The sequence below is a fragment of the Sphingomonas crusticola genome (genome assembly GCF_003391115.1).
GTDB classification, from domain to species: Bacteria; Pseudomonadota; Alphaproteobacteria; order Sphingomonadales; family Sphingomonadaceae; genus Sphingomonas_I; species Sphingomonas_I crusticola.
This window is the reverse complement of sequence record NZ_QTJP01000001.1, coordinates 958,086-1,188,771: the sequence shown is the minus strand read 5'-3', so window position 1 is coordinate 1,188,771 and position 230,686 is coordinate 958,086. Positions and strand designations below refer to the sequence as shown.

Annotated in this window: 195 protein-coding genes, 3 tRNA genes and 2 pseudogenes (2 of these 200 only partly in view); 104 read left to right on the top strand and 96 right to left on the bottom strand. The window is 63.8% G+C overall.

Annotation, left to right across the window (positions count from 1 at the left end):
- The 3 genes from DX905_RS05635 to DX905_RS05625 form a co-directional block, all read left to right on the top strand.
- Positions 1 to 638: the end of an L-lactate permease gene (locus DX905_RS05635; RefSeq protein ID WP_116092357.1), read on the top strand. The gene continues 967 nt to the left of window position 1, outside the view; only the last 638 of its 1,605 coding nucleotides appear in the window; its start codon lies beyond the left edge, outside the window; it ends in the stop codon at positions 636 to 638.
- Positions 639 to 745: 107 nt separating this feature from the next.
- Complete coding sequence (locus tag DX905_RS05630; RefSeq protein WP_162875481.1) at positions 746 to 1,759, top strand: NHL repeat-containing protein; 1,014 nt, start codon at positions 746 to 748, stop codon at positions 1,757 to 1,759.
- Between the two features lie 99 nt (positions 1,760 to 1,858).
- A complete protein-coding gene (locus DX905_RS05625) occupies positions 1,859 to 4,027 on the top strand; it encodes an alpha-amylase family protein (RefSeq protein ID WP_116090476.1) in 2,169 nt (722 codons plus the stop codon).
- 423 nt (positions 4,028 to 4,450) lie between these two features.
- On the opposite strand, the gene DX905_RS05615 is transcribed toward DX905_RS05625, so the two are convergent.
- From DX905_RS05615 to DX905_RS05595, 5 genes are read right to left on the bottom strand one after another with little or no spacing between them, the layout of a single operon-like run.
- Positions 4,451 to 6,547 carry a malate synthase G gene (locus tag DX905_RS05615; protein ID WP_116092356.1) on the bottom strand — a complete coding sequence of 699 codons (2,097 nt, stop codon included), beginning with the start codon at positions 6,545 to 6,547 and terminating at the stop codon, positions 4,451 to 4,453.
- 17 nt (positions 6,548 to 6,564) lie between these two features.
- The gene (gene glcF / locus DX905_RS05610; protein ID WP_116090474.1) at positions 6,565 to 7,881 is read right to left on the bottom strand and encodes a glycolate oxidase subunit GlcF; all 1,317 of its coding nucleotides are present in this window, start codon (positions 7,879 to 7,881) and stop codon (positions 6,565 to 6,567) included.
- A complete protein-coding gene (locus DX905_RS05605) occupies positions 7,881 to 9,029 on the bottom strand; it encodes an FAD-binding protein (RefSeq protein WP_116090473.1) in 1,149 nt (382 codons plus the stop codon). The genes glcF and DX905_RS05605 overlap by 1 nt, the downstream gene beginning before the upstream one ends.
- Positions 9,029 to 10,522, bottom strand: a complete 1,494-nt coding sequence (locus DX905_RS05600) for an FAD-linked oxidase C-terminal domain-containing protein (RefSeq protein ID WP_116092355.1) — start codon at positions 10,520 to 10,522, stop codon at positions 9,029 to 9,031. Before DX905_RS05600 ends, DX905_RS05605 begins: the two co-directional genes overlap by 1 nt.
- A 34-nt stretch (positions 10,523 to 10,556) precedes the next feature.
- Positions 10,557 to 11,897 (bottom strand): glycerate kinase type-2 family protein, encoded by a 1,341-nt coding sequence (locus tag DX905_RS05595; RefSeq protein ID WP_162875480.1) that lies wholly within the window; start codon positions 11,895 to 11,897, stop codon positions 10,557 to 10,559.
- Positions 11,898 to 12,231: 334 nt separating this feature from the next.
- Here DX905_RS05595 and DX905_RS05590 point away from each other — a divergent pair, with 334 nt between their 5' ends.
- Positions 12,232 to 13,026, top strand: coding sequence for an IclR family transcriptional regulator (locus tag DX905_RS05590; RefSeq protein ID WP_205412200.1), 795 nt, complete (start codon positions 12,232 to 12,234; stop codon positions 13,024 to 13,026).
- A gap of 103 nt (positions 13,027 to 13,129) precedes the next feature.
- Positions 13,130 to 13,336, top strand: a complete 207-nt coding sequence (locus DX905_RS05585) for a hypothetical protein (RefSeq protein WP_162875479.1) — start codon at positions 13,130 to 13,132, stop codon at positions 13,334 to 13,336.
- 7 nt (positions 13,337 to 13,343) lie between these two features.
- On the opposite strand, the gene DX905_RS05580 is transcribed toward DX905_RS05585, so the two are convergent.
- The 11 genes from DX905_RS05580 to DX905_RS05530 all read right to left on the bottom strand — a co-directional run bounded on the left by DX905_RS05580 (position 13,344) and on the right by DX905_RS05530 (position 33,179).
- Positions 13,344 to 14,378, bottom strand: a complete 1,035-nt coding sequence (locus DX905_RS05580; RefSeq protein ID WP_116092354.1) for a TolB family protein — start codon at positions 14,376 to 14,378, stop codon at positions 13,344 to 13,346.
- A gap of 69 nt (positions 14,379 to 14,447) precedes the next feature.
- Positions 14,448 to 17,126 (bottom strand): beta-N-acetylhexosaminidase family protein, encoded by a 2,679-nt coding sequence (locus tag DX905_RS05575; RefSeq protein WP_162875478.1) that lies wholly within the window; start codon positions 17,124 to 17,126, stop codon positions 14,448 to 14,450.
- A gap of 62 nt (positions 17,127 to 17,188) precedes the next feature.
- Complete coding sequence (locus DX905_RS05570) at positions 17,189 to 20,098, bottom strand: TonB-dependent receptor plug domain-containing protein (RefSeq protein WP_162875477.1); 2,910 nt, start codon at positions 20,096 to 20,098, stop codon at positions 17,189 to 17,191.
- A 427-nt stretch (positions 20,099 to 20,525) separates the two neighbouring features.
- A complete protein-coding gene (locus DX905_RS05565; RefSeq protein ID WP_116090467.1) occupies positions 20,526 to 22,763 on the bottom strand; it encodes an alpha-amylase family protein in 2,238 nt (745 codons plus the stop codon).
- Between the two features lie 77 nt (positions 22,764 to 22,840).
- Entirely contained in the window at positions 22,841 to 25,102 is a 2,262-nt protein-coding gene (locus DX905_RS05560; protein WP_116090466.1) for a carbohydrate-binding family 6 protein, read from the bottom strand.
- Positions 25,103 to 25,244: 142 nt separating this feature from the next.
- Entirely contained in the window at positions 25,245 to 26,126 is an 882-nt protein-coding gene (locus tag DX905_RS05555; RefSeq protein ID WP_116090465.1) for a 2-hydroxy-3-oxopropionate reductase, read from the bottom strand.
- Positions 26,123 to 26,908 carry a 2-oxo-tetronate isomerase gene (otnI, locus tag DX905_RS05550; protein ID WP_116090464.1) on the bottom strand — a complete coding sequence of 262 codons (786 nt, stop codon included), beginning with the start codon at positions 26,906 to 26,908 and terminating at the stop codon, positions 26,123 to 26,125. Before otnI ends, DX905_RS05555 begins: the two co-directional genes overlap by 4 nt.
- Positions 26,909 to 27,143: 235 nt before the next feature.
- Positions 27,144 to 27,220: transfer RNA gene (locus DX905_RS05545), tRNA-Pro, on the bottom strand.
- Positions 27,221 to 27,314: 94 nt separating this feature from the next.
- Positions 27,315 to 30,866 carry an error-prone DNA polymerase gene (locus DX905_RS05540; RefSeq protein WP_116090463.1) on the bottom strand — a complete coding sequence of 1,184 codons (3,552 nt, stop codon included), beginning with the start codon at positions 30,864 to 30,866 and terminating at the stop codon, positions 27,315 to 27,317.
- Positions 30,863 to 32,497: a Y-family DNA polymerase gene (locus DX905_RS05535; protein WP_240320734.1), complete on the bottom strand. Its 1,635-nt coding sequence runs from the start codon at positions 32,495 to 32,497 to the stop codon at positions 30,863 to 30,865. The genes DX905_RS05540 and DX905_RS05535 overlap by 4 nt, the downstream gene beginning before the upstream one ends.
- Positions 32,421 to 33,179 (bottom strand): ImuA family protein, encoded by a 759-nt coding sequence (locus DX905_RS05530; protein ID WP_162875476.1) that lies wholly within the window; start codon positions 33,177 to 33,179, stop codon positions 32,421 to 32,423. Before DX905_RS05530 ends, DX905_RS05535 begins: the two co-directional genes overlap by 77 nt.
- A gap of 110 nt (positions 33,180 to 33,289) precedes the next feature.
- On the opposite strand from DX905_RS05530, the gene DX905_RS05525 reads away from it, so the two are divergent.
- Positions 33,290 to 33,718: a protein tyrosine phosphatase family protein gene (locus tag DX905_RS05525; protein WP_116090460.1), complete on the top strand. Its 429-nt coding sequence runs from the start codon at positions 33,290 to 33,292 to the stop codon at positions 33,716 to 33,718.
- 133 nt (positions 33,719 to 33,851) lie between these two features.
- Here DX905_RS05525 and DX905_RS05520 read toward each other — a convergent pair whose 3' ends face one another.
- The 6 genes from DX905_RS05520 to DX905_RS05495 all read right to left on the bottom strand — a co-directional run bounded on the left by DX905_RS05520 (position 33,852) and on the right by DX905_RS05495 (position 39,298).
- Complete coding sequence (locus DX905_RS05520) at positions 33,852 to 35,312, bottom strand: ammonium transporter (RefSeq protein WP_116090459.1); 1,461 nt, start codon at positions 35,310 to 35,312, stop codon at positions 33,852 to 33,854.
- Between the two features lie 16 nt (positions 35,313 to 35,328).
- Complete coding sequence (locus DX905_RS05515; protein ID WP_116090458.1) at positions 35,329 to 35,667, bottom strand: P-II family nitrogen regulator; 339 nt, start codon at positions 35,665 to 35,667, stop codon at positions 35,329 to 35,331.
- A 226-nt stretch (positions 35,668 to 35,893) separates the two neighbouring features.
- Positions 35,894 to 36,472, bottom strand: a complete 579-nt coding sequence (locus DX905_RS05510; protein WP_116092353.1) for a CC0125/CC1285 family lipoprotein — start codon at positions 36,470 to 36,472, stop codon at positions 35,894 to 35,896.
- A gap of 130 nt (positions 36,473 to 36,602) precedes the next feature.
- Positions 36,603 to 37,475, bottom strand: a complete 873-nt coding sequence (locus tag DX905_RS05505) for a patatin-like phospholipase family protein (RefSeq protein WP_162875475.1) — start codon at positions 37,473 to 37,475, stop codon at positions 36,603 to 36,605.
- A 43-nt stretch (positions 37,476 to 37,518) separates the two neighbouring features.
- Positions 37,519 to 38,943 carry a metalloprotease TldD gene (gene tldD, locus DX905_RS05500; protein ID WP_116090456.1) on the bottom strand — a complete coding sequence of 475 codons (1,425 nt, stop codon included), beginning with the start codon at positions 38,941 to 38,943 and terminating at the stop codon, positions 37,519 to 37,521.
- Positions 38,944 to 39,097: 154 nt separating this feature from the next.
- On the bottom strand, positions 39,098 to 39,298 hold the full coding sequence (locus DX905_RS05495; protein WP_116090455.1) for a zinc-finger domain-containing protein: 201 nt from the start codon (positions 39,296 to 39,298) through the stop codon (positions 39,098 to 39,100).
- Between the two features lie 104 nt (positions 39,299 to 39,402).
- Here DX905_RS05495 and DX905_RS05490 point away from each other — a divergent pair, with 104 nt between their 5' ends.
- Positions 39,403 to 40,398: an adenosine kinase gene (locus DX905_RS05490; RefSeq protein ID WP_116090454.1), complete on the top strand. Its 996-nt coding sequence runs from the start codon at positions 39,403 to 39,405 to the stop codon at positions 40,396 to 40,398.
- A 90-nt stretch (positions 40,399 to 40,488) separates the two neighbouring features.
- Positions 40,489 to 41,502, top strand: coding sequence for an SDR family oxidoreductase (locus DX905_RS05485; RefSeq protein WP_116090453.1), 1,014 nt, complete (start codon positions 40,489 to 40,491; stop codon positions 41,500 to 41,502).
- A 1-nt stretch (position 41,503) separates the two neighbouring features.
- Here the strand turns inward: DX905_RS05485 and DX905_RS05480 are convergent, their stop codons facing one another.
- The 11 genes from DX905_RS05480 to hisB all read right to left on the bottom strand — a co-directional run bounded on the left by DX905_RS05480 (position 41,504) and on the right by hisB (position 50,213).
- A complete protein-coding gene (locus DX905_RS05480; protein ID WP_205412199.1) occupies positions 41,504 to 41,950 on the bottom strand; it encodes a GNAT family N-acetyltransferase in 447 nt (148 codons plus the stop codon).
- A 4-nt stretch (positions 41,951 to 41,954) separates the two neighbouring features.
- Entirely contained in the window at positions 41,955 to 43,553 is a 1,599-nt protein-coding gene (locus tag DX905_RS05475; RefSeq protein ID WP_116092351.1) for an amino acid permease, read from the bottom strand.
- A gap of 128 nt (positions 43,554 to 43,681) precedes the next feature.
- Positions 43,682 to 44,059, bottom strand: a complete 378-nt coding sequence (locus DX905_RS05470) for a histidine triad nucleotide-binding protein (protein ID WP_116090452.1) — start codon at positions 44,057 to 44,059, stop codon at positions 43,682 to 43,684.
- 70 nt (positions 44,060 to 44,129) lie between these two features.
- Positions 44,130 to 45,485: an Nramp family divalent metal transporter gene (locus DX905_RS05465; protein WP_240320733.1), complete on the bottom strand. Its 1,356-nt coding sequence runs from the start codon at positions 45,483 to 45,485 to the stop codon at positions 44,130 to 44,132.
- A 28-nt stretch (positions 45,486 to 45,513) separates the two neighbouring features.
- Positions 45,514 to 46,029, bottom strand: a complete 516-nt coding sequence (locus tag DX905_RS05460; RefSeq protein ID WP_116090451.1) for a ferritin-like domain-containing protein — start codon at positions 46,027 to 46,029, stop codon at positions 45,514 to 45,516.
- 30 nt (positions 46,030 to 46,059) lie between these two features.
- Positions 46,060 to 47,016, bottom strand: coding sequence for a manganese catalase family protein (locus tag DX905_RS05455; protein ID WP_116090450.1), 957 nt, complete (start codon positions 47,014 to 47,016; stop codon positions 46,060 to 46,062).
- 137 nt (positions 47,017 to 47,153) lie between these two features.
- Positions 47,154 to 47,471, bottom strand: a complete 318-nt coding sequence (locus DX905_RS05450; RefSeq protein WP_116090449.1) for a phosphoribosyl-ATP diphosphatase — start codon at positions 47,469 to 47,471, stop codon at positions 47,154 to 47,156.
- Between the two features lie 9 nt (positions 47,472 to 47,480).
- A complete protein-coding gene (hisF, locus tag DX905_RS05445) occupies positions 47,481 to 48,251 on the bottom strand; it encodes an imidazole glycerol phosphate synthase subunit HisF (protein WP_116090448.1) in 771 nt (256 codons plus the stop codon).
- Positions 48,248 to 48,988, bottom strand: coding sequence for a 1-(5-phosphoribosyl)-5-[(5-phosphoribosylamino)methylideneamino]imidazole-4-carboxamide isomerase (gene hisA / locus DX905_RS05440; protein WP_116090447.1), 741 nt, complete (start codon positions 48,986 to 48,988; stop codon positions 48,248 to 48,250). The genes hisF and hisA overlap by 4 nt, the downstream gene beginning before the upstream one ends.
- On the bottom strand, positions 48,989 to 49,609 hold the full coding sequence (hisH, locus tag DX905_RS05435) for an imidazole glycerol phosphate synthase subunit HisH (RefSeq protein ID WP_116090446.1): 621 nt from the start codon (positions 49,607 to 49,609) through the stop codon (positions 48,989 to 48,991).
- Positions 49,602 to 50,213 carry an imidazoleglycerol-phosphate dehydratase HisB gene (hisB, locus tag DX905_RS05430; protein WP_116090445.1) on the bottom strand — a complete coding sequence of 204 codons (612 nt, stop codon included), beginning with the start codon at positions 50,211 to 50,213 and terminating at the stop codon, positions 49,602 to 49,604. The genes hisH and hisB overlap by 8 nt, the downstream gene beginning before the upstream one ends.
- A gap of 76 nt (positions 50,214 to 50,289) precedes the next feature.
- On the opposite strand from hisB, the gene DX905_RS05425 reads away from it, so the two are divergent.
- Complete coding sequence (locus tag DX905_RS05425) at positions 50,290 to 50,766, top strand: SspB family protein (RefSeq protein WP_116090444.1); 477 nt, start codon at positions 50,290 to 50,292, stop codon at positions 50,764 to 50,766.
- 14 nt (positions 50,767 to 50,780) lie between these two features.
- On the opposite strand, the gene DX905_RS05420 is transcribed toward DX905_RS05425, so the two are convergent.
- Positions 50,781 to 51,455, bottom strand: coding sequence for an ArsR/SmtB family transcription factor (locus DX905_RS05420; RefSeq protein WP_116090443.1), 675 nt, complete (start codon positions 51,453 to 51,455; stop codon positions 50,781 to 50,783).
- 112 nt (positions 51,456 to 51,567) lie between these two features.
- Here DX905_RS05420 and DX905_RS05415 point away from each other — a divergent pair, with 112 nt between their 5' ends.
- Together DX905_RS05415 and DX905_RS05410 are read left to right on the top strand one after the other, a co-directional pair.
- The gene (locus DX905_RS05415; protein WP_116092349.1) at positions 51,568 to 51,897 is read left to right on the top strand and encodes an NIPSNAP family protein; all 330 of its coding nucleotides are present in this window, start codon (positions 51,568 to 51,570) and stop codon (positions 51,895 to 51,897) included.
- Positions 51,894 to 52,238 carry an antibiotic biosynthesis monooxygenase family protein gene (locus tag DX905_RS05410; RefSeq protein ID WP_116090442.1) on the top strand — a complete coding sequence of 115 codons (345 nt, stop codon included), beginning with the start codon at positions 51,894 to 51,896 and terminating at the stop codon, positions 52,236 to 52,238. The genes DX905_RS05415 and DX905_RS05410 overlap by 4 nt, the downstream gene beginning before the upstream one ends.
- A 14-nt stretch (positions 52,239 to 52,252) precedes the next feature.
- Here the strand turns inward: DX905_RS05410 and DX905_RS05405 are convergent, their stop codons facing one another.
- Positions 52,253 to 53,164: a bifunctional helix-turn-helix transcriptional regulator/GNAT family N-acetyltransferase gene (locus DX905_RS05405; RefSeq protein ID WP_116090441.1), complete on the bottom strand. Its 912-nt coding sequence runs from the start codon at positions 53,162 to 53,164 to the stop codon at positions 52,253 to 52,255.
- A 69-nt stretch (positions 53,165 to 53,233) separates the two neighbouring features.
- Complete coding sequence (locus DX905_RS05400; protein ID WP_205412198.1) at positions 53,234 to 54,229, bottom strand: cupin-like domain-containing protein; 996 nt, start codon at positions 54,227 to 54,229, stop codon at positions 53,234 to 53,236.
- A 113-nt stretch (positions 54,230 to 54,342) separates the two neighbouring features.
- Between DX905_RS05400 and fumC the strand changes: the two genes are divergently transcribed.
- On the top strand, positions 54,343 to 55,734 hold the full coding sequence (gene fumC / locus DX905_RS05395; RefSeq protein WP_116092347.1) for a class II fumarate hydratase: 1,392 nt from the start codon (positions 54,343 to 54,345) through the stop codon (positions 55,732 to 55,734).
- Positions 55,735 to 55,753: 19 nt separating this feature from the next.
- Here the strand turns inward: fumC and DX905_RS05390 are convergent, their stop codons facing one another.
- The 3 genes from DX905_RS05390 to DX905_RS05380 form a co-directional block, all read right to left on the bottom strand.
- Positions 55,754 to 55,969, bottom strand: a complete 216-nt coding sequence (locus DX905_RS05390; protein ID WP_116090440.1) for a hypothetical protein — start codon at positions 55,967 to 55,969, stop codon at positions 55,754 to 55,756.
- A 129-nt stretch (positions 55,970 to 56,098) separates the two neighbouring features.
- Positions 56,099 to 57,412 carry a metal-dependent hydrolase family protein gene (locus tag DX905_RS05385; RefSeq protein ID WP_116090439.1) on the bottom strand — a complete coding sequence of 438 codons (1,314 nt, stop codon included), beginning with the start codon at positions 57,410 to 57,412 and terminating at the stop codon, positions 56,099 to 56,101.
- A gap of 10 nt (positions 57,413 to 57,422) precedes the next feature.
- Positions 57,423 to 58,001 (bottom strand): DUF2585 domain-containing protein, encoded by a 579-nt coding sequence (locus DX905_RS05380; protein WP_116090438.1) that lies wholly within the window; start codon positions 57,999 to 58,001, stop codon positions 57,423 to 57,425.
- Between the two features lie 42 nt (positions 58,002 to 58,043).
- Here DX905_RS05380 and gmk point away from each other — a divergent pair, with 42 nt between their 5' ends.
- Both gmk and DX905_RS05370 read left to right on the top strand, forming a co-directional pair.
- Complete coding sequence (gmk, locus tag DX905_RS05375; protein ID WP_116090437.1) at positions 58,044 to 58,688, top strand: guanylate kinase; 645 nt, start codon at positions 58,044 to 58,046, stop codon at positions 58,686 to 58,688.
- Between the two features lie 35 nt (positions 58,689 to 58,723).
- The gene (locus DX905_RS05370) at positions 58,724 to 59,290 is read left to right on the top strand and encodes a hypothetical protein (RefSeq protein WP_116090436.1); all 567 of its coding nucleotides are present in this window, start codon (positions 58,724 to 58,726) and stop codon (positions 59,288 to 59,290) included.
- A 108-nt stretch (positions 59,291 to 59,398) separates the two neighbouring features.
- On the opposite strand, the gene DX905_RS05365 is transcribed toward DX905_RS05370, so the two are convergent.
- The gene (locus tag DX905_RS05365) at positions 59,399 to 59,929 is read right to left on the bottom strand and encodes a CHAP domain-containing protein (protein ID WP_116090435.1); all 531 of its coding nucleotides are present in this window, start codon (positions 59,927 to 59,929) and stop codon (positions 59,399 to 59,401) included.
- 242 nt (positions 59,930 to 60,171) lie between these two features.
- Between DX905_RS05365 and DX905_RS05360 the strand changes: the two genes are divergently transcribed.
- The 5 genes from DX905_RS05360 to rplA all read left to right on the top strand — a co-directional run bounded on the left by DX905_RS05360 (position 60,172) and on the right by rplA (position 62,370).
- A tRNA-Trp gene (locus DX905_RS05360) sits at positions 60,172 to 60,247 on the top strand.
- A gap of 128 nt (positions 60,248 to 60,375) precedes the next feature.
- Positions 60,376 to 60,603, top strand: a complete 228-nt coding sequence (secE, locus tag DX905_RS05355; protein ID WP_162875474.1) for a preprotein translocase subunit SecE — start codon at positions 60,376 to 60,378, stop codon at positions 60,601 to 60,603.
- An 18-nt stretch (positions 60,604 to 60,621) separates the two neighbouring features.
- Entirely contained in the window at positions 60,622 to 61,161 is a 540-nt protein-coding gene (gene nusG, locus DX905_RS05350; protein ID WP_116090434.1) for a transcription termination/antitermination protein NusG, read from the top strand.
- Positions 61,162 to 61,241: 80 nt separating this feature from the next.
- Positions 61,242 to 61,673: a 50S ribosomal protein L11 gene (gene rplK, locus DX905_RS05345; protein WP_116090433.1), complete on the top strand. Its 432-nt coding sequence runs from the start codon at positions 61,242 to 61,244 to the stop codon at positions 61,671 to 61,673.
- Between the two features lie 4 nt (positions 61,674 to 61,677).
- The gene (rplA, locus tag DX905_RS05340) at positions 61,678 to 62,370 is read left to right on the top strand and encodes a 50S ribosomal protein L1 (RefSeq protein WP_116090432.1); all 693 of its coding nucleotides are present in this window, start codon (positions 61,678 to 61,680) and stop codon (positions 62,368 to 62,370) included.
- 64 nt (positions 62,371 to 62,434) lie between these two features.
- On the opposite strand, the gene DX905_RS05335 is transcribed toward rplA, so the two are convergent.
- A complete protein-coding gene (locus tag DX905_RS05335) occupies positions 62,435 to 63,292 on the bottom strand; it encodes an energy transducer TonB (protein ID WP_162875473.1) in 858 nt (285 codons plus the stop codon).
- A 206-nt stretch (positions 63,293 to 63,498) separates the two neighbouring features.
- On the opposite strand from DX905_RS05335, the gene DX905_RS16375 reads away from it, so the two are divergent.
- From DX905_RS16375 to rplL, 3 genes are all read left to right on the top strand, one after another.
- Entirely contained in the window at positions 63,499 to 65,739 is a 2,241-nt protein-coding gene (locus DX905_RS16375) for a M10 family metallopeptidase C-terminal domain-containing protein (RefSeq protein WP_275896060.1), read from the top strand.
- A gap of 332 nt (positions 65,740 to 66,071) precedes the next feature.
- Entirely contained in the window at positions 66,072 to 66,587 is a 516-nt protein-coding gene (rplJ, locus tag DX905_RS05325) for a 50S ribosomal protein L10 (RefSeq protein WP_116090429.1), read from the top strand.
- A gap of 47 nt (positions 66,588 to 66,634) precedes the next feature.
- Positions 66,635 to 67,015, top strand: coding sequence for a 50S ribosomal protein L7/L12 (rplL, locus tag DX905_RS05320; protein WP_116090428.1), 381 nt, complete (start codon positions 66,635 to 66,637; stop codon positions 67,013 to 67,015).
- 340 nt (positions 67,016 to 67,355) lie between these two features.
- On the opposite strand, the gene DX905_RS05315 is transcribed toward rplL, so the two are convergent.
- The gene (locus DX905_RS05315; protein WP_240320732.1) at positions 67,356 to 67,847 is read right to left on the bottom strand and encodes a GNAT family N-acetyltransferase; all 492 of its coding nucleotides are present in this window, start codon (positions 67,845 to 67,847) and stop codon (positions 67,356 to 67,358) included.
- A gap of 331 nt (positions 67,848 to 68,178) precedes the next feature.
- Here DX905_RS05315 and rpoB point away from each other — a divergent pair, with 331 nt between their 5' ends.
- The 3 genes from rpoB to DX905_RS05300 all read left to right on the top strand — a co-directional run bounded on the left by rpoB (position 68,179) and on the right by DX905_RS05300 (position 77,076).
- On the top strand, positions 68,179 to 72,333 hold the full coding sequence (gene rpoB, locus DX905_RS05310) for a DNA-directed RNA polymerase subunit beta (protein ID WP_116090426.1): 4,155 nt from the start codon (positions 68,179 to 68,181) through the stop codon (positions 72,331 to 72,333).
- Positions 72,334 to 72,408: 75 nt separating this feature from the next.
- Positions 72,409 to 76,674: a DNA-directed RNA polymerase subunit beta' gene (gene rpoC / locus DX905_RS05305; protein WP_116090425.1), complete on the top strand. Its 4,266-nt coding sequence runs from the start codon at positions 72,409 to 72,411 to the stop codon at positions 76,672 to 76,674.
- 150 nt (positions 76,675 to 76,824) lie between these two features.
- The gene (locus tag DX905_RS05300; protein ID WP_116090424.1) at positions 76,825 to 77,076 is read left to right on the top strand and encodes a hypothetical protein; all 252 of its coding nucleotides are present in this window, start codon (positions 76,825 to 76,827) and stop codon (positions 77,074 to 77,076) included.
- A 200-nt stretch (positions 77,077 to 77,276) separates the two neighbouring features.
- Here the strand turns inward: DX905_RS05300 and DX905_RS05295 are convergent, their stop codons facing one another.
- Positions 77,277 to 79,055 (bottom strand): fatty acyl-AMP ligase, encoded by a 1,779-nt coding sequence (locus DX905_RS05295; protein WP_116092345.1) that lies wholly within the window; start codon positions 79,053 to 79,055, stop codon positions 77,277 to 77,279.
- Between the two features lie 77 nt (positions 79,056 to 79,132).
- On the opposite strand from DX905_RS05295, the gene DX905_RS05290 reads away from it, so the two are divergent.
- The 5 genes and pseudogenes from DX905_RS05290 to DX905_RS16415 form a co-directional block, all read left to right on the top strand.
- A complete protein-coding gene (locus DX905_RS05290) occupies positions 79,133 to 79,675 on the top strand; it encodes a regulatory protein RecX (protein WP_116090423.1) in 543 nt (180 codons plus the stop codon).
- Between the two features lie 81 nt (positions 79,676 to 79,756).
- Positions 79,757 to 80,359 (top strand): cold-shock protein, encoded by a 603-nt coding sequence (locus DX905_RS05285; RefSeq protein WP_420822135.1) that lies wholly within the window; start codon positions 79,757 to 79,759, stop codon positions 80,357 to 80,359.
- A 125-nt stretch (positions 80,360 to 80,484) separates the two neighbouring features.
- A complete protein-coding gene (locus tag DX905_RS05280; RefSeq protein ID WP_116090422.1) occupies positions 80,485 to 80,868 on the top strand; it encodes an NADH:ubiquinone oxidoreductase subunit NDUFA12 in 384 nt (127 codons plus the stop codon).
- Entirely contained in the window at positions 80,865 to 81,362 is a 498-nt protein-coding gene (mlaD, locus tag DX905_RS05275) for an outer membrane lipid asymmetry maintenance protein MlaD (protein WP_116092343.1), read from the top strand. Before DX905_RS05280 ends, mlaD begins: the two co-directional genes overlap by 4 nt.
- Positions 81,359 to 81,814: pseudogene (locus DX905_RS16415) on the top strand (DUF2155 domain-containing protein); the annotation flags it as partial. The gene mlaD and the pseudogene DX905_RS16415, both read left to right, overlap by 4 nt.
- Before the next feature lie 35 nt (positions 81,815 to 81,849).
- Here DX905_RS16415 and aat read toward each other — a convergent pair.
- Positions 81,850 to 82,581, bottom strand: coding sequence for a leucyl/phenylalanyl-tRNA--protein transferase (aat, locus tag DX905_RS05265; RefSeq protein WP_240320730.1), 732 nt, complete (start codon positions 82,579 to 82,581; stop codon positions 81,850 to 81,852).
- 63 nt (positions 82,582 to 82,644) lie between these two features.
- On the opposite strand from aat, the gene DX905_RS05260 reads away from it, so the two are divergent.
- From DX905_RS05260 to DX905_RS05235, 6 genes are all read left to right on the top strand, one after another.
- Entirely contained in the window at positions 82,645 to 83,133 is a 489-nt protein-coding gene (locus DX905_RS05260; protein ID WP_116092342.1) for a dihydrofolate reductase, read from the top strand.
- A gap of 145 nt (positions 83,134 to 83,278) precedes the next feature.
- On the top strand, positions 83,279 to 84,214 hold the full coding sequence (locus tag DX905_RS05255; protein WP_116090419.1) for a bifunctional riboflavin kinase/FAD synthetase: 936 nt from the start codon (positions 83,279 to 83,281) through the stop codon (positions 84,212 to 84,214).
- A 154-nt stretch (positions 84,215 to 84,368) separates the two neighbouring features.
- Positions 84,369 to 87,359 carry an isoleucine--tRNA ligase gene (gene ileS, locus DX905_RS05250; protein ID WP_116090418.1) on the top strand — a complete coding sequence of 997 codons (2,991 nt, stop codon included), beginning with the start codon at positions 84,369 to 84,371 and terminating at the stop codon, positions 87,357 to 87,359.
- A 90-nt stretch (positions 87,360 to 87,449) separates the two neighbouring features.
- Positions 87,450 to 87,953 carry a signal peptidase II gene (gene lspA / locus DX905_RS05245; protein WP_116090417.1) on the top strand — a complete coding sequence of 168 codons (504 nt, stop codon included), beginning with the start codon at positions 87,450 to 87,452 and terminating at the stop codon, positions 87,951 to 87,953.
- Entirely contained in the window at positions 87,946 to 88,374 is a 429-nt protein-coding gene (locus tag DX905_RS05240; protein WP_116090416.1) for a DUF3035 domain-containing protein, read from the top strand. Before lspA ends, DX905_RS05240 begins: the two co-directional genes overlap by 8 nt.
- A 109-nt stretch (positions 88,375 to 88,483) precedes the next feature.
- Positions 88,484 to 89,404, top strand: coding sequence for a pirin family protein (locus tag DX905_RS05235; RefSeq protein WP_116090415.1), 921 nt, complete (start codon positions 88,484 to 88,486; stop codon positions 89,402 to 89,404).
- A 38-nt stretch (positions 89,405 to 89,442) separates the two neighbouring features.
- On the opposite strand, the gene DX905_RS05230 is transcribed toward DX905_RS05235, so the two are convergent.
- From DX905_RS05230 to DX905_RS05215, 4 genes are read right to left on the bottom strand one after another with little or no spacing between them, the layout of a single operon-like run.
- The gene (locus tag DX905_RS05230) at positions 89,443 to 90,105 is read right to left on the bottom strand and encodes an HAD-IA family hydrolase (protein WP_116090414.1); all 663 of its coding nucleotides are present in this window, start codon (positions 90,103 to 90,105) and stop codon (positions 89,443 to 89,445) included.
- Between the two features lies 1 nt (position 90,106).
- The gene (locus DX905_RS05225) at positions 90,107 to 91,363 is read right to left on the bottom strand and encodes a hydrolase (RefSeq protein WP_275896086.1); all 1,257 of its coding nucleotides are present in this window, start codon (positions 91,361 to 91,363) and stop codon (positions 90,107 to 90,109) included.
- Positions 91,360 to 92,334: a glucokinase gene (gene glk, locus DX905_RS05220; RefSeq protein WP_240320729.1), complete on the bottom strand. Its 975-nt coding sequence runs from the start codon at positions 92,332 to 92,334 to the stop codon at positions 91,360 to 91,362. The genes DX905_RS05225 and glk overlap by 4 nt, the downstream gene beginning before the upstream one ends.
- Before the next feature lie 45 nt (positions 92,335 to 92,379).
- Entirely contained in the window at positions 92,380 to 93,051 is a 672-nt protein-coding gene (locus tag DX905_RS05215) for a 3'-5' exonuclease (protein ID WP_240320728.1), read from the bottom strand.
- Between DX905_RS05215 and DX905_RS05210 the strand changes: the two genes are divergently transcribed.
- Positions 93,013 to 93,873: an oxygenase MpaB family protein gene (locus DX905_RS05210; protein WP_116090410.1), complete on the top strand. Its 861-nt coding sequence runs from the start codon at positions 93,013 to 93,015 to the stop codon at positions 93,871 to 93,873. The two genes, DX905_RS05215 and DX905_RS05210, sit on opposite strands and share 39 nt — an antisense overlap.
- Positions 93,874 to 93,931: 58 nt before the next feature.
- Complete coding sequence (locus DX905_RS05205) at positions 93,932 to 95,860, top strand: alpha/beta hydrolase family protein (RefSeq protein ID WP_116090409.1); 1,929 nt, start codon at positions 93,932 to 93,934, stop codon at positions 95,858 to 95,860.
- 19 nt (positions 95,861 to 95,879) lie between these two features.
- Here the strand turns inward: DX905_RS05205 and radA are convergent, their stop codons facing one another.
- The gene (radA, locus tag DX905_RS05200; protein WP_116090408.1) at positions 95,880 to 97,253 is read right to left on the bottom strand and encodes a DNA repair protein RadA; all 1,374 of its coding nucleotides are present in this window, start codon (positions 97,251 to 97,253) and stop codon (positions 95,880 to 95,882) included.
- Positions 97,254 to 97,354: 101 nt separating this feature from the next.
- On the opposite strand from radA, the gene DX905_RS05195 reads away from it, so the two are divergent.
- The 6 genes from DX905_RS05195 to DX905_RS05170 all read left to right on the top strand — a co-directional run bounded on the left by DX905_RS05195 (position 97,355) and on the right by DX905_RS05170 (position 103,382).
- Positions 97,355 to 97,684, top strand: coding sequence for a LapA family protein (locus DX905_RS05195; protein ID WP_116090407.1), 330 nt, complete (start codon positions 97,355 to 97,357; stop codon positions 97,682 to 97,684).
- On the top strand, positions 97,684 to 98,358 hold the full coding sequence (gene pyrF / locus DX905_RS05190; protein ID WP_116090406.1) for an orotidine-5'-phosphate decarboxylase: 675 nt from the start codon (positions 97,684 to 97,686) through the stop codon (positions 98,356 to 98,358). The genes DX905_RS05195 and pyrF overlap by 1 nt, the downstream gene beginning before the upstream one ends.
- A gap of 80 nt (positions 98,359 to 98,438) precedes the next feature.
- Complete coding sequence (locus DX905_RS05185) at positions 98,439 to 100,652, top strand: beta-glucosidase (RefSeq protein WP_116090405.1); 2,214 nt, start codon at positions 98,439 to 98,441, stop codon at positions 100,650 to 100,652.
- 20 nt (positions 100,653 to 100,672) lie between these two features.
- Positions 100,673 to 102,217, top strand: a complete 1,545-nt coding sequence (locus DX905_RS05180; protein WP_162875472.1) for a carboxylesterase/lipase family protein — start codon at positions 100,673 to 100,675, stop codon at positions 102,215 to 102,217.
- A gap of 42 nt (positions 102,218 to 102,259) precedes the next feature.
- Positions 102,260 to 102,988 carry a ParA family protein gene (locus DX905_RS05175; protein ID WP_116090403.1) on the top strand — a complete coding sequence of 243 codons (729 nt, stop codon included), beginning with the start codon at positions 102,260 to 102,262 and terminating at the stop codon, positions 102,986 to 102,988.
- A 10-nt stretch (positions 102,989 to 102,998) separates the two neighbouring features.
- Positions 102,999 to 103,382: a ribonuclease HI family protein gene (locus DX905_RS05170; protein WP_240320727.1), complete on the top strand. Its 384-nt coding sequence runs from the start codon at positions 102,999 to 103,001 to the stop codon at positions 103,380 to 103,382.
- Between the two features lie 47 nt (positions 103,383 to 103,429).
- On the opposite strand, the gene DX905_RS05165 is transcribed toward DX905_RS05170, so the two are convergent.
- The 7 genes from DX905_RS05165 to rhmD form a co-directional block, all read right to left on the bottom strand.
- Positions 103,430 to 105,016, bottom strand: a complete 1,587-nt coding sequence (locus DX905_RS05165; RefSeq protein ID WP_116090402.1) for a rhamnogalacturonidase — start codon at positions 105,014 to 105,016, stop codon at positions 103,430 to 103,432.
- On the bottom strand, positions 105,016 to 106,539 hold the full coding sequence (locus tag DX905_RS05160; protein ID WP_116090401.1) for a glycoside hydrolase family 43 protein: 1,524 nt from the start codon (positions 106,537 to 106,539) through the stop codon (positions 105,016 to 105,018). Before DX905_RS05160 ends, DX905_RS05165 begins: the two co-directional genes overlap by 1 nt.
- A 149-nt stretch (positions 106,540 to 106,688) precedes the next feature.
- Positions 106,689 to 107,741 carry an L-rhamnose/proton symporter RhaT gene (gene rhaT, locus DX905_RS05155; RefSeq protein WP_116090400.1) on the bottom strand — a complete coding sequence of 351 codons (1,053 nt, stop codon included), beginning with the start codon at positions 107,739 to 107,741 and terminating at the stop codon, positions 106,689 to 106,691.
- Between the two features lie 10 nt (positions 107,742 to 107,751).
- Positions 107,752 to 108,648, bottom strand: coding sequence for an amidohydrolase family protein (locus DX905_RS05150; protein ID WP_116092340.1), 897 nt, complete (start codon positions 108,646 to 108,648; stop codon positions 107,752 to 107,754).
- Positions 108,649 to 108,872: 224 nt separating this feature from the next.
- On the bottom strand, positions 108,873 to 109,622 hold the full coding sequence (locus DX905_RS05145; RefSeq protein WP_116092339.1) for an SDR family NAD(P)-dependent oxidoreductase: 750 nt from the start codon (positions 109,620 to 109,622) through the stop codon (positions 108,873 to 108,875).
- A complete protein-coding gene (locus tag DX905_RS05140) occupies positions 109,619 to 110,476 on the bottom strand; it encodes a fumarylacetoacetate hydrolase family protein (RefSeq protein ID WP_116090399.1) in 858 nt (285 codons plus the stop codon). Before DX905_RS05140 ends, DX905_RS05145 begins: the two co-directional genes overlap by 4 nt.
- Before the next feature lie 9 nt (positions 110,477 to 110,485).
- Positions 110,486 to 111,670: an L-rhamnonate dehydratase gene (gene rhmD, locus DX905_RS05135; protein ID WP_116090398.1), complete on the bottom strand. Its 1,185-nt coding sequence runs from the start codon at positions 111,668 to 111,670 to the stop codon at positions 110,486 to 110,488.
- A gap of 153 nt (positions 111,671 to 111,823) precedes the next feature.
- Here rhmD and DX905_RS05130 point away from each other — a divergent pair, with 153 nt between their 5' ends.
- Genes DX905_RS05130 through DX905_RS05115 form a run of 4 tightly spaced genes read left to right on the top strand, consistent with a single transcriptional unit; the run spans position 111,824 to position 116,046 of the window.
- Positions 111,824 to 112,669, top strand: coding sequence for an IclR family transcriptional regulator (locus tag DX905_RS05130; protein ID WP_116090397.1), 846 nt, complete (start codon positions 111,824 to 111,826; stop codon positions 112,667 to 112,669).
- A gap of 4 nt (positions 112,670 to 112,673) precedes the next feature.
- Positions 112,674 to 113,438: an L-rhamnose 1-dehydrogenase Lra1 gene (locus tag DX905_RS05125; protein WP_116090396.1), complete on the top strand. Its 765-nt coding sequence runs from the start codon at positions 112,674 to 112,676 to the stop codon at positions 113,436 to 113,438.
- Positions 113,435 to 114,580 carry an FMN-dependent L-lactate dehydrogenase LldD gene (gene lldD / locus DX905_RS05120; RefSeq protein ID WP_116090395.1) on the top strand — a complete coding sequence of 382 codons (1,146 nt, stop codon included), beginning with the start codon at positions 113,435 to 113,437 and terminating at the stop codon, positions 114,578 to 114,580. The genes DX905_RS05125 and lldD overlap by 4 nt, the downstream gene beginning before the upstream one ends.
- Positions 114,577 to 116,046 carry a UxaA family hydrolase gene (locus DX905_RS05115; RefSeq protein ID WP_116090394.1) on the top strand — a complete coding sequence of 490 codons (1,470 nt, stop codon included), beginning with the start codon at positions 114,577 to 114,579 and terminating at the stop codon, positions 116,044 to 116,046. The genes lldD and DX905_RS05115 overlap by 4 nt, the downstream gene beginning before the upstream one ends.
- 93 nt (positions 116,047 to 116,139) lie before the next feature.
- Here DX905_RS05115 and DX905_RS05110 read toward each other — a convergent pair whose 3' ends face one another.
- The 3 genes from DX905_RS05110 to DX905_RS05100 all read right to left on the bottom strand — a co-directional run bounded on the left by DX905_RS05110 (position 116,140) and on the right by DX905_RS05100 (position 122,618).
- A complete protein-coding gene (locus DX905_RS05110; RefSeq protein ID WP_240320726.1) occupies positions 116,140 to 119,241 on the bottom strand; it encodes a TonB-dependent receptor domain-containing protein in 3,102 nt (1,033 codons plus the stop codon).
- Positions 119,242 to 119,372: 131 nt separating this feature from the next.
- Complete coding sequence (locus DX905_RS05105; RefSeq protein WP_116090393.1) at positions 119,373 to 120,944, bottom strand: MGH1-like glycoside hydrolase domain-containing protein; 1,572 nt, start codon at positions 120,942 to 120,944, stop codon at positions 119,373 to 119,375.
- A 48-nt stretch (positions 120,945 to 120,992) separates the two neighbouring features.
- Positions 120,993 to 122,618: a GH35 family beta-galactosidase gene (locus DX905_RS05100; protein ID WP_240320725.1), complete on the bottom strand. Its 1,626-nt coding sequence runs from the start codon at positions 122,616 to 122,618 to the stop codon at positions 120,993 to 120,995.
- Positions 122,619 to 122,852: 234 nt separating this feature from the next.
- Here DX905_RS05100 and DX905_RS05095 point away from each other — a divergent pair, with 234 nt between their 5' ends.
- The 3 genes from DX905_RS05095 (at position 122,853) to DX905_RS05085 (ending at position 126,862) form a co-directional block, all read left to right on the top strand.
- Positions 122,853 to 123,857, top strand: coding sequence for a GDP-mannose 4,6-dehydratase (locus DX905_RS05095; protein ID WP_116090391.1), 1,005 nt, complete (start codon positions 122,853 to 122,855; stop codon positions 123,855 to 123,857).
- A gap of 145 nt (positions 123,858 to 124,002) precedes the next feature.
- Positions 124,003 to 125,301, top strand: a complete 1,299-nt coding sequence (locus DX905_RS05090; RefSeq protein ID WP_116092337.1) for a UDP-glucose dehydrogenase family protein — start codon at positions 124,003 to 124,005, stop codon at positions 125,299 to 125,301.
- 175 nt (positions 125,302 to 125,476) lie between these two features.
- Complete coding sequence (locus tag DX905_RS05085; protein ID WP_162875471.1) at positions 125,477 to 126,862, top strand: exopolysaccharide biosynthesis polyprenyl glycosylphosphotransferase; 1,386 nt, start codon at positions 125,477 to 125,479, stop codon at positions 126,860 to 126,862.
- A 140-nt stretch (positions 126,863 to 127,002) separates the two neighbouring features.
- On the opposite strand, the gene DX905_RS05080 is transcribed toward DX905_RS05085, so the two are convergent.
- A complete protein-coding gene (locus DX905_RS05080; RefSeq protein WP_205412197.1) occupies positions 127,003 to 127,470 on the bottom strand; it encodes a polysaccharide biosynthesis/export family protein in 468 nt (155 codons plus the stop codon).
- A 210-nt stretch (positions 127,471 to 127,680) separates the two neighbouring features.
- Between DX905_RS05080 and DX905_RS05075 the strand changes: the two genes are divergently transcribed.
- The 7 genes from DX905_RS05075 to DX905_RS05045 all read left to right on the top strand — a co-directional run bounded on the left by DX905_RS05075 (position 127,681) and on the right by DX905_RS05045 (position 136,285).
- Positions 127,681 to 128,436 (top strand): metallophosphoesterase, encoded by a 756-nt coding sequence (locus tag DX905_RS05075; RefSeq protein WP_116090388.1) that lies wholly within the window; start codon positions 127,681 to 127,683, stop codon positions 128,434 to 128,436.
- 187 nt (positions 128,437 to 128,623) lie between these two features.
- Entirely contained in the window at positions 128,624 to 129,265 is a 642-nt protein-coding gene (locus DX905_RS05070; RefSeq protein WP_162875470.1) for a hypothetical protein, read from the top strand.
- 72 nt (positions 129,266 to 129,337) lie between these two features.
- Positions 129,338 to 130,660 (top strand): outer membrane beta-barrel protein, encoded by a 1,323-nt coding sequence (locus tag DX905_RS05065; RefSeq protein ID WP_116090386.1) that lies wholly within the window; start codon positions 129,338 to 129,340, stop codon positions 130,658 to 130,660.
- Between the two features lie 14 nt (positions 130,661 to 130,674).
- On the top strand, positions 130,675 to 132,921 hold the full coding sequence (locus DX905_RS05060; RefSeq protein ID WP_116090385.1) for a GumC family protein: 2,247 nt from the start codon (positions 130,675 to 130,677) through the stop codon (positions 132,919 to 132,921).
- Complete coding sequence (locus DX905_RS05055) at positions 132,905 to 133,609, top strand: hypothetical protein (RefSeq protein ID WP_116090384.1); 705 nt, start codon at positions 132,905 to 132,907, stop codon at positions 133,607 to 133,609. Before DX905_RS05060 ends, DX905_RS05055 begins: the two co-directional genes overlap by 17 nt.
- The gene (locus tag DX905_RS05050; protein WP_116090383.1) at positions 133,606 to 134,994 is read left to right on the top strand and encodes an O-antigen ligase family protein; all 1,389 of its coding nucleotides are present in this window, start codon (positions 133,606 to 133,608) and stop codon (positions 134,992 to 134,994) included. The genes DX905_RS05055 and DX905_RS05050 overlap by 4 nt, the downstream gene beginning before the upstream one ends.
- Before the next feature lie 49 nt (positions 134,995 to 135,043).
- The gene (locus tag DX905_RS05045) at positions 135,044 to 136,285 is read left to right on the top strand and encodes a glycosyltransferase (RefSeq protein ID WP_116090382.1); all 1,242 of its coding nucleotides are present in this window, start codon (positions 135,044 to 135,046) and stop codon (positions 136,283 to 136,285) included.
- Positions 136,286 to 136,645: 360 nt separating this feature from the next.
- On the opposite strand, the gene DX905_RS05035 is transcribed toward DX905_RS05045, so the two are convergent.
- Positions 136,646 to 137,503, bottom strand: coding sequence for a hypothetical protein (locus DX905_RS05035; protein WP_162875469.1), 858 nt, complete (start codon positions 137,501 to 137,503; stop codon positions 136,646 to 136,648).
- Positions 137,504 to 137,791: 288 nt separating this feature from the next.
- On the opposite strand from DX905_RS05035, the gene DX905_RS05030 reads away from it, so the two are divergent.
- Entirely contained in the window at positions 137,792 to 138,667 is an 876-nt protein-coding gene (locus DX905_RS05030; RefSeq protein ID WP_162875468.1) for an FkbM family methyltransferase, read from the top strand.
- A 171-nt stretch (positions 138,668 to 138,838) separates the two neighbouring features.
- On the top strand, positions 138,839 to 139,555 hold the full coding sequence (locus tag DX905_RS05025) for an FkbM family methyltransferase (RefSeq protein ID WP_116090378.1): 717 nt from the start codon (positions 138,839 to 138,841) through the stop codon (positions 139,553 to 139,555).
- A 1-nt stretch (position 139,556) separates the two neighbouring features.
- On the opposite strand, the gene DX905_RS05020 is transcribed toward DX905_RS05025, so the two are convergent.
- Together DX905_RS05020 and DX905_RS05010 are read right to left on the bottom strand one after the other, a co-directional pair.
- Positions 139,557 to 140,327, bottom strand: a complete 771-nt coding sequence (locus tag DX905_RS05020) for a glycosyltransferase family 2 protein (RefSeq protein WP_162875467.1) — start codon at positions 140,325 to 140,327, stop codon at positions 139,557 to 139,559.
- 804 nt (positions 140,328 to 141,131) lie between these two features.
- Positions 141,132 to 142,316, bottom strand: a complete 1,185-nt coding sequence (locus DX905_RS05010) for an O-antigen ligase family protein (protein ID WP_162875466.1) — start codon at positions 142,314 to 142,316, stop codon at positions 141,132 to 141,134.
- A 426-nt stretch (positions 142,317 to 142,742) separates the two neighbouring features.
- On the opposite strand from DX905_RS05010, the gene DX905_RS05005 reads away from it, so the two are divergent.
- Both DX905_RS05005 and DX905_RS05000 read left to right on the top strand, forming a co-directional pair.
- A complete protein-coding gene (locus DX905_RS05005) occupies positions 142,743 to 143,624 on the top strand; it encodes an FkbM family methyltransferase (RefSeq protein WP_116090375.1) in 882 nt (293 codons plus the stop codon).
- A 145-nt stretch (positions 143,625 to 143,769) separates the two neighbouring features.
- A complete protein-coding gene (locus DX905_RS05000) occupies positions 143,770 to 145,044 on the top strand; it encodes a lipopolysaccharide biosynthesis protein (RefSeq protein WP_116090374.1) in 1,275 nt (424 codons plus the stop codon).
- 34 nt (positions 145,045 to 145,078) lie between these two features.
- Here the strand turns inward: DX905_RS05000 and DX905_RS04995 are convergent, their stop codons facing one another.
- Positions 145,079 to 145,999 carry a glycosyltransferase family 2 protein gene (locus DX905_RS04995; RefSeq protein WP_116090373.1) on the bottom strand — a complete coding sequence of 307 codons (921 nt, stop codon included), beginning with the start codon at positions 145,997 to 145,999 and terminating at the stop codon, positions 145,079 to 145,081.
- Positions 146,000 to 146,569: 570 nt separating this feature from the next.
- Here DX905_RS04995 and gmd point away from each other — a divergent pair.
- The 3 genes from gmd (at position 146,570) to DX905_RS04980 (ending at position 149,966) form a co-directional block, all read left to right on the top strand.
- Positions 146,570 to 147,637 (top strand): GDP-mannose 4,6-dehydratase, encoded by a 1,068-nt coding sequence (gene gmd / locus DX905_RS04990; RefSeq protein ID WP_116090372.1) that lies wholly within the window; start codon positions 146,570 to 146,572, stop codon positions 147,635 to 147,637.
- A gap of 1 nt (position 147,638) precedes the next feature.
- Entirely contained in the window at positions 147,639 to 148,592 is a 954-nt protein-coding gene (fcl, locus tag DX905_RS04985; RefSeq protein WP_116090371.1) for a GDP-L-fucose synthase, read from the top strand.
- Between the two features lie 117 nt (positions 148,593 to 148,709).
- Positions 148,710 to 149,966 carry a WcaI family glycosyltransferase gene (locus DX905_RS04980; protein ID WP_162875465.1) on the top strand — a complete coding sequence of 419 codons (1,257 nt, stop codon included), beginning with the start codon at positions 148,710 to 148,712 and terminating at the stop codon, positions 149,964 to 149,966.
- Positions 149,967 to 150,020: 54 nt separating this feature from the next.
- Here the strand turns inward: DX905_RS04980 and asd are convergent, their stop codons facing one another.
- The gene (gene asd, locus DX905_RS04975; RefSeq protein WP_205412196.1) at positions 150,021 to 150,878 is read right to left on the bottom strand and encodes an archaetidylserine decarboxylase; all 858 of its coding nucleotides are present in this window, start codon (positions 150,876 to 150,878) and stop codon (positions 150,021 to 150,023) included.
- A 38-nt stretch (positions 150,879 to 150,916) separates the two neighbouring features.
- Between asd and DX905_RS04970 the strand changes: the two genes are divergently transcribed.
- A complete protein-coding gene (locus tag DX905_RS04970) occupies positions 150,917 to 152,566 on the top strand; it encodes an aminotransferase class III-fold pyridoxal phosphate-dependent enzyme (protein WP_116090368.1) in 1,650 nt (549 codons plus the stop codon).
- 120 nt (positions 152,567 to 152,686) lie between these two features.
- Here DX905_RS04970 and DX905_RS04965 read toward each other — a convergent pair whose 3' ends face one another.
- Together DX905_RS04965 and DX905_RS04960 are read right to left on the bottom strand one after the other, a co-directional pair.
- Positions 152,687 to 153,322, bottom strand: a complete 636-nt coding sequence (locus tag DX905_RS04965; protein WP_116090367.1) for a hypothetical protein — start codon at positions 153,320 to 153,322, stop codon at positions 152,687 to 152,689.
- An 11-nt stretch (positions 153,323 to 153,333) separates the two neighbouring features.
- Complete coding sequence (locus DX905_RS04960) at positions 153,334 to 153,981, bottom strand: class I SAM-dependent methyltransferase (protein ID WP_116090366.1); 648 nt, start codon at positions 153,979 to 153,981, stop codon at positions 153,334 to 153,336.
- 199 nt (positions 153,982 to 154,180) lie between these two features.
- Here DX905_RS04960 and DX905_RS04955 point away from each other — a divergent pair, with 199 nt between their 5' ends.
- Both DX905_RS04955 and DX905_RS04950 read left to right on the top strand, forming a co-directional pair.
- Entirely contained in the window at positions 154,181 to 155,089 is a 909-nt protein-coding gene (locus DX905_RS04955; protein ID WP_116090365.1) for a UDP-2,3-diacylglucosamine diphosphatase, read from the top strand.
- Positions 155,086 to 156,123, top strand: coding sequence for a glycosyltransferase family 4 protein (locus tag DX905_RS04950; protein ID WP_116090364.1), 1,038 nt, complete (start codon positions 155,086 to 155,088; stop codon positions 156,121 to 156,123). The genes DX905_RS04955 and DX905_RS04950 overlap by 4 nt, the downstream gene beginning before the upstream one ends.
- 58 nt (positions 156,124 to 156,181) lie before the next feature.
- Here the strand turns inward: DX905_RS04950 and DX905_RS04945 are convergent, their stop codons facing one another.
- A complete protein-coding gene (locus DX905_RS04945; RefSeq protein WP_116090363.1) occupies positions 156,182 to 157,492 on the bottom strand; it encodes a sugar MFS transporter in 1,311 nt (436 codons plus the stop codon).
- Positions 157,493 to 157,966: 474 nt separating this feature from the next.
- Between DX905_RS04945 and DX905_RS04940 the strand changes: the two genes are divergently transcribed.
- Complete coding sequence (locus tag DX905_RS04940) at positions 157,967 to 159,772, top strand: IlvD/Edd family dehydratase (protein ID WP_116090362.1); 1,806 nt, start codon at positions 157,967 to 157,969, stop codon at positions 159,770 to 159,772.
- 69 nt (positions 159,773 to 159,841) lie between these two features.
- Here the strand turns inward: DX905_RS04940 and DX905_RS04935 are convergent, their stop codons facing one another.
- Complete coding sequence (locus tag DX905_RS04935) at positions 159,842 to 160,591, bottom strand: FadR/GntR family transcriptional regulator (protein ID WP_116090361.1); 750 nt, start codon at positions 160,589 to 160,591, stop codon at positions 159,842 to 159,844.
- 189 nt (positions 160,592 to 160,780) lie between these two features.
- Between DX905_RS04935 and DX905_RS04930 the strand changes: the two genes are divergently transcribed.
- On the top strand, positions 160,781 to 162,301 hold the full coding sequence (locus tag DX905_RS04930; protein WP_205412194.1) for an alpha-N-arabinofuranosidase: 1,521 nt from the start codon (positions 160,781 to 160,783) through the stop codon (positions 162,299 to 162,301).
- Between the two features lie 40 nt (positions 162,302 to 162,341).
- Here the strand turns inward: DX905_RS04930 and DX905_RS04925 are convergent, their stop codons facing one another.
- Genes DX905_RS04925 through araD1 form a run of 3 tightly spaced genes read right to left on the bottom strand, consistent with a single transcriptional unit; the run spans position 162,342 to position 166,279 of the window.
- Positions 162,342 to 164,372, bottom strand: coding sequence for an MGH1-like glycoside hydrolase domain-containing protein (locus tag DX905_RS04925; RefSeq protein WP_116090359.1), 2,031 nt, complete (start codon positions 164,370 to 164,372; stop codon positions 162,342 to 162,344).
- A 1-nt stretch (position 164,373) separates the two neighbouring features.
- Positions 164,374 to 165,294, bottom strand: coding sequence for a Gfo/Idh/MocA family protein (locus DX905_RS04920; RefSeq protein ID WP_116090358.1), 921 nt, complete (start codon positions 165,292 to 165,294; stop codon positions 164,374 to 164,376).
- 1 nt (position 165,295) lies between these two features.
- The gene (gene araD1, locus DX905_RS04915) at positions 165,296 to 166,279 is read right to left on the bottom strand and encodes an AraD1 family protein (protein ID WP_116090357.1); all 984 of its coding nucleotides are present in this window, start codon (positions 166,277 to 166,279) and stop codon (positions 165,296 to 165,298) included.
- Positions 166,280 to 166,522: 243 nt separating this feature from the next.
- Between araD1 and DX905_RS04910 the strand changes: the two genes are divergently transcribed.
- From DX905_RS04910 to DX905_RS04900, 3 genes and pseudogenes are all read left to right on the top strand, one after another.
- The gene (locus DX905_RS04910; RefSeq protein WP_116092335.1) at positions 166,523 to 169,438 is read left to right on the top strand and encodes a TonB-dependent receptor; all 2,916 of its coding nucleotides are present in this window, start codon (positions 166,523 to 166,525) and stop codon (positions 169,436 to 169,438) included.
- 93 nt (positions 169,439 to 169,531) lie between these two features.
- Positions 169,532 to 170,569: an arabinan endo-1,5-alpha-L-arabinosidase gene (locus DX905_RS04905; RefSeq protein ID WP_240320723.1), complete on the top strand. Its 1,038-nt coding sequence runs from the start codon at positions 169,532 to 169,534 to the stop codon at positions 170,567 to 170,569.
- Between the two features lie 64 nt (positions 170,570 to 170,633).
- Positions 170,634 to 171,668: pseudogene (locus tag DX905_RS04900) on the top strand (glycoside hydrolase family 43 protein); the annotation flags it as partial.
- Here the strand turns inward: DX905_RS04900 and DX905_RS04895 are convergent.
- A complete protein-coding gene (locus DX905_RS04895; RefSeq protein ID WP_338053751.1) occupies positions 171,662 to 171,922 on the bottom strand; it encodes a hypothetical protein in 261 nt (86 codons plus the stop codon). The pseudogene DX905_RS04900 and the gene DX905_RS04895 sit on opposite strands and share 7 nt — an antisense overlap.
- An 18-nt stretch (positions 171,923 to 171,940) precedes the next feature.
- The gene (locus DX905_RS04890; RefSeq protein ID WP_116090354.1) at positions 171,941 to 173,533 is read right to left on the bottom strand and encodes an isocitrate lyase; all 1,593 of its coding nucleotides are present in this window, start codon (positions 173,531 to 173,533) and stop codon (positions 171,941 to 171,943) included.
- A gap of 120 nt (positions 173,534 to 173,653) precedes the next feature.
- On the opposite strand from DX905_RS04890, the gene DX905_RS04885 reads away from it, so the two are divergent.
- Positions 173,654 to 175,057, top strand: a complete 1,404-nt coding sequence (locus DX905_RS04885; RefSeq protein ID WP_116090353.1) for a helix-turn-helix domain-containing protein — start codon at positions 173,654 to 173,656, stop codon at positions 175,055 to 175,057.
- Positions 175,058 to 175,083: 26 nt separating this feature from the next.
- Here the strand turns inward: DX905_RS04885 and DX905_RS04880 are convergent, their stop codons facing one another.
- From DX905_RS04880 to DX905_RS04870, 3 genes are all read right to left on the bottom strand, one after another.
- Positions 175,084 to 176,256, bottom strand: coding sequence for an acetyl-CoA C-acyltransferase (locus DX905_RS04880; protein ID WP_116090352.1), 1,173 nt, complete (start codon positions 176,254 to 176,256; stop codon positions 175,084 to 175,086).
- The gene (locus DX905_RS04875) at positions 176,256 to 177,155 is read right to left on the bottom strand and encodes an SDR family NAD(P)-dependent oxidoreductase (RefSeq protein WP_205412193.1); all 900 of its coding nucleotides are present in this window, start codon (positions 177,153 to 177,155) and stop codon (positions 176,256 to 176,258) included. Before DX905_RS04875 ends, DX905_RS04880 begins: the two co-directional genes overlap by 1 nt.
- A 105-nt stretch (positions 177,156 to 177,260) precedes the next feature.
- Positions 177,261 to 177,944 (bottom strand): TetR/AcrR family transcriptional regulator, encoded by a 684-nt coding sequence (locus DX905_RS04870; protein ID WP_116090350.1) that lies wholly within the window; start codon positions 177,942 to 177,944, stop codon positions 177,261 to 177,263.
- Between the two features lie 370 nt (positions 177,945 to 178,314).
- On the opposite strand from DX905_RS04870, the gene DX905_RS04865 reads away from it, so the two are divergent.
- Entirely contained in the window at positions 178,315 to 179,583 is a 1,269-nt protein-coding gene (locus DX905_RS04865) for a spinster family MFS transporter (RefSeq protein ID WP_240320722.1), read from the top strand.
- An 80-nt stretch (positions 179,584 to 179,663) separates the two neighbouring features.
- Positions 179,664 to 181,253, top strand: coding sequence for a carboxylesterase/lipase family protein (locus DX905_RS04860; RefSeq protein WP_240320721.1), 1,590 nt, complete (start codon positions 179,664 to 179,666; stop codon positions 181,251 to 181,253).
- A gap of 36 nt (positions 181,254 to 181,289) precedes the next feature.
- On the opposite strand, the gene DX905_RS04855 is transcribed toward DX905_RS04860, so the two are convergent.
- The 3 genes from DX905_RS04855 to DX905_RS04845 all read right to left on the bottom strand — a co-directional run bounded on the left by DX905_RS04855 (position 181,290) and on the right by DX905_RS04845 (position 185,523).
- Positions 181,290 to 182,897: an AMP-binding protein gene (locus tag DX905_RS04855; RefSeq protein ID WP_116090347.1), complete on the bottom strand. Its 1,608-nt coding sequence runs from the start codon at positions 182,895 to 182,897 to the stop codon at positions 181,290 to 181,292.
- A 70-nt stretch (positions 182,898 to 182,967) separates the two neighbouring features.
- Positions 182,968 to 185,208 (bottom strand): TonB-dependent receptor, encoded by a 2,241-nt coding sequence (locus tag DX905_RS04850; RefSeq protein ID WP_116090346.1) that lies wholly within the window; start codon positions 185,206 to 185,208, stop codon positions 182,968 to 182,970.
- A gap of 228 nt (positions 185,209 to 185,436) precedes the next feature.
- A tRNA-Leu gene (locus DX905_RS04845) sits at positions 185,437 to 185,523 on the bottom strand.
- 157 nt (positions 185,524 to 185,680) lie between these two features.
- Between DX905_RS04845 and DX905_RS04840 the strand changes: the two genes are divergently transcribed.
- From DX905_RS04840 to DX905_RS04815, 6 genes are all read left to right on the top strand, one after another.
- Positions 185,681 to 186,607 (top strand): complex I NDUFA9 subunit family protein, encoded by a 927-nt coding sequence (locus DX905_RS04840; RefSeq protein WP_116090345.1) that lies wholly within the window; start codon positions 185,681 to 185,683, stop codon positions 186,605 to 186,607.
- A gap of 5 nt (positions 186,608 to 186,612) precedes the next feature.
- Positions 186,613 to 187,419 (top strand): undecaprenyl-diphosphate phosphatase, encoded by an 807-nt coding sequence (locus DX905_RS04835; RefSeq protein WP_116090344.1) that lies wholly within the window; start codon positions 186,613 to 186,615, stop codon positions 187,417 to 187,419.
- 161 nt (positions 187,420 to 187,580) lie between these two features.
- Positions 187,581 to 189,008 carry an NAD(P)-dependent oxidoreductase gene (locus DX905_RS04830; protein ID WP_420822149.1) on the top strand — a complete coding sequence of 476 codons (1,428 nt, stop codon included), beginning with the start codon at positions 187,581 to 187,583 and terminating at the stop codon, positions 189,006 to 189,008.
- Positions 189,005 to 189,583: a DUF2059 domain-containing protein gene (locus tag DX905_RS04825; protein WP_162875464.1), complete on the top strand. Its 579-nt coding sequence runs from the start codon at positions 189,005 to 189,007 to the stop codon at positions 189,581 to 189,583. Before DX905_RS04830 ends, DX905_RS04825 begins: the two co-directional genes overlap by 4 nt.
- 2 nt (positions 189,584 to 189,585) lie before the next feature.
- The gene (gene gltB, locus DX905_RS04820; RefSeq protein WP_116090341.1) at positions 189,586 to 194,112 is read left to right on the top strand and encodes a glutamate synthase large subunit; all 4,527 of its coding nucleotides are present in this window, start codon (positions 189,586 to 189,588) and stop codon (positions 194,110 to 194,112) included.
- A gap of 351 nt (positions 194,113 to 194,463) precedes the next feature.
- Entirely contained in the window at positions 194,464 to 194,664 is a 201-nt protein-coding gene (locus DX905_RS04815; protein ID WP_116090340.1) for a hypothetical protein, read from the top strand.
- Between the two features lie 74 nt (positions 194,665 to 194,738).
- Here DX905_RS04815 and DX905_RS04810 read toward each other — a convergent pair whose 3' ends face one another.
- Positions 194,739 to 194,978 (bottom strand): hypothetical protein, encoded by a 240-nt coding sequence (locus DX905_RS04810; RefSeq protein WP_116090339.1) that lies wholly within the window; start codon positions 194,976 to 194,978, stop codon positions 194,739 to 194,741.
- Between the two features lie 277 nt (positions 194,979 to 195,255).
- Between DX905_RS04810 and DX905_RS04805 the strand changes: the two genes are divergently transcribed.
- Positions 195,256 to 195,459 carry a hypothetical protein gene (locus DX905_RS04805; protein WP_116090338.1) on the top strand — a complete coding sequence of 68 codons (204 nt, stop codon included), beginning with the start codon at positions 195,256 to 195,258 and terminating at the stop codon, positions 195,457 to 195,459.
- On the opposite strand, the gene DX905_RS04800 is transcribed toward DX905_RS04805, so the two are convergent.
- Both DX905_RS04800 and DX905_RS15975 read right to left on the bottom strand, forming a co-directional pair.
- Positions 195,460 to 195,648, bottom strand: a complete 189-nt coding sequence (locus DX905_RS04800; protein ID WP_116090337.1) for a hypothetical protein — start codon at positions 195,646 to 195,648, stop codon at positions 195,460 to 195,462.
- Positions 195,649 to 195,731: 83 nt separating this feature from the next.
- The gene (locus DX905_RS15975) at positions 195,732 to 196,070 is read right to left on the bottom strand and encodes an NAD-glutamate dehydrogenase (protein ID WP_162875463.1); all 339 of its coding nucleotides are present in this window, start codon (positions 196,068 to 196,070) and stop codon (positions 195,732 to 195,734) included.
- A gap of 174 nt (positions 196,071 to 196,244) precedes the next feature.
- On the opposite strand from DX905_RS15975, the gene DX905_RS04790 reads away from it, so the two are divergent.
- Positions 196,245 to 196,967: a Crp/Fnr family transcriptional regulator gene (locus tag DX905_RS04790; protein ID WP_116090336.1), complete on the top strand. Its 723-nt coding sequence runs from the start codon at positions 196,245 to 196,247 to the stop codon at positions 196,965 to 196,967.
- Positions 196,968 to 197,005: 38 nt separating this feature from the next.
- Here DX905_RS04790 and DX905_RS04785 read toward each other — a convergent pair whose 3' ends face one another.
- Positions 197,006 to 197,566, bottom strand: a complete 561-nt coding sequence (locus DX905_RS04785; protein WP_116090335.1) for a DUF308 domain-containing protein — start codon at positions 197,564 to 197,566, stop codon at positions 197,006 to 197,008.
- A 108-nt stretch (positions 197,567 to 197,674) separates the two neighbouring features.
- On the opposite strand from DX905_RS04785, the gene DX905_RS04780 reads away from it, so the two are divergent.
- Complete coding sequence (locus DX905_RS04780; RefSeq protein WP_116090334.1) at positions 197,675 to 198,253, top strand: TetR/AcrR family transcriptional regulator; 579 nt, start codon at positions 197,675 to 197,677, stop codon at positions 198,251 to 198,253.
- A 53-nt stretch (positions 198,254 to 198,306) separates the two neighbouring features.
- Here DX905_RS04780 and uxuA read toward each other — a convergent pair whose 3' ends face one another.
- The 4 genes from uxuA to DX905_RS04760 all read right to left on the bottom strand — a co-directional run bounded on the left by uxuA (position 198,307) and on the right by DX905_RS04760 (position 203,598).
- On the bottom strand, positions 198,307 to 199,524 hold the full coding sequence (gene uxuA / locus DX905_RS04775) for a mannonate dehydratase (RefSeq protein WP_240320720.1): 1,218 nt from the start codon (positions 199,522 to 199,524) through the stop codon (positions 198,307 to 198,309).
- A 32-nt stretch (positions 199,525 to 199,556) separates the two neighbouring features.
- Positions 199,557 to 200,714, bottom strand: a complete 1,158-nt coding sequence (locus tag DX905_RS04770; protein ID WP_240320719.1) for a Gfo/Idh/MocA family protein — start codon at positions 200,712 to 200,714, stop codon at positions 199,557 to 199,559.
- Between the two features lie 150 nt (positions 200,715 to 200,864).
- Positions 200,865 to 202,178: a Gfo/Idh/MocA family protein gene (locus DX905_RS04765; RefSeq protein WP_116090333.1), complete on the bottom strand. Its 1,314-nt coding sequence runs from the start codon at positions 202,176 to 202,178 to the stop codon at positions 200,865 to 200,867.
- A 13-nt stretch (positions 202,179 to 202,191) separates the two neighbouring features.
- Complete coding sequence (locus DX905_RS04760) at positions 202,192 to 203,598, bottom strand: 3-keto-disaccharide hydrolase (protein ID WP_116090332.1); 1,407 nt, start codon at positions 203,596 to 203,598, stop codon at positions 202,192 to 202,194.
- 199 nt (positions 203,599 to 203,797) lie between these two features.
- On the opposite strand from DX905_RS04760, the gene DX905_RS04755 reads away from it, so the two are divergent.
- Together DX905_RS04755 and DX905_RS04750 are read left to right on the top strand one after the other, a co-directional pair.
- A complete protein-coding gene (locus DX905_RS04755) occupies positions 203,798 to 204,541 on the top strand; it encodes a FadR/GntR family transcriptional regulator (RefSeq protein WP_116090331.1) in 744 nt (247 codons plus the stop codon).
- 174 nt (positions 204,542 to 204,715) lie between these two features.
- Positions 204,716 to 207,736 (top strand): TonB-dependent receptor, encoded by a 3,021-nt coding sequence (locus DX905_RS04750; protein WP_205412192.1) that lies wholly within the window; start codon positions 204,716 to 204,718, stop codon positions 207,734 to 207,736.
- Between the two features lie 62 nt (positions 207,737 to 207,798).
- Here DX905_RS04750 and DX905_RS04745 read toward each other — a convergent pair whose 3' ends face one another.
- Positions 207,799 to 208,056 (bottom strand): hypothetical protein, encoded by a 258-nt coding sequence (locus DX905_RS04745; protein WP_116090330.1) that lies wholly within the window; start codon positions 208,054 to 208,056, stop codon positions 207,799 to 207,801.
- A gap of 203 nt (positions 208,057 to 208,259) precedes the next feature.
- On the opposite strand from DX905_RS04745, the gene DX905_RS04740 reads away from it, so the two are divergent.
- Positions 208,260 to 208,829, top strand: coding sequence for a hypothetical protein (locus DX905_RS04740; protein WP_162875462.1), 570 nt, complete (start codon positions 208,260 to 208,262; stop codon positions 208,827 to 208,829).
- A gap of 72 nt (positions 208,830 to 208,901) precedes the next feature.
- On the opposite strand, the gene DX905_RS04735 is transcribed toward DX905_RS04740, so the two are convergent.
- Positions 208,902 to 209,636 carry an SDR family NAD(P)-dependent oxidoreductase gene (locus tag DX905_RS04735; RefSeq protein WP_116090328.1) on the bottom strand — a complete coding sequence of 245 codons (735 nt, stop codon included), beginning with the start codon at positions 209,634 to 209,636 and terminating at the stop codon, positions 208,902 to 208,904.
- A gap of 84 nt (positions 209,637 to 209,720) precedes the next feature.
- Between DX905_RS04735 and DX905_RS04730 the strand changes: the two genes are divergently transcribed.
- The 6 genes from DX905_RS04730 (at position 209,721) to DX905_RS16240 (ending at position 214,383) form a co-directional block, all read left to right on the top strand.
- Entirely contained in the window at positions 209,721 to 210,116 is a 396-nt protein-coding gene (locus tag DX905_RS04730) for a winged helix-turn-helix transcriptional regulator (protein WP_116090327.1), read from the top strand.
- Between the two features lie 56 nt (positions 210,117 to 210,172).
- Positions 210,173 to 210,505: a PadR family transcriptional regulator gene (locus tag DX905_RS04725; protein WP_116090326.1), complete on the top strand. Its 333-nt coding sequence runs from the start codon at positions 210,173 to 210,175 to the stop codon at positions 210,503 to 210,505.
- Positions 210,506 to 210,519: 14 nt separating this feature from the next.
- A complete protein-coding gene (locus tag DX905_RS04720) occupies positions 210,520 to 211,110 on the top strand; it encodes an HAAS signaling domain-containing protein (protein ID WP_116090325.1) in 591 nt (196 codons plus the stop codon).
- Between the two features lie 7 nt (positions 211,111 to 211,117).
- A complete protein-coding gene (locus DX905_RS04715; protein WP_162875461.1) occupies positions 211,118 to 212,713 on the top strand; it encodes an alpha/beta hydrolase in 1,596 nt (531 codons plus the stop codon).
- Positions 212,714 to 212,724: 11 nt separating this feature from the next.
- Entirely contained in the window at positions 212,725 to 213,399 is a 675-nt protein-coding gene (locus tag DX905_RS04710) for a glutathione S-transferase family protein (protein ID WP_116090323.1), read from the top strand.
- Positions 213,400 to 213,666: 267 nt separating this feature from the next.
- Positions 213,667 to 214,383, top strand: a complete 717-nt coding sequence (locus tag DX905_RS16240) for a phasin family protein (RefSeq protein WP_240320718.1) — start codon at positions 213,667 to 213,669, stop codon at positions 214,381 to 214,383.
- An 89-nt stretch (positions 214,384 to 214,472) separates the two neighbouring features.
- Here the strand turns inward: DX905_RS16240 and DX905_RS04700 are convergent, their stop codons facing one another.
- Positions 214,473 to 216,368: a CocE/NonD family hydrolase gene (locus DX905_RS04700; RefSeq protein ID WP_116090322.1), complete on the bottom strand. Its 1,896-nt coding sequence runs from the start codon at positions 216,366 to 216,368 to the stop codon at positions 214,473 to 214,475.
- A gap of 115 nt (positions 216,369 to 216,483) precedes the next feature.
- Between DX905_RS04700 and DX905_RS04695 the strand changes: the two genes are divergently transcribed.
- Both DX905_RS04695 and DX905_RS04690 read left to right on the top strand, forming a co-directional pair.
- Complete coding sequence (locus DX905_RS04695) at positions 216,484 to 216,873, top strand: hypothetical protein (protein WP_116090321.1); 390 nt, start codon at positions 216,484 to 216,486, stop codon at positions 216,871 to 216,873.
- Between the two features lie 7 nt (positions 216,874 to 216,880).
- Positions 216,881 to 217,327, top strand: coding sequence for a VOC family protein (locus tag DX905_RS04690; RefSeq protein ID WP_116090320.1), 447 nt, complete (start codon positions 216,881 to 216,883; stop codon positions 217,325 to 217,327).
- A gap of 33 nt (positions 217,328 to 217,360) precedes the next feature.
- On the opposite strand, the gene DX905_RS04685 is transcribed toward DX905_RS04690, so the two are convergent.
- The 4 genes from DX905_RS04685 to DX905_RS04670 all read right to left on the bottom strand — a co-directional run bounded on the left by DX905_RS04685 (position 217,361) and on the right by DX905_RS04670 (position 223,637).
- Entirely contained in the window at positions 217,361 to 217,801 is a 441-nt protein-coding gene (locus DX905_RS04685) for a hypothetical protein (protein WP_116090319.1), read from the bottom strand.
- Positions 217,802 to 217,875: 74 nt separating this feature from the next.
- Complete coding sequence (locus DX905_RS04680; RefSeq protein ID WP_116090318.1) at positions 217,876 to 219,273, bottom strand: efflux transporter outer membrane subunit; 1,398 nt, start codon at positions 219,271 to 219,273, stop codon at positions 217,876 to 217,878.
- Positions 219,260 to 220,441: an efflux RND transporter periplasmic adaptor subunit gene (locus tag DX905_RS04675; RefSeq protein WP_162875460.1), complete on the bottom strand. Its 1,182-nt coding sequence runs from the start codon at positions 220,439 to 220,441 to the stop codon at positions 219,260 to 219,262. Before DX905_RS04675 ends, DX905_RS04680 begins: the two co-directional genes overlap by 14 nt.
- Positions 220,434 to 223,637 (bottom strand): efflux RND transporter permease subunit, encoded by a 3,204-nt coding sequence (locus DX905_RS04670; RefSeq protein WP_116090317.1) that lies wholly within the window; start codon positions 223,635 to 223,637, stop codon positions 220,434 to 220,436. The genes DX905_RS04675 and DX905_RS04670 overlap by 8 nt, the downstream gene beginning before the upstream one ends.
- Positions 223,638 to 223,798: 161 nt before the next feature.
- Here DX905_RS04670 and DX905_RS04665 point away from each other — a divergent pair, with 161 nt between their 5' ends.
- The 3 genes from DX905_RS04665 to clpS all read left to right on the top strand — a co-directional run bounded on the left by DX905_RS04665 (position 223,799) and on the right by clpS (position 226,832).
- Positions 223,799 to 224,704 carry a LysR substrate-binding domain-containing protein gene (locus DX905_RS04665; protein WP_116090316.1) on the top strand — a complete coding sequence of 302 codons (906 nt, stop codon included), beginning with the start codon at positions 223,799 to 223,801 and terminating at the stop codon, positions 224,702 to 224,704.
- A 165-nt stretch (positions 224,705 to 224,869) separates the two neighbouring features.
- On the top strand, positions 224,870 to 226,393 hold the full coding sequence (locus DX905_RS04660) for a tetratricopeptide repeat protein (protein ID WP_116090315.1): 1,524 nt from the start codon (positions 224,870 to 224,872) through the stop codon (positions 226,391 to 226,393).
- Between the two features lie 88 nt (positions 226,394 to 226,481).
- A complete protein-coding gene (clpS, locus tag DX905_RS04655; protein WP_116090314.1) occupies positions 226,482 to 226,832 on the top strand; it encodes an ATP-dependent Clp protease adapter ClpS in 351 nt (116 codons plus the stop codon).
- Between the two features lie 39 nt (positions 226,833 to 226,871).
- Here clpS and DX905_RS04650 read toward each other — a convergent pair whose 3' ends face one another.
- Positions 226,872 to 227,606, bottom strand: a complete 735-nt coding sequence (locus tag DX905_RS04650; RefSeq protein ID WP_116090313.1) for a Crp/Fnr family transcriptional regulator — start codon at positions 227,604 to 227,606, stop codon at positions 226,872 to 226,874.
- Positions 227,607 to 227,763: 157 nt separating this feature from the next.
- Between DX905_RS04650 and murA the strand changes: the two genes are divergently transcribed.
- The 5 genes from murA to DX905_RS04625 form a co-directional block, all read left to right on the top strand.
- Positions 227,764 to 229,047: a UDP-N-acetylglucosamine 1-carboxyvinyltransferase gene (gene murA / locus DX905_RS04645; protein ID WP_116090312.1), complete on the top strand. Its 1,284-nt coding sequence runs from the start codon at positions 227,764 to 227,766 to the stop codon at positions 229,045 to 229,047.
- Between the two features lie 95 nt (positions 229,048 to 229,142).
- Positions 229,143 to 229,712 (top strand): hypothetical protein, encoded by a 570-nt coding sequence (locus DX905_RS04640; RefSeq protein WP_116090311.1) that lies wholly within the window; start codon positions 229,143 to 229,145, stop codon positions 229,710 to 229,712.
- A 95-nt stretch (positions 229,713 to 229,807) separates the two neighbouring features.
- The gene (locus tag DX905_RS04635) at positions 229,808 to 230,212 is read left to right on the top strand and encodes a host attachment family protein (RefSeq protein ID WP_116090310.1); all 405 of its coding nucleotides are present in this window, start codon (positions 229,808 to 229,810) and stop codon (positions 230,210 to 230,212) included.
- A gap of 97 nt (positions 230,213 to 230,309) precedes the next feature.
- Complete coding sequence (locus tag DX905_RS04630) at positions 230,310 to 230,507, top strand: KTSC domain-containing protein (RefSeq protein ID WP_116090309.1); 198 nt, start codon at positions 230,310 to 230,312, stop codon at positions 230,505 to 230,507.
- 54 nt (positions 230,508 to 230,561) lie between these two features.
- Positions 230,562 to 230,686: the start of an FAD/NAD(P)-binding protein gene (locus tag DX905_RS04625; protein ID WP_116092329.1), read on the top strand. Its footprint extends 1,225 nt past the window's final position; only the first 125 of its 1,350 coding nucleotides appear in the window; it begins with the start codon at positions 230,562 to 230,564; the stop codon falls past the right edge of the window.

Here is a 230,686-nt window from a genome sequence, read left to right as displayed (position 1 = left end):
TCGCCGTCCAGTGGCCGGGATTGCATAATGCGGTCTTCATCACTGCTTATAACAAACCCTATGCGGCGGTCTGGAATTTCCAGCCACTGGCGACGGGCACCGCCATTCTCTTCGCGTCGCTCATTACGGCTATCGTCGTCGGGCTGAGGCCGGCGCAATTCATCACCGCGGTTTCCCAGGCGGTGCGCCAAGTCCGGCTGCCGGCGTTCACGACTATGCTGATCGTCGGGCTCGCTTATCTGATGAATTATTCGGGCATGGCCTATACGCTTGGTATCGGCGTTGCGTCGGCGGGCCTGTTGTTTCCGTTATTGTCGGCATTCCTCGGCTGGCTCGCCGTGTTCCTTTCGGGAAGCGACACTTCGGGCAATGCCTTGTTCGGCAACCTTCAAGTCGTCGCGGCGCAACAATTGGGACTGAGCCCAGTCCTGATGGCGGCGACCAACTCGTCGGGCGGCGTCATGGGCAAGATGATCTCGCCACAGAATATCTGTACCGGTACCGTGGTCACCGATCTTGCGGGGCGCGAGGGAGAGGTGCTCGCCCGCACGTTCAAGCACAGTGTGATCCTGACGCTGGTCCTGGGACTGCTGGTTGTCCTCCAGCAATATGTATTCCCGGGGATGATCCCGAGTTGAGGGGCCGGTCGCTTGCGCGTCCACAGACGCTTGCCGCGATCTTAATCCTCGCAGCGGCGACGGTAGCGGGCACAGGCCAGGCCGAGCGGTCCACTACGCCGCTGCCGATGCCGACCTTTCGTGCGCAGACGGACTGGCTGAAGCTGCCAGATCGTTGGATCATGGGCGACGTGACCGCGGTGGCCGTAGATCGCAGGAACTATGTTTGGGTACTGCAGCGCCCGCGCACATTGTCCGCCGATCAGAAGGACAAGGCCGCGCCGCCGGTGCTGCTGTTCGATACGGCTGGTCAATTCGTTTCAGGCTTTGGTGGCCCGGGGATAGGATATGATTGGCCCCAGGTGGAGCACAGCCTCGCGGTCGATGCGCAGGGCCATGTCTGGATCACCGGCAACGCCCGGCCCAATGGCGGGGCGGCGGACGACATGCTGCTCGAATTCACCGCGGCCGGGAAATTCCTGCGCCAGATTGGCCGGCCGGGCGAAAGTCGGGGCAACGCCGATACCGCGAATTTTCACGCCCCGGCGGACCTGTTCGTGGATGACGCCAATCACGAGGTTTACGTTGCCGACGGCTACGGCAATCGCCGCGTGATTGTCGTCGATAGCCGTAACGGCGCTTTCCGGCGGATGTGGGGCGCATTCGGCTCGGTGCCGACGTTGCAGCCGGCTCCGGCGCCGCGCCCGGCCGGCGCCCCGGCGACGCCCGAAACCGGCGATGGCCCGCCCGATTTCAATGGGGTTCACGGCGTCGAACTGTCGCGCGACGGTCTGGTCTACGTCTCCGATCGCAACAATCAGCGGCTCCAGGTTTTTACGCGTGCCGGCCATTATCTTCGCCAGGTCTTCATCGATCGCAACATGGCGTCCCCGGTCACCGCCTCCGGCATCGCCATGTCGGCCGATGCCGCCCAGCGCTATCTGTTCGTCGTGGACTTCGGCAATGCCGCGCTGGTCGTGCTCGATCGGCAAAGGCTGCAAGTGATCGGCCGCCTTGATGGGACCCATAACATGCCGGCATTCCGGGCCCCCCACCTGATCGCGGCGGACGGCAAGGGCGCGCTCTATGTCGCCGAAGTGGCCGGCCGCCGCGTCCAGCGATTGACCTACACGCCGCGCTGACCAGCCCGCTTTTTGCATCGTGGGACGGAGACGGGCGAAACAGCGCGAACGCATCCGGCTAAACGTGCAGACTGACGCCGACACGAACAGGAGGATCCGATGGACGCCAACAGGCGCGAATTCACGACTTGGGGCGTCACGGGGGCCGCATCGTTGCTGGGCGGCTTGCTGCCGACTGCCGCGATGGCGGCGCCGATCGGCGGATCGGGTGGTGGGGTACCCTGGTACAAGACGATCAAGCGGATCGGGCAGACCAACTTCAACGAGCGGGATCCCGAATTCGGCGATGTCGAGGCCTGGGCCAATTATTGGGCCTCGGCGAAGGTGCAGGCCGTCGCCCTGTCAGTATCGGGGCCGGTCGCCTTCTACCCTACCAAGGTGCCATTCTTCCACGTCAGCGACTACCTTAGGGGCCGTGATCTGTTCGGCGAATGCCTGACTGCCGCGAAAAAGCGCGGGATCCGTGTATTCGGCCGGATGAGCCCGGACATCCAATATACCGATCCGAAGCTGTTGGCCGCGCATCCGCTGTGGTTCCGCCGCGACAAGGCGGGCAATCTGCAGACGCCGGCGCCGAACATCGCTTTCACCTGCCAGTTTTCGGGCCAATTTACCGAGCAGCAGCCGGCGATCCTGCGTGAGCTGACCGCACTCTACGACATTGACGGCGTCTATATGAACGGCTGGCCGACGATGCAGGAATGCTATTGCGAGAATTGCCGCAAGATCGGCGACCCGCGTTCAGAAGCATACAAGACTGCACTGATGGACAGTGCGGCGCAGCTCACGGACCTTTATCGCAGCATCGTGACGGCGAGGAATCCGAACAATTTCTACAGCTGCAACGTCGCCGGCGGCATGGAGGATTCCGGCCTCGATCAGTGGAAGCTGACACGCAAAGCCAATTGGTACACTTCGGACAACCAGGCGCGCTCCGCAGTCGAAGAGCCGGTATGGCAGGACGCGCAGCAGGTAAAATATGCGCACGCAATGATGGGCGACCGTCCCGTCGCGGCGGTTACCGGCAGTTATACGCGATCGGGCCCGACGATGTGGCGCCAAGTGGCGGATACGACCTTCGAACCCACCTTCCGGATGGCACAAACCACCGCCGCAGGCGGCATCGTCTGGTACCATCATCTCGGGCTGGAACAGGGTTTCACGGTGGATCGCCGATGGCAGGCGCCCGGCCGCGACTTCCTGAGCTGGCATGCGGCCAACGAGCCGCATTTCCATAACAAGCGGTCGCTTGCCAACGTCGCAATTGTGCTTCCGACCAATACGATGAGTCATCGCAAGGAAGCGAAAGGCAAGGCTACCGACTATTTGCAGGGCGTCTATGCGGCGCTGGTCGATGCGCGGATCCCCGTAGATTTCGTGCATGAGAATGACCTGACCGCCACGCGGCTGGCGCCTTACGCCCTGCTGATCCTCCCCAATTTCGCGATGATGAGCGATGCGCAGGCCGACGCGTTGAATGCCTTTGTCAAAAGCGGCGGCTCGCTGCTCGCGACCTATCAGACCGGTTTGTATGACGCGGCCGGCGCGCCGCGTGCCGACTTTGCCTTGGGGGGACTATTCGGCATCTCGAAGGCAGGCGAGCCGGTAGGAACGGGCGCGTCGGTGCTTGGCTCATTCGCGCCGATCCACCTCCAGTCAATCCGCCGGCGCGGGCCGCTCACCGAGGGCTTTGACGAGACGAAATGGATTGCCGGGCCAAGCTGGACTCAGCCGGTCAAGCCGGTCGCGGACGCGCCATTGACCTTCCTCGACCCCTATCCGGTCTATCCGCCGGAAGCCGTCTATCCTCGCGCCAGGCCGACCGACCGTCCGGCCGTTGTGACGAGGCAGGTCGGAGCAGCGCGCCTCGCCTATCTCGCCGGCGATATGGACGCGACCTATTGGCGGCTCGATAATCCCGATCTCGGGCGTCAGCTGATCAACACGATCCACTGGCTGCTCGACGGCAAGGCGCCGGTCAGCGTCACCGGCGACGGTCTGATGGAGGTGATCGCCTGGCAGACAGGACCGGGCTACGCACTCCACATGCTTAATTATAACGGGCCCAACGCATTTCGCGGCCATATGCGCAAGCCAGTGCCGCTCGGTGCACAGGCCGTGCGCATGACATTGCCGGATGGTGCGAGCGTCCGGTCGGCGAAGTTGTTGCGGGCGGGCCGCACCGTCGCCTTCCAGCAGACCGGCCGAACGATCGATCTGACCGTCCCGGCGGTCGACGCCTACGAAGTCCTCGCGTTGGAGGTGTAACCCCCCACTGGTCGGGTCGGACCATTCGGTCCGACCCGATCCGTTTTGCGCCGGCTTTTCACGATGCGGAACAGCAGCTTTTCGTGGCCGTCCTTCGTTTGTAAATATCGAGACATGACCGATCTTCATCTGAGCGAGCGAAAGCCGCGCCCGGGATGCAGGCCAATCGACCCGGCGGTCGTGCGCTTCATGACATCGATCGTGAAGGGTCAGACCGACGAATGCCTAAACGCGCAATTCGGGATCAGCTACAATACCTGGCGCAAGCTGCGGCAAGGGGAGCCGATCAGGGCATCTCTCGCGGATCGACTTGAGCACAGGGTTGCGCGAATTGCCGAATAAGCGGCCGGCGACGTAGCCTCCCGCCTCCCGCCTCCGGCCCCGTTCTACGCGTCGCGCGCTCCCCGACTGGATTTCCCGAAATCAGCCTTGCTCCTGCGCCTTCACATGGGCGCGGAAGCGATGGAGCAGTGGCTCGGTATAGCCGTTCGGTTGCGCGACACCCTCGAACACCAGCGCGCGTGCGGCCTGGAACGCCAGGCTGTCCTGCTCGTGGCCGGCCATCGGCTGGTACAACGGATCGCCCGCATTCTGCGCATCGACTTTGGCGGCCATTTTCGACAAAGCGGCTTCAGCCTCGTCCTTGCCGGCAACACCGTGGAGCAGCCAATTGGCCATGTGCTGGGATGAGATGCGCAGCGTGGCGCGATCCTCCATCAGCCCGACATCGTGGATATCCGGTACCTTCGAACAGCCGACACCCTGGTCGACCCAGCGCACGACATAGCCAAGTATCCCCTGCGCATTATTCTCCAGCTCATCGCGTATCTCGTCGGGCGACCAGTTGCGGCCATGCGCGAGCGGCGGCGTCAGCAATTTGTCGAGCGACGCCACCGGTTCCGCCCTGCGCTCCTGCTGCCGCGCGAAAACATCGACCCGGTGATAGTGCGTCGCATGCAGGGTGGCGGCCGTAGGTGATGGCACCCAGGCGGTGTTCGCGCCGGTGCGGGGATGCGCGATCTTCTGCTCGAGCATATCGGCCATGCGATCGGGGGCGGCCCACATGCCCTTGCCGATCTGCGCTCGCCCGGACAGGCCGCACGCAAGCCCTATCTGGACGTTGCGATCCTCATAGGCGGTGATCCAGTCGGCCGTCTTCATATCGCCCTTGCGGATCATCGCACCGGCCTGCAGCGACGTGTGCATCTCGTCACCGGTCCGATCGAGGAAGCCGGTGTTGATGAACATAATCCGGTTCTTCACCGCCTCGATACAGGCCGCGAGGTTCGCCGACGTACGGCGCTCCTCGTCCATCACGCCGACCTTGATCGTATGTCGTCCGAGCCCGAGCAGATCCTCGACCGCGTCGAATAGCCGGTCAGTGAAGGCCGCTTCGTCCGGTCCGTGCATCTTCGGCTTGACGATATAGATCGATCCAGCGCGGCTATTGCGGAAGCGGCCGCTGCCCGTGAGATCGTGCATCGCGATCAGGCTGGTGAGGATTGCGTCAAGCATGCCTTCGGGCGCCTCCGACCCGTCGGCGAGCAACACGGCGGGCGTGGTCATGAGATGACCGACATTTCGCACGAACAGCAGCGACCTGCCGGGCAGCGTCAGCGTGCTCCCGTCCGCCGCCAAATAGTCGCGATCGGCTTCCAGCGTGCGCGTGACGTCGCGATCGCCTTTCTTGAAGGTCGCGGCGAGCTCTCCCTTCATCAGCCCCAGCCAATTGGCGTAGGCCGCGACCTTGTCTTCGGCATCGACCGCCGCAACCGAATCCTCGAGATCGACGATCGTGGTCAGCGCCGCTTCGAGGACGATATCCGCGATCCCCGCCCGATCGGCAGCCCCGATCGGATGTGCGCGGTCGATTACCAGTTCGATATGCAGGCCGTTGTGGCGGAAGAGGAGATTGTCGCGCGAACGCCCGACCAATTGCGCCGGATCGGCCAGGGTCAGGTCTCCATCGAAATCGGTCCAGCTGCCTGCGGCCAGGGGTACCGCCTCATCCAGGAACTCGCGTCCCCATGCGATAACCTTTCTGCCGCGCTCGGGGTCATAGCCTGCGGCGGGTGCCGCGCCGGCGATGGCATCTGTCCCGTAGAGGGCGTCATAGAGGCTGCCCCAGCGCGCATTGGCGGCGTTCAGCAGGAAGCGGGCATTGAGTACGGGCACGACGAGCTGAGGGCCGGCTAGCTTCGCGACCTCGTCGTCGACATTGGCGGAGGTGACGGCGAATGGCGTCGGCTCGGGAACGAGATAGCCGATCTTCGTCAGGAAGGCGCGATATTCTCCGATGTCGATCGGTTGACCGGGGCGGGCGCGATGCCAGGCATCGATCTTGGCCTGCATCTCGTCGCGAATCTTGAGCAGCGCGGCATTTTCGGGCGCGAGGCGCGCGAAGATGGCCGCAGTGCCGGACCAGAAGGCTTCGGGCGAAAGCCCCGTGCCCGGCAGGGCCTGGTCCTCGACAAACCGCACGAGGGGTTCGGCGATCTTGAGGCCGGCTTTGTCGATCATGTTGTTCACGATGCTAGTCACGCAGAAGATCCTTGGGCGAAGTGAGAAAGCGATGCGGGGGCGGGCCCGCCCGTCGCCCAGTCGAGCAGTTCGACCAGATGGACGACGGGTATATCCGAATGCTGAGCGATCTGTAGCGCACAGCCGATATTTCCGGTGACGACCACGTCGGCATCGAGCCGGGCGAGATTGGCGGCCTTGCGCGCACCGAGCTGGCCCGCAATCTCGGGCTGCAGGATGTTGTAGGTCCCGGCCGATCCACAGCATAGATGCGCTTCGATCGGCGTCCTGACCGCATAGCCGGCATGGGCGAGCAGCCGCCGGGGTGCGTCCGTCACCTTCTGCCCATGTTGCAGCGAGCAGGCAGCGTGATAGGCGACGGTCAGCCCGCGCCCGTCGCCCGGCGGCAAAGAGAGCTCCAGCAGGAACTCCGATACGTCCCTCGCTAGCGCGGATATGCGCGCCGCTTTTTCGGCATAAGCGGGATCGTCGCGCAGCATGAATCCGTAATTTTTGATCACCGTGCCGCAACCCGAGGCGGTAACCAAAATGGCGGTGAGCCCGTCACGTTCGGCTTCGCGGATCCAGGCATCGACATTGCGCCGCGCGTCGGCAAGCGCCTGTGCTTCGCGGCCCATATGGTGGACCAGCGCGCCGCAGCAGCCCTCGCCCGGCGCGAAGACAACTTCGAAGCCCGCCTTTTCCAGGAGGCGAACCGCCGCGGCGCCGAATTCCGGCCGCAGGAGCGGTTCGGCGCACCCTTGCAGCAGCGCCACCCTGCTGCGCGCCAATGACGGGGGCGACTGTAAGCTTGGCCGTGCGGGCGGCGGTGCTGCGCGGCGCGGCGCCAGCGCCAGCATCGCGGCGATCGGCCGCAGCGCAGGTATGCGCGTGAGCAAGGGCGCCGCCGGCCGGGCCAGCCGTGCCAGGCGCAGCGCTATCCGGAAGCGGCGCGGATGCGGCAGAACCCAGGCCAGCAATGCTCGCAGCAACCGATCGCGGAGCGGCCGGCGATAGCGCTCTTCGATATAGGCGCGGGCATGATCGACCAGATGCATGTAGTTCACGCCGGAGGGGCAGGTAGTCATGCAGGCGAGACATGACAGGCAGCGGTCAACATGTTTGACGATCTCGGGCGTCGGCTGCCGCGCACCCTCCAGCATGTCCTTGATCAGATAGATGCGGCCGCGCGGGCTATCGAGCTCGTCTCCCAGCAGCACGTAAGTCGGGCAGGTCGCGGTGCAGAAGCCGCAATGCACACATTTGCGGATGACGGCTTCGGATGAAGCCATCGCGGGGTCGCTGAGCTGCTCTTCGGAGAATGTCGTGCGCATCAAAAGCGACCCGTTTCGAAAAGACCGGCCGGGTCGAAGGCCCGGCGAACGCGTTCCTCCAGCGCGGCGACTGAGGCGGGCTGGGGATGAAATGCCGGCGTAGCGGTGCGCAGCTCCGGATCGCCGCGGATGAGCATCGCATGGCCGCCGAGCGCGGCCGCGGCGTCACGCAGCACCGAAGCAGGTCCGTTGTAGGTCATCCAGATGCGAGCCCCGGCCCAATCCACAAGATAATGCACGTCGAGCGGCAGCATTGCCGCGACTAGGCCGCTGCAGGCGCTGGGCGGCACGCTGATCCGCCATAGCGGCCGGCCATCCGCAAGCGGGGAAAGCGTGGCAAGTTCGTTCCAGAACTGGTCGCCATCGATGTCCGTCCCGACCATGGCATCGAGGCCTTGACCCAATCCGTCCAGCATCAGGAGCCTGGCGCGGACCGAGGGACCGAAACCCTCGATCCGCAAGGCCGTTAGCGAGCTGTCCCGCCCATCACCGGGCCGGTAAGCAGCAGCGGAGATACTCGCCTGCGACGCCATCGCGGCGGCGAACAGGGCGCGTGCTCCTTCAAGCGTCAGGCCAGCGTACGTCCGCGTGATGCTTTCGCGCGGGCGAGGCAAAACTCGCAACGTTATCTGAGTGAGCGCCGCCAACCGTCCCCAGCTGCCTGCCATCAGTTTTGGCAGATCGAACCCGGTCACATTCTTTACGACGCGGCCGCCCGCGACGAAGGTTTCGCCGCGGCCTGATATTGCGGTGAAGCCGAGCAGGTGGTCGCGCGCGCCGCCTCCGCTCAACCGTCGAGAGCCTGCTGTGCCCGCGGCGACGATACCCCCAATCGTCGCTGCGCCCGACGGTCCGCCGAACAGGGGGCCGCCGTCGAACGGATCGAAGGCGAGAGCCTGATCCTTGGCCGCAAGCAACTGTTGCACCCCAGCCAGAGGGGTTCCGGCGCCGACGGTCAGCACTAGCTCCGCCGGATCGTAATCCACGACGCCCGCAAAGCCGCGCATATCGACAATCTCGGCCGATCTGGGTGACCCGACGTCGGCCATGCTGCCCCCGCCGCGAAGCTCGAGGCGCGCCCCGCGCTCTGCCGCAGCAGCGAAGATGCCGCAAAGCTCCTCGGCCGTATGAGGACGGTGCGCAATCATCAGAAGCGCGGCAGTTCCGGAAAGGGCAAGTTGCCGTGATGGACATGCGTCCGGCCCTGCTCGGCACAGCGATGGAGGATCGGAAAAACCTTGCCTGGGTTAAGCAGTGTACCAGGATCGAATGCGTGCTTCAGCTGCCGCTGATATTGCAGGTCGATGCCGGAAAACATCACCGGCATGAGATCGCGCTTTTCGACCCCGACGCCATGTTCGCCGGTCAGGACGCCGCCAACCTCGACGCACAGCCGCAGGATATCGCTCCCGAATGCTTCCGCCCGTTCGAGTTCGCCGTCCACATTGGCGTCGTAGAGGATCAGCGGATGAAGGTTGCCGTCGCCCGCATGAAAAACGTTGGCGACGGCCAAGCCATGGGTCTTCGACATGTCAGCCATGCGCGCCAGGACCATCGGCAGAGCCCGACGCGGTATCGTCCCGTCCATGCAGTAATAATCCGGGCTGAGCCGCCCGACCGCGGGGAATGCCGCTTTCCGGCCCGCCCAGAAGGCGATACGCTCCTGTTCATCGGTAGAGACGCGGATGGAGACCGCGCCGTTCGCGCGCGCGATGCGCTCCACCTCCTCGAGCAGATGGCTGCATTCCGCGCCCGGCCCATCCAGTTCGACAATGAGCAGCGCGTCGACATCTAGTGGATAGCCCACGCCTACGAACGCCTCGGCGGCGTGGATGGCGGGCCGGTCCATCATCTCCATGCCCGCCGGGATGATGCCGCCCGCAATCACGTCGGCCACGCACTGCGCGGCGCCCTCCACTGTGGCGAAGCCGATCAGAAGGGCTCGCGCGGTTTCCGGCGCGGGCAGGATCCGCACTGTGACTTCGGTGACGACGCCAAGTAAGCCCTCGGATCCGACGATGACGCCGAGCAGATCGAGTCCGGCCGCATCTAGCGTACGCCCCCCGATGCGCAGGATTTCTCCCGCCATCGTGACGAGCTCGACGCCGAGCACGTTGTTGCTGGTCACGCCATATTTGAGACAGTGAACGCCACCCGCATTCTCGGCGACGTTGCCACCGATCGAGCAGGCGATCTGGCTGGACGGATCGGGGGCATAATAGAAGCCCTGATCCTCGACCGCGCGGGTCACGGCGAGGTTGGTCACGCCCGGCTGAACTACTGCGATCCGTTCATCATAGTCGATCGCAAGGATGCGATTGAACTTGCCCAGGCCGAGCAGGATGCAATCGGCCAGCGGCAGCGCGCCGCCCGACAGCGACGTGCCCGAACCGCGCGGCACAACCTTCACCCCGTTGGCGTTGCACCAGGCGAGAATGCGCGCGACCTGGTCCGTCGTCTCGGGCAATACCACCAGCATGGGCGGCTGGTGGTAGGCCGTAAGCCCATCGCATTCATAGGCGCGCAGGCCATCGGGATCGTCGATCACCCCTTCGCCGGGGACGATCAGACGCATCGCCGCCGCAATTTCCGCTCGCCGACCGATAATGGCCAGATCGGCATCCGGCATCCGCAGCGACATCGTCATTCCCATCGTTCAGCGTTTGAAGAGCCGGTCAATTCACCACGCCAATGACCAGATCCATGACATTGGTGCCAGTCGGACCCGTTACATGAAGATCGCCGAGCGCCGCGAAGAAACTGTTCGAATCATTGTCCGCAAGCGATTGGGGCGCACTTATTCCCGCTCCACGTGCACGCGCGATGGTGCTTCCATCGGCGAAGGCGCCCGCGGCGTCGGTCGGGCCATCGGTGCCATCGGTACCGCTGGACAGGATTGCGGCATTGACGACCCCTTCGAGCGCGATCGCCGCGACGAGGGCGAATTCCTGGTTGCGCCCGCCGCGCCCGCTACCAGTAACCTTCAAGGTCGTCTCACCCGCGGCAAGAAGCACCGTCGGCGGGCCGCCGCGTTCCGCGACCTGACGAACTTCCGCGGCAAATCTGCGCGCCGCCTCATGCGTGTCCATGTGCATATGCGCATCCACGATCCGGGTGACATAGCCCATGGCCGAGGCGGCCGATTGCGCCGCTGCGAGCGAGGTGTGGCTATCGGCCAGCACGACATGCTCAGCGCGGTCATCCGCGATGCGCGCTGCGGGATCGACGGGTTGCCGCAAGGCGGCCAATATCGGGGCCGACATCTTGTCCATCACGCCGTAGCGTTCGAGTATCGCAAGCGCCTCCTGCGGCGTGGAAGGGTCGCGATAGGTCGGGCCAGATCCGATCATCGCCACGTCGTTGCCGGGCACGTCGGAGATCATCAGCGTGATCGAACGGGCCGGGCTGATGGCATCCAGCAGGTGCCCGCCCTTCACTTTCGACAAACGCTTCCTGATCGTGTTGATTTCCGAAATGTTGGCCCCGGAGGCGAGCAATATATCTGTTACATGCGCCTTCTCGGCGAGGGTGATCCCGTCGGCGGGCGCGACCAGCAGCGCCGAGGCCCCGCCGGTGAGCGCTACGAAGACATTGTCGTGCGGTCCAAGATCCCGCAGAAATTCGAGCATTTCAGCAGTCGCGGCCGCGCCTCTCGCGTCCGGTATGGGGTGCCCGGCCTCGCGGAGCTCGATCCGCTTCAGCGCTTCGCCATGACCCTGCTTGATGATTGCGCGCCCACCGTCCAGGCGGTCGCCGAGCACGGCCTCCAGCCCCGCCAAGATGGACGCGGTCGCCTTGCCGGCGCCGATCGCCACAATCGCTCCTGCGGGATCGATGGGCCAGCTTATGCGCTCGCCATCATGCTCATAAATCCAGTTATTCTCTTCGAGACGGGAGCGCGAGCGGATGAGGCTTTCTCCACGCACCGCGTCGATTGCAGCATCGTAGATATGCTTGAGGGTCGCCCGGTTCCGGTCGGTCGGCTCGATGATGGCTTGTTCGCCCGTAACCTGCACATCATCTCCCATACCCGACCGTCGCTCCCCGAGCCGCTGGCCTTGTGGTCGGCCGTCGCAGCTTGCCCGCCGATATGCACTCGCGAGCCCGGTGCGGTGCTAGGAAGGCTGAATCGCCAAAACAATCGCACATGTCCCGCCTGATGAAACACTATGGTCGAGTACAGGTGATGCGGCGCGACGTTCTCACGATGCGGGAAGCATAGCCCGCGCGACGGGCAAAACCATTTCGCGCGGCCTCTTGGACTGAAGCCATTACGGATGTAAGCTGCACCGGCCAGATACTTCCCGGAAATGGAAGAGGGGCGGGAGAGGGTCACCAGCAATGCTTGGGATGGCGGATTTCGAAGTAGAGGGCGACCGGCTTGGCCGGGTGCAATCTCTGGTGCGGGCGTTCGGCTTGCTGGATACGCTGGCGAAACATGACGATGGGCTGACGCTCACGCAGGTTGCCGCGCTTGCAAAATTGCCGCGATCTACCGCGCACCGCCTGCTCACGACGATGGCAGCACTTCGCTACGTCGAGTTCGATCCTGCCAATAATTGTTGGATGATCGGCGTGCAGGCCTTTGCGCTTGGCTCGGCCTTTGTTCAGGTCCGCGACCTCGGCCGGCTGGGCCGCCCGATCATGCGGTCGATGATGGTCGAGGCGAACGAGATTGTGAATATCGCCGTGTCCGATACGGAGGGTGTTCGCTATGTCGGTCAGGTCCGGCCGATCGATCAACGCGCCAGCACCTGCCAGCCGGGGACGCATCTGCCGATGCATACAACTGCCTCGGGCAAGGTGTTGCTGGCGCATTGGAAGCCGACGGAACTCGATTCCTTCCTGCAGGGCCGACCGCTCGCCCGCCGGACCTATGCGAGCATCGTTGAGAAGAGCGCGCTCGTTCTGCAGCTCGATCAGATTCGCTCGCGCGGCTTCGCAATCGACGATCAGGAAAATTCCACCGGCATGCGCTGCGTCGCTGCGCCGGTATTTGACCGCAACAACCGGGTGCGAGCGTCGCTCTCCATTTCGGGCAGCATCACGCGCCTGCCCGATCAACGGCTCAATACGCTCGGTCACTCGCTAGCGGCCGCGGCCCGGCGGATGTCGGAGGATATAGGCGCGGTTCTGGCCGCTTAGCTTGTCTCCTTTAATGGCGCGCCGCGGGAGCGGCGATTCCCGCCTTGCTGCGTAGGGCCGCCATGTGCGGTCGACTTCGATCCTCATCCCGCAGAGCTCGCATATGTCACCGCAGGAAACGGAATGGATCGGCTGGAACGGCGGCAGTGCGCCGGTTGCCGGGGATGTGATGGTGGAGGTCAGCTTCCGCTACGGAAAGCGCGTCGTCCGAGCGCAGGGTGATTCGCTCCGCTGGTCGCATGATCTCTACGACGCCTATGGCGCCGACGATATCGTCGCCTATCGCATCATCGCCACCGGCTCCGGCTGAGCTTTACCTAGAAGCGGTAGAGCAGGAGACCGTAGCCCACACCGGCCTCGTCCTTGGTGGAGGCGAGCTGGAACGCCATGTACCGGCCGTCGGTGGATATGACGGGATTGGAGGCCTTCCATCCTTCATAGTCATTGAAGTTCGTCAGGCGCGTGAGATCCTTGCCGGTTCCGTCCAGCCTGAGTTTCCATATGTCGATATTGTGCGATCCGCGGCGGCCGCCGAGTTGCTCGACCTGACGATCGGCTTCGACGGCCGTATATTTGCCGTCCGGGAAAATGCCCTCGACCTCGTTATACGAATGGTCGTGCTGCGTCATGTTGGTCGCGATGCCGCTTTTGAGGTCCAGGCTCATCACGTCGGCATATTGGTCGTCTTGCGGCGGGATATCCTTCCGATTGTAGCAGACGAACGTCAGCTTGGTGTCATGGTCGTAGAAGTCCTGCGCCTCCGTGATGCAGTCTTCACGGTTGCTGACATAGACGGTCTTGCGCTCCGTCAGCCGCGGCACCGCTCCGGACAGGTCGACCTTCATGGTGATGATGCGCGACGCGTTCTTGGCCAAATCGGGATATTGATCAGGAAGTTCGGACACGGCAATCTGCATTCCCGTCTTCGATACGGCGGCGCCTTCGCTCATCTTCTCGCCGAGCCGGATGGGCTTCGAGCCGACAGCCTTGCTCAGATACCAGAGTTCATTGTCGCGCGTCCGGCTGGTGCGGATGTCGGTGAAATGCTCAGGCCCGATCAGAATGTAATCACCGTTGGACAGGTGCATGACGCGCAGGAACGCGCCGCCGGGAACATTGCAGGTGAGGCATCGGATCTTGCGGGTCGCCAGATCGATGACGAAGGCATCGCCGAAGCTCTTGGCCATGAAAGCGATTTGCTTGTTGTCGGGCGAGAAATCGGCCCGTTCGCCGAATTGGGTCAATTGCTGGACATTGGCGGGCAGGTGATCGAGCGGAGACCCGCTTTGGCGCTGCGCCAAGGTCGGCGTGGCCGCGACGGTAGCGAGCAAGAGCAAACCGAGCTTCGTCATTTCCATTCCTCTCATGCCTTAATCTCTCCTCGGAAGGGGCGGAATAGTTTCCGACCCTCCCGCTATCTCTCACGCAGGCAGACGACCTCCTGTCCGCTTCCAAACCGCAAAATACGGCTGGTTCGATAGCTCCGCGTCGAATGCCGGATGAAAGACAGGGGCGGCTTCGCCACCGTGCAAGACGAAATAATATTGAAGCGGATAGGGTGACGCTGTGTATTCACGCGGGATGGCAGCGCGGAAGCGGCTGCCATCGCGGCTCATCGCCAAACTACGCCAGCGCTCGCCATGGTTGACGTGGCGATACCAGAGTTCGGCGCCGCGCACCGGGGCTTGCGTGTCCAGCTCGAGCGCCAACTCGGCGCCGGGAACGAACGCCGTTGCCGGGCTATGGCCGCAGCGCGCTTGCCAACGCGGTCGGCTCGATGTCACCGCCGCCACCGCGGCGCGGACGACCGGGTCTGGCAGCGGCTTGTCGCCCGGGCGGTTCCCGACCGCGACCGCCATCGCCGCCAGGTCCTGGTCGATCATCGGTAGCCGGTCGATCCAATGCCCGCGCGAGACGGCGGGTTCGCCATAGCCAATATCGGCGACATAGACAGTGCGCGCGCGCTCAGCCATCGCCGCCCAGGCGGCGCGGGCCGCGCGGTAGCGCTCCACCGCCTGGTAACCTGCGTCCGGATCTCCGGTGCGCAGGAATATCTCATAGAGCATTGCGGCGCGGAACCGGCCCGCGAAGAAGCGGCCCAGCCCCACTTGAATGCGGATGTCCTCCTCCCACCGGCGGAATTCCATCGTCGCCGGGCCGCGCCGTCGGGCGATCGCGTCGGCCAGTGCCTTCTCGGCCTCGCCAGACCAACTTTCCATCCATGCCGCGACCTCGGCCGGCGTATAACGCGGGTCGCGCACGCCGCCGATCAGTTCACCGACATAGTCCGCGATCGACGAGAAAAGCTGGGGATCGAGTGCGCTCACCGTCGCTGCGCACCAGGGGCGGGGCGTGTCACGGTAAACCGCCGGCTCGCTGCCCGGCACGATCGGCAGATTGGTGAAATTCTCGAACCAGCTCTGTCGATTGGACGCGGTGGAGAGGTGGGCGCTGGTCAACAGCAGCAGGATTCGGCTGACATGTGCCATCGCGACTTCCAACGCGGGCGCTGCAGGTCCGAACTGCGCTGCAAGATATCGCCGTGCACTTTCGGGTTCGGCATCGGGCGCGTAGAGCGCGCGGCCCCACAGCCGATAGGCGTAGGCAAACTTCGCCCAGTCGTTGGGCCCCGGATCGAGGGCGGCGTTCAAATAGGCGCATCGCCCGCCCGGATGGCCCGAGCCATTGCGGCCTTTGAACGTCAGCGGCTCGCAGATTTCGAGTCCGGCGGCACCGCAGAAGGCGGCGGTGCGGCCGTAAGCGGCAGCGTGGGCGGGATCGCCGTTCATCAGATGGCGTTGCGTGCCGGGCCAGCGCCTGAAGAGGATGTCGTACTTGCGGTCCTCACGAATGAGGTCGGCATAGCCGTAGCGGGTGAAGCGCCGATCACCGTTGCTCACGGCGAACGTGCCCGTCTCCATACGATCCGCGCGCGGAATCTCCATCTCGCGGATGTCGGCCTGATGATAGCCGAGCGATTGATGCTCTGCCGAATATTTGGGGCTGACCTTGACGGGCTTTCCGGTCTTGGCCGCCATATCGATCATGATGTCGTTGATGCCCTTGGCATGCATATCGATCTCAATCGGCCGCGGGCAGGCGGTAATGGCCTCGAACACCGTCCGCCAGAAATCGTAGCTTCCCTCCGGAACGCCGCTTTCGCCATGCACCCGCATGGAGAGGCCGGTGATGTCCGGGCATGCCTGCAGGAGCAGCGCCAGCGCGTCGCGACAGTAGCGGGCGTGGTTGCTGGGCGTGAGACCAGTAATGTGGTGACGCGCGCGCGGACTTTCAGTCCATTGGTAGGCATGCGTCCAGATGCCCAGCTGGAAGTCCAGCCCACGTCTGGCCGCCTCCGACGAGGCGAACTGAAGCATCTCCAGGTTGCGCTCGCGCTCCCCCGGTTCGATCGGCACGACCTGCACGTCGTAGCCGGGAACCGTCACCAGATAGGGGTAAGGGAAATGGAAGTAATCCTCCGTCACCCCCGACGGGAAATCATATTGGAAGCCGAATGCGAGCTGCAGCCGATTGAAGCGGCTCGCAGCGAGAAGGTCCAGGTAACCCGACCAATAGGCTTTGTCGTAATACCAGGGCTTGTCCTCGATATCGCTGCAGAAGGCGCGCAATATGCTGCGGACCCCGGCCGCCGGTTCCTCGGTGATCGGCGCTCGGGGAGTCAGCGCAGCCAGCGGGTCGGACCCTTCGGCCACGCGCTCGGCCAGTTCGATCAGCCCATAGCTCAGGCCGCGCGCGCCGCCCGATCTCACGACCGTCTGACGCCCTCGCGCGGCGATCGAGACGCTTTCCGGACCGAGGGCGGCTACATGCTGGACCGCGATCACGCGGGCGGCGCCGGCCGGACTTCCCCCGGTGGAGACAGAGAAGCCCTTGGATCCGAGGGCGGCGCTCAACCGCTCGAGCGCCCAGGCAACTGGCGGACTGGCAACGGCGGGATCGAGCGTGATGGCGACTTTGCCCAAGCGCCGGGCGGACGCTGCCCGCCCCGGCAGTGCCACGCCCGTCGCGCCGATCGCGGTCAAGAACTGGCGCCGGCCGAGCCCCGGCGTATTTTTATCGACCATTGCAGTGCCCTTCATGGTCTGTTCGTCGCTGGCGGGGCCGCGGTCGTGCGCAGCCCCGCCCGAGAGCGGATATCCGCTTACCAGCGATAGCGGGCGCCCAGGCCGTAGACCCGGCCGATATTGTCGTAGTAGCTCGACGAGTTGGGCAGCGCCTTGATGATGGCATTGTCGGCGATGAAGGGCGGATCCTTGTCCAGCAGGTTGTTGATCTTGCCGTAGATCTCGAAATGATCGTTGATCCGATATTGCGCCGAAATGTCGACGTAGGCCTGCGCCTTCCAATGGTAAGGCGAGATGTCGGCCGCCGTCGGGTAGGTCGCCGAATAGCGGCCCGCGCCGACCACCGTGACCAGCGAGCGCAACGTGAGCCGGCCGAGATCGTAGGTGATGGTGTTGGATGCGCGCCAGCGCGGCGTGGCATTGGTGCCGGTCAGGAAACCAGCATTTTCCTGCACCGCGGCGTTGACCACCGTCTTGACGTGTTGAACGTACGAGACGAGCGAGCCCAGTACCAGCGAACCCGGAACGCCCATATCGGCGAGAGGCACGGCATAGCGCGCTTCGAAGTCGATGCCGTTGACCTTCAGCACCTGCGCGTTGAAGGACAGCGCCTGAACAACCGTGATCTTGCCGGTGACCGGATCGCGGGTGATCGCGCCGCAGAAAACGTCCTGACTACGCAGGTAGCAATTGTTGACCACGTCCTGGATCGAGAAGGCCGTGATCGCATTGTCCATGTTGATCCGATAAACATCCGCCGAGAAGCGGAAGCCCGGGAAGAAGGCTGGCGACAGCACCACGCCGTAGGTCAGTGTCTTGGCCTTTTCCGGCTGTAGGTCGCGATTGCCGCCGGTGATCGTCAGCACCGTAACCGACTGATTTTGGTTCGGTCCGGGCTGGCGGTCGATGACGGACGCGCCGTTGTTGGTGACCGGCGTGCTGAATAGCTCGTTGACGCTCGGCGCACGGAAGTCGTGGCTGTAGGTAGCGCGGAAGCGGATCGAGTCGTTCACCTCGTAGTTGGCGCCGACCTTCCATACCGTGGCCGTGCCGCTGTTCTGATAATCGGCGACGCGGATTGCGGTATCGATCTCGAACTTCTTCATGAGCGCGAAGTTGGGAATTGTCAGCGGAATAACGGCCTCGGCATAGCCCTCGCGCACCCAGTTGCTGCCGTGGAACGGCGTGCCGCTCGCCTGGCGCCAGCCCGTGATCGCCGAGATAGGATCGGAGGTCTGGCGGATGCCGTCGCGGCGATATTCCGCGCCGGTGGCGAATGAGACGGGGCCTGCCCAAGTGTTGAACAGATCGCCGCGCAGGTTGCCGCCCGCATTATACTGATCGAGTATCGTGTGCGTCCACGACGTACCGAGATAATATGCCTTGCCGGCATCACTGATCGTGTTGGGGCCGAACAGGTTGATCGGGACGCAGCCGTTGGATGGATTGGCGATCGTGGACCGGCAAATCGGCGCACCCACCGCCACGCCGGGGACGCCACCGACCGCGGGGTTGGCGATCGCGTCGACGGCCGCAAGGAAGCGGCTTTGCACGCGATTGTTCTGTGCGGAAGAGTCGTAGGTCGCACGAGTATAGGCAAAGTGTGTATCCCACTTCCAGCCTTCGAGGAAGGACAGCTGGCCTTCCGCACCGGTCAGTAAGCGAAGATATTGCGACTTGGCGGTGTTGCGGGTGAACCCGTCCTCGATGTTGATACGGCCGAGTGTGAAGGTGGGCGTGGTGCCCAGCGCCGTCCGGATCTGGGCCGGCAGGAAGTAATTCTCGCGGCGGATGACGAGATCGCCGTTATTATAATTCGGGACGTTGGTCTGGATTTCCTTGTCATAGGAATAGAGAACCGACGCGTAGATCGAGCTGGTCTCGCCGATGTCATAGGACAGGCGGCTATAGCCGGTATAGCGATCGGCCTTCGGACGGATGACGCCGCCTCCGATTTCCCAACTGCGGACGCCGTCGCCGCCCTGACAATAGACGTTGCCGCCGCAATAGGCGCCGTAGTTGAACGGCGCGGTCACACCGTTGCCCAGGAACTGAGTACCGGCCACGCCATTCGCCCGGTTGCCGGCAAGAGGGCCGCTCGTGATCACGCCGCCGAATGTCATCTGCGCCATCGCGCCACCCGGGCCGATGATCTGGCCCGCCTGACCGGCGGCGATATTCGCGGCGGTGTTCTGATAGCGCGTGTAGCCCTCTCTGCCCCAGTCGCGATCGCGAATGCGGATGATATTCGGCTGGCGGAAATAACTACCGGCCACGACGAAATGCAGCCGGTCGTTGAGGAAATTGTGGCCCCAGGAGGCGCTGATGCTCTTCTGCCGGTCGTCGCCAGTTTGCCCGATCGTGCCCTGAACGTCGATCTTGCCACCGGTCATCGATGAGATCAGGCCGATGTTGACGACGCCGGTGATCGCGTCCGAACCGTAGGCCGAGGACGCGCCGCCGGTCACAACCTCGACGCGGTTGATGAGTGCGGCCGGCAGGATGTTGGCGTTCACGCCACCCGGGATCGGGCTGGTATCCACCAGTCGCAGTCCATCGAGCAGCACCAACGTGCGATTGGAACCGATACCGCGCAGGTCGAACAAGGATTGACCCGCGTTGGACGAATTGTTGCTGTTCTGGTTGGGCCGCATCGAGGGGATTTCGGCGATGATGTCGGTGACGGTCAGCGCCGCCTTGGCCTCCAGCTGCTTGACGGAGATAGCGGTGGTCGGCGTCGGTGTTTCGAAACCCCGGCGGCTGATGCGGCTGCCGGTAACGATGACGTCATTGGCATTGGTTTCCGCGACGGCGGCGTCCTGCCCGGTAGGCGAGGTGTCTGGCGCCTGCGTCTGCGGCGCCGGGTCGGCGGGGCTCTGTACCGGCGCAGGCGCCTGTGCCGCCGCGCCGCTCGGCGCCCAGCCTGCCGCCACCAACGGCAACAGGCTCACTCCGAGTAGGTGCAGCTTCCCCTTGCCTCTAACCATGACCCTCTCCCCATATTTTCTGGCTCGATTGCGAGCCGTTCTCGTTTGTCGAAGCTCTGCGATAGTCGAGGGCCATGGTGCGCTCGCTACTTTCGAGGACACCAAGACCACTGAAGGTATTCATTGAATTCGTATCTTTTCAGTAAGGGAGAGGCTCGGGCCTCGCCACCCAATGGCTGGCTCATTTTCACGATGCGGGACGGGTGGAGCACGAAGGGGAATTCGCAACCCGCGTGATACAAGTGGCGGGACGGCTGAGCCGCGCCGCAACATATCAACGACACTGTGGTTTCGCGGCAGCCTCGACTCGGCTATTCATAAAACTGCTTGGGCGCGCCGCACCAGGCAGAGGCATACGGCGCAATGCCGACCCGAAGCATAAGCGGGATCGAGCCGGCTTCCAAACCCGCTCGATAAGGCGCCTGGCTTAGGCGAAATCGATCGCGACGACCTCATGGACCTGGATAGAGGGCACCTCCACAACCAGTCTCGATCCCTCCCGCCGCGATTGTACGTCGATATTCGCTTCCAGTAGGCGGACGCGCTTCACCGCAGCGCTGGCCGGCAAGGCAAGGCTGACTGTGAACGGCCCCACGGGCAGAAGATCGCGCATGAAGCCTTTCATCGCCATCGGATTGGTAAGGTTCACCAAATGTGCCGTGGCCGAATTGCCCTGCCGCCAGAAACTGACGTCGACCATCGCCGCGTCGGTCCCGGTGACGACCATCGGCTGCTCCTCTCCCGCTGCCCAGGCGACCGCGTTGCGCAGCACGAACAGGTGATCCCGGCTCGAAAGCTCCCAGAAGGTGCGATCGAGGTCGGTTGGGAAATAGACGACGCGACCCTTGCCGAACGTACGTGCGTAAACCATCGGTTGCCCGCTATCTCGCACGCCGGTGAACACCTTCTCCATGGGAAGGTCGGGGTAGCTCGGCACGATCGTCAGCGCTGCCTTCGCCAGGTTTTTGTGCGGTGTGACATGCACCAGCTTTGTACCGGAAACGATGCGGGGGGTGTCGTCCAGTCCAAGGGTAAGGGGATGCGGCCCGTGAATCGCGATGTAGGAATTCTGCACCCGCTCATCGACTTTGCCGGCGAAATCGCAGCCGAACAGGTCGGCTAGGCCGAAATTGGCCCGCCGCTCGCCCCACTCGTTATAAAGCGAGGTCTCGTGCGTGGCGACGATCGCGCCGCCGCGCGACACGTAGCTGCGAAGTTGTGCGCATTGCGCGTCGGAAAGCGCCGCCGCGTTGGGAAGGACGATCACGCGATAGCGGTCGATATATTCCGGATCGAGCTGACGTTCGTCCACGATGTTGAACGGGACACGGGATTCAACCAGCGCCTGGTAGAAGCCGTTGCCTGCGTCGTCAGCGTTTCCATGGAGGGACTGAGCATCCATGGGCCCGGCCGCGCCGGTGTCGGCGCGCGAAGCCGGCACATAATAGGTCGCGGTCTGGGTCGATTGCAGCATGGCGACGCGCGCGAGATTGTCCGTATTGCGGAAATAATCCTCGTTCCTTGCCAGCCAGACATAGGTTTTCTCGACCGGCGCGACCCAGCGCTTGTCGAACACCTCCGCCTTGAACTTGGTCATCCACGGGCGGAAGCCATGCGCCAGCCCGTCATGGAGATAGGCGGTGATTTCCGCGGGCGATTGTACGGAATCCATGAATCGATACGGAGTCGAGGTCTCGCCGGCCGCAAAGATGCCGGTCACCGGCCGGTCCTGCATCAGGCAATACGCTTCCTTGGCGCTACGCCCGTTCAGCCACGCCGCATTCTGGCCGCTGCGCCCCTGCCGGTCCGCATAGATCGAGCGGATGGTCTGCCGCAGGCGCTTGGGATCGAGCCGGCCCCACGTGCCGGGGGTGAAAAAGGCGTCGGGATTGATCGCGCTGACGGTGTCGCCCCACAGCTTCAGCTGGGCGTAGCGCTTGTTATTGTCCCACTCGAAATAGGCACGCACCACCGGATTGCGCGGGTCGGCGAGCGAGGCGGGCAATTCCTGCCCGCTCGCACGCTTGAAATCACTATGGCACACGTTGCAGTGGCAGAGACCCGCACTGCCCGCCCAGCGATTGCCGAAGATGCCGTCCACCGGATAGCTGCTGACGATCTCTTTCAGGATCTGGGGCATCCACTCGAACGTCACCGGCCCGTTGGGACAGGTGAGATAGAGCGAAGGGTCGGTGGGGTGCCGCTTGGGGGTCCCGTCAGCATTGCGCGCGATCCAATCGGGCCGGGCGGCGAGGGCGTCGGCGTGAAGCGCGTGCGGATCGACACGACCCAGCACGCGGATGCCCATCGCCTTGCAGTCGTGGGCAAGCTCGCCGAACATGTCACCGTTGCCGAGGTACGGCGTACGATAGTGGAAGGGCACCTTTGTCGGGTAGAAGGCCGTCACCCCACCCGCGCTCAGGCAAACGCCCTGCGTCTTTGTGCGGCGCAGGAAATCGAGCCAGAATGCCTTGTCGTACCGGCCGGGATCGTCGTCGGTGGCGCAGATCTGGATCCAGCGCATCGGCTCCCACTCCCATCCCCGCCTCGACGGGGCCGCTTGGGCGAAAGCACCTGGCGCAGCGGCGGCAACAGAGGCGATCCCGAACGCTGCGGTCACCTTCATCAGCGTACGTCGATCGAGACCGGTATCCTGCGCGTTCATGCTGCTTGCCCCTCCTAACCTTCGAATGTTCTCGCACCGGCTTGGCCGACCAAGGCTCCAGGCGCCCGAGACTGGGTTCAGATGTTCAGTGTTTCCTTTGGCAGGTTAGTCCACCGCGTTTCCGGCGCGGCGGGATCGAACTGCAGGGTGCCGGGCTGCCAGCGCCTGGCGATGACGATGTCCTGCTCTGCCTCGGCCGTCAGCGCGGTCACGTCGACGAACCCGATTCGGTTGAGGAAGTTGGGAAGGTAGTTGCGGTCGCGCACCGAGGCATAGCGGCGCCAGGCGTCGCGGGCGTCTTCGAGATGGCGGACGGCGTCCGCCTGAAGGTTTTTGCGGCGGTTTTCGTCATAGAGCGCCAGCGCGCAAGCACCGCGGATCTTGTCGGCATAATAGCGGCCGAGATGCGCCATCGCCTCATAATCGTCGATCGTCTGGGCCAGCTCGCGGTTGGCGCCGGCACCCGACTGGCGCAGCTCGCCGACTAGCCTAAGCCCGGTATCCGACCATCCTTCCAGCGCACTGGCGCAATCGAGCGGCGAGATCCGCCCGAGCGGTATCTTCTTGCCCAGCTTGTAGCGCCATCGCCGGATCGACAGGATATTGCTGCCGGGCATCGATGCGCCGTTCATGAAATCGGCGACCGTGTAGAAGGCGGTGCTCTGCTTCTTTCGATCGAGATGGACGCAGGCCTCCGGCAGCCATTCGAGATCGATGTCCTTCCAGAAAAAGCGCGTCGTCTGCGGCACAATCTTGGAGGTGACGCTGGACGCGGCATAGAGCTTGGCCGCGTCGACCTGTGGAAAACGCGCGCGCAGCAACGCCTCGAAATAGGCGTTGGGCAGCGTCGGATCGTAAGCCAGCTGACCCCACATCTTGAACGAATACCATTGCTTCTGCATCACCAGCGGACGCTGCGCGCCCAGCTCCTGGTTGGCGGTCGCGCGATCCAAAAAGTCGCGTCCCCAGCAGAAGCCATCCGGCCCGATATAGAAGCCGACCAGCCGGTCGCTGGGCGGCATGTTCAAGACATAGTCCCGCGCGAAGTCGGGATCGCCCCAGCGGAAGGAATAAATGTCGTCGTTGCGAACGGTCAGCCACGTCTTCAGCTCGGGCGTGACGTAGGAGGCCGCCTCGGCGAGGAAGGGCGGGTTCACCGACGAGTACATGTGGGCGACGGAATATTTGTAGCTGAACGTGAAGCTGTGCGGCCAGCCCGGATACCGGCTCCAGTTTCGTTCGATCTCGCCGCCATCGGTCTCGTGGAAGCGATGGATCAGTTTGAATTCGCGGCCGGGCTGAGCGTGCAATGCGTCGCGAACGCCTTCGCCATAGGTCTGCCAGAGCCACTGCTCCTGGGTGATCTTGGGATTGTCGCCGGGCAAATTCTCCCCCGCCGTGATGCCGATGCCGGCAAGCAGCGGATAGGTCCGCACCATCTCGCGCACGCTGGCGCGAGTATAGGCGATGGTTTTCTGGTTCGTGATCTCGTCGGTGAGGCCGTATTTGCCTTCCGCACCATAAATGAAGATGTTCCAGGTGATGATGTAGATTTCGATGCCGCGGTCGGCGGCCATTTGCATCACGGTGCGCCAAAAGGCGATTTTCTGGTCGATCGAGAGCTTGCGCAGCACCTCGTGATTGGCGCGATAGCGCGGCGGGATCGCGTCCCTGCCACGTTCATTGAAGACGCTGGGACCGAGCGGCTCCCTGCTGCGCCAGACGTCGGCCAAGGCGACATCCGGATATTCCGGAACTTTCACCATCGAGGGGAAGGGGTGCAGGTTCCACAGCGACAGCACGTTGTACCGATCGCGCGCCATCTCGTCCAAATAGGTGGTCCAGAATTCGAGGGTCCAGACCTCCGGAATATTGGCCCGCGCGCTTGTGCTGCCGTCGGAATAGCTGGGCGTGCGCAGGTCGAGCGGGATGTTGAACTTGATACCGCGCTTGGCGACGTGCGGCTTGTGAAGGCGATCGTCGGCGAGCGTGGCCATACCTTCCGGCCCCATGCGCAGCGCATCGGCGACATCCAGCCCGCCATACATGGCACCGGTCGCGTCGCCTGCGACGATCGTCAGCTGCGCAGGCGATCCCCTGAAGCGATAGCTCTGCGCGCCGAGAGAGGCATCAATCGTGTAGCGTATCGTGGGCGCGGGGCTCGACGCTCCGGCCGCTGCTGCGGCAATCTCCCGATTGGCGAAGTCGATCGGCGGGGAAGGTTGCTGCCCGCGGGTGCGCGGCACTGCCTGGGTGACAGCGGCAAGCTGCGACACGGCCCCCGCGACGCCCGCCGAAACCAGCAACTGACGTCGGTTTAGTCCGCCCTCCGTTTCCATGCGTCGCTCTCCTGTTTCGCGCCTTATCGGCTTGCTTGCATGGACCACGGTCTACGAGCGGGTTGCAACTGGATCGGTTCGCTTTCCCACCTGATGGACATGCGGAACGGCCACGCACGCGGCCGGGAGGCTCGGGCGGAAATCAGCCGACTTCGTGATCCGCCAGCGCCTCCAGCGCGCGCACCATGGCGGAATGGTCCTGATCGCCTCCACCACGCGCGACGACCGCGCTGAACAATTGCTGTGCCGCTGCGGTGTTAGGCAGGGCGATCCCGAGCTCGCGTGCCCCGTTCAGCGCCAGATTAAGATCCTTCTGATGCAGCCGGATACGGAAACCGGGATCGAACGTGCGCTTGATCATGCGTTCGCCATGCACTTCGAGCACGCGCGAGGCGGCGAAACCTCCCATAAGGGCCGCACGTACTCTGGCTGGATCGGCCCCGGCTTTGGCGGCATAAACCAAGGCTTCGGCCACCGCCTCGATGTTCAGCGCAACGATGATCTGGTTGGCAACCTTCGTCGTCTGACCGGCACCGACTTCACCAACATGGGTGATGTTCTTGCCCAGCAGCTCAAACAGCGGCTTCACGCGCTGGAATACGGCCTCATCGGCGCCAACCATGATCGTCAGCGCGGCGTTCCTTGCGCCGACCTCGCCGCCCGATACCGGGGCATCGACATAGTCGCAGCCGCCCACATTGACCCGCTCGGCAAAGCGTTTGGTCGCGATCGGATCGATCGAGCTCATATCGATCACGGTCTTGCCGGCGGAAAGCCCGGCGCAGACGCCATTCCCGCCGAACAGGGCATTCTCCACGTCCGGCGTATCCGGCACCATCAGGATGACGAGGTCGGCCTGTTCCGCCACCTCGCGGAGCGATGTGCATTCGACCGCGCCGCCATCCAGCAATTCTGCCGGCAGTGGTGAGCGATGGCGAACGAGGAACAAGTCATGCCCAGCCCCCTGCAGATGGCCCGCCATCGGCCGCCCCATTATTCCTACGCCGACGAAACCGATCTTCATTGGCTCTGACCCTTCAGGTAAGGTTTGGTCCAGCCGAGACCGTCCTGGGTCTGCGCGGCAGGCTTGTATTCGCAGCCGACATAGCCGTCGTAGCCGAGCCGATCGATGTGCTCGAGCAGCCAGGAATAGTTGATTTCGCCGGTGCCGGGTTCACCCCGGCCGGGATTGTCCGCCAGCTGGATATGGCCGATCGAGGGCAGGAGCCGCTCGATCGTGCGCGCCAGATCGCCCTCCATGATCTGCATGTGGTAGATATCGTATTGCAGCTTCACGTTGGGGGCGCCCGCCTCGCGAATGATGTCGAGCACCGGCGCGGTCGTATCGTAGAAATAGCCCGGCACGTCGACGCGGGTGTTGATCGGTTCCAGCAGAATATCGATCTTGTCGCCCACGACGAGATTGGCGGCGTAGCGGATATTGTCGATCAGTGTCCGCCGCGACTCCTCCCCAGCCGGCGCCTTGCCGGCCATGAGGTGAAGGCGCGGGCAGGCGAGTATGCGCGCATAGTCCAGCGCCTTTTGAGCGCCGGCGCGGAATTCATCCACGCGATCGGGCAGCGCACCGATGCCGCGCTCGCCGCCCGCCCAATCCCCCGCGGGGATGTTGAACAGCACCATAGCCAGGCCGTGCCGACGGAGGTGGTCGGCCACCTCAGCTGCGGGCACCTCGTAGGGGAACATCATCTCCACGGCGGTAAAGCCCGCGTCCGCGGCAAGCGCGAATCGTTCTAGAAACGGCGCTTCGGTAAACATCATCGATAGGTTTGCGGCGAGCTTTACCATGGAGCCTCGATCAGGTGAGCGGTGAGCGGCACGGGCAGCCGGGGTGTAGGTCTGAGGCCAGATCATCCGCCCCGCCCGGCACCCTATTATCCGGTGGTGCTACAAAGAGTGTGGGAACAGGCAAGCCTGAAGCGAGCGCGTTCCCATATCCCGGAAACGGCGCGGGCCCGTGGGCCGGTGGAGCAAGATACCATGACGGGATGTCAGCAGCGAAGGCGCTAGCCTTTGGCAGAAATGGTCGGGGAGACAGGATTCGAACCTGCGGCCCCCTGGTCCCAAACCAGGTGCGCTACCAGACTGCGCCACTCCCCGACGCTCAGGAGCCCGATCGGATCAGGCGGAGCGTTGCTCGCCTGAAGCGTGAATCGGGTTCTCGTGATGCGGTCCGCTTAGCCCAGCAAATCCATTAGTGAAAGTCGCGACTGGGCGGCAGCACCCGCACGTTGCGCGGATGGCTGCCCCGCGGGACGGCGTGGCGCGGGAGCTGGGGGTGCTCGAACACGTCGGCGCGGCTCAATGTAGTGCGGGTCGGATGGTCTTCCGACAGGCGTTCGAGTTCGTGCGTACGGTCGACGACATGCGCCCCCATCAGGTGGACGACACCTTCCGGGCTCTTCTGGATTACGCCACGCACCTCCATCAGCCGCGAGGCCATCACCGCGCGGCGATATTTCTCGAAGTCGCGTGCCCACAGCAGGATATTGGCGACGCCACTCTCATCCTCCAGCGTGACGAAGATCGCCTTGCCCTCGCCCGGGCGCTGGCGGACCAGCACCACGCCCGCGACCTTGCCGCGCGTGCCGTCCTTGGCGTCGCGCATCTGCTGCGCGCTGAGCACGCCCTCGGCGGCAAACAGAGGGCGCAGGAAGGACATGGGGTGCGCCTTCAGCGACAGGCGCGTCATCTGGTAATCGGCGGCGACATGCTCGCTCAACGGCATGACGGGCAGTTGTGCATCCTCCTCATTCCCCAATTCGCGCGCGTCGGCGGCGGCGAACAAGGGTAGGGCCTCGCTCGGCGTCCGCCGCACCTCCCACAAGGCTTCGCGACGATCATAGCCGTAGGAACGGAAAGCGTCGGCATCGGCGAGCAGGCGCAGCGCGCGCGACGGCAAACGGGCGGCGCGGGCGAGCGCTTCAATCCGTTGCGCGCTGGTACGGTTCTTTTCGGGGAGCGTTGGCCGGCAATCCATGATCGCCCTGGCCCAATCCTCCTTGAAACCGTCGATCTGGCGAAACCCCAACCGCACCGCGTACTGACCATGGTCTGGCTCGAGGAGGTTGTCCCAGTCGCTGGAGGAAACATCGATCTCGCGCACGTCGACTTCATTCTCCCGCGCGTCGCCGACAATCTGCGCGGGTGCGTAGAAGCCCATTGGCTGCGAATTGAGCAGGGCAGCGCAGAAAGCGGCTGGATAATGTTTCTTGATGAAAGCCGAGGCATAGACCAGCAAGGCGAAGCTCAGCGCATGGCTTTCCGGGAAACCGTAGCTGCCAAAGCCTTCGATCTGGCGGTAGCAACGTTCGGCAAAATCACGCTGGTATCCACGCCGGGTCATGCCATCGACCATTTTTTCGCGGAAATTATGCATGCCGCCAACATGACGGAATGTGGCCATGGCGCGCCGTAACTGATTGGCTTCCTCCGGCGTGAACTCGGCGGCAGTGATGGCGAGCTTCATTGCCTGTTCCTGGAAAAGCGGCACACCATATGTCCTTCCGAGCAGCTCGCGCAGCTCATCGGCAGGGCCATGCGCTGGATCGGGCGAGGGGAATTCAGCTTTTTCCAGCCCGGCTCGCCGGCGCAGATAAGGGTGGACCATGTCGCCCTGGATCGGGCCGGGCCGCACGATCGCGACCTGCACCACCAGATCGTAAAATTCCTTCGGCATCAGCCGCGGCAGCATATTCATCTGAGCCCGACTTTCGACCTGGAAGACGCCGATACTGTCGCCTTTCTGGAGCATCTTATAAGTGGCCGGATCCTCAGGCGGCAGGGAGGCGAGCGTATAATCGGGGCCGTCACTGGCGTGGATCAGGTTGAACGCCTTGCTCAAGCAGGTCAGCATGCCAAGCGCGAGGACATCGACCTTCATCAGGCCAAGCGCGTCGATATCGTCCTTGTCCCATTCGATGAAGGTGCGATCCGCCATCGCGGCGTGATGGATCGGTACCGTCTCATCCAGCCGATATTCGGTCAGGACATAGCCGCCGACATGCTGCGAGAGATGGCGTGGGAAGGGGGCGTCAAGCAGGCGGCCGACGAAATGGTGGAGCCGCTCAATCTCCGGATTGTCGAGGCTGAAGCCGGTCTCGTGGAAGCGCGCCTGCTCCATCTTGTTGGAAAAGCTGCCCCACACTGTGCTGACCAGCCGGGTGGTGACGTCCTCGGTTAAACCCAGCGCTTTGCCGACCTCGCGCACGGCCGAGCGCGAACGATAATGGATGACGGTAGCGACGATGCCGGCGCGATGGCGGCCATAGCGCCGGTAGATATATTGCATCACCTCTTCGCGCCGCTCATGCTCGAAATCGACGTCGATATCGGGCGGCTCGGCGCGCTCGGCGGACAGGAAGCGAGAGAAGAGCAGATTATGCTCGGCCGGATCGATTGAGGTTATGCCGAGCAGATAACAGACCATCGAATTGGCGGCCGAGCCGCGCCCCTGGCACAGGATCGGAGGTTTCTGACGCCGGGCGAAGCGCACCAGATCGTGGACCGTCAGGAAATAATAAGGGATGTCCTGCTTCTCGATTAGCGAGAACTCTTCCTGGAGCATCGTGCGAACCTTGGAGGGCAGGCCCTCCGGCCATTTCTTGCCCGCGGCCTTGCCGACCAGCCGCTTGAGCCACCGTATCGGCTTCCAGCCGGGCGGTACCGGCTCGTGCGGATATTCGTAACGCAGATCCTTCAGGTCGAAGCGGATGCGCGCGTGGAAGCGTGAGGTTTCCGTGATCGCTTCGGGATGATTGCGGAACAACCGCGCCATCTCGGCAGGGTCTTTGAGGTGGCGCTCGGCATTGGCTTCAAACTTCTTGCCACCTTCATTCACGCTAATCCCAAGCCGGATCGCGGTGAGCACGTCCTGCAGGGGACGATCTTCGGGCGTGGCGTAGAGCGCATCGTTGATCGCGAGCAAAGGTACCTGCGCGGTGCGAGCGAGCTTTGCCAATTTGGCAAGACCGCGGTGATCGGAGCCGGAACGGCGCATCGCTGCGCCCAACCACACCCGATCGAAGGCCACGGTGCGCAGGGTGGCGAGCGTCCGGGTCAGGGCGTCCCGACTTTCCGTCGGACCACGGGCGGGGAAAGCGATAACATTGTCATTATTAGCCGTTCCCCGGCGAAGGCCGGGGTCCGGCTCTGCCAAGGGAGCGACCAAAGCCGCGCCCGCGCTGCCGCGCGGATTTGCTGACGGGGCTGGACCCCGGCCTTCGACAGGGAACGGGAAAATGGAGCTTTCGTCGCGAACATCAGGAGGCAGTTGAGTCTGCTTGTCCAGCCTGCGGGCCATCCCTTCGCCTTCGCGGCGTGTGCTTTCCGGGAGGACGATCAGCAGCAGATCACCCAAATGTTCGAGCAGGTCGCCCAAGGACAATACGCAATCGCCCTTGTCGGCGCGCATATTACCGGTGGAGAGCAAGCGGCACAGCCGGCCCCAACCATAGCGGGTCTCGGGATAGGCGATGATGTCGGGGGTGCCGTCGGCGAAGATCAGCCGCGTACCGGTGACGAGCTTGAAATCGCGCAGTGTTGCGTCGTGCGGGAGTTTTTTCCGGTTATCCTTGAGCGCCTGCCACACGCGCACCACGCCCGCGACCGTATTGCGATCGGCGATACCTAGTCCGCTATGCCCCAGTTCCAGCGCGCGGGCGAGCATGTCGCTGCCGTGGCTTGCGCCATATAGGAACGAGAAATTGCTGGCCGCCGCCAGCTCGACATAGGCCGCCGTGCTCATGCGAACAGGCCGTGGATATACCAGCCCGGTTGTTCGCCCGCGCCGCCGGACGCATGCAGGCCGTGGCGGAACAACCAGAATCGGTGACCGTCGGCATCTTCGACCCGGTAATAATCGCGCGGCCGGCCGGCACGGTCGCGGCGGCGCCACCATTCGGCGGCGATCCGTTCCGGGCCTTCCCAGCGCGCGATCGCATAGGTCTGGCCGCGCCAGGTAAAGCGCTTAGGGGGGCCGTCCGGCACTTCCGATACCACCGCGCCGACCGACTGCGGCGGATCGAGCAAGCGCAGTGGGCGCAGCGGTGGCTCGTCGGCGGGCGGGGCTTCCCAGGCATGTGACGAAGCCGGCGCACACGGGGCCGAGGCGCATTCGGGGATGTGGCTATTCTCCAGCCGCGCGCGATAGATGCGTCGCGCCCCGAGGCGGACGGACAGGCGATCGACCAGTTCGGCCATCTTCTCGTCGTGGCGGGCGGGGGCGGTATAATTGTCCTGGCGCGCCGCCAGCGGCTCGGTGGCGGGCACGTCGAGCCGGATCAGATCGAAGCCGAAACCAGGGTCGATCGGATCGGCTAGTGCATCGATCCGCTCGCGGAACAGGCGGCCGAGCAAAGCGGGATCGCGCGTCGGCTGGCCGGTGGCGATCTCGACCATGGCGATGGCCCCGTCGCTGCGGAACAAGCGCGCGATGAAGCGTCGTCCGCCCTGATGGCGTTCGAGCAGGACGGTAGCGATCTCGTTGCCGAGTTCCTCCAGACAGGCGAGCGCATCCTCGACCCGTGCGATCGGCTCGGCGAAGCGGCGCAGCGCGAACACCGGCGGCAAGGGCCGTTCGGGCGTGATGTGGCGATCCTGCTCGCCAAGCAGGCGGGCGAGGCGGATGGCCAGATCGCCGAACCGCGCCGCCAGCATCCGGCGCGGCCGGGAGGCGAGCGCGCCGATCGTCTTCAGCCCGGCGCGGCGTAGCGCGAGCGTCACCGCCGGATCGACCTCAAGCGCCTCGACCCGCAAGGCGAGCGGATCGCCGCCGTCGCGGCCGAAACGGGCGAGCGCGCGCGCCTGTTCCGGCGTGTCGCCGAAGGCGAGCCGGGCGGTGATGCCACCCTCCGCCAGTCGTGCAGCGAGATCGGTCTTGAGACCTTGCTCGCCGTCATAACCATGGAGGCAACCGGTAATGTCGAGGATCGCGCCATCGGGCGGCGCGGCCGCGGCCATCGGCGTATATCGCGCGCAGCCGGCGACGATGCGCGCGAGCAGGCGCGCCTCGGCCTGATGATCGCGATCCAGCGCCATCAGGTCGGGCACCCGCGCGCGGGCGTCGGCGAGGGTGAGGGAGGGGGTGAGGCCAAGCTTGAGTGCCGCGCGCGACAAGGCGGTCAGCCGCATCGCATTGTTGAGCTTCTCGACGAAAACGATGGGCGGGTCTTCCCCGGCATCTGCTCGGGAGGGGGGGCATTGCGCAGCGATGGTGGAGGGCAATTGGGGGACGCTCCAGATTGCCCCTCCACCACCGCCTTCGGCGGCGGTCCCCCTCCCCGTGCCGGGGAGGAGATCATTATCCAGCCGCCAGATATCCTCCGCCATCATCGACAGCCACAAGGCGAGATAGCGGCGCGAAGCAGGCACGGTCACGATCCCACTCCAGCCGCCAGCCGGCGGACGGGGCGCCGCCGCGCTGGCGGATCAGGTCGAGCGCAAAGGCAGGCGCGCCGGGGGCATTGGCTTCCAGCGCCTGGGACAGGCATGACGCCACCCGCCAGCGCGTGGTCGCGGCGGACGGCGCCTGCGGATCGGTGGTGCGTAGCAGGATCGCGGTCGTGCCCGATCGCTCGGCAAATAAAGTGAGCCGGCGGCTGGCGGTAAGATCGAGCAGCCGCGCCGAATCCGCGGGCGCGATCACGGCCACCGCCGCCGCCGGCGAGCGCACGACATCGCCGGCGGCGCGCAGCAGGCTCTTCTCGTCGGGCGTGGTGACGAACAGGATGCGCGCGGGATCGATCCCAAGCTCCATCAGGCCGGGCGGGTAAAGCGCGCCCTGGCGCCCGCGCTCCTGCTCGATCCAGACGATGGTGCCGGAATTCCCACTGGCCCTGAGCGCCAGCATCAGCGCGAAGCCGGCCGTGCTCGGCGCATCCTCGACGGTAGCAGGCCAGAGTTCGTGCAGGCGCGCATTGGCCAATCCGCCGCCCAGCGCGGCATCCAGCGGCGCTGCGCCCAGCGCGAAGCGGACCGGCGCCGCCTGTGCAAAGCCGATGTCCGGCATAAGGCCGGTAGGGCGCTGTGGCGCAGGAAGGGGTTGCGACTCGCACGTCATCAGTTCTCTATATGTTCTCATTTTCGCTGACACTCAACGGGAGTCAAGCGCGGCTGTTCCGCAGGAGCCAAGCTGGCTATGAGGACGCCGCTAGCCACAGGGAGAGGCCCATGTTCCGCACGCTCGACTCGTCGATCTCGGTGTTCGGCCAGATCGAACCGGACGATATCGCCACCGCCAAGGCGCAGGGTTTCACCACCATCATCAACAACCGCCCTGATGACGAGCAGCCGGGCCAGCCGGATAGCGCCGAGATCGAAGCGGCGGCTCACGAGGCGGGCCTGACCTATGTCGCGATCCCGGTGGATCATTCGGGCTTCGCCGAATGGCAGATCGCGGCGATGGCGGACACGCTGGAGAAGGCGGATGGGCCGGTGTTGGCCTTCTGCCGTTCGGGGACGCGTTCCACCTTCCTGTGGGCGCTGGCGCGCAATCGGCTGGGCGACGAAGGCGAAGCGCTGATCGCGAAGGCAGCGGGGGCGGGTTATGACCTGAACTCGATCCGCCCGATCCTGACCAAGCCTTATCCGATCGAATAGGGCTTTGCGCCCACCTGATCGTTTCAGGCCTGGTCAACCCCGCCACAAAAAAGAGGCCGGCGGATTTCTCCGCCGGCCAGTCGTTCGCAGGAGGAACCCCTGGAGGGGCGGGCCGAAGCCCACCCCGATCTCGTCAATAGTGGTAGGCCCGCTCGCCATGTTCGGCGATGTCGAGGCCTTCATGCTCGACTTCCGGCGTGACACGCATGCCCCACGTCTTGTCGATGGCGAAGAAGAGGATGAAGGAGCCTATACCCGACCACAGCAGGGTGACGATCACCGCCTTGGCCTGGATGAACAGCTGCGCTCCGTAGCTGGTGTAACCGAACACGGCCGTACCAGGCTGCGAGGCATAATCGGCGATGCCCTGGCCACCCAGCGCCGGGTCGACGAGGATGCCGGTGGCGAGCGCCCCGATGATGCCGCCGATGCAGTGGATGCCGAACACGTCGAGCGTGTCGTCATAGCCAAGCTTAGTCTTCACCGTGCTGACGAAGAAGAAGCAGATCGGCGATACGATCAGACCGAGGATGACTGAACCCATCGTCCCGGCAAAACCCGACGCCGGTGTGACGGCCACCAGGCCGGCGACCACACCCGAAGCCGCACCGAGCAGCGACGGCTTGCCCTTCACGACCTGCTCGACCAGCACCCACGAGAGGCCGGCTGCGGCAGTAGCAATGAAGGTGTTCATGAAGGCAACGCCGGTGACGCCATTGGATTCGAGGTTGGAACCGGCGTTGAAGCCGAACCAGCCCACCCACAGCAGGGAGGCGCCGATCATCGTCATGGTCAGCGAGTGCGGCGGCATCGGCTCACGCGGATAACCGATACGCTTGCCGAAATACAGGCAACCGACGAGGCCCGCGATACCGGCATTGATGTGCACCACGGTGCCGCCGGCAAAGTCGAGCGCGCCCATACCGAACAGGAAGCCCACGTCGCCATTGACGGCGTCGAGCGCAGCCTTGCCCTGCAGCGCCGCGTTCGCGATGGCGTCTGGGCCGCCCCAGAACCACACCATGTGTGCGATCGGGAAATAGACCAGCGTGACCCACAGGGCGACGAACAGCATCAGCGGCGAGAATTTCACGCGCTCGGCGAAGCTGCCGACGATCAGCGCCGGCGTGATACAGGCGAAGGTCATCTGGAAGCAGACGTAAACGAGCTCGGGAATATAGACGCCGTTGGAGAAGGTTGCCGCCTGCGCATTGGCATCGACGCCCTTCAGGAACAGCTTGGACAGGCCGCCGACGAAGGGGCTGCCGCTGCTGGTAAAGGTTTCCGAATAGCCCCAGGTGACCCAAATCACCGCGACCATGCACACGATCACCAACACCTGGGTGAGGATCGAAAGCATGTTCTTGGTGCGGACGAGGCCGCCGTAGAACAGCGCGAGGCCCGGTACCGACATCATCAGCACGAGCAAGGAGGCGACCAGCATCCAGGCGGTGTCGCCCTTGTTGACGGTCGCGGCCGGAACGGGCGAGGCGGCGGCAGGCGCTGCTGCGGCCTGCGCGAGCGCGGGGTGGGACATGAGCGCTGCGACGCCCACCATTCCCAGCCCGGCCAATATCTTGGTCGAAAGCTTCATGTGTCCCCCTTGAATCCTAGAGAGCCGTCTCGTCGGTCTCACCGGTGCGGATCCGCACCACCTGACCGACGTCGAGCACGAAGATCTTGCCGTCGCCGATCGCGCCGGTGTTGGCGGATTGCTGCACCGCCTCCACCACCCGCGGCGCGAGATCGGCGCTGCATGCGACCTCGACCTTGATCTTGGGCACCATGTTCGTGCTGTATTCGGCACCACGGTAGATCTCGGTCTGGCCCTTCTGGCGGCCGAAGCCTTTCACTTCGGTGACCGTCATGCCCTGGACGCCGAGCGCGGACAGAGCCTCGCGCACGTCGTCGAGCTTAAACGGTTTGATGATGGCTATTACGAGTTTCATTCCACCTCCCTGCTCATTCCCCGATGCTGCAACGCAAAAAGCGTGCCAGCATGCGCAGCGAGGGCGGCGGGAGGATACGGAATGTATTACCGCTCAGCCGTTAGGCAGAATCGTCAACGTGCTGCTTTTTTAGGCAAGCGGCTCCGGGTGCGGCGATCGCCACGCGTCCTATCAAAACGGGCGATCGCATGAGCCCGCGGGTGGCGGCCCGCCAGCGGCCGCAGCCTCATCGCGGGGTCTGGACGCGCGATGCGAGATTGGCCAGCACGGCTCGCGCGTCAAATGCGCGCGGATTGTCGGCAGGCTTGGGCCCGCGGCCGGTGACGATCTCGGCCGTCGCCTCGTAACGGGTCACAGTAGAGATATCGATATTGCCGCCCCAGAAGGGATCGCCCCAATAGGGATCCCAGCCACGCCAGCCGAAGCCGCGGCCACGATAGCGCCAGGAGGGTCCCCAATAGCCCCATGGGCCCGAGGCGAACGGCTGCGAGACATAGGTATTGCTGTTCCGGTCGGTATTGCGGTCCGCCATGACGAACCAGTCGAAACCGCGATCGACCGTTAATTGCGCCGCGCGATAGAGAAGGAAGGTCTCGACGGTGTCGCGCGATGTCATTGAATTGCCAGAGAAGCTGACGCGGAAGCGGTTCGGCTCGATCTGTATGTCGCTATAGCCGCCCGCCAGTGACCCCGGCCGCGACAAAGGCTGGTAAGGTGTCGGCGTGGCGCAACCGGTCAAAGCCAGCGAAAGGGCGACCAGCGCAGTGCTGCATTTCGCGACGATTGGTAATTTGCTCTGCACCATCTTCACTCCTGTGCGATGATGACGCCAACGATGGCGCTTCCCAGCGGTTCCGCTTTGATGATCGAAAATCGCTAAATATCAAGCAGTTCTCTTAAGTCAGCGCACCCGGTGTCGGCAGCCACGCGCTTCGCTATTCAGCCTCTTGCGGCAAGGGATCGGCGAACGACGCGGCGTCGAGGCAGGCGCGGATCGCGGGCAAAGCTGCGGTCGCGGCTTCGCGGCCGAGCCGGATCAGCTCAGCGGCGCGGGTGAAGGCTCCGGTGCTGATGTGACCGGCGGGGATCGCGATCATGACTTCGGGCGGATCGAGCGCGACCGCGAGGCGGGTCTGCTGCGTGACCATCATCAAAAAGGCCGAACGCAGCGTGCCCAGCGCCGAGCGTTGTCCGTCATGCGTGCTGGCGCGGATATAGCCTGCATAATCGCCCATCAGATCGATCGCGACCACCGGACTGTGGGCGGCAAGCGCGCGGGCGGCGGCGATCGGCACGTTGGCGACCATACCGCCATCGATCAGCAGGCGGCCGTCGCGCGCGATCGGGCGGAAGATTCCGGGCAGGCCGATCGAAGCCTGGACGGCACTGATCGCCGCGCCCGAGGTGAGGCGGACCTCCTCGGCGGTCTCGAGATCCGCGGCTATTAGCGCGATCGGGATCGGAAGGTCCTCAAGCTGCAGCCCGGCGAAATGGGTCGTCAGCTCGCGCGCGATGCGCCGCCCACCAAGCCAGGCACCGCGCCCGAGATGGGGGTCGAGGTAAGCAAGCACGCGACGGTGGGTGGCGCCAAGTGCGATCGTTTCGAGAATATCGAGCCTGCCTGTGACAAAGCATAAGGCGGCAAGCGCCCCGATCGAGGTACCGGCGACGGCATCAACCTTGATCCCTTCCTCCTGCAGCACATCCAGCGCGCCGATATGCGCCCAGCCGCGCGCCGCTCCGCCGCCTAAGGCGAGCGATACTCCTTTGCCGCGGGCTGCCGGAGCAGGGGGCGAGAGCTTCGTCACGGACGGCGAGAAGCCGAGCCTCTCGCGCAAACGGGAGAGGACGTCAGGCAGCGGTGCCGCCGACGGTGAGCCCGTCGATCAGCAAAGTCGGCTGGCCGACGCCGGCGGGCACCGATTGCCCGCCCTTGCCGCAAATCCCGACGCCTTCGTCGAGCGCCATGTCGTTGCCGATCGCGGCGACCTTGGTCAGCACGGTCGGGCCGTCCCCGATCAGGGTCGCGCCCTTGATCGGCGCGCCCAACTTGCCGTTCTCGATCTTGTAGGCTTCGGTGCAGCTGAACACGAATTTGCCGCTGGTAATGTCGACCTGCCCGCCGCCGAACGACTTGGCGTAGATCCCGTTCTTGACGCGGCTGAGGATCTCGGCCGGATCGTCCTTGCCGCCATGCATGAAGGTGTTGGTCATGCGCGGCATCGGCGCGTGGGCGAAGCTTTCGCGGCGGCCATTGCCGGTCGGGGCGACCCCCATCAGGCGGGCATTGAGGCGATCCTGGATATAGCCCTTGAGGATGCCGTCCTCGATCAGGACGTTGGTCTGGGTCGGCGTGCCTTCGTCGTCAATGGTGAGCGAGCCGCGCCGACCTTCGATCGAGCCATCGTCGACCACGGTCACGCCCGGCGCCGCCACGCGCTCGCCGATGCGGCCGGCGAAGGCGCTGGTGCCCTTACGGTTGAAATCGCCTTCCAGGCCATGACCAACCGCCTCGTGCAGCAGCACGCCTGGCCAGCCGGGGCCGCACACGACCGTCATCTCGCCGGCGGGGGCGGAGACGCTCTCGAGGTTGACCAGCGCTTGGCTCAGCGCCTCGTCGATGGCGCGGTTCCAGGTCGCCGGCTCGAACAAACGATCGTAAAGATAACGGCCGCCGAGGCCGAAGAAGCCAGTCTCGCGCCGACCATTCTGCTCGACCACGATCGAGACGTTGAGGCGGACGAGCGGGCGCACGTCGTGCGCGACAAAGCCGTCGGGACGAACGATCTCGACCACGCTCCACGATCCGGACAGGCCAACGGACACCTGCTGGACGCGGGGATCGCGTGCGCGGGCGGCGGAGTCGACCTCCTGGCAGAGCGCGACCTTGCGTGCGAACGGAATGGCGGAGAGGGGATCGTCGCCGGTGTAGAGCTTGGCGTTGGTCCGGCGCGGCGGGGCGGCGCGGCCGGGCTGGGCCGGGTCGAGCAGGGTCATCGTCTCGGCGGCGCGGATGATCGCCGCCTCGCTCACCTCGTTGGCATGGGCGAAGGCGGTCGTCTCGCCGGAGAGGCCGCGCAGGCCGAAGCCTGCCTGGGTATTGAAGTCGGCGGTCTTGAGGCGCCCGTCGTCGAAGCCGAAGGATTCGCTGGCGATATATTGGAGGTAGAGCTCGCCATCGTCGCAATTGCGCAGCGCGTCGCCCGTCAGGCGGATCGCGGTTTCGGGATCGAGATCGCGATAGAGGAAGCGGCGGGGATCGGCGAGAATGGTCATGGGAAGGATATAGGACGTGACCTAAGCGGCGTCACCCTCGTTCCCCCGCCGAAGGCCGGGTGCAGCATCATATAATGCGGCGCGGTGGCGCCAAGGCGCTGTCGCATAGTCCTTATAGGTTGAATGCCGGCCTTCGCGGGGAAACGGCAATCGCTCAGTGCGCGGCTTCGGTATCCGCGGGGCCGCCGATCAGGATGAAACGGCGGTCGCAATAGCCGCAATCGACATAGCCCTTTTCGTCAATCTCGAGATAGACGCGCGGGTGGCCGAGCGCGGCGCCGCCGGGAATTTCGGTCGCGCCATCGCAGGCAACGCGGGCGGTGGCGACTCGGGAGGTTTCGGGGGCTGGCTGCATCGTGCGCGGCGATAGCAAGGCTGGTGCAGGAAGATCAACGGCGGTTGCGCGGCCGCGCTGCCTTCCCTAGGCGGTCGGGCAACATATCCGGAGATTTCCCCCACATGACCGAACCCACGCTCGACATCGTCGCGATTGGCAATGCTATCGTCGACGTCATTGCCCAGGCGGATGACAGCTTCGTCACCTCGGAAGGCGTCGCCAAGGGCTCGATGCGGCTAATGGACGAGGCCACCAGCGACAGCCTCTATTCGCGTATGGGCCCAGGTCGCGAGATCAGCGGCGGATCGGCCGCCAACACGGTCGCGGGCATGGCGATGCTCGGCTGCAAATGCGGCTTCATCGGCCAGGTCGCGGACGACCAGCTCGGCGAAGTGTTCAAGCATGACATTCGCGCTAACGGCGTGACGTTCGAAACGCCGATGCGCGCGGCGCAGCCGAGCACGGCGCGCTGCCTGATCCTGGTGACGCCGGACGCGCAGCGGACGATGAACACCTTTCTCGGCGCCTCGCAATATCTTCCCGCGTCCGCGCTCGACCGCGATCTGATCGCCTCGGCCAAGATTCTCTATCTCGAAGGCTATCTGTGGGATCCGGAGGAGCCGCGCGCGGCGATGCGGGAAGGCATCCAGATCGCGCGCGATGCCGGCCGCAAGGTCGCCTTCACGCTGAGCGACACCTTCTGCATCGCGCGCCACGGCGCGGATTTCCTCAAGCTGATCTACGAGGGTCTGATCGATATCCTGTTCGCGAACGAGAATGAGCTGCTGGCGCTGACCGGAAGCGAGGATTTCGACGGCGCGCTCGAGACGATCTCCCGCAAGGTCGAGACGCTGGTCGTGACACGCGGCGCCAACGGCGCGGTCGCGGTGCAGAAGGGCGAGAAGGCCGTGGTGTCTGCGGAGCCGATCGAGAAGATTGTCGACACGACCGGGGCGGGCGACCTGTTTGCCGCCGGCTTCCTCGCGGGGCAGATCCAGGAGCGCTCGCTGGAAGACAGCCTGCATATGGGAGCGATCGCCGCGGCCGAGGTCATCTCGCATTATGGCGCGCGCCCCGAAGCCAAGCTCGACCAGCTGGTTGCCGACCGCCTCGGCTAACCTACGTTAAACAGGACCTTTTTCTCGTCCGCCGCTGAACTCCCATCTGCCTGGGAGGTTTTACTGCCAAGTCCCGAACAGGAGATTGGCATGGCGGACGAGAAAGGTGTGCCCTCGCGGCGCGAAGTATTCGGTGTGGCCGCAGTCGGGATAGCGGCCGCGGCCGCCGTGCCGGCGATGGCGCAGCAGCAGCAGGACCAGCCGGAAAAGCATGCGCCGGGCGCGCCCACCGCGCCGCTTGCCGCCAATTATCCCAAGCCGCCCTTGCCCGAACAGCGTCAGCCCTGGCCGGCGCTCGCCTCCAAGATGACGCCGCGGCCCGACCATGGCGAAACCAGCTACAAAGGCTCCGGCCGGCTGGCGGGACGCAAGGCGCTGGTCACCGGCGGCGATTCCGGGATAGGCCGCGCCGCGGCGATTGCGTTCGCGCGCGAGGGCGCGGATGTCGCTATCAACTATTATCCGACCGAGGAGCCTGACGCGCGCGAAGTCGTGGACCTCATCCGCCAGGCCGGGCGCAAGGCGGTGGCACTGCCGGCCGATATCCGCAGCCAGGACGCGTGCGAGAAATTGGTGGCGGATGCGGTGCGCGGTTTGAGCGGGCTCGATATCCTCGTCAACAATGCCGCCTATCAGCAAAGCAAGGAGTCGATCCTCGATATCAGCGAGGAGCAGTTCGACCGCACCTTCAAGACCAACATCTACGCGACCTTCCGCATCACCAAGGCGGCTGTGCCGCATCTTCAGGCCGGTGCGGCGATCATCAACACCACATCGATCAACGCCTACGAGCCTGAGGAAGAAATCCTGGATTACGCGTGCACCAAGGGTGCGATTATGATCTTCACCAAGGCGTTGGCCAAGCAGCTTGCCAAGAAGGGCATCCGCGTGAACGGCGTCGCCCCGGGACCGATCTGGACGCCGCTGCAGGTCGCTGGCGGCCAGCTGCCGGGTAAGATGGGCGAGTTCGGTGCCAACACCCCGCTTGGCCGCCCCGGCCAGCCCGCCGAACTGGCGGCGCTCTACGTGCTGCTCGCCTCGCAGGAAGACAGTTACTCGACCGGCCAGATTTTCGGCGCGACCGGCGGCCGCGGCGGCCCATAAGCTAGCCGCGCAGACCCTTGGTGAAGTGGAAGGCGTGGATGTGCAGGCCTTCCCGAAAATAGAAAGCGTGCGCGCGAGTGCGATGCGTGCCCGAGTTGAGCGTCAGCGTGTCGCAGCCCATGGCGCGCGCTTTCGCCTCGATGAAAGCGAGCAAGGTCGCGCCATAGCCCTTGGAGCGCTGCGTCTCGTCTGTAACGAGATCGTCGATTTCCAGCCGGTACCCGCAATAGGTAGTGTGGAAGGCACGCCACACCGCCAGCGCGCACACCTTATCCTCATCCGCCAGCTGGATCAGGCCCGCGCCTTCGGCGAACATCGCCGTCATGTGTGCGTGATAGTTGGCGCCCATGTTGGGGCGGAAGGCCCGATGGAGCGCCTCGCCGTCCGCAAGCAGATCGTCGCCGCCGGCCAGCGCATGGCCGGCAGCATCGATCCGCTCGACGCTCACCGGATCAGCGCGTGCCCGGCTGCGGGGGTTCGGTGCCGTGATAGGCCTCTTCCTCCGGCACTTCGACATGGCCGCGCCCGACATGGCTGCGCGAGCGGCTGTAGAAGAAGTAGAGCAGCAGGCCGAACGCGCCCCAGATCGGCAGGACCAGGATCGCGGTCAGCGGCAGCGAGATGTAGAGATACAGGCAGCCGAAGATGGCGAGTGGCGCGATCACCCACACGATCGGCATGCGGAAGGGGCGGCGGCGCGACGGATCGACCTTGCGCAATACCATTACCGAAATCGCTACCATCATGAACGCGAACAAGGTGCCCGAGTTGGAATAATCGGCGAGCTTGCCGACGGGCAGGAAAGCCGCCGCGATCGTCGCGCCGATGCCGGTGACGATCGTCACGACATGCGGGGTGCGATAGCGCGGATGGACCGATGCCAGTTTCTCCGGCAGCAGGCCGTCGCGTGCCATGGTGAAGAAGACACGCGTCTGGCCGAACATCATCATCAGCACGACCGAGGGCAATGCCAGCACGGCGGCCAGGCCGACCAGCCGGCCGACCGAGTGCCAGCCGATCGTGTCGAGGACATGAACCAGGGCTTCCTTGGAGCAGACCAACGGCTCCAGCGCGCCGCCGGCCACGATTGAGGCGCAACGGCCGGCCATCTCAGCCGAGCCGGGCGAGAGGGGGACGCCACCGGCCATTTCCGGCTGCGCACCGATCGCGCCGATCGCGCCCGAGGCAACGAGCAGATAGAAAGCGGTACAGATGAACAGGCTGGCGATCAGCCCGATCGGCACGTTGCGCTGTGGGTTCTTGGTTTCCTCAGCGGCGGTCGAGACCGCGTCGAAGCCGACATAAGCGAAGAAGATCGATGCGGCCGCACCCATCACGCCAGTGGCGCCGGTGGGCATGAACGGGTCGAAATTCGCGGCATTCATGACCGGAATGGTGAGGATCACAAAGGCGGTCAAAGCGAGGATCTTGATCGCCACCAGCACAGCATTGACGCGCGCGCTCTCGGTCGTGCCGATGATCAGCAGCCAGGTGACGAGACCGCAGATGATGATTGCGGGCACGTTGATCCAGCCGCCAACCTGCAATGCCATGGTGAGATCGGTTGACGGCGTCGCACCAAAGGCGAGCTGGACCTTGGCCATCAAGGCGTCGGCGTTACTCAGCGCCGCGGGGAAGTTTATCCCTAAACCTCGCAACAAGCCGACGGCATGGTTCGACCAGCCAACCGCAACCGCGCTGGCGCCGACGGCATATTCGAGGATCAGCGCCCAGCCGACCATCCAGGCGAGCAGCTCGCCGACGACGGCATAAGTATAGGTATAAGCGGAACCCGAAACGGGGACCATCGAGGCGAGTTCGGAATAGCAGAGCGCGGCGACCGCGCAGACGAAGCCCGCGACGATGAAGGACAGCAGCATGCCGGGGCCGGCCTTCTGCGCCGCTTCCGACGTCAGCACGAAGATGCCGGTGCCGATGACGGCGCCGATGCCGAGCATCGTAAGCTGGAAGGCACCAAGCGTACGGTGCAGGCCTTTCTTCTCGGCAGTGAGAAGGATGGCGTCGAGCGGTTTGACGCGGTCGAAGAACATGAAGGTCCCCTTGCGAAGGCGTTGCACGCCTGCTGCTTATCGGGCGAGCCTAACGCCTTGTGCCGACAGCGCAATAGGGGCGGGCTTATTCCGGATTGCCCGCGAAGCGGCGATCATGCGCGACCCGGTCACTCCACCAGCATCGGGCCCAAGCGGCGGCCGCCAAACAGGTGGACGTGAAGGTGCGCTACCTCTTGCCCGCCGTCGCCGCCGGTATTTGCGAGCAGGCGGTAGCCCGGTGCCACCAACCCATTGTCGCGCGCGACCTTGCCGACGGCACGGACGAACCCGGCTATCTCCGCCTCGGAGGCGTTCGCCGAGAAGTCGTCCCAAGAGGCATAGGGGCCGCGCGGGATCACGAGGATATGGACCGGCGCGCGCGGCGTGATGTCATGAAAGGCGAGGGCGTAATCGTCCTCGTAGACGGTCTTGGCTGGTATCTCCCTGCGGAGGATGCGGGCGAAGATGTTCGTGTCGTCATAGGGCAGGGTGGCGTCGATCGGCATGGTGGCTCCTCGCAATATCGATCGCCCTACCTACGACCCGGCCGGTAGCGACAACAAGCGCCGCGCACGGTCATCCGACGAGGGTGGAGCGGGCAAGATCGAACAACAGCTTGAGGCCGACGCCGGCGATCAAGGTTGCGATGATCCACGCGCTCCACTGGACCCAGCGCCGGTTGGCAAATTCGCCCATCACCGCGCGGCTGCCGGTAAGGCGGATCAGCGGCACTATCGCGAACGGCAGCTGCACCGTCAGTACGACCTGGCTGGCGAGGAGTAATTTGGCTGTGCCGGAATTCCCGAACATGGCGGCGACAATTGCCGCGGGCACGATCGCCAGCGCGCGCGACAAAGAGCGGCGGGCCCAGACGGGCATCCGCAAATTGGTGAACCCTTCCATCACCACCTGGCCGGCCATCGTGCCGGTCAGCGTAGAATTCTGGCCCGAGGCGAGTAGCGCGATGGCGAACAGCAGGCTGGCCGCGCTCACGCCCAGCATCGGCGAGAGCAGATGATAGGCCTGGGCGATGTCCTCGACCGGCTGGCCGCGGGGATGGAAAACGGATGCGGCCAACAGCAGGATCGCGGCATTGACCAGCATCGCCAGGCTGAGTGCGAGCACGCTGTCCAGCGTGGCGAAAAACACCGCCTCGCGCTTGCTGGAAAGGCTGCCGCTGAGTTGCCGTGTCTGCACGACCGCCGAATGAAGATAGAGATTATGCGGCATGACCGTCGCGCCGATGATGCCCGCGGCGATGAAGAGCATGGCCGGGTCGTGAATCATGCCGGCGGAGGGCACCAGTCCGCCGGCGATCGCCGCCATGTCCGGCCGCGACAGGATCAGTTCGATGCCGAGGCTGACGGCGACGACCACCATCAGGCCAGCGATGAGCGCCTCCAATTTCCTGAAGCCGCGTCGCTCCAGCAGCATGGCGATGGCGACATTGACGCCGGTCAGGCAGACGCCGAGCGGCATCGGGATGCCGAAGAGCAGCTGCAACGCGACCGCCGTGCCAATCACCTCCGCCAGATCGCAGGCGATGATCGCCACCTCGGCCAGCAGCCAGAGCAGGATGCGGACGGGTGGCGAATAATGTTCGCGGCAGGCCTGGGCGAGGTCGCGGCCGGCGACGATGCCAAGTTTGGCCGACAGCGCCTGCAGCAACATCGCCATCAGGTTGGAGGCGACGATGACCCACAGCAGGGAATAGCCATAACGCGAGCCGCCGGCGAGATCGGTCGCCCAATTGCCGGGGTCCATATAGCCGACGGCGATAAGGTAGCCCGGGCCCATGAAGGCGCCGAGCTTGCGCCAGAAGGAGCCGCGGCGCGGGACCGGAACGCTTGCGTAAGCAGTGCCCAGGCTCCCGACGTGCGGGGCGGGCTGCTCCAGCGCAAGGCTGGCGGGCGGAGGAGGCGGCGGTGTCAAAACCCCGACACCATACAGCGCAAGAGCCTCAATGGCTCGCCTGCTCTCCGCTCGCTCGGAAACCGAGATATTTGCGGACCACGATCGGCAATATCTCGTCGCAAAAGGCCACCATCACTAGTTCCTCCTGTAGCGACTGCTGGAGGATTGGCACTGCATCGGCGAACCCGCCTTCTTCGGCCATGACGATCAACGCCTTGTAGGTCGCGGCCTCGAAATTCTCGAACGCGAAATTGGCAAGACTGTTCTTGATGATCTCGTCGGGCGCGAATGTGTGCGCGATCGCTGCCAAGTTGCCGGACAGGCTGAGCGCCGTGTCCTTCAATCCTGACGAGCTCTCGCCATAGCCTTCGAGCAGACGGTCAAGGCGGGTGATCTGCGTCTGCGTCTCGCCGCGATGGCTACGCAGCCGCTGCTCGACCTCGGCATAATGCGCGAGATGTTCGATCTGGCGATCTATGAGCGCAAGCGCCTGATTTTCAAGCGCATGCGCATTCTTGAGACCCGTGATGAAGACTTCACGAACTGTTTCGGCAGTTTCCATCACGGGTTCTCAAACGTCGACCTGAGGAGTTCAGGCGGGGGCGTTGGCCTCGGCCATGGCCGGGGCGGATTCGATGTCCGGAGCGCCGCCCTGATCACCGTTAGTGGTACGCCCGGCGCCAGGTCCCGCGCCGAGGTCAACTCCGGTCAGCGGATTGCCGCTCGGATCCGACATGGTGCGCTTGGCCAGCTTGGTAGCAACCGCCTGATCCGCCTTGTCGAGCGAAACCGTAGCGAGGCCGTCGCCACCGTCGATCGGCATGGTCTGCGACAGATCGTCGATGCGATCCCATTGGTCGCCCGAATTCCACGGACCGGTGGTATCGCCTTCGCCCTGCGACGTATTGACGTAGATGTTGGCATATTTCTCGATGCCCGGCAGTTTGCCCGAGGGGAAATTATCCTCGATCGCGTAGAGCGCCTTCTCGAACGATTTCTGATGCGCGATTTCGCGCGTCATGAGAAAGCCGAGTGCCTCCTTGATGCCGGGATCATCGGTGATGTTGATGAGGCGCTCGTAGACGATCTTGGCGCGGCTTTCGGCAGCGATATTGGAGCGCAAATCAGCGGTCGGCTCGCCGCGGCTATCGACATAGGCCGCCGTCCAGGGAACGCCGGCCGAGTCGATCAGGGCGGGCCCGCCGCCGAACAACAACGCTTCCTTGGCGCTCGTGCCGGTGGCGCCGATCGTGCGGTACAGCTCGACCTCTTCCATCTGTCCTTCGGCCAGCTGGGCCTTCACGCCTTTATTGAGCATGGCGACGATCGAACCGATCACTTCCAAATGGCTCAGCTCTTCAGTCGCGATATCGAGCAGCATGTCCTTACGGCCGGGATCTTCATCGCCAAGCGCCTGGGTGAAATAGCGCATCGCAGCGGCTAGCTCGCCGTCCGCGCCGCCGAACTGCTCAAGCATCATAGTCGCAAGGCGCGGATTCGGCTCCGATACCCTAACGGTATATTGAAGCCGCTTATTGTGCATGAACATCGCTAATCTCCTGGATGACAGCCATTCAACCGGAGAGGCGGAGCGATGTTCCGCAGTTATTTGCAAAGTTAATTCAAGTTATCAAATGCTTAGCCGTAACGATCGCGAGCCGCGGTATCGGCATTGTGGCGCCTGGCTTAGGAGGGCCGGTTGGCTTTCTCGTCATGACCTGACGTGCCCTCGCGCTGCTCCAATATCGTCAGCACGTCGGCCAAGCGAATGCCGGCGTCGGCGAGGAGGATCATCAGGTGGAAGAGCGTATCGGCAGCTTCACCTGCCAAAGCCGACTTATCCTCGCCTAGCGCGGCGACGATCGTCTCGACCGCCTCCTCGCCGAATTTGCGCGCTATCGTGCCGCGTCCTTTCGCAAAGAGGCTTGCGACGTAGGAGGACGCCGGATCGGCGCCGGTGCGGCTGGCGATGGTCGCTTCGAGGCGAGTGAGCGTGTCGGCCATAGGGTGCGTCTAGCGCGGCGGGGACCGCACCGGCAATCCCGCCTCGGCGAGCGCGGCATGAGCCTCGGCGACGCTATGCTCGCCGAAATGGAAGATGGAGGCGGCCAGCACCGCGCTGGCATGCCCCTGCGTCACGCCCGCGACCAGATCCTCGAGCGTGCCGACCCCGCCGCTCGCGATAACCGGCACGGCGACGGCATCCGCGATCGCGCGGGTTAGAGCGAGGTCGTAGCCGCCCTTGGTGCCGTCATTGTCCATCGAGGTAACGAGCAATTCCCCCGCCCCTAGTTCGGCCAGCCGCACGGCATGTTCGATCGCGTCGATGCCGGTCGCGCGGCGGCCACCATGGGTGAAGATTTCCCAGCGGCCGCGGCCCACGGCCTTGGCGTCCACTGCGCCGACGACACATTGCGCTCCGAACCGATCGGCAAGCTCGGCAGCGAGCTCTGGCCGGGCGACAGCGGCCGAGTTGATTGCGACCTTGTCGGCACCCGCCAGCAACAGCGCGCGGGCATCTTCGGGCGTGCGCACGCCGCCGCCGACGGTGAGCGGCATGAAGCAGACCGCCGCGGTGCGCGCGACGACGTCCAGGATCGTGCCGCGTGCTTCATGCGAGGCGGTGATGTCGAGGAAACACAGCTCGTCGGCGCCGGCGGCGTCATAGACCTTGGCCTGCTCGACCGGATCGCCCGCGTCGGCGAGATCGAGAAATTGCACGCCCTTGACCACGCGCCCGCCCGCCACATCAAGGCAGGGAATGACGCGAACGCGGACCGTCACAGGCTTTCGTCGCGTGCCAGCCGCAGCGCCTTGCGCAGATCCAGCCGGCCTTCGTAGAGCGAGCGGCCACAGATTACGCCTTCGATCCCTTCGCTCGCGTGGCGGGCAAGATCGGCGATATCGACCAGCCCCTTGACCCCACCGCTGGCGATTACCGGCAGCCTTGTGTTGCGCGCCAGTTCGGAGGTCGCGCGCACGTTGCAGCCCTTGAGCATACCGTCGCGGCCGACATCGGTGAACAGTGCGGCGGCCACGCCGGCATCGGCGAAACGGTTGGACAAGTCGGCCGCGGACATGTCGGAAGCTTCCGCCCAGCCATGAGTGGTGACCATGCCGTCGCGCGCATCGACTGCGACCACGATGCGCCCCGGGAGGGCCCGGGCGGCCTCATGAACGAGGTCGGGATCGTGCAGCGCCGCCGTGCCGATCACGACGCGCCATACGCCGCGCTCCAGCCAGCGGTCGATCGCCGCGCGGTCGCGAATGCCGCCGCCAACCTGGACTTGGCCGGGAAAGCTCTGGACGATCTCGGCCACGACCTGGCCGTTGACCGATCCGCCCGCGATCGCGCCATCGAGGTCGACCACGTGGAGGAAATTCGCGCCCTGGTCGTGGAAAACGTTGGCCTGTGCGATCGGATCGTCGTTGTAGATCGTCGCCCGCTCCATATCGCCCTCGGCGAGGCGCACGACCTTGCCGCCCTTGAGATCGATCGCGGGATAGATTGTGATGCTCATTCAGGGACGCCAATCGAGAAAGCGGGCGAGGAAGGCGAGGCCGTAGGCCTGGCTCTTTTCGGGATGGAACTGCGCACCAACCAGATTGTCGCGCGCAACCGCGGCGGTGACGGTGCCGCCATGATCAGTGGTGGCCGCAAGCGTCGCCGGATCGGCGGTGCGAAAGCCGAAACTATGCAGAAAATAGGCCTCGCCGGGCACGATCAGGGGGTGTGATACGACGGGGACGACGTCGTTCCAGCCCATGTGGGGCACGCGCGCCTCGGGATCGATCGGCTCGAGCTTGGCGACGGTGCCGGGAATCCAGCCAAGGCCGGGATGCGCGCCGAATTCCTCCCCGGCATCGGCCATTAGCTGCATGCCGACACAGACGCCCAGAAAGGGCGCACCCTGCTGGATCACTCGCTCATTGAGGGCATCAACCATGCCGGGAATGGCGGACAGGGCGCCCATACAGGCCGCGAATGCGCCGACGCCCGGCAGCACGATCCGCTCGGCGTTGAGCACATCCTGCGGATCGGCAGTCACGAGCACGTCGGGTGCGCCCGCCGCCCGCAGCGCATTCTCGACCGATCGAAGGTTGCCGGCGCCGTAATCGACCAGCGCGAGGCCCTCAGGCACCGCCCAAAGATCCCCTGGCCAGCATCCCCTTGGTCGAGGGAATCATGTCGCCCTTGCGCGGATCGATCTCGACCGCCTGGCGCAGCGCCCGCGCGCAGCCCTTGAAGATGCTCTCGCAAATATGGTGGTTGTTGCGGCCGTAGAGCGTCTCGACGTGGAGCGTCATGCCCACTTCGCCGGCGAAGCTCTGAAACCAATGTTCGATCAGTTCGGTATCGAGCTCGCCGAGCTTGGTCTGCGAGAATTCCGATTTCCAAACCAGGAAGGGGCGTCCCGAAATATCGATCGCGACGCGGCTCAGGGTCTCGTCCATCGGCGAGTAGGCCGTGCCAAAGCGGGTGATGCCGCGCCGGTCGCCGAGCGCCTTGGCGATCGCCTGACCGAGCGCGAGCGCCGAATCCTCCGTGGTGTGATGCTGATCGATGTGGAGGTCGCCATCGACCTTCATCTGAATATCGATCAAAGCGTGGCGCGACAGCTGCTCGATCATGTGATCGAGAAAACCGATCCCGGTCGCGACGTCATAGACGCCCGAACCGTCGAGGTTGACGGTGACATCGATCGCCGTTTCGGCGGTCTTGCGGCTGATGGTTGCGCTGCGCATGGCGCGCCCGCCTATAGCGCCGAACCGGAGACAGGCAACGCTTGACCCGCCTCGCGCCTCCGTTCACTTGGGCCTCATGACCGAGGGCGCGCCCGATAGCCTGATTCCCTATGACGAGATCGTCCAGGACGCTCTGCGCGCCGTGGTCGGCCGCGTGCTGGGGCAGGTGGAGACCGCCGGATTGCCCGGCAACCATCATTTCTACATCACCTTCAAGACAGGCGCTCCGGGCGTCGACATCCCGAAGCATCTGACCGATCGCTATCCCGACGAGATGACGATCGTCATTCAGAACCGCTATTGGGACCTGCACGTCAGCGAAACCGGCTTCGAAGTCGGCCTGTCGTTCAACCAGGTCGGCTCCAAGCTTTCCATCCCGTTCGCCGCCATCACGGCGTTTCACGATCCCGCGGTCGATTTCGCGCTGCATTTCTCGGCCCAGGTCGATGATCAGCAGCCTGAGGAGATCGCCGAAGCGGAGAACGACCCGATCATCCGCCCGGCGGAAGATGGTTCCAACGTCGTTTCGGTGGATTTCACCCGCAAGAAATAGCGTCGGTACCGGAACTACACTTCGACTGCGAAGAGACGCTCTAGCGCTGCACGGCCGGGCGGCGTGAAGCTGATGGCCCGGCTGCCGTCTGCCTGCCTGATCCAATGACGTGCGAGAAATTCCCGGTAAAGTAGAGCGCCGGCCACGCCGCCGATATGATGGCGGCGTTCGCTCCAGTCGAGGCAAAGGCGGCAGAGGATCGTGCCTTGTCCGCTTTGTTCCGGCAGTTCGATTCCGATGGTTCCGAACAGCGCGCGTCCGGCCGACGTCAGCGCCGCGCCATCGCCCGACAGTTCGATCTGCCGGCGCGCGATCATCGCATCTGTCATCGCCACGGCAATGTTGCCGGCAAGATGATCGTAACAGGTCCGCGCGCGCCGCATTGCCTGATCGCGTGGGCCGGTTCTGATGGGGGGCGGCGCCACGACCATCATCGCCTCTAGCATCGCGGCGATCGCAGGCGATGCGAGCCGGTAATAATGATGCCGCCCCTGCCGTTCGAGCGCAAGCAGACCGGCCTCGAGCATGCGGGACAGATGGCCGCTGGCGGTAGACGCCGTCACGCCGGCAGCCCGTGCCAGCTCGCCGGCGGTGAGCGCACGGCCGTCCATCAACGTCGCCAGCATGGTCGTCCGCGCCGGCTCGCCGACCAGGGTTGCGGTTTCTGCCAATCCGGAAATGCTCAACATTGCGTCACCTCGACTGCCATCCTGTCCCAATTAACAGCCCAATGTTTCGGCCCCGGCCGAAACGTCCGTTGTGCCGCGGCGCTATCGGCGGTTGGAACAACAGGAGGCGATCATGATCACATGCTTCATCCGCTACGAGCTCGATCCCTACAAGATCGCCGCGTTCGAGCATTATGCCCGCAACTGGGGACAGGCGATTCCCAGGTGCGGGGCGAACCTGATCGGTTATTTCGCGCCGCACGAAGGTTCGGCCACGACCGCATACGGTGTCTACACGATTGCCGATCTCGCCGCCTACGAAGCCTATCGCGCGCGCCTTAAGGCCGATCCGCTCAGTCAGGAGAATTTCGCCTTTAGCCAGCGCGAACGTTTTATCCGGCGCGAGGACCGATTGTTCCTGCGCAATGTCTCACTGCCGCATGCGACGCTGGCGCAGCTGTGATCGCGGTCATCTTCGAGCTCTGGCCGGCGGAGGGGGAAAGCCAGCATTATCTTACTCTGGCCGCCGCGCTGAAGCCCGAGCTGGAGCGGATGGACGGCTTCCTTTCGGTCGAGCGGTTCGAAAGCCTCGCAGAGCCCGGCAAGCTGTTATCGCTGTCTTTCTGGCGTGACGAACAGGCGGTGGCGGCGTGGCGCAACGACGCGCATCATCGCGCGGCGCAGGCCGAGGGCCGGACGGGGACTTTTAGCGATTATCGGCTGCGAATCGGTGCGATCGTGCGCGATTACGGGATGGGGGATCGCGATCAGGCGCCCTCCGACAGCCGGGACGCGCACGGCTGAGGACGGCGGCGCAATCACGAGAGTTCGAGCCGCCAGGTTTCGCTCTGCACCGGCGCTCCGAATTCTTCGTGCGTATGCACATCGACGATCTCGAAGCCGTGCGCGGCATAGATGCGGCGCGCGCTCGCGAGGATGGTGTGGGTCCACAAGGTCATCGCGGAATAGCCGCGCGTGCGGGCGAAGCCGAGGCAGGTGTCGACCAACATATTGCCGATGCCGAGCCCGCGCGCGAACGGTTCGACGTACAGAAGCCTCAGCCGCGACAGGCCTTCGCCCTCGTCGGTGAGGAAGACCGATCCGGCCATCTTGCCGCCCACTTCCGCTACCCAGCATTGCTCCCGCCCTGGCTTGTAATCGCGTAGAAAATCGGTGGTGACTTGGCCGGCAATCACCTCAATCTGCGGGCCCCAGCCGTAAATCTCGCGGTAGAGGATTGCCTGGCGGGCGGCGATCATTCCCATGTCGCCGGCACGGAAGGTGCGCAGGGTGAAATCGCGTGTCTGATAATCTGCGAGCAAGGCCTGCGCCGACTGCAGCGAGGCGCAGAGGTCCGCGCGATGCACCGGCCCGAGCCGATCCAGTAAAGCGGTCACCTCCGCGCGCTGACGGGTATCGATCAGCGCGAACGCTTCTTCGCCGGCAGGGGTGAGCGTGATGGCGCGCTGCCGTGCATCGCCGCCGTCACGCGTGCGGACGATCCAGCCGCGTGTCTGGAATCGAGCGAGTACGCGGCTGACGAAGCCCGCGTCCATGTCCAGCCGCGCCTGCAGATCGCTCGCGAGTAGGGGCTCGCCGTGCGCGATCTCGAACAGCAAACGCGCTTCGGCCAGCGACAGGTCGGAGCCAAGAAAGCGTGCGTTCAACGCGCCGACGAAGCGCGTGTAGAAGCGGTTGAAGTTTCGGACCGTTGCAATTTGCTCATCCATGCGAACAAGCTGCGCCCGTTAGTTGATTCGGTCAACTATATTTCCGCGCAATCTCGTCCTGGGTGGGGGCTATCGGGTCATCAATGCGCCCATCTGCTGACGGATGCGGCGCTTACTGTCCTCGGTGAGCTTGCCGCGGATCCCGCTCTTGTCGGCTGGCATATGCGCAGCCGCAGTTTCGTCGAACACGAGATATTGGAACATCGGCGCCCACGCGGCGCGCTGTTCGGCCGGCAGGCCTGAAAAGGCCAGGAAGGCGTGGACCAGAGCGTCCACGGGTTGAAGGCCGGGCTGGGCGGGGGGCGCCTCGTTCCACCAATAATTGGCGAGCATGTTGAAGCTCTCGGTCGAGCGGACATGGTGCCACCACATATAGGGAATGTAGATGGCGTCGCCGGGTTCGAGGTCGGCGGTCTGGGCAACGGCAAGTGCGTGCGCAAAGCCGGGGAAACGATCCTGATCGGGCGCGTCGAAATCGATCAGGCTGACGGGCGTGCCGGCGGGGGTGAATTCGAACGGGCCGATATGCAGGTTGGCGACCTGGTCGGGCGGGAACAAGGTGAAGCGTCGCTTGCCTGCCACCACCACCGCGATGTTCGAGAACATGTCATGATGCGCGCTTACGACCACACGGTTGCCGATCCACAAGCGCGGCGAAACCGGCTTTCCGATCAGGTCGAGCCGGTTCTCCTCCGCGAAGGCCGGGACCGATGCCTTCGCCTCGATCGCCTGGGCGGCGAGCGCGGCCGGCGCGGCGTCGTGCGCCGCCGCCACCAGCTCGTTGGCGATCCTGGTAACGGTGGCGGGCAAACGCTCGAAATTGAGACCCGTCATGTCCGCATTGTAAAAGAAGCGGCCTTTGATGGCGGGTGGCCCAACCAGCATGTCGAATTTCGCGCCCGTATCCTGCGCCTGAAGGTAGGCGGCGATGCCTTCGGGTGTGGCGGCGGCGCGGACCGCCGGCCAATCCGCCGCGGCGCCGCGCAGCACCGCCGGCTGCGAAAGCGGCATGATCTCTTCGCGGAAACGGCGCTGATCGACGCCGCGATAGTCCCTGACCTGCACCTTCGCTCTCCTTGCGTCCGTCTTACCGCGCGGCGGCGCGCACGAAAGCCGCTTTTTGACCTCGCATATTCGGCGCACTTTTCTAAATGAGGCGCACCCTCCAGCAGGACGACATGATGACCACGCGTACCGAAACCGACAGCTTCGGGCCCATCGAAGTACCCGCCGACGCCTATTGGGGCGCGCAGACGCAGCGCTCGATCGAGAATTTCCCTTTTGGTGAGCGCGAACGGATGCCGATCGGCATCATCCATGCGCTGGCGATCGTGAAGCAGGCGGCGGCACGGGTAAACCGCAAGCATGGCCTGGATGCGAAGATCGCCGACGCGATCGAGCAGGCGGCTGCGACGGTGGTCGCGGGTGAGCATGACGATCAATTCCCGCTCGTCATCTGGCAAACTGGATCGGGCACGCAATCCAACATGAACGCCAACGAGGTGATCGCTGGGATCGCCAACGAGGCGCTGGCCGGCACGCGCGGCGGCAAGACGCCGGTCCATCCCAACGATCACGTCAATATGAGCCAGTCGTCCAATGACAGCTTCCCGACCGCGCTCCACATCGCGGCGGCACGTGCGGTCAATGACCGGCTGTTCCCGGCGCTCGACGCGATGCTCGCCACTTTGGAGGAGAAGGCAAGAGCGTGGGATGACATCATCAAGATCGGCCGCACCCACCTGCAGGATGCGACGCCGTTGACGCTGGGCGACGAATTTTCAGGCTATGCCGCGCAGATTGCGCGCAGCCGCAAGCGCATCGAGCCGGTTGTGGTCAACGGCATGTATCAGCTGGCGCAGGGCGGTACGGCAGTCGGCACCGGGCTCAACGCGCCGCAAGGCTTTGGCGAGGCGATCGCGGCGGAGATTGCGGCGATAACCGGCCTGCCGTTCGTGACCGCACCCAACAAGTTCGAGGCGCTCGCCTCCAACGACGCGCTCGTCCACCTGTCCGGGGCGCTCAACGTGCTGGCGGTCGCGCTCACCAAGATCGCCAACGACATCCGTTTGCTCGGCTCGGGGCCGCGCTGCGGGCTTGGTGAGCTGAAGCTGCCGGAGAATGAGCCTGGCAGCTCGATCATGCCGGGCAAGGTCAATCCGACCCAGGCAGAGATGATGACGATGGTCGCCGCTCAGGTAATGGGCAACAATGTCGCGATCACCGTGGGCGGCTTACAGGGGCATCTCGAACTCAACGTGTTCAAGCCGCTGATCGGGGCCAACGTGCTGCGCTCGATCGAACTGCTCACCGTCGCCATGGAAAGCTTCCGCGAGCGCGCGCTCGAGGGACTCGAGCCGGATCGCGAGCGCATCGCGTCGCTGCTGGATCGCTCGCTGATGCTGGTGACCGCGCTGGCTCCCGAGATCGGCTACGACAATGCCGCCAAGATCGCCAAGCATGCCCATCATCATGGGCTGACGCTCAAGGAAGCGGGCCTCGCGCTGGAGTTGGTCGACGAAGCCACCTTCGACCGCGTCGTCCTGCCGGAGAATATGATCGGCCGCTGACAACGCGGCCACGCTGCGATCAGGATTCGCGCGGTTCGAACCTCGGATCGGGCGGGGTGACTTCATCATCTTCCTGCGGGCGATTGGCATAGAGCAAGGCAGCCACCAAAGCTGCCGATCCGATGCCGATCGCCACGCCGGTGGCTGCCACCGCGACATTCTTGTTGCGCGATGTCCGTTTGCGGGCGGAGCCTTCGCTATTCCTCTTGCCGCCGCCGTTGCGCGTGTCAGCCATGCCGTCTCCTCTTACTTTACCGAGCCTTAGCGTCGCCGGCGGCGCGGGTGAAGCGCGATGCGGCGGGTTGCGGGACAAGCGCATGCCGGCACGCCTGGTTCCGGCAAACATGGTCGCAAAGGGAGGAAGTTACAGCGGTTTGCCGCCTGCCTTCACCACGGCGCCGCCCTTCATCACGAAGTCGACGCGCTCGAGTGCGCGCACGTCCGTGAGCGGATCGGCGGTCACGGCGATGACATCGGCATAGCGGCCCGGCTGGATCGAGCCGATGTCGCCGCTCGCGCCGATCAGATCAGCGGCGTTGCGCGTCGCGGTCAGGATCGCTTCCATCGGCGTCATGCCCGCCGCCACCTCGATCGCGAATTCCTGCGCATTTTCGCCATGTGCGGAAAGGCCGAACGTGTCGGTGCCGAACGCGATCTTGACACCGGCGGCATGGGCATCGTGCAGATTTTTCTGCAGCAGCGGCCCGATTACCAGCGCCTTGGCGGCGGTGGAGGGATTGAGCTGCTCCGGATGCGTCCTGGCGCGCTCATAGACGCGCTGGCCGACCAGCATCGTCGGCACCAAGTAAGTGCCGTGCGCCTTGAACAATTTGTAACTATCGGCGTCGGCATAGCTTCCATGCTCGATCGAATCGACGCCGAGCGCGATTGTGTGATCGATCGCCTGCTTGCCGTGCGCGTGCGCGGCCACCTTCAGCCCCAGCGAATGGGCGGTTTCGATCACTGCTTTGATCTCGTCATCCTCCATCAATTGCAGCTTGGGGTCGTCGCCGATCGACATGACCCCGCCCGACGGCATGATCTTGATCAGGTCGACGCCGGCCCGCCACATGCGACGCACGGTCGTGCGCGCCTGCTCGGGGCTATCGACCAGGCTCTCCTGCCAGCTCGGAATTTCCCCGAATTCGGGCAGGAGCCCATTGGCCGGATCGCCATGGCCGCCGCTTGGCCCGAGCGCGGTTCCGGACACCCACATGCGCGGACCGGGGATTGTGCCCGCGGCTACCGCCTTCTTGAGTGCCACCACCGCCGTGGTCGCGTCGCCGACGTCGCGGATCGTGGTGAAGCCGGCGAGCAAAGTGGCGCGGGCGTCATTCACCCCATCGATCAGGGCGTCATAGGCGGTGGTGGTCACGGCCAGGCGGATCGGATCGCCGCTATGCCACGCTGCCATGATGTGGACGTGGCAATCGATCAGACCGGGCAGCACGGTCTGCTGCGACAGGTCGATCACCTCCGCGCCGGCCGGGGCCACGAAGCCGGGCTGGACCGCGCTGATACGATCGTCGTGCACCAGGATCGAGACTTGCCGCCGGGGCGTGCCGCCGGTCCCATCGATCAGCGTGCCGGCGTGGATGACGATATCCCTGGCCTGTGCCGACGATGCCGCGGCAAAGACCAGCGCCAGTGCGGTGGCGAACGCGATCGTGCCCTTCATATTTCCCCCTTCAGCCCGCCTGCCACTGACGGATCGCATCGACCGGCCACAGCAACATCACGATATTGAGCGTGAGATTGTCGCGGATTACAGCCAATGTCACCAGCTCGAACGCGATGGCGAGCGCAATCGTAACCCATGGCGGCAGGCGCCGCGCGATCGCGAAGCCGATCATCATGCAGGCGATGTCCGAAAGCGAATTGAGCACGCTGTCGCCGGTATAGCCGAGCGCCATCGTGGCGGTGCGATAGCGATCGATCACCATCGGCGAATTTTCGACCAGCTCCCAGCCGGCCTCGATCGCCACCGCGATCAGCAGCCGAAAGCGTAACGGCACACGGCGCAGCAGCAGCCAGCCGGCGGCGTAGAACAGAAAACCGTGAATGACGTGACTGGGCGAATACCAGTCGAGCAGATGCTGGCTGTTCCCGGCGTCGATCGCACCGTGCCACAGGGCGACATGCCCGCAGGTGCAGATCGGCGGCCGCCCCATCGCCAGCAACGTCGCGGCCGCGGCGGCAAGGATCAGGGCAATCGCGATCGCGGCCGCGGCCACATTAAAGCGAATAGCAGGGTGGGCTTCATCCATGCCGCACGTTGACCTTCCGGCGCGGCAAAGCCAAGAGCGGCCATGCCTCTTCCTGGTCTCCATCGCCGCGGTGTCCTGTTCGTTCTGTCGTCGCCGTCCGGCGCGGGCAAATCCACGATCGCGCGCATGTTGCTCGCCGAAGACAAGGACATAGAACTTTCAGTCTCGGTAACTACCAGGCCGATCCGCCCCGGCGAAGTCGATGGGCGCGATTATCATTTCGTGGATGTGCCGACCTTCAAGGACATGGTCGGCGACGGCGAGCTGATGGAATGGGCGCACGTCTTCGATCATCGCTACGGCACGCCGCGCGCTCCGGTCGAGGCGATGCTGGCCGAAGGCCGCGATGTGCTGTTCGACATTGATTGGCAGGGCGCGCAGCAACTTTACCAGCAGGCCGGCGGCGACGTCGTGCGCGTCTTCATCCTGCCGCCGTCGGTCGACGAGCTCGAGCGGCGCCTGCTTACACGCGGTACCGACGACAAGAATGTGGTGGAGGCGCGCATGGCGCGGGCCAATTCCGAAATCAGCCACTGGGACGGTTATGATTACGTCCTGATCAACGATGACGTGCAGGCCTGCTTCGCGCAGGTGCGCCATATCCTCATCGCCGAGCGCCTGCGCCGCTCGCGCCAGACGGGGCTGATCGGCTTCGTCCGCAAGTTGATGACGCCCAAGAACGGATGAGGTAGGATCCCCCTACACAATAGGGGAGCGGCGGCATGGTTCGGGTCGTGATCGGAAGCCTGGCGGGCGGCGTGGCGATGTTCATCATCGGCTTCCTTTTCTGGGCGACGCCGCTGCAATATCTCGGTTACTCCACTGCAACCGACGATCAGAATGCCGCTGTCCAGCTAAGCCACGCGCAAAATCTGCCGCACACCGGTCGTTACGTCGTGCCCAATCCTGGGAGCCAGGTGGGCGCCAACGGCTACAGCAAAGGCCCGATTTCGATCGTCGATTATAATTTGAACGGCTTTGCGCCGGGCGATCCGGCATCGATGATCGGCGGCTTGGTGCAGGAGGTGATCGTCTCGCTCATGATCGCGCTCAGCCTGTTTGCAGTGGCCGGGCGGGTCACCGACTTTGCTTCGCGCGCCAGACTGGCCATCGGCCTCAGCGCGGCGGCGACCGTGATGATCGTGACGAGCGATCCGATCTGGAACCATGCCGATTGGCGCTATGCCATCTACGCCTTGATCGCCGATCTGGCGATGTTGTCGGGCGCTAGCCTGGTGATCGCGCGCTGGTTCCTTCCGCGCGCAACGGCGGCGGATACAATCCACTGAGGAAGATTGACGCTGCTGTGCGGTGAGGGGGCGTCATCGCCCGATTGATCGGGCGGCTGGGGATTCCGGATGTCGCTTGTTCGACGGGCTTGTCGCCTAGCTTCGTGCTCAGCCCTTGATCGTGGCGGCGTCGTAGTGGAGTGCCTTGGTGGCAGCCGCCTCGGCGCCCTTCGCTACGGCCTTCGCGCCGGAATAGATGAAGCCGTAGGTGGGGTAGGCCTTGATGCCGATGTCATGGATCGGGCCGTACCAGACCTTGACCGCGCTCCAGTCACCTTTGGCCGACGCGTCGATCACGGTCACGTCGCGCTCGACCTGGCCGCGCACGCCCCAATTGGCGTGCGTTACCTTGATCAGGCGATCGGAGATGACCTGCGTCACGGTTGCGACATGACCCGAACGCATCGAGCCGATCGCTTTGAACACGAGAACCGAGCCGAGCTTGGGAGCGGATCCTTGCGCATATTTGCCGATCGCCTGGTTCCACCAGCTGCCGGCGGCGCCGAATAATTGGATGCCCGAGAAGACGCGGGCGAAGGGGGCGCATTGCCAGAAGGTCTGGGCATTGGCCGCCGACGGTACAGACAGAGCGGCAATGAGAAGAACGGAACAGAAAGCCGCTTTGGCACGTCGCAACATATTCGGATGATCCCCCGATCTCGCTATCCATTGTTGGATAGAGGGCAGGATCAGCTGGGTTAAAGGCGGCTGCGATGAAACGGGCCGACTCCACGTCCGCCCGCTTTGTTCCCTTGTGGATAAGTCGGTTCGTCGCGACTATGGCACGGTTGAGCCGCTAAGCTTTAAACCGCCTATCGAATCGTCGCCGCTCTTGCGCATCGCGGACCCCACCGCTATGTCGCCTCCCGCTCCCGGGCCGGAGGAGTGTAGCTCAGTTGGTAGAGCATCGGTCTCCAAAACCGAGGGCCGTGGGTTCGAGTCCCTCCACTCCTGCCATCGCAAGATGACGGGCGCAGGCCGCAGGGTCTGGGGCGAAGGTTCGGGAAAGAGTTTGGCCCAAGGTGGCCTCCCTTAAGGGGAGTGCCGCCGCATGGGCTTGGTTTTGTTTGTGGCAAAGGAAGACCGTGGCAGAGGCAAGCAAGGGTGGCGTAGGGGCATGGCTCCGCAACATCCCCACCTTCGTCAACCAGGTTAAGGCGGAGACCGGCAAGGTCGTCTGGCCGACCAGGCGCGAAACGATCATGACCGCCGTGATGGTGGTTATCATGACGCTGACGCTCGGCATCTTCTTCTTCGCGGTCGATTGGGCGTTCAGCCGGATCGTTCGCGAGCTTCTGTCGCTCGCCTCCTAAGTCAGGATCAGGATTAGAATGTCGCGCTGGTACATCATCCACGCTTATTCGGGCTTCGAGAACAAGGTGAAGGATCAAATCCTCGCCGATGCCGGCCGCCTGGGCCTCGATCAGCTGGTCGAATCGGTCGAAGTGCCGACCGAGAAGGTCACCGAGGTTCGCCGCGGCAAGAAGGTCACGAGCGATCGCAAATTCTTCCCCGGCTATGTGCTGCTCAAGGCGGCGATGAACGACGACGTTTATCACCTGGTCAAGAACACGCCGAAGGTGACCGGCTTCCTCGGTTCGAGCGGCCGTCCGCAGCCGATTACCGATGCCGAAGCCGCGCGCATCCTGAATACCAAGGAAGAGGCCGCGGTCGCGCAGCCCAAGGCGAAGCTGAAGGTCGATTACGACATCGGCGATTCGGTGAAGGTGCTCGAAGGCCCGTTCGCAAGCTTCAACGGCCTGGTCGAGGAGCTCGATTTCGATCGTGGCCGCGTCAAGGTCTCGGTCTCGATCTTTGGGCGCGCGACGCCGGTCGAGCTCGAGTTCGAGCAGGTCGAACGGGTTAAATAAGTTTCCGGCATCAGCCGGGAAAATCCGCGGGAGGCAGGCTTTGGTCCGCCGTCAGCACCGCTAAGCCATAGGAGGTAATCATGGCGAAGAAGATTACGGGTTATATCAAGTTGCAGGTGCCGGCCGGCAAAGCCAATCCGTCGCCGCCGATCGGTCCCGCGCTCGGTCAGCGCGGCGTCAACATCATGGAATTCTGCAAGGCATTCAACGCGCAGACCGGATCGGAAGAGGCGGGCACGCCGCTGCCGACCGTCATCACCGTCTATGCCGATCGCAGCTTCTCGTTCGAGACCAAGACGCCGCCGGCTTCTTATTTGATCAAGAAGGCTGCCGGTCTGAAGTCGGGTTCGAAGGAGCCGGGCAAGATCTCGGCGGGCACGATCAAGCGTTCGCAGCTGTCCGAGATCGCGACGACGAAGATGAAGGATCTCAACGCCAATAATCTCGAGTCGGCGACCAAGATCATCGAAGGCTCCGCTCGCGCGATGGGCCTGCAGGTTGTGGAGGGCTGATCCGATGGCAAAGCTGAGCAAGAAGCAGAAGGCGCTCTCGGTCGACACCGTGAAGCTCCATGGCGTCGATGAGGCGATCGGCCTCGCCAAGACCAACGCCACCGCCAAGTTCGACGAGACGATCGAGGTCGCGCTCAATTTGGGCGTTGATCCGCGTCACGCCGACCAGATGGTCCGTGGTGTGGTGACCCTGCCCAAGGGCACCGGCAAGACGGTGCGCGTCGGCGTGTTCGCCAAGGGCGCCAAGGCCGATGAAGCACGGGAAGCGGGTGCCGACGTCGTCGGTGCCGAGGACCTGCTCGAAATCGTCCAGGGCGGCACGATCGATTTCGATCGCTGCATCGCGACCCCCGACATGATGGGTCTGGTCGGCCGTCTCGGCAAGGTGCTGGGCCCGAAGGGTCTGATGCCGAACCCGAAGCTCGGTACGGTCACGATGGACGTCGCCGGTGCGGTCAAGGCCGCCAAGGGTGGCCAGGTCGAGTATCGCGTCGAGAAGGCGGGCATCATCCACAGCGGCATCGGCAAGGCGAGCTTCCCGGCCGAGGATCTGCGCGCGAATTTCGACGCGCTGGTCGACGCTGTGCTCAAGGCCAAACCGACCGGCGCCAAGGGGAAGTATCTGAAGAAGGTCGCCGTCAGCTCTTCGATGGGCCCGGGGATCAAGGTCGATACGGCCGAGATCTCGGCGGCGTAATCGCTCCGACAATAGCGTAAAGAGGAGGGCCGGGAGCGATCCCGGCCCTTTTTTTGTTTGTCGTCTATCGCGCCGGCGGGAGGTCGCTGGCGGGCGAAAGATATACCCGCGTCTCGAACGTGCCCTGGCGACCGGTCGCCTTTTTCAGCCACAGGTCCGAAAGCAGCCGGCCGCAGGATGCCAAGGTATTGAGCCCCTTCGGCCCAAAGCCGCGATCCTCGACGGTCTGGCAATCGCTGGGGTCGCCCTCCTTGTTCACCGTGAACGTCACGCGTTGCTGGGCGATCAATTGGCCGCTTGGCCACGGCGCATTGAGCAACGGATCCTGGTCTCCTGCGTCGAGCCGTACCGCAATGGTGGCCGCCTGTGCTGTGGTCGCGTGGGCGCCGAGATAATGGGCAGTGTCCCTGAAGAAGGAGCAGGCGGTCATCGACCACAAAGCGACATAAGCTCCGCTTGCTTGGCTGATCTCGCACTGCCGCAATTCGCCGCGCTCGAGTTGCAGCCGCGCTTCGAGCGCACTCGAGGCAAAGGGACGTGGATCGCCGAGGATCCAGCGCATGCCGCGCCGGAAAGTGCTGAAGATTGGCTTGCCGTCGGCCCCTTGGGCAGGATCGAACCGCATGCTCATCATAAGCTCGCACGTTCCGGCATCCAGTTCCGGATGGCCGCTGCTGGTTTCGATCCGGCATTCCGCGGGGATGCCCGCCGGGTCGACGCGCAAAGCAGCGACCACGCGGCCTTCCTGGTTCCTGCGGCGCGCCGCCGGCGGATAGGTGTGATAATCGGACCAGTCCGGCGTTTCGCGGACGCGTTGCGGAGCAACGTCCGGCCAGGCGGGGGCTGCGTCTTGCGACCTTGCCGCAGACGCCAGCGCCAGTGCCAGCGCCGGAAGACCAGGCCAATATCTCGTCCGCGCCATCATCTGTTCCTCTCGTCAGCCTCGGCAAGGATCGACAGAGCCTGTTTCATGCGGTCAGTGTCGGCGCTCTTTCACTTGCCCGTCAATGCAACGGCATGCTCGCGCCGGTTCGGTGCTAACATATTCACGAAGTTGAACTTTCTTCAAAGCCGATTATGCTTGGCCGATCTTGCCTGGATGTGGCTTCAGCTTCTGTAGGAAATGGGATGTCCAACACCGACTCATTGAGCTTCGCGCCGGATTCGCTGGTCCGGGGCGGCCTGCAGTCCAACGGCAAGACCTCCTTATCCCCTGCGGCGGCCGCGGATCATATCGCCGCTTATCCCTGGCAAGGCTCCGCCACGATCACCTATGCCTTCCGCATCAGCGGCACGGTACCGGATGACGATAGTAAAGGCTTCAGCCAGTTCAACGCCCGCGAGATCGCCGGTGCCGAGAAGGCATTGCAGGCGTGGGCCGACGTGGCCAACGTCCATTTTACGCGTGTCAATGACGGCGCGGGCTATTCGGACAATGCCACGATCCTGTTCGGGAATTTCGACGACGGCCCGGGCGCCGGCTTTACCTATCTGCCCGGGTCCCGCGCGGCGGGCTCCGTCGACGGCGATGTCTGGATCAACAGTTCGGAGGATTACAATACCGACCCGGTGATCGGCGATTATGGCGGCCAGGTGTTCGTGCACGAGATCGGGCACGCGATCGGTCTGACGCATCCGGGCAATTATGATGCGACCGACGATCAGGATCCGACCTACGCGGATGACGCGGAATATTATGAGGATAGCCGCCAATATACGGTGATGAGCTATTTCCCGTCGACTAACACCGGCGCCTTCCTCGGTGCCTTTTCGGGCGCTCCCTTGCTCGACGATATTTCCGCCATTCAATATCTGTACGGCGCGAACATGACGACGCGGACCGGCGACACCGTCTACGGCTTCCATTCGACCGCGGGCCGCGAATATTACAGCCTGACCAATGCCAACAGCGTTCCTCTCTTTGCGGTGTGGGACGCCGGCGGCAACGATACGCTCGATTTTTCTGGCTATTCGGACACCCAGCGGATCGACCTGCGCGCGGGCAATTTCTCGGATGTCGGCGGCTATGCGCACAATGTCTCGATCGCCTACAATGTCACCATTGAGAACGCGATCGGCGGCAGCGGTGTCGACACGATCATCGGCAATAATGTCGCCAACATCCTTGACGGCGGATCCGGCAACGACCTTCTCTATGGCGAAGCCGGCAACGACACGCTGCGTGGGGGTGCCGGTGACGATCGGCTGGATGGCGGCAGCGGCGTCAATCTGATCGACGGCGGTCTTGGCAACGATACGCTGATGCTGCCGGGGTTGATCTCCGATTATCATTCGGCGCTCGTGTCCGGCGGTTATTGGATTTCCGGCAACGGCATCACGGACACGATCTCGAACATCGAAACGATCGTGACGCGCGCAGTGGGCGCGACCGGCGACAATGGCAGCTATTCGCTGGCGGCCTTCGTTGCCCAAACGCCCGGCGCGGTGCAGTCCGCCGGCAGCGCGAACGATTTCAACGGAGACGGCCGCAGCGACATCGTCTGGCACCATGTCAGCGGCGCTGTCAGCACATGGCAATTCGGTGGAACGACGCATGGCGACCAGATCCAGCAATCGGTGTATAACGGCAGTGCCGATCCAAGCTGGAACATCATCGAAACCGGCGATTTTGACGGCAATGGCTCGGCCGACTTTCTGTGGCGCAATACCAACGGCACGATCGCGATCTGGAACGCTACCGGCAATGGCAGCTTCGTCGGGGGCTATGTCGATGCTTCGGTCGGCAATGGCTGGAAGGTCGCCGCGGTCGGCGATATCAATGGGGACGGCAAAGCGGATCTGCTGTGGCGTTATGACGACGGCAGTATTTCGAGCTGGTCGTCCAACGGCAACGGCTTTGCTCAGAACAGCTATTTCCACGCCAGCGTAGGTACGAGCTGGAAGGTTGAGGGTCTCGCCGATTTCAACGGCGATGGCCGCGCCGACATCATGTGGCGCAACGACAATGGCTCGATCTCCACTTGGTTGAGTACAGGTAACGGCTTTGCCGAAAACAGCTATTCCGACAGCTCGGTTGGCACCAGCTGGCATATCGCCGCCCTTGCCGACTTCAACGGGGACGGGAAGGCCGACATTCTCTGGCGTAATGACAACGGGTCGATCTCAACCTGGAATTCGAACGGCAATGGCTTCAGCCAGAACAGCTATTCTGACTCCTCGGTCGGAAATTACTGGCACATCGCGGAGGTCGCAGACTTCAACCATGACGGTAAGGCCGACATCCTGTGGCGGAACGATAGCGGCGGAATTTCGACGTGGGAGTCAAACAGCAACGGCTTTACGCAGAGCGTTGCCAATTCGTGGGCGCCGACCGACTGGACGATCGTGGCGCATCACTTCCCGCTCTGATCGGTAGGGCGACTCGACAATCAGGCGCGGCCACGTTATGGGCCGCGCTTCTCCGCCTCATGGGCTGGAGATTCCGTCCGAGACAGCAGGTGAGGGGGCTTTGCCTCTCTTAATGTCCTGCCGAGACGGGGAAGAGATTTCCGGCGGCTCGCGTGATGCGGCTTCCGGTCTGCCTGACGGGCGCACGCGTCCGTAGGTCAGGTGTCCATTCCCCTTCGGACTTTTAAACCGCGCGAGGCCTCGCTTCGCGCGGAGTTGAATGCGTCCGGCGCATGTCGCGTCGGGGGCTAATGCGTTCGGCGAAACATCGCCGAACGATATGGAGAATGGCAATGGATCGTGCTCAGAAGTCCGAGCAGGTTGCAGCGCTGAATCGCACGTTGAACGAGACGTCCGTTGTGGTCGTCACGCGCAACCTCGGCATGACCGTCGCTCAGTCGACGGCCCTGCGCGTGAAAATGCGGGACGCGGGCGCCAGCTACAAGGTGACCAAGAACAGCCTTGCCCGCATTGCCGCCGAAGGCACGCCGTACACGACCCTCCACGATTTGCTGGTTGGTCCCACGGCGCTGTCGACCTCGGTGGATCCGGTCGCGGCCGCCAAGATCGTCGTCGAATTCGCGAAGACCAACGACAAGTTGGAAATCATCGGCGGCGCGATGGGCGAGACCGTGCTGGACGTGAACGGGGTCAAGGCGCTTGCAGCGCTGCCGAGCCTCGATGAGCTGCGTGCCAAGATCCTGGGTCTGCTTGCAGCACCCGCGACCAAGGTGGCGTCGGTGCTTCAGGCACCGGGCGGTCAGCTCGCACGCGTCTTCGGGGCCTATGCGGCCAAGGAAGCAGCATAATTTCAACCTGACACTTGGGGCCGGCGTGCCCCGCATGGAGATACATCATGGCAGACCTGCAGAAGCTTGTTGACGAATTGTCCGCGCTGACCGTCCTCGAGGCGGCCGACCTTTCGAAGTTGCTCGAAGAGAAGTGGGGCGTTTCCGCCGCCGCTGCCGTCGCCGCTGCGCCGGCCGCTGGTGGCGCCGGCGCCGGTGCTCCGGCCGCTGAAGAGAAGACCGAATTCGACGTGATCCTCACCGGCGACGGTGGCAAGAAGATCAACGTCATCAAGGAAGTCCGCGCCATCACCGGCCTGGGCCTGACCGAGGCGAAGACCCTGGTCGAGTCCGCTCCGAAGGCGATCAAGGAAGGCGTCAGCAAGGACGAGGCCGAGAAGGTCAAGAAGCAGCTCGAAGACGCCGGCGCGACCGTCGAACTCAAGTAAGCTTCACGTTCTGCGGTCCTTTCCGGACCAACGAAAAAGGAAGGGCGGCCCGGCGACGGGTCGCCCTTTTTTATGATAATGGGGATTTACGCCGGCACGACAGGAAGGCTCCCACGAGGGGATTTCTAAAAAAACACCAGAAACGAACTTGATGATTCTACGCGTATCGCAAGCGCTGGTGTGCCGGGCCGGATTGAGAAAGAGCCACGTCCGCCAAGGAGCCGCCACTGTCAGCGAACGCATCGTGCGTACACGTTTTGTTCCAGTTTGTCCAGGGCCGGCATTGGCTCATTGCCCAGCGGTGACCTTCGGTTCGCTCCGCGCGCAATGACCGTTTGTCTTAGATCTCGCGCTGCATGAAGACGACGTCGAGATAACGGCCGAATTTGAAGCCGGCTTTGTCGAATTGCCCGGCCGGCGTGAAACCGGCACGTTCGTGCAGCCGGATCGAGCCCAGGTTGGCGGAATCGCCGATCACCGCGAACAGGCGCTGGAAGCCTGCCTCCGCCGAGGCCCGCATCAGCGCGTCGAGCAAGGCGCGGCCGATGCCCGCACCTTGATGTTCCGGATGGACGTAGATCGAATCCTCTGCCGCGAAGCGATAGGCGGCACGGTCGCGAAATTGGGCGGCATAGGCATAGCCGATCACGCCGCCGTCCGTCTCGGCGACGAGCAGCGGCCAGCCGCGTTCGATGATGCGCGCCAGGCGACCAGCCATTTCGGCGGTCGAGGGCGGATCCTCCTCGAACGTGCCGGTGCCGTGGAGCACGTGATGCCGGTAGATCGCCGCGATCGCCGCTGCATCGTCGAGAGAGGCGTTGCGTATAGTCACGACTGCATCTTTCCAGAGCCGAAGCTGCGCGTCCACCGCGTCTGAACCGGTAATTCCCGACATAAGGGGTTTACGAATCCGTCAGAATTCCTACATGGGGTCCTGAACGGTGCGGTATGCGACTCGCATGCTGTGCCACCGTCCCGCCCCGGGACACGATCCACATAGCGGGTGGATCGCGACGAATTGGGGCCGGCGACGTGTTCCACAGACGCTGCAGTGCGGTTCCGATGGCCCGGATCCGCACTTTTTTGCGTGGACTCAATTCCGCGCACAGGCCGCAGGTCCGCAGCGAGGCGGAAAAGATCTGATCCGATACCGAGGATATTCGATGGCGACCAAGGCACATGACGCGCTCACCACGGCTGCGAAGAAGCGCATCCGCAAGGTCTTCGGCAACATCCACGAAGTGGTGCAAATGCCGAACCTGATCGAGGTTCAGCGCGAGTCCTACGAGCAGTTCCTGCGCTCCGATCCGTCGATCGGCTATGTCTCGGGCCTCGAAAAGACGCTGCGCAGCGTGTTCCCGATCCGCGACTTTGCCGGCACCGCCGAGCTCGATTTCGTCAATTACGAACTCGAAGATCCCAAATACGACATCGAGGAATGCCGTCAGCGCGGCATCACTTACGCCGCCGCGATGCGCGTCACGCTGCGTTTGATCGTGTTCGAGGTCGACGCCGACACCGACACCCGCTCCGTCCTCGATATCAAGGAGCAGGACGTCTACATGGGCGACATGCCGCTCATGACGTGGAACGGCACGTTCGTCATCAACGGCACCGAGCGCGTCATCGTCAGCCAGATGCACCGTTCGCCGGGTGTGCTGTTCGATCACGATCGCGGCAAGACGCACGCGTCGGGCAAGTATCTCTTCGCCGCGCGCGTGATCCCCTATCGTGGCTCGTGGCTCGATTTCGAGTTCGACGCCAAGGACATCGTCAACGTCCGCATCGACCGCAAGCGCAAGCTGCCGGTCACCACGTTGCTGTATGCGCTCGGCCTCAACGGCGAGCAGATCCTCAACGAATTCTACAAGACGCAGCGCTATGTGCGTGGCGAGGGCGGCTGGAAGGTCCCCTTCCTGATCGAGAATTGGCGCGGCCAGAAGCCGTCCTTCGATGTCGTCAACGGCGACACCGGCGAGATCGTGTTCCCCGCCGGCACCAAGATCAGCCCGCGCGCGGCCAACAAGGCCGGCAAGGATGGGCTGACCAGCCTGCTGATCCCGACCGAGGAAATCTATGGCCGTTATTCCGCTTACGACCTGATCGATGAGGCCACCGGCCGCATCTACATCGAGGCCGGCGACGAAGTGACGCCCGAAAATCTCGAGAAGCTCGACGAAGCCGGCTTCGACCATGTCGACCTGCTCGACATCGATCACATCTCGACCGGCGCCTGGATCCGCAACACGCTCGCGGCCGACAAGGTCGAGGAGCGCGACCATGCGCTGTCCGAAATCTACCGCGTGATGCGCCCTGGCGAGCCGCCGACGAAGGAGACCGCCGAGTCGCTGTTCGCCGGCCTGTTCTTCGATCCGGAGCGCTACGATCTGTCGGCCGTCGGCCGCGTCAAGCTCAACATGCGCCTCGACCTCGACGTCGACGATACGGTCACGACCTTGCGCACCGAGGATATCCTCGCCGTGGTCAAGACCCTGGTCGATCTGAAGGACGGCAAGGGCGAGATCGACGACATCGACAATCTCGGCAACCGCCGCGTGCGTTCGGTCGGCGAACTGCTCGAGAACCAGTATCGCGTCGGCCTGCTCCGCATGGAGCGCGCCGTGAAGGAGCGGATGAGCTCGGTCGACGTGTCGACCGTGATGCCCAACGACCTGATCAACGCCAAGCCGGCGGTGGCCGCGGTGCGCGAATTCTTCGGCTCCTCGCAGCTGTCGCAGTTCATGGATCAGACCAACCCGCTGTCCGAAGTGACGCACAAGCGTCGCGTCTCGGCGCTCGGGCCGGGCGGTCTCACGCGTGAGCGTGCGGGCTTTGAAGTCCGCGACGTTCACCCGACCCATTATGGCCGCATCTGCCCGATCGAGACGCCGGAAGGCCCGAACATCGGTCTGATCAACAGCCTCGCGTCGTTCAGCCGCGTCAACAAATACGGCTTCATCGAGACGCCGTATCGCAAGGTCATCGACCACAAGGTCACCGACGAGGTCGTCTACCTCTCGGCGATGGAGGAGGCCAAGCACACGATCGCGCAGGCCAATGCCGAGATTTCGGCAGACGGCACGTTCGCCGAGGATCTGATCTCGGCACGTGAAGCGGGCGAGTTCCTGATGGCGCCGCGCGATCATATCACGCTGATGGACGTATCGCCCAAGCAGTTGGTCTCGGTCGCGGCGTCGCTCATTCCTTTCCTGGAAAACGATGACGCCAACCGCGCCCTGATGGGCTCGAACATGCAGCGCCAGGCGGTGCCGCTGGTTCGCGCCGAGGCGCCGTTCGTCGGCACCGGCATGGAAGAGACCGTGGCCCGCGATTCCGGCGCCGCGATCGCCGCCAAGCGTCCGGGCGTGGTCGATCAGGTCGATGCGTCGCGCATCGTCGTCCGTGCCACCGGCGCGGTCGATGCGGGCCGCTCGGGCGTCGACATCTACACGCTGATGAAGTTCCAGCGCTCCAACCAGTCTACCTGCATCAACCAGCGTCCGCTGGTGAAGGTCGGCGACGTGGTCGAAGCGGGCGACATCATCGCCGACGGTCCCTCGACCGAATATGGCGAGCTCGCGCTCGGCCGCAACGTGCTCGTCGCGTTCATGCCGTGGAACGGCTACAATTATGAGGATTCGATCCTCATCTCCGAGCGCATCGTGAAGGACGACGTCTTCTCGTCGATCCACATCGACGAGTTCGAGGTGATGGCCCGCGACACCAAGCTCGGGCCGGAAGACATCACCCGCGACATCCCCAACGTCGGCGAGGAAGCGCTTCGCAACCTCGACGAGGCGGGCATCGTCTATGTCGGTGCCGAGGTCGAGCCGGGCGATATCCTCGTCGGCAAGATCACCCCGAAGGGCGAAAGCCCGATGACGCCGGAAGAGAAATTGCTGCGCGCCATCTTCGGTGAAAAGGCGTCCGACGTGCGCGACACGTCGCTGCGCCTGCCGCCGGGCGTGTCGGGCACGATCGTCGACGTCCGCGTCTTCAATCGTCACGGCATCGACAAGGACGAGCGTGCACTGGCGATCGAGCGGGAGGAAATCGACCGCCTCACCAAGGATCGCGAGGACGAACGTGCCATCCTCAACCGCGCCAGCTGGTCGCGTTTGAAGGAGATGCTGATCGGCCAGACGATCGTGTCGGGTCCGAAGGGCGTCAAGAAGGGCGCCGTCATCGACGAGGCTTTGCTCGACGAGGTCGAGAAGCGCGAATGGTGGAAGCTCGCCGTCGCCGACGACGCGCGCCAGAGCGATCTGGAAGCGGTCAAGGTGCAGTATGACGATGCGGTCGCCGCAATCGTCGCCAAGTTCGACGATCGCGTCGAGAAGCTGCAGCGCGGCGACGAACTGCCGCCGGGCGTGCTGAAGATGGTCAAGGTGTTCGTGGCGGTGAAGCGCAAGCTGCAGCCGGGCGACAAGATGGCCGGCCGTCACGGCAACAAGGGCGTCATCAGCCGCATCCTGCCCAACGAGGACATGCCGTTCCTCGAGGACGGGACGCCGGTCGATATCGTGCTCAACCCGCTCGGCGTGCCTTCGCGCATGAATGTCGGCCAGATCTTCGAGACGCACCTTGGCTGGGCCGCGCGCGGCCTGGGCAAGCAGATCGGCGAGGCGCTGGATACGTGGCGCGAAGCCAATCCGAACGGCGCAGGCGGCAAGGCGCCGGCCGCGGTCGTGGAGCGGCTCAAGACCGTATATGGCGAGCAGTATCACGCGGATATCGACAGCCGCTCGGCCGACGATCTCATCGAGATGGCCGGCCTGCTGCGGGGCGGTGTGCCGATGGCGACGCCGGTGTTCGACGGTGCGCGTGAGGCGGACGTGTCGGAGATGCTGACGCTGGCCGGGCTCGATACTTCGGGTCAGGTCGAGCTGTTCGACGGGCGCACGGGCGACGCGTTCGACCGTAAGGTGACCGTCGGCTACATCTACATGCTCAAGCTGCATCACCTTGTGGACGACAAGATCCACGCGCGTTCGATCGGGCCGTACAGCCTCGTCACCCAGCAGCCGCTGGGCGGTAAGGCGCAGTTCGGCGGCCAGCGTTTCGGCGAAATGGAAGTGTGGGCGCTCCAGGCTTATGGTGCCGCCTACACGCTGCAGGAAATGCTGACGGTGAAGTCCGACGACGTGGTCGGCCGCACCAAGGTCTACGAGGCGATCGTCAAGGGCGACGACACGTTCGAGGCGGGCATCCCCGAAAGCTTCAACGTGCTGGTCAAGGAAATGCGCTCGCTCGGCCTCAACGTCGACCTCAACTCGGTCGAACGTGACGAGGACGGCGTGGCGGAGCCTGCGGAATAAGTGACCGGCCTCTGCCCTTCCCGGGCAGGGGCCTCACTTCCGCACCGAATTTTCCCTCCAAGTGAGGACATACAGATGAACGAACTTACCAACTTCGCCAATCCGATCGCCAAGGCCGAGACCTTCGACCAGATCAAAATCGGCATCGCCTCGCCCGACCGGATCCGCTCCTGGTCCTTCGGCGAGATCAAGAAGCCGGAAACGATCAACTATCGCACGTTCAAGCCCGAGCGTGACGGCCTGTTCTGCGCGCGCATCTTCGGTCCGATCAAGGATTACGAGTGCCTGTGCGGCAAGTATAAGCGCATGAAGTATAAGGGCATCGTCTGCGAGAAATGCGGCGTCGAGGTCACCGTCTCGAAGGTCCGCCGCGAGCGGATGGGCCATATCGAGCTCGCCGCTCCGGTCGCGCATATCTGGTTCCTGAAGTCGCTGCCGTCGCGCATCGGCCTGCTGCTCGACATGCAGCTCAAGCAGCTCGAGCGGATCCTTTATTTCGAGGCCTATGTCGTCACCGAGCCCGGCCTCACCAGCCTGGAGAAGTTCCAGCTGCTGACCGAGGACGAGCTGCTCGAAGCGCAGGACGAATATGGCGAGGACGCCTTCTCCGCCGGGATCGGCGCCGAAGCGGTCAAGCATATGCTGATGGACCTCGACCTGGTCGGCGAGCGCGACGAGCTGCTCAAGGAACTGGCCGAGACCAAGTCCGAACTGAAGCCCAAGAAGATCATCAAGCGGCTCAAGGTCGTCGAGAGCTTCATCGATTCGGGCAATCGCCCGGAGTGGATGATCCTCGACGTAGTGCCGGTCATTCCGCCGGAACTGCGCCCGCTGGTGCCGCTCGACGGCGGCCGCTTCGCGACCTCGGATCTCAACGATCTGTATCGCCGCGTGATCAACCGCAACAACCGCCTGAAGCGGCTGATGGAGCTGCGCGCGCCGGACATCATCGTCCGCAACGAAAAGCGCATGCTGCAGGAGTCGGTCGACGCATTGTTCGACAACGGCCGCCGCGGCCGCACGATCACGGGCGCCAACAAGCGTCCGCTCAAGTCGCTGTCCGACATGCTCAAGGGCAAGCAGGGCCGCTTCCGCCAGAATCTGCTCGGCAAGCGCGTCGACTATTCGGGCCGTTCGGTCATCGTCACCGGTCCGGAGCTCAAGCTCCACCAGTGCGGTCTGCCCAAGAAGATGGCGCTCGAGCTGTTCAAGCCGTTCATCTACGCCCGCCTCGACGCCAAGGGTCTGTCGATGACCCTCAAGCAGGCGAAGAAGTGGGTTGAGAAGGAGCGCAAGGAAGTCTGGGACATCCTGGACGAGGTGATCCGCGAGCATCCGGTTCTGCTGAACCGCGCGCCCACGCTGCACCGTCTTGGCATCCAGGCGTTCGAGCCCGTGCTGATCGAGGGCAAGGCGATCCAGCTTCACCCGCTGGTCTGCTCGGCCTTCAACGCCGACTTCGACGGCGACCAGATGGCCGTGCACGTCCCGCTGAGCCTCGAGGCCCAGCTGGAAGCACGCGTCCTGATGATGTCGACCAACAACATCCTGTCGCCCGCCAACGGCAAGCCGATCATCGTGCCCTCGCAGGACATGGTGCTCGGTCTCTATTATCTTTCGATGATGAAGGAGAATGAGCCGGGCGAAGGCATGATGATCGGCGACATGTCCGAAGTGCATCAGGCGATCAACGCCAAGGCGGTGACGCTCCATACCAAGATCACGACCCGCGTTCCGCAGACGGACGAGGACGGCAAGACCTACATGAAGCGGGTCGAGACCACCCCCGGCCGCATGCTGATCGCCGAGACGCTGCCGAAGAGCCACAAGGTCCCGTTCGAGACCGTCAACCGCCTCCTCACCAAGAAGGAGATCGGCGACGTCATCGATCAGGTCTATCGCCACACCGGCCAGAAGGAGACCGTGCTGTTCGCCGACGGCATCATGAGCCTCGGCTTCCGCCACGCGTTCAAGGCCGGCATCTCGTTCGGCAAGGACGACATGGTCATCCCGGCCGAGAAGGAGACTTTGGTCGACGAGACGCGGCTGCTCGTGAAGGATTATGAGCAGCAATATCAGGACGGCCTGATCACCCAGCAGGAAAAGTATAACAAGGTGATCGACGCCTGGTCGCGCTGCGGTGACCGCGTTGCCAACGAGATGATGAAGGAAATCCAGGCCGTTAAGAAGAATCCCGATGGCCGGGAAGCGGACATCAATTCGATCTACATGATGGCCCATTCCGGTGCCCGCGGTTCGCAGGCCCAGATCAAGCAGCTTGCCGGCATGCGCGGCCTGATGGCCAAGCCGTCGGGCGAGATCATCGAGACGCCGATCATCTCGAACTTCAAGGAAGGCCTGACCGTCCTTGAATATTTCAACTCGACCCACGGCGCTCGCAAGGGCCTCGCGGACACCGCGTTGAAGACCGCCAATTCGGGTTATCTGACCCGTCGTCTGGTCGACGTGTCGCAGGATTGCGTCGTCGTCGAGATCGATTGCGGCACCGAGCGGGCGCTCGAAATGCGCGCGATCGTGCAGGGCGGTTCGACCATCGCATCGCTCGGCGAGCGTATCCTGGGCCGCACCACGGCCGAGGACATTCTCGACAGCAAGAATGGTGAGGTCATCGTTCCGGAGGGCACGTTGCTCGACGAGGCGATGGTCACGGCGATCGAAGCCGTCTCGCCGCAGGCCGTGAAGATCCGCTCGCCTTTGGTGTGCGAATCCAAGGGCGGCGTGTGCGCCGCCTGCTACGGACGCGACCTTGCCCGCGGTACGCCGGTCAATATCGGTGAGGCTGTCGGCGTTATCGCGGCCCAGTCGATCGGCGAGCCGGGCACGCAGCTCACCATGCGTACCTTCCACATCGGTGGCGCGGCGCAGCTCAACGAGCAGTCGAACCTGGAAGCAGTGTCCGACGGCAAGATCGAACTGCGCGGCCTGCCGACGATCACCAACCCGCGGGGCCAGCACATCGCGCTGTCGCGTTCGGGCGAAATCGCGATCGTCGACATGGATGGCCGCGAGCGTTCGACCCATCGCCTGCCTTACGGTGCGCAGCTGATGGTCGCCGATGGCGCCATCGTCTCCAAGGGCGATCGCATCGCGCAGTGGGATCCGGCCTATATGCCGGTGATCACCGACAAGAAGGGCATGATCCGCTATCAGGACCTGATCGAGAACCGCACGGTGCGTGAGGAATCGGACGAGACGACCGGCCTTACCCAGCGCGTGGTGATCGAGGATACGGGCCGCGCCAAGAAGGAGGATCTGCGTCCGCGGATCACCCTGCTCGACGAGGCTTCGGGCGAGACCGGCGTGTCGCGTCTGATCGTGGGCGCGGTCATCGCGGTCGAGGACGGCCAGATGGTCGAGGTCGGCGAAGTGCTGGCACGTGTCCCGCGCGAAGCGGCACGTACCCGCGACATCACCGGCGGTCTGCCGCGCGTCGCCGAGCTGTTCGAGGCGCGCAAGCCGAAGGAGAATGCGATCATCGCGAAGATCTCCGGCCGGGTCGAGTTCGGCAAGGATTACAAGGCCAAGCGCAAGGTCATCATCCGTCCGGATGATGGTTCGGAGCCGGTCGAGTATCTGGTGCCGAAGTCGAAGACGATCGACGCGCAGGAAGGCGATTACGTCAAGCGCGGCGACAATCTGATCGGCGGCTCGCCCGATCCGCACGATATTCTCGAAGTGCTCGGCATCGAGCCGCTTGCCGAATATCTCGTGTCGGAAATCCAGGAAGTCTATCGACTGCAGGGCGTGAAGATCAACGACAAGCACATCGAGACGATCGTTCGTCAGATGCTGCAGAAGGTTGAGATTACGGCGGCCGGCGCCACCACTTTGCTCCCCGGCGAGCAGGTGGATCGCGAAGAGATGGATGAGATCAACGCCAAGCTCAGCAAGGGCGAGGCACCGGCCGAAGGCAAGCCGATCCTGCTTGGGATCACCAAGGCTTCGCTCCAGACGCGCTCGTTCATCTCGGCGGCTTCGTTCCAGGAGACGACCCGTGTGCTCACCGAAGCTTCGGTGCAGGGCAAGATCGACAATCTGAACGGCCTCAAGGAGAACGTCATCGTCGGTCGGCTCATCCCGGCCGGTACCGGCGCGGGCATGAACCGCCTGCGGGTCACCGCCACGTCGCGCGACGCGGCGCTGCGGGCTTCGCAGCGCAGCCTGGCGGCGTCGATCGTGGCGCCGAAGACGGCGGCCGAGGAGCATGCAGCCGAGCTCAAGCGTCCGGTCGAGGCCGATACCGGCAACGATCCGCTGGGCGAAGTTGTAGGCGAGACCCACGGCAGCGACGCCGATGCGGGCGATTACCTGAACAGCTAAGCGTTGCTGTCAGGCTGAACGGAAAGAGCCGTCGTCCACTCCGGTGGGCGGCGGCTTTTTCGTGTCCGGCCGAGGGTTAAGCCTGCATCCGGCCGCTGCTTCTATGATATGAGAGCGGACGGGCTGCTTTGTCCGACGAGGGGGTCCATCATGAAGCGCATCGTGACACTGCTGTTGATCCTGCCGCTGGCGGGCTGCGTCTCGACCGTGGCGCATGTCGTGACCGCGCCGGTGCGGGTGGCGAGCTGGGGAGTCGACAAGATGACCACCAGCCAGTCGGAAGCGGACGAGAAACGCGGCCGCCGCGAGCGCAAGGAAGACGAGCGGCGCGGCAAGGAAGCGAAGAAGGAAGCCAAAAGGCAGCGCGAGCTGGAGCGGGAACGGCAACGCGATCCGGGTTGAGCGCCCTCATACGGCGCCGTGCCTTACGCACTCCGAAGGCTAAATCTGCAGAAGCCGTCACCCTGAACTCGTTTTAGGGTCCATCGCGCCACACATCCGGCGGCGCGGATGAGAGATGGATGCTGAAACACGTTCAGCATGACCACCAATGGGACGCGGCGTGGCTTGGCCTCTGGTCGCCTATCTCCGGCAACGACTCCTCAGGCCGCCAGGTCGTACAGCTCCATCTCGCCCGACAGATAGAGATTGCGCGCCTTGGAGCGGCTGAGCTTGCCGGAGCTGGTGCGCGGCAAGGTCTTGGGCGGGATCAGTTCGACCACGCAGTTCATGCCGGTGATCGCGCGCACCTTCTCGCGGATCTCGTCGCGCAGGCGGGTGCGCTCTTCGGGATCGGAGGTGCGGCACTGGACCAGGACGGCCGGCGTCTCCTCGCCACCGGGGGTGGTGATGGCGAAGGCGGCGATGTCACCGGCCTTGAAGCCGGGCAGTTGCTCGACCGCCCATTCGATATCCTGCGGCCAATGATTGCGGCCGTTGATGATGATCATGTCCTTGGCGCGGCCGACGATGTAGATGTAGCCACCCGACAGATAGCCCATGTCGCCGGTATCGAGCCATCCGTCGACAAGGCAGGCGTCGGTCGCCTCCGGATCCCGGAAATAGCCGACCATGACCGACGGACCGCGGCACCAGACCTTGCCGATCGCGCGTTCGGGCAGCTTGCTGCCATCCTCGTCGCGGATCGCTATCTCCATCTCGCGCGCCGGCTTGCCGCAATTGACGACCGCGCGGTAACGCTGCGGCCGGCCGACGCTGGCGGAACCGCCGCCCGAAAGCTCGGTCTCCTCGACCAGTTCGACGACGATGCCTTCGCCCGGCGGCATGATCGATACCGCCAGGGTCGCTTCGGCCAGGCCGTAGGAGGGCAGGAACGCTTTCGCGTCGAAACCCGCCTCGGCGAACGCATCGACGAAGGCCTGCATCACGTCGGGCCGGATCATGTCCGCGCCATTGCCCGCGACGCGCCAGCGCGACAGATCGAACCGGTCGCTCGCCCGGGTCTGGCTCGACATGCGCCGCGCGCAGATATCGTAGCCGAAGGTGGGCGAATAAGAGAGGGTGGTGCCAGGATTGCGGCTGATCAGATCGAGCCAAGCAAGCGGACGCCGCGCGAAATCCTCGGTCTTGAGATAATCGGTGGAGACCTGGTTGGCGACGGGCGACAGCAGGCAGCCGACCAGACCCATGTCATGATACCAGGGCAGCCACGACACGCAGCGATCGCCCGGCTGTACGTCCATCCCGATCGAATGCGCCGCCAGGTTGGACATCAGCGCACGATGCGTGATCGCGACGCCGTGGGGGAAGCGGGTCGAGCCACTCGAATATTGCAGATAGGCGATATCGTCGGGGCTGGCAGGAGTAAGGTTTACGGCCGGCGCATTCTCCGCAGCCAGGTTTTCATAGCTGACAGCAGCGACGCCGCGCGCTTCGGCGGCGGCTTGCGCCATGCCCTCGAGCTCGGCGGGATAGAGCAGCAGGATCGGGTCCGAACTTGCCAGCTGTACCGCCAGCTGATCGATATAGGCATCCTTGCCGCCGAACGAGGTCGGCAGGGGAAGGGGAACCGGCCACACGCCGGCATAGATGGCGCCGAAGAAAGCGGCGGCGAAATCGGGGCCGGTCTCGGCCAGCATGGCGATCCGCGCGCCCGGCTCGATCCCGCGTGCGATCAGGCGATGCGCGATCCCGACGGCGTCCTGGCGCAGTTCGGCGAAGGTGTAAGCCTGGACGAGATTACCGCGGGGATCGTGGAAATTGAGGCCCAGCGCTCCCTGCGCGGCATAATCGAGCGACTCGCCCAGCGTCGCGAAGTCAGCATAGCGCCGCGGGAGCGCGTCATCGCTCGGCGTCGACGTCGGCTTGCTGTCCGCACTGGCCGTCTGCACCCTCGAACGTCTCCTCTCGCGCCCGCGCATCATGCGCATGACCAATTCATACCGTAAGCGACAGGCCGCGTTCAAATTCCGGCCCGACTGTGGCACAAACGTGGCGCATGTCACGCCGCAAATTCACCTCCGCGCCGCGGGTTGCGAAACCGCTCGACGCCGAAGCGCTCAACATGCTCGCGCTGGCCTACCTCGGGCGCTATGCCACCACCCGCGCCAAATTGCGTCATTATCTGGTTCGCAAGCTCGCGTCACGTGGTTGGGAAGGCGAGGGCGAGCCCGCGCTCGACGCGATCGTCGAGCGGTGCGCGGAGCTCGGTTATGTCGACGATGCCAGCTTTGCGGTGGCACGCGGCGCCGCGCTGACGCGGCGCGGTTTCGGCGAGCAGCGCGTGGCCGCGGCCCTGCGCGCGGTGGGGATCGATGCGGATACCGCCGCGCCGGTACGCGCGGCGGCGCGCGAGGATGCGCTGGAAGCGGCGCTGCGTTTCGCCCGCCGCAAGCGGATCGGACCGTTCGCGCAAGAACTCGCCGCGCCCGATCAAAGACGCCGCAACCTCGCGGCACTGCTGCGCGCGGGTCACGCGCCGGACGTTGCGCGCCGCATCGCCCATGCCGCGCCCGGTGCTAGCTTGACGAGAGATGAATGAATCTTCGTTTCGGTGGTTTTTGATCTTTCGCAATTCTGCAAAACTGTTAATTTGGACTGTTCGTGCTTAAGGTTTAAAATAATGAAAAGTGCCGACGTAGCGATGCTTGCCGTGACGGACAGTGTCGATGGAGAAGCCTTCATATCGGCGCGGGATGCAGCCGATCTTCTGCCAGCGGTCATGGCGAGCGGCAGCGTAAAGTGGTTTGACGCCACGCGCGGCTTCGGATTCATTGTCGGCGACGCCGGCGAAGGCGATATCCTTCTTCATTTCTCGGTCCTGCGCGATCATAACCGCCGCACTCTGCCGGAAGGCACGCGCGTGGTGTGCGAGGTCGTCGATCGCGAGCGCGGACGCCAGGCGCGCCGCGTCATCAGTTTCGATCTTTCGACCGCCACCGGCCCCGATGCCGATCTCATCGCGCGGCGGAATGCCGACCGTGTCGATCCGACGCAGCTGGAAGAGGATGCCGGGCCGTTCGAGGCGGTGCGGGTGAAGTGGTTCAACCAACTCAAGGGCTATGGCTTCGTCGTGCGCGAGGCGGGTGGCGCGGACATCTTCATCCACATGGAAACGGTGCGCCGCGCCGGTTTTGCGAGCCTGGAACCCGAGCAGCCGTTGCAGGCGCGCATTGCCGAGGGACGCAAGGGACCGCTCGCGGTGGTGATCGAAGCGGCCGATTAGGGGCAGGCATTGCTGCCTTCCTCAAGCCGGCGAGACGATTTCGCCGGACAGGCCACGCTGCCCCGGGCGGTAACTCGCCGCATAGGCGGTTGCGCCCGGCCTCCCTTCGCGGCTAAGCGCAGATCATGCTGAAGCGCATCTTTACCTGGTGGAACGGCGCCACCATCGGCACGGCATTGTTTAGCTGGCGCAACGGCACGCGGATCGGCAGCGACGCCGCCGGCAATGCCTATTTCGAATCCAAGAAGCCGGTGAACGGTCAGACGCGCCGCTGGGTGATCTACCAGGGCCCTAACGACGCCAGCCGGGTGCCGCCCGCATGGTTCGGCTGGCTCCATCATCAGACCGATATCCTGCCGACCGACCTGCCGGCACCCCGCACGTGGGTGAAAGAGCCGGTGCCCAATTTGACCGGCACGTCCGCAGCCTATCGCCCGGCCGGTGCGTTGGAGCGTGGCGGCAATCGTGCCGCCGCCACCGGCGATTATGAGGCGTGGAGCCCGAATTGAGATCGATCCTGCGTGAAAATATCGGCGAGGCGCTCGTCGGCCTGCTGGTGGTGATCCTCGCCATCTGGTTCGTGATGTTCGCCTGGGATCGGACCGGCGGCGGGGAACGGCCCGGATCGATCAAGATCACCGCGATCTTCCCCAATGCCAGCGGCGTCAATACCGGCACCGATGTGCGTATTTCCGGGCTCAAGGTCGGTAGCGTGACCGGCCTGTCGCTCGATCCGCAAAGCTATCAGGTCAAGGTCGCGATCGCGCTCAATCCCGACGTCAAGCTGCCGGCAGACAGCAGCGCGTCCGTCACGTCGGAAGGCCTGCTCGGCTCGACCTTCATCGCCTTCACGCCCGGCGGCAACCCTGTTTTCCTGAAAAGCGGCGACACGATCACCGATACGCAGGGCTCGATGGACCTGATGGCGCTGATCGGCCAGTTCATCAACAAGCCGTCGGGCGACAAGCCTGCCGCCGGCGGCGCGGCCACGACCACCCCATGATCCCGCGCCGCGCCGGCGCCCTTGCGCTCGGGCTGGCGGCGGTCGGCGCGATCAGCTGGGCGGCGATTTCACAGACCCAGCAGGCGACGCCCGATCCCTCGGTCGAGCTTTCGCCCGACCTTCAGCAAGGCAACAGCACCCAGGCCGCGCCGGCGCCCGCTCCAGCCAAGCGCGTGGCGGCTGCTCCGGTCCTCCCGCCGATCACCAGCGACACGCCGATGGCGGAGCGGGTCGCAATCATCGGCGTGCTCAACAAGCGTAACGGCATGGCGCGCGACGTCACGTTGCACCCGGGACAGGGCGCGCGGTTCGGCGACCTGATCGTGCGGCTGCGCGCGTGCGAGGCGACCGCCGACTATGAGCCCGAGCAGCTGACCGGCGCCTTCATACAGGCGGACAAACGCGGCCCGGACGGCAAGTGGCGGCGGATCTTCTCCGGCTGGCTCTACAAGGAAACGCCGTCGCTCAACGTGGTCGAGGATCCGCTTTACGACGTCTGGCCCAAGAGCTGCGCGATGCGGCACCCCGATGCCGGCCCCGACACGGTGGCGGCATCGTCCGCGCCGGCTGCGCCGGCCGTGGCGCGGTCGAGCGCGAAGAAGTCGGCCGGCCCGGCGGCGGCGTCGCCCGAGGGGAACGAGCCGAGCCCGAGCGCCTTGTCCAACAGCGCGACATAGGCTTCGCGGCCGACCTCGATCGTACCGAGCGAGGCGAGATGCTCGGTCAGGAACTGGCAATCGAGCAGGCGGAAGCCGCCCACCTTCAGCCGCGCCACCAGATAAGCGAGCGCCACCTTGGAGGCGTCACGCGCGCGGCTGAACATGCTTTCGCCGAAGAAGGCCGCACCCAGCCGTACGCCGTAGAGGCCGCCGACCAGTCTGCCGTCCGCCCAGGTCTCGACCGAATGGGCATAGCCGCGTCGGTGCAGCTCGGCATAAGCGGTCTCGATATCGGGGTTGATCCAGGTATCGGGCCGGCGCGCGGTCGCTTCGGCGCACAAGGCGACGACCTCGCCGAACGCCTGATCGACGGTGACCGTGAAGCGGCCGGAACGGATCGTCTTGGCGAGCGAGCGCGAGAGGTGGAAGCGGTCGAGCGGCAGCACGCCGCGCTTCTTGGGCTCGACCCAGAAGACGTCGGCGGCATCACGCGTGCTCGCCATCGGAAACACGCCGACCGAATAAGCGCGCAAGAGCAGGTCCGGATCGAGCGCGGCCATAAGCGGCAGGCTATTCCGATCCGGCGCTCGCGTGAAGCGGGCATGGCCTGCTAAGCAGGAAAAATGAGCGATGCCGAAATCATTCTGGTGCTGGCCCGCGCCGACAATGGCGTGATCGGGCGCGACGGCGCGCTGCCGTGGCACCTGCCCGCCGACCTCAAGCATTTCAAAGCGGTGACCGCGGGCAAGCCGATGATCATGGGGCGGCGCACCTTCGAAAGCTTGCCGGGCTTGCTGCCGGGGCGGCGTCATATCGTATTGACGCGTGATGCAGGCTGGCAGGCCGAGGGCGCGGAGGTGGCGCATGATGTCGACGCGGCGCTGGCGCTGGCGGGGGGAGACGCAGTTTCAGTGATCGGCGGAGCGGAGATTTTTGCGCTTTTTGAAGACCGCGCCGATCGGATTGAGCTCACCGAGGTTCATGCCGCGGTTAACGGTGATGCGCACGTACCGCGGCCTAGTCCGGCGAAGTGGCGCGAAAGCAGACGCGAGGCGCATGCGGCCGAAGGCGAGGCGCCCGCTTATACGTTCGTGACGCTCGAGCGGCGCTAAACGCAGCGTCAGCAGCGCAGCGAGGAAGCAATCAGGCCCGACCTACGAATGCGAAACTGGATTGCTTTCCCCGGCTTTGCCGGTGTCCGCAATGCGGTGGTTGGGGGGAGACAGTGCGGCGGGGTCTTCCTATAGGCGCCGGACCATGACGCTTCTTCACAGCGATGCGCCGTTGCCGCCGGCCTTGCGCGGCGCGGTGATCGCGCTCGGCAATTTCGACGGTTTTCACCGCGGTCACCAGGCGGTGGTGGGGCGTGCCGTGGCGCGCGCCAAAGCGGAGGGGCGGCCGGCGATCGTGGCCACCTTCGATCCGCATCCCGCGCGCTATTTCCGCGCGGACAGCCCACATTTCCGGCTGACGACGCTGGAGCAGCGCGCGCGTCTGTTCGCGGCGGCGGGCGCGGACGCGACGTTGGTGCTGCATTTCGACGCCGATCTGGCCGCGCTGTCGCCCGAACAATTCGTGGCGGACGAGCTGGTCGGTCGCTTCGGCGCGGCGGCGGTGGTGACGGGCGAGGATTTCACCTTCGGCAAGGCGCGCGCGGGCACCGCGCCGATGCTGGCGTCGCTGGGTGCCGCATACAATATGGCGGCGGAGACGGTGGCGGCGGTGGCGGATGGCGAGGGGGTCATCTCCTCCAGCCGCATCCGCGAAGCCTTGATTGCCGGCGATTGCGCGACGGCGGCGCGGCTGCTGACCCGGCCGTTCACGATCGAGGGCGAGGTCGTGCACGGCGACCAGCGCGGCCGCGAGCTCGGCTATCCGACCGCCAATATGGAACTCGGCGACTATCTGCGGCCGCGCTATGGCATCTATGCGGTGCGCGCGCATGTGGATGACGGCCGGGCACTGGAGGGCGTCGCCAATCTCGGCATCCGCCCGAGCTTCGATCCGCCCAAGGAATTGCTCGAACCTTATTTCTTCGACTTTTCGGGCGACCTTTATGGCCGGGTGATCGAGGTGGCCCTGATCGACTTCCTGCGGCCGGAAGCGAAGTTCGACGATCTTCAGGCGCTCAAGGTGCAGATGGCGGCCGATTGCGACGCGGCGCGAACTTCTCTCTCGTTCCGCTCATCCTGAGGAAGGCTGAGCTTGTCGAAGCCTGTCTCGAAGGATCCTTCGATACGCCACTTCGTCAGGCTCAGTGGCTACTCAGGATGAGCGGGAGTTGTAGCGGGCCGGTTTGATGAGCAGGGTTTGGTTTCACCGGAAGCTTCGCTAAAGCGCCGCCAACATGTCCGACACCCCTGAACCCAAGCGCGGCGCCTCCGCTAGAGATTGGCGCGACACCGTCTTCCTGCCGAAGACCGATTTCCCGATGAAGGCGGGGCTTGCCGCCAAGGAGCCGGCGATCCTGGCCAAATGGCTGGGCGACGATCTGTACGCGCAGTTGCGCGAGAAGCGCGCCGGGCGCGAGCGCTTCATCCTGCATGACGGCCCGCCCTACGCCAATGGCGACATCCATATGGGCCATGCGATGAACAAGGTGCTCAAGGACATCGTCGTCCGTACCCAGTCGCTGCTCGGCAAGGATGCGCCCTATGTGCCGGGCTGGGACTGCCATGGCCTGCCGATCGAGTGGAAGGTCGAGGAGGCCTATCGCGCGAAGAAATTGAACAAGGACGAGGTGCCGGTCGACCAGTTCCGCGCCGAATGCCGGGCCTATGCCGCAAAATGGGTCGCGGTCCAGCGCGAGCAGTTCGAGCGGCTGGGCGTGATGGGCGAGTGGGACAATCCCTACCTCACCATGAATTATGCGTCCGAGGCGGTGATCGCGGGCGAACTGCTCAAGTTCGCCGAGACCGGCCAGCTGTATCGCGGCGCCAAGCCGGTGATGTGGTCGCCTGTGGAGAAAACCGCCTTGGCCGAGGCCGAGGTGGAATATGAGGATATCGTCTCGACCCAGATCGATGTCGCGTTCGAGATCGTCGAGGCACCGAATGCGCCGGAACTGGTTGGTGCCTATGCGGTGATCTGGACGACCACGCCGTGGACGATCCCGGTCAACCAGGCTTTGGCTTATGGACCGGACATCGCCTACCAGCTTGTAGAGTTGAAGACGGGCGTATTCGACGACCTGCCGCAACTCGAATACCTCCGCGGAAAGCGCATTCTCCTCGGTTCCGACCTCGTGGAAGACTTTTTGAAGCGCCTTCATCCCAACGTCGGGATGGATTGGATGACTGTCTGGGAGTACGAGCGAGGCAATCTCGAAGATGCCTGGGTCCGCCACCCGATGCACCATCTCGGCGGTTTCTTCGCCAAGCCGCGGCCGATGCTGGCGGGCGACTTTGTCACGACCGATGCGGGCACGGGGCTCGTCCACATGTCGCCCGACCATGGCGAGGACGATTTCCTGCTGTGCAAGGCGCACGGCATCGATCCGGTGTTCGCGGTCGAGGGCGACGGCAAATATCGCGCCGACTGGCTTTGGCTGGGCGGGCAGGGGAGCGTCATCAACCCCAAGTTCAACGCGCCCGACGGGCCGATCTGCAGCGACTTGCGCGAGGCAGGCGCCTTACTGGCGGCGAGCGCGGATTATGCGCATAGCTACCCGCATAGCTGGCGGTCCAAGGCCAAGGTGATCTTCCGCGCGACGCCGCAATGGTTCATCGCGATGGATAAGGGGATCGCGGCGGAGATTGATGCGGTGGCCGAGGGGCTCGACCCCAATTCCGTTCGGGCTGAGCCCGTCGAAGCCCTGTCTTTCTTACCAGAAGAAAGTGCAGCCCTTCGACAAGCTCAGGGCGAACGGTCCGTCGGCAATGGCGCAACGCTCCGTCAACTCGCGCTGGACGCGATCGAGCGGACGCGGTTCGTGCCGGAGAAGGGGCGCAACCGGATCCACGCCATGGTCGAGGGGCGGCCCGACTGGGTGATTTCGCGCCAGCGGGCGTGGGGCGTGCCGATCGCTTTGTATGTCGACAAGGGGAGCGGCGATTATCTGCGCGATCCGGCCGTCAATGCGCGCATCGTCGCGGCGTTCGAGGCGGGCGGGGCGGATGCCTGGTTCGGCGCCGATCATCAGGCGTTGCTGGGCCCGGACTACAACGCTGCTGCGTATGACCCGCAGAAGGACATCCTTGACGTCTGGTTCGATTCGGGCTCGACCCACGCCTTCACGATCGAGGCGCGCTACGGCGAAGGCACGCGCGCAGACCTGTACCTGGAAGGCTCGGACCAGCATCGCGGCTGGTTCCAGTCGTCCTTGCTTGAAAGCTGCGGCACGCGCGGCGTGGCGCCCTACAAGGCGGTGCTGACGCACGGCTTCGCGCTCGACGGGCAGGGCCGCAAGATGTCCAAGAGCCAGGGCAATGTCGTCGACCCGCTCAAGATCATCCCCGAGAGCGGCGCCGACATCTTGCGGCTGTGGGTCGCGAGCACTGATTATTTCGAGGATGTTCGCATCGGCAAGGAGATCCTGGCCGGCACGTCGGACGCCTATCGCAAGCTTCGCAACAGCTTCCGCTATCTGCTCGGCGCGCTCGACGGTTTCTCGGACGAAGAGCGGGTCGAGGCGGTCGCCGACATGCCGGACCTTGAGCGCTATGTCCTGCACCTGCTGACCGAGCTCGATGCGGAGCTGAAGTCCGCGACCGACGCGTTCGAGTTCAACCGCTATGCGCGCGCACTCACCGATTTCTGCAACAACGATCTGTCAGCCTTCTTCTTCGATATCCGCAAGGATTCGCTCTATTGCGATGCGCCCGACGATCCCAAGCGGCGTGCCTATCGCACCGTGCTCGACACGTTGTTTCACGCCTTGGTGCGTTATGCTGCGCCGATCCTGTGCTTCACCGCCGAGGAAGTGTGGGGCACCCGTTTCCCGGAGGCGGGATCGGTCCATCTGCTGGAATGGCCGGAGGTCGACCCAATCTGGGCCGATGCCCGCCTCGCCGAGCAATGGGCGGAATTGCGCGTGCTGCGCCAGATCGTCAGCGCCGAAATCGAGCCCAAGAGGCGGGACAAGGAGATCGGATCGAGCCTGGAGGCCAAGGTCGCGATCGGCCTGCCCGACGATCGCGATCGGCCCAACGTCACGCATGACGAGCTGACCGAATTGCTGATTGTGTCGGAGGCGGTGATCGACACGGTCGCGCACGGCCCGGTCGCGGTCGTGCATCGTTCGGATTATCATAAATGCGGACGTTGCTGGCGGCTGCTGCCGGAAGTGGACGAGGATGGCGACCTGTGCGGGCGGTGCACGGAGGTGGTGGGTGGATAGCCTGAGCGTAGCAGGGCGCTGTTCAGGGTTGGGACATCGCGTGTGCCATCAGACATGGATCCCAGCCTTCGCTGGGATGACGGGTTACGTATGAAAAACGTGCTGAAGATCGGCTGGATCGTCGCGGTGCTGACGCTCGCTCTGGACCAGCTTGCCAAATGGTTCGTCACCGGGCCCCTGCATCTCGCCGAGGTCGACACGATCGAATTGCTGCCGATCTTCCGGCTTCAATGGGTCGCGAATCACGGTGTCTCGATGGGCTTCCTGGTCGCGAGCAGCGACGGCCAACGGTGGGCGCTCGCGCTGGGCACGGCCGTGATCGCGGCGTTCGTAGCGCTGTGGCTGGCGCGCGAGACTCGCCGCGCGGACAGCATCGCGCTCGGGCTGGTACTGGGTGGCGCGGTCGGCAATATCGTCGATCGGGTGCGGCTCGGCTATGTCACCGACTTCCTCAACCTTCACTTCGGCGCATGGTCGCCCTTTTATGTCTTCAATATTGCCGACGCTGCGATTAGCGTTGGCGTAGCCCTGTTGGTGCTGCGCGCTTTTGTGACGCGCGACGCGCCCGCCCCCGCGGAGAGAAAAAATGGTTAAGCGTATTCTGGTTGCGGCGGTGCCGCTGGCGATGCTGATGCTCGCCGGCTGCCATAGCGGCCCCAAGGGCGGCGTGTTCGCCTCGCGCAAGGGCGTGCCGGACGAATTCGCGGTCGGCCGCGCCGCGCCGCTGACCGTACCGCCGGATTTCGCGCTGGTTCCGCCCAAGCCGGGCCAGCCGCGCCCGCAGGAAGCGGATAGCTCCGCACAGGCGCTCAACGCCCTGTTCGGCGGCCAGCGCGGGGTCAGCGCGGGCGAGACCGCGCTGACCGCCGAAGCCGGCCCGACCCCGCCACCGGGCATTCGCTCGGAAGCGGGCGATCCCAACACGACCACGGTGAACAAGGGCGCCGACACGCAGGCGATCCTCAAGGCGCCGCCGTCGACCAACCCGGCGGCGAACGCCAGCACGCCGAAATAGGGTTTTCCCTGATCCGTTCGCCCTGAGCTTGTCGAAGGGGCGTTCTGTTTCTCGGTGAAGGAAAAACAGTGCTTCGACGGGCTCAGCACGAACGGAGAGGGGATCGAACGTGAGCGTCCGCGACAGCGGCGTCGACGCGGTCGATCTCGTCATCCTGCCGCCATCGCGCGATCTGGGCGACGGCTTCACCGTGCGCCGCGCGCTGCCGCAGCCGCAGCGGCGCATGGTCGGCCCGTTCATCTTCTTCGACCAGATGGGGCCCGTGGCGCTGCGCGACGGTCAGGGCCTCGACGTGCGGCCGCACCCGCATATCGGCCTCGCCACCATCACCTATCTGGTCGAGGGCGAGATCATGCACCGCGACAGCCTGGGCTCGGTCCAGGCGATCAGGCCGGGCGAGGTCAATTGGATGACCGCCGGGTCCGGTATCACGCATAGCGAACGCAGCCCTGAGAATGCGCGCCACGGCGGCGGCGCTGGTCTGTTCGGGCTCCAATTATGGGTCGCGCTTCCGGCGCAGCATGAGGAGACCGCGCCGAGCTTCGCCCATCATGGCGCGGACGAGATCCCATCGGGCGAGACGAACGGAGTGACGGTCCGCCAGATCGTCGGCGCGATGGACGGCCTGGTCTCGCCGGTGAAGACCCTGTCCGAAATGGTCTATGCCGAGATCGTGATGACGCCCGGGTCGCGCTATCGCCTGCCGAGCGAACAGGTCGAGCGGGCCTTCTACCTGATCGCGGGCGCGGTGACGGTGGACGGCCAGCCGTTCGGCCCGAGCGAACTCGTCATCCTCAAGCCCCATGCCGAAATCGTGCTGGCGAGCGAGCAGGGCGCGCGGCTGGTGATGGTCGGCGGCGAGCCGTTCCCCGAGCAACGCTTCATCTATTGGAATTTCGTCTCGAGCCGCGCCGACCGGATCGAACAGGCCAAGCGCGACTGGCAGGAGCAAAGATTCGCGCGCGTGCCCGAGGAAGTCGAGTTCATCCCGCTACCGGCCGAGCCCGCGCCGCCGGTGCGCTATCCGTAAGGACGCTCGGCTCACACGAACGGGGAAGTAAGGCGGCGTCAGGCCTTCACCGCCAGCTGCAGCGAGCCGTCGGCACCGATCAGCAGCTGGAGATCGTCATAGCCGTCAATAACCGGGTGGCGCGTTCCCATGGGCGTCGCATGGGTGGCGCCGATCACAACCACTTCCATGGCGGCGGCCTCGGCAGCGGCAATGCCGGCGGCCGCATCTTCCCAGACGAGGCAGCGGCCCGGGGCGACGCCAAGCGCATCGGCCGCCATCAGGAAGCAATCGGGCGCGGGCTTGCCGTGCGCCACATCGTCGGCGGTGATGAGAAGCGGCGGCCGGATCAGGCCGGCGGCGTCGATCCGGCGTAGCGCCAGCTCGCGCGGAGCGGACGTAACCAGCGCCCAACGGTCGGCGGGCAACGCGCGCAGGAAGGCGTCGGCGCCGGCGATGGCGACGACGTCGTCCATGTCGTCCATTTCCGCCTGAACCAGCACGGCAAATTCACGGTCCACGTCGAGATGCGGTCCCCAGCGGCGGATGGTCTCCACCGCACGCCGGCCGTGCATGGTCGGCTGGATCAATGCGAAGTCGAGCCCGTGGCCTTCGGCCCAGCGTTGCCAGCAGCGATTGGCCGACGCGATACTGTCGAGCAGGGTGCCGTCCATGTCGAACAGGAAGGCGTCAAAGCTGCGCCCGGTAGGCAGGGATGTCATATCAGCTGTTCAACGCCGCGCGGATTGCGGGGCCGTCGATAGTGCCATCCGCCAGCTTGGCCAGCAGCAAGGCGGAAAGCTGGGCACGCTCGACGAAGCTCTCGGCCCAGGCATATTCGCGGTCGCTGTGAATATCCCCGCCGCGCACGCCGAGCGTGTCGATGCCGGGCAGGCCGGCCGCGAACAGATTATTGCCCTCGCACACCCCTCCGGAAGGGGCCCAGGCGAGATGCTGGCCGATCAGCGCGCCGGTCTCCCGCACCGCCTCGAACAGCTGCTGCTGCGCGGGCACGAACGGCTTGGGCGCGCGGGTAATCCCGCCATGCAGTTCGATGGCCAGGCCATCGCCGTGGCCTTCGCTCATCGCCTCGGCGATGCCGGCCATCAACCAGGCTTCGGCGGCGACGTCGGGCAAGCGCGCATTGAAGCGCAGCACGGCGATGTCCGGCACCATGTTGAGCGGCGCGCCGCCGTCGATCCGCGCGACATTGACGGTCACGCCTTCGCGCCGGCCGTTGAGCGCCCCCAGCGCCTGGGCGATGCGGGCGGCGGCGAGGATCGCGTTGCGGCCGCTCGCGAAATCGCGCCCGGCATGGGCGGCACGGCCGGTGACGCGAATGTGGAAATTGCCCGATCCCTTCCGCCCCGAAACGAGCGTGCCGTCGGCCAGTGCGGGTTCATAGGTCAGGCCGACATGGGCGGAGGCGCCGAGTTCGGCGAGCAGCGGCGCCGAAGCGAGCGATCCGGTTTCCTCGTCCGGCGACAACAGGACAGTATAGCCCAGGTCACGGGCAGCGGGGTGCGTTTCGAACGCCGCCAGCGCCGCGAGCATCACGCTGATCCCGCCCTTCATGTCGGCAATGCCGGGGCCGTGGAGCGCGCCGTCGTCGCGGGTCACCACCTCGCGGAAGCGCGTCTCGGCCGGATAAACCGTGTCATAATGGCCGGTAAGGGCGATCTGGACGGGCGCCGCCGGCCGCACCCGCAGCCGCAGCGCATCGCCGGTGCGCAGCGGCCGGATCGTTCCATCCGCGGCCACCTCCTGCGTTTCGGCCAAGGCGATCCGCTCGACCTCCCCCAACGCCGACATCGCGCCGGCCAAAGCTTCCGCCATCGTCTCCAGGCCCGCCAGATTGCGGCTGCCGCTGTTGATCGCGCACCAGCCGACGGCCCTCGCGACCATCGCGTCTTCCTGCGCGGCGAGCGCATCGAGCATCGCCCGATCGGACGGTTCGAGCGTAAGCGCGGCGACGGTCAGACGCGATGCTCCTGGGCGAAGGCCGCGGCGGCGCCGTAAAGGCCCGGCTGGGGGTGGGTGATCAGCTTGACCGGAATGTCCGACATCATCCGCTCGAACCGGCCCTTGGCGACGAAGCGCTGCGCGAAGCCGGAGCGCGGGAGGTGATCGGCCAGGCGAAGGCCGAGGCCGCCGCCGATGACGACGCCGGTGGCGCCCTGGGCAAGCGCGATATCGCCCGCGACCGCGCCGAGCGAGAGGCAGAAACGGTCGAGCGCGGCGGCGGCGAGGCTGTCGCTGCCTTCGAGTGCCGCGGTCCACAACGTCTTGTCATCGCTGGGCGCGACCGAACGGCCCTCCAGCGTCGACAATGCGCCATAGATGTTGGTGAGCCCCGGCCCGGACACGACCCGTTCGGCCGAGACACGGCGATAGCGGTTGCGCAACGTCTTCAGGATCGCGTCCTCGATCGGATCGAGCGCGGCATAATCGATATGGCCGCCCTCGGTCTCGCCGACATGATAATCGCCCTCGCCGCGCAGGACATAGGCGACGCCGAGCCCGGTTCCGGGCCCGACCACGCTGACCACGCCCTTGGCGGGAAGATCCTGTTCGGGCCCGCACAAATGGCGCAGATGCTCGGCGTCGCAGCGCGCAACCGCGTGCGCCACCGCCCCGAAATCATTGACCAGCGTATAGCGGTCGACGTTCAGCTTCTCCGGAATCAGCGCCGGGCGGATGATCCAGGGATTGTTGGTGAGCTTCAGCACCTCGCCATGGACCGGCCCGGCGAAGGCGATCGCCGCGTTGCGCGGCAGCGGTTCCTTCTGTTCGGCCGCAAACGCCTCCAGTGCGAGCTGCAGGCTCGCATGCTCCGCCGTCTTGAAGGTGGATTCGGGCGCGAGATTGACGACCCGGCCATCCGCCACCTCGGCGAGAGCGAAGCGGGCATGCGTGCCGCCGATATCGATTGCTACGAGCTTGGTCGTCACTGTTCGTCTTCCCATTCGGCACTGTGATCGCGCCCTGTGCGCGCCCTACGGAGGGGGAGGCGAATAGGGAAGGGTCAATTGCGCGGCGCCGGCGCGCACCGCCAGCCAGCGATCGCGCTCCGCCACGGCGTCGGCCAGCGCCCGATGCGCCGGCGGCGCGCCTTGTGCCTTCGCCCGGACGGCATCGATCAGAGTCGCTATCGTCGCTTCCAGACGGTCGGCCGGGACCTGCCCTGTCAGGATCGCGCGGGCGACCTCGCGCTGGACGTCGTCCGTCGCCCGCAGCCGCAACGCATGGCGGGGGAGGCCCGCGGCGCGCAGGAGTGCGCTCAGCCACTTGCCGTCCCACGACGGCGCGCTGGCGGCAAGGTCGTGGCCGGTGAGCCGGTCGACCATGCGGCGTGCCACCTCATCATGCGGCGTGCCGTCGCAGAGCAGGATTTCGCGCGGGATATGGTGGATCGCCTCGGCACGGATATCCCAATCGTGCCAATCCGGTGCGGGGCGGATGAGGTGCGTTTCCGAAGCCCCATCCTCGAAGATCCACGCCACCTCGATCGGATAGCTTTGTTTGGCGAGCGACGAGGCTTCGAAGTCGAGGAACACCAGCATCGTCCTGCAACGCTCCGTTCGCATGGGCGATGCATCGTCCGCCGGCCCGGCGCGTTCGGCTATGGCATGCTCGATATCCGCGCCCTGCTGGAACGTCAGGTCCATACTCTGGTCGGCTTCGGATCGGGGGAGATCGACCTCGAGCGGGGCGACAGCGGGCTGTTCGGGCCGCAGTCGGCCGCATGGAAGGTGCACGGCGACTTCACCACGATGATGATCGGCGGCATCGCCGCGCTGCTAATGCAGATGCTCCATCCTGGGGCGCTCGCCGGCGTGTGGGATCATTCCAACTTCCGTCAGGACATGCTGGGGCGTCTGCGAAGGACGGCGCAGTTCATCGCCGGCACGACCTATGGCTCGACCGAGCAGGCCGAGCGGCTGATCGACCGCGTGCGCACGATCCATGACAGGGTCGCGGGGGTGCTGCCCGACGGCCGGCCTTATTCGGCCAATGATCCCGATCTCCTGACCTGGGTCCATGCGGCCGAGGTGAGCAGCTTCCTCGCCGCCTATCTGCGCTACCGCGATCCTGCTTTTCCGCTCGCCGAGCAGGATCGTTATCTTTCGGAGACGGCGACGATCGCGCGGCGGCTCGGCGCGACGGCGGTGCCGACGACGCGGGCCGAGCTGGAGGCCTATTTCGGCAGGGTGCGGCCGGACCTGCGCAGCGATGCGCGGACCCGCGAAGTCGCCCGCGCGCTGCTTACCCAGCCCGCCCCCAACCCGGCACTGGCCCCCTTCGGCATGCTCATGATGCAGGCCGGCATCGATCTGCTGCCCGATTGGGCGGCTCGAATGCATGGCCTGCGCAGCGCGCCGGCGCCCGCGATCCGCGCCGGCGTGCACGGTGTCGGCAAGGTGATGCGGTGGGCGCTGCGCGACAGTTCGGCGCGCAGGGCGCGGCGGCGGGTTGCCCCAAAACCCTGACCGAATCCCGGGTTGCAGGCCGAGGGGGAAGCGATAGAAACCCCTTGGGGAGCGCGCGATGCGGACAAGGTGGAATATCGGTCTGGCATGTCTGGTCGTATCGGGCACGGTTCAGGCGGCACCGCCCGACGGTCGCGATCGCATTAAGACCGCGGAAGCTTTTGGCGCGCGGCCCTGGGTGGAGGATGTCAGTCTCTCCCCGGACGGGCGCCGCCTGGCCTTTGTCGCACCGAGTGCGGCCCGCGGCAGCGCGGCGATGGTCGAGGACCTGTCGACCGGCGTCACCAAGGCAGTTGCCTATTCGGATGGTAATCCGTTGCGCATTGCATCATGCGGATGGGCATCCAGCGATCGCATCGCATGTTATCTGTCCGGTGTCGCTTCGGTCGACGGGCGGCCCCATGACTTCAGCCGCGTGGTCGCGGTAAATGCCGACGGCACAGGATTGCTTGGGATGGAGAAGACGGGCTCGGCCCGCCTCTTCGGCTTATGGGCTTCAGACGGCAGCATCCTCGATTGGCTGTCGGGCGCCGATGGCAAGATCCTCATGGCGCGCCGTCACAGTGATGGGTCTCTGCGGATTGAGCGTGTGGATACGCGGACAGGAGACGGCGAAGTCATCAAATCGCTGCCGGACGGGGGCGGTTATTACACAGACGGCTACGGCAATGTGCGCATCTTCGCGAAATTCGAGGGCGACCGGTTCGTTTATCGATACCGCACGAAGAGCGGCTCCGACTGGCAGCTACTTGGTCAATATGATCCAGTATCCGACGCCGGCCTGAGGATCGTCACAGTCGACGGAGAGAAAGATCTGGCTTACGCCTTGCAAAAGCTGAATGGGCGCGACGCCCTCTACAGTTTCTCTCTAAGCGGCACGCCTAAGTCCGAACTGATCTATGCCGATCCACAGGTCGATGTCGCTGGGGCAGAGACTATCGGGCGCCACAATCGCACTATCGGCTACTATTACGTCACCGATCGCACGCAGACTGTCTATCTAGATACCCGCTATCGGGCTCTGGCAGCGAGCCTTTCGAAGGCGCTGCCCAATCGGGAGATCTCATTCCAGGCGGCCAGCGCCGATGAAAAGCGGCTGCTGGTAATGGCGTCCAGCGATGTCGATCCCGGTCATTATTATCTGTTCGACACCGTAACCCGCCAGCTGACGGAAGCGCTGATGGCACGACCGCAACTAGAAGGAATGCGTTTAGCGGAACAGCGCGGCATAAGCTTTCGTGGGAGCGATGGCACAATGATCCCCGCTTATCTGACGCTCCCCGCGGGTTCGGGTGGCCACGGCCTGCCCGCCATCGTCATGCCCCATGGCGGCCCCTGGACCCGTGACGTCTGGGGTTTCGACTGGCTGGCTCAATATTTCGCGGCGCGGGGCTATGCGGTCCTTCAACCACAATTCCGCGGCTCGACCGGCTATGGCGACGCTTTCGAAAACGGCAATGCCATCAAGTCCTGGCGCACGGCGATCAGCGACGTGGTGGATTCGGGACATTGGCTGATCAAAGAGGGAATAGCCGATCCTGCAAAGCTCGCCATTTTCGGCTGGTCCTATGGGGGCTATGCGGCGCTGCAGGCGAACGTCATCGCGCCCGACTTGTTCAGGGCAACGGTGGCAGTGGCGCCGGTCACCGACTTGCAGGCAATACGCACCCTCAACAAATCGCGACTGGCGGGGGCGATGTTCGACAAGGTCACGGTGAAGTTCGCCGATGCGGTGGCCGGCTCGCCGGTCCGCCATGCCGCGGACTTCAAGGCGCCGGTCCTGCTGTTCCATGGGGATCGCGATACCAACGTCGACATCACCGACTCGCGCCGCATGGACGCAGCCTTGCGGGCAGCGGGCAAGCAATCACGGCTCATCACCTATCCGATGCTAGACCATCAGTTGCGCGATAGCGCGACGCGGACCGACCTGCTGACGCAGACGGATGAGTTTTTGACCAAGGCCTTGGCTTTGCCGGCGCGATAACCGGTGCTCGGCGCCCGATCTAGCGCCCGAGCAGATGATCGACCAGCGCGCCGAGCGTGGCGAAGCCGCTGGTGGCGAGACCGTGAGCCGGCTCGCGCACGGCCGCGGGCAACAAAGCGCGGCCGAAGCCGAGCTTGGCGGATTCCTTGAGCCGCAGCGCACCATGGGCGACGCCGCGTACTTCGCCGGAGAGCGAGACTTCCCCGAACGCGACCGCGTCGGCCGGGATCGACCGCTCCGCCAGCGCCGAGACCAAAGCCGCCGCCACCGCCAGATCGGCACCCGGATCGGCGATGCGGTAGCCACCCGAGACGTTGAGATAAACTTCGCAGGTCGAGAAACTCAGTCCGCAACGCGCCTCCAGCACCGCAAGGATCATCGCCAGCCGGCCGCTGTCCCAGCCGACCACCGCGCGGCGCGGCGTCGCGCCGCTGGCGAGGCGCACGACCAGCGCCTGGATCTCGACCAGCACGGGGCGCGTGCCCTCCATCGCCGGGAACACGATCGCGCCGCTGATCGCCTCGCCGCGCTGGGTGAGGAACAAGGCAGACGGATTGGTGACCTCGTCGAGGCCGAGTTCGCCCATAGCGAACACGCCGATCTCGTCGGTGCCGCCGAAGCGGTTCTTGACCGCGCGCAGAATGCGATATTGGTGGCTACGCTCGCCTTCGAAGCTGAGCACGGTATCGACCATATGCTCTAGCACGCGCGGGCCGGCGATGGTGCCATCCTTGGTGACGTGGCCGACCAGCACGAGCGCGCTGCCGCGATCCTTGGCGTAGCGGATCAGCTCCTGAGCGGAGGCGCGCACTTGGCTGACCGTGCCGGGCGCGCCCTCGATCAGATCCGAATGCATCGTCTGGATCGAATCGATCACCAGCAGGGCCGGCGGCGCGCCGCTGTCGAGCGTGGTGAGGATGTCGCGCACCGAGGTGGCGGTGGCGAGCTGGACCGGCGCGGTGCCGAGCCCCATCCGGCGCGCGCGCAGGCGCACCTGATCGGCGGCTTCCTCGCCCGAAATGTAGGTGACGCGGGCGCCCGTGGTTGCCAGTCGCGCCGCCGCCTGGAGCAGCAGGGTGGATTTACCGATGCCCGGATCGCCGCCGATCAAAGTCGCCGATCCCGCCACGAGGCCGCCGCCGAGCGCGCGATCGAGTTCGGCAATGCCGGTCACCAGCCGCGCCGGGAGCGCGACATCGGCGTCGAGCCCGCTGACCTGTACGGCGCGGCCGCCGGAGCGCAGATCATGCTTGGCCGCGAATGGCGTCACCACCCCGCCGCCGGTCTCCTCGACCAGCGTGTTCCACTCGCCGCAATCGACGCATTGGCCCTGCCATTTGCTGGCGATGCTGCCACACAATTGGCAGGCATAACGGCGCTGAAGCTTGGCCATCGGTTTCCCATACACGAACGAAGCAAGAACATAGCGTGTCGTCGAGTGTGTGGCAATCGTCGTGCTGGCCTTGCCCGTCAATCGCCCCTAATCTGGCTTGCATGGCATTCCTGCGCACGCTCTTCTGGATCGTCGTCACGGTGATCGTGGTGGTGTTCTCGTTCCGCAATTGGTCGGCGGTGACGATCAACCTTTTCGGCGACATGCAGGCTGATGTGAAATTGCCCGTGCTGCTGCTGATCGCGTTCCTGATCGGGTTCGTGCCGCTCTACATCTGGTACCGTGTGTTCAAATGGCGGCACGTCCGTAAGCTGGCGATGCTCGACCGGGCCGTGTCGCCCACGACAGTGCCGGTACCGCCCGCACCCCAGCCGGCTTATGCCGACAACCTTCCGCTGGCGGCGGCGCGCGATCCCTTTCAGGCGGACTGATGTCGAGCCGGATCTTCGTTGCGATCGACACGCCCGACCTTGCGCGCGCGGTGGCGCTGGCGGGCAAGGTCAAAGGCCATGTCGGGGGGCTCAAGCTGGGCCTCGAATTCTTTTCGGCGCATGGCCATCATGGCGTGCGGGAGCTCGCCGCGATTGGCCTGCCGATCTTCCTTGACCTGAAGCTGCATGACATTCCCAATACGGTGGCGAGCGCGATCCAGGCGCTGCATGGTATCGCCCCGTCGATCCTGACGATCCATGCGGCAGGCGGACGGGCAATGATGGAAGACGCCAAGGCGGCGGCGCCGCCGTCAACCAAGGTCGTAGCGGTAACCGTGCTCACCAGCCTCGATGCGGGCGACCTCGCTTCGATTGGAGTGGAGGGGGGCGAGCACGCCCAGGTTGAGCGGCTGACGGGGCTGGCGCATGAGGCCGGTCTCGACGGCGTCGTCTGCTCGGGCTTTGAGGTCGCCGCGGCGCGCAAGCTGTGGCGCGACGGCTTCTTCGTGGTACCGGGCGTGCGCCCGGCGGGGGGTGCCGCCGGCGACCAGAAGCGCGTGATGACTCCCCGGCAGGCGCTCGACAATGGTGCCTCGATCCTTGTCATCGGCCGTCCTATCACCCGGGCGGACGACCCGGACGCGGCCGCGCGGGCGATTGCCGCAACGCTCTGATGCTGTCGTACGGCCGCACGATTGCGCTCGGCCGCGCGGCTTCGTAAGAGATTCACGATAATAGAAGAGGGGATCTCAGCATGAAAATTACCCGCATCCTCGCGACCGTTGCGGCTCTTGCTTTATGCTCGCCCCTCGCGGCCGCAGCGCCGCTGGCCTGGCAGAACAAGGCGCTGAATGCCGACGCGCGCGCCAATCTCCTCGTCGGAGCAATGACGACCGACGAGAAATTGCTGCTGGTGACGAGCTATTATGGCACCCAGGTCGCCTGGAATGAATATCGCGACCCCGGGGCGCGCCGCCAGTCCGCCGGCTTTGTGCCGGGCGTTCCCCGCCTCAATTTCACGCCGCAATGGCAGACCGACGCGGGAAGCGGCGTTGCCACCCAGGGCGTTGCCGTTCCCGATCTGCAGCGTACCGCGCTGCCGGCCGGCATCCTCACGGCATCGACGTGGAACCCGGATCTCGCGGTACGCGGGGGCGCGATGATCGGTGCGGAGGCGCGTGCCTCCGGCTTCAACACCATGCTGGCGGGCGGCGTCGACCTGCTGCGCGAGCCCGGCAATGGCCGCAATTTCGAATATGGTGGAGAGGATCCGCTGCTGGCCGGCACGATGGTCGGCGCGATCGTGCGCGGCATCCAGTCCAACCAGATCATCACGACCATCAAGCATTTCGCGTTCAACGATCAGGAGCGCCGCCGCACGACGGTCAATATCCTGATCGACGAACCGTCGGCGCGGATGTCCGACCTGCTCGCCTTCCAGATCGCAATCGAACAGAGCAGCCCCGGCTCCATCATGTGCAGCTACAATCTCGTTAACGGCGAATGGGCGTGCCAGAATGATTGGCTGCTCAACAAGGTCCTGAAGCATGACTGGGGCTATAAGGGCTTTGTCATGTCCGACTGGGGCGCCATGCACGATACGGTCAAGAACGCCCTCAATGGGCTCGACCAGGAAGCCGGCGTTCAGAAGCCGGCCGACTATGTCTATCGCGACAAGTTGAAGGCGGCGATCGCCGACGGGCGCGTGCCGATGGCGGTGCTGGACGACAAGGTGCGCCGCATTGCCCGCGTGCTGATCGAAAGCGGCGCGGCCGACAACCCGCCTACCCCGGACAATCGAATTCCTTATGCCGCACACGAGGCGGTCAGCCAGGCCGATGCCGAAGAGGGTATCGTTCTGCTCAAGAATGACGGGCATATCCTGCCGCTGGCGGGGACCGCGCGGCGGATCGCCATCATCGGCGGCCACGCCGATGTCGGGGTGCTGACCGGCGGCGGCTCGGCGCAGGTCTATCCGCGTGGCGGATCCGCCGTGCATGGCGAGGGGCCGAAGAGCTGGCCTGGCCCGATCGTCTATGCGCCTTCTTCTCCCTTGAAGGCGCTGAAGGCGGAACGGCCGGGCGCGCGGATCTCGTGGGCCGACGGCAGCGACCCTGCCGCTGCCGCGACTGTCGCCAGCAAGGCGGACGTCGCGATCGTATTCGTGACGCAGTGGACCGCGGAATCGCTCGATTTTCCGCTGACGCTGCCCGACAACCAGGATGCACTGGTGGATGCCGTCGCTCGCGCCAACCCGAACACCGTGGTCGTGCTCCAAACCGGCGGCCCCGTTTTAATGCCGTGGATCGACCGCGTGAGAGGCGCGGTCGAAGCCTGGTATCCTGGCAGCAAGGGCGGCGAGGCAATCGCGCGTATCCTCACCGGCAAGGTCAATCCCTCGGGCCATCTGCCGGCCACGTTCGGCCGCGCCGCGAGCGACTGGCCGCGCGCGGAGATTGACGGGCTCAATCGCGGCGAGAAGGAAATTTTCGACGTACGGTTCAGCGAAGGCGCGGCAGTCGGCTACAAATGGTTCGACAAGAACGGAACTCGGCCGCTCTTTCCGTTCGGCCATGGCCTTTCCTATACCAGTTTCCAGCAGAGTGGGCTGTCGGCGGGCGTGAAGCGCGGGACGATCGTGGCCAGTTTCACGGTCCGCAATACCGGCAGTGTCGCGGGCAAGCATGTCGCGCAAATCTATGTGTCGCCCGCCGCCGGTGGGTGGGAAGCCCCGAAACGGCTCGGCGCCTTCACCAAGCTGACGCTCGCACCTGGCCGAGCCAGCAGCGCCACCGTGACCATCGATCCGCGCCTGCTGGGTATGTGGGACAGCGCGCGTCCGGGCTGGAAGGTCGCGGCCGGCAAATATCGTGTGACGCTTGCGAGTTCTGCCGCCGATCGCGGAACCAGCGTGATCGTGACCATGCCCGAACGGCATTTGCCTGCAGGCGCCGGGGTCGCGAAGTAGAGCCTTCCGAAAGAGACATGATGGCGCGCGGCATACTTGGCGCGGCTGTCGCGCTATTGCTAATGGCGTGCGGGACGGTGCAGGCCGCAGCGGCTCCCGTCGCCGCAACCATGGCAGGCAAGGTCGAGGGACTGCTCCGAGGCAATGTCGAGGCGTTCCTGGGCATCCCCTATGCCGCCCCGCCGACCGGCGCCAATCGCTGGCGTCCGCCGCAGCCGGTCTCGCCATGGGCCAGGATACGCCCGGCGATAAAGTTCGGGTCGAGCTGTTGGCAGGCCGTGTCGCCGCAGGGCTTCGGCCCGTGGTCGCATGAATATGTCGTGCAGGGCGATATCAGCGAGGATTGCCTGTTCCTCAACGTGTGGACGCCGAAGCACGGCTCGGGAAAGCTGCCGGTGCTCGTCTGGATCCACGGCGGCGGGTTCAATTCGGGGTCGGGCGCGATCCCGATCTATGACGGGCGGGCGCTGGCGGCGCGCGGAATCGTTGTCGTCACGATCAACTATCGCGTCGGCCCGTTCGGCTTCCTCGCGCATCCCGAACTCACGCGCGAAGCCGGGGCAGGGCCGCGTGCCAATTATGGCCTGCAGGACATGGTCGCCGCGCTGCGCTGGGTGCGCCTTAATATCGGTGCCCTCCGTGGCGATCCGGCGCGGGTCACCATCGCCGGGCAATCCGCGGGATCAATGGCTGTGCACGAACTTGTTGCGTCGCCGCTTGCCAAGGGCCTGTTCGCCCGGGCGATCGGCGAGAGCGGATTGCCCGAGCCGACACGAACCCTTCCTCTGGCTCAGGCCGAGCAAGCCGGCCTCGCCTTCGCGCAGGAAAAGGGCGCGGGCTCGATCGCGGCGTTGCGCGCGATGCCGAGCGAGGCGCTGGTAGCAAGCAAGGGTGGCAATGCCGTTCGCTTCGGGCCGGTCATCGATGGCGTGCTGTTGCCCGGCACTGCCCCCGTCAGCGACGTGCCGATGCTGGTCGGCCTCAATGCCGACGAAGGCAGCGCGATGAGCAGCGGCTATGGCGCGAGCGACGCGGCCACGCTCAGCGTCCTGCTGGCGCAAACCTATGGGGCGATGGCCTCCCGCTTCGCGCAGCTTTATCCGGCTGCGACCGAGGCAGAGCGCAGTGCGGCCAACATGCAGGTCCGCCGCGATCGTGGTCTGGGCGCGATCTACGCCTGGGCGAGCACCCAGCGGAAAGGTGGTCAACCGACCTATGTCTATCGCTATGACCATGCCGAGCCCGGGCCCCAATCCGCACGCTGGCGCGCCTTCCACTCGTCCGAGATTCCGTATGTCTTCCGGACCTTCGACGCATCGCCCGAACGCGCCTTCACGCTGGCCGACCGCACGTTCAGCGAGCGCGTCTCCCATTATTGGCTGAACTTCATCAGGAGCGGCGATCCTAATGGCGCCAATTTGCCGCGCTGGCCGAAATTCGAAAGTGTAGCGCCCTCGATCCTCGCCCTCGGCGATCCGATCGCGAGCGAGCCATTGCTGCCACCGGCTAAATTATCACTGATGAAGGAATATCTCGCGAAGGGCGGCCGACCGACGATTTTCTAATGCTGTCACAAATCGGTCGCGCGGCACGGCTATGCTGTCGCGATGGCGCGAATAGCGGTTTACAGTTCGAAGGGCGGGGTCGGTAAGACCACGCTCGCAGTCAATCTTGCCTGGGCGGCGGCAAGCCTATCCAGCCGTCGCACCTTGTTGTGGGATCTCGACGCGCAGGCTGGCGCGAGCTTCATCCTCAAGCCGGACCGTGCGGCGGGCGACGAGGCCCGTGCGGTGATCGAACGCGATCTGGCGCCGCGCAAACTGATCGTTCCGACCGCAATTCCCAATCTCGATCTGCTGCCGGCCGACGCGTCGCTGCGCACGCTCGACCTGCTGTTTGCCGAAATCGACCGCAAAAAGCGGCTGCTGCGCATCTCGGAAGCGCTCGACAAGAGCTATGACCGTATCATCATCGATTGCCCGCCGGGCCTGGGTGTGACCGCCGAGCAGATCATCCGCGGCGCATCCTTGATCGTGCTGCCGGTCATTCCTTCGACCTTGTCGGCACGTGCTGCGGAGGAGCTGATCAGCCATTTCGGCGGCCGCAAGGGCGCACCGGCGGTGGTGACAGTGTTCAACATGGTGGATCGCCGCAGGCTTGCCCATCGCGCCGCGCTCGACGCCGCGCCGACGCAGCATGCCTTGCCGATGGCGAGCCTTGTGGAGCAGATGGCGGACCGTCACGCGCCGGTCGGCGTCTATGCGCCCCGCGCGCCCATGTCGCAGGCAATCGCGGCACTGTGGCAGGACATTGAGCGGCGCGTCGTGACGGCGTAGCTGGCGAGTCGTGGCGCAATTGAAGCTGTTCTTCGATGGTGGGTGCAGGCCCAACCCTGGACCTATCGAGGTCGCGGTGGTCGTGCGCGGGCAAACTTTCCGTGCGGCCGATATCGGCGTCGGGACCAATGATGATGCCGAGTGGCTGGCGGTTCTCCATGGACTGGATGTCGCTCGAGCCCTGGGCGCGACCGACGTGCTCCTCGTCGGCGACTCGCGGCTGATCGTAAACCAGGCCTCGGGTAAGTCGCCGTGCCGGTCGGCGAATCTTCGGCCGCATTTGACGGCGTTCGTTGCGAAGGCAGAGGGTTTCGAGCGCGTGCGCCTGCGCCATGTCAGGCGGGGGCATAATCTTGCGGGCATCGCACTAGAAGCGGCGAGGCGAGGTAGCTGAGCCTTCGCCGCCGTCATTCTCGCGAAGATGATGGTGGATCGCTGAATTCAGCGCAGCAGCAGTTTCTCGTCCCGCACGGTCGCGATGCCGTTCGCGATCGAAGCGGCCCGCAGATCGGGCAGGACCGAGCGGAAGCCGCGAACGTCCTTGAACGAGAATAAGGCGCCCGCACCGCGAACATTTGCAAAGCGCGCCCCGTCGACATTTTCCAGCCGGAAGGTCGGGCGCGGATCGGGTCTCGCCACGGCCACCTCGACATTGCTCATCTCGACGTTGCGGGCGTGGCGGACGAAGAAGCCGGTGGCGGGCAAGTCGCCGAACATCTTGGGTTCGGGATACATGTCCTCATTGGCGGGCGGGACGAGGTGCGCCATCGCTTCCGGCGCGCCGCCGACCTGATGGAGATAGACGTCGCTGATCTTGACGTCCTCGACCGGATGATCCGGCAGACCGGCGATGATCGAGGGCAGGAAGCCGGCACCGGACGAGGTGACGTTGGTGATCATCACGCGCTTGAGGGTTCCGATCGGCCGCCCGGCGGGGCCACGCATGCGTCGGCCCAACCGCAAGAAGAAGGGCGAGGAGAAGCTGCCGCGCATGGTGATGTTGCTGACGGTCACATCCTCCATATTGGCGCCGTCGACCGTCTCCAGCGCGAGCCCCTGGCTGTCGTCGAAGGTGCAATTGGCGATGGTGATGTTCTTGAAGCCGCCATTGCTTTCGGTGCCGAACTTGATGCGGCCATGGACGTGGCCGGCAAATTCCGGGCCCATCTTCTTCCAGGTGCCGTCGAGCACCGATCCGATCACATAATTGCCGGTGACCATGCAGTTGGTGATCGTGAGATTCTCGGTCGAGCGGGGATAGCCGAGCGCATAGCTCGACTTGGGGCAGATGCCGTCGTCCCAAGGCGAATTGACCGTGCAGTTGGAGACGCGGACGTTGCGGCAGCAATCGATGTCCATGCCGTCGCGGTTGGTATCGATCAGCAGATTGTCGATCGTGAGATTGTCGACGCCGGTCAGCAACAGGCCGAACCAGCCGCCTTCCAATATCTTGAAATCCCGCAGCAGCACGTTGTGGCAATTCTTGAGCGCGATCGCCTTGTTGGCCGTGCCCGGTCCGTTGGGATCCTTGAGGTAATTGTCCTTGCCGTCGCCGCGCCCCAGGCCCTTGCCCCAGATCAGGCCGGACCCGAGCACGGCGATGTCCGACAGGCTCTCACCCCAGATCAGGCTGTTGCGCCAATGGTTGTGGCCATAATCCTGGAACGGCTCGATCGCGGCATCCTGCCGCTCGGCGAGATCATAGCCGCCGATACCGTTGTCGGGCGCAGGGGCGGCAAGGATGACCGCGCCATGATCGAGGTAGAGCGCGATCTTGCTCTTCAGGCGGATGGTGTAGCAGGCGTAGGTGCCGGGCGGGAAATAAACCGTGCCGCCGCCGCGCGCCGCGGCATAGTCGATTGCCTTGTTGATCGCGGGCGTATCGATGGTGGTGCCGTCTCCCTTGGCGCCAAAATGGCGGACGTTGACCCAACTTTCGTCGGGCATGTCGGCAGCGAAGGCTGGGAGGTGCGCGGCGGCGGCGATCAGCGCGGCGGACCCGGCGAGCAGTGAGCGGCGGTCGATCATCAATTGATCCTCTCGGCCGCGACATGGACCCAATCGATATCGACGTGGCCCTGTGCGGCTTGCTTGTTGAAGGTGAACAATGCGGGACGTGCCCCTTTCCACCAGGAGAAAGGGGCGAGCGGGATGGCGCCACCGAATGGTGCGAAGGTACGGCCGCCATCGAGGCTATAGGCGTAGCGGGCTTTCTGATCGGGACCGACCGAGGCTCGCAGGTCGATCGTCGGCCGGCTCAGTTCGACCGCCGCGGTCTCCTCGCCCTTGGAGGCAAGCGTCACGCGGGTCTTGCCCGCCTCGCGCACGACGCCGATCCAGCTCGGACCGACACCGAACATGGCGAGGCCGGCGCGCTGACCGTCGGCCATGCGGCTGACGTCGAAGCGGGCGACGATCGTGCTGCGCGGGCCTTGCAGGACTTGCGTCAGCGTGTTGCGCGCGGTGACGAGATGCTCGGACCGGCCCGCACGCAGGCGCAGGAAGCCGGGCCGCTCGCTCAGGCTCCAGCCCTTGTCGTCGGGATTGTGGTTGAACGACCATTGCAGGCCGAGCTTAGGGCCGGAGAATTCGTCCGAATCCTGCAGCCGGGCGGCTACGGCGGGGGCGGGCATGGCGTGCGTCGCGACCGGCTGGCCCCAGGTGGCGCCAGGCTCCGCGTCGCCCATCGCCGGCCAATCGGCGACCCAGCGCACGGGCTCCAGATAATCGATCCGGCCGAACGCGCCGGTCGAGTTGAAGTGGATGAACCAGCCTTTGCCGTCGGGGGTCTCGACGTAGCCGCCCTGGTGCGGGCCCTGGACGGCGGTCGATCCCGGCTTGAGTACGTCGCGCCATTCATAGGGGCCGGTGATGATGCGGGCGCGGCCCACCGCCTGCGGGCCGGTGCCGACCCCCCCGATCGGCGCGAAAATGTAATAATAGCCGTTGCGCTTATAGAGCTTGGGCCCCTCCAGCACCGGCAGCCGCTCAGGGTCCTTGGCGACCACGACCCCGTCGTCGAGCACGCGCGTGCCGTCATCGGTCATGCGATGGAGGATCAGCGGACCGGCACCGACCTTGCCGTGGATCAGCCAGGCCCTGCCATCATCGTCCCAGAAGGGGCAGGGGTCCTCGTAACCGGCACCGGCAATCACCGTGACCGGATTGCTCCACGGCCCGGCCGGATTGCGCGCGGTCGCCATGAAGATGCCTTCGTCGGGCGTCGGCCAGTAAGCGTAGAACAGGCCTTTGTGGAAACGCAGCGATGGCGCCCACACGCCGCCCGCATAGCGCGTGCCGCCGATCGGCTTGGAAATCCTGTCGGTGAGCGTGTGCGGGCCCGGCATGTCATATTGCGGCGCGAACGGCAGGCGCGGCAGGACATGGCCGATGATCGACCAATGGACCAGATCGCGCGAATGCAGCACCGGCAGACCGGGTGAGAAATGGAAGCTGGACGCGACCAGATAATAATCGCGCCCGACGCGGATCACGTCGGGGTCGGAATAATCGGCGTACAGGATCGGGTTGGTATAGGTGCCAGCGGCCATCGCCGGTGGGGCGAATGGGGCGACCAGAGCTATGGCGACAGCAAATCCCGTTCGGGCTGAGCCTGTCGAAGCCCTGCTCTTCTTTCTTGCGCCGGCAAGAACAGGACGGCGCTTCGACAAGCTCAGCGCGAACTGGATTTGTTTGATACTCATATGGCGAGGCTATTACCGTAGCCGATGATGATGGTGGCGAGCACGAGCAGGCCTACGCCGCTCCACACCATCGCCTTCAGCCGGGGCGCGGCATCCTTCCATTCACGAAAGGCGAAGCCCCAGATCGTGCCGAAGATGATGATCGAGGCCATGTGCAGCGTCCACGACGAGAAGCCGAAGCGTCCCATCTGGCTCTCGCCCATCGTGTAGAAGAAGAATTGGAAATACCACAGCGTGCCGCCCAGCGCGCACAGCAGGAAATTGGCCAGCAAGGGCGCGCCCGCGGCATCGCCGCCGCCCGCCCATTGGCCGCCGCTGCGATTCTTGGTGATCAGGTAGATGCACCAGATCGCGTTGGTGATCAGGCCGCCGAGCATGACCAGGCACAGGATTGGGAGGCCCGTCCATAAAGGCCCGGTGCCCGCCGCTGCCGACAAGGCCTTGATCGGCTCGCCCGCCGCCAGCCCGAAGGCGAAGCAGGAGGACATGATCCCGGAGAAGATCGCGACCGCGATGCCCTTGCGGAAATCGAACTCGGCGACCGCTGCCGCTTTCTGTTCGGGCGAGAGCGCTGCGTCCTTACGCGCGCCGGCCAGCGCCACGACGATGATGCCGGCCATCGTTACGGCAAGGCCGAGGAGAACGATATTGCCGCTCGCCGTATCGAGCAGTTTGGCGGCGAAATCGCCCTGGAATAGCGGCGGGATGAGCGTCCCGAACACGGTGCACAGGCCGAGTACCACCGCCATGCCGAGCGAGAGGCCGAGATAGCGCATCGTGAGGCCGTAGGTGAGCCCGCCAAACCCCCACAGCATTCCGAAGAAGATTGGCCACAATAGGGTCGCGCGCGGCGTCTGCGCCAGCACGCCGGTCAGATCCTGCGTCTGGATGCTGGCGAAGAACCACGGCGCCAGCAGCCAGGAAAAGATGCCGCCGGTCAGCCAGTAAATCTCCCACGACCAGCGCTTCACGCCCCGGTAGGGCACGTAGAAGCTGGCGGAGGAGAGACCACCAAGCCAGTGGAAGAAGACGCCGAGCAACGGGTTCATATCTTTCTCCTCAGACGTCCAGGCCAAGCCGGTAGATGCGGTTGGCGTTGCGGCCCCACAAAGCGCGTCGCTCGGCGTCGGTGAAATCGGCGATCGCCTCCGCAAGCGCACCAAGCGTGCGGTCGAAGCTGGCGAACAGGCGGTCGGTCGGAAAGTCGCTCGCAAACATGGCGCGCTCGGTTCCAAAGATATCGATCGTCTCGAGGACGCGCGCCCGCACCTTGGCATCCTCCCACGGCTTGAAGGCGAAGCCGAGCCCGGAGACTTTGACCGAGACGTGCGGCAGCGCCGCGAGCAGGGTCATGCCCGCGCGCCACTCGGCCGGATCGTCGACGCCCATGCCCGCGTGGTTCACGATCACCGGGATCTCGGGATGGCGGGCGATCAGCCGTGCCAAGGCAGCGAATTGCGCGGGATAGGCCTGTAGGTCGAACGACAAGCCATATTTGCCGAGCAGTGCGAAGCCGCATTGCCAGGCCTCATCTCCCGTCACATCGCGCGGCGTGTAGCTACGTCGCTTCTCGGGGTGCCAGTTGACGATATGGCGAATGCCGCAGACGCCGGAGCGCTGCGCCTGGGCTGCGAGCTGCCGTTCGACGTCGCGATCGTCCAGCGCAGCAAAGGCAACCAGGCCGTTCGGCATGCCCCGCCCGGTGCGGGCTTGCTCTACCCAGTCGGTTTCGTCGAGCGATTGCGCCGGATCCGCGCCGGCTTCGACATGGACCATGCCGGCGACGTTCCAATTCGCGCTTTCGGCGCGATAATCGTCGAGCAGGTAGGTTGCCGCGATCGGCTCGACCGACCCGTTCGGCCCGTCGTCGCTGAATGGCGGCGTCAGCCACGCATAATGCAGGTGCGCGAGATCCCACAGGTGGACGTGCGCATCGACGAACGGCAGATCGTGCATCATCCTCCTCTCGGTCGCTCCCCGGCTATTGCCGGTGGCGGCGGTGCTCCACTCAATCACTACCGCTCATGCTGCGTAGAGACCGAGTAGGCCGGAAGGCCGTATCGAGGGCTCGTATCGAAGCACGTTACTGCCATCTCCTTCGATAGGCGCTCTCGATACGCCGCCTGCGGCAGCTACTCGATCGCTACTCAGGATGAGCGGGTTGGGTATTTGGTTCGTCCTTAGAAAGTGGTCCGCCCCCCCGATGTGTCGAAGGTCGCAGCCGTGGTGAAGCTGCACTCCTCCGATGCCATGAAGCACACCATCGCCGCGGTTTCCGGTATCTCGCCCAACCGTCCCATCGGGATCTTCGACAGCATGTAATCGACCTGGCTTTGCGGGAGCTGCTCGAGGATCGGGCTTTCGAACGTGGCCGGCGTGATCGCGTTGGCGATGATGCCCCTGGTTGCCAATTCCTTGCCGAGCGATTTGGTGAAGCCGATCACGCCCGCTTTCGACGCGGAATAAGCGGACGCATTGGGATTGCCCTCTTTGCCCGCCACCGAGGAGACGTTGACGATGCGGCCGTAGCCCTGTTCCAGCATGTGCGGCACGATTGCGCGGCAACAATAAAACAGGCCGTTGAGATTGATGTCCATCACGCGCAGCCAGCTATCGATCGGATATTGATCGACCGATGCGGTGGCGCCGGTAATGCCGGCAGAATTGACGAGAATGTCGACACGTCCGCCAAGCACCTGCACCGCATCCGCAGTGGCGCTGGCCACCGCCGCCTGATCGGATACGTCCACCACCCGAACATGTGCCGTGCCGACCTCATCGCTCGCAGCATCCAGCGCCGGCGCGTCGACGTCCCACAACACGACCTTGCCACCCTCGGCCACCAGGCGCGACGCCACCGCCTTGCCAAGCCCCGACGCGCCGCCGGTGACGATCGCGGAGCGCCCTGCGAAGCGATCGCTCCAGCTCATGCGGCCGGCGCCCACGCGACGAATTCCTGCCGCTGCTGGCCGAGCCGGTCGATGCCGAGCTCCACCACGTCACCCGTCTTGAGGAACCATGGCTCGGGCTTATGGCCCATGCCGACGCCGGGCGGCGTGCCGGTGGTGATTATATCACCCGGCTCCAGCGTCATGATCTGCGAGCAATAAGCGACGATCTGGGCGACCGAGAAGATCATCGTGCGCGTGCTGCCATCCTGCACGCGCTTGCCGTTGACCGAGAGCCACATCGCCAGATTTTGCGGATCGCCGACCTCATCGGCCGTCACCAGCCAGGGGCCGACCGGGCCGAAGGTGGGAAAGCCCTTGCCCTTGTCCCAGGTGGGACCGCGCTCCAGCTGCCAATGGCGCTCGGAAACGTCGTTGACGACGCAATAGCCCGCGACATGCGCAAGCGCGTCGGCCTCCTCGACATAGCTTGCGCGGGTGCCGATCACGACGCCCAACTCGACTTCCCAGTCCGTCTTCTCGGAGTCGCGCGGGATCGTCACAGGGTCGTTCGCACCTTGCAGGCAATTGATCCACTTATTGAAGACGATCGGCTCGCTCGGGATCGGCAGATTCGATTCTGCCGCGTGGTCGGCATAGTTGAGGCCGATCGCGACGAACTTGCCGACGCCGTTTACTGGCACGCCGTAGCGCGGGCTTTCCGCCACCAATGGAAGCGATGCCGGGTCTATCGCGCCCAATGCGGTGAGACGGTCGGGAGCAAGCGTCGCCGCCGTGATATCGGGAACGTAGCCCGACAGGTCGCGAATGCGTCCCTCCGCATCCAGCAATCCCGGCTTTTCCTGGCCTTGTGGCCCGTAACGCAGCAGCTTCATCGCAAATCCTTAGTGGGTATACGGGCGGTGCAGCGCGATATCGCGGTTCAGCTCCACCCCGAAACCGGGTTTATCGAGCGCCGAGGCGCGCATGCGGCCATTGATCGGAACCGGCTCGCCAAGCAATTGCGGCGCGAACATCGGCACTACCTCCGATGCTTGCGGGTGCATCATCAGGAATTCGGCGAACGGGCTGTTGTGGCGCGTGATCACGAAATGGTAGGAATAAACGGACGATCCGTGCGGCACGACCAGCTTGCCGTGCGCGTCCGCCAGCGCCGAAATCTTGATCAGTTCGGTCACCCCGCCGCACCAGCCGACGTCGGGCTGGATGATATCGCAGCAATCCATCTCCAGCAGCATGCGGAAGCCCCAGCGCGTCGCCTCATGCTCGCCGGTCGTGACGAGCATGCCCTTGGGGACGTTGCGCTTGAGCTCGGCATAGCCCCAATAATCATCGGGGCTGATCGCCTCCTCGATCCACTTGAGGCCGTGTTCGTGGGCGAGGATGGCGAGCCGGGTCGCATAATTGACGTCGAGCGCCATCCAACAATCCAGCATCAGCCAGAAATCGTCGCCGACACGCGCGCGCATTTCGGCGAGGGCGGCAATATTCTTGGCCAGGCCCTCCTCGCCCTCGGCTGGACCATGATGAAGCGGCAGCTTGCCGCCGATGAAGCCCATCTCCTTGGCGAGGTCGGGCCGAGCGCCGGTCGCGTAGAATTGCAGCTCGTCGCGCACGGCACCGCCGAGCATGTGATAGACCGGCTCCTGCCGCAGCCGCCCGAGCAGATCCCAAAGCGCGAGGTCGACGCCGGACAGGGCGTTCACGACCAGGCCCTTGCGACCATAATATTGCGAGGCGAAGTACATCTGGTCCCAGATCCGCTCCACCTCCGACGGGTCGCGCCCCTCGAGGAAACGGGCGAAATGCTTCTCGACCAGGTAGCAGGCCGGCTCGCCGCCGGTGGTTACCGCGAAGCCGATCGTGCCATCCTCGGCCTCGATCTCGACCACCAATGTACCGAGCACGTTGATGCCGAAGCTGCGGCGCGACTGACGATATTCCGGATATTTCGCCATCGGCGTCGCGATGTGATCGTCGATCCAATGGCCGTCAGCCTGATCGTGATAGTCGGCGCCGCCGCCGCGTACGACACTGGCTCGAACCTGCTTGATGCGGGGAAAAGGCATGCGACGTCCGTGAAAGAAGCTTAGCGAGGCGCTAGCAAGTTCGTACCACTATTTGGTACAGAGCCGCACGGACAGGGCTTCGTCACAATCATTTTCCCCTCTAGCGGCCTTGCCGGCCGTCAAGTTCCATATTATGGGATTGAGTATTACGAAATGAGAAACGGCTCGTCAAACCAAGATTTCGCGCAGATCGACTCCCCCCTTCCGGCAGCGAAGGCGCAGGGCGGGAGCCAGACGCTGCTGCGTGGGCTGGATGTCGTCGAGGCCGTCGCCGACGGTCCCGTCCCGCTGGCCGAACTGGCCGCCAGGCTCGGGCTGACGCGATCGACGACGCACAGGCTGGCGACCGCGCTGATCGAGCGCCGCTATGTCAGCTTCCTGCCGCGCATGGGCTATCAGCTCGGTCCGAAATTGCTCGAACTGGGGTTCCTGGCCCAACAGCAGACCGATGTGGTCCAGGTCGCGCGACCGCATCTGGAGGCGCTGGCGACGTCGACCGAGGATACGGTTCACCTGGGCGTACTTGACGCCGAGCGCGCGCTTTATCTCGACAAGGTGCCTGGGCGGCGCCGCGTCGAGATTAGCAGCCGCGTCGGCGATCGGCAGCCGCTCACCTCCACCGGCCTCGGCAAGGCGTTGCTGCTCGACGATACGGTCGATCATTGGCGCAAATTGTTCGAACAGGATCAGGCGGCAGGATCACCCAAGGCCGATTACGATCTCTGGCTCAAGCGCATGCATGGCTATGTCGACGTTGGCCGCGCGTTCGATCTCGAGGAGAATGAGGATCTGATCCGTTGCGTCGCGGCGCCAGTGCGCGATGCCGCCGGCAATATCGTGGCAGCGATCAGCGTTTCGAGCGCCGCCCAATATATGGCGGACGATCGGATGCAGGCGCTTTCCGCGGAGGTACGGCAGACGGCGGGCGCGATCGGCGCCGACCTCGGCTGGTCGGCCGAGACCGCGCAGAAGTCGCGCCGTGGGCGAGGGCGACGTTAGGGGAATGGGTTTGCTTGCAGGAAAGACGGTGCTGGTGACGGGCGCGTCCGCCGGGATCGGGCGCGCGGCGGCGATCGGCGCCGCGAGGGCGGGCGCCGACGTCGCCATCAATTATCTCGACGACGACGATGCCGCCGAAAGCTGCATCGCGGCGATCGAGGCGGAAGGCCGACGTGGCATCGCTATAAGGGGCGACGTTGCCGAGCCGGAGACTGCGACCCACTTCGTCGCCGCCGCCGCCGCCGCCCTCGGCAAGGTGGACGTTCTGGTCAATAATGCCGGCATCTGTCCGTTCCACGCCTTCCTCGACATGCCGATCGATACGTTCGAGCGGACGATGCGCGTCAATCTTCACGGGGCTTATTATATGGTCCAGGCCGCCGCGAACCGCATGGTGGAGCAGGGCCATGGCGGCGCCATTGTGGCGGTGTCGTCCATTTCGGCGCTCGTCGGGGGCGAATATCAGACGCATTACACACCGACCAAGGCGGGCGTGCATTCCCTGATGCAGTCGGCGGCGATTGCCCTCGGGCGCCACAGCATACGCTGTAATTCGGTGCTGCCGGGCACGATCCTGACCGACATCAACAAGGACGACCTCGCCGATCCGGCCAAGCGCATGCACATGGAACAGCGCGTGCCGCTCGGACGGCTCGGCCAGCCCGAGGATCTTGCCGGACCCATCATCTTCCTCGCGTCCGACATGGCGCGCTACGTCACCGGCGCGGCCTTGCTCGTCGACGGCGGCGCATTCGTGAACCTGCAATGAGAAAGGCCGCATCCGCGCTCGATTATCGCGAGCTGGCGCGGCGACGCCTGCCGCGTTTCCTGTTCGAATATATCGACGGCGGTTCGTACGGTGAAGTGACGCTGCGCCGCAACGTGACGGACCTGGAAGCGATCGCCTTGCGCCAGCGCGTACTGTGTGACGTATCCACCATCGAACTCTCAACCAGCCTGTTCGGGCAGGAAATTCCGCTGCCGATCGCGCTCGGGCCGATCGGATTGGGGGGGATGATGGCACGTCGGGGCGAGATCCAGGCGGCGCGTGCCGCGGGGGCTGCAGGCATTCCCTTCTGCCTGTCGACTGTCTCCGCCTGCTCGATCGACGAAGTCGCCAAGGCGACCGACAAGCCCTTCTGGTTTCAGCTCTACATGATCCGCGACCGCCGATTCATGGCCGACCTCATCGCGCAGGCCAAAGCCGCGGGCTGTACCGCCTTGTTCTTCACGGTGGACATGCCGTTGCCGGGCTCACGCTATCGCGATCTGCGCTCCGGGCTCGCCGGTGCTCCCGGCTTCCGCGGCAATTTGCGACGGACGCTCCAGGCGCTGGCTCGGCCGGGCTGGGCCTATGATGTCGGATTGCGCGGACGTCCGCACCAGCTTGGCAACGTCGCGCCGGTGCTCGGCAAGAATTCGGGGCTTGAGGACTTTCTGGGTTGGATGCGGAACAATTTCGATCCGCGCTGCACCTGGGCGGACCTGGATTTCATCCGTTCGTTGTGGGACGGGCCGCTCATCATCAAGGGCATATTGGACAGCGAGGATGCCCGCGCCGCGGTCAGTGTCGGCGCGGACGGTATCGTCGTGTCCAATCATGGCGGGCGTCAGCTGGACGGCGTGCCGTCGACCGCCAGCGCCTTGCCCGCGATTGCCGATGCCGTCGGCGGCAGGCTGACGGTGCTGGCCGACGGCGGCGTGCGATCCGGTCTCGATGTGGTGCGGCTGATGGCGCTGGGCGCGCAAGGCGTAATGCTGGGCCGCGCCTGGATTTATGCGCTTGCGGGTGGTGGCGAAGCCGGCGTCGCGCATATATTGCGTCTGTTCGAAGCAGAGATGCGCATTGCGATGGCGCTCACCGGCTGCACCTCAGTTGGCGACATCAACCCTGACATGCTGGTGAAATGATGCAGGCCGTATTCCAGGTCGATCCGCGCGACGACGTCGCCGCCGCCTTGCGCGATATCGCGCCGGGCGAGACCCTGTTCGGCGTGCAAGCCCTCGAGGCGATCCCACGCGGGCACAAGGTGGCGCTCAAGGGGATCGAGGCGGGCCAGCCGGTGCTCAAGTTCGGCTTTCCGATCGGTCATGCCACGCGCGGGATCCTGGCCGGTGAGCATGTCCACACGCACAATGTCGCCACCTCGCTCGAGGGAAGCGGCGTCTATACCTATCGGCCCCTATTCGATCCGGCGGCGCCGAGAGCGCCGGTGACATTTCAAGGGTATCGCCGCGCGGATGGACGGGTCGGCACGCGCAACGAGATCTGGATTTTACCGACGGTAGGCTGCGTCGGGCGCACCGCCACGCGCATTGCAGCCCTGGCGAATGCGCAAATCGAAGGCCGGATTGATGGCGTCCATGCCTTCGCCCACCCGTTCGGCTGCTCGCAACTCGGCGACGATCTCAACGGCACGCGATCGATCCTTGCTTCGCTCGCGGCCCATCCCAATGCGGGCGGGGTGCTGATCGTCGGGCTGGGTTGCGAATCCAATCAGCTCGACCGGCTGCTGGCCGAGATCGATCCGGCGGTGCGCAGCAAGATCCGGACGCTCACCGCGCAGCTGGCCGGTGACGAGGTCGAGGAAGGGCTGGCGCTGGTCGAGGCGATGATCGCCGAGGTCGCGCTGGCGGAGCGCACCACGGTCCCGCTGTCGGAATTGGTGCTGGGGGTGAAATGCGGCGGATCGGACGGTTTCTCCGGTCTCACCGCCAATCCGCTCGTCGGCCGGATGAGCGACGCCGTCACCAGCGCGGGCGGCACCGCGATCCTGACCGAGATACCGGAAATCTTCGGCGCCGAGCAGATGCTGATGGCGCGAGCTGTCGACGAAGGCGTGTTCGCAGGGATCGTCGATCTCGTGAACGGCTTCAAAACCTATTTCACCGATCACGGCGAGCCGGTTTCCGAGAATCCGTCGCCCGGCAATATTGCCGGGGGCATCACCACCCTTGAGGAGAAGTCGCTCGGTGCGGTGCAGAAAGCGGGGAGGGCGATCGTCACCGACGTGCGTCGTTATGGCGAGCGCGTCGGCACGGCCGGCCTCACCCTGCTGGAGGCGCCCGGCAATGACGCCGTCTCCTCGACCGCGCTTGCCGCCGCCGGCGCGACGGCGATCCTTTTTACCACGGGACGGGGCACGCCGCTCGGCTTCCCGGTACCGACGATAAAGATTGCGTCGAATAGTGACCTTGCCGCGCGCAAGCCGGGCTGGATCGACTTCAATGCCGGCCAGGTACTGGATGAAGGGATGGACGAGGCTGCTGCGGCCTTGCTCGACAAGATCATCGCGGTCGCCTCGGGAGACGAAACGGCCGCCGAGCGCAATGGCGAGCGCGAAATCGCGATCTGGAAGCGCGGCGTAACGCTGTAGTGCCGCAGGCGGCGTATGGCGCCTGTCTCATCGTCCAAAAAAAAGGGAGACGCTTGGTAGCGTCTCCCCCAGGGAGGATGGATGTAGTTCGCGTCAGAACTTCACGACCGCGCCGAGGAAGAATTCGGTACCGATCGAATCGTAGGTTGCCGGATAGGTATTGGCGCGGACCTGGGCGCTTCCGATCACCGGCGGTTTGTTGGCGAAGACGTTGTTGGCGCCGCCGAAGATCTGAATGTTCTTGAACACGTCCGCGTTGAACGAGAGATCGATATAATTGCGGTCGCTCTCCACCGGATGCGACAGATCGGCGAGGTTCGGCGCTGTGGCGCTGCCCTGGCGGTGCGGCACGATATAGCGATCGTCCGTTACCTTGCCGACATAGCGATGGCGCACGCTGAAGCTCACGTCGCCCAGATCCCATGTGACGCGGGTCGTGCCCTTCCAACGGGGAAGCGGCTCGCCGCAGGTCTGGCCGAAGGCACCCGCGCACTTGTTCTTGATGCTGGGGAAGGCCGCAACCGGGGTCGAGGTGAACTCCTTGAGATACGTCCAGTCCGACCCGAAGGACAGCGAGCTTGTGCTCTTGCCGAACACACCGAAGCCGAGCGGCTGCGTGTAGCGAACCACGAAATCGATACCCGACGTCTTCAGCTGGCCGGTATTGGCGGCCAGAACCTGCGCTGGATATTGATCGGTGATCGAGCCGCTGTTCGGATCGCGCTTGATCGCCCGGCAGAACTCGCTGTTGGCGTCGTGCAGCACGTTATAGCAAAGATTCAGCGTATTGTTCAGGCCGCCCCCGAGCAGCGAGATCGCGCCGTCCAGCTTGATCTGGAAATAATCGACGCTGACGCGCAGGCGGGGGATGAAGGTCGGCGTGAACACCGCCCCGAAGGTGATCGTGTCCGACTTTTCCTCGCCGACGTTGGGATTGCCGCCCTGGTCGACCGGGAAGAAGGTGTTGGGCTGCACCGCTGCGGTGAAGACCGCTGCCGCCGGCACGCCCGTCGCGACGCAGGTCGCACGGACTGCCGCCGTCTGTTGCGCAGTCGGCTGCCGGGCTGAGCAGGGATCGGTCGCGAGCGGATTGGTGCGGTTGAGGCCGCCGTACAGCTCGTTGACGTTCGGTGCGCGGATCGCGCGCTGATATTGGCCGCGGAAGGTGATGTCGCTGATCGGCTGCCATTCGCCACCGGCGAGGTAGGTCCAGACGCCGCCTACGCCCTTCAGGTCATATTTCGAATAGCGGAAGGCGCCGTTGACGGTCAGCGACCGGAAGAAGGGAATGTCGGCGAGGATCGGAACACGCAGTTCGCCGAACACCTCCTTGGCGCTGATGCTGCCTCCCGTCGGCAAGCCGGCATTGAAGCCGACCACGTCGCCAGACGAGAGGTACTGGTCGGGCCGGAACAATGCGCCGTTCTTGCGCCACTCGGCGCCGAGGTCGAAGGCGATGTCGCCGGCCGGCAGCTTGAACAACTTGCCGGTAACCGTCGCTGCGGCGACCTGCTGGGTCGCCTGGGTGGTATTGGTCGCGGTGACCGAGATCGCCTTGATGCAGGCGGCCGAGATATTCTGCCCGAACACGTTGCAGAGCGGGTTGCTGGTGGCGTTGGGACGCAGCAGCGCGGTCTGCAGCGCGCTGCGCGACAAAGCGTTGTTCAGTTCTTCAGTGAAGTTGGTGCGCGCGTAGCTGTAATAGACGTCGTACGACAGATCGCGGATGCCGCCTTCGATCAGGTCGCCGAAATCTCCCCTGACACCGAACGCCCCGCGGAAGACGTTGCGCCGCTGAACTGCGGTACGAGGGCCTACCTCCTGATAGCGGCGGCCGAGCGTGACCACCGCGAGTCCGTCATTGGCGGTGGTGGTGCGTGTGACGGGGCCGGAGGAGACGCTGATCGTCCCCGTCTCAGCCGCATCGAGCGTCCGCAGCACGTTCTGCAGGCCCGCCGTCAGATAGGGATTGTTGGTGTTGAGCAAAGTCGACACGCCGACATTCGACGGCGCCAGCTGCGCCACGACCTCATTCTGCGAATAATGCAGTTCCATATAGCCGGTGATGCCGGGCGTGAAATCATAATGGCTGAGCGCGTTGATCATGTACCGCTTCTGCGGGATGATCAGATAATTATCGGGCGCCAGATTGTAGCGATCGGCCGGATCCAGCGCGACGCGCGGCGTCGTGCCCGTGTCGTTGAAGGTCAGGCCGAAGCCGCCGATGCCGGTCAGGCCGGCCGCGGTGTAAGCCGCCTGCAGCGCCGGGCTGGCCGCGCCGAACGTCGGAATGCCCGAAATGCGGCTGTTGGGAATATCGCCCGAGCCCCCGAAAATGTAGCCTGGCTGGCCGCCGGCGGTGCGGCAGGTCTGTCCGCCCGGCACGACGAATGGCGTGCCAACGTGCGTGGTTGGATCTTCCGAACCGGGCACCGTGCAGCCATCGGCCAGCGCGACCGAAGTGAAGCCGCCACGATCGCGCCGGGTGATCGGATCGCGCTTCAGATAATTGGCGGAAATCACCGCATTGCCGCGACCGTCAGCGAAATTGCCGCCGAAGGTCAGCGTGGCATCATAGGTCCGCGCATTGGTCGGCGAATTGCCGTTGATCTGCGCGCGCGCCTCGACGCCCTGGAAATCGTCGCGCAGGATGAAGTTCACGACGCCAGTGATCGCGTCCGAGCCGTAGACGGCCGAGGAACCGCCGGTCACGACCTCGGTCCGCTTGATGAGCGCGCTCGGAATGGTGTTGATGTCGACCGTCTGGTCGGGCCCGGAAATGGCATAGCGGCGGCCATTGACCAGCACCAGATTGCGGGTCGCCCCGAAGCCGCGGAGGTTGAGGTCGGACTGGCCGGCGCCCTGGCCCGATACGGTCGAACCGCCGGTGGGCGAGGCCACGAACTGCGGCGATTGCGCGAGCAGGCGCTCAACGTTGACGGTACCTGAAAGCTGAATGTCTTGTGCGCTGACGACACTGACGGGCGTCGGCGCGCTAAAGCCTTCTGCGGCGAGGCGCGAACCGGTGACGACGACCTCCGCTTCGTCGCTCGGGCCCTGCGCGGCAGCGGCAGGTGTGGACGTGCTCGCGGTCTGCGCGAATGCCGGGCCGCTGCCCCAATAAGCCATGAATGCCAGCGCGGCGGCGCCGCCCCACAGGCGCGCACGGGTGCAAGTATGAACAGCGTTTTGCATTGAGCTTCCCCTCTCTGGCGGGACCGGTTTGACCGCTCCCATATTATGGGACAGCATTTTACAAGATGAGAGGATTGCGTCAACTCTATTATGCGCGAAGCCCACCGTCGGACGCGTGCGGCGCTAGCTCGTCAGAGGGCGATCACCTGATTGGCTGTGATCGTGACATTCCGCGGCGATCGACCGGGTAGCCGCAAAAGGAGCGGCTGCGCCTCAGGCTCGATGCCGACCAAGGCGCGCGCGGCGCCCTGCTTGTCGGTGATGAGCCGCGCCGCCCCGCCCTCCAGGCGCGCGATTGCCTTGCCCGAAAGCTGAAGGTCGGCGCCGCCGGACGCATAGCGCATCGTCACGTGCGCGCCCGTATCGGTCCGCATCGCCATGCGCGCATCGCGCGCGGCCGGATGTCTCGGTCGGACATTCCAATGAAGGCTGTCTGGCTCTTCGGTAACCCCGACAAGTCGCCAGCTATAGTCGACCATCACCAGCGCCGCCGGGGAGTAGCCGGGCTGGTCCGCGCCATGGGTGAAGACTCCGCTGACCGGGTCCATTTGCTGGTGGAAGGTCGGGTCGCGCTGCAGCGCCTCGCACCAGCGATCCATCATGATCGAGAATTCGGCCGAGCGGCGATAATGATCGAACCAGCGTCCCGCGCGCAGCGCGGTCAGCGCCTGTGCAGCCCCGCCCCACGAATTGGCGGGGATCGGCCGCACGAACTGCGGGTCGTCCAATGCGATCGAGGGTAGCGGGTAGGGCGTCCAGAATGCCTGGGGATTGTGAAGCTGGCGTGCCCACAACTGGTCGAACAGGCGCTGGTCGACGACATGCTCGCCGCAGACGCGCGTGAGGATGTCGCTGCGAACGCGGACGAACTGGTTCTGCGCATCCAGGTCATAGAAAGCCGCATCCTCGGCCACATAAAGCTGCTTCAGGATCGCGTCGCGCAGATCGTTGGCGCGCGTGTCCCAACGATCGGCGTCGCCACGCCTGCCCAGCGCGCGCGCCATATGCGCCAGCGCGCGGCGGCCGCCGTAGACGGTCGCCGAAAGATCCGGGCACAGGCGCGGCAGCGAGGCGACCGGATGATGGGTTCGCGCATCCTTGTTGGGGCATTGATTGGGCATGCCCTTCCAACGCGGACTGTTGTCATGACCGGTATCGTAGGTGCAGAAACCTTCGATCAGGCCGCTACCGCGGGTGTTGCGATAGCGCATCAGCCAGGCGTCCCAGGCGGAGCAGCCGCGATAGGCGGCTTCCAGCAATTCGCTGTCGCCGGTGGCGTGCGCCAGCTCCCACGCCGTCGCGGCAATCGGCACGACCATCTGGATCTGGCCGAAACTGGTCTCGGCTATCTTGTTATTCGCGGGCAGCTGGCCGTCCGCCCGCTGCAGTTCGAAGAAGGTCAGATGGCTGTTGCGCGCCACGTCGGGCCGGAACTTGCGGTAGACCAAAGCTTCGTGGGGGCCGCATTCCTGCCAGATGCCTTGATAGACGGAGCCCTCGATCAGAACCGGCTTGCTGACATAAGGAAGGGTACGGACATTGGCGGCGAGGACGTTGAGCGCTGCGTCATAGGTCGACTGCCAACGCGAGTTTCCCGTCGAAAAGGTCGGTGCGTCCCCTGCGGGTTGAGCAACCGCAATTCGGCTTGCGCCTACCAACGTGACAGCGGCGCTGCTGCCGGCTAGAAATGATCGTCGGTTCATGTGCCCCTCGCCCTGTTTACGCCGTTCGGTGTCCGCGGGGACGTCGGCTTAATGGTAGCGGTATAGCTTGACGCGCTGGATGGTGAAGCTGCCCGCCGGAAGGCGGATATGCCGCCCCTGATGTGTCTGGTCGCCGTTGAGCAGGCGGCCGGGAAGCCATGCCCCAGCGGCGTCGAATCTGCCTTCCCACGCGCTCTCGATCCCCGCGCGCGCCGCACTGTCCCCGGCTGGATCGAATGTTACCGTGATACCCTGCCCGGCGATGAGGAATTCCTCCGAGCCAATCTGGATGATCATGCCGGCCGCAGTGGGGATCCCGCCCGGCTTCGCCGGGTCTGCGAACGTCGCGGTAAAGCGATAATCGCCGATAATCTCGGTGACGGGATCGCTGATGATCGTTTCATCGTAGAGTAGCCGCGGCTTGAACGCCGCCATACGGTTCAGGCCCTGGGCGCGCAGGATATAGGGGGAAAGCTGTTGTAGCATCCCGTAAGCCTCGCCAAGCGCGCCGGGATTGTCATCGCCGGATTCGATCGAGAACGGCCCGAAGCCGATCGCGTCGAGCTTGCCGAAGGCATAGAGGGCGTTGGCGGGAACGTCGGGCCGATCGAAATTGTTCGCTTCCGGCACGAACAGCGGATTGTCCGTCCGCTTATAGCGGCTCGCGAGATCCACAAAGTTCGGAAAATAGATATCGGGCGCGAGCAGGTCGAGGCTTGGCGCACCGGCTTTCCAGATATCGAGCAGATGGGGCAGGGGCCCGCCGCTCGGATATTCCCCGGGCGCCCGGCCCGGCCGGTTGAGCGCGACATTGGCATAGATTGGCAAGGGATAAGCGGCCTTGCCTGACGCGGTGAGGGCCTCCGCGAAGCGCGCATAATGCCAGCCCGTGAAAATCTCGGCTGCGGCGTCCCCGGCTCCGAACAGGTCGCTCCAGCTGCCTTGCGTTTTTGCGCCATGCGCCTCCCAAAGCTGCTTCATCTCGGGCACGAGTGTCGCGCGATGGCCGGTGAGGTAGGCGGTCAGTTCAGCCGGCACCGGAGCACCGAACGCTTTCTCAGCCGATGGTCCATAGTCACGGGCGGCCGGCAGCATGCCAATCTCATTCTCCACCTGCACCATGAGCACCGTATTGTGGCGGTCGTCGACCTGCCGGATATGGCCAAGCATGGCCGCGAAGGCGCGCCGGTCGGCCTCCAGCGTTGCGGGCGCGAAGGCGGACAGGATGTCGACACTCTGGCCGTTAGGTAGGCGCGCACGCGGAAAGCGCTTAATGTCGCGCTTCACCCATGCCGGCGGGTAAGTCGACATGCTGTTCTTCCAGGCGCCGAACCACAACAGTACGAGTTTCAGATCATTGGCCCGCGCATTTGCCAGGAGAGAATCGACCGACGACCAGTCGAACACACCTTCGCGTGGCTCGATCAACTCCCATGAAACCGGCGCCAGGACGGTGTTAAGGTGCATTGCCCGCAGCTTGGCCCAGTGGGGTGCCATGTAGGCGGCGCTTGACGCACTGGAATTGCCGAGCTCGCCTGCGATCAGCAGCATCGGTTTACCTTGAACGGCAAGCTGCACGGCCGATCCCTGGCGGATCAGGCGCGGCGGCTCGGCGGAGGCGCCGCCCGCATGAAGCCAAGCGGCTGCCAAGATCGTGCAAAGGCGCTCCATCATTTCCTTCATCCCATCGCCGTGCAGCCCATTCATCCGTCCGATCGAGCTGAAATCCGTATCGGCCGCCGAGCCGTGGCCTGACAATGGCTCTCATACAAACAACCGGTGCTGGCTCCGACGGGTCCTGCAAGATAAGGGTCGGAGGGTCTTCTGAGGCCAAGCCGTTGTTGTTCGCAAAGGCGATATGCCATAGCGAACGGCAGCGGGCGCCAGTGCTTCCAACCACGAGGTTTTATGGCGATCTTGGTTACCGGGGCGGCCGGATTTATCGGCTATCACACCTGCCGCCAGTTGCTGGGCCGCGGCGAGCATGTCATCGGGATCGACAACCTCAACGATTATTATCCCGTCAAGCTGAAGCAGGACCGCCTTGCTGATTTGAGCTCGGATGTGCGCCACGCCGATCGCTTCAAATTCCTGGAGATCGATTTTTCCGAGGCTCGCGCGCTGAAAGATAGGCTGGCGGGCTTCGACATAGAGAAGATCGTCCATCTCGGCGCGCAGGCAGGCGTACGCTACTCGCTGTCAAATCCTGCGGCTTATGTGCAGTCGAACCTTTCAGGGCATGTAAACATGCTGGAAATCGCGCGCGAGCGCCGCGTTGCGCATTTCGTCTATGCGTCATCGTCGTCGGTTTACGGACAGACCGGCGAGCTGCCGTTCCGGGTCGAGAACCGCACGGATTGGCCGATCTCCTTATATGCCGCGACCAAGCGTGCCGACGAGTTAATCAGCGAAAGTTACGCGCATCTCTTCCGGCTGCCCCAAACCGGGCTACGCTTTTTCACCGTTTATGGGCCATGGGGCCGCCCCGACATGGCGGTGTGGATGTTTACCGACAATATCCTCAAGGGAGAGGCGATCACCCTCTTCAACCAGGGCAAGATGCAGCGCGATTTCACCTATATCGACGATATCATCTCCGGCGTGATCGCGGCGTTGGATGCGCCGCCGCCGGACGATGGCAAACAGAAGCCGGGCGGAAGCCATTCACCGCACCGCATCTACAACATCGGCAATAACCGTTCCGAACAACTGGAAACGCTGGTCACGACGATCGAAACCGCCTGCGGCCGCAAGGCGGTCCGTGATTATCAGCCGATGCAGCCCGGCGACGTCACCGCCACCTATGCAGACATCTCGGCAATCCAAGACGATTTGGGATATCGGCCGACCACGCCTATTTCCATGGGGATCCCCCGCTGGGTCGAGTGGTTCCGGACATATCACCGGGTTTGATCCGCCGGAGACCCGCCCCAAGCGGATCCGTTGTCCTGAGATAAAGCGGCTGCTGCACTGCAGAATCGGCGGTTAACTTTCCCCCCCGTTTGTGGTCAAAGGCGCGCGCCATCCCCTTCAGACTAACAAAAAGGCATATCTTTTCATGCGCATTGCAATGATCGGCACCGGTTATGTCGGCCTCGTGTCCGGCGCATGCCTATCCGATTTCGGTCATAATGTCGTCTGCGTCGACAAGGCGGAGGAGAAAATCGCCGCACTGAAGCGCGGAGAAATGCCGATCTTCGAGCCCGGCCTCGCGGACTTGGTGGACAGCAATGTCCGGGCCGGCCGACTGACCTTCACGACCGATTTGGCGGCCGGAGTTGACGATGCGGATGCGGTGTTCATCGCCGTGGGAACACCATCGCGCCGCGGTGATGGCCATGCCGATCTGAGCTATGTGTTCGCAGCCGCGCGCGAGATTGCCGAGCATATTAGCAAGCCATGCGTGATCGTAACCAAGTCTACGGTTCCGGTCGGTACTGGGGACGAAGTCGAACGGATCGTGCGCGAGGTCGGCGCAGAGGCCTGGGTGGTTTCCAACCCGGAATTTCTCCGCGAGGGGGCAGCCATCGAGGATTTCAAACGGCCGGATCGTATCGTCATCGGCACCGAAGATGCGGACGCTATTGCCGTGATGCGCGAGGTTTATCGCCCGCTGTCGCTGAACCAGGCCCCGCTGATGTTTACCGGCCGTCGTACCGCCGAGATCATCAAATATGCCGCCAATGCGTTTCTCGCGACCAAGATCACCTTCATCAACGAGATCTCCGATCTGTGTGAAGCGGTCGGGGGCGACGTCAAGGACGTGTCGCGCGGGATCGGGCTCGACAATCGCATCGGTCCCAAATTCCTCCACGCCGGCCCCGGCTATGGCGGATCATGCTTTCCGAAAGACACACTGGCTTTGCTGAAGACGGCGCAGGACAATGACGTCGCGCTGCGCGTCGTGGAGTCCGTCGTGCAGGTAAACGAAACCCGCAAACGCGCCATGGGGCGCAAGGTCATCAAGGCCGTCGGTGGCGATGCACGCGGCAAGATAATCGGCGTGCTAGGCCTCACCTTCAAGCCGAATACGGACGATATGCGCGACGCGCCCTCGCTTGCGCTGATCCAGGCGCTGCAGGATGCGGGCGCGGTTGTGCGGGCCTATGATCCGGAAGGCCTCGAGCAGGCCCGGCCGCTTCTTAAGGACGTCGAGTTTCATGGGGATCCCTATTCGGTTGCCGAAGGCGCCGACGCGCTCGTCATCGTCACCGAATGGGACGAGTTCCGCGCGCTGGACCTGAAGCGGATAGCCTCGATCTTGAATACGCCCATTCTGGTCGATCTGCGCAACATCTACCCGCCGGAGCACGTGGAGCGGGCAGGGCTGGCGTATACAAGTGTGGGCCGGGGATAAGCGTAATATGGGCTGGGGTGCTTCACTGAGGCGCCGGCGAAAGCTTGCAACTTGTTCCGCAACCGCAGCGAAGAACGTGTTAGGGTGCCGAATATCTGCCGATTTGGATTTGCTCAGCGCCTAGCTTATGGCGTCGAACAGTCCAAAATGGTGGCATTGGGGAAGCATGGCTACCGTGGCCGACAATCTTATCGCAAGGCTGAGCGGCATACGGGACCGTGCTCGTACCTCGCGTAAGTCCGTGTTGCGCTGGCGCTTGTTCGAAATGCTCGCGGCCGGGGATGTGATCGCGGTGTTCGGCGGGATGGCGGTCGCATCCGCCTTTCGATTGCACGATGTCTGGTCGGAACAGACGGTCAAGATATTGCTCGTGCTCATCCCCGTTTTTGTAGGGCTTTCGCTGAACAACCGGGCATATGGCATCGCCGTTCTCGAAAATTGGCGCCTTGGAGTCCGGCGTTCTCTGTCATCGCTCGTCATGACAGGATTTATCGTCGTCGGTATCGGCTTCGCCCTTAAAGTGAGCTCGGAATATTCCCGCCTGGCGATCGGCGTCGGCTTCGGGATTTCGGCAGCCCTGCTCGTTCTGTTTCGATATCTGGTAAAGCACGCCGTAACCTGGCTTACCGCCGATGGCCTCTATGAAGAGGTTGTCCTATGCGACAATGTCGCCGCAATCGCGCGGCCGGGCACGAAGATCCTTCATGCCGATGCGCTGGGGCTAAAGCCTATTCTGACCTCCCCGCAAATGCTCGATCGGATTGGCAAGGCGCTGCGGTCCGCGGATCGCGTGGTTGTCGTCTGTGAGCCTGGCCGCCGCCGGGCGTGGACGCTCGCGCTGAAGGGCTTGGGAACGAATATCGAAGTGCTGATCCCCGAGGTCGAACAGCTGGGTCTATTGTCTACCTCTTATTATGGCGATCAACTGACGGCGGTAGTCGCGCAGGGACCGCTCGGCGCGGGGGACGAAATCGTCAAGCGCTGCTTCGATCTGGCAGCGTTATTTCTCGTCTCCCCGATCTTTCTCTTGGTGACAGCAGCCGCCGCACTGGCGATCAAACTTGAAGACGGCGGTCCGATATTCTTCGTCCAAAGCCGGATCGGTCGGGGCAACCGCCAGTTCCGGATGTATAAGTTTCGCAGCATGCGCGTCGCCGAACATGACGCCCAGGGACATCAGTCTACGAGGCGCGACGACGATCGGGTTACGCGGGTGGGGCGCCTGCTTCGCAAAACTAGCATCGATGAATTACCCCAGCTCTTCAACGTGTTGAAAGGGGATATGAGCATCGTTGGCCCGCGTCCGCACGCGGTTGGCTCGACTGCCGGCGACGCCCTGTTTTGGGAAGTCGATGAACGTTATTGGTTGCGCCACGCCGCCAAGCCTGGGTTGACCGGGCTTGCCCAGGTACGCGGCTTCCGGGGTGCAACCTCGACAGCGGCGGACCTTACCAATCGCATTCAGGCGGACCTCGAATATCTGTCGGGATGGACGCTGACGCGGGACCTGCGCATCTTGCTGGCGACGGTAAGGGTCATCCTCCACCCCAACGCGTTTTAGCGAGCGTCCTACGCCGACCGCTGGCAACGGCACCAATTAGATCGATGAGCAGCAGTCCAGCTTCTATCCTCAGGTAGGGGGAGGACGGTCTCAGCGTTGGGGCAGCCGAGCCCAATCATCGCCCGGCGGATGTCCAGCGCTCAGAAGATGCGTTCAGGTACGCGAATGATGTCACCAGGCATGATCACGTCGTTGGGCGCGACCCGCTGCTCCTTCTTCTCAGGATCGGACGCGCGGATTACCATCGCACGATCCTTTTTGCCGCGGTACGTATAGCCACCGGCAAGCGCAATCGCATTGAGCACCGTCATACCGCTGACGTAGGGATATTTGCCGGGCTCCTTAACCTCGCCGAGAACGTAGAAGGGCCGGTAGTTGAGCACTTCGATCGCGACGGAAGGATTCTGTAGATAACCTTCTTTGAGCTTGCCGACGATGATCGCGGTCACCTCAGGGATCGACCGCCCCTGCACATTGATCGCGCCGATCAGTTGCAGATTGAGCGTCCCGGAGCCGTCGACCTCATATTCGCCGGATAGGGTTTCTTCATTGAACACCGTAATCCGCACCTTATCGCCCGATCCCAGGCGATAGGCGCCGGGGTCCACTGCGGCGACCGCCGGTCCGGCCGGGGAACTAGGGGCCGAAGCAAGTTCAGTCTTCGTTGCGGGCGTGCTCTGTGCGACTGCAGGAGCTGCAGCGCCTAACAAGCTGGCAAACAGTGCCAGCGACCCAATAACTGCTTTCATCCCCATGATCCGATAGTCCTAATTTTTTTGCACTAACACGCAGCGGCGTTCATAAGCGCGGACACCACCATGCCAAAACGCTTTTTCTTTCGCCGGCCCGTCGAGGTCGTAGAAGAGCATCGCTTGCCCGAGGGTGAACGTGTTTACGCTGTCGGCGATATTCACGGCCATCTCGATTGCTTGCGGGCTATGGAAGAGCGCATCGCGGCTGACCTGCGCGACTACCAGCCAACATCGAGCGCGACGGTGATATTCCTCGGTGATTATATTGATCGCGGCTTGGCCTCGCGCGATGTCATCGAGAAGCTGCTGCCGCGGCGATTTGCGGGGCTTCCCGCCCGCTTCCTGCTCGGGAATCATGAAGACGCGATGCTGCACTTCCTGTCGAGCCCGCGCGACGGAGCGGACTGGCTCAGTTTCGGCGGCACGGCAACGCTGGCCAGTTACGGCGTGTGGGCGGGCGGAGCGCCCAGCGCTTCGCTGATGCCCGCGCTCGCGCGTCAGCTCTCCGAGCGCCTGCCGCCCTCGCACCTTGAGTTCCTCCAAGGTCTGGAATTGTCCATCCTGATGGGGGGATTTTTGTTCGTTCATGCGGGTGTGCGGCCAGGCCTCCCCCTCGCCAAACAGTCGCGGCGTGACCTGCTGACCATTCGCGATCCTTTCCTCGCCAGCACAGAGTTGCTGCCATGGCGGGTTGTACATGGGCACACCATCGTCGAAAACGCCGTGGTGGCGGCGAACAAGATTTCGCTCGATACAGGTGCTTACGCCACGGGGCTACTCTCCTGTGCAGTGATCGAGGGAGCGGCGGTTCGGCTGTTGTGATCGCAGTGCAACATAAATGCGAAATCCGCAAAACGTAGATTAAACCATTTACTCCAGCCTGCTTTGTGGTACCGAGTAGGACAGTAACGCCACCATATGTGGCAGTAATGGGGATCGAGGTGTGACCATGGCCATTCTGAAAGTTAGCGGCACCCCTCTCAAGCGTGCGGCCCTCTTGGGCGCTGTGATGTCGGCATCGATCGCCGGCATTGCCTGGGCTCAGGTCCAGCCTTCGGCACCGGCGGGCGTCGCTGTTACCGCCGACACGGTGGCGCAGATCCAGGCGGCCACGACGCCCGAACAGGTTAATGACCTTATTGCGGCAGCCAGCGCGAACATGACGCCGGCGCAGATTGCGCAGCTGGTTCAGGCGGCGGTAGCTGCCCACCCGACCTTCGCGACCTCCATCGTTTCGGCGGCTGCTGCCGCGCATCCTGAAGCGGTCAATGAGATCGCCGTCGCGGCGGTTGCTGCGCTTCCGCCATCGCAACAGGCTGCGGCTGCGGCGACAATCGTGGCCGCGGCTGCGACCGCTGCCAACGTAAGCGTTGACTCGGTTGCTACCTCTGTGGCGGCGAACAACGGCAATGTTGCTCCGGCAGCCGCGCTTGCATCGGCTGCGCAGGATGTTTCGCCGACGCAGCTGGCCGCGCTTACCGATAATACAGTACCTGCGGCGCGTGATTCGCTGGTTACTTCGGTTCCGACCGCGAGTGCCGATCAGACGCCTTCGGCGGCGACTGACGCGACGACGACAGTTCCCGACACGACGGCTCCCGAGCCGCCAGCGACGGACCCGTCGAAGGGCAATAGCGGTAGCCCAGCCTAACTTGATGATCGGCCGCGATCGGCGGCCGTATTGCCGGGTTTATATTTGCAGCTTTTATATTGGGGGAAGCTGATGCGCTTCGCGACCTATCTTGCGGCGTCGACCGCGTTCATTCTTGCGTCCTCTGCCGTTGCACAGACGACGGACACGGCTCCGGTCGTAAACAACACGGTCGTCACGCAGACGGCTCTTCCCACGCGCACCGCGTCGCAGGTGCTGCAGGATGACGACGCTGCTCGCCGGGCGTTGGAGCCGGTCGGGGCGCGGTTCGGATCGTTCACGCTGTTTCCCAAGCTGGAAACGCAGCTGATGTATAACGACAACATCTATGCGTTGCAGAATAAGACTGACGACTTCATCGCCCGGATAAGTCCCCAGGCCGATCTTCGCGGCGATTTCGGGACGGTCACGACCGCCTTGCGGGCGGCAGTCGATCGCTATCAATATTTCGACAATACGTCGGAAAACCGCACCGATTGGAGCCTCGGTGGCAATGCCCAGGCAGAAGCTCGGCGTGGTCTCTTCATCTATGGCGCAGGCGGCTACAGCAAAGCGCACGAGGATCGTGGCGATCCCAACGCGTCTTATACGGACCGCGATCCCACCAAATATAACCTCACCGAGGCGGGTGCCGGAATTTCGTCCGATATTACGCGTTTGTCTTATGGTCTGGACGCGTCTTACCGTAAGTATAATTTCGCGGATAACCGCCAGATCAGCGGCGCGATCGTTAATAACGATGACCGCGATCGTAGTGTGTCTCGCATAGCCGGCCGCGTTGGCCTCGAGCTGTCGCCTGGCTATCGCGTGCTGGCGCGCGGCTCGTATCAGAAGATCGGCTATGATTTGAATTTCGACGACGCCGGCTACAACCGTGACTCGAAGGAAGTGCGCGGCACGCTTGGTGTGCAGTTCGAGCTGACACGACTTCTGCAGGGCGAAGTGTTCGCCGGTTATCTCAATCGGACGTATAAGGATCCGCGCTTCTCGGATATCAGCGCCCCGGTATTTGGCACCAGCCTGACGTGGCTGCCGACGCCGCTTGCCACTGTGCGTCTCAATATCGATCGGACGGTGCAAGAAACCGTCGTGGCCGGCTTCCGTGGGTTTGTTTCAACCTCCGGTTCGCTGTCGATTGATTATGAGGTCCTCCGGACATTGATCCTCACTGCCGATGTCCGTTACGGGCATGACGATTACCGCGGAAGCCGGCTGGTTCCGACGACGCGCAACGACGACAATTATGGCGCTTCGGTGGGCGGGCGTTACCTGTTCAATCGCAACCTTTACGGCGGCATAACCTACGATTGGTCGAAGAAGTCTTCGTCATTCACGGGGCCAGGCCTTGAGTATAATCGTAACCGTATTACCGCGACGCTGGGGCTTCAGCTCTAAGGAAGTTTAGTACCATGTATATGCCGTCGCTGGCCGGTTCCACCGGCGTGGTTGAGCGCGAGCCCGGAAGCGGCATTTTCGGGAATGACAATCCTGGGATCGATCTTAGCGGATTGATTCTATTCCTGAGGCGTCGCTGGAAGGTGATCATCGGTACCGCGATTGTGGTCGCGATACTGACGACCCTTGCTCTTCTTCAGGTCAAGCCGCGCTATTCCGCGACGGCGTCGGTTGCGGTACAGACCCAAAAGACCCAAGTGGTCAACATCCAGGACGTGATGTCCGGCCTCGCGCCGGACCAGGCGACCATGGAGACCCAGGCGTCAATTCTTCGGTCACGCAGGCTGGCGGGCCTGGTCGTGGACAAGCTCCACCTGGATCAAGAGCCTGAATTCAATCCGGCGGTGCGCAAGCAGGAAGCCTTCTCCCTCCTCAATCCGGGTACATGGTTCGGAACGCGTAAAGAGGCGGCCAAGCAGGAGTTGTCCCCGGTTGAGGCAGCCCGGCAGCGCGCTAGCCTGGTAGGCCGGGTTGCCGGCGCGATCACGGTGGCGGCGGTTCCGCGTTCCTATGTGCTTACTGTGACGGCGACATCGCAGTCTCCGCAGCTGGCGGCCCAGATCGCGAATACGCTGGCAGATATCTATATTACCGACGGCATCGCCGCCAAATATGATGCAACCAAGAAGGCGTCCGCCTATCTCGCACAGCGCGTCGATGAACTGCGCTCGCAGGCTGTTGCTACCGATCGCGCCGCAGAAGGTTATCGCGCGCGGGCTGGCCTGGTCGGCTCCGACCAAGGCTCGACTATAGCAAGCCAGCAAATGTCGCAGCTCAATTCCCAGCTCATCACCGCACGAGCGGAACGCGCCGCGAAAGAAGCGCAACTTCAGCAGCTGCGGCGACTTCGCGCCGGCGGTGGAGACGGCGGCGTTGAGGCATCGGGTGCGATCCTTCAGTCGCCGCTGATTCAGCAGCTGCGCAGCCAGGAAGGCGAAGTCGTCCGCAAAATCGGCGAGCTGCGCTCTACCTATGGCGAGCGGCATCCGAAGATCATCAACGCGGAAGCGGAGCTTCGGGATCTGCGCGCGAAGATCAGCGATGAGGTTGGTAAAGTCGCGGCTTCGACTGCGAACGACGTTGCGATCGAGCGTGCGCGTGAATCGACGCTCGCCTCGAGCCTAGGGCAGGTCGAGAATGCGGTCAGCGCCGGCGGTACCGCAGGTGTGCGCCTGCGTGAACTCCAGCGCGAGTCTGATGCCAACAAGTCCATTTACGAAGTGTTCCTGAACCGCCTCAAGGAAACCAACCAGCAGGTCGATCTGCAACAGGCCGATGCGCGGGTCGTGTCGGGCGCAGACATCCCGCTCTCTGCCTCGTTTCCCAAGGTAAGCCAGACGCTCGCCGTTGCGATTTTGCTCGGTCTGCTGGGCGGTGGCGCTTTGGCGTTCGCGCTCGAGCGGCTCGACAATACGGTGCGAAGCGCGAACCTGCTTGAAAACATTGGTGGCGGGGCGACGCTGGCGTTCCTGCCGACGATCAAGACCGGCCTCGAGCGTCCGGAAGATATTGTTCTTGAGCGCCCGGCTTCGATGGTGCCGGAGGCGTTGCGGACATTACGCAGTTCGCTCGCTCTCGCCGACGTCGATAATCCGCCGCAGATGGTGATGCTTTCCTCGTCGGTCCCCGGCGAAGGCAAAACTTTCACGAGCGTTGGTTTAGCGCGCGTCTCGGCTCAGGCGGGTGCGAAGACCATCCTCCTCGATTGCGACACGCGCCACCCGCGGGTTCACAAGGCACTTGGGTTCGAAAATGAGATCGGGTTGGTCCAGGTTCTCAGCGGCGCGTCCACGTTCGAGGAGGCATTGTACCTCGACGAAGCGACCGGTCTGCACGTGCTATCGGCGGGCAAGGGTGCGGTAAATCCGGCTGACATGTTGCGCTCGGATCAGATGATGCGCCTGCTTCAGCGGCTGCGTAACGAATATAAATTCATCGTCATCGACTCACCGCCCTTCGCGCCGCTGACCGACAGCCAGATTCTGGCCAAGGTGGTCGATAAGATGATCCTGGTGGTCCGTTGGGGCGAAACCCCGCTGCCAGTCGTCCAGGCGACGATCAGGCAGCTGCGGCGCGTGGGCGCGCCCTTGGCCGGTTCGGTGCTCAGCCAGGTGAACGTGTTGCGCCATGCCAAGTACGGCTTCGGCGACTATGGCTACCATTATTCCAAATATAGCGAATATTATGGTACCGCGAGCTAGCCTCGCCGCGATCCTGTTCCTTGTCCCGTTTGTCGCTCTGCTGGGCTGGTTGAGTACGACGTCAACCGTCGCCGTCTTTACCACCCTTCCTTCAAGCGAGAGCATAGCGTCCGCCGAAGGCCAGGTGGCGATATCAGCCGATCAGGCCCGTGCGGCAGCGGCTGCTAACGTCCGCGCCGCACCATGGTTCGAGGGGTCCCGGTATCGCCTCCATGCCGCGCGCGCGCTACTGGCGCTGCCCGCGCCGCTGCGCACGCGCGAACTGCCCCGGGTCGAGCAGCTGACCCGTGCCTCCCTCAGGAGCGCGCCGATGTCGGCTTATGGTTGGACCTTACTGGCATTCCTGCGCTTCCAACGGGGCGACATTCCCGGCGCGACCCGGGCGTGGGAGATGTCGGTCATGGTCGGCCGATATGTCCCCAATCTGATGCAGTCGCGCCTTCTGCTGGGCATGAAGATCGCGCCATACGACCGCAGCCTCACCGCCTCAGTTATCGATCAGGTGCGCGTCCTGGCCGAAGGCGATCCGGCTTCCTTGGCGCAGGCGGCGCGCCGCGGCGGTGTCGAAGCACCCGTGCGCGCCATCCTCGCCGGCAGCGAACAAGCCGCCGCCTTCGAACAGGCGACCAAGGCGTGGGTCGCCGGGGCGGGCGCGCGGCTTAAGCGCCAGGCCGAGGCGAAACCTTGACCAAGATCGTTTGGCGCACGCTGCTTGCGCTGCTCCTGCTCATTCCCATTCCGCTGGGCAGCTTCCGCGCAGGGCCATGGAGCATCGCCGGCATCGTCGTCGCACTGCTCAGCGTGGCCTGGATGGTTCTGGTCGCAACCGGGCGGCTCCGCCTATTCTGGCGTGTGTGGCTGTGGCCGCCGGCGGTGATGTTCGCGGGCGTGGTGCTATGGATCGTCATTCAGATCGCGTGGCCGGCCCCCCCCGGCCTCGCCCACCCGATTTGGGACCTGACGGCCGCCACATTGGGCAGCCCGGTTCACGCCCGCATCAGCGCCGATCCTGAAGCCGGCTGCGCCGCGCTGATCCGCCTCCTGTCGGCAGCCATGATCTTCTGGCTGGTCCTGCAATTCACCCGCGCGCGTGAGCACGCGATTGAACTGGTGCATTGCTTCGCGGTGGCCGCTGCGGCGATCGCGCTTTACGGCCTGGTGAGCTTCATCACCGGCAATCATTATCTGCTCTTCTACACGCGCTGGGCCTATCTCAACGATGTCACCGGCACATTCGTCAACCGCAACACCTACGCCACCTTTGCCGGCCTCGGCCTGCTGGCGCTGGTGACCCTGTTCGTCGACACTTATCGCCGCGCGTTCCGCGAAACCGACCCGACATTGAGCTGGATCGGCCGTCGCCAGGCGGCGATGGCGGGTTGGCCCACCGCCTATCTGGTCGGCGCGCTGATCGACGCCATGGCGCTGTTGCAGAGCCATTCGCGTATGGGCTTCCTGGCGTCCCTTGCCGGCTTCGTCACCTTGCTCCTGCTGCTCAGCCTGTCGCGCCAGCTGCGGGGGCGCGGATCGATCGTCGTCATCGTCATTCTCGTCGCCGGCGCATTCTACGCCAGCGGCGCCAATACGTTCGACCGGATCGCCGCCGGTGAGACGAGCGGCCGACCCGCGCTGATCGCACTCACCCGCAGCGCCATCGCCACCGCGCCGCTCATCGGCAGCGGCTATGGCAGCTTCGAAACTGTGTTCCCGATGTATCGCGACACGACCTTGCCGGGGCAAAATTACGAGATGGCGCACAGCACCTATCTCGAACTCGCCATGGAAATCGGCATCCTGGCCGCGGTCGCTATGGTGCTGAGCCTGCTCTGGTTCACCCTGATCGCCCTAGTCGGCGTGTTCCGGCGCGAGCGCGATCGTTCGCTGCCGGCGATCGCGGTGGCGGCGTCTGTGCTCGTCGCGGTTCATTCGATGCTGGATTTCAGCCTGCAGATCCCCGGCGTGCAATATATCTTCGCAGCGTTGCTGGGGCTGGGGGTGGCGCAGGCATTCCCGATGGCTGAATCAGCACAACGCCCGAACGTACCGAGAATGAAAGTGCGTGAGACGCGGTAGGCGCGGCGGGACGGGATCTAGCGGCGGCGGCGATGAGGCGCGTAACCACATGCAGATAAAGATTTTGCACCTTATCGCATCGGCCGACCCGGCGACCGGCGGCCCGATCGAAGGGATATTGCGTCAGGAAGAGGTCACGGGCGGCTATGGCAACGCGGCAATCCGTGAGATCGCGACCCTAGACGCGCCGGGGCAGCGGTGGGCTGCCAACTACCCGGTCGCGCTGCATTGCCTGGGAGATCCGGGCGGTCGAGCCTCGCGCCACAATCCGATCGGCTGGTTTCTGCGCCATTATGGATACACGCCACGGTATATTCCCTGGCTGCAAACGAACATGCATCGGTTCGACGTCGCCATTGTCCACGGTCTGTGGAACTATTGTACGTTTGCCGCCGCGCAGGTGCTGCCGAAAAGCGGCTTTCCTTATTTCGTCTTCACCCACGGGATGATGGATCCGTGGTTCAGACGTCGTTACCCGCTCAAGCACATCGCCAAGCAGATTTCGTGGACGTTGGTCGAAGGGCGGCTGCTACGGCATGCCCGGAGCATATTGTTCACGACCCAGGAAGAGCGCCTGCTCGCGCGGAAGAGTTTCTGGGGGCATCCGTATCGTGAAACCGTGGTGGGTTATGGCACCGCATCCCCGCCCGACAGCGATCCATCGGCTTTCGCGCGATTGATCGATCTCTATCCGCACTTGCGTTCGCGTAAGTTCCTGCTGTTCCTTAGCCGGATTCATGAGAAGAAGGGCTGCGACGATCTGCTAGTGGCGTTCGCGGCAGTCGCGCGCGATTTTCCGGACGTAGACCTGATGATCGCTGGCCCGGACCAGCAGGGACGCCAGCCCGCGCTCGTGGAGCTTGCGGCAACCTTGGGGATCGGCTCGCGCGTCCTGTGGCCGGGCCCGCTTTACGGCGCGGAAAAATGGGCGGCCTACCGCGCGGCGGACGCATTCGTGCTGGCGTCACACCAGGAGAATTTCGGGATCGTCGTGGCGGAGGCGCTGGCCTGCGGCACCCCGGTGTTGATTACCGACAAGGTGAATATTTGGCGCGAGGTTGAGGCGGCCGGCGCCGGTATCATTGCGCACGATGATCCGCGATCCGTGGAACAGCAGCTGAGACAATGGCTTGCCCTTACGCCGGAAGCCCGCGCGGAGATGCGCGCAGCGGCCGAGCGGCTGTTCAAGGAGCGGTTTTGCATGGCCGAGATCGCCCCCGGTATCTTGCGAAATATGCGGATTATCCTAGAGGAAAAAAAGGTCCATACTGGAAGTATCGGCGCCGGATAACGGTCATGCTCGCGTGGAGAGGTATATGACGACCAGATTTGCTATATTGCTGGCATTCAATCTGGCGGAGCTTGGCATCCTTTGGGGCCTCGCACGGATGTTGTGGCAGATACGTGCCGTCCAATCAGAACTGGGTATCATGGTAGGTGAGGCGACCCGTGGGATCGTGGACCGGACGCAGGAACTGCATCAGATGATTGGCGAACTGCATCAGCATCAGGCGTCGGAGCGAAAAAGTGTGTTAGCACCCGAGGCAGACACTAAGGCATCTCAGGGCCCGTTAGGCCTCTCCGCGTCGGAAATGCCTGTTCACACGGCTACGTAGCGTTGCTTGGCCGGCACTAGTACGCTCACGCAGAATTACAGCTTCTTGAGTTTGACCACGCTATATGGAAGCTGATGGATTCCGGTGATGGCCGAGGTGTCCGGAAGACGGTCCTTTGAATCGATCACCTCGCGGGCAGCCTGTAGATAGTCTTGATCTACCTCCCAGCGGCGCTCCCGGCCGCCTTCCAGCCAGGAAATCGCGCCCTGTCCTGCGAGGAAAGCATCGAAGACAAATTCGATCTTTGGGATCGCCATTCCCCCATGCGCCATCTCCGGGAACGCTGTTAGACTAAGGTCGTCGTCAAACAATATTACGTTAACTCCCGCCTTGGATGATTCCAGCGTTCTGCGGACTTGGTCTATGTGGTCGTCGAAGTATGCGAGAGCATTAGACATATCGACGGTGGCCCAGTCGTATGTGGTCCAATCGGCCTCAACGAACTGAACGCCGGGATGTGCGAACAGCACGCGAGACATGTCGATATCGAAACTTATCGTAGTCGCCTTCGGGGCGCCTTGCGCAAGTGCCCACGCGCTCGCGCCTTGAAAGCTCCCGCTGTCTATGATGGCTGTGGGCTCGATTGAACGCGCCATTAGGAAAAGTAAGACCATGTTATTGAAGCGGCTTCCGCCTTGTCTCGTGCGGAAAGGCGAATTGAGATAAGCGTTATAGAACTGCTCAACCGCGGCGGCCGTGTCGAACTCAGCAAGGCTTTCGAAAAGCGTCTGGCTTCCCTTCCAGTCCTCAAACCTTGCGGCGATCCTACGGCACATTTCAGTAATGTATGGCCCATCGGCCAGCCGGGCCGTAAAATCAGGTCCAACCCGTTGTATTCCTAAACCTACCTGCCCAAGAATTTTGTTAGTGAGGCGAAAAGCACTGGTGAGCATAACTAGTCCCGGTCAATTTGATGATCACCATGCAGTGAATTACCATTATGATCAAGAAGTTCACGAGTGCCTAGAGAGCGTTACTGTCGTATGGCGTGATGGGCGGTAGGCCGCGGGCAACCCCAAGGCCGTTGCCGGGTCGAGATAGGCTCGGGCGGGGTGGGCATCGACCCGCCTTGATCAACGAATCTTTCCAGCCGCTATTCGCGCTGTTAGGAGAGATCTTTCTGCGCCGCGCTTGCCAATTGCGTTCCGGTGCCGTGCGTTAGGTCGATCGGGGAACCGCAAGTGAGCCTTAAACTATTCATCCAGCGGCATCCGCTTCTTGCCAATGTGATCGGGGGCGACACCGGGCTATACCGCAGATATCGCAAGCGGAAAGAAGCAGTATTCTACACTAGTATGGCCCGTTTGGCGCAGCGGATCGACGCCGACGTAAGTGTGTCACTGCCGAACTATGGAGGATCCTTTCTGACGCCGGCGGAGTCCGCGCTGCTTGTTCGAATCGCCCGATACGGGGACTACGAGCCCGATGTCCTGGCGGTCCTCATCGCACATCTTAAGCCAGACAGGGATTTCATCGACGTCGGCGCCAACATTGGGCTTTTCGCCGTTGCCGCGGCCTCGAGATTAACCAGCGGTCGGGTCTTAGCGATCGAGCCGACGAGTGGCGCCTTTAATCGGCTTCAGCAAAATATTGAACGTAATAAAGCAGCCAACATTATGGCAATTAAGACTGCGGTGTCCGATCACCAGGGATCGATCGAGATCCGCCAGATTGTGGGGCGGGAGGAATATTCCACAATTGGGACGATGACCCATCCGTCCGTGGTAGATGCCGGCGCGCAGGTTGTGACCGAGCGCGTCGGCATGACGACAGTCGATGCGCTGGTGGTTGAGCATGGGCTGCGCCCTGGGCTTATCAAGGTTGACGTTGAGGGTGCCGAACTTAACGTCTTTAAGGGTTCCTGCGAGACACTTCTAAAGTGGCGACCTGTGATTATCTCGGAAATATCGGAGAAGATGCTCAGTAGTTTAGGTGGAAGCCGCGACGATCTGGTTTCGTTTATCGAACAGCAGAATTACAACGTCTATAGTATTGAAGATCATGTCGCCGATCCGAGAGGAAGAGATGGCGATATTGTATGCATTCCTAAGGACTAATATTCTGGTTCTGCCCCTTCGAGTCCGGTCCCGCTGGGCTGGGCGAGGCGTCCAAATCAGCTGCGCGCCAGACAGGCGACGGAGGCCCCCGAACGCTGCGAGGTATAGTCATAATCAAGCGAGACATGCGCTGCTGATCATGCCACTCGGATCGCCAATGCCGGAGGACAAATGTTAGAGAAGTTTGTGCATAGATTGGCGCGACGCCTTGGGGTCAATCTGTCTCGATATACTGTCGTAAGTGACCAGTATGAGCTGCTGACTTATTGGGGGCAGCAGTGTCAGGTGGACACCCTAGTCGATGTGGGCGCTAACGTCGGGCAGTTCAGCCTCCGAATGATCGACGCCGGTTGGACTGGATCAATACTGTCGGTAGAACCACTGTCGAGCGCTCATGCCAAGCTCGTGGAAATGGCGGCGCTTACCTCAAGATGGAAGGTAGCAGCTCCAGCAGCTCTTGGCGCGACAGAAGGTATTGCGACAATCAACGTGGCCGGTAATTCGCAAAGCTCCTCGCTGCTTCCGATGCTTCGGCGCCACGAGCAAGCTGCGCCTGACTCGAGTTACGTCAGAACTGAAACGGTTGCGGTCAAAACGTTGCCGCAGGTGCTTACTGAAGCGGGTCTTTCCGGACGTTTTATCTTAAAGCTGGACGTCCAGGGCTTTGAGGGCGAAGTTTTGAAGGGCGCCGCACCCGTCCTTGATCGATGTCCGATAGTATTTACCGAAATGTCGCTTCAGCCATTGTACGCCGGGGAGCCCTTGTTTTACGAACTGAGTGCGACACTTATCGGCATGGGCTATCGATGTGTAAACATCAAACCTGGCTACTTCGATCAGAACAAGCGAGAGGTCGTACAGGTTGACGGAACCTTCGTCCGAGACTGAGTTATTGGTGCTTTTTCTTATATCGTACCTTATCGTATAGGTTTGGGAAAACCTTTCGCGCTCTGTTTGTCCCCACCTTAGCCAGCCAAAATAGGCAGCTCTTGAACCATCCGTGCCGATGCTCGCTCAGATAGATGCGAAAGAGTTCCGCGTTCATAGCTCGGCGGTGCCTGTCGCCCTGCGAGACGCCACCGCGTTCAAACACGCAAATTGGGATAGGGACTTGTAGTAACGTTGCGCCAACCATCATTCGGATGGTGAAGACCCAGTCGGCGCTCCATCGATAACTTTGATCATAGCCGACGGCCCGAGCCCGTGCGGTCCGATAAAATATCGCCTGATGATGCGTAAAAAGAACATAGCGGTTTGCTGCTGGAGCTCTCGCGGGCTTAAGATAATGGCTTCCCACGCCCTCTTCGATCGCATCACCATAAACAATGTCGGGCTCAGATGTGCCGATGGCATCCCTAACTTTGGCAAGTACTTCCGAGCCAGCAAACATGTCGCCGGCGTTCATAAAGATCACGTACTTCCCGCGTGAGCGGTTCAATCCCTTTTGCATAGCATCAAAGATGCCACCGTCAGGCTCGGAAACAATATTGATGAAATCGTTATCAATCGATTCCAAATATTGTAACGTCCCATCTTGGGAGCCGCCGTCAATAATTAGCCATTCATAATCAGAGTGGACCTGATTGAGAACAGATTCAGCGGTTCTTTTAAGTCCGGCCAGATTTTTATAGGTAACGGTTACGATACTAAAGAGGGGCAACGTTCTTCCTCCTCCGGATGGCCTTTGCCGGATTTCCGGCATAGATCGTCTGTGGGTCTAACGATCGAAACGCAACGCCACGGGCCCCAAGTACTGCACCGGCCCCTACTGTGACGCCCGGTCCAACAAAGGCTTCGGCGGCTATCCATGCTCCCGCATCAATCGTAATAGGAAGTGCGTAATGCGCAAAGTCAGCTCTATCTACGTCGTGACTGCCGCTGCAAAGATGTGCTCCCTGCGAGACTATGGACCCCATACAGACCGTAATCTTGGCCTGATTGTAACAATTTACTCCATTGGCGAGTAGGGTCTCGTCTTCCATAACAAGATTGGGCGGGTACCACACCCTGGCACCAGCGCGGACATCTGCTTTTTCGCCCATTGATGCGCCGAACAGTCGCAAAAGAAAGCGCCGCCATCGCCAAAAGGAGGGAGGCGTCCAAGAGGCCCCTACAGCCCATACGAATCCCCATACAAGCCGCAGCAGCTTATGTGTTCGGCGAAATGGATCATTAGCCGAGCGAAATTCGGCGTCGTTAGGCCGAATAAGCATGGTCACAGGATCGTCCTCATCTGTCCGAATGTCTTTCATTACGTCGTATCGTGCGAATGCCGACAGCTTCGACAAACCGCTCTATAGAATGATCAATCCATACGGCACCCGGATGACATGGGATACGAGGTGATCGCACTCGGTCAGGGCGGTGCACCACAAGCGAGCGGGCCGCTTCAAACGCCCATCATTACCTCACTCCTTATTGAAGGCAGCTATGAGGTAACCGGTCTATTTTCTCGATGAGCATTCTATACAGCAGCAGCGCCTGAGCGATGAGAAGAAGCTTCAGTCAATGGCCGCGCACGGCGCTCCGGCCTCAGAAGGGCTTCGATAAGGGCTGCCCATACGATCAAAAACGCGCCATCGAAGTTACCGAAGAAGGTGTAGCCAGAGCCAAGAGAGACGACCAGCTCGATGACATAGAGCGCAAGGACCACACCGCTCATGCGGAGCCGGCTAAACAACCATAAGATAAGACCGAACCCCACAACCCCGAGCTTCGCCAGGATGCTCCAATAGGCATTTTCGATATCAAAACGGGAGTTTTCAAACCAGGCAGGATCTTCCGTTAGTGCACCCGGCGTCAAAGGCTTAGCAACGCCTACCCCGAAAAGTACCGATGTGACATCGGCTGAAAAAGCTTCCTTTGCGTAGGATATTTCCCATTCTCGAGTGATATCGCTAAAGTCACTCCGAAAATAATCATGCGCCCGGTCCAGAACCAGAGCACTAGTGCCAATAGCAAAAAAGCCGACGATGCCAATCGTAAACAGCCTGCCACTGAAGGCACCTAGCCTTTTACCATGGAATAGAGCGAGAAAGGCCAGCAGAACGAAGCAAGCAAATGCCGACTTCGATCCTGTGGCGAGGATAGTTACCGCCGCCATACCGACGATTGTGATCCTGTTGGACCTCACCCCAAAATAAACTAACATCAGGCTGGTAAATAATTGCGGCAGAAACACCCGCGTATTGTCACCTATCGAAAACAATACCGTGTTGGCGATCGGAATTCCTGCCTTAAACGCTACAACCTGAATAAGCTGCAACGCGGGGAAAATGTAAACTATCCCTTTCATCAGTCTAGTCGAAATCGACCGATCTGCCGATAGGACGGATGAGAACTTACGTGACAAAGTGTCATAGGAGACTAGAAAAATCACGATCATTGTAAGCGGCGCGCCGGACCGCATAAATTGAAACCAGACATTACCGTCGGCTGGATTTCGCCGCAGTATCCAAAGAGACACTAACCAGAACAGCACGATCGCGCCCACCCAAGCCTGGCGACGGCATACCCACACAAACGGGAGCAGAAGAACTGCTCCGAGTATCTGGCAGGTCGCGTTACTCAAACCAAGCGGAAGAGCGAGTCCCACCAACGAAACAAAGAATAATATCGTGCCAAGCGGCGGTGTCGATACCTTACTCATTTCTAACCGCGCCAAGTCAATATTCCTTTATAGATCATCAGCCAGGAAGGCTGGTCTCCGCCGCGCCTCACGCTCCACCGGTGGCTGCCGTTTCCAGCTGCCGCAGCTCGGCATGTGCCCCCCCCCAAGCGATCGGGGCGCAATGTTTGCCTCCTGCATATGCTCGAGCGTTACGATCGCCGAAGCGGCGTTGACGTGACGCGCCTTCTTGGTCGTATCATGTATGATAGCTCTATAGAGGCCGAGCACGCGAAACCCAACCCTCGCTCAGCGCGCCCCGTTGACCCCTCCGGGATGGTATCGCATTGAGCAACGCACGCTCCCGGCAATTTAGATTCAGCGAACACGATTAAGTTAGACCCAACTATTAATTGACGCAGCGTTAATAAGAGGCGTCGTGCCGTCCATAGGATCGAAGGAGGTTAAATGACGCATCCCGTCGCGCAGCTGATTTGGAAGCAACGAACTCGGTTCGCCAGACGATTTGATATCTTGGGGTTGCCCATAGACCTTCCTGCGGGCCATCTACTGGATTGGCATATCTACCGAAACCGGCGTTTTGACCTCCCGGTCGCCGAGATCTCGGAGTTAATCGCCAGAAAATACGAGCAGCCCACCATGATAGATATCGGCGCAAACGTGGGTGACACCGCCGCGTTCATGCTCCGGCGGCCGGACATCGCCGTCCTCTGCATCGAAGGGAATGACGCGTTCCTGCCGTGGCTGGAGCGTAATATCGCACGCATTTCCAAAGGTTCGGAGATTGTCGCCGCTTACGTGGGTTTCGGCAATCAGGTTAAAGGTGCGGTTCGCACGATCCATGGCACGGCCTCCTTCGTCGAGGGGAGTCAGGCCATAGAAACGCTGCCCTTGAGCGAGATTATCGCAAGCAAGCCTCGATTTGGTAAGTCTAGGCTCCTTAAGACAGACACCGATGGATTCGATCCCAAGATTATTATGGCCGCGAAGGATGTCATCGCAGAGATGCGTCCCATACTTCACATCGAATACACGCCGGTCGGTTCCCCTGAAGTGGCGAGGGAGCATTCTGAACTTGTAAAGACGTTGACGGAAATTGGTTATAAGCGCTTTCACTTCTATGACAACTTCGGCAATCACATGATCCGTCTTAAGACTGAAGATTTGGGCAACCTAGATTCGTTACATGCATATGTTCAGTCTGCCCGTAAAGATAAGAGGACATCGGTATTTTACTACGACCTGGTCGCGATGACAGACGATGATACTGATATATCTGACAGCCTCATCAGCCATTATAATGAAGGACGGCCCATTTTGCCGTCATAGATTTGGAAATTTGCCTGCAATACGGCAGACCCCAAGATGCGTACTTGGATCATGCGGTCGTACGCGAGAGTTCCCAGAGGAATAGTTGATGTCGGTTGTCAGTAGGTTAGTGAGTGGCACAGCTGCGAACGCGTTGAGCATTACCATGAGCGCGATTCTTCAACTTGCGGCGGTTCCTATCTTAACCTCGGCTTGGGGTGTCTCCCAATATGGTGTGTGGCTGATGCTCACCACGATCCCGACATATTTTGCGTTAACCGATCTCGGTTTCATTCAAGCGGCTACTGCGGACATGACAATGCATCATGCGCGTAATGAAAAGGAATCGGTCGTTCGTGTCTTTCAAAGCACTGCCGTCCTTATAAGTTTGCTGATACCTTTATCGGCGTTAGCCGCGGTCAGCCTCTTACTCGCCAACGCGTTCGACTTTCCGTTTGCCAGTTGGATATCCGGCAACATAGCTACGTTAGCATTGCTGATTATCTATTCGGCTGTGGCATTATTCTCTAGAATAACTCTGTCTGGATTTCGTTCGACCGGGCACTACGCTCACGGCACGCTGGCATATGATGGCTCCTCGTTCGTCGAGGGGGTGATTGTACTCGCGGTGGCATGGAGTGGGGCAAATTTCTTCGTTTGCATCGCAGTGCAGTTTGCCGGCCGCTGCATCAGCATGACCATCTTATACATTTTGATGCGTCGGTTTGAGCCTTGGTTGAAGCTGGGCGTGAGACATGCATCCCGGGCGGAAATCAAGCGCCTCGTCGGGCCGGCGCTATCGGCAATGTCGGTGCCGGCTACACTTGCGCTCAACCTACAAGGTATGGTTCTGGTTGTCGGCTCGGTTCTATCGCCTGCCGCGGCAGGTGCCTTCGTCGCCGTGCGCACATTAACCAGAATATTCGTGCAAGGTGTTGGGATATTCAACCGAGCGTCGATGCCGGAGATTGCCGCAGCTTATGCGAAAGGAAACCTTCGCCTGCTACGGCGGCTGGCAGTAGTAAACGCCGTTATCGCAGGTGCCGTTCTCGTTTTGGGGTGGCTATTCCTGGTAACTTTTGGCCCATGGCTAATGCACCTGTGGACCGGCGGAAAGATCACTGTAGATCGGTCTTTCTTGGCCCTTATGGCGCTGGGGATGGTCGTCCATGGCGTTTGGTTCTTCACATTCAGCTTTTTGCTTTCGCTCAACCGTCATGGAGCGCTGGGCCTCCCGCTATTCCTAGCCTCCCTCGTGACCGTTCTGGCAGCAATTGTCGGCGGGACTTATGCGGGGCTCAACGGCGTCGCCGCGAGCGCCGTTGCCGGCGATGTTCTGAGTTTGTTTTGCGTGCTCTACACGCTGCGTAGGCGGCAGTCGCTAGGATCCTCCGAGCCTTCATCGTCGCTTATGAGCGATATGTCGGCGGAACAGTTGTAGCGGCAGTCACGGGCACTTGGTTGCTTCCTCTACTTTATTCCATCGTTAAGTTTAATCCGGTTGCATCGATGAGAAGCGCGATTCTCTCGTCGCGACTTTTGCACGCTGCGATCCGCGGTTCTAACTCGTCTGTTTTGGCCTCGACCAGCAACCGGTACCATAGGCCTTGCATAAAGTGATAGATTAGTCCTTCTCGCCCGTCCAGAAAGCCGAGCTGAATCAAATAGCGAAAAAGAAAGTATGCTAACGGACCGATTGCAAATGGAAGCTTATTGTAGATTCGTTCTTTTATAAGGCGCTTCATCTTCATTTGCCGACCACTGTTGTGAAGATTGGCGTCTCTAGCTCTTTCGAATAGGTTGTGCCTTTGGTTGAGAACCTCGACGGCTTCTAAGGTCGCGTAGCGATTATGCTTAGCAATAAAGGATGATAAATCGCGTAAAGACGCGTCGGCGAAGAATCCTTCGAACTGGATCGCCCGGCCTCCGGTGAGGACGACATGCTCATCCATCCACCGGTCTTCGACAGCTCCTTGCCCGGTGCGCCATAACCGAAGAAGGTGAAGTGGATACCGGCCGCCGTGACGCACCCAGCGGCCCATAAAGATGTGGCGGCGCGAGAATGTTACCCCGGCGACGTCACTAGGAAGATTGGGCAGCTCGTTGCGGATTCGCTGCGCGAGGTCGGCTCCTATGATTTCATCGGCATCGAGGCGCAAAGTCCACTCGGCGCGAATATCGCCATTCTCTAGACCCCACGCGAACTGCCGGGAGTGGTTTATAAATTTATTCTGAAGCACTCGCGCGCCAGAACTGCGCGCAATATCGACCGTCCGGTCCGTAGAGAAAGAGTCGACGACAAGAATATCGCTTGAGAATGCCTTTGCACTGTCGATCGCTCGCGCGATGTGCATTTCCTCGTTGTAGGTGAGAATTACAGTGGCGACGTTGGACATATGTTATCAGTTCCTGCTCACCGACGTCGGTTTCGAGGTGATTCGCGTTGGCGCCCGCCGCTTACCCTTTTCCAGGGAAAGCATAATACTTACTGCCCCCAAGCGGCGCGGCATTACGCTCTGTTACGCTTCTGCATTCCCCGCACGGCACAAACAAGCCGCCGATAAGGACAAGGCCATGAATCGCCGCCTTCGCTAGAGCGATGCTGGGCAGCTTTGCAATTGACTCTCCGCCAAACGTTCGCTATCTGTTCCATCAGGAAATGCCGCGCGTTCAGACAAATCATCTAGTTCGTTTCTGCTGTTTTTTTGTTTTTGCCGCTTTTTTTGGCTCTTTGAACCATCGTCAGGCCAGCTGAGGCCTGACGGCCGAAGAAAAATCACGCGGGAGGAGGCAATGATCCCCGGCCTGCTTAATTGCGCCGGCGCGCTTCGATTTCACCAGGCTTGGGCGGTGAAGCGCAGCACCCCGGCCGCTCGCAACCGCTCGTCGCGCCGCGCCCTCCGCAACCCCCCTTGATAAACCCCCTCCGCTCTGCGACCTGATGCCCGCAAATTCAGGGGAATGACGTGACTGCGCCTAAGGTTGCCTTGCTTACCGGTGTGACCGGCCAGGACGGGGCCTATCTCGCCCATCTGCTCCTGTCCAAGGGCTATGAGGTCCACGGCATCAAACGCCGCTCCTCCTCGTTCAACACCGGCCGGATCGAGGATATCTATCAGGATCCGCATGTCGAGGGCGCCAGGTTCAAGCTGCACTATGGCGATCTTACCGATTCCACCAACCTCATCCGCATCGTTCAGGAAACCCAGCCGGACGAGATCTACAATCTGGCGGCGATGAGCCACGTCCATGTCAGCTTCGAGACGCCCGAATATACCGCCAATGCCGACGGCATCGGCACGCTGCGGCTGCTGGAGGCGATCCGCATCCTCGGGCTTGAGAAGAAGACGCGCTTCTATCAGGCCTCGACCTCCGAACTCTACGGCCTGGTGCAGGAAGTGCCCCAGTCGGAAACCACCCCCTTCTACCCGCGCTCGCCCTATGCGGTCGCCAAGATGTATTCCTACTGGATCGTGGTGAACTATCGCGAGGCCTATGGCATCCATGCCTCCAACGGCATCCTGTTCAATCATGAGAGCCCGCTGCGCGGCGAGACCTTCGTCACGCGCAAGATCACCCGCGCCGCCGCCGCGATCAAGCTGGGCCGCCAGAGCAAGCTCTATCTCGGCAATCTCGATGCCCGCCGCGACTGGGGCCATGCGCGTGAATATGTCCGCGGCATGTGGCTGATGCTGCAGCAGGATGTGCCCGACGATTATGTATTGGCGACCGGCGAGACCACGCCCGTGCGTACCTTCGTCGAATGGGCGTTCGCGGATGTCGGCATCACCTTGCGCTGGGAAGGGCAGGGCGTCGACGAGAAAGGTTATTGCGTGGAAACCGGCGCCTGCCTGGTCGAGGTCGATCCCCGCTATTTCCGTCCGACCGAGGTCGACCTGTTGATCGGTAATCCCGCCAAAGCGAAGGCCAGGCTCGGCTGGAGCCACGAAACGCCGGTTCGCGAACTCGCGCGCGAAATGGTGCTGGCCGATCTCGAGGTGATGAAGCTCGCCCCGATCGACAAGAGTGCCTGAGATGGCGTTGGGCGAACCTTATGATCTGCGCGGCAAGAGGGTCTATGTCGCCGGCCATCGCGGTATGGTCGGGTCGGCGATCGTGCGACGGCTGGCGCGCGAAGATTGCACGATCGTGACCGCAACGCGCAGCGACCTGGACCTCGGCGACCAGAATGCGGTGCGCACCTGGTTTGCCGCCAACAAGCCGGACGCGGTGTTTCTGGCCGCGGCGAAGGTCGGTGGGATTCTTGCCAATGACAGCTTCCCGGCCGACTTCCTCTACGACAATCTCATGATCGAGGCGAACATCATCGAGGCGGCGCATCGCAGCGCGGTGGAGAAGCTGATGTTTCTCGGTTCCTCCTGCATCTACCCCAAATTCGCGCCGCAGCCGATCTCTGAAGATTCGCTGTTGAGCGGCCCGCTCGAGCCCACCAACGAATGGTATGCGATCGCGAAGATCGCCGGCATCAAACTATGTCAGGCCTATCGACGCCAGCATGGACGAGACTTCATCTCCGCCATGCCGACCAATCTTTACGGCCCTGGCGACAATTTCGACCTCGCTTCGAGCCATGTGCTGCCGGCGTTGATCCGCAAGGCGCACGAGGCGAAGCAGAGCGGGGCCGCCAGCATCGAAATCTGGGGGACGGGGACGCCGCGCCGCGAATTCCTTCACGTCGATGATCTTGCCGACGCCTGCGTCTTCCTGATGAAGCAATATTCGCAAGACGAGCATATCAATGTCGGCTCCGGCGAAGATCTGCCAATCCTCGAGCTGGCGCAATTGGTGGCTGAGGTAGTCGGTTTCACCGGCGGAATTACCACCAATCCTGATCGCCCCGACGGTACGCCACGCAAACTGATGAGCGGCGAAAAGCTGCGGGAAATGGGGTGGCGCCCACGCATCACCCTGCGGCAGGGCATAGCCGATGCCTATCGCGCATTTCTCGCGACGCAGCCGGACGCATGATGCGCGCGCGGGTTTGTATCGCAGAGATTGCCGATACCTCCTTCCGGCTGATCGGCTGCTGATTGACATAGTAATTGCGGCGGCGAGATGAGCCGTCCGTCCATCGATGGAATTGGCATGGCGGCCCCGGCATATTCGGTTCTCATTACAACGCCGTCCTACGCGCCCGAGCTGACCGGCGTCGGCCGTTATACCGGAGAGCTTGCGGTGGGACTGGCCGTTCGAGGCGCGGCGACGGAAGTCGTATGCCCGCCGCCGCATTATCCCGGCTGGTATGTCCGTCCACCATATTCCGCCTCGCGTTATGCGGCGGAATGGTTGGACGGAGTGCGGGTCTGGCGCTGCCCCATTTTCCTGAGGAAAAAGGCGAGCGGACTGGTCCGGTTGCTGACCTCGCTGTCCTTCGGGCTGACTGCATCGCCGGTGCTCGTCTGGCGCATTCTGTCGCAACGTCCCGATGTCGTACTGTGCGTCGAGCCGACATTGGCGACCGCACCGACCGCCTTGCTTGCTGCCTGGCTGGTGGGCGCGCGCACGGTGCTGCACGTGCAGGATCTGGAGGTCGACGCGGCGCTCGCCGTCGGCCACATCCGGCTGCCCAAGCCGCTGCTGCGCCTGGCTTTCGGCGTGGAACGCCTGTTGATGCGCCGCTTCGACCAGATCGTCACGATCTCGACCAAGATGCAGACGGCAATCGAACGCAAAGGCGTGCCTGCCGAGCGGCTGGTGCTCGTTCGCAACTGGGTTGACGTAGAGCGCATCCGTCCGCTTGGCACGCCAAACGGTTATCGTGAGGAATTGGGTCTCCAGGATCGGTTCGTGTGCCTTTATTCAGGGCAGATCGGGCGCAAACAGGCGCTGCACCTCGTGCTCGATGCGGCGGAGTCGCTTCAGGACGATGCCCGTTTCGCGTTCGTGATCGCCGGCGACGGACCGGAGCGGGAAAGTCTGCAACAGCGTTACGGCGCTCTTCCAAACGTCCGCTTCCTGCCGTTGCAGCCTGAAACGCGTCTTCCCGAATTCCTCAACCTCGCCGATTGCCACATGCTGCCTCAGGATGCCGGCATGAGCGAACTGGTATTGCCGTCGAAATTGGGTGGCATGCTCGCCAGCGGAAAGCGCATCCTCGTTACCGCCGATCCCGATTCCGAGCTTGCGGAGTTCCTGCAGGCAAGTGCTACGATCGTCGCCCCCGGCAGCCCAAGCGCGATCGTCGAAGGTTTGCTGAGCCTTATCCAGGCCCGCGACACCACGCAGGCAGCGCGTCTTGCGCTGGCGCGTACGATATCGGCGACAGACAGCCTTGATCGTTTCGCGGCCCTGCTCGGAAAACTCGCCGGATCGGGAAGAAGGAAGCTCCGGCGGGCGGCGTAATTGCGCGCCGAGCGGCGACGCGGAGTAGCTTGGCACACACCTCGCAGGAAAGTCTCAGCTGCGCCTGAACAGCGCTTCGCCGGCGCGCAGCCGCAGCCCGGCATCGATACGCTCCGCCAGCTTGAAACCCGGCGGTGTGAGCATGACGATGGTCGAACCGTGCTCGAACCAGCCCATGTCCACCCCTTTCGACAGCCGGGCTTCTAGGCGAATCTCGCGCGGGCCGCCGACGCGCAAGGCCTGAACCGTATCCAGGAAGGTCAGCCGGATACTCGCCACCAGCACCGCGGCGACAGCCACCAGCAGCACCGGCGTGCCGTCCGCGAGCCGGCAGTGGATCGCGGCGCGCTCGTTCTTGCAGAACAACCGCTCGACACGTTTCAGCGCGATTGGATTCACGTTCCAGCAGTCGCCGGAGATATAGGTGACCTGCTCGACCGTCAGGTCATGCGGCGCGTGGAAATGATGATACATGCCGGCCGTGAGCCGCAGCGTGACGTAGGTGCCGCCTTCGTAGGCCCGGGATGCTTCCGCATCGCCGAGCAATTCGCTCAGTCGATAGGGTGCGTCCTTGATCTGGTGAACAGTGTCGCCGGCGACCATGCCGTACGCGCCGACGATCGCGTCGCAAGGGCTGGCAAGGACATCCGGGTCAGCGTCTACCGGCCTGGACCCGGGACGTAGGCTGCGCGTGAAGCAGGCGTGCATGCTAGGAAATCGCAGGGCGGCGGCGTCGGTCAGGTCGACGTCCGAGAATAACCGCCACAGCGCAATTGAAGCTCGTGCCACCAGCGGCTGTTCGATCTTGCTGAACCAGCCGATGAAATCGGTCGCGAGCCGCCGCGGCAGGCGGTTGGTGAGCAGGAAATTCAGATCCTCGTTCGCGGCGAGCCTGGCGATAGCGGAGCGCATTGTCATATTCCCGTTGCCAAAAGGCGGTAGCAAAAGTCATGAACTGGTCTCTCGCCTTCCTCGCGGCTGGATCGGTCGGGCTCGGCGCTACCGCTGGCCGACGCCGCCTTTTGCTGTCTCAAGCGAAACACCGCTCGCTGGCCGGCCATTCCAAATGGTCGCGGCGCGTCGCCGGGCTGATCCCTGCGCTCGATTATGACGAAGCCACATTCTTCCGCTGCGACGGTGCGCCCGAGGATGTGGTGCATAAACGCGAACAAGGCTTCCACCGGCTGGCGGCGCTGTTCGCCGAGCGTTTTCCGAAAAGCCGCGCGCTCACCGCCGAGACGCGCGAGGGCCTGTCCGACCTGCAATTCACCGGCAGCTATCGCGTGCCGTTCCAGTTCGCGAAGGTGGTGCGCGAGCAACTCGGCGTCGGCGCGTTCGTCGAGCGCTCGCACGGGGTCACCGTCACCGATCTCGACGGCAATGATTTCTACGACCTCGCCGGCTCCTACGGCGTCAACCTGCTCGGCTACGATGCCTACAAGGCGATGATTGTCGAGGCGGTCGCGCAGGTTGGCGGGCTCGGTCCCGTGCTCGGCGCGATGCATCCGGTCGTGGCCGACAATGTCGCGCGCCTGCGGGCGCTGACTGGCCTCGACGAGGTCTCGTTCCACATGTCGGGCACGGAAGCGGTGATGCAGGCCGTGCGCCTTGCCCGCTATCACACGCGGCGCAGCCGTGTCGTGCGCTTCTGCGGCGCCTATCACGGCTGGTGGGGCGATGTGCAGCCGGGCATCGGCAACCCGGTTTCGGCCGACCGAACCTTCACCCTGGCTGAAATGTCCGAAAAGGCGTTGCGCACCTTGGCGACGCGGCACGACATTGCCTGCGTGCTGATCAACCCCCTGCAGGCGCTTCATCCCAATGCGGCAGCGCCTTCCGACAACACATTGGTGGATGGCAGCCGTAGCGCTGCCTTTCATCGCAACGGCTATGTGGAATGGTTGGCCCGCCTGGCGGAAGTCTGCCGCGAGCGCGGGATCGTGCTGATCCTCGATGACGTCTTTACCGGCTTTAGGATCGCACGCGGCGGCGCCGCCGAATATTTCGGCATCCGGCCGGATATGGTGACCTACGGCAAGACGCTGGGCGGCGGCCTGCCGATCGGGGTGCTGGTCGGCAAGGCGGCGCTGATGAAGCGCTTTCGCGCGGACCGGCCGGTCGATATCTGCTTCGCCCGCGGCACATTCAACGCGCATCCCTATGTGATGGCGACGACCAACGCGTTCCTGCGCGCGCTCGACCTGCCGGAAACACAGGCGCTGTATGACGGGCTCGACGAGCGCTGGAACGGCCGCGCAGCTCGCATGAATGCCAGCCTGGAGGCGGCGGGGCTGCCGGTGCGCGTCGCCAACCTGTCGTCGATCTGGACCATAATTTATACCGTGCCCTCGCGCTTCAACTGGATGCTGCAATATTATCTGCGCGAAGAAGGGCTGCTTCTGAGCTGGGTGGGTACCGGCCGCATCATTTTCAGTCTCAACTATAGCGACGCCGATTTCGACGCGGTGGTCGAGCGCTTCACTCGCGCGGCGCAGCGCATGGCGGCGAACGGCTGGTGGTGGCATCCCGCAGGCGCCACCAACAAGCAGGTCCGCCGCGGCATCCTGCGTGAGCTGATCGCGAAGCGGCTCGGCTGGTAGAGGCAACAAGAGATTCTCCGTTCGCTGTGAGCTTGTCGAAGGGCTGCACTTTTTTCGCTGCCGCTGAGAGGGCAGTGCTTCGACAGGCTCAGCACGAACGGATGAGACGATTTTCCCCGTTCAACGCGTCGCGATACCGGCGTCGAGGCGTTCGCCCTTCAGCAGCCGCACCGGCGCGTGCCGATATTGAATGAAATCGTTGAACGGGTCGGTGATGATCTTTGCCGCCCACACCAGCCCCGTTGGTACATCGCGTACAAAGAACAATTGAAACGTGCGGAAGAGCAGCCCGCCGATGCCGAGCGCCAGCCACATTAGGCCAACATGGCGCAGGAACCCCATCGGACCGGGGATCGGGGCGAAGAGGCCGAACAATGTCGGGCTGACCAGCAGGAGCAGCGGCATCAGCGCCCACATCGTCATGAAGACGACCTTGCGAACGAGATTATAGCCGACCTTGATCTCCTCCTTATGCTGGTGGGTCACATCGTTGACCGTGTCAAAGCCCTTGGGCTCAAAGAAGAAGTGGCCCGCCTGTCGGCTGGTCATCGCAACGCACCAGCCGAGCAGGCTCGCCAGCGCCGGATCGTGGAACATCAGGATATAGGCGCCGATGAAGGTGCTCGCGCTCAGGAAGTGCAGGCTCTGGTTGATAGTGCTGTGATGATAATAACGGTGATCATCCCAGCGCTGTTCGTCGAGCTGCGCGCGAAAGGCGGCGATCTTGCCCGTGGAGTGAGACAGCGTGTCGGTCATGCAAAATCCGTTCAGTTCTTGCGGAAGCGGAGAAGCTCGAAATGGCCGAGCGGGGGAAGGGGGCTGCGCTCGATCAGTTCGACGTTCCCGTTCTGCATCGCCCAATCGGCATAGCGTTCGAACGGGAATTCGGTGCGGAAGCCCAGGCGACTGGTAACCGGCATCAAGGCTTTCTCGATACCGCCGCGCAGGCCCTTGCCGGCACCGATGCGGGTGGTGATGATGATCTCGCCGCCCCGGCGGACGGTACGCGCGAATTCGTCGAGCGCGCGTTCCGGGTTGGGCACGGCGGTGACGACATATTGCGCAACGACCACGTCGAACGCGCCGTTCGCGAACTTGAGGTCTTCGGCGTCCATCACCGCGATCGCCTCGACATTGTCGAGCAACTCGGCGCGGGCCCGGGCCTTGGCGAGAATACCGTCCGAAATGTCGACGCCGTAGAGCGTGCAACGCTTGCTGTAATAAGGCAGCGAGATGCCCGTGCCGACGCCGACTTCCAGCACGCGTCCGCCAACCCGGTTCGCGGCCTCGATCGCGATGCCACGACCGCGCCGAAAAACGGCGCCAAAGACAAGATCATAGATGGGCGCCCAACGATCATAGGCTGCCGCCACCGATCGCGTTTGCATCACTGTTTCCACGCGCCGTTCTCCCATGCTGGAGAAAGGCTATCGGTCAGTTCGGCGACAGAAACGCGACGGGATGATCACGGTTTTGTTACAAAGGGCACGAGACACGCGCTGCTTCATCATTCTGCCACAAGACTGACCCCGGGCTTTCATCAGGCTGTACTAGAGGCGAGCCCATTGAAACGGCGCGAGGAGTGAAAGCTTGGCCTCTCTCCCAGATCTCCCGATGGCGTTTCGCACGTCTCCCTCCGGCCCTAAGAAGCCTTTTTCGGCGCCGACATCGCTACCGGCCTGGCTCGACGACGATGCTGATCCCAAACCCGCGCCGCGCCAGCGTACGCGTTATCGCACCGTGTGGATCTCTGATATCCATCTTGGCACCCCGGGCTGCAATGCGGAATTGCTGCTCGATTTCCTGAAGTCGATCGAGTGCGACACGCTTTACCTGGTCGGCGACATCATCGATGCTTGGCGGCTGCGCAAGGGATGGTATTGGCCACCCCAGCATAACGATGTCGTCCGCTGTATTCTCAAGATGGCGAAGCGCGGCACTCATGTAGTTTACGTGCCCGGCAACCATGACGAGGTGCTGCGCGACTATACCGGCCTCGCGTTCGGCGACGTCACCGTGGTGAGCGAGGCGATCCACGAGACGGCGGACGGCCGCCGGTTGCTGGTGCTGCATGGGGATCAGTTCGACAGCATCGTGCTTTACGCCAAGTGGCTCGCCTTCCTCGGGGACAGCGCCTACGAATTCCTGCTCAAGGCGAATTCGGCGGTGAATTTCGTCCGGCGCCGCTTTGGCCTGCCTTATTGGTCGCTCGCCGCGCATCTCAAGAAGCGCGTCAAGAATGCGGTCCAGTTCATCTCGAAGTTCGAGGAGGTGGTGGCGCACGCCGCCGCCGAGCGGCACGTCGACGGCGTGGTGTGCGGTCACATCCACTCGGCGGAAATCCGCCAGTTTGGCGACATCACTTATTACAATGATGGCGATTGGGTGGAGAGCTGCACCGCCCTGACCGAGCATGAAGACGGTCGGATGGAGATCATCGATTGGGCAGAGCATAAGCGAAGTGAGGCGGCAGGTGCGGTCCCGAAAAAAGCGATGTCCCCCCTCGCGCTCGTACCGGCATGAAGATTGCGCTGATCTCCGACGCATGGCGTCCGCAGGTGAACGGGGTGGTGCGGACGCTCGAGACCACAGTCGTACGGCTGCGGTCGCGCGGCCACAGCGTCGAGACGATCACGCCCGATCAGTTCCGCACGATCCCGTGTCCGAGTTATCCCGAAATCCGCTTGGCAATTGGCGCCGGTCGTGAAACCGAACGGCGGCTGGAAGCTTTCCGCCCGGACGCGATTCATATCGCGACGGAGGGCCCGCTTGGTTGGTCGGCCCGACGCTGGTGTCTTGATCGAGGTTTGCCTTTCTCGACATCCTTTCACACCCGTTTCCCCGATTATGTGGCGTTGCGTACGGGGCTGCCCTCGGGCTGGTTCTGGCCGATCGTCCGGCGTTTCCATGCGCCTGCTGCCAGGATCATGGTCGCGACCGCGGCCCTTGCAAAGGAGCTCGCCCATCACGGCTTGCCGCAGACGCACGCCTGGTCGCGCGGCGTCGACCTTGATCTGTTTACACCCGGCACACTTGGCCTCACCGCCATGGCCGGCCTTCCGCGGCCGATTCAGCTGTATGTTGGACGGGTCGCCGTCGAGAAGAATATTGACGCATTCCTCGACGCCCCGGTCGGCGGATCGAAGGTAATCGTCGGCGACGGCCCGGCGCGCGCGCAGCTGGAACGGCGCTATCCCAATGCTCATTTCCTCGGGCCCTTGCACGGTGCCGAGTTGGCGTCAGCTTATGCCTCCGCCGACGTCTTCGTCTTTCCGAGCCGGACCGATACGTTTGGGCTGGTCATGATAGAGGCGCTGGCGGCCGGCACGCCGATCGCCGCTTTTCCGGTCCAAGGTCCGCTCGATATCGTCGGCGGAGCCAGCCGCCGGGTGGGGGCGCTGGACGAGGATCTCGCCGCGGCAATCAGTCTCGCTCTTACCGCGCAACCATCTGCTTGTGCGGTGGAGGGCCGTCGCTACAGCTGGGACGCGTGCACCGATCAATTTCTCGCCGGGCTTTGTCCTTTTGAAACGATGCGTGGTCGTATCGCAGCTTAGGGATGCGCAGCATGTGCCCGCCCGGCACCGATGCTGGCAACGCCGTAAGTTCGCTCCCTCAGCCCCCGGTCTGCCCCGCATCCTCAACCGCATTGGTCGGGCGGCTGCCCCATAAGGCGTAGAACAGGACGTAGAGCTCGCAGGCCGCGGTCAACAGGAAAGACCATTGCAAGCCATAGGCATCGGCGAGCTTGCCTTGGACGACAACCAGCGCCCCGCCCGCGATCGCCATGATCAGCAGGCCCGACCCTTCCTCGGTCAGCGGCCCAAGCCCTCGGATGCCGAGCGTGAAGATGGTCGGGAACATAATCGAGTGAAACAGGCCCACCAGGATTAACGACCACATCGCCACCGGGCCGTGGGCGAAGACGGTGATCATCATCACCAGGAAGGCGCCCACCGAAAAGACAGCGAGCAGGGTTTCGGGGCGTACTTTCTGCATGATAGCGGAACCGGCGAAACGGCCGATCATCATGCCCCCCCACAAGAACGTGAGGTAGCGGCCCGCATGCTCATGCGTGAGGTTGGCGATATCGGGCTGGCTCACGAAGTTGACGAACAGATTGGCGACACCGATTTCCGCGATCAGATAAATGAAGATCGCGGGAATACCGAATACGAGATTGCGGTGGCGCCAGAGCGAATGATGCCTGCGCTCTTCCTTCGCTAGCCGGCTCGTCGCCGAACCCATCGCCGGCAGTGGAAAGCGCGCGATCGCTACCGCCAGCACCACCAGCACGATTGCGACCAGGACGTAAGGCAAGACCACGGAATGCGCGTCGGCCAATCGTTCGGCCGGGGTCAGTACCGTGCCTTCCGCGACCGTGCCGCCAACGGAGCGGCCCAAGATCAGGTAAGCGCCAAATAAGGGCGCCAACATAGTCCCGGCGGAGTTGAGCGCCTGGACGAGATTGAGCCGGGAGGATGCGGTTTGCGGCGGGCCGACGACGGCAACATAGGGGTTGGCCGCGACCTGCAGCAGCGTGATTCCGCTTGCGATCACGAACAGCATGACCAGGGTCACCCCATAGGAGGGAAGGCTGGCCGCGAGCACCATGCCGAGCGCGCCCGCCGCCATTACAAGGAGGCCGACGACCAGTGACTTTTGATAGCCGATCCGCTCGATCAGCTTGGCGGAAGGGATCGACGCCACGAAATAGGCGATGAACCATACGCTTTCGATCAATGTCGTCTGGGTATAGTTGAGGTCGAAGACGCTTCTGAGGTGCGGCAGCAGCGTGTTGTTGATGACGGTGATAAAGCCCCACATGAAGAATAATGTGGCGAGGAGCGTCAGCGCGGCGCGATAGGACGGCGCGGCCCCGGAGGCACCAGTCGAATGGGGCGTCAAACCCGCCGGTCCGGCCATACTTCATCCTCTGCGATGATCAGCCGAAAGCTGACCGGGTTTATTCCCTTTTGCTTTTGTCTGAGTATAAAGCCTCATCAAACCCGTCAATGGGCGTCTATGGCGGAGGGAGAAGCGATGCGGAGAGGAGGGGCGAGTTCCGCCTTACCGGTTAGTGCAACGACGGGCCCAGCATCGGGCAGAGATGCCGAGCGCAGCCCGTATAACCCGCCGGCCGCCGATGTGATTAAAATATCGAGCAATCGGTATAGACTTCAACCCTATACGGGCAACTTCCCGAACGGTACGGCAGTTGGTAACTCCGGCTATGCATGCCGGCAACAGAACGAGGCAGGGATGGCGCGAAAGGTCTTTCCGGTACGCCAAGCCCGACAAAATTCGGGTCTGCCCCGCTGGATATGGCGGCGACCTACCACAATATGATGATCTATTCTTTTTCCGTCAGTCCGCGCTTAGCATCTCGAAAGTAAGAACATGACCGACCGTGACCCGCCCGGGAACGCCAAACTCCGTTCCCGCGCCTGGTTCGATAATCCCGACAATATCGACATGACCGCTCTCTATCTGGAACGGTATCTCAATTACGGGTTGAGCCTGGAAGAGTTGCAGTCGGGCAAGCCAATCATCGGCATCGCCCAGACCGGATCGGATCTGTCGCCATGCAATCGGCATCACCTCGTGCTTGCCGAGCGCATTCGCGAAGGCATCCGCGAGGCTGGGGGGATCGCGCTGGAGTTTCCGGTTCATCCGATCCAGGAAACCGGCAAGCGGCCCACCGCCGGGCTCGATCGCAACCTTGCCTATCTCGGCCTTGTCGAAGCCCTGTACGGTTACCCGATTGACGGCGTGGTCCTGACCACCGGCTGCGACAAGACGACGCCCGCGTTGCTGATGGCGGCAGCGACCGTGAACCTGCCTGCCATCGCCCTGTCGGTCGGGCCGATGCTCAATGGCTGGTTCAAGGGGGAGCGCACCGGATCCGGAACGATCGTATGGAAGGCGCGCGAGTTGCTCGCGACCGGAGAAATCGACGGACAAGGCTTCATCAAGCTCGTCGCCTCGTCCGCACCGTCGACCGGCTTCTGCAATACGATGGGTACCGCCAGCACCATGAACAGCCTGGCGGAAGCCCTCGGCATGATGTTGCCCGGCACGGCCGCGATCCCGGCACCGTATCGCGATCGGCAGGAGGCGGCCTATCGCACCGGCAAACGCATCGTCGAGATGGTGGCGGAAGATTTGAAGCCGTCCGACATCATGACCCGCGACGCCTTCCTCAATGCGATCGTCGTCAACTCGGCCATCGGGGGATCGACCAATGCGCCGATCCATCTCCAGGCGATCGCGCGCCATGTCGGTGCCGAGCTCACGCTCAAGGATTGGCAGGAGTTCGGGCATAAAGTGCCGCTGTTGGTCAATCTGCAGCCGGCCGGCGAGTATCTTGGCGAAGATTATTATCGCGCCGGTAGCGTACCTGCGGTCGTCAGTGAGCTGATGAAGCAGGGGCTGATCCGCGAGGACGTGATCACCGCCAATGGGCGCACCATTGGTGACAATTGCCGCGATGCGACGATCGAGGACGATCGCGTCATCCGCCGCTTCGGTCAGCCGCTGATGACGGACGCAGGTTTTATCGTGCTAAGCGGGAATTTGTTCGACGCTGCGATCATGAAGACGAGCGTGATCAGCCCGCATTTCCGCGCACGCTATCTCTCCAATCCGGATGACCCTGAGGCATTCGAAGGGCCGGCGGTAGTGTTCGACGGGCCAGAGGATTATCACCGCCGGATCGACGATCCGGCGACCGGGATCACCACTGATACGGTACTGTTCATGCGCGGCGCCGGGCCGATCGGCTATCCTGGCGCGGCTGAGGTGGTCAACATGCGCCCACCGGCCTATCTGATCGAAGAAGGCATCCATGCCTTACCCTGCATCGGCGATGGCCGGCAGTCGGGCACAAGCGGCTCGCCCTCGATTCTCAACGCCTCGCCCGAAGCGGCGGCGATGGGTGGGCTGGCGCTGCTTCAGACCGGCGATCGCGTGCGGATCGACCTCGCCAAGGGGCGGGCCGATATGCTGGTCGACGCGGCCGAGCTGCAGCGCCGCCGTGAGGCGCTGGAGGTCAACGGTGGCTATCCTTATCCGGCTTCCCAAACGCCCTGGCAGGAGATCCAGCGCGCCTTGGTCGGGCAGATGGATAAGGGCGCGATCCTGGAAGGCAGCGAGAAATATCAGCGCATCGCCCAGACCAAGGGCCTGCCGCGCGACAACCACTAGAGCCAGATCGTTATTGGTGGAGGCGCTGCGCGTTTCCGCCCACGGCGTGAATCGGGCTATATTCAGGCGCTAGGCGCGAAGCGACAGTTCCGTGTCCTCCAGCGCGAGCCGGACCAGTTCGGTCATCGCATGGCGCGCGGCAACCGGGTTCCCTTCCACGATCGCGTCGTAAAGCAGGCGGTGGTCGGGAAGCGGATCGCGGGGAAGCTTCCGCTTGCGCTGCTTGAAGATGGTCGTCCAGCGCACCGCGGCCGCGATCGAACTGGACAGGGCCATGAGCGGTGCGTTGCGCGCGGCAGCGAGAATCGCGTGATGAAACTTCTGGTCGGCCGCCCGGCCTTCCTCGGTCGCGAGCCCAAACCGCGCCATCTCGCCGAGAGCATGTCCCATATGGGCCAGGTCGGCCCCGGTGCGGCGGATTGCGGCGATTTCAGCGGCTGCGGGCTCGACGATCGAGCGAAGCTCGAACAGGTCGCGGATGAATTTCTCGCTCGGTTCCGAAGCGAACGCCCAGCCCAGCACTTGGGGATCCAGCAAGTTCCACCGGTCGCGCTCGCTCACCCGGGTACCGGTCTTGGGCCGGCTTTCCACCAGCCCCTTGGCTGAAAGCATCCGCACCGCCTCGCGATAGGCGCTGCGCGAAACCTGCAATTGTTCGGCGAATTCGATCTCACCGGGCAATATGTCGCCTGGCTGATAATGGCCGGTCAGGATGGCGACACCCAGCTGATGCGCGATCGAGTCATGCAGGCGCTTCGACCGAGGAGCGGTGGGCGGCGGGTTGACCTTCTCGGCCCCGAGCCTCTGCTGCGCACTCATTCAAGGTCCTCCCCGGCCTGATATGCGGAGCTGTCGCCGCTTTGTCGAGCAGCCGAGGCTGCTTGATTGACGCCGACCGTAACGCTATCGTAATTGTCAGACAAGTATAGGCAATAAGCACCGAGGGAGAGGGCAATGCACGGATTTTCAGGTCGCGCTTTACTGCGAAGTGCTGTGGGTGCCCTGTTGATGGCCAGCGCTCTTGCGCCTGCTTCTGCACAAACAGGGGGTGCGGATGCAACGCTCGTCATCCACGGTGATCAGCCGGGCCCCATCATCAACCGCCAGGTCTTCAGCCAGTTTGCGGAGCATCTCGGCCACGGCATTTACGAGGGCGTGTGGGTGGGCCGAAACTCGAAAATCCCCAATGTCCGAGGCTATCGCAGCGATGTCGTGGACGCGCTCAAGGCCCTGAGTGTGCCGGTGGTGCGCTGGCCGGGCGGCTGTTTCGCCGACGAATATCATTGGCGCGATGGCGTTGGCGCGCCCAACAAGCGCCCGGTCAAGGTCAACACGCATTGGGGCGGGGTGACCGAGCCCAACAGCTTCGGCACCGACGAATATATGGGCTTTGTCGATCTGATCGGCGCCGAGCCTTACATTTCCGGAAATGTCGGGGATGCTCCGCCGCGCGAAATGGCGGAGTGGATCGAATATATCACCTCGCCAACCGGCTCGAGCCTGGCGCAGGAACGCGCGGCCAATGGCCACAAAGAGCCATGGAAATTACCCTATTTCGGCATCGGCAACGAACTGTGGGGCTGCGGCGGCAACATGCGCGCCGAATATGCCGCCGACGTCACCCGCCGCTACGCGACCTTCATCAAGGCGCCGGCCGGCACGCGTATCATGAAGTTCGCGAGCGGCGCCAACACCGAAGATTATGACTGGACCGATACGATGATGCGTATCGCGGGCAGCCAGATCGACGGCATCACGCTCCATTACTACACCTTCCCCGGCGGCTGGGAGCATAAGGGTTCGGCGACCCAGTTCGACGAAAATGAGTGGGCGATGACGCTCAAGAAAACGCTGCGGATGGAGGAGCTCATCACGCGCCATTCGGCGGTGATGGACAAATATGATCCGCAGAAGCGTGTTTGGCTGGTCGTCGACGAATGGGGCACCTGGTACGATGCCGAGCCCGGCACCAATCCGGGTTTCCTCTTTCAGCAGAACAGCCTGCGCGATGCGTTGGTAGCGGCGATCAACATCAACATCTTCGCCAAGCATGCCGATCGCGTGAAAATGACGGCAATCGCGCAGATGATCAACGTCCTTCAGGCGATGATCCTGACCGACGGCCCGAAGATGGTGCTAACGCCGACTTACCACGTCTTCAAAATGTACAAGCCGTGGCAGGACGCGACCAACCTGCCGATCGAGCTCAAATCCCCCTGGTACAATAAGGGCGAATGGACGATGCCCGGCGTGAGCGCGTCTGCCGTGCGCGACAAGGCCGGCCAGGTCCATATCGGCCTCGCCAATCTCGATCCCAACAAGCCCGCCACGGTCAGCACCACGCTGGCCGGTATCAGCGCGGCCAGCGTCAGCGGCACGATCATCACGGCCAGCGCCATGAACGCCATCAACAGCTTCGATCAGCCAAACGTGGTGGTGCCGCAGACATTTACGGGCGCGCAGGTTGCCGGCGGCACATTGACCGTGACCTTGCCGCCTAAATCTGTGGTGGTGCTCGACTTGCAATAATCGGTCGTTGCGGGCGGCGCCTCTGCCGCCCGCCACATGGTCAAAACAGTTTGAGCTCGACCAGCCGCGTTGCGGTACCGCGCTTGTTGCGGACCACCAGTCGCACCCGGCTGGTGGTTATTTTGGGCCACTCCAGGCGCGTCACGCCGTTACCGATCGCGCGCGGATGGGCGACGACCGGCAGGTCGACCCAGCGTCCCGCGCGCCATTGTTGCAGGCGATATTGGTCGGGCGGCAGAAACGTCCGGCCATCCGCGAAGAAGGCCAGTTCGGCGGCATGCACCGGCTGCGCGCGGCCGAGATCGATCGCCAGCCATTCATGGTTGCCGGACGATCCCTTGGTAGACCAGCCGTTGACGATCTCGGGGAAGAACCAGATGCGGCCGTCAATCGCCTGATGCAGCGCCTTTGCGTCGGCATTGATCGAGGCGCGGGCCCGCGGATAGCCCGATCGCAGCAGCTGTACCGCCACATCGATCGGCCGGGCGACCGGCTCGAGGGCCTTGGGGGGAAGCGGCATTGTGATCCGTGTCAGGATCGGGCTGTTGGCGGCGAGGCTGCCATCCACCATCACCGACAGGCCTCGGCCGCGCCGATATCGGCTGCCGTCGGCGTCGAAGAAGACCGTGATACGGTGGCCGTGATAAGGCACATCCTGCAGCGCGAAATAGCTCTGGTAGCCTGGATCGTCGGGCGCCGCCGGCAGCAGCGGGTTCACCTCCAGCACGTCGTCGGCGCGCGGCCGCAACCCTACCAAGCCGGTGACGATGAGGTCGACGAACCCCGAATGATCATAATGATGGCTGCGCGCCAGGCCGACGATCGGCTTGCCGCTGTCAGGATCATAATCCTCTTCCAGGTCGAGCTTGCCCTCGTGGAAATGCAGCGACGCATATTGGCGCAGCAGCCGCGTATAATCCGATCGCGTCACGACATCCTGGCGATAATCGTTGAGCAAATTCGCCATGCCGGTGAGCGTCTGCGTCGTCTGGAAGGGCCAGGACGGGCCGTTCCATTGGCATTCGGGCAGGCCGGTCGCCTTATCATAGCGATATTGCCGCATATAATAAGGATAAGACGGCTCGACCGTGCGTGGCCCCGCCTTTCCCCCCAATTCCTGCGCCGAGAGCAGATGGCGCCACGAGGCGGCATATTCGGGACGATCGCGCGGTAGTCCGACCGACCAGGGGACGTAGCCGACCAGTTCGCGGCCGCGGATCGGCTCCCAAGTGCGGACATGCTCGTCGCCGACCTTGTAGCGGTCGATGAAGTGCGACAGCGCCGGGCTCCACAAACTGGCTTCGACCTTCGCCCGCAGCGCGTCGGCGCGCGCCTGATAATCGGCCGCCACCTGCGCATCCCCGGCCAGAGCGGCCAGCCGGCTGATCGCGGTCGCATTGGCGAACATATAGCTGTTGATCGAAGGGCGGAATGCGTCGCCGCCGCGAAAGCCGTCGGTGCCGCCCGAGGCATCGATCGAGGCGATCGTATATTCGGTCGCGTCGAGCAGCGGTTCGATCCAGTAGAGCCCCTTGTCGAAATCGAAATGATCGTCCCACAGATTGTAAATGTGGCGCATTGCGGCGAGATGGCTGGTGGCGAAGCCACGATCGCCGTCCGCCAGGAAGCGGGCATAGGTCGCATCCGCAATCCCCTCGGCGAAATGGCGGTCGTTGCCGCCGCCCTCGTACATGAAGTCGATATAGTCGTTGGCGTAGCGGCGATCGTGCAGCCAGCGCGCTTCGCGGATGTGGAAGCCGGTCGCATCGTTCAGGCTGGCATAGGGCTCGCGCTGCCAACCGACATCATCGAGGAATTCGGTCGTGATATAGCCCTGCGCGCCGAGGTCGCGCTGGTGGGCCCGCAGCACCTTCAGGCGATAATAATAGACCTGCTCCAGCGTTGCATCCGCCGCTTCGAAGAAGGGGACATTGCCCTCATACCAGGACGCGTCATCACCGAACGCCGCTCGCGCGCGGGCGTGCGTATCGAGCGGTCCGTCTTCGGCTCGGGCGGGCGCGTGAAGGACGAGGACCGCGGTCAGGCAAGCGAGCAGCCCCGACCGCCGCATCTCAATCCTCGAACGCCTCGACCTGCTTGCGTTCGGAGCGGAGATAGGCGTCGGCGACATGGCGCAGCGGGCGCACATCGACGTCGCTCTCGCCTGCACGAACCAGCTCGGCAAAGCGATCGTAGAGGCCTCGATATTCAGCCTCGGGCGGCAACGGCTGGGCAACGCCGTCGATCGCCAGCTCGCTGCCGCCTTTGCTCAGCGCGAGCTTGCCGCCATCCGTATCGACGCGGATGTCCCAGGTTTGCAGCCCGGTCTGGCGCCAGTCGAACTCGGCGCGAATCGCGACACCGTCAACCGTTACGAAGTCGAGATCGGCCGCAATCGGCGCGGCGCGATTGGCGGGGAAGGAGAGGGCGCCCTGTTTCAGGTAGAAATCGGGCAGGATCCGGGTCGCGATCGACAGCGCGTTGATGCCGGGATCGAACACGCCCATGCCGCCCGCTTCCCAAATCCACGCCTGGCCCGGATGCCAGTGGCGGACATCCTCTTTCCATTCGATTTCCGCCGAGCGGATCGTCCGTTCCTGCAGCCAGCTGCGCGCCGTCTCCACGCCCGAGGCGTAACGCGAATGCCAGCTGGCAAACAGGGTCACACCATGGTCGCGCGCGATCCGGGTCAGCGCCTCGACCTCGCTCAGCGTCGCGCCGGGCGGCTTTTCGAGAAAGACATGCTTGCCGGCCTTCATCGCCGTCTGCGCGGCAGCGAAGCGCACCTGCGGTGGCTGGCACAGGGAAACGGCCTCGGGTGCGTCGTCGCTTGCCAGCATCTGCTCGATCGTTTTGAAGTTCGCGCAGCCATCGAGAATGCTGTTGGGGCTGGCGACGGCGACCAGTTCGAAATCGGGCGAGGCGCGTAGCACCGGCACATGCTGATCGTGCGCGATTTTGCCGAACCCGACGATGCCGATGCGGATCGCCATGTCAGAGTGCCTTCACGGCGACGGCGATCGGCGCTTCGATCGCGATAGGGTTACGCACCGGCAAGGTAAAAGGTGCTGCCTCGATCTCGAACACGTCGCCCTCCTGCGTTCTCACGCCTTCGCTGAACGACAGGGTCGCCGTCCCGAAGAAGTGAACGTGGATATCGCCCGGGCGGCGGAAGAGGCCATATTTAAAATGGTGATGCTCCAGATTGGCGATCGTGTGGGACATGTTCGCCTCCCCCGACAGGAACGGCTTTTCCCAGATCGTCTTGCCATCGCGCACGATCCTGCTGGTGCCCCGCACATCAGCGGGCAGCTCGCCGGTCAGCAGCTCCGGCCCGAGCGCGGCGTTGCGCAGCTTTGAATGGGCCAGCCACAGATAATTGCCGCGTTCGGTCACGTGATCGGAAAATTCGTTGGCGAGCGCGAAGCCCAGCCGCCGCGGCATGCCCTCTGCATCAATCAGGTAGATGCCGGCAATTTCCGGTTCCTCGCCCGCGTCGAGCGCGAACGCGGGCGAGGATAAAGGCTCGCCTGGCGCGACCAGCATCGATCCATCGCCTTTGTAGAACCATTCCGGCTGGACGCCGGCCGTGCCGGCTGCCGGCTTGCCGCCTTCGACGCCCATCATGAACATCTTCATCGAATCGGTCGGCGCCGGATTCTCGACCGCGGCGCGGTGCATCTTGTCGCGACCCTCGGCCGAGCCGAGATGGGTCAGGCCGGTCCCGGTCATCAGCAGATGCGCGCTGTCGGGATGATCGATCGGCGGGAGCAACCGCACCTCGCTCAGATCGACCGGCTCACCCACGCCGTTGGCTGCCACCTGATCCGCCAGGCCGCGGCCGCTGTTCAGTGCCGCCAGCGCAAGCGCCCGCAGGCTGTCCGTCGCCAGCACCCGGCGGGGGGCGGACCCCTGCGCGACAACGGCGACACCGCGACCGCCATCGGCATCCTGGAACTGAACCAGTGAAAGGGACATGCGGCATCTCTCCATTCTCTCGGCGCGCTTAAGGGAGCGCTACCATTTACTCAGACATAAAGCTTAGCAGCGGGAATCATCAGTCGCAACTGAGCGCATCGTCAGCTGTGCGCCCTTAACACGTAGCCGTCTTGCCATCGCTAATTATCGCTCCGTTTCCAGTATTGCCGTCTAGAAAGACGCATGTTACTTGTCTGACAATACAGCCGAACGCCGTGAGCATAGGTGAAAAGGGAGATGATGATGTCGACAGGCCGCGCTGCCATGTGCACGGTTTCCTTGGTGGCGCTGGTTGCCGGGGCTGCCCCGGCGGCTGCGCGCGGACAATCTTCAGCTAGTCAGGCCGCGTCGCCCGCCAACGGGCCCGATCGCGCGCCGGGGGGCAGGCCGGCGGCAGCAGTGTCGGCCAATTCGCTCAATGGCGATCAAGCCGGTGCTGACGCGACGGAAGAAGAAATCGTGGTAACCGGTGTCCGCGCCAGCCTTCGCGCCGGCCTCGCCGTCAAGCGCGAGGCGACGCAGATCGTGGAGTCGGTTGTTGCCGAAGATGTCGGCAAATTGCCCGACAACAATGTCGTCGAGGCCCTTCAGCGCGTTACCGGCGTTCAGGTCACCGATCGCGGCGCGGGCGAAACCGGCACCATCTCGATCCGCGGCCTGCCCGATATCACCACCACCTGGAACGGGCGTAACATCTTCACCGCGTCGGGCCGTCAGTTCGCGCTTGCCGATATTCCGGCCAATTTGGTGCGCCGGATCGACGTCTACAAAACGCGCGCTGCTTCCCAGATCGAAACCGGCATCGCCGGCCAGGTCGACGTCTTCACCCGCCGCCCGTTCGACTTCGACGGCCTCGCCTTTTCGGCAGTCGGGCGCGGCATCTATCTCCAGCAGGCGGACAAGATAAACCCCAATGTCAGCGCGCTGATCAGCGATCGGTGGAATACCGGGATCGGCGACCTCGGCGCGCTGGTCAACGTCAGCTATGCCCGCACCCGCTATAAGGACCAGGGCGTCACCGCCGGCGCGCTGGTGCCGTTCGCGTCGCCCACCAATCCGCCCGCCGGCTGGACTCCGTTGGAGCGGATCCAGCCGACCGATGGACGCGCCCCCGGCCAGCAATTGTGGGTGCCGGGCCTCGACGCCGGCCTGCCCGAGGCGCCCGGCTCGACCCTGCTCATCAACGGGGTGCAGTCGCCTTATCTGCTGTCACGCGACGCGGTCTTTCAGAACGCGCTCCACGGCGATCGCAAACGCCCGGCGGTGAACGTCGCGCTGCAATGGGCGCCGAACAGCAGTTCCGAATATACCGCCGAATTCTTCTGGGACGGCTATCGCAACACGACTTTCAACGACCTGTTCTTCACCTTTGTCGACTGGTGGGGCAATCTCGGCCCCAATCCCGCTTCGACCATCACGCTCTATCCGGATTCAAACATGATCAAGACCCGTCAGGTCGGGTCGGTATTCGGCTTCAACAGCGGCGATGTGACCAAGTCGAGCACCGATAGTTTCGTCTATGCTCTGAGTGGCAAATGGGACATTGGCGATCGGCTGAAATTACGCGGTGATCTGTCCTATCAAGACAGCACTTTCAAATCATCCTTCGCCGCGCTGCGCACCACCCGCGTCGCCGATCAGATCAACGTCGATCTCAACTCCGGCAACGGCATCACCGGCTTCCATTTCAACGACGACAGTATCCTCACCAATCCCGCGATTTGGACCGTCGCCGAATTTTACGACAACGCCAACAAGAACAAGGGCAATGCCCGCACCGCACAACTCGACGGCGATTATGACGCGGGAGAGGGGCTGTTGCGCAAGATCAGCTTCGGCGTGCGCTACGACGATCGCCGGGCAACGGAGGCGTCGCGTACCCAGGATGCGCCGGGGCTCGGCGTGCCGCTCAGCAGCCTCGATCCGGGCCTGCAATATATCGAGAAGGGCTTTTTCGACGGGCGCGCGGACGTGCCGCGGACGTGGGTCGTGGCGAACGGCTATTATGTCACGTCTCATCTCGACGACATCCGCTCGCTCTATCGCAACAGCGTCGATCCCGGCATCCAGCTGAGCGACCAACTGACGCTGACCCAGAATTTCCACATCCGCGAGCGGACCTCGGCGGCTTACGTCCAGGGCGATTTCCAGCAGGATATCGCCGGGCGGCCGCTGCGCCTCCAGGCGGGCGTGCGCTATGTCGGCGTCAAGACCGATATGGATTTCCGCAGCCAGCTCGACGGCTCGGTCAGCGGCGCCAGCAAGAAGGTCCATTCCTTCCTGCCAAGCGTGACCGTCCGCTACGACGTGACTGACAAATTGCGCTTCCGCTTCAATTACGGCCGTACCCTGCGCCGGCCCAATTTCGTCGATCTCAATCCCAATTATATCCTGACCGGCGATCTCACCAACGTCGGTTACGGATCGGGTACCGGCGGTAATCCGAATCTGCGGCCGACCAAGGCGACCAATTACGATCTCGGCGCGGAATGGTATTTCGATCGCGACAGCGCGATCTACGCGACCTTGTTCCAGCGCAATATCGACGGGCTGGTCGTGTCCACCGCTCGCCTGATCAACATCCCGAACACCAACTACAATACGCAAAACTTCGTCATTAACGCCCCCGACAACGCCTCCAATGGCAAGCTCAAGGGCGCAGAGATAGGCCTGGTCTATTTCCCCAAATTCCTCCCCGGACTGCTTAACGGTCTTGGCGTGCAGGGCAGCCTGACCGTGCTCGATTCGTCGCAGACCATTCCCGTCGTCGATGCGCAGGGCAACGTCACCGGTCATGTGCAGACGCCATTTTTCGGCGTGTCGAAATTGTCCTACAACGTGACGCTTGCCTATGATCACGGCCCGATCGGAACGCGGCTCTCCTATGTCTGGCGCAAGAGCTTCATCCACAACAACGAAGCGCGGCTGTTCGCCAACCCGATCGGGATCTGGCGGGTCCCCGAAAAGAGCCTCGATTTCCAGCTCAGTTACAATGTCAGCAAGGCGATCGCGCTCACCTTCGACGCCACCAACCTGACCAACGAACTCGATCAATCCTATTACGCATTCGGAAACGCCGGCAGCCCCAGCACGACCAATTTCGGGACGACCATCCGGGGGCGCCAGTTCGCGCTCGGCGCGCGCCTTTCGTTCAACTAAGTGGGGGACAGGGACATGCGCCAGCGGCCTTCGGCTTGTGCCGATGGTTCAGCCATGTCCCCGATGCGCTGAGGACAAGGTGTGGAGGCACGAGTGAACCACCCTACTGGGATCCGCGGCGCGATGGTGTTGGCGATTGCCGGCATCGGCTTACTCGCACCCGACGCGACGTCTGCGCAGCGGCCCGCCGCCATATCTCTCGCCGACACTATGACGGGCGATATCGCGCCGGTGCACGATCCTGCCATCATCCGGCAGGCCGATACTTATTATGTCTTCAGCACCAGCCGCCCGCGCGAGGAGGCCGGCCAGATTCCGATCCGTATATCGAAGGATCTGATCAAATGGACGCGTGCCGGCGCGGTGTTCGCGCAGATGCCGGATTGGGCGAAGCGCGAGATACCCAAGGCGAATGGCATCTGGGCGCCCGATATCTCGTTTCAGAATGGCGAGTATCGCCTTTATTATGCTGCCTCCACCTTTGGCAGCAATCATTCCGTGATCGGACTGGCGACCTCGCCGACGCTCGACCCGAACGCACCCGATTACAAATGGACCGACAAGGGCGCCGTGATCGCTTCGTCGCTGGCCAGCGATTTCAATGCGATCGATCCGGCCGCGTTCACCGATCGCGACGGCAAGGCCTGGCTGGCGTTCGGCAGCTTCTGGACCGGCCTTAAGCTGATCCGGCTGGATCCGGCCACCGGCCTGCGCGCAACGGAGGACCAGAAAGTCTATTCGCTCGCGCGCCGGACCAACTCGGACGCGATCGAGGCGCCGTTCCTGATCGAGCACGGCGGCTATTATTATCTGTTCGCCAGCAATGATGCCTGCTGCCGGGGGGTCAATAGTACCTATTATACCGTCGTCGGCCGCTCAAAGGACGTGACAGGCCCCTACGTGGATCATGACGGCAAGCCGATGATGCAGGGCTACGGTCAGATCGTGCTCCACGGCAATCTCGACCCGAGCCACCGCTGGCGGGGCCCCGGCCACCCCGCCATCCTTCACGACGGCAACCGCTTCTTCATCGCCTATCATGCCTATGACGCCCAGCACGGCGGCATCCCGACCTTGCGGATCAACCCGATCGGCTGGACCGGCGACGGCTGGCCGGTGGCGCGTCCCTGATCGCTTCGACCTTCTGTAAACTGCTACAGATCGGGCATAGCGCTGCACCTCAACGGAGATCGCCATGATCATTAGCCGCCGCTCTTTCCTCGCCGCCGCAGCCGCTACGCCGATCGCCGGCCCTGTTCTGGCGCGTGCGGCCCAACCTGTGTTGCGCAACCCGCTGGTGCGGCAACGCGCCGACGCCCAGATCTTCCGTCATACGGACGGCACCTATTACATGACCGGATCCGTACCCGAATATGATCGGCTGGTGCTGCGCCGTTCGCGCACGCTGGCCGGACTGAGCGATGCGAGCGAGGCGGTGTTGTGGCGCCATCTGCGCAGCGGCCCGCTGTCCGGCTTCATCTGGGCGCCGGAGCTTCACCTGATCGATGGGCGGTGGATCATGTATTTCGCGGCAGGCCCGAGCGGCGGCGGCGAAGATGTGTTCCACATCCGCACCTATGCCATCGTCTGCGACAGTGCCGATCCGATGGCCGGCCGCTGGTCGTTGCTCGGCCAGTTGAAGACGCCGTGGGACAGCTTCACACTCGATTCGACCAGCTTCGTCCATCGCGGCACCCGCTATCTCTGCTGGGCGCAACGCGAGCCCGGCATCGATACCAACAGCAACCTTTATCTCGCACCGCTTGCCACCCCGCTGACGCTGGCACGGCGCCCGGTGCGGCTGTCGATGCCAGCGCTCGACTGGGAGATCCAGGGTTTCAAGGTCAACGAGGCACCGGCCTTGCTTGCCCGCCACGGCCGGCTGTTCGTCACCTACTCGGCGAGCGCGACCGACGCGCGCTATTGCATGGGGATGCTGACCGCCCCCGCCGATGCCGACATCATGCGCGCAGAAAGCTGGACTAAGTCTCCCGTGCCCGTCTTTCGTACCTCGACCGCGCATCACGTTTACGGGCCGGGCCATAACAGTTTTACGGTCGATGAACACGGCCGCGACATGCTCGTCTATCACGCGCGCGATTACGCTCAGATCAAGGGCGACCCCCTGTTCGATCCCAATCGCCACACCCGCGTTCAGCCGATCCATTATCGCGCCGACGGCACGCCCGACTTCGGCGAACCGGTCGCCAACGGAGTGCTGCGCTACCGATAGAAACGGAAGGATTTCGGCGGAGGCCCTAAGCCCTGCGCTTTCCAGCCATCGAGCTCAGGGCCGGCCGGTTGGTTCCTCGAGCCGCGCGAGGCGGTGATAGAGGTTGCCGTATTTCCGCAGCGCGCCCGGCTCTTCGATATGACGCATATATAGTGGGCCACCGCGGTTCGCAGCAGGCTGAAATCCTCGGTAGCGAATACGGTGCGTGCTCGCGCCGGCTCGCGCCGGACAATTTCGGTCTCGCTGATCATCGACATCTCCTTTCAGGCTCAGGCGAACTGGTTCATCGTGTTGTGCGCGCCGCTCGCCTTGAGGGCGGCCTCGCCCGCGAAATATTCCTTGTGATCGTCGCCGATGTCGGAGCCCGACATGTTCTGGTGCTTGACGCAGGCGATACCCTCGCGGATCTCGCGCCGCTGCACGCCGGCGACGTAGCCGAGCATGCCGGCCTCACCGAAATAGTCGCGTGCCAGCATGTCGGTCGACAGCGCCACCGTATGGTAGGTCGGTAGCGTGATCAGGTGATGGAAGATGCCCGCGCGGCGCGACGCATCCCTCTGGAAGCTGCGGATGCGCGCGTCCGCTTCCTGTGCCAGATCGGTGGAGTCGTAGATCACGCTCATCAGCGCGTCGCGTGCGTAGGATGAGATGTCGCGCCCCTCGGCCTGCCACGCGTCGAACACCTGCTGGCGGAAGTTTAGCGTCCAGTTGAATGATGGCGAATTATTATAGACCAGCTTGGCATCGGGAATGACCCGGCGGATGCGGTCGACCATGCCCGCGATCTGGGCGATGTGCGGCTTCTCGGTCTCGATCCACAACAAGTCGGCGCCGTTCTGGAGCGCAGTGACGCAGTCCAGCACGCAGCGGTCCTCGCCCGTGCCCTCGCGGAACTGATAAAGGTTGGACGGCAGTCGTCTGGGCCGCACCAGCATCCCGTCCCGGACGAAGAGCACATCGCCTTCGCTCACGGCGAGATCGCCGACCGGCTCGCAATCGAGATAGCTGTTATACTGGTCGCCAATGTCGCCGGGCGCATGGCTGATCGCGATCTGCTTCGTCAGACCGGCGCCGAGCGAGTCGGTCCGCGCGACGATGATCCCGTCCTCCACGCCAAGCTCCAGGAAAGCGTAGCGGCAGGCGCGGATCTTCGCGAGGAAGTCCTCGTGCGGCACGGTGACCTTGCCATCCTGATGGCCGCACTGCTTCTCGTCGGAAACCTGGTTCTCGATCTGTAGCGCGCAGGCGCCGGCCTCGATCATCTTGCGCGCGAGCAGATAGGTCGCCTCGGCATTGCCGAAGCCCGCATCGATGTCGGCGATTACCGGCACCACGTGCGTCTGGTGATTGTCGATCGCCGACAGCAGAGTCTGCTCGCGCGCACCGTCGCCGTCCGATCGCGCCTTGTCGAGATCGCGGAACATCATGCCGAGCTCGCGCGCATCCGCCTGGCGCAGGAAGGTGTAGAGTTCCTCGACCAGCGCCGGCACGCTGGTCTTCTCGTGCATCGACTGGTCGGGCAGGGGGCCGAATTCCGAGCGCAAGGCCGCTACCATCCAACCGGACAGGTAGAGATACCGACCCTTAGTCGTACCGAAATGTTTCTTGATCGAGATGATCTTCTGCTGCGCGATAAAGCCATGCCAGCAGCCGAGCGACTGGGTGTAATGGGCCGGATCGCGATCGTAAGCCGCCATGTCCGCACGCATGATCTTGGCGGTGTGGCGGGCAATATCCAGTCCCGTCCGGAAGCGGTTCTGGGCGCGCATGCGGGCTACCGCCTCGGCCTGAATGCCGCTCCACCCATCGCCGTGGGCGGCAATGATGGCCTGTGAATGTTCCGTTTGCGCCTCATAGGTCATGATCGTCTTTCCAATGTTGTAGCTTACCCTTGCGATCTAGTGGGCATGGCGGAAGGGCGATTAGTGACGCATTGTCACAGAATGACTAGTACGAACAGTGAAAATGTGACAAATTGGGGCATGGCGACAATTCCCGATCGCAAACTCTATCTCGGCCCACGCATTCGCGTGTTGCGACGGGAGCTTGGCATCAACCAGACACAGATGGCCGCCGAGCTCGGCATTTCGCCAAGCTACCTCAATCATATTGAGCGAAATCAGCGGCCCTTGACGGCGCAGATGCTGGTGCGGCTCGCCAATTCCTACGACGTCGACATTCGCGATTTCGTATCCGGCGCGGCCGCCGCTGGCGTGGGCGGCGGGCTGAGCGAGGCGCTGTCGGACCCGCTGGTGCAGGATATCGACGTGCCGCGCCACGAAGTGTTGGAGCTGGGCGAAAATTATCCCGGCATCGCCGAGGCGCTGGTCCGTTTCCATGCGGCGCTGGCGGACCTGCGGCGTACGCCTGCTTTGGTCGATCAGCTCCAGGCTGCCGCCACGCCCGGCTCGCCGCTGACGTGGCTGGGAACATTCCTCGCCGCCCGCCGCAATCACTTTCCCACAATGGAGACGGTTGCGGAAAAGCTGGCGGAGGGACTTCCAGACGAACCCGCACAACGTCTCGAACGGCTGCGCGTCATGCTAGCGGACAAGTGCGGCATTGCGGTCCAGGCCATGCCTCCAGCGGTAATGAGCGGCGCGCTGCGCCATTATGACCTTCATCGGAAGCGGCTGATGCTGTCCGAACGCCTGCCGGCCGCCAGCCGCGCCTTCGCGATCGCCTATCAACTCGCGCTATCTCTACTTTCCGGACCGATCGAGGAGGCGGTGGCGCGCAATGATGCGCCCGACATCCCGACGCAGACCCTGCTCAAGATCGCGCTGGCCAATTACAGTGCCGCGGCATTGCTGATGCCCTATGCACGCTTCGCCGCCGTGGCGGAGGAAAGCCGCTACGACCTCGATCTTCTGGAAACGCGGTTCGGCGTCTCGCCCGAGCAGGCAGCGCAGCGGCTGGTCACGCTCGACCGTGCGGGCACGCGAGGAATTCCCTTCTTTCTGATCCGCGTGGATCGCGCGGGCAATGTGTCGAAGCGACTGACTGGAAGCGAGGGGGACGTAATTGCCCGGCTGGGTGAAGGATGCCCGCGCTGGCGATTGCACGACGCCTCGGCAGGCCGCTGGACCACGCGCTTGGTCGAGATGCCCGACGGGCAGGTCTATGTGACGCTCTTGCGCACCATCTGGCCGGGAGGGATGGAGCGCGTGGGCGGCCCCGTCACGCTCGCGCTGGGCTGCCACGCCAGGCATGCGCCCCGCATCGCGTGCGCCGACGGATTGCGCGACCCGGTCACGATCGGTCCGGGCTGCAGATTATGCGAACGGCAGCGCTGCCCGGATCGGGCGCAGCCGCCGGTGACGCGATCGCTGGAGGTCAGCTCCATCCATCGAGCGGCCAGCCCGTTCCCGTTCCGGCAGGTTTAGCGTTCCGTTATCGGGCGCTCGCCGGGTTACAGGACTTCGAACAGACCCGCCGCGCCCATGCCGCCGCCGACGCACATTGTCACGACGACATGGCGCGCGCCGCGGCGTTTCCCCTCGATGAGCGCATGGCCCACCATCCGCGCGCCCGACATGCCGTAAGGATGGCCGATCGAGATCGCGCCGCCATCGACATTGAGCAACCCGTTAGGGATGCCGAGCTGATCCTGGCAATAGAGCACCTGGACCGCGAACGCCTCGTTCAGCTCCCACAGGCCGATATCCTCGACCTTCAGATTGAACCGCTCGAGCAGCCGCGGCACGGCGAATACCGGGCCGATCCCCATTTCGTCCGGCTTCGTGCCGGTGACTGCCATGCCGATATAGCGGCCCAGCGGGGCGAGGCCGCGCTGCTCGGCGACGCGTGCTTCCATGATGACGCAGGCCGAGGCGCCATCCGACAATTGGCTGGCATTGCCCGCGGTGACCGTACCACCCTCGACCACCGTCCTGAGCGCTCCCAGTCCCTCAAGCGTCGTATCGGCCCGCGCGCCTTCGTCGCGCTCGAGCGTTACTTCGCGCTGGCTGATCTCGCCGCTTTGCTTGTCGACCACCTTCATCGTGGTGCTCATCGGCACAATCTCAAGATCGAAGCGGCCAGCGACCTGCGCCGCGGCGGTGCGCTTTTGCGACTGCAGGGCGTAAGCGTCGGATCGGTCGCGGCCGACGCCGTAGCGCGCGGCGACGACCTCGGCCGTGTCGAGCATCGGCATGGTGATGTCGGGGTGGAGCGCCACCAGGGCCGGATCATAGTCGATCCGGAGCTCGGGCGTCTGGACGAGAGAAATGGATTCGACCCCACCGGCGACGACGATGTCCATGCGGTCGACGATCACCTGCTTGGCCGCCGTCGCGATGGTCATCAGCCCCGACGAGCATTGCCGGTCGATCGTCATTCCCGGCACGGAGGTGGGCAGGCCGGCGCGCAACGCCGCGGTCCGTCCGATCGTCTGCTGGAAACCCTGCGGCAGCGAGCAGCCCAGCAGGCAATCCTCGATCTCACCGCCTTCGACCCCGGCACGCTCGATCGCCGCAGTGATTGCGTGCGCCGCGAGCGTCGGCGACGGCGTCATGTTGAAGGCGCCGCGATAAGCGCGGCCGATCGGCGTGCGTGCCGTCGAGACGATCACCGCATCGCGCATCAATGCGTTTCCGCCATCACCGGCTCGGTCATGCCCGCGCTGGCCAGCTCGCGCTCGGCCTGGGTGAAGCCGTAAGCGGGCACGATCTCGCCCGCGCGTTCCGAAACCGCACCCCAGTGCGCGATCACCTGCTCGCCGGCATCTCTATCCGCACCGACATAATAGCCTTCGGTCAGCGTCACATAGGAGCGGGCGAAGTGGCCGGCGCCGGCGCACAGGATAGCGCGGTTCGGCGCCTCGCCGCCGACGAGCGGCAGCAGCGCGGGACTGACGAGGGCGGGATCGAGCAGACGCAGGCTTTCGCCGGACAGCACGTCATGGGTCATCTGCGTCGCGGCAGTCGGCGCGAGGCAATTGACGCGGATATTGTACTTCTCGCCCTCGATGGCGAGCGTCTGCATCAGCCCCACCAAGGCCATCTTCGCGGCACCGTAATTCGCTTGGCCGAAATTGCCGTAGAGTCCGCTCGACGATGTCGTCATGACGATGCGGCCGTAGCGCTGTTCGCGCATAATCTCCCACACTGCCTTGGCGCAGATCGCCGCGCCCATCAGGTGGACGTCGACCACCAAGCGAAAATCGTCGATCGACATCTTCGCGAAGCTCTTGTCGCGCAAGATGCCGGCATTGTTGACGAGGATGTCTATGCGGCCCCAACGGTCCATGACCTTCGCGACCATGGCCGTTACCCCGGCGGTGTCCGTTACGGACGCCGCAATTGCCAGCGCCTCACCGCCCGCCGCTATGATCTCGGCCACAACCCCGTCGGCGGCTTCCTGCGCCAGATCGTTGACCACGACTTTGGCGCCATGGCGCGCGAGAAACAGCGCATGCGTTCGACCCAGCCCGCCCCCAGATCCGGTAACGATGGCAACACGATCCTGCAGCAACATCCTCATTCCCTCTCTCCCGATGCCGCGGGATAATCGGAATTATACTAACTCACAAGATAGCGAATCTAAATGGCACACTCATAGCTAATGCAGTCTCGAGCAGCTGCTGCTTTAGCCGGTCCGGTGCTTACAGACAGTTCGGAAGCCAGACGCCATGAAGGACGCCATACGTTCTTTAACGGCCACAAAATCGTCGGACTTGCACAGCCCGCCGGAAAGCTTGTCTATCCGGCCAGTTCGCGCCAGCGTGTTCATCAGCGCGCCGGTGACGAAGTGATAACACCAGAAGATGTCCTCCTCCGCGCATTCGGGCAGCGCTTTGCGCAGCAGGCCGATCAGGCGCAGTACGACCGGATCGAAATGCTGGTCCATCAGCTCCGCACCCCATTCGGGCGTGTTGGCGACCTGGGCGCTGAGCTGGGCATAGTTCTTCCAGCGCTCCCCGCCCTCGATATAGAGGTCGAGGTCGGTGTCGAGGAACGCGTGTAAGGCGCCCTCGACCGTCGGCTTGCCGTTGGTTGCAGCGTCATATTCTTCGAGCGCCTTCATGCGCCGCTCGCTGGTGATCGTTGCCCGGCGCGCAAAGACGGCGTCGAACAGCGTCTTCTTGTCGGCAAAATAATAATTGAGCAGCGTATGATGGACGCCGACCCGCTTCGCGACGTCTTTCAGGGTCACGCCATGCAGGCCGTGCTTGGAGAACAGCTCCTCGGACGCGTCGAGGATCTGCTCGATCGTCTCGGCGCGTTGCTCGGCTTTCTTGGAGGGCGGCCTGGATCTTAGATGGTCGGTCACGCAGTGTCTTTCGAGCCTCACACCTTGAGCGTCAAGCCACCCGCGTCAGGCAGGAGGAGTGTAAGCTGCTCGAGCAGCACGCTCACATCCACGATCAACACATTCACACACACGATAGTGTGCGTTGACACGCATGGCCGGGCGGCTGCATGAAGTGGCAATAAGATACGAAAAGTATCGATCAGAGGATGATGCCGTGGTTTATCAGACTGCTTTGCGCGTCGCTTGGGCCTTTGGGCGCAGCTGCGCGCGCTGGTCCAGAGTTTCTGTAGACCAATCCAGCTTCGGCGGCTTTTAGTCGATGGCGGCGGTTGAACCCGTGCTTCCGATCGACCCTTCGGTCCGGAGCGCTACACGCTCGCAGCCTATTTTGGGACTGCGACCCTGGATCGTCCTATACACCCTGTGCGGCGTCTATGTTCTGAATTTTCTCGATCGCCAGCTGCTGGCGATCCTGGCCAAACCGATCCAGGACACGCTGCACATTTCGGATGGCCAGCTCGGCCTGATCGGCGGGCTTTATTTCGCCTGCTTCTATTGCTTCATTGCCATCCCGGTCGGCTGGTTCGCCGATCGGACCAATCGCGTCTCCGTGCTCGCCTGGGCCTGCGCGATCTGGAGCGCAGCGACCGCATGCTGCGGGTTGGCGACCAGTTATACGCAGCTTGTCGCAGCGCGCATGACCGTAGGATTTGGTGAGGCGGGGGGTGTCCCGCCGTCTTATGCCATCATCACCGATACGTTTCCGCCCGGCCGGCGCGGCATGGCGTTCGGCATCTACAATCTCGGGCCGCCCATCGGCGCTGCCCTCGGCATAGCTTTCGGCGCCTCGATCGCCGCGGCGTTCAACTGGCGCTACGCCTTCATCGCGCTCGGCGCCGTCGGTCTGGTCGCGGCGATAGCCCTCCGCGTCATCGTGCGCGAACCCCCGCGTGGCGCGTTCGATCCTGTGCCAAACGGCCAGACGATCGCGCGATCAGGCTTTTGGGAAACCGTCAGGATGTTCTTCTCCAGGCCCGTGCTGGTCCTCGTCGCGCTGGGGAGCGGGGCGACCCAATTCATCACCTATGGCCTCGGTAATTTCACCAGCCTTTTCCTGATGCGCGAGAAGGGGATGAGGCTTGAGCAGATCGCGCTTTATTACGCCCTCGTCGCCGGCATCGGCATGAGCGCCGGTATGTTGATCTCTGGGCGGATGATCGATCGCTTCACGCAGCGTCACAAGGCCGCTTACGCACTAATCCCCGCGGCGACGCTGGCGCTCGCCATCCCATTCTATATCGGTTTCGTGTGGGCGCCATCCTGGCCGCTTGCGCTCGCTTTTCTGGCCTTCCCGATGGCGCTCAACTATTCTTACCTCTCGGCCTCGGTCGCACTCGTCCAGGAAGAGGTCCGACCCGATCAGCGCGTCATGTCGGGCGCATTGCTGCTCCTCGTCATGAACTTCATAGGCCTCGGTCTGGGACCGACCTATGTCGGCGCGGCGAGCGATTATTTCCGCGCCGCGCACCCTCATAATTCGCTGCAGATCGCGCTCTACACGCTCACACCATTCTATCTCATCGCCATTGCCATTTTCCTGTGGCTGGCGCGCCTGCTGCGGCGTGAGGCGACTACCGTCGGAGACAGTGCGCCATGATCCTGCGTCGACTTGGCCTGCTTGGAAGTGTCGCCGCCATCATCCTTGCCTCGCCTTCCTTTGCCCAGCGGAGTTCCGCCATGTCTGCATCGTCAGCTGATATCGGTTCGGTCGTCGACACTACCGCCGGAGCGTTGCGCGGCACGGTCGAAGGCGATCTGCGCGTGTTCAGGGGCGTTCCCTTTGCGGAGCCGCCGGTCGGTCCGCGGCGCTGGCAAGCGCCGCATCCACTGCCGCGCTGGGAAGGGGTTAAGGACGCGACCACATTCGGGCCCGCCTGCTTCCAGCCAAAGGAAAAGCTGTCGAACATCTATGCGTCCGATCCGATGCCGATGAGCGAGGATTGCCTGACGCTCAACATCTGGGCACCCGCCAATGCCCGTAACGCCCCCATCTTCTTCTGGATCTACGGCGGCGCGTTGTGGAGTGGGGCGAGCCGCGATCCCATGTATGACGGCAGGCGGCTCGCCGAGCGCGGGGTTGTCGTGGTGTCGATCAACTACCGACTGGGCGTGCTCGGCTGGCTGGCGCATCCCGATCTCAGCGCGGAGTCCAAGCAAGGCATATCGGGCAATTACGGTCTGCTCGATCAGATCGAGGCGCTGCGCTGGGTGAAGCACAATATCGGCGCGTTCGGGGGTGATCCCGCCAACGTTACCATCGCCGGCGAGTCCGCGGGCGCCCTCAGCGTCATGTACCTGCTGGCCTCACCGCCAGCGCGCGGGCTGTTCGCGAAAGCGATCGCACAAAGCGCATACATGATTTCGACGCCCGATCTGAAGGCAGCCAGGCATGGCGCTCCCTCGGCCGAGCAGAGCGGTGCATCTTTTGCCGCCGGGCTTCATGCCCCGGACATTGCCGCCCTGCGTGCGATAGACGCGGAGACGCTCACCCGCGCCGCTCGCGCGACGGGCTTCGGGCCCTGGGGTGCGGTTGACGGGCAATTGCTACCGGACCAGCTCGTCACCGTGTTCGACAAGGGGCAGCAGGCGCCTGTGCCGCTGCTGGCGGGGTTCAACAGCGGCGAAATTCGATCGCTGACCGTTCTCGCGCCCCCGGTGCCGGGCAGCGCAGCCGAGTATGAAGCGACCATTCGCGATCGCTATGGTGATCTCGCCGAGGCATTTCTGAAGCTCTATCCGTCAACCCACCTGAAGCAGAGCGTTCTCGCCACTACGCGCGACGCGCTTTATGGCTGGACCGCCGAGCGCCTCGCCCGCAAGCAGGCTGCGTTGGGTGTGCCGTCCTACCTTTATCTGTTCGACCATGGTTACCCGAGCGCGGACCAATCCGATCTCCATGCCTTCCACGCAAGCGAACTGCCCTTCGTATTCGGGACCTTCGACGGCACCCCGCCACTTTGGCCGAAAGTCCCCGAAACCGCGGCCGAGCGTGCGATCTCTGACGCGATGATCGACTATTGGACGAGCTTCGCGCGCACCGGCCGTCCGCAAGCGCGAAATGCACCGGATTGGCCTGCCTTCATGGGGGCGGAAGCCTATATGCACTTTGCCGACAGGCCGCGTCCGGACAAGAATCTGATGCCGGGCATGTATTCCTTTAACGAGCAGGTGATGTGCCGACGCAGGGCCGATGGGACGATTGCCTGGAACTGGAATGTCGGTCTCTACGCGTCCAAGCTCCCGCCAAGGGTGGCGCGATGCGAATGATATAAAGCGGCGAGCCGTGGACTGCCGGGAGTGGCGTTAACGGCGGAGCCGTTTGGCTTCCATCTTCCCGTTTTCGTAATCGGAGCGCAGCCGATTTTTGTCGATCTTGCCGGTTGCGGCAAGCGGCATCGATGAAATCTCCACGATCTGGTCGGGAATCCACCAATCGGCCACCTTGCCCCGGAGTGCGCCGATCAGCTTCTCCGGATCGATGTCCCGGCCCTGCCGCGGTTCGACGATCAGCACCGGGCGCTCGCCCCATTTCGCGTCGAGACGCCCGATCACAGCAGCCGCCCCGATGGTCGGGTCGCATCCGACGATTGCTTCGATCTCGGTTGGATTGATCCATTCGCCACCGGACTTGATCAAGTCCTTCGAGCGCCCGCTGATGGTGAGATTTCCCGCTTCATCGATCGAGGCGAGGTCGCCCGTATCGAAATAACCCTCCTCATCCAGCGCGTCGCTTTCCGCCTTGAAGTAACGGTCGAGCACGCTGTGGCCTTTGACCTTAAGATGGCCAACGACGCCTCGCTGCTGCGCGAGCGTCGCCCCGTTTGCATCGGTCAGCTTGAGGTCGAGGCCCATTGGCGGACGACCAGACGCCTGGGCATCCCCCGGCGCCGCGTCCGAAGGGGCGATCGTGCCCATGGGCGACAATTCGGTCATGCCCCAGCTGGTCTGCACACGCGCGCTCAGCCGTTCCTCCATGCGGCGAATCAATGCCTCAGGGCAGTTCGATCCGCCGATCAGGACACGCTTGAGGTCAGGCAGTTCGCCGCCGACCGCGTCGAGATGGTCGACCACGCCCATCCACACAGTCTGGACGCCCACCGCGACCGTCACGCCTTCGTCGCGGATCAATGCGGCAAGGCTTTTTCCATCGGTATGCCGCCCTGGCAGTACCAGCTTGGCACCGACCGCCGGCGCGGCAAAGGGAAGTCCCCACGCATTGGCGTGGAACATCGGCACCGCGAGCAGGACAACGTCGTTGCCGGCCAGGCCGATCGCATCCGCCTGCAATGCACGCATCGCGTGGAGGTAGTTGGATCGATGCGTATAGAGCACGCCCTTGGGCTGACCGGTGGTACCCGACGTGTAGCACAGGCCGGCGGCGGCATTTTCGTCGAAATCGCCCCACTTGGCGGGCGCGCCGTAACGTTCCAGCAATGCCTCATATGGCCAGATGCGGGGAGGATCGGAGTCCTGAAGTTCCGTTGCCGCTAAGCCGTCATCCATCAGAATGACATGCTCGACAGTCGGGCAAAGCGGCCCCAACTCGCGCAGCAGCGGCATGAGGTCTGCCGACGCCGCGATGGCACGATCCTCCGCCTCGTTGATCATCTTTGCCAGGTGGGCGATAGTCAGGCGCGGATTGAGGGTGTGGCACACCAGCCCAATGCCCATCGCGGCATAATAGGTCTCGAGATGATACTGCGTGTTCCAGGCGAGCGTGCCTATACGGTCGCCGAAACGCAGCCCTAGCGCTTCAAGCGCGCCCGACAGCCGATTGCTACGTTCCCGCAGCGCCCGATAGGTTGAGCGCCGCACGACCTGGCCCGCGTCGGCCTGAACGATCTGGCCGTCGCCACACCATTTGGCCGCGTGGTCGAGAAACTTGTCTACGGTTAGGCTATAAGGCTGCATCACGATTTCGAAATAGAGCGAAACAAGCGCAGCGGTCGCCGCGCGGCTTGCGACGACCGCTTATGCTTCATCAGAACGTCTTAAACAGCTTGACGCCATATTGACGCGGCGGCCCGGCAAAGTTGAGGCTGCTGTTAAGTGCGCCCACATAATGCTGGTTGGTCAGGTTGGTGGCATAAGCGGTCACCGTCCAGGTGCGGTGCGTGAATGCCAGTTGTGCATTGAGGATGTTGCGGTCCTCCAGCCTGTCGCCGAGTGCCGGCTTCTCGAACAACGTCGCCCATTGCGATCCGACATGGCCGAAATTGACGCGGGGCGTCAGCGTGTCGCCCGAACTGAGGCTGAATTGATATTCGGCGAAGACGTTGAAGGTTAAGTTCGGTGCATAAGTTTGCCGCCGCCCCTTCAAATTGATGCAGTATGGAGTGGCAGGACCCGTATCTGGGTTGCATAGCCCTGGAGCCGGCACCGCCGGGGGCAGGTTGCGCGGATCCACTGCGTAGAATTGGCCGATCTGGCTGTGAAGCAGATTGGCCCCGGCACCGAATGACAGGCCGCCGAACTTGAAGTCCGCCTCGGCTTCGGCACCATATATCTTGGTGGTGCCCGAAACGTTGAGTTCGGTGGTCAGTCGTGGATTGTCCGGTCGCCCGAGGATCGCCTGGAAATGGTGGTACTCGTTATAGAAGCCGTCGACCGTCGTTCTGATATGGCTGCCAAGGAAATTGGCTTTCCAGCCCGCCTCGAACGACCGCACCTTTTCCGGGCCGAATGGCGGGATCGGGCCGCTTCCGAAGGTAGGCGTGTTCAAGCCGCCCGGACGGAAGCCGGTTGCCACGAAGCCGTAGAAATAATGATCCGAGCTGGCCCTCCAGCCGAGCGACACCTTGTAGGAGAAATCGTCCGATTTGGTCGTCTGCTCGGCGGGGGTGATAAAGCTCCCAAGCTCGCGAATGAGCACATGGTTGGTGCTGCGGCTAGCCGTGTAGCGGCCGCCCAGATCCAGTTTCAGGTCGGAGGTAAGGTTGTATCCGACCTGACCGAACAGCGCGAGGGAGCGCTCCGGATTGGTGCCTTGCAGACTGTAATAATCGGGAATGCCGAAGCCGGGCAAGCCGATGAACAATTTGTAGGGTGCGAGGAAATTATATTTATTCCAAAGCCCGAACGCACCGAGCAGCCATGTAAAGCGCTGGTTGTCAGGCGAGATAAGGTTGATTTCCTGCGAGTACTGCTTTTCGGTCAGTGTGTCGCCGAAGGTGGAAGTGTTCGCCGATGTGCCGTCGAGATCGGCCAGGTAGAAGCTGTGGCCATGCGAAAGTCCGCTGACGGAGCGAACTTTGACGCCGCCGCCAAGCTCATATTCGATCCGCAGGATCGACCGGAAGAATTTGTCGCGCGCACCCTGCGGCGAGTTGGCAGTGATATCGAACGGGTCCCGATAATTGGGATTGGGCGTGGTGCTGCCATAGGGAAGAAACTTGAACCGATCCGTGTAAGGATCGGCCGGATAGGCCCCCATATCAAGATAGTCCGCATCAGTCTTGAAGAGGATCGACAGCCGGTCGGTGGGCTTCCACAGCACGCTGATCCGGCCAGCAAACTGGCGCAGATCGCCATTATTGCCGGTATATTTCGAACCGCCGGGACCGGTGATGTGGTAAAAGCCGTCGCGCCGCTCGCCGAAGAAGGCGACACGCACCGCGATGTTCTTGCCTACGGGAAGGTTGATCGCGCCCTGCGCGCCGAAATCGCTATAATTGCCGTAATTGGCGTTGAAATAGCCATGCACCCCGCCGCCAATGACCGGATCGTTGGTGTTGACGAAGACCGCTCCACCCGTCGCATTCTGGCCCACGATCGTGCCCTGCGGGCCGCGCAGCACCTGGATATTCGCAACGTCGAAATAGGGCTCCTGTTGGAAATAGCCGGGGAAGGTGGGAACGCCGTCGCGGTAGGTGATCACCCCGGTCGTCGTCTGCGTATTGTGTTCGGCCTTGCCGATACCGCGCACGTTGAAGTCGTTGCCCTGGCCGAAATTGTTGACCACGATGCTGGCGGTCGCGAATTGCAGCGCGTCGACATTGGCCACGCCTTTCGCGGCAAGCTCCGAACCGCCGAGCACGGACGCCGCGACCGGCGTTCTCATCAGATTTTCTGATCGACGCTGGGCGGTAACGACGATTTCGTCCACAGGCGCATCGGCCGCCGCGTTACCACCTGACGATCCCGCGGACGTCTGCGCATGGGCAAGTCCGGTCCACGTCAATGCCAGTGCGGACGCACCCAGCCACATTCTCCAGGTCTTCATAACCCCTCCTAGCATCTACTCTTTCCTGCGCTCTTCGACGCATTTCAGCAGGCTGGAGCATATTCACGTAAAGTTCAATGCTAATTATGTAGAGAGTGAATGATCTGGTGCGCCAGCGGAGTCGCAACGGCCAAGCCTCGATTTCCTGCCGATGGGAGATGATCCAGGCGCACCGATAGCGATCGGTCAACCGCGCCGCGGTTGAGATATGAATGCTTCGGCAGTGAGTGGTGCCCAGAAGAGGACTCGAACCTCCACGCCCTTGCGAGCGCCAGCACCTGAAGCTGGTGCGTCTACCAATTCCGCCATCTGGGCACGGGGTAGGGGGCGCGCTTTAGGGGGCGGGCTCGCGGCTTGTCAACCGAAGTCGCCGCCTCTCGCCGCCTACAATCGCGAGACTAAGTTCAGATGCTTGCATGGGCGCGAGGCTGGGGGCATGGGCGGGCCGGTATCCGCGTGAGGATTTGACGGGATGGATGAGCTGGTAACCCTGTTCGGCGGCGGGGGATTTCTCGGTCGCTATGTTGCGCAGGAGCTGCTCCGCAGCGGCGCGCGCGTGCGGATTGCAGAGCGCGACCCGCTCGACAGTTTCTTTCTCAAGCCCCTCGCGGCATTGGGCCAGGCGCAATCGGTGCGCGCCGATGTCACCAAACCGGAAACGCTTGATCGTGCCGTGCAGGGTGCGGATGTCGTCATCAACCTGGTCGGCATCCTGAAAGGGCGGTTCGATGCAGTCCATGTTGACGGAGCGCGCAATGCCGCCATTGCCGCCGCTTCGGCCGGAGCGCGCCGCTTCGTCCAGATTTCCGCGATAGGGGCGGACGCGCAGGCGCAGTCCGCTTATGCCCGCAGCAAGGGGCTGGGCGAGCAGGCAGTGCGCGAAGCCTTTCCTGGCGCAACGATCATCCGACCTTCCATATTGTTTGGCCCGGAGGACGGCTTTATCAACAAGTTCGCGGGCATGATCTCGCTGGCACCCGTCATACCGGTAATACGGCCCGATGTCCGCTTTCAGCCCGCCTGGGTCGTCGATGTCGCGCGTGCGGTGGCCAAGGCGGCACTGTCGCCTGAAACGGCCGGCGATACGTTCGAGCTCGGCGGTCCTCAGGCCCTATCGATGCTGGAGCTACAGCGCTGGATCGCCGATGCGGTCGGCCGCGCGCCGAAGCTGGTGGCACTTCCCGATCCACTCGCCGCGGGAATGGCCAAGTTCGGATGGCTTCCGGGTGCGCCGATCACTTGGGATCAATGGCTGATGCTGCAGCATGATAATGTCGTATCCCAAGGCGCCAAGGGCTTCGCCGAGCTTGACATCAGGCCCGCGCCGCTCGCGGCGGTCGCGCCGACCTGGCTGGTGCGTTATCGCCGCCAGGGCCGCTTCAGCCTCAACGCGAGCTGAGCGGCGTGGATATCGTCACACCCATCCTCCTCGGCATTGTCGAGGGGCTGACAGAATTCCTTCCCGTCTCCTCCACCGGCCATCTTATTCTCGCCACCAAGTTACTCGGCTATGATGCCGCCCGGTGGGAGGTATTTAACATCGTCATCCAGTTGGGCGCGATCCTCGCGGTGATCGTGCTCTACTGGCGAACTTTCTGGGCCGTCCTGATGGGGTTGGCGCGGCGCGATGCGGCTTCGTGGCGCTTCCTGCGTAACATCCTCGTCGCTTTCATCCCCGCGGGCGTGATCGGGCTGGCGCTGCACAAGAAGATCGAGGCTTTGCTCAGTAATGCGCAGGTGGTGGCCGTTGCGTTGATCGTCGGCGGCATCGTGATCCTTCTCGTGGAGCGATTGGCCAAGCGCCAGAACGTTGCCGGGGTGGCGGATATCCCGCTGCCGACAGTGGCCGGCATTGGCTTTATTCAGTGTCTGGCGATGGTGCCGGGCGTCAGCCGGTCGGGAGCGACCATCATGGGCGCTCTTGCTTTAGGCGTCGAACGGCGCACGGCTGCGGAGTTCAGTTTCTTTCTCGCGATTCCCACGATGATGGGAGCGACAGTAATAGAGCTCTACAAGAACCGGCATGAATTGACTGCTCCGGGAGCAGTCGGATTGCCGACGATCGGCGTCGGTTTCCTGGTCTCGTTCCTGGTGGCCATCGTCGTTATTCGGGCCTTCGTGACAATCGTGACCAAACACGGATTCGCGCCGTTCGCCTGGTATCGGATCGCTGCCGGAGCGGCTGCTCTGGTATGGCTTAACATTATCTAGGTCCGCTGCGGCACTAAATATCGCCGAAGAGGCTCTGAGGCATCGGCTAAACAGCTTCATTATCGGAAAATAGGACAGAACAGCTTCCACATCGGCCATTTTCCGCGTGACATCAGCGGCGTCCGCCATCATGGGGGCGACGGAGATTGCACATGGCCGGAATGCTGACTTTCCCAATCGTCGAGCAGGATTATCCTGAAAAGCGCGCTGCGGGCGCTCGGGCGGCTGATTTCGAGGAAATTTCCCGCGCATATGCCGTCGCCAAGGCGGAAGAGCAGTCGTCGCGCTGCTCGCAATGCGGGGTGCCCTATTGCTCGACTCACTGCCCGCTCCACAACCATATTCCCGATTGGCTACGGCTGACCGCTGAAGGACGGCTGCGTGAAGCTTATGAACTCAGCAACGCTACCTCCACGATGCCCGAGATTTGCGGCCGCATCTGCCCGCAGGACCGGTTGTGTGAGGGCAATTGCGTCATCGAATTTTCCGGTCACGGCGCGGTCACGATTGGCTCGGTCGAAAAGTTCATCACTGACACGGCGTGGGAGGAAGGCTGGGTCGAGCCGCTGGTTCCGGGGCCGGCGCGCGGCCAGTCGATCGGCGTGATCGGCGCCGGCCCGGCCGGGTTGACCGTCGCCGATCTGATGCGCGCGCGCGGTTACGACGTGCATGTCTATGACCGGCATGACCGGATGGGTGGGCTGCTCACCTACGGCATTCCCGGCTTCAAGCTGGAGAAGCATATCGTCATGCGCCGGGTTGACCGGCTGGCGGCGGGGGGCGTGGTCTTCCACCACGATTTCGAGGTCGGGCGTGACGCGACGCTCGACGAACTGCGCCAGCGGCACGATGCGATTGTGCTCGCCACCGGCGTCTACAAGCCGCGCGCGATCAAGGCGCCTGGCGTTGGCGCGACCGGCGTGGTGGAGTCGCTCGACTACCTCACCGCCTCCAATCGCAAGGGCTTCGGTGACGATGTCGCGGCGTTCGACGATGGCAGTCTCAACGCGCTGGGCAAGCATGTCGTGGTGGTCGGCGGCGGCGATACGGCAATGGATTGCGTGCGGACCGCGGTTCGCCAGGGCGCGGCCTCGGTCCGCTGCCTCTATCGCCGCGACCGCGTCAACATGCCGGGCTCGCAGCGCGAGGTGAAGAATGCCGAGGAGGAGGGCGTCGAGTTCGTCTGGCTGTCGGCGCCGGAGGCCTTTCACGGCACCGAACAGGTGGCCGGCGTACAGGTGACCAAAATGCGGCTGGGTGAGCCCGACGCGTCGGGCCGCCGCGCGCCCGAGCCCGATCCGGGCGCGGGGTTCAGTCTTGAGGCCGATCTGGTAATCAAGGCGCTCGGCTTCGATCCGGAAGAGTTGCCGCGCCTGTTCGACGCGCCGGAATTGTCGGTGACGCGCTGGGGCACGGTGCGGGTGGATCACAAGACGATGATGACCAGTCTGGACGGTGTGTTCGCGGCAGGCGACATCGTGCGCGGCGCGAGCTTGGTCGTGTGGGCGGTGCGCGACGGCCGCGACGTCAGCGAACGCATGCACGAATGGCTCAAGGCGAAGGCGCAAGCCGAGAAGGTGGCGGCATGAACATATTCGTCTTAGCCGCTGCCGCTGCCGCTAGCGTTCCGGCCCCGGCCCCACTTGTGCCGCCAGTCATAGAGGCGGTCCCGGCCAAACCGGCGGATCCAGCGGCAATGAACTCCGCCCGCCAGCTTATAAAGCTGATGCATTTCGACCAGACCCTGGACCAGATGATGGGGACGCTCATCCCGACGATGGGCAAGGGTGTAGTTGCCCAAATCGAGCAGGATAACTCGGACAGCTTGATCCAGCAGATCAAGACTACGCCCGGCGGACGTGAAGGCTTGGAGCGTATCTTCGACGAGGAAATGCTGAAGTCGATGCGGAGCCGTTATCCGGAAATATTGGAGGCCGCCGCACGTGAATATGCTTCGGCCTTCACTTCCGCAGAACTCGATCGGATCATCGTCTTTTATCAATCGGGTCCCGGCGCGAAGTGGGTCCAGCTAAGCCCGCAGCTCCAGCAAAGTATCGGCCCAATCGCCGGCGCTATTGGCCGCCAGGCCGGAATCGAAGCGGGCACGCGCATGATGGAGCGGGCAGCCAAAGAGTTGGTATCAACCAAGAATACGAGTTCATGACCATGGCCCAGTACGACATGAGCGCTGAACGCGAACGCCTCGCTCGCGAAGGCATGTATCGCCCCGAGTTCGAGGGCGATGCGTGCGGCGTCGGCCTGGTCGCCGCGACCGATGGCAAGGCATCCCGCCGCGTCGTTACCGCGGCGATCGATGCGCTGAAGGCGGTGTGGCATCGTGGCGCGGTCGATGCCGACGGCAAAACCGGCGACGGCGCCGGCATCCACGTCGATCTGCCCGCACGCTTCTTCGACGATGCGATCGAGTCCGCCGGGCATCGCCCGCGCCCGAACCGGCTGGCGGTCGGCATGATCTTCTTGCCGCGCACCGATCTCGGCGCACAGGAGACGTGCCGGACGATCATCGAGAGCGAGATCATCGATTTCGGCTATACCATCTATGGCTGGCGCCAGGTGCCGGTGGACGTGTCGTGCATCGGCGACAAGGCGATGCTGACCCGGCCCGAGATCGAGCAGATCATGATCGCCGGGCCGATGCCCGAGGTCGAGAGCGCGGAGGAGTTCGAGAAGAAGCTCTACCTCGTCCGGCGGCGGATCGAGAAGAAGCTGGTCGAGGCGCAGATCCAGGGCTGCTACATCTGCTCGCTGTCGTGCCGCTCGGTCATCTACAAGGGTCTGTTCCTCGCGGAGGAATTGTCGGTCTTCTATCCCGACCTCAAGGACGAGCGCTTCGTCAGCCGGGTCGCGATCTTCCACCAGCGTTATTCGACCAACACCTTCCCGCAATGGTGGCTGGCGCAGCCGTTCCGCTGCCTCGCGCATAACGGCGAGATCAACACGATCCGCGGCAACAAGAATTGGATGAAGAGCCACGAGATCAAGATGGCGAGTCTCGCCTTCGGGACGCATTCCGAAGACGTAAAGCCGGTCATCCCGGCGGGCGCGTCCGATACCGCGGCGCTGGATGCGGTGTTCGAGACGATCTGCCGTTCGGGCCGCGACGCGCCTACCGCCAAGCTGATGCTGGTGCCCGAGGCGTGGCAGGATGCCGACCTGCCGCAGCCGGTGCAGGACATGTATAATTATTTCGCGAGCGTGATGGAGCCGTGGGATGGCCCGGCCGCGCTGGCGATGACCGACGGGCGCTGGGTGGTGGCGGGCGTCGACCGCAACGCGCTGCGGCCGCTGCGGACGCTCCGCACCGCCGACAATCTGCTGATCGTCGGGTCGGAAGCGGGCATGGTGGTGGTGCCGGAGAGCTCGGCGATCGCCAAGGGCGCGCTGGGGCCGGGCCAGATGATCGCGATCGATCTGCAGGAAGGTCGCTTCTACGAAGATGCCGAGGTCAAGGCGCGCATCGCCGGCGAGGCACCTTATGGCGAGTGGGTGGCGGGCTTCCGCACGCTCGCCGACCTTCCGGTGCCGGAAGGCGATCATCTCCCGCAATGGACGCGTGGCGAGCTGATCCGCCGCCAGATCGCGGCCGGCCAGACGATGGAGGATATGGAGCTGATCCTCGCGCCCCAGGTCGAGCAGGCCAAGGAAGCGATCGGATCGATGGGCGACGATACGCCGCTCGCGGTCATCTCGGACAAGCCGCGGCTGATCAGCCATTTCTTCCGCCAGAATTTCAGCCAGGTGACCAACCCGCCGATTGACAGTCTGCGCGAAACCCGCGTGATGAGCCTGAAGACGCGGTTCGGAAACCTCGCCAACATCCTCGACACCGAGGCGCAGCAATCGGGCGTGCTGGTGCTGGATTCGCCGGTGCTGACGTCGCGCGAGTGGGTGAAGCTCAAGACCTATTTCGGATCGGCCCATGCGACGATCGACTGCACCTATCCGCTCGACGACAGCCCCGATGCGCTGCGCCAGGCGATCGCGCGCGTGCGGCGCGAGGCCGAGCAGGCGGTGCGCGAGGGCAAGAGCGAATTGTTCCTGACCGACGAGAATGTCGGGCCGGGGCGGATCGCGATCGCGATGGTGCTGGCGGCGGCGGCGGTCCACATCCACCTCGTGCGCCAGGGGCTGCGTTCCTATGCGTCGATCAACGTGCGCTCGGCAGAGTGCCTCGACACGCATTATTATGCGGTGCTGATCGGCGTCGGTGCGACGACGGTGAACGCTTATCTTGCGGAAGCGGCTATCGCCGACCGCCATGCCCGCGGCCTGTTCGGCGAGCTGGCGCTGGCGGAGTGCTTCAAGCGCTGGCGCAAGGCGATCGACGATGGCTTGCTCAAGATCATGAGCAAGATGGGGATCGCGGTGATCTCCTCCTATCGCGGCGGCTACAATTTCGAGGCGGTCGGGCTGAGCCGCGCGCTGGTCAACGATTTCTTCCCGGGCATGCCCGCCAAGATTTCGGGCGAGGGCTATGCCTCGCTCCAGCTGTCCGGCCGCATCCGGCACGAGAAAGCGTTCGAGGGCGGGCCTTCGGTGCTGCCGGTTGGCGGTTTCTATCGGCAACGTGCCGGCGGGGAGGCGCATGCTTATTCGGCGCAGCTGATGCACTTGCTGCAGACGGCGGTGCAGACCGACAGCTACAGCCAATATCTGCAATTTTCGCGCGGGGTGCGCGACCTGCCGCCCATCTATCTGCGCGATCTGCTGGAGTTCAACTGGGCCAAGGAGCCCGCGCCGATCGACAGCGTCGAGGCGATCACGGAGATCCGCAAGCGTTTCGTCACGCCCGGCATGAGCCTCGGCGCGCTGTCGCCGGAGGCGCATGAGACGCTGGCGATCGCGATGAACCGGATCGGCGCCAAGGCGGTGTCGGGCGAGGGCGGCGAGGACAAGAGCCGCTACACGCCGTACGAGAATGGCGACAATGCCAACAGCGTGATCAAGCAGATCGCGTCGGGCCGGTTCGGCGTCACCGCCGAATATCTGGGCTCGGCCGAGGAATTGGAGATCAAGGTCGCGCAGGGCGCCAAGCCCGGCGAGGGCGGGCAGTTGCCCGGCTTCAAGGTGACCGAGTTCATCGCCAAGCTGCGCCATTCGACGCCCGGCGTGACATTGATCTCGCCGCCGCCCCACCACGACATCTATTCGATCGAGGATCTGGCGCAGCTCATCTACGACCTCAAGCAGATCAATCCGCGCGCGCGGGTGTGCGTCAAGCTGGTCAGTTCGGCCGGCATCGGTACGGTCGCGGCGGGCGTCGCCAAGGCGCATGCCGACGCGATCCTGGTCGCGGGCCATGTCGGCGGCACCGGCGCTTCCCCGCAGACCAGCATCAAATATGCCGGCACGCCGTGGGAGATGGGCCTGTCGGAGGTCAACCAGGTGCTGACGCTCAATGGCCTGCGCCATCGCGTCAAGCTGCGCACCGACGGTGGCCTCAAGACCGGGCGCGACATCGTCATCGCCGCAATCCTGGGCGCCGAGGAGTTCGGCATCGGCACGTTGAGTCTGGTGGCGATGGGCTGCATCATGGTGCGGCAATGCCATTCGAACACCTGCCCGGTCGGCGTGTGCACGCAGGACCAGGCGCTGCGGTCCAAGTTCGTCGGCACGCCGGAGAAGGTTATCAACCTGATGACCTTCATCGCCGAGGAGGTGCGCGAGATTTTGGCGCGGCTCGGTTACAGGAGCCTCGACGAGGTGATCGGGCGGACCGAATTGCTGCGCCAGGTGAGCCGCGGCGCCGAGCATCTCGACGATCTCGATCTCAACCCGATCCTCGCCAAGGTGGATGCGCCCGACCATCATCGCCGCTTCCAGCTCAGCACCTTCCGCAACGAGGTGCCCGACAGTCTCGACGCGCAGATGATCAAGGACGCGGCGCCGGTGTTCGCGCGGCGCGAGAAGATGCAGCTGACCTATACGGTGCGCAACACGCACCGCGCGGTCGGCACGCGGCTGTCGGCCGAGATCACGAGCAAGTTCGGCATGACGGCGCTGGCTGACGGCCATGTCCATATCCGCCTGCGCGGATCGGCCGGCCAGTCGCTCGGCGCGTTCGCGGTCAAGGGCGTGACTTTGGAAGTGTTCGGCGAGGCCAATGACTATGTCGGCAAGGGCCTGAGCGGCGGCACGATCATCGTGCGGCCGATGGTCTCGAGCCAGCTCGACACCAAGAACAACACGATCATCGGCAACACCGTATTGTACGGTGCGACCAGCGGCACGTTGCTGGCGGCGGGGCAGGCGGGCGAGCGGTTCGCGGTCAGGAATTCGGGCGCGACGGTGGTGGTCGAAGGCTGCGGCGCCAATGGCTGCGAATATATGACCAACGGCACCGCCGTGATCCTCGGCAAGACTGGCGAGAATTTCGGCGCGGGCATGACCGGCGGCATGGCGTTCGTGCTCGACGAAGACGGCCGCTTCGCCGAGCGCGCCAATGACGAGAGCATCGTCTTGCGGCGGCTGGGATCGGTCTATTGGGAGGCGCGGCTCAAGTCGCTGATCGCGCTGCATGCGACCAAGACCGATAGCCGCTGGTCCAATGCGATCCTCGACGATTGGGACCGCTGGCGCGACCATTTCTGGCAAATTGTGCCGAAGGAGATGCTGACCCGGCTGTCGCACCCGCTGGAAGATGTGGCGGAGGAGTTCGTCGCGGCGGAATGAGCGGGAAGGGCGGGGGCGTTGGCGCCTCCGTCCCGCCCCTCCATGAAGGGCAAAATCAAAAAAACACCAGAAACGAACTTGATGATTTGCGGGGCGAGAGAGGCTCATGCCGTCATTGCGGGCGCTTAAATTCGGTCCCGATATCAGCGCGAAAAACCTACCCTCCTTAGCAGCGGCCGAACCGCAGGCGCTTTGTACTCTATATGTTCTCATTTGTCGAGCGGTGAATTCGCAGGAAATCCACCGCTATCGTGAGCTGCACTCATCTGACCAGCGGGTCCCCATGACAATGTCGGGGGACGAAATCGAAGCGCGCATCGACAGCTGCGGCGCAATCGCTATCCGCAAGCGATGAGCATCAAAGCGACGATCATGAATGCGGCCAGCGGCCAGCCGATCCAGAAGCATCTGTTCGGCCGGATGCCGTTCGTCGGCACCGCCTTCTATCTGGAAAATGGCGAACGCGTCACCGCGCAGCGGGTGGATGTCGGCAAGCCCGAACCTGGCAAATTCGCCACCCCGGTCGACGTGTGGGTGACGCGTAAGGCATAGCCGCGAGGGGCGTCGGGCGGCGGAAGACTGAACGGCGGGCGCAGTTCGGTTGCGCGGACTTCGCACCCTAGCGGCTAAGCGCCGGTCCGTTTTTCGTGGGCCGCTTGAGCCGTGCCGAACCGGACGATCACCCCCGAGCTCGGTCGCTCGATCCGGTAAACCTTGCGGGAATTGCACCAAAGCTCCAGCGGATGGATGCCATCATAAGTGCTGGCCAAGCGAAGCGCCGCCTGATCGTCGGGAGCGTCAAGATCCTGGGCTCGATCAATATGCCCTGAGCGGGGATTCATGAAATAAAGACGGTAATGCGTCATAAGAGCCCCCTGCAACTTCGTGCGGGAGCTTCACATCGGCTCGCCGCCACCGACGCCCGAATCAAGCGCGATGAAATAGTAACGCAGGGCCGGGCGCTATTTATTAATCCAAATCTATATTTCTTCGGTCGAAAGGTGGCAACGGCGGCCGGTTCGTGACGCTTTTTCTTGCTGTTCTAGCTGTCACCTCGTGGAGAAACTTCGTGGACCCATCCGGCCGATTTGGCGCATATTCTCGGGGTATCATGACGGATCGTCCTACCGGGGGGCGTGGGCGATGAGCCTGGAACCCTGCCGGATGCGCGGCGTGGCGCTGCTCACGGACGAACCAGACGTCGACGCGATCGCGCTGCGGTTGCTGGCGGAGAAGGCGGAGGAGCGCCTGGAGCGATACGACACCGCAACCGCGCGGCGGCGGCAGCTGGCGCGGTCGCTGCGCGCGGCCGGCCTGGCACAGGTCATGCCGGACCAGACGGCCTGATCATTTCCCGCGTTGTTTGTCGCGTTCGAAGCGCGGTTCGCCCATCAACCCGACGATCTTCGCGGCATAGCCGTCCGCCAGCCGGCAGTGAAGCGGCCTTGCCCCCACGCTCGCCTGGACGGCGCGGGCTCGCTCTTCTGCCTCGCGGCGGAGCAGGTAGACCAATTCCGTCTCTTCTATCGGCCGCATTGACTTCTCCGTCGCATTCAAAGGGGTCGGCCCCTTTCTCCGCCGGCTATGGCCGCACGGGGCCGACGCATTAAGGGCAGGCATCAGGGGGAGTCCGGCCATATTGGCATGGGCGGACCCGCGGGCCCCGACGCGTCCGCCGTGTGCAGATCCAAGGCGAGGCTCGCTTCGATCGCCTCAAGAATGGCGAGCGATCGCGCCAGCGTCGCGGGCGTGTCGCCCATATCGGCGCCGACATCCTCCTTCACCGCGGCGGCCGTCGCGACGATCTCGACCGCGTCCGCCACGGTCAGGACCGAACGCGCCACCAGCCCGTGGATCAGGCTTTCCACCAGCAGGATCGCGGCCTGGCCGTGGGGGTCCGGCCGGTGCGGCGGTTCCTTGCCCGGCGGGCTGTTATCGTTCGAATTGCGCGCGCCCATGACGGGGTCTCCGGGTCAGGCGAGAGCGCGCGTATCTCTCAGCCGCCGGAGCCTGGAAACGGGCCAGCGATGGTCCGCTATAGCGGAAGAAACCGCCACGATCCTTATCCATATCAACATTCGACTATAACTTTCGACAATATTAAACTATTCTCGGCCGTGGGATGATGACCCATGGGCAATCGCTTCGTCGAAAAGCTGCGTAATTTCGGCATATTAAGCCCGGATGATGAAGCTGCTCTTGCCGGGGCGACGGCCAGGCCGAGCAAGATCGCGGCGCGGAAAGACCTGATCCGGGAGGGCGATCGTCCAGGCCCGGTGTTCGTCATGCTCGAAGGATGGGCATGCCGTTACAAAATCCTGCCGAACGGCTCGCGGCAGGTGCTGGCGTTTCTGATGCCGGGCGATTGCTGCGACCTGCATATCGGGCTGCTGGCGGAGATGGATCACGGCATCCAGACGATCACGCCGGCGGTTGTCGCGACCATCGCGCGGAACGAGATGGATGCGATCATGGACCGGCACCGTGCCGTGGCGAAGGCGATGTATATCGCGCAGCTGGTCGATGAAGGGACGATGCGTTCCTGGATCACAAGCATGGGACGGCGGACGAGCGTCGAGCGCGTTGCCCATCTGATGTGCGAACTCTATATCCGGGCCCGCAATATCGGCCTCGCGTCGGACAATCAGATTGCCTTGCCGCTGGCGCAAATCTTGCTGGCTGATTCGCTCGGGATGACGCCGGTCCATCTCAATCGCGTGCTCAAGGAATTGCGGCAAAGCGGGGCCATGACCCTGCAGCGCGGCAGCCTGCTCATCACCGATCCCAAAAAGCTGGTCCATGTCGCCGGGTTCGACGAAAATTACCTTCACCGCAGGCTGCGAACGGCGGCTTAGCAGCGACGGGCGATCCTGCCACGCTCCGCGGGAACGGGTCAACGGCCGCGCCGCACCGTCAGCCACAGCGCCGAGACGAGGAAGTAGAAGGCGCCGAAGGCGGCATAGGGCGCGACATCGGTAATGCCGTGGACGGGGGCGCCGAGCGCTTGCCTGATGAAGAAGCCGCCGGCGAGCGCCGATTGCGCGCCGCTCAAAAGCATTGTCCATTGCGCGCCATAGCTTTTCCAACGGCGCAGGCCGGTGGCGAGCTGGAGCAGGCCGGCGACGATCGCCCATGCCCCGAAGATTGCGACGACGGCTATGGTGTCGTTCAGCGACGCCAGAATGGCGAGCGCGGCGATGCCGCTGACAACGGCATTGATCGTCTGGCTGCGATTGCGGGCGAGACCGCCGCTGCGCCGGGCGTCGATCAGATTTGCGGCCGCATCCCACGCCGGATAGGCGACGAGCAGGATGGCGGCGACGGCGGGTACATCCTTGCCGATCGTGAAGGCGCCGGCGACCCAGCCGGCGGCTACAAGGCCACGCGTGAAGTAATAGTTGCGGAGCGACGCGCTGCTGGCGGACGGGCGATCGATCGTGACTTGAGCAGTCATAGGGGCCTCCTTGAGCTGTTAGCTACCTACCAGTAGGTAGGCTTTGCCAGCTAGGCGGTTGTGCGGCGGATAGCAAGCGCTTACCTACCTAGTGGAAGGTAGAATGCGATGAATGGATCGACGGCCGAGAAGATCGTGCGCGCGGCACGCGACCTGATCATGACTCGCGGCTATAATGGCTTCAGCTATGCCGACATCGCCGAGGCGGTGGGAATCCGGAAGGCGAGCATTCACCATCATTTCCCGGCGAAGAGCGATTTGGCGAAAGCCGTGGTCGAGGAAACGCGCGCGGTGATCCACGCGCAGACGGAGATGCTGGCGACGGCCGACCCCGACGCGGGCGACCAGCTGCGCAGCTATGCCGGCTATTGGGAACGCTGCATCGCCGACAATAGTGCGCCCTTCTGCGTGGCGGGCATGCTCGCCGCCGAATTGCCGAGCCTGCCGGACGACCTGGCGGCGTCGGTGCGAGCCCACTTCGCCGACCTGACCGGCTGGCTGACAGGCTTGCTCAAATTGGGCGTGAAACAGGGGAGCGTGACGCTCGCCCGATCGCCCGAGGAGGAAGCGGACGCCTTCATGTCGGCAATTTACGGGGCGATGCTGTCGGCGCGCGCTTTTGGCGATCCGGAACGGTTCGGGGCGGTGGTCGAGACCTTGCTCTCCCGAATAGTCCGAATCCGGTAATGCCGGCCGTTCCTCGGCCGGTTCGCCACGCTTGATGGGCTGTCGCTCGTCGCTCAGGCGGCGGCGGCCGCGTGCGCGATACCCCGTTCGAGCCCGCGCAGCTCGGCCAGGCCGCGCATGCGGCCGATCAGCGAATAGCCCGGGTTGGTGGTGCGGGTGAGGTCGTACATCATCTGATGGCCGTGATCGGGTCGCATCGGGATCGAGCGCCCGGAGCGCTGCTGGATATTGTAAAGCGCGGCGACGATCTCGGCCATGCGGGCGTCGCCCTCGAGATGCGCCGCCTCGTGGAACGAGCCGTCGGGCTCATGCTGCACCGAACGCAGGTGCACGAAGCCGATCCGATCCTGTAGCCGCTCCACCATGCCGGGAAGATCATTGTCCTGCCGCGCGCCGAACGATCCGGCGCAAAAACACAGGCCATTGGCGACGCTGGGCACGCGGGCAAAAATCGCGGCCACGTCCGCCTCGGTGCTGACCACGCGCGGTAGTCCGAAAATCGGGAAGGGCGGATCGTCGGGGTGGACGACGAGGCGAATGCCGACCTCTTCCGCCACCGGGCAGACCGCTTCGAGGAAAGCCGCGTGATGTTCACGCAGGCGATCGGCGCCGACGTCGCCATATTGTTCGACCGCGCGCAGCAGCTCGGCCGACGTGAAACTCTCCTCGCTGCCCGGCAGGCCGGCGATGATCGTCTGCTCGAGCTCGAGGCGCGCGGCGGCGTCCATGGCATGCACGCGCCGCTCCGCCGCCGCGCACGTCGCCTCGTCATAGTCGCGCGCGGCATCGGGGCGGCGCAGGATGTAGATGTCATAAGCGGCGAGCGCGACGGGCTCGAAGCGTAATGCCAGCGCCCCGTCGGGCATCTCGTAGCGCAGATCGGTCCGCGTCCAGTCCAGCAGCGGCATGAAATTGTACGTGACGACCCGCACGCCCTCAGCGGCGAGGTGGCGGAGACTTTCGCGATAGGCGGCGAGATAGCGATCGCAGTCCGGCGCGCCGAGCTTGATCGATTCATGGACAGGCAGACTTTCGACGACGCTCCAGCCGAGGCCGGCGCGCGTGATCTCGGCACGGCGCGCGGCGATCGCCGGCCGATCCCAAACCATCCCGTTCGGTATGTCATGCAGCGCGGTCACGACCTCGCTGGCGCCGGCCTGGCGGATGTCGCGCAGCGACACGGGGTCCGCCGGGCCGAACCAGCGCATCGTCTGCGTCATCAGCACCGGATCATTCTTCTGGGTCAGCACCATTGCCTCATTTTCGCCCATCCCGCCCGGCCAGATACCGCGCGGATACTTCCCTATCCCGCCGTCGCCCGCGTCGCCCTGGCCGAAGCCTTCAACACCAATTCAGCCGCAAGCAATGCACCGTCCTGATCCTGCGCAAGCGAGGTGCGCTCGACCAGATCGGTGATGAATTGCGGCCCGAACGGCAGCGGCACTTTCGAACAATCAAGGTAGCGCGTGCCCTTCCGGTCGGCGACGAACAGGTGGTTGCCGCCCGGCCGGCCCGCAATATCGACATATTTGCGCAGCTCGATATAGCCCTCGGTGCCGAGGATGAAGAGGCGGCCGTCGCCCCAGGTCGGCAGCCCGTCCGGCGTGAACCAGTCGACACGGACATATCCGGCGCCGCCGTCGCCGTGCATCATCATGTCGCCGAAATCCTGGAATCCGGGATGTTCGGGGTGCCCGAAATTGCCGACCTGCGCCGCGAGCACGGTCGCGCGCTTGCTGCCGGTCAAGTACACGAACTGATCCGCCTGATGGCTGCCGACGTCGGTCAGGATGCCGCCGTTGAGTGCCGGATCCCAGAACCAGGCGGGCCGGGTCGGTGCGGACACACGATGCGGGGCAAGGTTGATCGTCTGGATGACGCGACCGATCGCGCCCTCGTGCACCATCTGCCCCGCCATCACGGCGGCCGGCACCTCCAGCCGCTCGGAATACATGATCCCGAACTTGCGGCCCGTGGCCTTGATCGCGGCGCGGACCTCGGCGAGCTGCTTCAGCGTCACCACCGCGGCCTTGTCGCTGAGATAGTCCTTGCCCGCGCGCATCACCTTGATGCCGAGCGGCGCGCGCAGCGCCGGGATGGCGGCGCTGCACACCAGCTTGATCGCCGGATTCTCGACGATCTCGTCCTCGGAGCGGGCCAACGGCACGCCGGGATAGCGCTTCTGAAAAGCCGCGACCTGTTTCGGATCGCCGGCATAGAAGGCGGTGAGTACGCCTCCGCCGCGGATCATGGCATCGGTGATCGCGTAGATATGGCCGTGATCCAGCCCGATCACCCCGAACGGAACGCGATATTTTGCCTCCGGCACCGGGCGCGCGGGCGCACTCTCCGTGGGGGCGTCGCCCCGCGTGGTCGACTGGGCGAGCGCTTCGGCGGCCATGGCCGACAGGCCGGTGCCAAGGGCAAGGCCGATCAGGTCGCGGCGGCTGGTGTCCTTCACATGCACTTCCTCTCTTCATGCTGTCGGGCGAAATCGGACCGGGTCACGCCGAGACGGATCGCCGGGCAGGGGACGACGCCGGCAACGCGTCCCGCGTCTCGTCGGGGGGCATAGAGTTCGATCCGCAGCCATGGCGGGAACGCCTGCCGCTCAGGCCTTGACCTCCCAGCCGGGCTCATAGTCCACCGACCAAAGCTTCATCGCTTCCGCGCTCGCGGGACGCCCGGTCGCGGGATCGATCGTCAGGGTCGCATTGGTGCGATAGGCCATGTTGCCGAGGTGGCAGATGGTCGTGCTGATATGCCCCTCCGCAATAGGCGAATTCAGCGTGCTCGCCTTGCCGCGGATAACATCCACCAGATTGCCGGCATGATATATGTCGAGGATGCCCTCGCCGACGGTGTTGGTGGTCGCCGAATCCGCCGCGGCCTTCACCACCCGAACCTGCTTGCCGGCGAGATCGAACAGTTCGAACCCGTTGCGATCGACGACCGCGGAGCCCTTGGTGCCGAGCAGCAGCACGCCGCGGCCGCGCCCGTAGCGCTCCATCGCGTTGCCGCTCTGCCCCTCCCACCGGATCGTGCGATCGCCATCATAAGCGAGCGTCAGATCCATGGCATCGTACATGTCCCAATCGTCGTTCTTGAAGAATTGGCGCGTGCCGTGCGCGGTCACCCGCCGGGGATATTCGAGCCCCATCAGCCAGCGCGCCACGTCGATCTCGTGCATGCCGTTGTTGCAGATCTCGCCGGTGCCGTACTGCCAGACCCAGTGCCAATTGTAGGGCACCAGGTTCGAGCGATAGGGCGCGCGCGGGCGCGGGCCTTGCCACATATCCCAGTTCAGCGTTGCGGGCGGTGGCGCGGTGTGGCCGCGGCCGATCGGGCGGCGCGCCATGGCATACCATGTCTGCGCCTCATAGACATGGCCGAGCTCGCCCGCCTTGATCAGCTCGCCGAGCTGGCGCGTCTCGGGGCTGGAGCGCTGCTGATTGCCGATCTGGAGCTTGCGGCCGGTACGTTTCTGCATGGCGATCATCGCCTCGCCTTCGGCGGGCGCCAGGCCGACCGGCTTCTCGCAATAGACATGGTGGCCCGCGTCCATCGCGTCGGTGGCGACCTTCACATGGCTGAAATCGGGGGTGGCGACGGTGACGATATCGACGTCCCGGTTCTGGAGCAGGCGGCGATAGTCGCTTTCCATCTTCGGCGTCGGAAGCCCGCGCGCGGCAAAGGCGGCGCCGCGTTTCGCCAGCACGGCGGAGTCGCAATCGGCGATGTGACTGAGCGAGACGTTGGGGACTTTGGAGAAGGCGGCGATATGCGCCTGGCCGCGACCGTTGACGCCGATCACCGCGACGTTGAGGCGATCATTGGCACCCTTGATCCGCGCATAGCTGCTGGCGCTCATCGCGACACCGACGGCGGCGCCTGCTCCCTTGATTAATGTGCGACGGTCCATCATCGACCCGATCTCCCTAGAATTTGCGCAGTTTGATCGAGCGGAAGTCCACCCGATCGCCATGATCCTGCAGCAGGATCGGGCTCTGGGCCCATGTGCCGAAGCCCTGCTCGCCTGCGAATTTGCTCGCCGCGACCAAAGCCCGGAATTCAGGCGAGCCGCGATCATAGTCGACCATCTTGAAGCCGTTCAGCCAATGCTCGACATGGTTGCCGCGCACCACGATCACCGCCCGGTTCCACTCCCCGGGCGGGTTGATCCGCTTGCCGGGACTTGCCGGGTCGGACAGGTTGCGCGCCGGGATGAGATCGTAGAGCGAGGCGAGCGTGCGGTTGCCGTCGCGCCCCATTTTGGCGTCGGGGTGCCGCTCATCGTCGAGCAATTGATATTCCAGCCCGAGCGAGCGCGTGCCCGGTGCGATGCGATATTTGATGCCGCTGTTGGCCCCTTGGGCCAGCCGGAAATCGACCGACAGTTCGAAGTCGCGATACGACGCGAGGGTGGCGATGTCTCCGCCGCCGGCGGCCGACAGCGTGCCGTCGGCGATCGTCCAGCCGCGCGCCGGAAAGCCCGGCCCGGCAACCGCGCGCCAGCCCTTGCCGCTCGACCCGTCCCACAGCAATGCCCAGCCGGCCCGGCGCTCGCCGGGGCTCAGCCGGTTGGTCAGATATCCTTGCTGGGCAAGCCCGCTCTCGGCCAACGCGTAGCGCGCAGGATTATCGGTGATGATGCGGACGCCGCGAAAGCGCACCTCCGGGCCCTTGCGCGCCTGCTCGTCCGGGATGGCGTGCACTTGGAAGGCGATGAAGCCGCGCGCGTCGGTGTCGTCGACAATGTCGGTGGCGGGAACGCCGTTGATCCAGGTGCGCAGCCGATTGCCGATCGCCTCGATGCGATAATGATTCCAGTCGCCGGAGCGGAAGGTGCGCCGCGCCGGCTCGTTGCGACCGAGCGTGTAGAGCCACTGGCGGCGCTGCTCATCGTACATGCCGCCGCTCCAGCGGCGCGCGCTCGGGTCGATCTCCGCCTGATAGCCATGGACCACGCCGTTGCGGTAATCGGGCCGGCTCTGCCCGCGCACCATCACCCCGGAATTGAGCACCGGATCGGTTTTGGCGTCGAATTCCATGATATAGTCGCCGTAGAGGGCGTCCGAGACGAGCCAGCTGTTGGTCTTGCCCGGGCGGGCGCGGCCGACCAGCTCGCCGCCGACGACTTCGTAAACGGCATCGCCGCCGGTGCGGTGAAAGCCGGGCAGGCCGGGCCGGAGCGCGATCGCGCGCCATTGCGCGTGGGCGGCGGGCGCCGCTTTGGGGGAGGCTGTCAAGGTCGCCCGCGTGGCGGGCGCGCCGAGCGCGAGCAGGGCGGAGAGTGGGATCAGCCGTAGGATACCGCCCGTCCGGCTGGCGCGTGTTGCCTTCATGACCTTCCCCATTGACGCGCCCGATCGTGCGCGGGCGTCTGCCATCACGGTAAAATGTGGTCGGGCCACTTGCAATAGCTTGTCAGACATTTCTTTGACTTGGCGGACGGGCCGACGTACTTGACGCCATGCGCCACGATGCAAGAGGGAGCAGCGGCTGCAACCCGGTGCAGCCGTTCGATCGAACAGGAAAAGACTGATGCAAGGCGAGGGCGGGGGTAAGCTTTACCGCAGGATCGTGCAGGCCATCGTGACGGACATTGCCAGCGGGGTCTTCCCGATCGGCTCGCGCTTGCCCGCGGAGCGCGACCTGACCGAGCGCTTCGGCGTCAGCCGTCCGACCATACGCGAGGCGATGATCGCGCTGGAGATGCAGGGACTGGTCGAAGCCCGCAAGGGTTCCGGCGTGTTCGTGCTCGCCTCCACCAGCGGCAATGTCGACGAGGAACTGGATGTCGGCGCGTTCGAGATCACCGAGGCGCGCCGCCTGATCGAGGGCGAAGTCGCGGCGGTCGCGGCGACCGAGATAGACGAGGAGGAGCTAGTACAGTTGCGCCTCCTGCTCGACGAAATGGCGCAAGAGGATGTCGCGGCGGCGGAGGATGCCGACCGCCGCTTCCACATCGCGATCGCCGAGGCGACGCGCAATTCCGCGATCATCGCGGTGGTGACCGATTTCTGGGACATGCGCTTCCGCTCCCCGCTCGCGCGGCAGGTGCTGGTCAAGGCGGGCAGCCTCGGCACGCGCGAGCGGCTGGAAGAGCATGGCCGCATCCTGCGCGCGCTCGAAGCGCGCGACCCGGCCGAGGCGCGCCTGGCGATGCGCGGCCATCTTTCGCGGGTGATCGACCATCTGCTCCATGTCGACGAAACCGAAGCGGTGGAGCGGGCGCGCGCCGAAATCGCCCAGCGCCGCCGCGCCTTTGCCCGGCGGGCGGTCTGATCTGACCGCCGGCGGATGACCAATTGCAGCTGCAACGCGATCAATCCTCCAAACATGCCTGACCACTTCTAGGCATATTGTCATGCATCTTTCGAGATGTTATCCCATGATGAACAGACCGTTCATCGGCGCACGGCTTCGAAGATGAGCCGGGGATAATAAAGGGAGAGGGACGTGACGCTTAATCGCGCGAACAAATACCCACTGCTCGTATCGACCGGCCTGGCCGGCATGTTCGTGGCGACGATCGCGACGGCCCAGACGCCGGCGGCGAGTGGCCAGGCCGGTGCGGTCGCGCCGCCGCAGGCTCCCGCCGACGCCCTGCAGGAGGACGAGATCGTCGTCACCGGCTTTCGCGCCTCGCTGAACAGCGCGCTCAACGCCAAGCGTAACGAGACCGCCGCGGTCGACAGCATCGTCGCGGAGGATATCGGCAAATTCCCCGATTCGAACCTGGCGGAATCGATGCAACGCATTCCCGGCGTGGCGCTGTCGCGCGGTGACGGCGGCGAGGGCCGCAACATTTCGGTCCGCGGGCTCGGCGCGCAGTTCACGCGCGTGCGCATCAACGGGATGGAAGGTGTGTCGCAGGTCAGCGGCAGCGACATTCGCGGCGGCGTCGCCACCGGCCGTTCGTTCGATTTCGTGACCTTTCCGACCGAAATCTTCTCCAGCCTGGCGGTGCGCAAGACCGTGTCCGCGGATGTCGAGGAGGGTTCGCTCGGCGCCACGGTCGACCTGCGCGCACCCAAGCCGTTCGACCAGAAGCAGGACTTCGTCTTCTCGAGCACGGCGCGCGCGATCTATAACGACATCCGCAAGAAGGCCGATCCGCGGGTTTCGGCTTTGGTGTCGAAGAAGTTCGGCGACACGTTCGGCATTCTCGGCAGCGTCGCTTATTCGAAGCGCCACATCGACGAATATGCCTATTCGGCGGTCGATATCCTGCCGACCTACGTCGCCGGCCAGTCGCGGCCGGTGACCTTGCCGGGCGCCACGAGCGCGACCAACATCATCTTCCCGTACTGCACGCCGATCGGTTACACCTATCAAGGCGTGCCGGTGACGAGCCCCGCGCCCGGCTACGCCAATAGCGGCGTGTCGGTCGGCGCGGACGCCAACAATTGCAGCACCGGCAATCCGCGCACGAGCAGCAAGACCGCCTATGATTATATCATGAGCCGCACGGGCCCCTCGGGCCGGCCGGGCGGCGGCGTGTTCCTGCCCCGCCTGCCGCGCCCGGTGAAGGGCAGCCAGAATCAGGACCGGCTGGCCGGCTCGCTGACCCTGCAATGGAAGCCGAGCGACAATACCGACGTGTCGCTCGACGGCCTCTATTCGCGGTTCAAGGTCAACCGGCTCGATACGATGCTCGATGCGCGATCGATGGGGCGGACGGCATCCAATAATGGCCAGCCGATGATGTCGGTCCGCGACATCCAGGTCGATGACAATGGCTCGCTGGTCTATGGCCTGTGGGACGGCGTCGACCTGCGTTCGGAGATGCAGGACGAGCATTTCACCTCGACTTATCGCCAGGTGAACCTCAATTTCGATCAGCGCTTTTCGGATAATTTCCGGCTGTTCGGCCTCGCCGGCATCAACGAATCGCGGCTCCACGTGAACCGCCTGCAAGTCGCGATGGATTCGAACGACACCGACAATTTCGCGATCGACTTCCGCAACAGCCACGATTTGCCGCTGCTCACTTACGGTATCGACACGGCCAACGCGGCCAACTTCCTCTACGGCCCGCCGCTTGCCGACGGGACGCAGCGTGGCCAGCTGTCGAACTTCATCCGCACCAACACGATCGTCAGCAAGACGTTCGAGCTGAACAGCGAATGGGAAGCGGCGCCGCACTTCACCGTGCAGGTCGGCGGCCAATATCGCACCAACCGGTACAAGGCACGGGAGAAGCAGCTCGCGACCAGCACGCCGCTGGCATTGCCGGCCGGTGTTTCGCTCCCGTCGATCACCTTCGTGACCAGCGGCGTCGGCAAGAATCTCGACGGGCACATGCAGAATTTCGCGGCGATCGACCCGGACAAGTTCCGCAGCGCGGCGAACCTCGACAGCTATGTCTATTGCAGCGTCGAATGCGCCAAGGGCACCTATGGCGGGGTCGATGAGAAGTACCGTTCCGGCTATCTGATGGTGAAGTTCAGCACCGAGGATATCCTGCCGTTCACGCTGCGTGGCGATGCCGGCGTCCGCTACGTTCATACCGGGCTCGACACCTATGGCCCGATCCCCGCCGCCGCGCCGGCAGGGTCGACCTACCCGTCCGTCTATGTGATCTCGCAGGTGAAGCGGTCCTATTCGGACTGGCTGCCGTCGATGAACCTTGCCCTGGACGTCACGCATGACCTGGTCGCGCGCTTCTCGGCCGCACGCGTCATGTCGCGGCCTGCTTATGGACAATTGATCCCGAGCGGCAGCGCCAACATCGTTATCCGCACCGCCTCGATCACCAACCCCTATCTCGATCCGATCCGCGCCGACACACTCGACGCCTCGCTCGAATGGTATTTCGCGCCGGGCTCGCTCATCTCGGTCGCGTATTTCCACAAGGATATCGAAACCTACATTCAGAATACCAGCCAGCTGGTGCCGTTCCGCGATCTGGGCCTGCCGCTGTCGCTGCTGCAGGGGACGGGCACGGGCGTCACGCCGGACGAATTGTTCAGCGTCACGCGCAGCACCAACACGCCAGGCGGGCCGCTCAACGGGGTGGAAGTGAATGTGCAGCTGCCGTTCCGCTTCCTGCCGGGAATCCTGAAGAATTTCGGCGCGCTCGCCAATTTCACCCGGGTGCGCTCGAACATCAACTACATCATCTCGCCGACGACCACCCGCACCGCCCCGTTGGTCGGCCTGTCGCCGGAGACCGCCAGCGGCACGCTTTATTACGAGGACAACAAATTCAGCATCCGCTCGACGATCAATTACCGTTCCTCGTTCCTTACGGGCATTCCGGGACCGACCGATAGCGACGCCAACGGCAATGCGAGCTCGATCTTCGTCGACGCCTCGGCATCGTACAATATCAGCGAAAATCTGAAGCTGATCGCGGAGGTGACCAACATCACCAACGAAACCAACCGGCTCTATACCGACACGGTCCGGCAGGACCCGCTCTACACCGCCTATTTCGGCCGCACCTACGCGCTGGCGGTCAATTTCAGGTTCTGATCTACGCTCCACCGCTCGCCGGCATCGCCGCATGGTGCCGGCGAGCGGGGAAAGAGCAGCATCTACAGCCCGATCTTATCCAGCGCGGACGCCAGCTCTTCGTTCATCCCCGCCTCCCCCTTGGGCGTCAGACGGTTGAGGGCGGTCCGCACGCGCTGCTGGGCGACTTGCAGCGTCTTGTGGCGGACCTGGCGGATGCCGTTGGTGCGCCAGGACGCGCTTTCGCCGAGCAAGGCCGCCCACTTGGCCTCCTCCGCGGCGAGGATGGCCAAGGCGAGGCGAAGGCCGTCGCGCCGGCCATGGGCATAATCTTCGGACATCGGCCACTCCTAACGGCATTGGCGGCCCTCCGCTGCCGAAAAACGCGATGGATGGTTTCGTGCTCGGTGAAATGGCGCGCGCGTGGAAAGGGAAGCCCCGCCGGCTCGCGCGTCAATATGTGCGGCACCATTCACGCGGGCTTAAGCGCACCGGTTGCTTGTCGCGACACGCGGCGGTTGACGCGGCGCCGAAGGGAGCATCGATGACGAAACGCCCGGTCTGGATCCTAGCAGCCGTCCTGGCGGTGACCGCGATCTGGGGCGGAGCGCTGTCGGCGGCAGCTCCGCCTGGCGGGACGATCTCGATCGAGCCCAAGACCGGCGATGGCGAATATGACCCCTCGACACCCGCCTTCGTCAGCGCCGCGACCGAAGCGCTCGCCGCGCGGGGCTTTACGATCCTGGAGGATCCGGGCCATTCGGCTTATGTCGTCGAGCTGATCCTGAGCCGGGAAGCGGTCGGCACCGGCACGGCGAAGGTGGCCACCGGCAAGTCGGCGATGATGCCGGGCGGTGTCGGCGGCAGCGTCGGGGCGGGCATCACCATTCCGCTGTCGACCGGGCAATCGACACTGGTCCCGTTGCAGCGCACCCGGCTGGAGATGCGCATCCGCAAGCGCGGCGATGCCGCTGTCGTGTGGGACGGCGCGGCGGTGACCGTGCGGGCAGTCGGCTCGCGCAGGGGCGCAGATGCACTGGTTGCGTCCGACCTCAGCCAGGCAGTGTTGCGCAGCTATCCGGCCCAGCCTGCGGACGCCGTCGGCGTACCTTGAGCGCGGCAAAGGCGGCGAAGCGCTCCGGCGAATTCACCGGAGCGCTCCTGGTCAGGTGCCGGACGATGCCGGTCAGATCTGGGCGAGGCCGCCGTCGACGAACATTTCGCTGCCCGTCATGAAGCTGCTGTCGTCCGAGGCAAGAAAGGCCGCGGCGCCCGCAATCTCGGCGGGGTCGCCGATATGGCCGATCGGCGTGTCGGCACCCATCGCCCTCATCGCATCCTCGCCGACGACCTCGATCGCCAGTTCGGTCAGCGTCGGCCCGGGCGACAATACGTTGACGCGGATGCCCGTGCCGCGCAGGTCCTGCGCCCAGCTGCGGGCAAAATTGCGGATCGCGGCCTTGGTGGCACTGTAGACGCTGAAGCGCGGCGTCCCCATCACGCTGGTGCTCGAGCCGGTCAGGATGATCGAGCCGCCTTTCGCCATCAGCGGCAGGCCCTGCTGAACCGTGAACAGCACGCCCTTGACGTTGATGTCGAAGGTTCGGTTATAATGTTCGGGCGTGATCTCGCCGAGTGCGGCGAATTCGCCGCTGCCTGCATTGGCGAGCAGGATATCGAGCTTGCCGTGCTCCGCTTTTACCGTGGCGAACAGCCGGTCGAGATCGGCGAGGTCGGTGACCGAGCCGGCGACCGCGCGGGCGTTGGCGCCCAGTTGCGCGAGCGCGGCGTCGAGCTTGTCCTGACGCCGGCCGAAAATGTAGACGAAGGCGCCTTCGTCGATGAAGCGTTTGGCGGCGGCAAGGCCGATGCCGGTCGCGCCGCCGGTGATCACCGCAATCTTGCCATTCAATCTGGTCATGTCGTGCCTCCTTATATGCAGGAGGCCCGTAGCTGGTCGGGCACATACTTTTTGACAAGTATGCACCTTTTGGTAAGTACCAATATGACTATGCTTACGAAATCCGACGCCGCACCAGCTTGTCCCTCCAGCTTCACATGCGGGCTCGATGCCACGCTGCGCGTGATCGCCGGCAAGTGGAAACCGCTGATCCTGTACTTCCTGCTGCAAGAGCCCAATCGCTATGGCGCGTTGAAGCGCGCAATCCGGGACGTCAGCGACAAGGTGCTGATCCAGCAGTTGAAGGAGCTCGAAGCCGACGGCATCGTGGTGCGTACCGACTATAAGGAAGTGCCGCCGCGGGTGGATTATGCGCTCAGCCCGCTTGGCCGCAGTCTCGCCGACGCGCTCACGCCATTGTGCCTCTGGGGCACGGAAAATCAGGCCGAGGTCATGCGCATCTTCGCCGAACGCGACGAATGGCAGCGAACTAACGCTTGAGAGCATGCATAACATGGTGACTTGCATAGCAAGATAGCTTGCGATACATGCTAGCTATGGAGCCGAACCCCGAGCTGAATTCGTGGCAGTCGCAATTGCGCAAGGGCGCGATCGAACTGGCGATCCTGGCAGTGCTCGGGCGCGGCGAAGCCTACGGGCTCGAGATACTCGATCGCGCCAACAAGGGGGGTGAGCTGGTGGCGGATGGCGCGCTCTATCCCTTGCTCACGCGGCTGGAAAAAGCCGGCAAGCTCGCTGCCCGCTGGGAAGCGGGCGAAGGCGGCAATCCCCGCAAATATTACCGGCTGACGGCCGAGGGCGGGGCGATGCTGGGCGAGATGCGCCTGCTGTGGGGCGGGTTCCGGGCGATGATGGACGGGCTGGTATGAGGGGAGAAGCGACCATGGCGACGCAGAGCGAGCAAGAGATCGACGCCTATGTCCGGCGGCTGTTGTGGGCATTGCAGGCGCTGCCGCACGACGACCGGCTCAACATCGCGAGCGAGATCCATGGCCACCTGTCGGAACGCGCCGGGAGGGGTCCGAGCGAACTGGAGCGGGCGATGGCCGGAATGGGCTCGCCCGATGCGCTGGCCCGATCCTATGTCGAAGAATTTGAGCTCGCAGGCGCGATCAACCGCGCGTCGCCGGTGACCCTGCTGCTGAGCGTGCTCAACCGCGCCGGGCGTTCCGGCCTTGCCTTCTTCGGGAGCTTCGCGGCCGTGCTCCTTTATCTCGTCTCGGGCGCCTTCGCGCTGATGGCGGTGATGAAGCTGGTCGAACCGGACAAAGTCGGTGCTTGGCAACTGGGCCACGGGGGGTTCGCCTTCGCCATCCTGGACAGGCCGCCGCCAACGCAGACCGAACTGCTCGGCTATTGGATCGTCCCGCTGTCGGTGATGCTGGCCACGTTGTGCTTTCTCGGCGGGAGTAAGCTGCTGCGGCTGGCGGGCCGGCGGCTGCTGGCGCGGCAGCGCGCGCCGCGGGCGGCCTGAGGAAATGATGATGGTTCGATCCGCGATCGCCGGGCTGGGCGCGATCATGCTGGCCGTCGGCGCTCCGGCCATGCCTCCATCGAGTCCTGCTCAGGCGATCGCCACGGACGCGCCGGCAAGCGCGATAACCGCTGATGGCTGGACGATCTATGGGGGTGAACGGCGGCTGATGATCGATCCGCGGGTTCCGGGCCAGGGCGCGGTACGCGTGGCGGCGCGGCCGGAGCGGGGCGAGCCGTGGGCAAGCGGTGCGGTGGCAGCGCTCCCCAGCACGTACCGGCCGGGCGCGCGGGTCGAGGCAGTTTTCTGGGCGCGGGCCGAGCAGCCGGTGACCGTGCCCGTGACATTGCAGGCGAATGCGGCGCCCTATGCCCGCTTCGCCGAACGCGCGATTGCGCTGACCCGGCAGTGGCAGCGTGTCACGATCGCGGGGAATATGCCGACCGATCCTGCCGCCGGCGCACAGATAGTGAGCGTCCAGCTGGGACAGGCGGGCACGGCGGTTCTGCTGGGACCGGTGCTGTTTTTCAGGGACAGGCCCGCTGCCAAGTCGATCGATCGCGCGGTCGCCGCCTTCCATCCGGACCGCGTGGCGCAGGACGTGCGGATCAGATCGGACGCCGGGGTAGTGCTCGCCGGCACGTTGCGACTTCCGCTCGGCCGTGGGCGCGGCCCATTTCCAACGGTCGTGGTCATCGCTGGATCGGGTGCGAACGGACGCGGCGGGTTCGACCTGCTGATGAGCCGGCTGCTCGCGGACGGCATCGCTACCCTGGAATATGACAAACGCGGCGTGGGCCAGTCGACCGGCACATTGATCGACACGGTACCGCTGATGGCGCGCGACACCGCGGCTGCGGTTGCATTCCTGCGGCAGCGGCGCGACGTGGACGCGAAGCGCGTCGCGCTGGTGGGGCATAGTCAGGGCGGCGCGGTCGCCTCCGCCGTCGCGGCGGCCGACCCGCACTTGCGGGGGATCGTGATGCTCGCCGGTCCGACGGTCCCCGGTGATGAGATGGTGCTTGCGCAATATGGTGAGCAAGTGCGCGCGGCCGGTGTCGATGCGACGGCAGTCGCGCGGCAGCAGGCGGCGATACGGCGCCTGATCGAGGCGCACGCCGCGCATGCCGACGCGGCGACGATGGCAAGCTTGCGGCAACGCTTGAGCGACGATCTGGTAGCCACCAAGCTCGCGCCACCTGACTCAGCCGAGACCGCCGTCGCCACGCTGGATTCCGACGTCGCCCTGGCCGTGTGGAATTATCGTTTCGACCGCGTTCTCGGCAGCGTTCGCGTGCCCGTATTAGCAATGTTCGGGACGCTCGATGTGCTCGTGCCGGCGGCGCTCCATGCTCCGGCCGCGCGCGCCGCCCTGGCCGGCAATCCGGCCGCTGAAGTCGTTGTTTATCCGGGCCTAAACCACGCCTTTCAACATGCCACGACGAGCAGCCTTGCCAATATTGCGGCGCTCGGTCCGCCCAATTCCGCGCCGGAGATGATCGGCCGTGTCGGCGACTGGCTCGATCGGCAGTTCGGCCTGGCGCCCGACACGGATCGGCGACCCCGTTTCGTTCCCCTTTCGCCCGGGCGCGGGCGCCCCTAACAGGAGCGTCCATGGCCTGGCAGCTCTATCAATTCCCGCTCTGTCCGTTTTCCCGCAAGGTTCGCCTATTATTGGGCGAAAAGGGGGAGGGGTGCGAGCTGGTGCGCGAGAGCCCGTGGGAGCAGCGCGACGAATATATCGACATGAATCCGGCGGGGCAGACGCCGGTATTGGTCGATCGCGCGCAGAATCTGGTGCTGCTCGATTCGACGGCGATCTGCGAATATGTGGAAGAGACGGTCGAGAAATCGACGATGCTCCCCGGCACCGCCGCCAACCGCGCCGAGGTGCGCCGGCTGGTCGCCTGGTTCGACCAGAAATTCCACGACGAGGTCGGGCGGCCGTTGCTGTACGAGCGAATGGAGAAAAGGCTGGTCCACCGCATCTCGCCCGACGCCAAGGTTTTGCGTGAGGCGATGCGACTGGCCAACAGCCATCTCGATTATGTCGACTGGCTGCTCGACCATCGGCGATGGATCGGCGGACCGTTGTTCAGCCTCGCCGATTTGGCGGCGGCGGCACATATTTCGGTCGCGGACTATCTCGGAGGGATCGACTGGCGCGGACACGAACATACACGTCATTGGTATTCGGGGATGAAAAGCCGGCCGAGCTTCCGCTCGCTGCTGGGCGAGCGGATGGAAGTGATCGCGCCGCCGGATCATTATGACAAGGTCGATTTCTGACGAGTGCCGATTCCGATAATCCGTTCGTCCCGACTAGTCGTCGTAGCTGCATAGCAGCCTATTGAGACGGGTATCGAGGGCTTGGTGGGTGTCTCGATACGGCTTCTCGACTGCGCTCGAAGCCTAGTCGACGCGAACGGATGTTTGTCATGGCCTGATCGCCACCCCCCATTTGTATGATATGTTGCACTGCACAAAAAGCACTTGCAATAAGCGCAAGGCTTTTATATTGTGCAGTGCAACATCATTGAGAGTGGGAGCAAAAAGGTGACCGACAAGGACATCGCCAAAGCCAAAGTGGCTGCCAAGCCGCGCAAGCGGGCAGTGTCGAAGCCGGTCGCCCAAAGCAAGGCCGCAAAGGCCGCTATCGAACTCGCCGCGGCCGGGGAAGCCGTGGCGAAGCAGTTGACGCCGTCGCCGGCGCAGCTTGCAGAAAACCTTGAGGCCGTGACGTCGCCGGCCATTGAAAGCGACCCCATCGTTGCGCCGGCCGCCGACACAGTCGAGCCCGCAACCATCATTGAGGAAGACATCAAAATGGCTACCGTAACTTCGCCCACCGACGCCGCCAACCAGGCCCAGGCCGCTTTCGGCGACGTGTCGAACCGCTTCAAGACCGCGTTCGAGAAGTCGACCAAGATCGGTGAAGAGCTGGTCGATTTCGCCAAGGGCAATGTCGAGGCGGTGATCGCTTCGTCCAAGGTTGCCGCCAAGGCAAGCGAGTCGCTCGGCCAGGACGCCGCCGAATATGGCAAGAAGCATTTCGAAGCCGCGACCGCTGCCTTCAAGAGCTTCGCCACCGTCAAGTCGCCGACCGAGCTGTTCCAGCTGCAGAGCGATTTCGCCAAGGCGTCGTTCGACTCGATGGTCGCCGAAGCGTCGCGCGTCAGCGAGACGCTGATGAAGGTTGCCGGCGACGTCGCCCAGCCGATCTCGACCCGCTACGCGCTCGCCGCCGAGAAGATCAAGTCGACGGCGCTGTAATCCGGGCCGGGCATGCCCGGCCGTATAAGGTGACGTAAACAATCGGCCGTCCTTCCTTTTGGGAAGGGCGGCCGTTTTGCGTTGGTCCGCTAACGGATGACCGGCAGCTCGATATAGCTGCGGTCGTCGCCGGCATGATGCACCGCATTGTCGGCGACAACCCCGGTCTTCTCGCTTTCATTGGGTCCGCCGGTGTTGAGGTTGCGCACGAATTTGGGGAAGTTGGAGGAGGTCACCTCCACCCGGATACGGTGGCCGGCACCGAACTGAATGGCGGTGGCGATCGGTGTCGGGTGAAGCGTGTAGACCTGGCCCGGCGCCATCAGCGCCGGCTTGTCGAAGCCGTCGCGATAGCGGGCGCGCAGGATGGTATCGCCGATGATCCAGGCGGTCCCGTCAGGGGCAACGTCGACCAGCTTGACCGCAAAGTCCGTGTCCTTCGCGCTGGACGAGACCTTCAGCACGGCGTCGACGAAGCCGACGACGTCGATCGGCTTGGGGAGTGGATCGCTGGTGTAGACGAGCACATCGCCGCGCGCCTCGATCGGGCGCTGGTCGAACGCGCCCGGCACGACGATGCCGCCGTTGCAGCAATCGCCGCCGCCGATCGTCTGCACCGGGTTCATCGGATCGTAGCGATAGCGGTCGGCCGCCTCGGTCGCGGGCGGCGCCTCGGCGGCGAGCCGGCCATCGCCATTGAGCGAATTGGCATGGCCGCCCGAGCGCAGATAGAGGCGCAGCGGCTGGGCATCCTTCGGCGGCCATTGGCTCGCCGTCTGCCAGCGGTTGGCGCCCATCAGATAATAACGCACGCGCGGCGTCGACGTCGGGAAGGCCTTCGCATCTCCCTTCAGCCAGCGATCGAACCAGCCGTAGATGGCGCCATCGACATCGAAGCTGGTGTCGCCCATGTCGCGCTCGCCGACGATCGTGTTGGGCCCGAGCCTGGCATATTGGCAATGCGGCTCCGGCGCGACCACCGCATATTGGTTGGCGCTCGCTTCCTTGTCGGTGGTCGCGGCGCGGGCGGCGTTGAACAATTCCAGGTTCGGCCCGATCGAGACGTCGTACCAGGTGTTGAACCAGAGTGCCGGCACGCCCCAGCCCATATCCTCGTGGTACAGGCCACCCTGGCGCCAGCCGGGATCGGCCGGCGTGCGATCGATGAACTGCTCGAACGTGGCCGGCGGCTCGCCCAGATCGGAGAGCAATTGATCGACCGGGAGATGCTTGATCTGCTTGTTCCAGTCGACCTTCGGCTTGCTCGCGTCGAGATCGTTATAGGCTTCGATCCGCGCGCGCATCTTCTCATCGGTGAGTGAGGCGGGCAGCTCCGCGCGCAACGGATTGTCGACCCCGTACAGCCACACGAAGAAGAGATTGCGGGGCACGCCGCCCGTGTACCAATTGCCTTGCTCCTGGAAGCGGCCGACCTTGCCGATGCCCGCGCCCGCCGACATCGGCACCATCGCCGCGTGCGCGGGATGGTTCATGCCGGCCAGCGCCAATTGCCATTCGGCCGAGGAGGAGCAGCCGAGCGTGCCGACCTTGCCGTTGGACCAGGGCTGCTTGGCGATCCAGCTCAGCGTGTCATAGCCGTCGGTCTGGGGACGGCCCAATATCTCCCATTTGCCCTGCGAGAAATAACGGCCGCGCTCGTTCTGAACGATGAAGACATAACCGCGCTTCACCGATTCCAGAACGTAGCGGAAGGTGCTCCCGCGCAATTTGTGCTCGTTATAGGGCGTCTTCCACAGGATGGTGGGAAGCGGCCCCTTGGCATCCTTAGGCGTGTAGATGTCGGTCGACAGGCCGACCCCGTCGCGCATCGGCACCATCACTCCTAGGCGCGAGACGCCGATCTGGGCCAGCTCCTTTTCCAAGGCCTCGGGCGTATATTTGGCATAATCCTGAGCGGGGACGGCGGCGGAAAGCTGAACGGCAATGAGCGAGACGGCGGCAAGGCCGGCAGCGATCCTCTTCATGGGTGATCCTCCTGTTTGATCGGGGGCTATCGACAGGAGGGGCGGCATGCAAGCCGCGCAATCGCGAAGACAGCCGGCACTTGATTCCCGAGCGCCGCAGGCGCCAGGGAAGCATATGCAAGCTCACACACGCGCGATCGTCGCCGCCGCAGCGCATGCGGTTATCACCGGCCGGAAAGTCGCCGGTCTCTATGATCACGCCGCCGGCCGGCATCTGAAGATCGCGGCGGAATGCCGCGGCGATCGGGTGCAGGCCTTCGACGGCGAGCGCGGTGCCAAATTCGGCGGCACGCTGCCCGAATTGTTCGACGAAGGCGACAAGGCGTTCGTGTCGCTCGAGTTCGAGGGCAGGGCCGCGCGCGGCTATGACCGCGGCTCGGCAGGTTTCTATGTGGCGAATGTCAGCGATCGGCTGGTGCAGCTGTTCGATCACAGCCAGAACGCCTGGTTCGCGTTCGACGTGCGGATCGCCGGTGAGGATGCGCTTGCCGATCAGGGAGTATGATGCCGTGATGAATGCGCGTCGCCTGTTGCCGCTTCTGGCGCTCTGCGCCGCATTTGCGCCCGTCGCCCGGGCGGCCGAGCCTGCCGGCAGGATCACGGGCGTCGGCGGTGTCTTCTTCAAAAGCAAAGATCCCAAGGCCCTGATGGCCTGGTATCGCGACGTGCTTGGCATCAAGGTTGAGGCATGGGGTGGCGCGGCGCTGGCCTATGATGCGCCCGACCACCCGGCCGTGGTGACCCTCAACGCCTTCCGTCCCACGAGCAAATATTTCGACCCCTCGACGCGCGAGTTCATGCTGAATTTCGCGGTGGACGACCTCTCCGCCTTCCTTGATCGGCTGAAGGCGAAGGGCGTCGCCGTGCTGGCGCGCAACGACGATGCGAGCGGCAAGTTCGCCTGGATCGTTGATCCCGACGGGACGAAGATCGAGCTGTGGGAGCCCGCGCCCCAGTAAGGGCGGCGCTCCCGACCAGGCTCGACGCTTAGCTCAGCGCAGCACGCCCCGGGCCGACATGGCGCGCGCATAGCCCGTGAAGAAGACCAACAGGACGACAATGATCGTGCTGGTGATCGCCATCGCCCGGCCCATGATCGCGCCGCCGTCGGTAAGGACATAGGTGTAGAGCAGGCTGACGAGGAACGCGGCCAGCGAGATCGCGAACAGCGGGAAAGCAAGCGCCCGGCGCAGCAACAGCAGGATCGATGCCAGGAAGGCGCCGAACACGCCGACCGCCCAGATGAGCGTCATCCAACCGGGCATGGCCTGGTAATGCGCGATCTGCTGCGGCGTCATCCCGGCGCTGGCCATATATTGTGCGCCCCGCGCCATGCTCATGACGAAATCGAACACGCCGATCGCGTTGAACAGCAGGGCGACCGTGCCGATCAGCCAAAGATGCCACGGCGTCCTTACGGATAGCTCGTCCATTGCCTTCCCCCATTGCTTGGGAGAAGGTACCGCATCGGACCCTTTTCCTCAACCCCTGTAGAGAGGTGGGGTTGCTAACCGGCGGTCCCTCCGAGGGCGCGCGCCAGATCGACCTGGACGTTCAGCCGGCGAGTGCGCGCCTGCAACAAGGCGCGCTCGGCATCGAGCGCGGCGGTCTGGGCGGTGACGACCTCGAGATAATCGGACGCGCCGTCGCGGTAGCGGATCAACGACAAGTCGCGCGTGCGCTCCGCGGCGCGCACCGCAGCCTGCAGATTCTGCTCCTGCTTGGCCAGTTGACGGGCCAGCGCCAGATTATCCTCGACCTCGCGAAAGGCGGTGAGCACGGTCGCGCGATAATCGGCGGCGACCTCCTCATATTGGGCGCGGGTCAGCCGCACCTGGGCGCGCCGCGCGCCGCCGTCGAACAGTGACAAAGCGGCCCCGATCGGGCCCAACGCCCAGAAGCCGCTGGAGGCGGACAGCAGGCTGTGGCCGGTGCTTTCGAACCCGCCCGAAGCGCCGAGCGAGATGCTGGGAAACAAGGCGGCGCGGGCGACGCCAATGCGGGCATTGGCCTCGAACATGCGGCGTTCGGCGGCGGCAATGTCGGGGCGGCGCTCGAGCAGGGTCGAGGGCAGGCCGGCGGTCACTTCGGGCGGGGCGATGTTGGTGTCGAGCACCGGCAGCGCGAATGTCGACGGGCTCTCGCCGACCAGGATCGCGATCGCATGTTCCAGATTGGCGCGGTCGGCCAGCACGGCGTCGAGTTCGGCGCGTGCGCTGGCGAGCTGGGCGTCGGCGCGGCTCACGTCGATGCCGGAGGCGATCCCGCCGGCATGCCGCGTGTTGGTCAGGTCCGACGCCCGGCCATAGGCGTCGACCGTCTGCCGCAGCAGCACGATCCGCGCGTCGAGCCCGCGCATGTCGAAATAATCGCTGGCGAGCGACGCCTGCAGGCCGAGCCGGACGCCCGCCAGATCGGACGCACTCGCCTGCGCGCCTGCCTCTGCCGCGCGGATATTGTTGCGGACCCGCCCGAACAGATCGAGCTCGTAGGACAAGGAGGCGCCGAGCTGGGTGGTGGTGAAGGTGCTGGTGGTGCCGGGCGAGAAGGGCCGGTTGGCGGATTCGCGGCTGCGGCCGCTATTCACCTGCGCATCGACCTGCGGAAACAGATCGGCGCGCGCCTCACCCACCAACGCGCGTGCCTGGGCATAGCGCGCCGCGGCGGCGGCGAGGCTGGGATTGGCGGCCTCGATGCGCGCTTCGAGCGCGTTCAGCGTCGGATCGCCGAACGCCTGCCACCATTGTCCCGATGGCGCGACCGCCGTGCCAGCCGGCTGCCAGCCGGTGACTTCCTTGTAGGCGGCCGCGGTCGGCACTGCCGGCGGGCGATAATCCGGCGCAAGCGAACAGCCGGCGAGGGAAATTGCGGTCGCCGCCAAGAGAGCGCGCCTAGCCCTTCGCATCGGGCTTTCCTGCCGCCGGGGCGGCGGGGGCGATCCGCACCTTGTCGCCCGCCTGGAGCGAATCCGGCGGGCTGTCGATCACGCGATCCTGCGGCGACAGGCCGGCGGTGATCTCGACCGTGGCGCCATTGTCGCGGCCGACCGTCACCGACTTGAGCACTGCCTTGCCGTCGCGGCCGAGCAGCGCGACCTGCGTCCCGCTCTGGCCGACGATGAGCGCGCTTGCCGGCAGCTGGACCGTGCCGGTGCTGCCGTGGAGCGGGAAACTCACCTGCGCGTAGGAGCCGGGCTTGAGCGCGCGGTCGCCGTTGGCGGCTTGCAATTCGACCAGTACGGTACCCGAGGCGGGATCGACCGCGCCGGCGGTGCGGGTCAGCACGGCGGTAAAGGTCCGCCCGGGATATTCGGGAAGGGTCAAATTCGCCTCCATGCCGACATGGATCTGCCCGGAATAATTCTGCGGCACGCGCACATAGATACGGATGCGGCTGATGTCCGACACCGTGAACAACGGCGCCGAGCCGGCCGTGCCCGCTGAAACGAGCTGGCCAATTTGCGTCGATCGGCTGGTGATAGTGCCGGCGAACGGCGCGACCAGGCGGGTGAAGCCCTGGGTCGCGCCCAGCCGGGCGACATCGGCGGCCGCCGCATTGGCGGCGGCGGACTTGGCTTTGAGGTCACCCAATTTCTCGTCAGCCTCCTGGCGCGAGACCGCATCCTTGGACAGCAAATTACTCCAGCGGGCGGCGGTCGAGCGGGCCAATTCCTGGTTTGCGCGCGCGGTCTGAAGGTCGGCGCGGGCGGCTGCGAGCTGCTGATCGACCTCGGGCGCATCCAGGATGGCGAGCACCTGGCCGGCGCTCACCCGATCGCCAATATCCACCAGCCAGCGACGGACATAGCCGTTGGTGCGCGCAAAGATGGGCGCGCTGTTATAGGCCTGGAGCGTTCCCGGCAGGGTCAACCCATCGCCGGTGGCCAAGCCGGTCGGGTGGATCACCGAAACGGCCGGCTCGGATTGCGCCTCGGTCCAGGTCGCCAGCTGCCGGTCGCTATGCCAGCGGCTGAACAAGCCCCAGGCGACGATCGCCAGCGCCACCAACAGCGCGACGATGCCGATTTTCTTGAGCGATCCGGTGCTGCCCTGTTCAGGCACATGTTCAGGCATGGGCGTCCTCCAGGGGATGGTCATCCAGCGTCGGCGCGGCGGCGACGCGGCGGTTCTTGTGCACGAGGCTGAAAATCACCGGCACGAACATGAGCGTGGCGAAGGTCGCGACCGCGAGGCCGCCGATCACGGCGCGGCCGAGCGGCGCATTCTGCTCGCCGCCTTCGCCCAGACCGAGCGCCATCGGCAGCATGCCGATGATCATCGCCAGCGCGGTCATCAGAACCGGACGAAAGCGGGTCATGCTGGCTTCCAGCGCGGCGCGGACCGCCTCGCCATGTTCGGCGAGTTTCTCGCGCGCGAAGCTGACCACCAGGATCGAATTGGCGGTGGCCACGCCCATGCACATGATCGCGCCGGTGAGCGCCGGCACCGACAGGGTGGTGCCGGTGGTGAACAGGATCCAGATGATGCCCGCCAGCGCGCCCGGCAAAGCGGTGATGATCACGAACGGATCGAGCCAGCTCTGGAAGTTCACCACGATCAGCAGATAGATCAGCACGATCGCGCCGATCAGGCCGAAGCCGAGGCCCGAGAAAGCGGTCTTCATCGTCGCATATTGGCCGCGCAGCGTGACCGTCGTCCCCTTGGGGGTCTGCGCCTTGAGCGACTTGATCACCCGCTGGATATCTCCCGCGACTGCGCCCAGATCGCGCCCGTTGGGGGTCGCAAAGATGTCGACCGCGGGCGCGATATTGTAATGCGATACGACCGCCGGCGAGGTGCCGCGCGTGATCGTGCCGATGCCGCCCAGCACTTGCGGCGTGCTGCCGGTGGCGCCGGTGATCGGCACGTTCGAAAGGTCGCTGATCGAGGCGACCTGGCGTTCGGGGGTCTGCGCCACAACCGGATAGGACACGCCATTCTCGGGATTGAGGAAGAAGACCGGCGCGCTTTGCTGCGTGCCGGCGAGCGAGCTGCCGAGGCTGTTGGTGACGTCGCGCTCGGTCAGGCCGAGCGGGCCGATGCGGCTGCGGTCGATCGCGACGTTGAGCTGGGGATAGCGCGTGCTTTGCTGGATGCGCGCGTCGGCGACGCCGGGGATAGCCGCGATCCGCTTGAGGATCGTCTGCGCGAAGGCGGCATTGGCATCGCCATCCTTGCCCGTGACCTGGATATCGATCGGCGCCGGCGCGCCGAAATTGAGGATCTGGCTGGTGATATCCGCCGGCAGGAAGCTGAAGGTCGAGCCCGGGAAGGCGCCGGGCAGCGCCTCGCGCAGCTTGCGGACATAATCGGCGGTCGGACGATGATGCTTGGTAAGCTGGATCAGCACGTCGCCGTCCTGCGGGCCGATCGTACCCGAATTATTGTAGGTCGTGTTGATCGCGCTGACCGGCAGGCCGATATTGTCGACCACGGACACCAGTTCGTCGGCCGGGATGACCTGGCGGATGCGGCGCTCGATCCGATCGAATTGGGCGGCCGTATCCTCGATCCGGCTGCCGATCGGCGCGCGCACATGCATGGCGATCTGGCCGGCATCGACGGTCGGAAAGAAATTCTGGCCGAGAAACGGCACCAGCAAAAACGACAGCAACACGATTGCCATGAAGCCGATCACGAACGGCTTGGGCGTGCCCAGCGCGCGTTCCAGCTGGGTTCCATAGCGGGTGCGGACATGTTCGAAGCGCCCCTCGAAACCGCGCTGGAAGCGCACCAGCGGATTGGTCGACGTCGCGCTGCCGGCGGCATGCTCATCCTCGCCCGGCTGGTGCCGCCTGAGCAGATACATTGCCATCGTCGGCACGAGCGTGCGCGACAGGATGAACGAGGCGATCATCGCGAACACCACCGCCAGCGCCAGCGGTACGAACAGGAAACCGGCGACCCCCGGCAGGAAGAACATCGGCACGAAGACGATGCAGATGCACAGCAGCGACACGAACGCCGGCGTGACGATCTGCGCGGCGCCATCGAGGATCGCCTGCTTGACGCCCTTCCCCTGTTCGAGGTGCCAGTTGATATTCTCGATCGTGACGGTGGCGTCGTCGACGAGGATGCCGACCGCCAGGCTGAGGCCGCCCAATGTCATGATGTTCAGCGTGTTGCCGGTCGCCGACAAAGCGATGATCGCGCTCAGGATGGCGAGCGGGATCGAGATGGCGATGATCACGGTCGAGCGCCATGATCCCAGGAACAACAGGATCATCGCGCTGGTCAGCGCGGCGGCAATGGCGCCTTCCTTGACCACGCCCGAAATCGCCGCCTTCACGAACAGCGACTGATCGCCGATCGGCACGATCCTGAGCGCGGCCGGCAGCGTTTCCTGGATCTTGGGCAGCGCGTCCTTGATCCCCTGGACGATCGCAAGCGTGGAGGTCGCGCCGTTCTTGAGGATGGTGATCAGCACCGAGCGCGAGCCGTCGACATGGACGACGTTGGTCTGCACCGCGGAGCCGTCGCGGACGTGGGCGACGTCGCGCATGAACACGGTGGCGCCTTCGACCTGCTTGATCGGCAGATCGTTCAAAGCCTCGATCGAATTGGGCGCGTTATTGAGCGCGACGACATATTGAAAGCCGCCGATCTTGGCGAAGCCGGCCGGCGTGATCTGGTTCTGCGCGGCGATCGCGGTACCGACATCCTGAGCGGACAGACCCTTGGACTGCAGCGCCTGGGGATCGAGATCGATCTGCACCTGGCGGGTGCGCCCGCCCGACGGATAGGGAATCGCCGCACCCGGCACGGTCACCAGCCCGGTGCGAACCTGGTTCTGGCCGATGTCGAACATCTGCCCCTCCGACAGGCCCTTGCCCGACAAAGCGAGCTGCAGGATCGGGACGGTCGAGGCATTATAGTTGAGGATCAGTGGCGGGGTGATGCCCGGCGGCAATTGCCGCAAGACACTCTGCGAGACGGATGTCACCTGGGCGGTGGCGGTGCGGATGTCGGCGCCCGGCTGAAAATAGATTTTCACGACGCCGATGCCGGGCAGCGACTGGCTTTCGATATGGTCGATATTGTTGACCGTGGTCGTCAGCACGCGCTCAAAGGGTGTTATGATCCGGCCCGACATCTCTCCCGGCGACAGGCCCTGAAATTGCCAGGCGGTCGCGATGACAGGCACGCCGATGTTCGGGAAAATGTCGACCGGCGTGCGGATGGCGGCGAGCACCCCCACGATCAGGATCAGGATCGCCATGACAATGAACGTCAACGGTCGAAGCAGGGCGATGCGAACTATGCCGATCATGGGGAGCTTTCGGCGGAATGAACCCCAGGCGGCGAGCTCTGGGCAGGAAGCGGAGGCGCACGCCAGCGATGCGGACCTGGGCCGCCTGCCGAATCGGACTAAGCTACCGCTCAGTCCAATATCGATTGCAGCTTGATTAAGACGTTGTAGATATCGTTCCTATGGAATTGCGGCATCTGCGCTACTTCGTTGGTGTAGCCGAAGACTTGCATTTCGGCCGGGCGGCGGCGCGGCTGGGTATATCCCAGCCGCCGCTCAGCCAGCAGATCATGGCGCTGGAAAGCGAGCTCGGCGTGCAGCTGTTCGACCGCACCAGCCGCGCCGTCACTTTGACCGATGCTGGCACGTTGTTCCTGCGTGAGGCGCGCGCAACGCTGGCGCAGGCCGAGCGGGCGGTGATCGTGGCGCGGCGTGCGGCGCTTGGCGAATTGGGCGAGCTAGCGATCGGCTTCAACGCGTCGGCGCCATTCGTGCCGGCGGTGGCGCGTGCGATCCACGATTTCCGCATCGCCTATCCGGAAGTGCATATGACGCTGTCGGAGCTTTCGGAAGACGGCCTGCGCAGCGCGCTGGCGGCCCGCTCGATCGAGATCGGTTTCCTGCGCAGTCTGCGCGAACCCGAACTCCCGCCCGGCGCGGCAACCCGCCTGCTGATGCGGGAGGGGCTGGTGGTCGTCATGCGTCCCGACCATCCGCTCGCCGCGCGCAAGGCGATCGGTGCGTGCGATCTCGATGGCCAGGCGATGGTGGTCTATCAACGCGGACTGATCGGCGGCTTTACCGAGGATCTGTTGCGGTTGCTAAGCGCGGGCGGTGCCGAGCCGATCATCGCCCAGGAAGTGCGCGAGGTCTCCACCCTTTTTGGGCTGGTAGCGGCGGGAATCGGTATCACCATCGTCGCGCGCTCGCTGCAGGCGCTGCAGTCCGCAGGTTTGGTCTATCGCGACTTCGACGCGCCCGACGCCAATTCCGCCATGTGGATCGTTCATCAGCAGGAGCGACTGTCGGAGCCCGCCCGCCATTTTCTGGAGGCGGTCATACCCAGTCGTGAAACGCGAGAGCGATGATCGGAGGATTACCGCGTCTCACTCGACAGCGCGAATGCTTGCTTTAGATTGAAAGCGAGTAAGGCCGTAAACGTGCGGGAGTGCTGAATGCGCTTAGGTCGGAGGGCATTGACCGCCGCGGTCGCCATGATCTTTGCGCCAGCAGCCGCCATTCCCGTGAGGGATATGAAATCGCCCATTACCGCCTCGCTGGGCCAAGCGGACGCGGGGGCGCCTGCGCGGCTCATGCCGCCGGCCAATGCCGTCGTACTGCCGGAAGAAGTGCCGGTATTGAAGGCGCTGGTGGCAGCCTTGGCCAAGTTGCGTCCCAATGATGCGGCGGCGCAACTCGCGCAATTCGACAAGGCTTTGGCGGCGCTACCTGGGCCGACCCCTTTGCGGGGCCGGGTGCAGGTCTCGCGAGCTCCGCTGCTCCAGCAACTGCGGGGAGATTCAGAAGCAGTGCAGGCGGCGGAAAGCGGTGTCGAGCTGCTCCCCGGCTATAGTGGACCGTTGTTGGTGGCGGCCCATATCTACCTATATGCAAACCGCCCCCAACAGGCAGCGGATGCAATCCTGCGCGCGAGCGCAATCGATCCCGCATCCATACGCCTGCTCGATGATTACGAGATAAACGGGGTCCTGCGCCGTCTCGAGGCGATCAACGACAGGAGAACGGCGCGACTTTTCAGCGAGCGATTGCTTACCATCGGGTGGGTCGGGAAAGGCGTGCAAAGCCGGTCGGCGCTGGCCAAGGTTGCGATCGGACAGTCCGCGCAGGATGGCGACCTGGCGCATGCGCGGGGATATGTGCCCTATCTCACAGTGCCGAAAGACGCTTACGAACTCCTGACGATGGCGGATTATCAGCCCATCTGGGCGGACATCGAAGCATCTGCGGGATTGCGCCTCGAAAGACAGTGGCCGGCTTATCTCAACGAGGCGCGTGCGCGCTGGGAGGCCGGGCACGATTTGGAGCGGGCGGTCGACTATGCGACCGCACTCCGCGAGGCGGGCGACTACCAGCGCCTCATCGACACCTTCCTGCCGCTCCTGATGGGCACGCCGGACCGGGAACGCGACTGGCCCCTGGTATTCCTTGTGGCGCCCGTGACGAATGCGCTGCTGGTTCAAGGACGTATCGATCAGGCGATCGGCGTGTTCGACCATGCGGCTCGAACCTGGCCAATCGGGAGCTCGGCCAATGCGCTGAACATTTCTCTCAACCGCGGGAATGCGCTCCTCTCCGCGGACCGGCCGGCGGAGGCGCTCGCCCAATTCGACGTGGCCATAGCGGACAGCCGTAAGTGGGGCGCGGAGGTGAATTCCGACGCGCGCGCCCAGATGCATTTGTTGCGAGCTTGCGCACTTCATGCCCTGCAGCGCGACGGTGACGCAGCCATATCAGCAGCGATCGCAGCCGGCGCAGGTCACGCTAGGTCGCAGGCGCGGGTCCGTCTCTGCATGGACGATCTGCCGGGCGCGCGCGCCGCCTTGATCGCTGCGCTGTCCCGCCCTGATGAGCGCGATGCCGTCCTGGCTTTAATGCAACCCGATCGCACACCGACAATCCCGACAGATTACGGCCGGCGGGAGCGCAGCCGCGGCGACGCTTTGCGCAGCGATCCGCAATTGAGGGCGGCAATCGCCGCCTATGGCCGCATCCTGCCGTTTGCAGTCAACGACGCGGCCCCCGGACAGGCGCCGTAATCAGACGCAGCGGCCGATCGGGATATTGAAATTCTCACGGAGAGACCTTGCCGCAGGCATCGTCGATGCCATATTCTCGGCTTCACGCATGATCCGCACTGATCCCATCACGATGGCCGCCAACAAGGACGGCGACGACGAAGGCACCGGCCTGGGTGTCGCGACGCGCACGCGCGCGCGCACCAAGCAGCCGTCGCTCTACAAGGTGCTGATGCTCAACGACGATTATACGCCGATGGAATTCGTCGTTTTGTGCCTGCAGCGCTTCTTCCGCATGGGGCTGGAGGATGCGACGCGCGTGATGCTCCATGTCCACCAGAAGGGCGTCGGCGTGTGCGGCGTCTTCACTTACGAGGTTGCCGAGACGAAGGTGTCGCAAGTCACCGACTTTGCGCGCCAGAATCAGCATCCGCTGCAATGCACGCTGGAAAAGGCCTGACCTAGCCCGCCACGCGGCGCCGCGCCGTTCCGCGAATGCCTATGGGTTGGCCCCCAACCAGGCGAGGTCGATTGCCTCGATCCGCTCATTATGGTTCGCGACGCGGGCCAGACGCCCCGGCTGCGGAATCCGCAACATGTTCCCCGAGCGCGCGATCAGCCCCTGTTCGGCCAGCACGCGCATGGTGCGGTTGACGTGAACAGCGGTCAGCCCGGTCAAGTCGCCAATCTCTTCCTGCGTCAGCGGCAGCGCGAAGCCTTCATCGACCGCAAGACCGGCAAAGCGCAGGCGGCTGGCGATCCACAGCAGTAGTGCGGCAACCCGCCCGCGTGCCGAGCCGCGGCCGAGCGAGATGAGCCGGTCGATCAGCGCGACCCGATCGACTTGCTGGACCGCGAATAGCAGCGCGCCAAGCCGTGGGCGCTCGGCGAACAAGGCGCCGAGCTTGCTGCGGTCGATCATACATATTTCGGCGTCGGTGAGCGCGGTTACCGCATCGGGCGCCTCGGTGAAAACAAGGCTGTCGAGGCCGAGCAGGTCGCCGCGGAAATGCAGGCGGACGATCTGGCGCCGGCCATCCTCAAGCAGGGCGGAAGAGAATAGCCAGCCGCTGCGGACGACGTAGATTTCGCCCGGCGGCCCATGGTCCGATCGAATGACCGCGCCCCGCCGATAGTGGCGAATGCCGGCAGCGAGGCCGTCCAGCGCCGCTTTTTCTTCTGCACTCAAATCTACGTAACGGCCGAGATGCTCAGCCAGGCAAGTTTCGCCCATCCGGTCTAACGTCCCCCCTGGTGGGGACCGTCTACTCCGCCGGCCGCGCACGTGACGCTAACACGCATCAAGCATTTCGCGGGGATGTAACGATTGCATTCAAAGCGGATGGATAGCAGCGGCTTGCGCGTCCGGGACGAGCCATTACAGCGACGCCATGGACAGGATCGTCATTCGCGGTGGCAACCGGCTCGAGGGCCGCGTGCCCATTTCAGGCGCCAAGAATGCGGCGCTCACCTTGCTGCCGTGCGCGCTGCTGACCGATCAGCCGCTGACGCTGACCAATCTGCCGCGGCTGGCCGATGTCGAGGGCTTCGGCCACCTCATGAACGAACTCGGCGTTTCGACGACCATGGCCGGCCAGCGCGGCAATTCGCCGGTGCGGGCGATGACGCTCAACGCCGACCATATCTCTTCGACAACCGCCCCTTATGAGATCGTGCGCAAGATGCGCGCGTCGATCCTGGTGCTGGGGCCGCTGCTCGCACGCGAGGGCGAGGCGACGGTTTCACTGCCCGGCGGCTGTGCGATCGGCAACCGGCCGATCGACCTCCATTTGAAGGCGCTCGAAGCGCTCGGCGCCGAGATTGAGCTGGCCGCGGGCTATGTCCGTGCCACGGCACCGGCGGGTGGGCTTAAGGGCGGGCATATCGTCTTCCCGATCGTGTCGGTCGGCGCCACCGAGAATGCGCTGATGGCGGCCGCGCTCGCCGACGGCGAAACGGTGATCGAAAATGCCGCGCGCGAGCCTGAAATCGCCGATCTCTGCAAATGCCTGGTGGCGATGGGATCGGAGATCTCCGGCATCGGCACCGAACGGCTGGTGGTGCAGGGCAAGAGCAGCCTGCACGGCGCCACCCATCGCGTGATGCCCGACCGGATCGAGGCGGGCAGCTATGCCTGTGCGGCCGGAATCACCGGCGGTGACCTCTTGCTGGAGGGCGCCGATGCGGAGGATATGGCGGCGATCATCGCCAGCCTGTCCGAGGCGGGCCTCGTCATCACCGAAGAGCCGGACGGCATCCGCGTTTCGGCCAACGGCCGGTTGTCGCCATTGACGCTTTCGACCGCGCCCTTTCCCGGCTTCCCGACCGACATGCAGGCGCAGTTCATGGCGATGCTGACGCTGGCGGAAGGCACGAGCGTGCTCACCGAGACGATCTTCGAGAACCGCTACATGCACGTGCCCGAGCTCATTCGCATGGGGGCCGACATCCAGGTCCATGGCCGCACCGCAATCGTCAAAGGCGTCGACAGGCTCGCCGGCGCGCCGGTGATGGCGACCGATCTGCGCGCGTCGATGAGCCTGGTGCTGGCGGGTCTGGCGGCGGAGGGGGAGACGCAGGTGCTGCGCGTCTATCATCTCGATCGCGGCTATGAGCGGCTTGAGGAAAAATTGTCCGCGGTCGGCGCCAATATTGAGCGCGACAGCGGCGGCTAAGTTGCTGAAACGGCCGCCGAAGCGGACCGGATTGAGGTTGACTGGTCAAGCGCAGCCGCAGACCTAGGCGACAAAGGTTAGGTGGAGTGATGGCTATGCGCAGCCGGTTGATCATTGGCGTGGCGGCGACGTTAGGCCTGGCGGGCGGGGCTTCGGCCGAATGTATCGTGTCCTCCGACGCCGGGGCGGCGGCAAGGCCGATCGACATGACCGTTCAGGCCGACGCGAGCATCGTTGCCTCGATGAGCCTGCTCCCCAAGCTGATGCACCTCGATTATGCGCACGAGGCCGCAAATCGGCCGTCTTGCGATTTGGGCTCCTTCACCGCCGGCACCTCCTCCTACGCGCTCTACGGCGAGGACAAAGCGGGCCGCGTGCGCAAGGCGATCCCTGCCAAGAAGGGCGATCCGATCGCCGAGATCATGCCCGTCACGGACATGGTGAAGATGATCGAAGCGTCCAAGCAGGGCAAACAGGCTCCGGTCGAGGGCTATCTGCTGGCCACCCTGACAAAGACCGACTTTACCGGGTGGCGCTATTATTCGGGCCTGCCCGATCCGGCAGCCCTGAAGCGCGATATGGCCGAAATGCTGGGCGGCGGAGCGACACCGATCTTCCGTAACGGTGCCGACGGCAAAACCGCGATCTTCGTCCCGAACAAGTAAAAGCTTGTTTGATCCGGCCTCGGGCGGCAATTCAGGATCATTACGGTCGAAGCGTGCGTTGGGTCGGTGGGGCAAGCTGCCCCCAAAGGAAAACCATGAAGCTTCCCAAGAACGCTATCGTCGCCGTCGCCGACGGCGAGATACTCGGCCTGTATCGCAATAGCGGCGAGGAGAATGCTCCTGCCCTCACGGCCATGCCGGATGCCGACGTTTCGACCTCCAACAAAGGGTCGGGCAATCGGCACCAGAGCAGTTCCGCTAATCCGAGCGATAGCCAGCAGGATGAAGATAGCTTTGCTGCCGGTATCGCTGCCCTTCTCAACAAGCGCGTGCTCGATGGTCAAATCGACGATCTGATCGTGATTGCGGCGCCCCGCACGCTGGGCGAGCTGCGCAAGCATTATCACAAGAGCCTGGAAGCGAAGCTGGTGGGTGAAATTTCCAAGGACCTTACGGGCCACAGCGTCGCCGACATCGAAAAGGCGGTCGCCGCGGCCTAAAATCGCCCCGGTTTTGTCACGGCCGTTGCGCGGAGGTTTCTTGAGCGCAACGGCGCGTGTCGAAGGATCGTCGTGAAACCATGCGCGTTCCTGGGGCATGCCGTCGTCCGTCATCCGGAAGTTCGAATATGACCCCGCCGAGGCAAAGCTCGCGGTCACGTTCGTTACCGGCAGGCGCTATGCCTATCTTGGGGTGCCCGAAGATGTCGTGAGCGATTTCCGCAAGGCATTTTCCAAGGGCGAATATTTCAACGCAGCGATCCGCGATCATTATCCGTTCGAACGGATGCGTTAGCGTCCCTGCCTGTTGCTCGCTATCGGGTCCGATCAACCGGCGGAGCCCTGCGATTTGACGACCGATCATGTGGCCATCATCGGCGGCGGCTTTTCCGGCGCGTTGCAGGCGATCAACCTGCTGCGCCATCAGGGGCCGCGCGCGACCTTGATCGAGCGCCGCGGCGTGGCGGGGCGGGG

Bases quoted from the DNA above. Each gene is read 5' to 3' on its own strand.
- DX905_RS05630 (WP_162875481.1), top strand. From the start codon at position 746: ATGCCGACCTTTCGTGCGCAGACGGACTGGCTGAAGCTGCCAGATCGT.
- DX905_RS05625 (WP_116090476.1), top strand. From the start codon at position 1,859: ATGGACGCCAACAGGCGCGAATTCACGACTTGGGGCGTCACGGGGGCC.
- DX905_RS05615 (WP_116092356.1), bottom strand. From the start codon at position 6,547: ATGATCGACAAAGCCGGCCTCAAGATCGCCGAACCCCTCGTGCGGTTT.
- glcF (WP_116090474.1), bottom strand. From the start codon at position 7,881: ATGCGCACGACATTCTCCGAAGAGCAGCTCAGCGACCCCGCGATGGCT.
- DX905_RS05605 (WP_116090473.1), bottom strand. From the start codon at position 9,029: ATGATTGCGCACCGTCCTCATACGGCCGAGGAGCTTTGCGGCATCTTC.
- DX905_RS05600 (WP_116092355.1), bottom strand. From the start codon at position 10,522: ATGTCGCTGCGGATGCCGGATGCCGATCTGGCCATTATCGGTCGGCGA.
- DX905_RS05590 (WP_205412200.1), top strand. From the start codon at position 12,232: ATGGCGGATTTCGAAGTAGAGGGCGACCGGCTTGGCCGGGTGCAATCT.
- DX905_RS05585 (WP_162875479.1), top strand. From the start codon at position 13,130: ATGTCACCGCAGGAAACGGAATGGATCGGCTGGAACGGCGGCAGTGCG.
- DX905_RS05580 (WP_116092354.1), bottom strand. From the start codon at position 14,378: ATGACGAAGCTCGGTTTGCTCTTGCTCGCTACCGTCGCGGCCACGCCG.
- DX905_RS05575 (WP_162875478.1), bottom strand. From the start codon at position 17,126: ATGAAGGGCACTGCAATGGTCGATAAAAATACGCCGGGGCTCGGCCGG.
- DX905_RS05570 (WP_162875477.1), bottom strand. From the start codon at position 20,098: ATGGTTAGAGGCAAGGGGAAGCTGCACCTACTCGGAGTGAGCCTGTTG.
- DX905_RS05565 (WP_116090467.1), bottom strand. From the start codon at position 22,763: ATGAACGCGCAGGATACCGGTCTCGATCGACGTACGCTGATGAAGGTG.
- DX905_RS05560 (WP_116090466.1), bottom strand. From the start codon at position 25,102: ATGGAAACGGAGGGCGGACTAAACCGACGTCAGTTGCTGGTTTCGGCG.
- DX905_RS05555 (WP_116090465.1), bottom strand. From the start codon at position 26,126: ATGAAGATCGGTTTCGTCGGCGTAGGAATAATGGGGCGGCCGATGGCG.
- otnI (WP_116090464.1), bottom strand. From the start codon at position 26,908: ATGGTAAAGCTCGCCGCAAACCTATCGATGATGTTTACCGAAGCGCCG.
- DX905_RS05540 (WP_116090463.1), bottom strand. From the start codon at position 30,866: ATGAGCACGGCGGCCTATGTCGAGCTGGCGGCGGCCAGCAATTTCTCG.
- DX905_RS05530 (WP_162875476.1), bottom strand. From the start codon at position 33,179: ATGACGTGCGAGTCGCAACCCCTTCCTGCGCCACAGCGCCCTACCGGC.
- DX905_RS05525 (WP_116090460.1), top strand. From the start codon at position 33,290: ATGTTCCGCACGCTCGACTCGTCGATCTCGGTGTTCGGCCAGATCGAA.
- DX905_RS05520 (WP_116090459.1), bottom strand. From the start codon at position 35,312: ATGAAGCTTTCGACCAAGATATTGGCCGGGCTGGGAATGGTGGGCGTC.
- DX905_RS05515 (WP_116090458.1), bottom strand. From the start codon at position 35,667: ATGAAACTCGTAATAGCCATCATCAAACCGTTTAAGCTCGACGACGTG.
- DX905_RS05510 (WP_116092353.1), bottom strand. From the start codon at position 36,472: ATGGTGCAGAGCAAATTACCAATCGTCGCGAAATGCAGCACTGCGCTG.
- tldD (WP_116090456.1), bottom strand. From the start codon at position 38,943: ATGACCATTCTCGCCGATCCCCGCCGCTTCCTCTATCGCGATCTCGAT.
- DX905_RS05495 (WP_116090455.1), bottom strand. From the start codon at position 39,298: ATGCAGCCAGCCCCCGAAACCTCCCGAGTCGCCACCGCCCGCGTTGCC.
- DX905_RS05490 (WP_116090454.1), top strand. From the start codon at position 39,403: ATGACCGAACCCACGCTCGACATCGTCGCGATTGGCAATGCTATCGTC.
- DX905_RS05485 (WP_116090453.1), top strand. From the start codon at position 40,489: ATGGCGGACGAGAAAGGTGTGCCCTCGCGGCGCGAAGTATTCGGTGTG.
- DX905_RS05475 (WP_116092351.1), bottom strand. From the start codon at position 43,553: ATGTTCTTCGACCGCGTCAAACCGCTCGACGCCATCCTTCTCACTGCC.
- DX905_RS05470 (WP_116090452.1), bottom strand. From the start codon at position 44,059: ATGCCGATCGACGCCACCCTGCCCTATGACGACACGAACATCTTCGCC.
- DX905_RS05460 (WP_116090451.1), bottom strand. From the start codon at position 46,029: ATGGAAACTGCCGAAACAGTTCGTGAAGTCTTCATCACGGGTCTCAAG.
- DX905_RS05455 (WP_116090450.1), bottom strand. From the start codon at position 47,016: ATGTTCATGCACAATAAGCGGCTTCAATATACCGTTAGGGTATCGGAG.
- DX905_RS05450 (WP_116090449.1), bottom strand. From the start codon at position 47,471: ATGGCCGACACGCTCACTCGCCTCGAAGCGACCATCGCCAGCCGCACC.
- hisA (WP_116090447.1), bottom strand. From the start codon at position 48,988: ATGAGCATCACAATCTATCCCGCGATCGATCTCAAGGGCGGCAAGGTC.
- hisB (WP_116090445.1), bottom strand. From the start codon at position 50,213: ATGCGCAGCGCAACCATCAGCCGCAAGACCGCCGAAACGGCGATCGAT.
- DX905_RS05425 (WP_116090444.1), top strand. From the start codon at position 50,290: ATGACCGAGGGCGCGCCCGATAGCCTGATTCCCTATGACGAGATCGTC.
- DX905_RS05420 (WP_116090443.1), bottom strand. From the start codon at position 51,455: ATGTTGAGCATTTCCGGATTGGCAGAAACCGCAACCCTGGTCGGCGAG.
- DX905_RS05415 (WP_116092349.1), top strand. From the start codon at position 51,568: ATGATCACATGCTTCATCCGCTACGAGCTCGATCCCTACAAGATCGCC.
- DX905_RS05405 (WP_116090441.1), bottom strand. From the start codon at position 53,164: ATGGATGAGCAAATTGCAACGGTCCGAAACTTCAACCGCTTCTACACG.
- fumC (WP_116092347.1), top strand. From the start codon at position 54,343: ATGATGACCACGCGTACCGAAACCGACAGCTTCGGGCCCATCGAAGTA.
- DX905_RS05390 (WP_116090440.1), bottom strand. From the start codon at position 55,969: ATGGCTGACACGCGCAACGGCGGCGGCAAGAGGAATAGCGAAGGCTCC.
- DX905_RS05385 (WP_116090439.1), bottom strand. From the start codon at position 57,412: ATGAAGGGCACGATCGCGTTCGCCACCGCACTGGCGCTGGTCTTTGCC.
- DX905_RS05380 (WP_116090438.1), bottom strand. From the start codon at position 58,001: ATGGATGAAGCCCACCCTGCTATTCGCTTTAATGTGGCCGCGGCCGCG.
- gmk (WP_116090437.1), top strand. From the start codon at position 58,044: ATGCCTCTTCCTGGTCTCCATCGCCGCGGTGTCCTGTTCGTTCTGTCG.
- DX905_RS05370 (WP_116090436.1), top strand. From the start codon at position 58,724: ATGGTTCGGGTCGTGATCGGAAGCCTGGCGGGCGGCGTGGCGATGTTC.
- DX905_RS05365 (WP_116090435.1), bottom strand. From the start codon at position 59,929: ATGTTGCGACGTGCCAAAGCGGCTTTCTGTTCCGTTCTTCTCATTGCC.
- nusG (WP_116090434.1), top strand. From the start codon at position 60,622: ATGTCGCGCTGGTACATCATCCACGCTTATTCGGGCTTCGAGAACAAG.
- rplK (WP_116090433.1), top strand. From the start codon at position 61,242: ATGGCGAAGAAGATTACGGGTTATATCAAGTTGCAGGTGCCGGCCGGC.
- rplA (WP_116090432.1), top strand. From the start codon at position 61,678: ATGGCAAAGCTGAGCAAGAAGCAGAAGGCGCTCTCGGTCGACACCGTG.
- DX905_RS05335 (WP_162875473.1), bottom strand. From the start codon at position 63,292: ATGGCGCGGACGAGATATTGGCCTGGTCTTCCGGCGCTGGCACTGGCG.
- DX905_RS16375 (WP_275896060.1), top strand. From the start codon at position 63,499: ATGTCCAACACCGACTCATTGAGCTTCGCGCCGGATTCGCTGGTCCGG.
- rplJ (WP_116090429.1), top strand. From the start codon at position 66,072: ATGGATCGTGCTCAGAAGTCCGAGCAGGTTGCAGCGCTGAATCGCACG.
- rplL (WP_116090428.1), top strand. From the start codon at position 66,635: ATGGCAGACCTGCAGAAGCTTGTTGACGAATTGTCCGCGCTGACCGTC.
- rpoB (WP_116090426.1), top strand. From the start codon at position 68,179: ATGGCGACCAAGGCACATGACGCGCTCACCACGGCTGCGAAGAAGCGC.
- rpoC (WP_116090425.1), top strand. From the start codon at position 72,409: ATGAACGAACTTACCAACTTCGCCAATCCGATCGCCAAGGCCGAGACC.
- DX905_RS05300 (WP_116090424.1), top strand. From the start codon at position 76,825: ATGAAGCGCATCGTGACACTGCTGTTGATCCTGCCGCTGGCGGGCTGC.
- DX905_RS05295 (WP_116092345.1), bottom strand. From the start codon at position 79,055: ATGCGCGGGCGCGAGAGGAGACGTTCGAGGGTGCAGACGGCCAGTGCG.
- DX905_RS05290 (WP_116090423.1), top strand. From the start codon at position 79,133: ATGTCACGCCGCAAATTCACCTCCGCGCCGCGGGTTGCGAAACCGCTC.
- DX905_RS05285 (WP_420822135.1), top strand. From the start codon at position 79,757: ATGAAAAGTGCCGACGTAGCGATGCTTGCCGTGACGGACAGTGTCGAT.
- DX905_RS05280 (WP_116090422.1), top strand. From the start codon at position 80,485: ATGCTGAAGCGCATCTTTACCTGGTGGAACGGCGCCACCATCGGCACG.
- aat (WP_240320730.1), bottom strand. From the start codon at position 82,581: ATGGCCGCGCTCGATCCGGACCTGCTCTTGCGCGCTTATTCGGTCGGC.
- DX905_RS05260 (WP_116092342.1), top strand. From the start codon at position 82,645: ATGAGCGATGCCGAAATCATTCTGGTGCTGGCCCGCGCCGACAATGGC.
- DX905_RS05255 (WP_116090419.1), top strand. From the start codon at position 83,279: ATGACGCTTCTTCACAGCGATGCGCCGTTGCCGCCGGCCTTGCGCGGC.
- ileS (WP_116090418.1), top strand. From the start codon at position 84,369: ATGTCCGACACCCCTGAACCCAAGCGCGGCGCCTCCGCTAGAGATTGG.
- lspA (WP_116090417.1), top strand. From the start codon at position 87,450: ATGAAAAACGTGCTGAAGATCGGCTGGATCGTCGCGGTGCTGACGCTC.
- DX905_RS05240 (WP_116090416.1), top strand. From the start codon at position 87,946: ATGGTTAAGCGTATTCTGGTTGCGGCGGTGCCGCTGGCGATGCTGATG.
- DX905_RS05230 (WP_116090414.1), bottom strand. From the start codon at position 90,105: ATGACATCCCTGCCTACCGGGCGCAGCTTTGACGCCTTCCTGTTCGAC.
- DX905_RS05210 (WP_116090410.1), top strand. From the start codon at position 93,013: ATGCTCGATATCCGCGCCCTGCTGGAACGTCAGGTCCATACTCTGGTC.
- DX905_RS05215 (WP_240320728.1), bottom strand. From the start codon at position 93,051: ATGGACCTGACGTTCCAGCAGGGCGCGGATATCGAGCATGCCATAGCC.
- DX905_RS05205 (WP_116090409.1), top strand. From the start codon at position 93,932: ATGCGGACAAGGTGGAATATCGGTCTGGCATGTCTGGTCGTATCGGGC.
- radA (WP_116090408.1), bottom strand. From the start codon at position 97,253: ATGGCCAAGCTTCAGCGCCGTTATGCCTGCCAATTGTGTGGCAGCATC.
- DX905_RS05195 (WP_116090407.1), top strand. From the start codon at position 97,355: ATGGCATTCCTGCGCACGCTCTTCTGGATCGTCGTCACGGTGATCGTG.
- pyrF (WP_116090406.1), top strand. From the start codon at position 97,684: ATGTCGAGCCGGATCTTCGTTGCGATCGACACGCCCGACCTTGCGCGC.
- DX905_RS05185 (WP_116090405.1), top strand. From the start codon at position 98,439: ATGAAAATTACCCGCATCCTCGCGACCGTTGCGGCTCTTGCTTTATGC.
- DX905_RS05180 (WP_162875472.1), top strand. From the start codon at position 100,673: ATGGCGCGCGGCATACTTGGCGCGGCTGTCGCGCTATTGCTAATGGCG.
- DX905_RS05175 (WP_116090403.1), top strand. From the start codon at position 102,260: ATGGCGCGAATAGCGGTTTACAGTTCGAAGGGCGGGGTCGGTAAGACC.
- DX905_RS05165 (WP_116090402.1), bottom strand. From the start codon at position 105,016: ATGATCGACCGCCGCTCACTGCTCGCCGGGTCCGCCGCGCTGATCGCC.
- DX905_RS05160 (WP_116090401.1), bottom strand. From the start codon at position 106,539: ATGGCCGCTGGCACCTATACCAACCCGATCCTGTACGCCGATTATTCC.
- rhaT (WP_116090400.1), bottom strand. From the start codon at position 107,741: ATGAACCCGTTGCTCGGCGTCTTCTTCCACTGGCTTGGTGGTCTCTCC.
- DX905_RS05150 (WP_116092340.1), bottom strand. From the start codon at position 108,648: ATGCACGATCTGCCGTTCGTCGATGCGCACGTCCACCTGTGGGATCTC.
- DX905_RS05145 (WP_116092339.1), bottom strand. From the start codon at position 109,622: ATGAGCTGGAGCGATCGCTTCGCAGGGCGCTCCGCGATCGTCACCGGC.
- DX905_RS05140 (WP_116090399.1), bottom strand. From the start codon at position 110,476: ATGAAGCTGCTGCGTTACGGGCCACAAGGCCAGGAAAAGCCGGGATTG.
- rhmD (WP_116090398.1), bottom strand. From the start codon at position 111,670: ATGCCTTTTCCCCGCATCAAGCAGGTTCGAGCCAGTGTCGTACGCGGC.
- DX905_RS05130 (WP_116090397.1), top strand. From the start codon at position 111,824: ATGAGAAACGGCTCGTCAAACCAAGATTTCGCGCAGATCGACTCCCCC.
- DX905_RS05125 (WP_116090396.1), top strand. From the start codon at position 112,674: ATGGGTTTGCTTGCAGGAAAGACGGTGCTGGTGACGGGCGCGTCCGCC.
- lldD (WP_116090395.1), top strand. From the start codon at position 113,435: ATGAGAAAGGCCGCATCCGCGCTCGATTATCGCGAGCTGGCGCGGCGA.
- DX905_RS05115 (WP_116090394.1), top strand. From the start codon at position 114,577: ATGATGCAGGCCGTATTCCAGGTCGATCCGCGCGACGACGTCGCCGCC.
- DX905_RS05110 (WP_240320726.1), bottom strand. From the start codon at position 119,241: ATGCAAAACGCTGTTCATACTTGCACCCGTGCGCGCCTGTGGGGCGGC.
- DX905_RS05105 (WP_116090393.1), bottom strand. From the start codon at position 120,944: ATGAACCGACGATCATTTCTAGCCGGCAGCAGCGCCGCTGTCACGTTG.
- DX905_RS05100 (WP_240320725.1), bottom strand. From the start codon at position 122,618: ATGATGGAGCGCCTTTGCACGATCTTGGCAGCCGCTTGGCTTCATGCG.
- DX905_RS05095 (WP_116090391.1), top strand. From the start codon at position 122,853: ATGGCGATCTTGGTTACCGGGGCGGCCGGATTTATCGGCTATCACACC.
- DX905_RS05090 (WP_116092337.1), top strand. From the start codon at position 124,003: ATGCGCATTGCAATGATCGGCACCGGTTATGTCGGCCTCGTGTCCGGC.
- DX905_RS05075 (WP_116090388.1), top strand. From the start codon at position 127,681: ATGCCAAAACGCTTTTTCTTTCGCCGGCCCGTCGAGGTCGTAGAAGAG.
- DX905_RS05070 (WP_162875470.1), top strand. From the start codon at position 128,624: ATGTCGGCATCGATCGCCGGCATTGCCTGGGCTCAGGTCCAGCCTTCG.
- DX905_RS05065 (WP_116090386.1), top strand. From the start codon at position 129,338: ATGCGCTTCGCGACCTATCTTGCGGCGTCGACCGCGTTCATTCTTGCG.
- DX905_RS05060 (WP_116090385.1), top strand. From the start codon at position 130,675: ATGTATATGCCGTCGCTGGCCGGTTCCACCGGCGTGGTTGAGCGCGAG.
- DX905_RS05055 (WP_116090384.1), top strand. From the start codon at position 132,905: ATGGTACCGCGAGCTAGCCTCGCCGCGATCCTGTTCCTTGTCCCGTTT.
- DX905_RS05045 (WP_116090382.1), top strand. From the start codon at position 135,044: ATGCAGATAAAGATTTTGCACCTTATCGCATCGGCCGACCCGGCGACC.
- DX905_RS05035 (WP_162875469.1), bottom strand. From the start codon at position 137,503: ATGCTCACCAGTGCTTTTCGCCTCACTAACAAAATTCTTGGGCAGGTA.
- DX905_RS05025 (WP_116090378.1), top strand. From the start codon at position 138,839: ATGTTAGAGAAGTTTGTGCATAGATTGGCGCGACGCCTTGGGGTCAAT.
- DX905_RS05010 (WP_162875466.1), bottom strand. From the start codon at position 142,316: ATGAGTAAGGTATCGACACCGCCGCTTGGCACGATATTATTCTTTGTT.
- DX905_RS05005 (WP_116090375.1), top strand. From the start codon at position 142,743: ATGACGCATCCCGTCGCGCAGCTGATTTGGAAGCAACGAACTCGGTTC.
- DX905_RS05000 (WP_116090374.1), top strand. From the start codon at position 143,770: ATGAGCGCGATTCTTCAACTTGCGGCGGTTCCTATCTTAACCTCGGCT.
- DX905_RS04995 (WP_116090373.1), bottom strand. From the start codon at position 145,999: ATGTCCAACGTCGCCACTGTAATTCTCACCTACAACGAGGAAATGCAC.
- fcl (WP_116090371.1), top strand. From the start codon at position 147,639: ATGGCGTTGGGCGAACCTTATGATCTGCGCGGCAAGAGGGTCTATGTC.
- DX905_RS04980 (WP_162875465.1), top strand. From the start codon at position 148,710: ATGGCGGCCCCGGCATATTCGGTTCTCATTACAACGCCGTCCTACGCG.
- asd (WP_205412196.1), bottom strand. From the start codon at position 150,878: ATGCGCTCCGCTATCGCCAGGCTCGCCGCGAACGAGGATCTGAATTTC.
- DX905_RS04970 (WP_116090368.1), top strand. From the start codon at position 150,917: ATGAACTGGTCTCTCGCCTTCCTCGCGGCTGGATCGGTCGGGCTCGGC.
- DX905_RS04965 (WP_116090367.1), bottom strand. From the start codon at position 153,322: ATGACCGACACGCTGTCTCACTCCACGGGCAAGATCGCCGCCTTTCGC.
- DX905_RS04960 (WP_116090366.1), bottom strand. From the start codon at position 153,981: ATGGGAGAACGGCGCGTGGAAACAGTGATGCAAACGCGATCGGTGGCG.
- DX905_RS04955 (WP_116090365.1), top strand. From the start codon at position 154,181: ATGGCGTTTCGCACGTCTCCCTCCGGCCCTAAGAAGCCTTTTTCGGCG.
- DX905_RS04950 (WP_116090364.1), top strand. From the start codon at position 155,086: ATGAAGATTGCGCTGATCTCCGACGCATGGCGTCCGCAGGTGAACGGG.
- DX905_RS04945 (WP_116090363.1), bottom strand. From the start codon at position 157,492: ATGGCCGGACCGGCGGGTTTGACGCCCCATTCGACTGGTGCCTCCGGG.
- DX905_RS04940 (WP_116090362.1), top strand. From the start codon at position 157,967: ATGACCGACCGTGACCCGCCCGGGAACGCCAAACTCCGTTCCCGCGCC.
- DX905_RS04935 (WP_116090361.1), bottom strand. From the start codon at position 160,591: ATGAGTGCGCAGCAGAGGCTCGGGGCCGAGAAGGTCAACCCGCCGCCC.
- DX905_RS04930 (WP_205412194.1), top strand. From the start codon at position 160,781: ATGGCCAGCGCTCTTGCGCCTGCTTCTGCACAAACAGGGGGTGCGGAT.
- DX905_RS04925 (WP_116090359.1), bottom strand. From the start codon at position 164,372: ATGCGGCGGTCGGGGCTGCTCGCTTGCCTGACCGCGGTCCTCGTCCTT.
- DX905_RS04920 (WP_116090358.1), bottom strand. From the start codon at position 165,294: ATGGCGATCCGCATCGGCATCGTCGGGTTCGGCAAAATCGCGCACGAT.
- araD1 (WP_116090357.1), bottom strand. From the start codon at position 166,279: ATGTCCCTTTCACTGGTTCAGTTCCAGGATGCCGATGGCGGTCGCGGT.
- DX905_RS04910 (WP_116092335.1), top strand. From the start codon at position 166,523: ATGTCGACAGGCCGCGCTGCCATGTGCACGGTTTCCTTGGTGGCGCTG.
- DX905_RS04895 (WP_338053751.1), bottom strand. From the start codon at position 171,922: ATGATCAGCGAGACCGAAATTGTCCGGCGCGAGCCGGCGCGAGCACGC.
- DX905_RS04890 (WP_116090354.1), bottom strand. From the start codon at position 173,533: ATGACCTATGAGGCGCAAACGGAACATTCACAGGCCATCATTGCCGCC.
- DX905_RS04885 (WP_116090353.1), top strand. From the start codon at position 173,654: ATGGCGACAATTCCCGATCGCAAACTCTATCTCGGCCCACGCATTCGC.
- DX905_RS04880 (WP_116090352.1), bottom strand. From the start codon at position 176,256: ATGCGCGATGCGGTGATCGTCTCGACGGCACGCACGCCGATCGGCCGC.
- DX905_RS04875 (WP_205412193.1), bottom strand. From the start codon at position 177,155: ATGAGGATGTTGCTGCAGGATCGTGTTGCCATCGTTACCGGATCTGGG.
- DX905_RS04860 (WP_240320721.1), top strand. From the start codon at position 179,664: ATGTCTGCATCGTCAGCTGATATCGGTTCGGTCGTCGACACTACCGCC.
- DX905_RS04855 (WP_116090347.1), bottom strand. From the start codon at position 182,897: ATGCAGCCTTATAGCCTAACCGTAGACAAGTTTCTCGACCACGCGGCC.
- DX905_RS04850 (WP_116090346.1), bottom strand. From the start codon at position 185,208: ATGAAGACCTGGAGAATGTGGCTGGGTGCGTCCGCACTGGCATTGACG.
- DX905_RS04840 (WP_116090345.1), top strand. From the start codon at position 185,681: ATGGATGAGCTGGTAACCCTGTTCGGCGGCGGGGGATTTCTCGGTCGC.
- DX905_RS04830 (WP_420822149.1), top strand. From the start codon at position 187,581: ATGCTGACTTTCCCAATCGTCGAGCAGGATTATCCTGAAAAGCGCGCT.
- DX905_RS04825 (WP_162875464.1), top strand. From the start codon at position 189,005: ATGAACATATTCGTCTTAGCCGCTGCCGCTGCCGCTAGCGTTCCGGCC.
- gltB (WP_116090341.1), top strand. From the start codon at position 189,586: ATGGCCCAGTACGACATGAGCGCTGAACGCGAACGCCTCGCTCGCGAA.
- DX905_RS04815 (WP_116090340.1), top strand. From the start codon at position 194,464: ATGAGCATCAAAGCGACGATCATGAATGCGGCCAGCGGCCAGCCGATC.
- DX905_RS04810 (WP_116090339.1), bottom strand. From the start codon at position 194,978: ATGACGCATTACCGTCTTTATTTCATGAATCCCCGCTCAGGGCATATT.
- DX905_RS04805 (WP_116090338.1), top strand. From the start codon at position 195,256: ATGAGCCTGGAACCCTGCCGGATGCGCGGCGTGGCGCTGCTCACGGAC.
- DX905_RS04800 (WP_116090337.1), bottom strand. From the start codon at position 195,648: ATGCGGCCGATAGAAGAGACGGAATTGGTCTACCTGCTCCGCCGCGAG.
- DX905_RS15975 (WP_162875463.1), bottom strand. From the start codon at position 196,070: ATGGGCGCGCGCAATTCGAACGATAACAGCCCGCCGGGCAAGGAACCG.
- DX905_RS04790 (WP_116090336.1), top strand. From the start codon at position 196,245: ATGGGCAATCGCTTCGTCGAAAAGCTGCGTAATTTCGGCATATTAAGC.
- DX905_RS04785 (WP_116090335.1), bottom strand. From the start codon at position 197,566: ATGACTGCTCAAGTCACGATCGATCGCCCGTCCGCCAGCAGCGCGTCG.
- DX905_RS04780 (WP_116090334.1), top strand. From the start codon at position 197,675: ATGAATGGATCGACGGCCGAGAAGATCGTGCGCGCGGCACGCGACCTG.
- uxuA (WP_240320720.1), bottom strand. From the start codon at position 199,524: ATGGGCGAAAATGAGGCAATGGTGCTGACCCAGAAGAATGATCCGGTG.
- DX905_RS04765 (WP_116090333.1), bottom strand. From the start codon at position 202,178: ATGATGGACCGTCGCACATTAATCAAGGGAGCAGGCGCCGCCGTCGGT.
- DX905_RS04760 (WP_116090332.1), bottom strand. From the start codon at position 203,598: ATGAAGGCAACACGCGCCAGCCGGACGGGCGGTATCCTACGGCTGATC.
- DX905_RS04755 (WP_116090331.1), top strand. From the start codon at position 203,798: ATGCAAGGCGAGGGCGGGGGTAAGCTTTACCGCAGGATCGTGCAGGCC.
- DX905_RS04745 (WP_116090330.1), bottom strand. From the start codon at position 208,056: ATGTCCGAAGATTATGCCCATGGCCGGCGCGACGGCCTTCGCCTCGCC.
- DX905_RS04740 (WP_162875462.1), top strand. From the start codon at position 208,260: ATGACGAAACGCCCGGTCTGGATCCTAGCAGCCGTCCTGGCGGTGACC.
- DX905_RS04735 (WP_116090328.1), bottom strand. From the start codon at position 209,636: ATGACCAGATTGAATGGCAAGATTGCGGTGATCACCGGCGGCGCGACC.
- DX905_RS04730 (WP_116090327.1), top strand. From the start codon at position 209,721: ATGACTATGCTTACGAAATCCGACGCCGCACCAGCTTGTCCCTCCAGC.
- DX905_RS04725 (WP_116090326.1), top strand. From the start codon at position 210,173: ATGGAGCCGAACCCCGAGCTGAATTCGTGGCAGTCGCAATTGCGCAAG.
- DX905_RS04720 (WP_116090325.1), top strand. From the start codon at position 210,520: ATGGCGACGCAGAGCGAGCAAGAGATCGACGCCTATGTCCGGCGGCTG.
- DX905_RS04715 (WP_162875461.1), top strand. From the start codon at position 211,118: ATGATGGTTCGATCCGCGATCGCCGGGCTGGGCGCGATCATGCTGGCC.
- DX905_RS04710 (WP_116090323.1), top strand. From the start codon at position 212,725: ATGGCCTGGCAGCTCTATCAATTCCCGCTCTGTCCGTTTTCCCGCAAG.
- DX905_RS04700 (WP_116090322.1), bottom strand. From the start codon at position 216,368: ATGAAGAGGATCGCTGCCGGCCTTGCCGCCGTCTCGCTCATTGCCGTT.
- DX905_RS04695 (WP_116090321.1), top strand. From the start codon at position 216,484: ATGCAAGCTCACACACGCGCGATCGTCGCCGCCGCAGCGCATGCGGTT.
- DX905_RS04690 (WP_116090320.1), top strand. From the start codon at position 216,881: ATGAATGCGCGTCGCCTGTTGCCGCTTCTGGCGCTCTGCGCCGCATTT.
- DX905_RS04685 (WP_116090319.1), bottom strand. From the start codon at position 217,801: ATGGACGAGCTATCCGTAAGGACGCCGTGGCATCTTTGGCTGATCGGC.
- DX905_RS04680 (WP_116090318.1), bottom strand. From the start codon at position 219,273: ATGCGAAGGGCTAGGCGCGCTCTCTTGGCGGCGACCGCAATTTCCCTC.
- DX905_RS04675 (WP_162875460.1), bottom strand. From the start codon at position 220,441: ATGCCTGAACATGTGCCTGAACAGGGCAGCACCGGATCGCTCAAGAAA.
- DX905_RS04670 (WP_116090317.1), bottom strand. From the start codon at position 223,637: ATGATCGGCATAGTTCGCATCGCCCTGCTTCGACCGTTGACGTTCATT.
- DX905_RS04665 (WP_116090316.1), top strand. From the start codon at position 223,799: ATGGAATTGCGGCATCTGCGCTACTTCGTTGGTGTAGCCGAAGACTTG.
- DX905_RS04660 (WP_116090315.1), top strand. From the start codon at position 224,870: ATGAAATCGCCCATTACCGCCTCGCTGGGCCAAGCGGACGCGGGGGCG.
- clpS (WP_116090314.1), top strand. From the start codon at position 226,482: ATGATCCGCACTGATCCCATCACGATGGCCGCCAACAAGGACGGCGAC.
- DX905_RS04650 (WP_116090313.1), bottom strand. From the start codon at position 227,606: ATGGGCGAAACTTGCCTGGCTGAGCATCTCGGCCGTTACGTAGATTTG.
- murA (WP_116090312.1), top strand. From the start codon at position 227,764: ATGGACAGGATCGTCATTCGCGGTGGCAACCGGCTCGAGGGCCGCGTG.
- DX905_RS04640 (WP_116090311.1), top strand. From the start codon at position 229,143: ATGCGCAGCCGGTTGATCATTGGCGTGGCGGCGACGTTAGGCCTGGCG.
- DX905_RS04635 (WP_116090310.1), top strand. From the start codon at position 229,808: ATGAAGCTTCCCAAGAACGCTATCGTCGCCGTCGCCGACGGCGAGATA.
- DX905_RS04630 (WP_116090309.1), top strand. From the start codon at position 230,310: ATGCCGTCGTCCGTCATCCGGAAGTTCGAATATGACCCCGCCGAGGCA.